At 72.1% G+C, this 230,686-nt stretch carries 182 protein-coding genes, 3 rRNA genes, 4 pseudogenes and 2 riboswitches (1 of these 191 cut by a window edge); of the genes and pseudogenes, 118 read left to right on the forward strand and 71 right to left on the reverse strand.

What is annotated here, in order from left to right:
- Positions 1-84: 84 nt before the first annotated feature.
- Together ACMTAK_RS44915 and ACMTAK_RS44920 are read left to right on the forward strand one after the other, a co-directional pair.
- Complete coding sequence (locus ACMTAK_RS44915; RefSeq protein WP_413811487.1) at positions 85-1,377, forward strand: DUF6986 family protein; 1,293 nt, start codon at positions 85-87, stop codon at positions 1,375-1,377.
- A 140-nt stretch (positions 1,378-1,517) separates the two neighbouring features.
- Positions 1,518-2,729, forward strand: coding sequence for a hypothetical protein (locus tag ACMTAK_RS44920; protein WP_413811488.1), 1,212 nt, complete (start codon positions 1,518-1,520; stop codon positions 2,727-2,729).
- Positions 2,730-2,803: 74 nt separating this feature from the next.
- Here ACMTAK_RS44920 and ACMTAK_RS44925 read toward each other — a convergent pair whose 3' ends face one another.
- Positions 2,804-3,436, reverse strand: coding sequence for a GAP family protein (locus ACMTAK_RS44925; protein ID WP_413811489.1), 633 nt, complete (start codon positions 3,434-3,436; stop codon positions 2,804-2,806).
- A 176-nt stretch (positions 3,437-3,612) separates the two neighbouring features.
- Between ACMTAK_RS44925 and ACMTAK_RS44930 the strand changes: the two genes are divergently transcribed.
- Positions 3,613-3,996 (forward strand): SHOCT domain-containing protein, encoded by a 384-nt coding sequence (locus ACMTAK_RS44930; RefSeq protein WP_413811490.1) that lies wholly within the window; start codon positions 3,613-3,615, stop codon positions 3,994-3,996.
- 37 nt (positions 3,997-4,033) lie between these two features.
- Here ACMTAK_RS44930 and ACMTAK_RS44935 read toward each other — a convergent pair whose 3' ends face one another.
- Together ACMTAK_RS44935 and ACMTAK_RS44940 are read right to left on the reverse strand one after the other, a co-directional pair.
- Complete coding sequence (locus ACMTAK_RS44935; protein ID WP_413811491.1) at positions 4,034-4,486, reverse strand: hypothetical protein; 453 nt, start codon at positions 4,484-4,486, stop codon at positions 4,034-4,036.
- A 169-nt stretch (positions 4,487-4,655) separates the two neighbouring features.
- Positions 4,656-5,723, reverse strand: a complete 1,068-nt coding sequence (locus ACMTAK_RS44940; RefSeq protein ID WP_413811492.1) for a LacI family DNA-binding transcriptional regulator — start codon at positions 5,721-5,723, stop codon at positions 4,656-4,658.
- Positions 5,724-5,868: 145 nt separating this feature from the next.
- Here ACMTAK_RS44940 and ACMTAK_RS44945 point away from each other — a divergent pair, with 145 nt between their 5' ends.
- Together ACMTAK_RS44945 and ACMTAK_RS44950 are read left to right on the forward strand one after the other, a co-directional pair.
- The gene (locus ACMTAK_RS44945) at positions 5,869-6,846 is read left to right on the forward strand and encodes an ROK family protein (RefSeq protein WP_413811493.1); all 978 of its coding nucleotides are present in this window, start codon (positions 5,869-5,871) and stop codon (positions 6,844-6,846) included.
- A gap of 153 nt (positions 6,847-6,999) precedes the next feature.
- Complete coding sequence (locus tag ACMTAK_RS44950) at positions 7,000-8,571, forward strand: serine/threonine-protein kinase (RefSeq protein WP_413813188.1); 1,572 nt, start codon at positions 7,000-7,002, stop codon at positions 8,569-8,571.
- Between the two features lie 87 nt (positions 8,572-8,658).
- On the opposite strand, the gene ACMTAK_RS44955 is transcribed toward ACMTAK_RS44950, so the two are convergent.
- A complete protein-coding gene (locus ACMTAK_RS44955) occupies positions 8,659-10,716 on the reverse strand; it encodes an NPCBM/NEW2 domain-containing protein (protein WP_413811494.1) in 2,058 nt (685 codons plus the stop codon).
- 213 nt (positions 10,717-10,929) lie between these two features.
- Between ACMTAK_RS44955 and ACMTAK_RS44960 the strand changes: the two genes are divergently transcribed.
- The 4 genes from ACMTAK_RS44960 to ACMTAK_RS44975 all read left to right on the forward strand — a co-directional run bounded on the left by ACMTAK_RS44960 (position 10,930) and on the right by ACMTAK_RS44975 (position 15,299).
- Positions 10,930-12,213, forward strand: coding sequence for an ABC transporter substrate-binding protein (locus tag ACMTAK_RS44960; protein ID WP_413811495.1), 1,284 nt, complete (start codon positions 10,930-10,932; stop codon positions 12,211-12,213).
- Between the two features lie 12 nt (positions 12,214-12,225).
- Positions 12,226-13,140 (forward strand): carbohydrate ABC transporter permease, encoded by a 915-nt coding sequence (locus tag ACMTAK_RS44965; protein ID WP_413811496.1) that lies wholly within the window; start codon positions 12,226-12,228, stop codon positions 13,138-13,140.
- Positions 13,137-14,057 carry a carbohydrate ABC transporter permease gene (locus ACMTAK_RS44970; RefSeq protein ID WP_413811497.1) on the forward strand — a complete coding sequence of 307 codons (921 nt, stop codon included), beginning with the start codon at positions 13,137-13,139 and terminating at the stop codon, positions 14,055-14,057. The genes ACMTAK_RS44965 and ACMTAK_RS44970 overlap by 4 nt, the downstream gene beginning before the upstream one ends.
- 207 nt (positions 14,058-14,264) lie before the next feature.
- Positions 14,265-15,299: an NUDIX hydrolase gene (locus ACMTAK_RS44975; protein WP_413811498.1), complete on the forward strand. Its 1,035-nt coding sequence runs from the start codon at positions 14,265-14,267 to the stop codon at positions 15,297-15,299.
- A 54-nt stretch (positions 15,300-15,353) separates the two neighbouring features.
- Here the strand turns inward: ACMTAK_RS44975 and ACMTAK_RS44980 are convergent, their stop codons facing one another.
- Complete coding sequence (locus tag ACMTAK_RS44980) at positions 15,354-16,715, reverse strand: dipeptidase (protein ID WP_413811499.1); 1,362 nt, start codon at positions 16,713-16,715, stop codon at positions 15,354-15,356.
- Between the two features lie 169 nt (positions 16,716-16,884).
- On the opposite strand from ACMTAK_RS44980, the gene ACMTAK_RS44985 reads away from it, so the two are divergent.
- The 3 genes from ACMTAK_RS44985 to ACMTAK_RS44995 all read left to right on the forward strand — a co-directional run bounded on the left by ACMTAK_RS44985 (position 16,885) and on the right by ACMTAK_RS44995 (position 20,512).
- Positions 16,885-18,090: a geranylgeranyl reductase family protein gene (locus tag ACMTAK_RS44985; RefSeq protein ID WP_138912384.1), complete on the forward strand. Its 1,206-nt coding sequence runs from the start codon at positions 16,885-16,887 to the stop codon at positions 18,088-18,090.
- A 464-nt stretch (positions 18,091-18,554) separates the two neighbouring features.
- Positions 18,555-19,823, forward strand: coding sequence for a sensor histidine kinase (locus ACMTAK_RS44990; RefSeq protein ID WP_413811500.1), 1,269 nt, complete (start codon positions 18,555-18,557; stop codon positions 19,821-19,823).
- Positions 19,824-19,846: 23 nt separating this feature from the next.
- Complete coding sequence (locus tag ACMTAK_RS44995) at positions 19,847-20,512, forward strand: response regulator transcription factor (RefSeq protein ID WP_413813189.1); 666 nt, start codon at positions 19,847-19,849, stop codon at positions 20,510-20,512.
- A gap of 139 nt (positions 20,513-20,651) precedes the next feature.
- On the opposite strand, the gene ACMTAK_RS45000 is transcribed toward ACMTAK_RS44995, so the two are convergent.
- The 5 genes from ACMTAK_RS45000 to ACMTAK_RS45020 form a co-directional block, all read right to left on the reverse strand.
- Positions 20,652-21,581 carry a DUF2797 domain-containing protein gene (locus ACMTAK_RS45000; RefSeq protein WP_413811501.1) on the reverse strand — a complete coding sequence of 310 codons (930 nt, stop codon included), beginning with the start codon at positions 21,579-21,581 and terminating at the stop codon, positions 20,652-20,654.
- Complete coding sequence (locus tag ACMTAK_RS45005) at positions 21,581-21,823, reverse strand: DUF6332 family protein (protein ID WP_413811502.1); 243 nt, start codon at positions 21,821-21,823, stop codon at positions 21,581-21,583. Before ACMTAK_RS45005 ends, ACMTAK_RS45000 begins: the two co-directional genes overlap by 1 nt.
- A gap of 6 nt (positions 21,824-21,829) precedes the next feature.
- Complete coding sequence (locus ACMTAK_RS45010; RefSeq protein ID WP_413811503.1) at positions 21,830-22,360, reverse strand: DUF4442 domain-containing protein; 531 nt, start codon at positions 22,358-22,360, stop codon at positions 21,830-21,832.
- Positions 22,361-22,483: 123 nt separating this feature from the next.
- Complete coding sequence (locus ACMTAK_RS45015) at positions 22,484-23,218, reverse strand: maleylpyruvate isomerase family mycothiol-dependent enzyme (protein ID WP_413811504.1); 735 nt, start codon at positions 23,216-23,218, stop codon at positions 22,484-22,486.
- 52 nt (positions 23,219-23,270) lie between these two features.
- Complete coding sequence (locus ACMTAK_RS45020) at positions 23,271-24,527, reverse strand: MFS transporter (protein ID WP_413811505.1); 1,257 nt, start codon at positions 24,525-24,527, stop codon at positions 23,271-23,273.
- 17 nt (positions 24,528-24,544) lie between these two features.
- Between ACMTAK_RS45020 and ACMTAK_RS45025 the strand changes: the two genes are divergently transcribed.
- Positions 24,545-25,774, forward strand: coding sequence for an ROK family protein (locus ACMTAK_RS45025; protein ID WP_413811506.1), 1,230 nt, complete (start codon positions 24,545-24,547; stop codon positions 25,772-25,774).
- Positions 25,775-25,786: 12 nt separating this feature from the next.
- On the opposite strand, the gene ACMTAK_RS45030 is transcribed toward ACMTAK_RS45025, so the two are convergent.
- Positions 25,787-26,374, reverse strand: a complete 588-nt coding sequence (locus ACMTAK_RS45030) for a DUF4865 family protein (RefSeq protein ID WP_413811507.1) — start codon at positions 26,372-26,374, stop codon at positions 25,787-25,789.
- 234 nt (positions 26,375-26,608) lie between these two features.
- Here ACMTAK_RS45030 and ACMTAK_RS45035 point away from each other — a divergent pair, with 234 nt between their 5' ends.
- Positions 26,609-26,911 carry an SHOCT domain-containing protein gene (locus ACMTAK_RS45035; RefSeq protein WP_413811508.1) on the forward strand — a complete coding sequence of 101 codons (303 nt, stop codon included), beginning with the start codon at positions 26,609-26,611 and terminating at the stop codon, positions 26,909-26,911.
- A gap of 435 nt (positions 26,912-27,346) precedes the next feature.
- Here the strand turns inward: ACMTAK_RS45035 and ACMTAK_RS45040 are convergent.
- Both ACMTAK_RS45040 and ACMTAK_RS45045 read right to left on the reverse strand, forming a co-directional pair.
- Positions 27,347-27,787 (reverse strand): annotated as a pseudogene (locus ACMTAK_RS45040) (ATP-binding protein); the annotation flags it as partial.
- Positions 27,788-27,971: 184 nt separating this feature from the next.
- On the reverse strand, positions 27,972-28,307 hold the full coding sequence (locus ACMTAK_RS45045; protein WP_413797824.1) for a hypothetical protein: 336 nt from the start codon (positions 28,305-28,307) through the stop codon (positions 27,972-27,974).
- Between the two features lie 152 nt (positions 28,308-28,459).
- On the opposite strand from ACMTAK_RS45045, the gene ACMTAK_RS45050 reads away from it, so the two are divergent.
- The gene (locus tag ACMTAK_RS45050; RefSeq protein ID WP_413811509.1) at positions 28,460-29,608 is read left to right on the forward strand and encodes a PLP-dependent cysteine synthase family protein; all 1,149 of its coding nucleotides are present in this window, start codon (positions 28,460-28,462) and stop codon (positions 29,606-29,608) included.
- Positions 29,609-29,711: 103 nt separating this feature from the next.
- Here the strand turns inward: ACMTAK_RS45050 and ACMTAK_RS45055 are convergent, their stop codons facing one another.
- Together ACMTAK_RS45055 and ACMTAK_RS45060 are read right to left on the reverse strand one after the other, a co-directional pair.
- Positions 29,712-30,182: an SRPBCC family protein gene (locus ACMTAK_RS45055; RefSeq protein WP_413811510.1), complete on the reverse strand. Its 471-nt coding sequence runs from the start codon at positions 30,180-30,182 to the stop codon at positions 29,712-29,714.
- 24 nt (positions 30,183-30,206) lie between these two features.
- On the reverse strand, positions 30,207-31,052 hold the full coding sequence (locus tag ACMTAK_RS45060; protein ID WP_413811511.1) for a DeoR/GlpR family DNA-binding transcription regulator: 846 nt from the start codon (positions 31,050-31,052) through the stop codon (positions 30,207-30,209).
- A 202-nt stretch (positions 31,053-31,254) separates the two neighbouring features.
- Here ACMTAK_RS45060 and ACMTAK_RS45065 point away from each other — a divergent pair, with 202 nt between their 5' ends.
- Complete coding sequence (locus ACMTAK_RS45065) at positions 31,255-33,639, forward strand: hypothetical protein (protein ID WP_413813190.1); 2,385 nt, start codon at positions 31,255-31,257, stop codon at positions 33,637-33,639.
- Here ACMTAK_RS45065 and ACMTAK_RS45070 read toward each other — a convergent pair.
- The 5 genes from ACMTAK_RS45070 to ACMTAK_RS45090 all read right to left on the reverse strand — a co-directional run bounded on the left by ACMTAK_RS45070 (position 33,609) and on the right by ACMTAK_RS45090 (position 40,345).
- Positions 33,609-36,044 carry a right-handed parallel beta-helix repeat-containing protein gene (locus ACMTAK_RS45070; RefSeq protein ID WP_413811512.1) on the reverse strand — a complete coding sequence of 812 codons (2,436 nt, stop codon included), beginning with the start codon at positions 36,042-36,044 and terminating at the stop codon, positions 33,609-33,611. The two genes, ACMTAK_RS45065 and ACMTAK_RS45070, sit on opposite strands and share 31 nt — an antisense overlap.
- 191 nt (positions 36,045-36,235) lie before the next feature.
- Positions 36,236-36,838, reverse strand: a complete 603-nt coding sequence (locus ACMTAK_RS45075; protein WP_413811513.1) for an Rv1733c family protein — start codon at positions 36,836-36,838, stop codon at positions 36,236-36,238.
- An 80-nt stretch (positions 36,839-36,918) separates the two neighbouring features.
- On the reverse strand, positions 36,919-38,676 hold the full coding sequence (locus ACMTAK_RS45080; protein ID WP_413811514.1) for a GAF domain-containing sensor histidine kinase: 1,758 nt from the start codon (positions 38,674-38,676) through the stop codon (positions 36,919-36,921).
- 114 nt (positions 38,677-38,790) lie between these two features.
- A complete protein-coding gene (locus tag ACMTAK_RS45085) occupies positions 38,791-39,858 on the reverse strand; it encodes a universal stress protein (RefSeq protein ID WP_413811515.1) in 1,068 nt (355 codons plus the stop codon).
- 61 nt (positions 39,859-39,919) lie between these two features.
- Positions 39,920-40,345 carry an ATP-binding protein gene (locus ACMTAK_RS45090; RefSeq protein ID WP_051573807.1) on the reverse strand — a complete coding sequence of 142 codons (426 nt, stop codon included), beginning with the start codon at positions 40,343-40,345 and terminating at the stop codon, positions 39,920-39,922.
- 247 nt (positions 40,346-40,592) lie between these two features.
- On the opposite strand from ACMTAK_RS45090, the gene ACMTAK_RS45095 reads away from it, so the two are divergent.
- Together ACMTAK_RS45095 and ACMTAK_RS45100 are read left to right on the forward strand one after the other, a co-directional pair.
- Positions 40,593-41,042, forward strand: a complete 450-nt coding sequence (locus ACMTAK_RS45095; RefSeq protein WP_138912394.1) for a Crp/Fnr family transcriptional regulator — start codon at positions 40,593-40,595, stop codon at positions 41,040-41,042.
- Between the two features lie 122 nt (positions 41,043-41,164).
- Positions 41,165-41,857, forward strand: coding sequence for a response regulator (locus tag ACMTAK_RS45100; RefSeq protein ID WP_020873494.1), 693 nt, complete (start codon positions 41,165-41,167; stop codon positions 41,855-41,857).
- 380 nt (positions 41,858-42,237) lie between these two features.
- On the opposite strand, the gene ACMTAK_RS45105 is transcribed toward ACMTAK_RS45100, so the two are convergent.
- Positions 42,238-42,723: a DUF6643 family protein gene (locus tag ACMTAK_RS45105; RefSeq protein ID WP_413811516.1), complete on the reverse strand. Its 486-nt coding sequence runs from the start codon at positions 42,721-42,723 to the stop codon at positions 42,238-42,240.
- Between the two features lie 237 nt (positions 42,724-42,960).
- Here ACMTAK_RS45105 and ACMTAK_RS45110 point away from each other — a divergent pair, with 237 nt between their 5' ends.
- Positions 42,961-44,385 carry a TerD family protein gene (locus ACMTAK_RS45110; RefSeq protein ID WP_413813191.1) on the forward strand — a complete coding sequence of 475 codons (1,425 nt, stop codon included), beginning with the start codon at positions 42,961-42,963 and terminating at the stop codon, positions 44,383-44,385.
- A gap of 25 nt (positions 44,386-44,410) precedes the next feature.
- On the opposite strand, the gene ACMTAK_RS45115 is transcribed toward ACMTAK_RS45110, so the two are convergent.
- On the reverse strand, positions 44,411-45,691 hold the full coding sequence (locus ACMTAK_RS45115) for a glycosyltransferase (protein WP_413813192.1): 1,281 nt from the start codon (positions 45,689-45,691) through the stop codon (positions 44,411-44,413).
- Between the two features lie 95 nt (positions 45,692-45,786).
- On the opposite strand from ACMTAK_RS45115, the gene ACMTAK_RS45120 reads away from it, so the two are divergent.
- Entirely contained in the window at positions 45,787-46,566 is a 780-nt protein-coding gene (locus ACMTAK_RS45120) for a glutamate racemase (protein WP_413813193.1), read from the forward strand.
- A gap of 98 nt (positions 46,567-46,664) precedes the next feature.
- Entirely contained in the window at positions 46,665-47,222 is a 558-nt protein-coding gene (locus ACMTAK_RS45125) for a hypothetical protein (RefSeq protein ID WP_413811517.1), read from the forward strand.
- A gap of 59 nt (positions 47,223-47,281) precedes the next feature.
- On the opposite strand, the gene ACMTAK_RS45130 is transcribed toward ACMTAK_RS45125, so the two are convergent.
- A complete protein-coding gene (locus tag ACMTAK_RS45130) occupies positions 47,282-48,307 on the reverse strand; it encodes an O-antigen ligase family protein (protein ID WP_413811518.1) in 1,026 nt (341 codons plus the stop codon).
- 203 nt (positions 48,308-48,510) lie between these two features.
- Between ACMTAK_RS45130 and ACMTAK_RS45135 the strand changes: the two genes are divergently transcribed.
- The 3 genes from ACMTAK_RS45135 to ACMTAK_RS45145 all read left to right on the forward strand — a co-directional run bounded on the left by ACMTAK_RS45135 (position 48,511) and on the right by ACMTAK_RS45145 (position 52,134).
- A complete protein-coding gene (locus ACMTAK_RS45135; protein WP_413811519.1) occupies positions 48,511-48,990 on the forward strand; it encodes an NUDIX hydrolase in 480 nt (159 codons plus the stop codon).
- Positions 48,991-49,045: 55 nt separating this feature from the next.
- Complete coding sequence (locus tag ACMTAK_RS45140) at positions 49,046-49,852, forward strand: 3-hydroxybutyrate dehydrogenase (RefSeq protein ID WP_413811520.1); 807 nt, start codon at positions 49,046-49,048, stop codon at positions 49,850-49,852.
- A gap of 221 nt (positions 49,853-50,073) precedes the next feature.
- A complete protein-coding gene (locus ACMTAK_RS45145) occupies positions 50,074-52,134 on the forward strand; it encodes a helix-turn-helix domain-containing protein (protein WP_413811521.1) in 2,061 nt (686 codons plus the stop codon).
- Between the two features lie 37 nt (positions 52,135-52,171).
- Here ACMTAK_RS45145 and ACMTAK_RS45150 read toward each other — a convergent pair whose 3' ends face one another.
- Positions 52,172-53,599, reverse strand: coding sequence for an MFS transporter (locus ACMTAK_RS45150; protein ID WP_413811522.1), 1,428 nt, complete (start codon positions 53,597-53,599; stop codon positions 52,172-52,174).
- A gap of 185 nt (positions 53,600-53,784) precedes the next feature.
- The gene (locus ACMTAK_RS45155) at positions 53,785-54,465 is read right to left on the reverse strand and encodes a TetR/AcrR family transcriptional regulator (protein WP_413811523.1); all 681 of its coding nucleotides are present in this window, start codon (positions 54,463-54,465) and stop codon (positions 53,785-53,787) included.
- 122 nt (positions 54,466-54,587) lie between these two features.
- Between ACMTAK_RS45155 and ACMTAK_RS45160 the strand changes: the two genes are divergently transcribed.
- A complete protein-coding gene (locus ACMTAK_RS45160) occupies positions 54,588-55,781 on the forward strand; it encodes a cytochrome P450 family protein (RefSeq protein ID WP_413811524.1) in 1,194 nt (397 codons plus the stop codon).
- Positions 55,782-55,855: 74 nt separating this feature from the next.
- Here the strand turns inward: ACMTAK_RS45160 and ACMTAK_RS45165 are convergent, their stop codons facing one another.
- The 7 genes from ACMTAK_RS45165 to dhaK all read right to left on the reverse strand — a co-directional run bounded on the left by ACMTAK_RS45165 (position 55,856) and on the right by dhaK (position 63,491).
- Positions 55,856-57,217: a cytochrome P450 gene (locus ACMTAK_RS45165; protein ID WP_413811525.1), complete on the reverse strand. Its 1,362-nt coding sequence runs from the start codon at positions 57,215-57,217 to the stop codon at positions 55,856-55,858.
- An 82-nt stretch (positions 57,218-57,299) separates the two neighbouring features.
- Complete coding sequence (locus tag ACMTAK_RS45170) at positions 57,300-58,661, reverse strand: cytochrome P450 (RefSeq protein ID WP_413811526.1); 1,362 nt, start codon at positions 58,659-58,661, stop codon at positions 57,300-57,302.
- 14 nt (positions 58,662-58,675) lie between these two features.
- On the reverse strand, positions 58,676-59,599 hold the full coding sequence (locus ACMTAK_RS45175; RefSeq protein WP_413811527.1) for a terpene synthase family protein: 924 nt from the start codon (positions 59,597-59,599) through the stop codon (positions 58,676-58,678).
- Positions 59,596-60,675: a polyprenyl synthetase family protein gene (locus ACMTAK_RS45180; RefSeq protein ID WP_413811528.1), complete on the reverse strand. Its 1,080-nt coding sequence runs from the start codon at positions 60,673-60,675 to the stop codon at positions 59,596-59,598. The genes ACMTAK_RS45175 and ACMTAK_RS45180 overlap by 4 nt, the downstream gene beginning before the upstream one ends.
- A gap of 721 nt (positions 60,676-61,396) precedes the next feature.
- Positions 61,397-61,807: a dihydroxyacetone kinase phosphoryl donor subunit DhaM gene (gene dhaM, locus ACMTAK_RS45185; RefSeq protein WP_413811529.1), complete on the reverse strand. Its 411-nt coding sequence runs from the start codon at positions 61,805-61,807 to the stop codon at positions 61,397-61,399.
- The gene (gene dhaL, locus ACMTAK_RS45190) at positions 61,804-62,439 is read right to left on the reverse strand and encodes a dihydroxyacetone kinase subunit DhaL (protein ID WP_413811530.1); all 636 of its coding nucleotides are present in this window, start codon (positions 62,437-62,439) and stop codon (positions 61,804-61,806) included. The genes dhaM and dhaL overlap by 4 nt, the downstream gene beginning before the upstream one ends.
- 59 nt (positions 62,440-62,498) lie before the next feature.
- Positions 62,499-63,491, reverse strand: coding sequence for a dihydroxyacetone kinase subunit DhaK (gene dhaK / locus ACMTAK_RS45195; RefSeq protein ID WP_413811531.1), 993 nt, complete (start codon positions 63,489-63,491; stop codon positions 62,499-62,501).
- Positions 63,492-63,632: 141 nt separating this feature from the next.
- Here dhaK and ACMTAK_RS45200 point away from each other — a divergent pair, with 141 nt between their 5' ends.
- The gene (locus tag ACMTAK_RS45200) at positions 63,633-65,741 is read left to right on the forward strand and encodes a pyridoxamine 5'-phosphate oxidase family protein (RefSeq protein WP_413811532.1); all 2,109 of its coding nucleotides are present in this window, start codon (positions 63,633-63,635) and stop codon (positions 65,739-65,741) included.
- A 134-nt stretch (positions 65,742-65,875) separates the two neighbouring features.
- Positions 65,876-67,066 (forward strand): acyl-CoA dehydrogenase family protein, encoded by a 1,191-nt coding sequence (locus ACMTAK_RS45205; protein WP_413811533.1) that lies wholly within the window; start codon positions 65,876-65,878, stop codon positions 67,064-67,066.
- A gap of 36 nt (positions 67,067-67,102) precedes the next feature.
- On the opposite strand, the gene ACMTAK_RS45210 is transcribed toward ACMTAK_RS45205, so the two are convergent.
- Positions 67,103-69,496 carry an ATP-binding cassette domain-containing protein gene (locus ACMTAK_RS45210; protein ID WP_413811534.1) on the reverse strand — a complete coding sequence of 798 codons (2,394 nt, stop codon included), beginning with the start codon at positions 69,494-69,496 and terminating at the stop codon, positions 67,103-67,105.
- A gap of 319 nt (positions 69,497-69,815) precedes the next feature.
- Here ACMTAK_RS45210 and ACMTAK_RS45215 point away from each other — a divergent pair, with 319 nt between their 5' ends.
- The 11 genes and pseudogenes from ACMTAK_RS45215 to ACMTAK_RS45265 all read left to right on the forward strand — a co-directional run bounded on the left by ACMTAK_RS45215 (position 69,816) and on the right by ACMTAK_RS45265 (position 78,907).
- Positions 69,816-70,244: a helix-turn-helix transcriptional regulator gene (locus ACMTAK_RS45215; RefSeq protein WP_413811535.1), complete on the forward strand. Its 429-nt coding sequence runs from the start codon at positions 69,816-69,818 to the stop codon at positions 70,242-70,244.
- Between the two features lie 10 nt (positions 70,245-70,254).
- A complete protein-coding gene (locus tag ACMTAK_RS45220) occupies positions 70,255-70,671 on the forward strand; it encodes a VOC family protein (RefSeq protein ID WP_210950036.1) in 417 nt (138 codons plus the stop codon).
- Between the two features lie 232 nt (positions 70,672-70,903).
- Complete coding sequence (locus ACMTAK_RS45225; RefSeq protein ID WP_413811536.1) at positions 70,904-71,854, forward strand: oxygenase MpaB family protein; 951 nt, start codon at positions 70,904-70,906, stop codon at positions 71,852-71,854.
- 22 nt (positions 71,855-71,876) lie between these two features.
- Positions 71,877-72,269 (forward strand): annotated as a pseudogene (locus ACMTAK_RS45230) (protein kinase domain-containing protein); the annotation flags it as partial.
- A 1-nt stretch (position 72,270) separates the two neighbouring features.
- Positions 72,271-72,549, forward strand: a pseudogene (locus ACMTAK_RS45235) (tetratricopeptide repeat protein); the annotation flags it as partial.
- An 87-nt stretch (positions 72,550-72,636) separates the two neighbouring features.
- Entirely contained in the window at positions 72,637-74,193 is a 1,557-nt protein-coding gene (locus ACMTAK_RS45240; RefSeq protein ID WP_413811537.1) for a phytoene desaturase family protein, read from the forward strand.
- Positions 74,194-74,301: 108 nt separating this feature from the next.
- Positions 74,302-75,405 carry an NAD(P)H-dependent flavin oxidoreductase gene (locus tag ACMTAK_RS45245; RefSeq protein WP_413811538.1) on the forward strand — a complete coding sequence of 368 codons (1,104 nt, stop codon included), beginning with the start codon at positions 74,302-74,304 and terminating at the stop codon, positions 75,403-75,405.
- Positions 75,406-75,500: 95 nt separating this feature from the next.
- Positions 75,501-77,072, forward strand: a complete 1,572-nt coding sequence (locus ACMTAK_RS45250) for an acyl-CoA synthetase (protein ID WP_413811539.1) — start codon at positions 75,501-75,503, stop codon at positions 77,070-77,072.
- Between the two features lie 88 nt (positions 77,073-77,160).
- Positions 77,161-77,586, forward strand: coding sequence for an Hsp20/alpha crystallin family protein (locus ACMTAK_RS45255; protein WP_138912416.1), 426 nt, complete (start codon positions 77,161-77,163; stop codon positions 77,584-77,586).
- Positions 77,587-77,630: 44 nt separating this feature from the next.
- Positions 77,631-78,077 (forward strand): DUF2267 domain-containing protein, encoded by a 447-nt coding sequence (locus ACMTAK_RS45260; RefSeq protein WP_413811540.1) that lies wholly within the window; start codon positions 77,631-77,633, stop codon positions 78,075-78,077.
- Positions 78,078-78,292: 215 nt separating this feature from the next.
- Complete coding sequence (locus tag ACMTAK_RS45265; RefSeq protein ID WP_413811541.1) at positions 78,293-78,907, forward strand: chorismate mutase; 615 nt, start codon at positions 78,293-78,295, stop codon at positions 78,905-78,907.
- An 8-nt stretch (positions 78,908-78,915) separates the two neighbouring features.
- Here the strand turns inward: ACMTAK_RS45265 and ACMTAK_RS45270 are convergent, their stop codons facing one another.
- Both ACMTAK_RS45270 and ACMTAK_RS45275 read right to left on the reverse strand, forming a co-directional pair.
- Positions 78,916-79,434 (reverse strand): GNAT family N-acetyltransferase, encoded by a 519-nt coding sequence (locus tag ACMTAK_RS45270; RefSeq protein WP_413811542.1) that lies wholly within the window; start codon positions 79,432-79,434, stop codon positions 78,916-78,918.
- Positions 79,435-79,538: 104 nt separating this feature from the next.
- Positions 79,539-81,167, reverse strand: a complete 1,629-nt coding sequence (locus ACMTAK_RS45275) for an acyl-CoA synthetase (protein ID WP_413811543.1) — start codon at positions 81,165-81,167, stop codon at positions 79,539-79,541.
- Positions 81,168-81,342: 175 nt separating this feature from the next.
- Between ACMTAK_RS45275 and ACMTAK_RS45280 the strand changes: the two genes are divergently transcribed.
- The 6 genes from ACMTAK_RS45280 to ACMTAK_RS45305 all read left to right on the forward strand — a co-directional run bounded on the left by ACMTAK_RS45280 (position 81,343) and on the right by ACMTAK_RS45305 (position 87,924).
- Entirely contained in the window at positions 81,343-82,149 is an 807-nt protein-coding gene (locus ACMTAK_RS45280) for a crotonase/enoyl-CoA hydratase family protein (RefSeq protein ID WP_044579239.1), read from the forward strand.
- 60 nt (positions 82,150-82,209) lie between these two features.
- Positions 82,210-83,169, forward strand: coding sequence for a Zn-ribbon domain-containing OB-fold protein (locus ACMTAK_RS45285; RefSeq protein WP_413811544.1), 960 nt, complete (start codon positions 82,210-82,212; stop codon positions 83,167-83,169).
- On the forward strand, positions 83,170-84,246 hold the full coding sequence (locus ACMTAK_RS45290) for a thiolase domain-containing protein (protein WP_413811545.1): 1,077 nt from the start codon (positions 83,170-83,172) through the stop codon (positions 84,244-84,246).
- Positions 84,243-85,409 (forward strand): thiolase domain-containing protein, encoded by a 1,167-nt coding sequence (locus ACMTAK_RS45295; protein ID WP_413811546.1) that lies wholly within the window; start codon positions 84,243-84,245, stop codon positions 85,407-85,409. The genes ACMTAK_RS45290 and ACMTAK_RS45295 overlap by 4 nt, the downstream gene beginning before the upstream one ends.
- A 94-nt stretch (positions 85,410-85,503) precedes the next feature.
- Positions 85,504-85,749 (forward strand): DUF397 domain-containing protein, encoded by a 246-nt coding sequence (locus ACMTAK_RS45300; RefSeq protein WP_020873530.1) that lies wholly within the window; start codon positions 85,504-85,506, stop codon positions 85,747-85,749.
- Positions 85,750-86,091: 342 nt separating this feature from the next.
- Complete coding sequence (locus tag ACMTAK_RS45305) at positions 86,092-87,924, forward strand: AMP-dependent synthetase/ligase (RefSeq protein ID WP_413811547.1); 1,833 nt, start codon at positions 86,092-86,094, stop codon at positions 87,922-87,924.
- 40 nt (positions 87,925-87,964) lie between these two features.
- On the opposite strand, the gene ACMTAK_RS45310 is transcribed toward ACMTAK_RS45305, so the two are convergent.
- Positions 87,965-89,065 (reverse strand): isoafricanol synthase, encoded by a 1,101-nt coding sequence (locus ACMTAK_RS45310; protein ID WP_413811548.1) that lies wholly within the window; start codon positions 89,063-89,065, stop codon positions 87,965-87,967.
- Positions 89,066-89,317: 252 nt separating this feature from the next.
- Here ACMTAK_RS45310 and ACMTAK_RS45315 point away from each other — a divergent pair.
- Positions 89,318-92,246 (forward strand): annotated as a pseudogene (locus tag ACMTAK_RS45315) (ATP-binding protein).
- A gap of 61 nt (positions 92,247-92,307) precedes the next feature.
- Positions 92,308-92,808 (forward strand): hypothetical protein, encoded by a 501-nt coding sequence (locus ACMTAK_RS45320; RefSeq protein ID WP_044579251.1) that lies wholly within the window; start codon positions 92,308-92,310, stop codon positions 92,806-92,808.
- Positions 92,809-92,915: 107 nt separating this feature from the next.
- Here ACMTAK_RS45320 and ACMTAK_RS45325 read toward each other — a convergent pair whose 3' ends face one another.
- Both ACMTAK_RS45325 and ACMTAK_RS45330 read right to left on the reverse strand, forming a co-directional pair.
- Complete coding sequence (locus ACMTAK_RS45325) at positions 92,916-94,940, reverse strand: N-acetylmuramoyl-L-alanine amidase (protein ID WP_413811549.1); 2,025 nt, start codon at positions 94,938-94,940, stop codon at positions 92,916-92,918.
- 168 nt (positions 94,941-95,108) lie between these two features.
- Positions 95,109-96,212, reverse strand: a complete 1,104-nt coding sequence (locus ACMTAK_RS45330; protein WP_413811550.1) for an aminoglycoside phosphotransferase family protein — start codon at positions 96,210-96,212, stop codon at positions 95,109-95,111.
- Positions 96,213-96,459: 247 nt separating this feature from the next.
- Here ACMTAK_RS45330 and ACMTAK_RS45335 point away from each other — a divergent pair, with 247 nt between their 5' ends.
- The gene (locus tag ACMTAK_RS45335) at positions 96,460-97,968 is read left to right on the forward strand and encodes a DNA-binding protein NsdB (protein ID WP_413811551.1); all 1,509 of its coding nucleotides are present in this window, start codon (positions 96,460-96,462) and stop codon (positions 97,966-97,968) included.
- Positions 97,969-98,124: 156 nt separating this feature from the next.
- Here the strand turns inward: ACMTAK_RS45335 and ACMTAK_RS45340 are convergent, their stop codons facing one another.
- Complete coding sequence (locus ACMTAK_RS45340) at positions 98,125-99,714, reverse strand: PP2C family protein-serine/threonine phosphatase (RefSeq protein WP_413811552.1); 1,590 nt, start codon at positions 99,712-99,714, stop codon at positions 98,125-98,127.
- Positions 99,715-100,028: 314 nt separating this feature from the next.
- On the opposite strand from ACMTAK_RS45340, the gene ACMTAK_RS45345 reads away from it, so the two are divergent.
- The 7 genes from ACMTAK_RS45345 to ACMTAK_RS45375 all read left to right on the forward strand — a co-directional run bounded on the left by ACMTAK_RS45345 (position 100,029) and on the right by ACMTAK_RS45375 (position 110,656).
- Complete coding sequence (locus ACMTAK_RS45345; protein ID WP_413811553.1) at positions 100,029-101,453, forward strand: HEAT repeat domain-containing protein; 1,425 nt, start codon at positions 100,029-100,031, stop codon at positions 101,451-101,453.
- Positions 101,454-101,792: 339 nt separating this feature from the next.
- Positions 101,793-102,959: a glycosyltransferase family 4 protein gene (locus tag ACMTAK_RS45350; protein WP_413811554.1), complete on the forward strand. Its 1,167-nt coding sequence runs from the start codon at positions 101,793-101,795 to the stop codon at positions 102,957-102,959.
- A 118-nt stretch (positions 102,960-103,077) separates the two neighbouring features.
- On the forward strand, positions 103,078-104,307 hold the full coding sequence (locus ACMTAK_RS45355; RefSeq protein ID WP_413811555.1) for a glycosyltransferase: 1,230 nt from the start codon (positions 103,078-103,080) through the stop codon (positions 104,305-104,307).
- Positions 104,304-105,506 carry an SGNH/GDSL hydrolase family protein gene (locus tag ACMTAK_RS45360; protein WP_413811556.1) on the forward strand — a complete coding sequence of 401 codons (1,203 nt, stop codon included), beginning with the start codon at positions 104,304-104,306 and terminating at the stop codon, positions 105,504-105,506. Before ACMTAK_RS45355 ends, ACMTAK_RS45360 begins: the two co-directional genes overlap by 4 nt.
- Entirely contained in the window at positions 105,503-109,147 is a 3,645-nt protein-coding gene (locus ACMTAK_RS45365) for a hydantoinase B/oxoprolinase family protein (protein WP_413811557.1), read from the forward strand. Before ACMTAK_RS45360 ends, ACMTAK_RS45365 begins: the two co-directional genes overlap by 4 nt.
- Positions 109,144-110,160 (forward strand): ankyrin repeat domain-containing protein, encoded by a 1,017-nt coding sequence (locus ACMTAK_RS45370; RefSeq protein ID WP_413811558.1) that lies wholly within the window; start codon positions 109,144-109,146, stop codon positions 110,158-110,160. The genes ACMTAK_RS45365 and ACMTAK_RS45370 overlap by 4 nt, the downstream gene beginning before the upstream one ends.
- 229 nt (positions 110,161-110,389) lie before the next feature.
- On the forward strand, positions 110,390-110,656 hold the full coding sequence (locus ACMTAK_RS45375; protein WP_413811559.1) for a WhiB family transcriptional regulator: 267 nt from the start codon (positions 110,390-110,392) through the stop codon (positions 110,654-110,656).
- Between the two features lie 147 nt (positions 110,657-110,803).
- Here ACMTAK_RS45375 and ACMTAK_RS45380 read toward each other — a convergent pair whose 3' ends face one another.
- Genes ACMTAK_RS45380 through ACMTAK_RS45390 form a run of 3 tightly spaced genes read right to left on the reverse strand, consistent with a single transcriptional unit; the run spans position 110,804 to position 113,138 of the window.
- Positions 110,804-111,715, reverse strand: a complete 912-nt coding sequence (locus tag ACMTAK_RS45380; protein WP_413811560.1) for a 5-oxoprolinase subunit C family protein — start codon at positions 111,713-111,715, stop codon at positions 110,804-110,806.
- Positions 111,712-112,362, reverse strand: a complete 651-nt coding sequence (gene pxpB / locus ACMTAK_RS45385; protein ID WP_413811561.1) for a 5-oxoprolinase subunit PxpB — start codon at positions 112,360-112,362, stop codon at positions 111,712-111,714. The genes ACMTAK_RS45380 and pxpB overlap by 4 nt, the downstream gene beginning before the upstream one ends.
- Complete coding sequence (locus ACMTAK_RS45390) at positions 112,359-113,138, reverse strand: LamB/YcsF family protein (protein WP_413811562.1); 780 nt, start codon at positions 113,136-113,138, stop codon at positions 112,359-112,361. The genes pxpB and ACMTAK_RS45390 overlap by 4 nt, the downstream gene beginning before the upstream one ends.
- A 232-nt stretch (positions 113,139-113,370) precedes the next feature.
- On the opposite strand from ACMTAK_RS45390, the gene ACMTAK_RS45395 reads away from it, so the two are divergent.
- The 8 genes from ACMTAK_RS45395 (at position 113,371) to ACMTAK_RS45430 (ending at position 126,021) form a co-directional block, all read left to right on the forward strand.
- Positions 113,371-114,126 carry a GntR family transcriptional regulator gene (locus ACMTAK_RS45395; RefSeq protein WP_413813194.1) on the forward strand — a complete coding sequence of 252 codons (756 nt, stop codon included), beginning with the start codon at positions 113,371-113,373 and terminating at the stop codon, positions 114,124-114,126.
- 140 nt (positions 114,127-114,266) lie between these two features.
- The gene (locus ACMTAK_RS45400) at positions 114,267-114,989 is read left to right on the forward strand and encodes a DUF969 domain-containing protein (protein WP_020873553.1); all 723 of its coding nucleotides are present in this window, start codon (positions 114,267-114,269) and stop codon (positions 114,987-114,989) included.
- The gene (locus tag ACMTAK_RS45405; protein WP_413811563.1) at positions 114,986-115,954 is read left to right on the forward strand and encodes a DUF979 domain-containing protein; all 969 of its coding nucleotides are present in this window, start codon (positions 114,986-114,988) and stop codon (positions 115,952-115,954) included. The genes ACMTAK_RS45400 and ACMTAK_RS45405 overlap by 4 nt, the downstream gene beginning before the upstream one ends.
- 14 nt (positions 115,955-115,968) lie before the next feature.
- A complete protein-coding gene (gene pcp, locus ACMTAK_RS45410) occupies positions 115,969-116,613 on the forward strand; it encodes a pyroglutamyl-peptidase I (RefSeq protein WP_413811564.1) in 645 nt (214 codons plus the stop codon).
- Positions 116,614-116,651: 38 nt separating this feature from the next.
- Positions 116,652-117,695, forward strand: a complete 1,044-nt coding sequence (locus ACMTAK_RS45415; protein WP_413813195.1) for a DUF2891 domain-containing protein — start codon at positions 116,652-116,654, stop codon at positions 117,693-117,695.
- Between the two features lie 130 nt (positions 117,696-117,825).
- Positions 117,826-119,358, forward strand: coding sequence for a hypothetical protein (locus tag ACMTAK_RS45420; RefSeq protein WP_262705190.1), 1,533 nt, complete (start codon positions 117,826-117,828; stop codon positions 119,356-119,358).
- 67 nt (positions 119,359-119,425) lie between these two features.
- Positions 119,426-120,286 carry a hypothetical protein gene (locus tag ACMTAK_RS45425; protein ID WP_371106184.1) on the forward strand — a complete coding sequence of 287 codons (861 nt, stop codon included), beginning with the start codon at positions 119,426-119,428 and terminating at the stop codon, positions 120,284-120,286.
- 65 nt (positions 120,287-120,351) lie between these two features.
- Entirely contained in the window at positions 120,352-126,021 is a 5,670-nt protein-coding gene (locus tag ACMTAK_RS45430; RefSeq protein WP_413811565.1) for a hypothetical protein, read from the forward strand.
- Between the two features lie 10 nt (positions 126,022-126,031).
- Here ACMTAK_RS45430 and ACMTAK_RS45435 read toward each other — a convergent pair whose 3' ends face one another.
- From ACMTAK_RS45435 to ACMTAK_RS45460, 6 genes are all read right to left on the reverse strand, one after another.
- Positions 126,032-135,658 (reverse strand): Ig-like domain repeat protein, encoded by a 9,627-nt coding sequence (locus ACMTAK_RS45435; protein ID WP_413811566.1) that lies wholly within the window; start codon positions 135,656-135,658, stop codon positions 126,032-126,034.
- A 246-nt stretch (positions 135,659-135,904) separates the two neighbouring features.
- Positions 135,905-137,371, reverse strand: a complete 1,467-nt coding sequence (locus ACMTAK_RS45440; protein ID WP_413811567.1) for an aldehyde dehydrogenase family protein — start codon at positions 137,369-137,371, stop codon at positions 135,905-135,907.
- Positions 137,368-138,525 (reverse strand): aromatic ring-hydroxylating oxygenase subunit alpha, encoded by a 1,158-nt coding sequence (locus ACMTAK_RS45445; protein ID WP_413811568.1) that lies wholly within the window; start codon positions 138,523-138,525, stop codon positions 137,368-137,370. Before ACMTAK_RS45445 ends, ACMTAK_RS45440 begins: the two co-directional genes overlap by 4 nt.
- Before the next feature lie 129 nt (positions 138,526-138,654).
- Complete coding sequence (locus ACMTAK_RS45450) at positions 138,655-141,093, reverse strand: GcvT family protein (RefSeq protein WP_413811569.1); 2,439 nt, start codon at positions 141,091-141,093, stop codon at positions 138,655-138,657.
- A 5-nt stretch (positions 141,094-141,098) separates the two neighbouring features.
- On the reverse strand, positions 141,099-142,184 hold the full coding sequence (locus ACMTAK_RS45455) for an S-(hydroxymethyl)mycothiol dehydrogenase (protein WP_413811570.1): 1,086 nt from the start codon (positions 142,182-142,184) through the stop codon (positions 141,099-141,101).
- 323 nt (positions 142,185-142,507) lie between these two features.
- Positions 142,508-143,305: an IclR family transcriptional regulator gene (locus ACMTAK_RS45460; protein ID WP_138912448.1), complete on the reverse strand. Its 798-nt coding sequence runs from the start codon at positions 143,303-143,305 to the stop codon at positions 142,508-142,510.
- Between the two features lie 151 nt (positions 143,306-143,456).
- Between ACMTAK_RS45460 and ACMTAK_RS45465 the strand changes: the two genes are divergently transcribed.
- Both ACMTAK_RS45465 and ACMTAK_RS45470 read left to right on the forward strand, forming a co-directional pair.
- A complete protein-coding gene (locus tag ACMTAK_RS45465; protein WP_044579289.1) occupies positions 143,457-143,819 on the forward strand; it encodes a bifunctional 3-phenylpropionate/cinnamic acid dioxygenase ferredoxin subunit in 363 nt (120 codons plus the stop codon).
- Positions 143,816-145,018, forward strand: a complete 1,203-nt coding sequence (locus tag ACMTAK_RS45470) for an NAD(P)/FAD-dependent oxidoreductase (RefSeq protein WP_413811571.1) — start codon at positions 143,816-143,818, stop codon at positions 145,016-145,018. The genes ACMTAK_RS45465 and ACMTAK_RS45470 overlap by 4 nt, the downstream gene beginning before the upstream one ends.
- On the opposite strand, the gene ACMTAK_RS45475 is transcribed toward ACMTAK_RS45470, so the two are convergent.
- Entirely contained in the window at positions 144,966-145,394 is a 429-nt protein-coding gene (locus tag ACMTAK_RS45475) for a hypothetical protein (protein WP_413811572.1), read from the reverse strand. The two genes, ACMTAK_RS45470 and ACMTAK_RS45475, sit on opposite strands and share 53 nt — an antisense overlap.
- Before the next feature lie 366 nt (positions 145,395-145,760).
- Between ACMTAK_RS45475 and ACMTAK_RS45480 the strand changes: the two genes are divergently transcribed.
- The 4 genes from ACMTAK_RS45480 to ACMTAK_RS45495 are packed head-to-tail and all read left to right on the forward strand — an operon-like array spanning position 145,761 to position 149,852.
- Positions 145,761-148,445, forward strand: coding sequence for a nitrate- and nitrite sensing domain-containing protein (locus ACMTAK_RS45480; RefSeq protein ID WP_413811573.1), 2,685 nt, complete (start codon positions 145,761-145,763; stop codon positions 148,443-148,445).
- Positions 148,442-148,870, forward strand: a complete 429-nt coding sequence (locus ACMTAK_RS45485; protein ID WP_020873578.1) for a roadblock/LC7 domain-containing protein — start codon at positions 148,442-148,444, stop codon at positions 148,868-148,870. Before ACMTAK_RS45480 ends, ACMTAK_RS45485 begins: the two co-directional genes overlap by 4 nt.
- A 15-nt stretch (positions 148,871-148,885) precedes the next feature.
- Complete coding sequence (locus ACMTAK_RS45490; protein WP_413811574.1) at positions 148,886-149,281, forward strand: DUF742 domain-containing protein; 396 nt, start codon at positions 148,886-148,888, stop codon at positions 149,279-149,281.
- Positions 149,262-149,852: a GTP-binding protein gene (locus ACMTAK_RS45495; RefSeq protein WP_413811575.1), complete on the forward strand. Its 591-nt coding sequence runs from the start codon at positions 149,262-149,264 to the stop codon at positions 149,850-149,852. The genes ACMTAK_RS45490 and ACMTAK_RS45495 overlap by 20 nt, the downstream gene beginning before the upstream one ends.
- Positions 149,853-149,941: 89 nt before the next feature.
- Here ACMTAK_RS45495 and glpK read toward each other — a convergent pair whose 3' ends face one another.
- From glpK to ACMTAK_RS45515, 4 genes are all read right to left on the reverse strand, one after another.
- A complete protein-coding gene (gene glpK, locus ACMTAK_RS45500; RefSeq protein WP_413811576.1) occupies positions 149,942-151,474 on the reverse strand; it encodes a glycerol kinase GlpK in 1,533 nt (510 codons plus the stop codon).
- 14 nt (positions 151,475-151,488) lie between these two features.
- Entirely contained in the window at positions 151,489-152,253 is a 765-nt protein-coding gene (locus ACMTAK_RS45505) for an MIP/aquaporin family protein (RefSeq protein WP_413811577.1), read from the reverse strand.
- A gap of 311 nt (positions 152,254-152,564) precedes the next feature.
- Complete coding sequence (locus ACMTAK_RS45510) at positions 152,565-153,755, reverse strand: lipid-transfer protein (protein WP_413811578.1); 1,191 nt, start codon at positions 153,753-153,755, stop codon at positions 152,565-152,567.
- Positions 153,752-154,219: a Zn-ribbon domain-containing OB-fold protein gene (locus ACMTAK_RS45515; RefSeq protein ID WP_413811579.1), complete on the reverse strand. Its 468-nt coding sequence runs from the start codon at positions 154,217-154,219 to the stop codon at positions 153,752-153,754. Before ACMTAK_RS45515 ends, ACMTAK_RS45510 begins: the two co-directional genes overlap by 4 nt.
- Before the next feature lie 140 nt (positions 154,220-154,359).
- Between ACMTAK_RS45515 and ACMTAK_RS45520 the strand changes: the two genes are divergently transcribed.
- The 4 genes from ACMTAK_RS45520 (at position 154,360) to ACMTAK_RS45535 (ending at position 158,428) form a co-directional block, all read left to right on the forward strand.
- On the forward strand, positions 154,360-155,439 hold the full coding sequence (locus ACMTAK_RS45520) for an ABC transporter ATP-binding protein (RefSeq protein ID WP_413811580.1): 1,080 nt from the start codon (positions 154,360-154,362) through the stop codon (positions 155,437-155,439).
- Positions 155,440-155,530: 91 nt separating this feature from the next.
- The gene (locus ACMTAK_RS45525; protein WP_413811581.1) at positions 155,531-156,712 is read left to right on the forward strand and encodes an ABC transporter substrate-binding protein; all 1,182 of its coding nucleotides are present in this window, start codon (positions 155,531-155,533) and stop codon (positions 156,710-156,712) included.
- 1 nt (position 156,713) lies between these two features.
- Positions 156,714-157,559 (forward strand): ABC transporter permease, encoded by an 846-nt coding sequence (locus ACMTAK_RS45530; protein WP_413797755.1) that lies wholly within the window; start codon positions 156,714-156,716, stop codon positions 157,557-157,559.
- Between the two features lie 56 nt (positions 157,560-157,615).
- Positions 157,616-158,428 carry an ABC transporter permease gene (locus ACMTAK_RS45535; RefSeq protein WP_198275397.1) on the forward strand — a complete coding sequence of 271 codons (813 nt, stop codon included), beginning with the start codon at positions 157,616-157,618 and terminating at the stop codon, positions 158,426-158,428.
- Between the two features lie 7 nt (positions 158,429-158,435).
- Here the strand turns inward: ACMTAK_RS45535 and ACMTAK_RS45540 are convergent, their stop codons facing one another.
- Both ACMTAK_RS45540 and ACMTAK_RS45545 read right to left on the reverse strand, forming a co-directional pair.
- A complete protein-coding gene (locus ACMTAK_RS45540) occupies positions 158,436-159,236 on the reverse strand; it encodes a M15 family metallopeptidase (RefSeq protein WP_413813196.1) in 801 nt (266 codons plus the stop codon).
- Between the two features lie 381 nt (positions 159,237-159,617).
- Positions 159,618-162,314, reverse strand: a complete 2,697-nt coding sequence (locus tag ACMTAK_RS45545) for a TIM-barrel domain-containing protein (protein ID WP_413811582.1) — start codon at positions 162,312-162,314, stop codon at positions 159,618-159,620.
- 218 nt (positions 162,315-162,532) lie between these two features.
- On the opposite strand from ACMTAK_RS45545, the gene ACMTAK_RS45550 reads away from it, so the two are divergent.
- Positions 162,533-164,551 carry an acetoacetate--CoA ligase gene (locus ACMTAK_RS45550; RefSeq protein ID WP_413811583.1) on the forward strand — a complete coding sequence of 673 codons (2,019 nt, stop codon included), beginning with the start codon at positions 162,533-162,535 and terminating at the stop codon, positions 164,549-164,551.
- Positions 164,552-164,843: 292 nt separating this feature from the next.
- Here ACMTAK_RS45550 and ACMTAK_RS45555 read toward each other — a convergent pair whose 3' ends face one another.
- Positions 164,844-166,250, reverse strand: coding sequence for an aminotransferase class I/II-fold pyridoxal phosphate-dependent enzyme (locus ACMTAK_RS45555; RefSeq protein ID WP_413811584.1), 1,407 nt, complete (start codon positions 166,248-166,250; stop codon positions 164,844-164,846).
- Positions 166,251-166,298: 48 nt separating this feature from the next.
- On the opposite strand from ACMTAK_RS45555, the gene ACMTAK_RS45560 reads away from it, so the two are divergent.
- Together ACMTAK_RS45560 and ACMTAK_RS45565 are read left to right on the forward strand one after the other, a co-directional pair.
- A complete protein-coding gene (locus tag ACMTAK_RS45560; protein WP_413811585.1) occupies positions 166,299-167,642 on the forward strand; it encodes an MFS transporter in 1,344 nt (447 codons plus the stop codon).
- Positions 167,643-167,664: 22 nt separating this feature from the next.
- Positions 167,665-168,618 (forward strand): hypothetical protein, encoded by a 954-nt coding sequence (locus ACMTAK_RS45565; RefSeq protein WP_413811586.1) that lies wholly within the window; start codon positions 167,665-167,667, stop codon positions 168,616-168,618.
- A gap of 100 nt (positions 168,619-168,718) precedes the next feature.
- Here the strand turns inward: ACMTAK_RS45565 and ptsP are convergent, their stop codons facing one another.
- On the reverse strand, positions 168,719-170,389 hold the full coding sequence (ptsP, locus tag ACMTAK_RS45570) for a phosphoenolpyruvate--protein phosphotransferase (protein WP_413811587.1): 1,671 nt from the start codon (positions 170,387-170,389) through the stop codon (positions 168,719-168,721).
- Positions 170,390-170,494: 105 nt separating this feature from the next.
- Positions 170,495-170,941 carry a PTS sugar transporter subunit IIA gene (locus ACMTAK_RS45575; RefSeq protein WP_413811588.1) on the reverse strand — a complete coding sequence of 149 codons (447 nt, stop codon included), beginning with the start codon at positions 170,939-170,941 and terminating at the stop codon, positions 170,495-170,497.
- A 563-nt stretch (positions 170,942-171,504) separates the two neighbouring features.
- Here ACMTAK_RS45575 and ACMTAK_RS45580 point away from each other — a divergent pair.
- From ACMTAK_RS45580 to ACMTAK_RS45640, 13 genes are all read left to right on the forward strand, one after another.
- A 16S ribosomal RNA gene (locus ACMTAK_RS45580) occupies positions 171,505-173,031 on the forward strand.
- 279 nt (positions 173,032-173,310) lie between these two features.
- Positions 173,311-176,430, forward strand: a 23S ribosomal RNA gene (locus ACMTAK_RS45585).
- 98 nt (positions 176,431-176,528) lie between these two features.
- Positions 176,529-176,645, forward strand: a 5S ribosomal RNA gene (rrf, locus tag ACMTAK_RS45590).
- The 16S, 23S and 5S rRNA genes sit together here, the layout of an rRNA operon.
- Positions 176,646-176,793: 148 nt before the next feature.
- On the forward strand, positions 176,794-177,402 hold the full coding sequence (locus ACMTAK_RS45595) for a CDP-alcohol phosphatidyltransferase family protein (protein ID WP_413811589.1): 609 nt from the start codon (positions 176,794-176,796) through the stop codon (positions 177,400-177,402).
- 114 nt (positions 177,403-177,516) lie between these two features.
- Entirely contained in the window at positions 177,517-180,012 is a 2,496-nt protein-coding gene (locus ACMTAK_RS45600) for a mannose-1-phosphate guanyltransferase (RefSeq protein ID WP_020873597.1), read from the forward strand.
- A gap of 117 nt (positions 180,013-180,129) precedes the next feature.
- Positions 180,130-181,056 (forward strand): DUF881 domain-containing protein, encoded by a 927-nt coding sequence (locus ACMTAK_RS45605; protein WP_182467179.1) that lies wholly within the window; start codon positions 180,130-180,132, stop codon positions 181,054-181,056.
- The gene (locus ACMTAK_RS45610) at positions 181,053-181,385 is read left to right on the forward strand and encodes a small basic family protein (RefSeq protein ID WP_014058688.1); all 333 of its coding nucleotides are present in this window, start codon (positions 181,053-181,055) and stop codon (positions 181,383-181,385) included. The genes ACMTAK_RS45605 and ACMTAK_RS45610 overlap by 4 nt, the downstream gene beginning before the upstream one ends.
- A gap of 575 nt (positions 181,386-181,960) precedes the next feature.
- A complete protein-coding gene (locus ACMTAK_RS45615) occupies positions 181,961-182,842 on the forward strand; it encodes a DUF881 domain-containing protein (protein WP_413813197.1) in 882 nt (293 codons plus the stop codon).
- A 130-nt stretch (positions 182,843-182,972) separates the two neighbouring features.
- Positions 182,973-183,800: an FHA domain-containing protein gene (locus tag ACMTAK_RS45620; protein ID WP_413811590.1), complete on the forward strand. Its 828-nt coding sequence runs from the start codon at positions 182,973-182,975 to the stop codon at positions 183,798-183,800.
- Positions 183,801-183,817: 17 nt separating this feature from the next.
- Positions 183,818-184,573 (forward strand): transcriptional regulator FtsR, encoded by a 756-nt coding sequence (ftsR, locus tag ACMTAK_RS45625; RefSeq protein ID WP_413811591.1) that lies wholly within the window; start codon positions 183,818-183,820, stop codon positions 184,571-184,573.
- Positions 184,574-184,625: 52 nt separating this feature from the next.
- A complete protein-coding gene (locus ACMTAK_RS45630; RefSeq protein ID WP_014058684.1) occupies positions 184,626-185,099 on the forward strand; it encodes a bifunctional nuclease family protein in 474 nt (157 codons plus the stop codon).
- A gap of 167 nt (positions 185,100-185,266) precedes the next feature.
- Positions 185,267-185,893: a MerR family transcriptional regulator gene (locus tag ACMTAK_RS45635; protein ID WP_182467177.1), complete on the forward strand. Its 627-nt coding sequence runs from the start codon at positions 185,267-185,269 to the stop codon at positions 185,891-185,893.
- Between the two features lie 108 nt (positions 185,894-186,001).
- On the forward strand, positions 186,002-187,558 hold the full coding sequence (locus ACMTAK_RS45640) for a DNA polymerase IV (protein ID WP_413811592.1): 1,557 nt from the start codon (positions 186,002-186,004) through the stop codon (positions 187,556-187,558).
- On the opposite strand, the gene ACMTAK_RS45645 is transcribed toward ACMTAK_RS45640, so the two are convergent.
- Complete coding sequence (locus ACMTAK_RS45645) at positions 187,534-187,851, reverse strand: PRC-barrel domain-containing protein (RefSeq protein WP_020873604.1); 318 nt, start codon at positions 187,849-187,851, stop codon at positions 187,534-187,536. The genes ACMTAK_RS45640 and ACMTAK_RS45645 overlap by 25 nt on opposite strands.
- Before the next feature lie 146 nt (positions 187,852-187,997).
- A riboswitch (glycine riboswitch) is annotated at positions 187,998-188,095 on the forward strand.
- Position 188,096: 1 nt separating this feature from the next.
- Positions 188,097-188,221: riboswitch (glycine riboswitch) on the forward strand.
- Between the two features lie 65 nt (positions 188,222-188,286).
- On the opposite strand from ACMTAK_RS45645, the gene gcvP reads away from it, so the two are divergent.
- Positions 188,287-191,202: an aminomethyl-transferring glycine dehydrogenase gene (gcvP, locus tag ACMTAK_RS45650; protein ID WP_413811593.1), complete on the forward strand. Its 2,916-nt coding sequence runs from the start codon at positions 188,287-188,289 to the stop codon at positions 191,200-191,202.
- A 90-nt stretch (positions 191,203-191,292) separates the two neighbouring features.
- Here gcvP and ACMTAK_RS45655 read toward each other — a convergent pair whose 3' ends face one another.
- Positions 191,293-191,499 (reverse strand): DUF5999 family protein, encoded by a 207-nt coding sequence (locus tag ACMTAK_RS45655; protein ID WP_037964925.1) that lies wholly within the window; start codon positions 191,497-191,499, stop codon positions 191,293-191,295.
- Between the two features lie 263 nt (positions 191,500-191,762).
- Complete coding sequence (locus ACMTAK_RS45660; protein ID WP_413811594.1) at positions 191,763-192,350, reverse strand: hypothetical protein; 588 nt, start codon at positions 192,348-192,350, stop codon at positions 191,763-191,765.
- Positions 192,351-192,798: 448 nt separating this feature from the next.
- On the opposite strand from ACMTAK_RS45660, the gene ACMTAK_RS45665 reads away from it, so the two are divergent.
- Together ACMTAK_RS45665 and ACMTAK_RS45670 are read left to right on the forward strand one after the other, a co-directional pair.
- Positions 192,799-194,301, forward strand: coding sequence for a glutamate--cysteine ligase (locus ACMTAK_RS45665; protein ID WP_413811595.1), 1,503 nt, complete (start codon positions 192,799-192,801; stop codon positions 194,299-194,301).
- A gap of 75 nt (positions 194,302-194,376) precedes the next feature.
- On the forward strand, positions 194,377-195,189 hold the full coding sequence (locus ACMTAK_RS45670) for a CPBP family intramembrane glutamic endopeptidase (protein ID WP_413811596.1): 813 nt from the start codon (positions 194,377-194,379) through the stop codon (positions 195,187-195,189).
- Between the two features lie 28 nt (positions 195,190-195,217).
- Here ACMTAK_RS45670 and ACMTAK_RS45675 read toward each other — a convergent pair whose 3' ends face one another.
- Together ACMTAK_RS45675 and ACMTAK_RS45680 are read right to left on the reverse strand one after the other, a co-directional pair.
- Complete coding sequence (locus tag ACMTAK_RS45675; protein ID WP_413811597.1) at positions 195,218-196,042, reverse strand: PhzF family phenazine biosynthesis protein; 825 nt, start codon at positions 196,040-196,042, stop codon at positions 195,218-195,220.
- 305 nt (positions 196,043-196,347) lie between these two features.
- Complete coding sequence (locus ACMTAK_RS45680; RefSeq protein ID WP_413811598.1) at positions 196,348-196,707, reverse strand: nuclear transport factor 2 family protein; 360 nt, start codon at positions 196,705-196,707, stop codon at positions 196,348-196,350.
- A 201-nt stretch (positions 196,708-196,908) separates the two neighbouring features.
- On the opposite strand from ACMTAK_RS45680, the gene ACMTAK_RS45685 reads away from it, so the two are divergent.
- Entirely contained in the window at positions 196,909-197,427 is a 519-nt protein-coding gene (locus ACMTAK_RS45685) for a TetR/AcrR family transcriptional regulator (RefSeq protein WP_413811599.1), read from the forward strand.
- Here the strand turns inward: ACMTAK_RS45685 and ACMTAK_RS45690 are convergent.
- Positions 197,399-197,686 carry a hypothetical protein gene (locus ACMTAK_RS45690; protein WP_413811600.1) on the reverse strand — a complete coding sequence of 96 codons (288 nt, stop codon included), beginning with the start codon at positions 197,684-197,686 and terminating at the stop codon, positions 197,399-197,401. The two genes, ACMTAK_RS45685 and ACMTAK_RS45690, sit on opposite strands and share 29 nt — an antisense overlap.
- An 81-nt stretch (positions 197,687-197,767) precedes the next feature.
- Between ACMTAK_RS45690 and ACMTAK_RS45695 the strand changes: the two genes are divergently transcribed.
- On the forward strand, positions 197,768-198,025 hold the full coding sequence (locus ACMTAK_RS45695) for a hypothetical protein (RefSeq protein ID WP_413811601.1): 258 nt from the start codon (positions 197,768-197,770) through the stop codon (positions 198,023-198,025).
- Between the two features lie 483 nt (positions 198,026-198,508).
- Here ACMTAK_RS45695 and ACMTAK_RS45700 read toward each other — a convergent pair whose 3' ends face one another.
- Positions 198,509-198,769 carry a hypothetical protein gene (locus ACMTAK_RS45700; protein WP_413811602.1) on the reverse strand — a complete coding sequence of 87 codons (261 nt, stop codon included), beginning with the start codon at positions 198,767-198,769 and terminating at the stop codon, positions 198,509-198,511.
- 286 nt (positions 198,770-199,055) lie between these two features.
- Here ACMTAK_RS45700 and ACMTAK_RS45705 point away from each other — a divergent pair, with 286 nt between their 5' ends.
- A complete protein-coding gene (locus ACMTAK_RS45705; RefSeq protein WP_413811603.1) occupies positions 199,056-199,727 on the forward strand; it encodes a PadR family transcriptional regulator in 672 nt (223 codons plus the stop codon).
- Positions 199,728-199,803: 76 nt separating this feature from the next.
- Here the strand turns inward: ACMTAK_RS45705 and ACMTAK_RS45710 are convergent, their stop codons facing one another.
- Positions 199,804-200,232: a type II toxin-antitoxin system Rv0910 family toxin gene (locus ACMTAK_RS45710; protein ID WP_413811604.1), complete on the reverse strand. Its 429-nt coding sequence runs from the start codon at positions 200,230-200,232 to the stop codon at positions 199,804-199,806.
- Between the two features lie 236 nt (positions 200,233-200,468).
- Between ACMTAK_RS45710 and ACMTAK_RS45715 the strand changes: the two genes are divergently transcribed.
- Positions 200,469-200,969: a Clp protease N-terminal domain-containing protein gene (locus ACMTAK_RS45715; RefSeq protein ID WP_413811605.1), complete on the forward strand. Its 501-nt coding sequence runs from the start codon at positions 200,469-200,471 to the stop codon at positions 200,967-200,969.
- A 49-nt stretch (positions 200,970-201,018) separates the two neighbouring features.
- Complete coding sequence (locus tag ACMTAK_RS45720) at positions 201,019-202,008, forward strand: EamA family transporter (RefSeq protein ID WP_413811606.1); 990 nt, start codon at positions 201,019-201,021, stop codon at positions 202,006-202,008.
- Between the two features lie 65 nt (positions 202,009-202,073).
- On the opposite strand, the gene ACMTAK_RS45725 is transcribed toward ACMTAK_RS45720, so the two are convergent.
- Complete coding sequence (locus tag ACMTAK_RS45725) at positions 202,074-202,775, reverse strand: pyridoxamine 5'-phosphate oxidase family protein (RefSeq protein WP_413811607.1); 702 nt, start codon at positions 202,773-202,775, stop codon at positions 202,074-202,076.
- 36 nt (positions 202,776-202,811) lie between these two features.
- On the opposite strand from ACMTAK_RS45725, the gene ACMTAK_RS45730 reads away from it, so the two are divergent.
- Positions 202,812-204,140, forward strand: a complete 1,329-nt coding sequence (locus ACMTAK_RS45730) for an aminotransferase class I/II-fold pyridoxal phosphate-dependent enzyme (RefSeq protein ID WP_413811608.1) — start codon at positions 202,812-202,814, stop codon at positions 204,138-204,140.
- Here ACMTAK_RS45730 and ACMTAK_RS45735 read toward each other — a convergent pair.
- Positions 204,137-205,144 (reverse strand): DMT family transporter, encoded by a 1,008-nt coding sequence (locus ACMTAK_RS45735; protein WP_413811609.1) that lies wholly within the window; start codon positions 205,142-205,144, stop codon positions 204,137-204,139. The genes ACMTAK_RS45730 and ACMTAK_RS45735 overlap by 4 nt on opposite strands.
- Positions 205,145-205,217: 73 nt before the next feature.
- Here ACMTAK_RS45735 and ACMTAK_RS45740 point away from each other — a divergent pair, with 73 nt between their 5' ends.
- Positions 205,218-206,123 carry a LysR family transcriptional regulator gene (locus tag ACMTAK_RS45740; RefSeq protein WP_413811610.1) on the forward strand — a complete coding sequence of 302 codons (906 nt, stop codon included), beginning with the start codon at positions 205,218-205,220 and terminating at the stop codon, positions 206,121-206,123.
- 20 nt (positions 206,124-206,143) lie between these two features.
- Here the strand turns inward: ACMTAK_RS45740 and ACMTAK_RS45745 are convergent, their stop codons facing one another.
- The gene (locus ACMTAK_RS45745; RefSeq protein ID WP_413811611.1) at positions 206,144-206,611 is read right to left on the reverse strand and encodes a pyridoxamine 5'-phosphate oxidase family protein; all 468 of its coding nucleotides are present in this window, start codon (positions 206,609-206,611) and stop codon (positions 206,144-206,146) included.
- A 219-nt stretch (positions 206,612-206,830) separates the two neighbouring features.
- Here ACMTAK_RS45745 and ACMTAK_RS45750 point away from each other — a divergent pair, with 219 nt between their 5' ends.
- Positions 206,831-207,505: a cysteine hydrolase family protein gene (locus tag ACMTAK_RS45750; RefSeq protein WP_413811612.1), complete on the forward strand. Its 675-nt coding sequence runs from the start codon at positions 206,831-206,833 to the stop codon at positions 207,503-207,505.
- Here ACMTAK_RS45750 and ACMTAK_RS45755 read toward each other — a convergent pair.
- Complete coding sequence (locus ACMTAK_RS45755) at positions 207,471-207,980, reverse strand: Rieske (2Fe-2S) protein (RefSeq protein ID WP_413811613.1); 510 nt, start codon at positions 207,978-207,980, stop codon at positions 207,471-207,473. The genes ACMTAK_RS45750 and ACMTAK_RS45755 overlap by 35 nt on opposite strands.
- 144 nt (positions 207,981-208,124) lie before the next feature.
- Here ACMTAK_RS45755 and ACMTAK_RS45760 point away from each other — a divergent pair, with 144 nt between their 5' ends.
- The gene (locus ACMTAK_RS45760) at positions 208,125-209,744 is read left to right on the forward strand and encodes an ATP-binding cassette domain-containing protein (protein WP_413811614.1); all 1,620 of its coding nucleotides are present in this window, start codon (positions 208,125-208,127) and stop codon (positions 209,742-209,744) included.
- A 130-nt stretch (positions 209,745-209,874) separates the two neighbouring features.
- Positions 209,875-210,018: a hypothetical protein gene (locus ACMTAK_RS45765; RefSeq protein ID WP_413811615.1), complete on the forward strand. Its 144-nt coding sequence runs from the start codon at positions 209,875-209,877 to the stop codon at positions 210,016-210,018.
- Positions 210,019-210,153: 135 nt separating this feature from the next.
- Here ACMTAK_RS45765 and ACMTAK_RS45770 read toward each other — a convergent pair whose 3' ends face one another.
- Positions 210,154-211,797 carry an AfsR/SARP family transcriptional regulator gene (locus ACMTAK_RS45770; RefSeq protein ID WP_413811616.1) on the reverse strand — a complete coding sequence of 548 codons (1,644 nt, stop codon included), beginning with the start codon at positions 211,795-211,797 and terminating at the stop codon, positions 210,154-210,156.
- Between the two features lie 816 nt (positions 211,798-212,613).
- On the opposite strand from ACMTAK_RS45770, the gene ACMTAK_RS45775 reads away from it, so the two are divergent.
- The 17 genes from ACMTAK_RS45775 to fabG form a co-directional block, all read left to right on the forward strand.
- Positions 212,614-218,643, forward strand: a complete 6,030-nt coding sequence (locus ACMTAK_RS45775; RefSeq protein WP_413811617.1) for a type I polyketide synthase — start codon at positions 212,614-212,616, stop codon at positions 218,641-218,643.
- A gap of 102 nt (positions 218,644-218,745) precedes the next feature.
- Positions 218,746-219,993 (forward strand): crotonyl-CoA carboxylase/reductase, encoded by a 1,248-nt coding sequence (gene ccrA / locus ACMTAK_RS45780; RefSeq protein WP_413811618.1) that lies wholly within the window; start codon positions 218,746-218,748, stop codon positions 219,991-219,993.
- A gap of 30 nt (positions 219,994-220,023) precedes the next feature.
- Positions 220,024-221,208 (forward strand): cytochrome P450 family protein, encoded by a 1,185-nt coding sequence (locus ACMTAK_RS45785; RefSeq protein WP_413811619.1) that lies wholly within the window; start codon positions 220,024-220,026, stop codon positions 221,206-221,208.
- A 141-nt stretch (positions 221,209-221,349) separates the two neighbouring features.
- Entirely contained in the window at positions 221,350-221,601 is a 252-nt protein-coding gene (locus tag ACMTAK_RS45790) for an acyl carrier protein (RefSeq protein WP_413811620.1), read from the forward strand.
- Between the two features lie 53 nt (positions 221,602-221,654).
- On the forward strand, positions 221,655-222,899 hold the full coding sequence (locus ACMTAK_RS45795) for a beta-ketoacyl-[acyl-carrier-protein] synthase family protein (RefSeq protein ID WP_413811621.1): 1,245 nt from the start codon (positions 221,655-221,657) through the stop codon (positions 222,897-222,899).
- A gap of 22 nt (positions 222,900-222,921) precedes the next feature.
- The gene (locus ACMTAK_RS45800; RefSeq protein ID WP_413811622.1) at positions 222,922-224,073 is read left to right on the forward strand and encodes a beta-ketoacyl synthase N-terminal-like domain-containing protein; all 1,152 of its coding nucleotides are present in this window, start codon (positions 222,922-222,924) and stop codon (positions 224,071-224,073) included.
- A complete protein-coding gene (locus ACMTAK_RS45805) occupies positions 224,070-225,092 on the forward strand; it encodes a beta-ketoacyl synthase N-terminal-like domain-containing protein (RefSeq protein ID WP_413811623.1) in 1,023 nt (340 codons plus the stop codon). The genes ACMTAK_RS45800 and ACMTAK_RS45805 overlap by 4 nt, the downstream gene beginning before the upstream one ends.
- Positions 225,089-225,970: an alpha/beta fold hydrolase gene (locus ACMTAK_RS45810; RefSeq protein WP_413811624.1), complete on the forward strand. Its 882-nt coding sequence runs from the start codon at positions 225,089-225,091 to the stop codon at positions 225,968-225,970. The genes ACMTAK_RS45805 and ACMTAK_RS45810 overlap by 4 nt, the downstream gene beginning before the upstream one ends.
- A complete protein-coding gene (locus ACMTAK_RS45815) occupies positions 225,967-226,977 on the forward strand; it encodes a thioesterase family protein (RefSeq protein ID WP_413811625.1) in 1,011 nt (336 codons plus the stop codon). The genes ACMTAK_RS45810 and ACMTAK_RS45815 overlap by 4 nt, the downstream gene beginning before the upstream one ends.
- A gap of 64 nt (positions 226,978-227,041) precedes the next feature.
- Entirely contained in the window at positions 227,042-227,368 is a 327-nt protein-coding gene (locus tag ACMTAK_RS45820; RefSeq protein WP_413811626.1) for a hypothetical protein, read from the forward strand.
- Between the two features lies 1 nt (position 227,369).
- Positions 227,370-227,777 carry a hypothetical protein gene (locus ACMTAK_RS45825; protein ID WP_413811627.1) on the forward strand — a complete coding sequence of 136 codons (408 nt, stop codon included), beginning with the start codon at positions 227,370-227,372 and terminating at the stop codon, positions 227,775-227,777.
- A gap of 3 nt (positions 227,778-227,780) precedes the next feature.
- A complete protein-coding gene (locus tag ACMTAK_RS45830; protein ID WP_413811628.1) occupies positions 227,781-228,176 on the forward strand; it encodes a hypothetical protein in 396 nt (131 codons plus the stop codon).
- Positions 228,177-228,235: 59 nt separating this feature from the next.
- On the forward strand, positions 228,236-229,363 hold the full coding sequence (locus ACMTAK_RS45835) for a beta-ketoacyl synthase N-terminal-like domain-containing protein (RefSeq protein ID WP_413811629.1): 1,128 nt from the start codon (positions 228,236-228,238) through the stop codon (positions 229,361-229,363).
- Positions 229,364-229,452: 89 nt separating this feature from the next.
- Positions 229,453-229,716 (forward strand): acyl carrier protein, encoded by a 264-nt coding sequence (locus ACMTAK_RS45840; protein WP_413811630.1) that lies wholly within the window; start codon positions 229,453-229,455, stop codon positions 229,714-229,716.
- Complete coding sequence (locus tag ACMTAK_RS45845) at positions 229,713-230,099, forward strand: 3-hydroxyacyl-ACP dehydratase FabZ family protein (protein ID WP_413811631.1); 387 nt, start codon at positions 229,713-229,715, stop codon at positions 230,097-230,099. Before ACMTAK_RS45840 ends, ACMTAK_RS45845 begins: the two co-directional genes overlap by 4 nt.
- Before the next feature lie 5 nt (positions 230,100-230,104).
- Complete coding sequence (locus tag ACMTAK_RS45850) at positions 230,105-230,605, forward strand: 3-hydroxyacyl-ACP dehydratase FabZ family protein (protein ID WP_413813198.1); 501 nt, start codon at positions 230,105-230,107, stop codon at positions 230,603-230,605.
- 15 nt (positions 230,606-230,620) lie between these two features.
- Positions 230,621-230,686, forward strand: the start of a protein-coding gene (gene fabG / locus ACMTAK_RS45855) for a 3-oxoacyl-[acyl-carrier-protein] reductase (RefSeq protein WP_413811632.1). 678 nt of this gene lie beyond the right edge of the window; the window shows 66 of its 744 coding nt (coding positions 1-66); its start codon is at positions 230,621-230,623; its stop codon lies beyond the right edge, outside the window.

Raw genomic sequence — 230,686 nt, forward strand, 5'->3', positions numbered from 1 at the left:
CCCGCCGTTCCATGGCTGGCTAACTTCACCTCACGGATCATCGTTTCCGTACAGCGGAAATGACGGGAAGGGTGGCGAACGGACATGGAGCCTCAGGAGACGGTGCGGACCAGCCTGCCCGGTGCCGTACGGGCGTCCATCGCCGACTCCCTCGCCGCCGTCGACGCCGAGCTCGCCCGCCGCTACCCCGGCGACCCGGGCACCCGTCAGCCCGTCCACACCGTCTACGTCCCCGCCGACCTCTTCACCGCCGGTACGGTGCGCGACTGGGGCGACCAGGCGCTGGCGGCCCTCGACCGGCACGCCCCCGACGCCGCCTCCTTCGCCGCCGTCCTCGGCCTCCCCGGCGAACTCGCCGAGCCCGTCCACACCTGGGTGCGGGCCAAGCTGGAGCGCGAGCCCGTGGAGGATCTGCGGATCGACTTCGAGGACGGCTACGGACCCCGCCCCGACGCCGAGGAGGACGCCGCGGCCGCCCGCGCCGCCTCGCTCGTCGCGGCCGCCTGCGCCGAGGGCACCGCGCCGCCCTATGCCGGCATCCGCATGAAGTGCCTCGAGGCCGCCGTACGCGACCGCGGAATCCGCACCCTCGACATCTTCCTCACCGGGCTGATGGCGGCCGGAGGGCTGCCGGCCGGCCTGGTGCTCACCCTCCCCAAGGTGACGTACGCCGAGCAGGTCACCGCGATGGCCCGGCTGTGCGAGGAGTTCGAGAAGGCGCACGGACTCGCCCCGGGCCGCATCGGCTTCGAGATCCAGATCGAGACCACCCAGGCCATCCTCGGCCCCGACGGCCGCGCCACCGTCGCCCGGATGATCGACGCCGCCGAGGGGCGGGCCACCGGGCTGCACTACGGCACCTTCGACTACAGCGCCTCCTGTGGCGTCGGCGCCGCCCATCAGTCCATGGACCACCCCGTGGCCGACCACGCCAAGGCGGTGATGCAGGTCGCCGCCGCCGGAACCGGCGTACGGCTCTCCGACGGCTCCACCAACGTGCTGCCGGTCGGCCCCACCGAGCGGGTCCACGCCGCCTGGCGGCTCCACCACCGCCTGGTCCGGCGGTCGTTGGCGCGCGCGTACTACCAGGGCTGGGACATGCATCCCGGCCACCTCCCGACCCGCTACGCCGCCGTCTACGCGTTCTACCGCGAGGGCCTGGAGGCGGCCGCGGAACGGCTCGCCGCGTATGTGGACCGTACGGCCGGAGGCACCGGCATCGCCGACGAACCGGCCACCGCGAAGGCGCTCAGCGGCCATCTGGTGCGCGGGCTGGACTGTGGGGCACTCGACGGCGCCGAGGTCGAGCGGCTGACCGGGCTCGGCCGCGCCGAACTCGACGCGCTGGCGGGCCGCGCCGCCCCGGCCGCCTCCTGACCGACCCCGGAACACCGGATCCGCGGGAGTCCACAGATCGGGCCGTCCCGCCGGGCCCGCTGATCCGCTTGCCCACATCCGCTCACCCGCACGTGTCACCCGGGATGCGGCCCCGCCGGTGAAGGCGGGAGATGGGTGTCATGGCCAGAAGCGCCGTGTCGGCCCTGCTGATCCTGCTCGGTTGCCTCCTCGTACCGGTGTCCGTGCTGACGGTCTGGGTCCACGACATCGTCCTGGACACCGACCGCTATGTGGCGACCGTCGCCCCGCTGGCGAAGGACCCGGCGATCCAGGACGCCGCCGTGGAACAGGTCAGCCAGGCCGTCGACATCCGCCACAACAGCCAGGAGATCACCGCCGACATCGCCTCCTGGCTGCGCGCCCACGGCCTCCCGGAGCGGGCCGCCGACACCATCGAGGGGCTGGCCCCGCAGCTGGACTCGGCCCTGGACCAGGCGGTGCGGAAGGTGGCCGCCCACATCGTGCGCAGCGAGCAGTTCCCCGCCGTGTGGACCGGCGCCAACCGGGCCGCCCACACCGCCGTCGTGAGCGCCCTCACCGGCAAGGGCGGCGGGCCGGTCGGCGTCGAGGGCCACACCGTCACCCTCAACGTCGGCGCCGCCGTGGAGCGGGTCAGACAGCAGCTGGTGGACGCCGGGCTCCCCGCGGTGACCGGCGTCCCGGACATCCACCAGCGGCTCGTCCTCTTCCACTCCGACCGGCTCGACACTTTTCGACGGTCGGCGCGCCTGCTCGACCTGGCCGGGAACTGGCTGCCCGCGCTGACCGTGACCCTCGGCGGTACGGGAGTCCTGCTCGCCCGCCGACGCCGCCGGGCGCTCGCCCGCGCGGCCCTGGGCACCGCGCTCGCCTCCCTCGCCCTGGCCCTGGTCCTGGTGGTGGGGCGCCGCTACTACCTCGACCATGTGCCGACGAGCGTGCTGTCCAGGGAGGCCGCCTCGGTCCTCTTCGACACGGTGGTGCGCTTCCTGCGGGTCACCGTGCTCACCGTGCTGGTGCTCGGCCTCGTGGTCGCGCTCGGTGCCTATCTGACAGGGCCGGGGCGGCTGCCGAGCACCGTACGCGGCCGGGCCGAGATCCTCGCCGACAGCGCGGCCCGCTGGGGCGCGGCCCACGGGATGCGCACCGGCCGGGCCGGCACCTGGACCGCCGACCACCGGCGGGGTCTGACGACGACGGCCCTGCTGGTGCCGGTCGCGGTGTTCGCCCTGTGGAACCACCCCACCGTCCTGACGGTGCTCTTGCTGGTGCTGATCCTGCTGGCGGCCCTCGGGGTGATCGCCCTGCTGGCCGCCACGGGCCGCACGGGCGCCCACGGCCGGGGCCGTTAGGGCCGGTAGGGCTCGCCGGCGGACCGTCAGGGGTCCGCCCACGAGTCACGAGTCCAGGGCCCGCCCATCGGCCGTCAGGGGGCCAGGATGAGTGCGATGAAGATCAGGCACGCGGCGAAATTGACCACCCAGCTATGGGTGGTGAGCCACTCCCGGACCCGGGGCATCGCACGCCTCGCCCGGTCGCCGAGGAGGAGGTAGACCAGCAGCGGCAGCGCCGCGATCAGCACGGTGGCGGCGATGAACGGCAGCGCCGCCGTCCACCTCGCCTCGTGCTGCTCCAGATTCGCCCCCACGGTCAGCATGACGGCGATGTCGGACGGCATGAGCAGGATGATCAGAAAACCGGTCGTGAGCGCCTTACGGGGGCCTGCTTCCAAGAGCGAGCCCAGCCACTTCGGCGGCTCGACCGTCCGCCGCTTCACCATGTTCTTCGCGGCGACCAGCGCCAGCAGCCCCACCAGCACCAACTGGACGATGGTCGCGGCCGCACCCCGATCGGACGGGCTGCCCGGTGCGACCGACTGCCCCAACAGCATGAAGATCCACAGGGCGAGGGTGACTCCCACAGCGGTGGCGACCGCCACCCCGAGCAGAAACGCCAGACACACCCGTACCGGCCGTGCCGTGGTCACCAGGATGACGGCGGCCACGATCTGCGGCCCCGCCATCATGGTGATGGCCAGGGGGAGAACCTGGAGATCCATGGCCCGCCCGCCCTTCCGGTCGCCGCCGCGTGGTGACACCCCGCGTTCCCATTGGTACGCACCGCTCGCCACCATGGCATCCGCTGCTGCGCCGACCGGGGACCGCCGTAAACTGAAGACGTGGGCCCTGGCGGGGCCCTGGGCCTCGCCAGGGTGTGTCCGACGGGAGGCAGACGATGGACTACCCACTGCTGAATGTTTTTCTGACCACGATGTGGGTCTTTCTGTGGATCCTGTGGCTGTTTCTGCTGTTCCGCGTGTTCGCCGATCTCTTCCGCGACGACTCGCTGAACGGCTGGGCCAAGGCGGGCTGGACCGTCTTCGTCCTGGTACTGCCCTTCCTCGGCGTCTTCGTGTATCTGGTGGCACGTGGCCGGGAGATGGGCATGCGCGAGTTGAAGCGGGCCGAGAAGGCGGAGGCCGATTTCCGGGAGGCCATGCGGACGACCGCCACCACGGGCCAGGCCGAGGAGCTCGCACACCTCGTGGAGCTCAAGAACCACGGCGATCTCACGCCCGAGGAGTACGAACGCGCCAAGGCCAAGGTGCTCGCCGCCTGAGACATGAGGCGCAGCTCGGCCTTCGGCTTGTCGAACGTCAGTACCGCACCGCCGTGCCCACGTTCGCCGTGATGCGGCCGGTGAGCTCGCGGTGGCTGCGGGCGGTGGCCCGAGTGGGCTGGTTCGGGGGCACCTTGGACAGGCGCAGGACGACGGCGTCCACCAAGTCCCCGCTCGTGTTGCGGAAGTTGACCTCGATGGCGTAGCCGGCCGGGTGCTTGCTCCCGTTGGTCACGGTCAGCGGGGCCACGGCCCGTCCCGCGCCGTCGCGGCTCACCCGGCCGACCTTCACCTCGCGCTTGGCCTGGGAGCCGCCCTTGATCTTGTCCAGCTCGGCCTGGGCCGACGCCCTCGCGGACGCGATGGCGGCGGAGGCCCGGGACACCCCGGACGACGGGGTGCCCCCGCCGTCCGAACAGCCGACGGCCGCCGGCGCCAGCACGGCCATGAGGCTCACCGCGCAGATCGTCCGCGTTCGGCGCCCGCTCATCGCGTCTCCCTCGTTCCGTCGGACAGGCCCCGGGCCCTCCGCCTCCACCCTCGGGGGAGTGGCAGACCGAGGCAACCGGAGCGGGGCCGTTCAGGCGTTCGGGAAAGCGAGCCGTTCGGGAGGGCCGATCGGACGTTCGGGGATGGCGTGCCGTTGAGGGAGAGAGCGCTCAGGATGTCGCGGGCGGGGGCAGCTCGCCCGAGCCGCGCGGGATCAGCCGGGTCGGCAGGACGAGCCGCCGGGGGTCCCCGCCCGCGCCGTCGAGGCGGCGGAAGAGCAGATCGGCGGCGGTGCGGCCGAGCTGGGCGGAGTCCTGGGCTATGACGGTGATCCCGGGGGAGAGCAGATCGGCGAGCTCGAAGTCGTCGAAGCCGATGAGGGCCACCGGTGTGGCGGGCGCGGGGCGCTCGGCCAGGACCCGTACGACCGTGACGGTGACCCGGTTGTTGCCCGCGAAGAGCGCGGTGACCGGCTCGGTGGCGTTCAGCATCGCGGTGGCCGCGGTCCGGACCCGCTCCGGATCGGTGGGGCCGAGCGAGACCCAGGCGTCATGCACCGGCAACCCGGCCTCGCTCATCGCCGCGTGATAGCCGCGCAGCCGCTCGGCGGCGGTGTGGATGCCCGGCAGGTCGCCCAGGAAGCCGATCCGGCGGTGGCCGTGGGCGATCAGATGGGCGACGGCGTCGTGCGAACCGCCGAAGCTGTCGGCGAGCACGGCGTCGGCGTCGATGCGCCCCGCGGGCCGGTCGACGAAGACGGTGGCGATCCCGGCCGCCATCTCGGGCGCCAGATAGCGGTGGTCATGGGCGGCCGGGATGATGACGAGGCCGTCGACCCGGCGCGCGCACAGCGCGAGCACCAGCTCCTGCTCCCGCTCAGGGTCCTCCGCGCTCGACCCGTTGATCAGCAGCGCGCCATGGGCTCGGGCGACCTCCTCGACGGCGCGGCTCAGCGGACCGTAGAAGGGGTCGGCCAGATCCTCCAGGACCAGTCCGATGCTGGCCGTACGGCCCTTGCGCAGAATGCGGGCACTGTCGTTGCGGCGGAAGCCGAGCGCGGTAATGGCCTCCTGGACGCGGCGCTCGGTGTCGGGAGTGACGCCCGGCTCGCCGTTCACCACTCTGGAGACGGTCTTGAGGCCGACCCCGGCCCGTGCGGCGACGTCCTTCATCGTGGGCCGGGTGCCGTAACGGCGTGTGGGGGTGCGGCTGGCGGTGCCCGGGGCGGTGTCGGTCACAGTGCGCTCGTCCCGTCGCTGGTCGTCGTGGGGGAAGGAGTGACGAGCATAGCCCCTGGACAACGTTGTCAGCGCCGGGAAGACTATTGCCGCACACTGAACGCGTCCATGCCCATCAGCATGCCCACCAGGAGAGTCGACACCTATGCCACGTGACCTCATCGCCGCACTGGACATCGGCGGCACCAAGATCGCGGGCGCTCTGGTGGACGGGAGCGGAAAGCTGGCCGTACGGACCCGCCGCGCCACCCGTGCCCAGGAGGACGGCGCCACGGTGATGGGCCAGGTCACCGCCGTGCTCGAAGAGCTCGCGGCCACCGCGCACTGGTCGCGGGTCGCCGCCGTCGGCATCGGCAGCGCGGGCCCGGTGGACGCCTCCGTGGGCACCGTCAGCCCCGTCAACATCCCCGGCTGGCGTGACTTCCCGCTGGTCGCCGGGGTCCGGGAGACCACCGGCGCACTGCCGCTGTCACTGGTCGGCGACGGACCGGCGATGACGGCCGCCGAACACTGGCAGGGCGCGGCGCGCGGCCGTAAGAGCGCGCTGTGCATGGTGGTCTCCACCGGCGTGGGCGGCGGCCTGGTCCTGGGCGGCCGGCTGCACCCGGGCCCCACCGGAAACGCCGGGCACATCGGTCACATCAGCGTGGAGCTGAACGGCGACGCATGCCCCTGTGGCGGACGCGGCTGTGTGGAGCGGATCGCCAGCGGCCCCAACATCGCCCGCCGCGCCCTGGACGGCGGCTGGCGCCCGGGGCCGGACGGCGACACCAGCGCCGAGGCCGTCGCCGCCTCGGCGCGGGCCGGAGACCCCGTCGCGCGGGCCTCCTTCGAACGGGCCGCCCAGGCCCTGGCCGCCGGGATCGCCGCGACCGCCGCGCTCGTCGAGATCGAGGTGGCGGTCGTGGGCGGCGGCGTGGCGGGCGCCGGGGACGTGCTCTTCGCGCCCCTGCGGCGCGCCCTGCGCGACTACGCGACCCTGTCGTTCATCCAGGGGCTGGAGGTCGTCCCGGCGCAGATGGGCACCGACGCGGGCCTGGTGGGCGCGGCCGCCGCGGCGGCGCAGGAGGCGCGGCTGGAGGGGTTCGGCCCGGCGGCGGACACATCTCCCACCGGGGACTGAGCCCCTTCCACCGGGGACTGGGCCCCGCTCCTTCACCGTTTGACCATGAGCCGCTGTCACCGTCTGCCCCTAAGCTGTTCGCCCTGAGCCCGGCAGTGGCCGGGCGCGACCGAGGAGCGCGCGAGGGGAGGCGGAGCGGTGGCACCGGCGGACATGGGCGGCGATCTGTCCGGGCGGCTGCTGGGCGGGCGGTACCGGGTGACGGGCAGCCTCGGCCGGGGCGGCATGGGCGTGGTCTGCAGGGCGGTGGACGCGGTGCTCGGCCGGGAGGTCGCGGTCAAGGTGCTGCGTACCCACACCGACGCCTCCAGCGCCGAACTGGCCGATCTGCGCACCCGGATGCAGCGGGAGGCGCGGGCGGCGGCCCGGATCCGGCACTCCGGTGTGATCACGGTCCACGACGTGGCCGAGGAGGGCGGGCTGCCGCTCATCGTCATGGAGCTGATCGACGGGCCCTCGCTCGACGACGTGCTCGACGAGCGGGGCACCCTCGACCCCCGGGAGGCCGCGGGGATCGGCGCCGAGGTCGCGGACGCGCTCGGCGCTGCCCATGGTGCCGGGGTGCTGCACCGGGATGTGAAGCCCGGCAATGTGCTGCTGGACCGCGCGGGCCGTGTCATCCTCACGGACTTCGGCATCGCGAGCCTGGAGGCGCCCGAGGACGGCGCGACCACCAAGCTGACCCGCAGCGGCGAGCTGATCGGCTCGCTGGACTATCTCGCGCCCGAGCGCGCCCAGGGCCAGGACCCGAGCCCGGCCTCGGACGTCTGGGCGCTGGGGATGACGCTGTACGCGGCGGTGGAGGGCTCGTCGCCGTTCCGCCGTACCTCCGTATGGTCCACGCTCACCGCGATCGTCAATGAGCCGTTGCCCGAGCCTCGGCTGGCCGGGCCGCTGGCGCCCGTGCTGCGTGCGCTGATGGACAAGGATCCGCGAGGGCGGCCGTCCGCCGCCGAGGCGCGCCGGATGCTGGCGGAGGTGGCGGCGGGGGAGACGCCGCGCGACGCGGGGCCGCCGTCCGTTCCGCCGAGTGAGCCTGCCCTCTCCACCGCGCCTCCGGGCTTCGGCCCGCCGCCCGTGGTGGAGCCGCTGGTGAGCGGGGAGCCGGGCGCGGGGGACGGGGCCGGTGCGCGGAGCGCGGGGCGCAGGCGCCGCGGAGCGCTCATCGCGGCCGCGGCCGCCACCGTCGTGCTCATCGGCGGCGGGCTGACGTACGCGCTGGTCGGAGGCGATGACCACACCACCGAGTCGGGGCGCACGAAAGATCCGCCGAGCGAAACGGCGGGCCAGGGGAAGACCGCCGCGCCGGGCGGCGGTAAGGCGAGCGCCACGGCCGGGCAGGACAGCGCGCGGCCGGATGACACGGACGCACCCACTCCAGGCGGCGGCAACGGCGACCAGGGCGGCCCGTCGGCTTCTTCGGCGCCGCCCTCGGGCGCCGCGCCCGTCTGCCACGGCGGCGAGGGCGGGCGGTACGACTGCGAGGTGTGGCGCGACGCCACCTCGTACACCCACGGCGGTGAGCCGGTCGGCACCCTCAAGCACGGCGTGAACTACTTCTACTGCCAGGAGAACCTGGGCCGCCGGGAGACCTATGGCAAGTGGACGAACGTGTGGTGGGCCAGGACCGACGACGACAACGGCCATCGCGATGTCTATGTGAGCGTCGTCTACGTCAAGGGCGGCGACAATGACGCGCCCCTTCCCGGGCTGCCCGAGTGCTGAGCCCGGGACGGCCGCGGGAAGGGGCGGATCTCATCGATGGGTCCCAGCGGGGCGGAGACGTCTCAGCGCGGTGGTCTCAGCGGGGCCTCAGCAGGTGAAGGCCGCGTCGGCCCAGTCCCCGTGGTCGCTGGTGACCCCGTCCCCGCCGTCGGTGACGACGAGCCGGACCGTCTTCGCCCCGCCGATGGCGGCGTCGACGGCGGTGGCCGGATCGGCGTTGGTCAGCGTCTTCGACGATGCCACCTTGGCGTCGTCCGCCCAGACCTCGAAGCCGACCGTCCCGGCGGTGCCCTCCTCGTCGTCCACGCCGACCTGCGCGGTGAAGCGCGAGCACCGGCCGCCGGTGTAGTACGTGACCTCGCTCGGCGCGTGCACGCCCAGGCCCTTGTCGTACGTGGTGCCGCCGAGGGTGAGCGGATGGCCGTCACCCGTGTCGTTCTCGCCGACGCTGGTGTTCTTCTCCACCGGGCCCCAGCCGTTGAGCGCGCTCAGCCAGGGCAGATCGCTCGCGTAGGAGCTGCCGGAGGGCGGAGCGACCACCACATGGACCGCCGAGACCAGCCGCGCGGTGGCCTTGTCGCCCCCCGGTGAGCGGTAGTCGGCGCCGACCGTCAGGTCGTACGCACCGGGCGCGGCCCCGGCGGGCGCGGTCACCTGCCAGCGCGTGGCCAGCTTCGAGCCGGTGGGCAGCGAGGCGGCCCGGGTCGGGGAGGTGGCCTTGATCCGCCAGCCGTCGGGGCCGGTGAGCCGGACCGAGACCTGCTGGGCCGGGGTGCGGCCGAGGTCGGTGAGCGTGGTGTCGACCTGGACCGCGGCCCCGGCCTCGGTCAGCGCCGTGCCGTCGAGGCCGAGTTCGGCGGCGGGCGGGTAGGAGGCCCAGCGGGTGTCGGCCGAGGCCCGGTAGAGCACGGTGCCATGGGCCGGGACGGTGGCCGAGATGGCTCCGGCGGTGTTGTAGTCCTTGTGCGCCCACAGATCGCGCAGCCGGTACGCGGTCGCCCGGGGCAGCCCGACTCCGGTCGCCGTGGTGGCGATGTGCTGCGGCCGGTCGGTCTCGTTGAACAGCGCGACGGCGCGGCTGCCGTCCGCCATCTCCTTGGCGATGACCCAGCGCCCGCCCTCGGAGGAGACCACGGTGCCCTGCTTGCCCAGCGGGTCCTGATCGACGGCGATCACTTCGTGATTGCCGAGGATCTCGTAGGTCTCCGCGTTGGCCTTGCGCAGATCGGTACCGATCAGCAGCGGTGCGGCCATGATCGACCACAGCGAGAAGTGGCTGCGGTACTCGGTGGCCGTCATCCCGCCGTTGCCGACCTCCAGCATGTCGGGGTCGTTCCAGTGGCCGGGCCCGGCGTACTTCGCGAGTGGCAGGTTCTGCTTGGCGATCGACAGCATGCTGCCCCAGCTGTCGCTGATGTCGCCCGTGGTCCGCCACAGATGGCCGACTTCCCCGGCCCACTCCCAGGGCTTGTTCTCGCCCCATTCGCAGATGCTGTAGACGATGGGGCGGCCGGTGGTCTCGGTCGCGGCCTTCAGGGCGTCGCGCATGGTGCGGTAGCGCTGCTTGGCGTCGACACCCTGGTTATTGCAGTTGTCGTACTTGAGATAGTCGATGCCCCAGTCGGCGAACTGCTGGGCGTCGGACTTCTCATGGCCGAGCCCCCCGGGGAAGCCGGCGCTGTTGCAGGTCTTGGTGCCCGCGCTGGTGTAGATGCCGATCTTCAGTCCCTTGGAGTGGACATAGTCGGCGACGGCCTTGATGCCGTTCGGGAAGCGGACCGGGTCGGGCACCAGCTTGCCGTTGGCATCGCGCTGCGGCAGTGCCCAGCAGTCGTCGAGGTTGACGTACTGGTATCCGGCGTCCTTCAGTCCCTTGGCCACGAAGATGTCGGCGATGCCCTTGACCATCGCCTCGTTGAACTCCGCGCGGCAGTGGGTGGAATTCCAGTTGTTGAAGCCCATCGGAGGGGTGAGGGCGAGCCCGTCACCGGGCGCGGCGCCCGGGTCGGAGGCCGGTGTGGTGACCTCGGCGACACGCGCGGGCTGGGCGACGGCCGGGAGGGCCAGGCCGACCGTGGCCAGCAGACCGGCGCTCAGTGCTCCGATGACTCTTCGTCTCGCGGGTCGAAAACAGCGGTGGCGCACGATGCGGGTCCTCCGTTCTCAACGGGGGTAACGCAGTGTCATGGCTGCGTTACATGCGAGCGTTTACGGTAGACCCTGTTGGAGTCTGTTGGAAGAGATGCGATAACAGTTGTTCGATATCTCGTCAAAACCCTTGACGAGTCGCCTGACCGCCGGGTGAGATCCCCTCACTCGCGTTCGGTTGTGTTTGATTGAACCTCTGTGGAGGGGCACATGGCACCGTCATCGTCAGGACATCGGATCTCCCGCCGTGCGCTACTACGAGGCACCGCGGCCGGAGCCGGCGCGGTAGCCCTTCCGACGCTGCTGACCGCCTGCGGTGGTCCGGGCAACGAAGTGAAGATCGGCTCCAACGCCTCCGACGCCGTGCCCCGCAAGGCGTTCGCCGAGGTGTTCAACGCGTACGAGAAGAAGTCGGACAAGAAGGTCAAGGTCAATACCGTCAACCACGAGGCCTTCCAGGAGGGCATCAACCGCTATCTGAAGGGCACCCCCGACGACGTCTTCATGTGGTTCGCCGGGTACCGCATGCAGTTCTTCGCCGAACAGGGGCAGCTCGCCGAGATCAGCGACCTCTGGAAGGGTTTCGACGGGTTCTCCGACGCGCTCAAGGCGCAGTCCACCGGCAAGGACGGCAAGCAGTACCTCGTGCCGTACTACTACTACCCCTGGGCCGTCTTCTACCGGAAGAGCGTCTTCGCCCAGCACGGCTACGAGGTTCCGAAGACCTTCGACGAGTTCCGGGCGCTCGCCAAGCGGATGGACAAGGACGGCCTCGACGCCATCGCCTTCGGCGACAAGGACGGCTGGCCCGCCATGGGGACCTTCGACTATCTCAATATGCGGGCCAACGGCTACGACTTCCATATCTCCCTCATGGGCGGCAAGGAGTCCTGGACCGATCCCAAGGTCCGAAACGTCTTCGACCTGTGGCGCGGACTGATGCCGTACCACCAGAAGGGCGCCAACGGGCGGACCTGGCAGGAGGCCGCCCAGAGCCTGGCGCAGAAGAAGTCCGGTATGGCGGTCTTCGGGCTGCCCCACCCCGGGCAGCAGTTCTCCGCCGCCGACCGCGATGATCTGGACTTCTTCCCCTTCCCCGAGATCGACTCCGCCTACGGCCAGGACGCGGTGGAGGCGCCGATCGACGGCTTTCTGCTGGCGAAGAAGTCCAAGCGGCAGAAGGAGGGCAAGGAGCTGATGAAGTACCTCGCCACCCCCGACGCCGAGGAGATCTACCTGAAGCGGGACCCGAACAACATCGCCGTCAACGACAAGGCGTCCACCTCGTCGTACAACGCGCTCCAGAAGAAGGCCGTCGACCTCATCTCGAACGCCAAGCAGATATCGCAGTTCATGGACCGCGACACCCGGCCGGACTTCGCGTCCCAGGTGATGATCCGGGCCATTCAGCAGTTCATCAACAAGCCGAACGACATCGACTCCCTCACCAAGGACATCGAGTCCCAGAAGAAGACCATCTTCGCCAGCGACTAGGAGATTCGCGCCGTGCCGCTCACGACCGCGCGGCGTGCCAAACGGCGGGGTCCGCGGAGGTTCACCTCCCGCGACCTCGCCGTCATCGGCGTGCTGCTGGGCATACCCGTCCTGCTCGACCTGGCCCTGATCTGGGGCCCGACCCTCGCCTCCATCGCCCTGTCCTTCACCAGCTGGGACGGCATCGGCGATATCCACTGGGTGGGCATCGACAACTTCAAGACCCTCTTCACCGACTATCCGCCGTTCTGGCCCGCGGTCCGCAACAACCTGCTCTGGGTCGCCTTTCTCGGCTTGGTCGCGACCCCCTTCGGACTGCTGCTGGCCGTGCTGCTGGACAAGGGTGTCCGGTTCAGTCGCTTCTATCAGTCCACCCTCTATATGCCGGTGGTGCTCTCGCTCGCCATCGTCGGCTTCATCGCGCAGCTGGTCTTCTCCCGTGACCAGGGTGCGCTGAACGCGATCCTCGCCAACAAGAACGATCCGGTGGACTGGCTCGGAGACCCCGACCTCAATATCTGGATGGTGCTGCTTGCGGCCGCCTGGCGGCACACCGGGTATGTGATGATCCTCTATCTGGCCGGGCTGAAATCCGTCGATCCCTCGCTCAAGGAAGCGGCCGCGATCGACGGTGCCAGCGAGACCCAGACCTTCTTCCGGGTGGTGCTGCCCACCCTGCGGCCGGTCAATATCATCGTCGGCGTCATCACCGTGATCGAGGCATTGCGCGCCTTCGACATCGTCTATGCCATCAACCATGGCCGTAACGGGCTCGAACTGCTCTCGGTGCTGGTCACCGACAACATCATCGGCGAGGCCAGCCGGATCGGGTTCGGCTCCGCGATCGCCGTCGTCCTGCTGACCGTGTCCCTGGGATTCATCGTGACCTATCTGGTCCAGGAGCTGCGAGGGGGGAAGAAGGGATGACCGTCACCACTCCGCCCGCCCCCGTACGGACCGTGACCCCGGTGACCGGCACCGGTAAGCGCCGGGTGACCCGTGGCCGGCTCGGGCTGCACGCCTTTCTGATGGTCGTGTCGCTCGCCTTCCTCGCCCCGCTGCTGCTCGCCATCTACGCCTCGCTGCGGCCGTACGAGGAGACCGCGAAATACGGCTATTTCTCGCTGCCGCGCCATCTGTCGTTCGACTACTACGCCAAGGCGTTCAATGACTCCGGGATGGGCAAGTACTTCGTCAACTCGCTCATCATCGCGGTGCCCGGGGTCCTGCTGACGCTGTTTCTCGCCTCGTTCGTCGCCTTCTGCGTGACCCGGCTGAGAATACGCGGCGGGCTGGTGCTGCTGATGGTGTTCACGGCGGGCAATCTGCTGCCGCAGCAGGTCATCGTCACCCCGCTCTATGTGCTCTTCACCAAGATCAATCTACCCTATTGGATGTCGGACTCGATGACGATGTACGACTCCTACTGGGCCGTGCTCGCCGTTCAGGTCGCCTTCCAGGTGGGATTCTGCGTCTTCGTCCTCGCCAACTTCATGCGCACCATTCCCGATGAGATCGTGGAGGCGGCGCGGGTGGACGGGGCGGGGGTCTGGACGCAGTACTGGAACATCACGCTTCCGTTGTGCCGGCCCGCGCTGGCCGCGCTCGCCACCCTGCAATTCACCTGGATGTACAACGACTTCCTCTGGGCGCTCGTCTTCATCTCCGACGGCGACAAGCTGCCCATCACCTCCGCGCTCAACAATCTGCGCGGCCAGTTCTTCACCGACTACAACCTGCTCGCGGCGGGCTCGGTGATCGTGGCACTTCCCACGGTGCTGGTCTTCCTGCTGTTGCAGCGCCACTTCATCGCCGGACTCACCCTCGGCGCCAGCAAGGGCTGACACGACAGGGGTCACTGTGGCTCATATGGCCATGGTGACCCCTGTGGCACAAGGGCCACAAGATCCCCGACCACGCTCCGCCGCCCCGCCCCGCGTCCCCCGCCCAACCCGTCCGGAGCGACGTGATCCGTCACTCGGTCGTCTTCGCGCGTTTCCGTGACAGGGTGATGCGGGCAACTGTCAGGAGGCGATGGAATAGGGGGAAATGTGATCGTCTGGCTGAACGGTGCGTTCGGTGCGGGTAAGACCTCCGCGGCCCGCGAATTGGTGGACTTCATGCCCGGCAGTACGTTCTACGACCCGGAGCTGGTCGGTAACGGGCTGCGGATGATGCTCCCGCGGAAACGTCTTGAGCAGGTGTCCGACTACCAGGATCTGCCCTCCTGGCGCCGGCTGGTGGTGGACACCGGAGCGGCGCTGATCGCGGAGGTCGGCGGCCCGCTCGTGGTCCCGATGACGGTCCTCAGACAGGAGTACCGGGATGAGATCTTCGGCGGTTTCGCGGCCCGTCGCATCCCCGTGCGGCATGTTCTGCTGCACACCGATGAAACGATCCTTCGCGAGCGCATAGCCGAACGTGAGGAGATACCCGGGGACGCGGACGCGAGCGAGTCCGTACGCCGGTGGTGCCTGGCCCATCTCGCGCCCTACCAGGCGGCCCTGACCTGGCTGACCACCGACGCCCATGTCGTGGACACCACCGGGCTCACCCCGCGCCAGACCGCCCAGCACATCGCCGACGCGGTCCGCCAGGGCGCCGGGACCTGCGACATCGTGCAGACCCCGGAGCCGAAGGCGGAGACGCTGGCCGCCGGGGTCCTGCTCTTCGACGAGGAGGACCGGGTGCTGCTCGTCGACCCCACGTACAAGCCCGGCTGGGAGTTCCCCGGCGGCGTCGTCGAACCGGGCGAGCCCCCGATGTGCGCCGGGGTGCGCGAGGTCACCGAGGAGCTGGGGGTACGGCTGGACGAACCGCTGCGGCTGCTGGTGGCCGACTGGGAACGCCCCCAGCCGCCCGGCTACGGGGGCCTGCGGCTGCTCTTCGACGGCGGCAAGCTCTCCAGCGCGGCCGCCCAGGAGGTGCTGCTGCCCGGCTCCGAACTGCGCGGCTGGCGCTTCGTCACCGAGAGCGAGGCCGCCGCGCTGCTGCCACCGGTGCGGCTGAGCCGGCTGCGCTGGGCGCTGCGCGCCCGTGAGCAGGGCCGTCCGCTGTATCTCGAAGCGGGCGTCCCCACGGGCTGACCACGCCGGCCCGGTCCGTGGGCCGCCCGCCGACCGGGTGCGAGGTGTGGGGGATCAGCTCTTGCCCGCCGCGTACATCCCCAGGAACAGCGCCTCGGTGAGCGAGAGCTTCTCCAACTCCTCCGGTGAGACGCTCTCGTTGACCGCGTGGATCCGCGCCTCCGGCTCGCTCAGCCCGATCAGCAGGATCTCCGCCTCCGGGTAGAGCGAGGCCAGCGTGTTGCACAGCGGGATCGAGCCGCCCTGCCCGGCGATCGCCATCTCCTGGCCGTCGTACGCCAGGCGCATCGCCTCCCGCATCGCCGTGTACGCCGGGCTCGTGGTGTCCGCGCGGAACGGCTGGCCCTGGCCGAGCTGCTCCACCGAAAGCCGCGCGCTCCACGGCACCGAGGACCGGAGGTGCTCGGCGAGCAGCTTGTTGGCCTCGGCCGCGTCCACGCCCGGCGGCACCCGCAGGCTGATCAGCGCCCGCGCGCCCGCCTGCACGGACGGGGTGGCGCCGACCACCGGCGGGCAGTCGATGCCGAGCACGGTGACCGCCGGACGCGCCCAGAGGCGGTCGGCGACCGTACCGGAGCCGATCAGCCCGACCCCGTCGAGCACCTTGGCGTCCTTGCGGAACTCCTCGTCCGGGTACTGCAGCCCGTCCCACACCGCGTCCGCGTCGAGGCCCTTGACGGTGGTCGAGCCGTCCTCGGCGCGCAGCGAGTCCAGGACGCGGATCAGCGCGGCGAGCGCGTCCGGGGCCGCCCCGCCGAACTGGCCGGAGTGCAGATTGCCCTCCAGGGTCTCCACCGAGACCCGCAGCAGCGTCATCCCGCGCAGCGTGGCGGTGACCGTCGGCAGCCCGACCCGGAAGTTGCCCGCGTCGCCGATCACGATGGTGTCGGCGGTCAGCAGCTCCGGATGGGCCTCGGCGTAGCGCTCCAGACCGCCCGTGCCCTGCTCCTCCGAACCCTCCACGATCACCTTGACGTTGACCGGGACCCCACCGTTCGCCTTGAGCGCGCGCAGGGCGGTGAGATGCATGATCACGCCGCCCTTGCAGTCCGCGGCGCCCCGCCCGTACCAGCGGCCGTCGCGCTCGGTCAGCTCGAAGGGCGGGGTGTGCCAGGCGTCCTCGTCCAGCGGGGGCTGCACATCGTAGTGCGCGTAGAGCAGCACGGTCGGGGCGCCGGCCGGACCGGGCAGGAAGCCGTAGACGGACTGGGTGCCGTCGGGCGTGTCCAGCAGCGCCACGTCCTCGAACCCCTCGGCGCGCAGCGCGTCGGCGACCCAGCGGGCGGCCGCCTCGCATTCGCCGGGCGGAAACTGCGCCGGGTCCGCCACCGACTTGAAGGCCACCAGCTCGGCCAGCTCGGCCCTGGCGCGCGGCTGCAGGGCGGCGACGGTGGCGGCGAGAGGCGCCTTCTCCATGGGGGACCCTCCTGGGGTGCGACGGGCCGGCGGCGGGATGCGCGGCGATGGGCACGTATGTACGGCTTGATGCCGCGTGGCCGATCATCCCACAGCGGGGTCATCCACCGGGGAGCCGTAGGATGCCGGGTAGGCGCATCAGGTCGGTCGATTGGGAGCGGATCCACACGTGAGCAGCGACAACGCAGCCCCGGACAATGAGACGGTATGGGACGTCGTCGTGGTGGGCGCGGGCCCCGCGGGTGCCTCCGCGGCCCATGCCGCCGCCTGCGCCGGGCGCCGGGTGCTGTTGTTGGAGAAGGCCGAGCTGCCGCGCTACAAGACCTGCGGCGGTGGCATCATCGGCCCCTCACGCGACGCCCTTCCGCCGGGTTTCGAACTGCCGCTGCGGGAGCGGGTGCACGCGGTGACGTTCTCGCTGAACGGCAAGTTGTCCCGCACCCGCCGGTCCAAGCACGCGCTCTTCGGACTGATCAACCGGCCGGAGTTCGACGCGGCACTGGTCGACGCCGCCAGGGACGCGGGCGCCGAGGTCCGTACGGGCGTCGCGGTCACCCGCGTCGAGCAGCACGGCCCGGCCGTGCCGGACCGGCGCACGGTCGCCGTGGTGCTCTCCGACGGTGAGACGGTGCTGGCGCGGGCCGTGGTCGGCGCGGACGGCAGCGCGAGCCGCATAGGCGCGCACGTCGGCGTGAAACTGGACCAGGTGGATCTCGGCCTGGAGGCGGAGATCCCGGTTCCGGAGACCGTCGCGGAGGACTGGGCGGGCCGGGTGCTCATCGACTGGGGCCCGATGCCGGGAAGTTACGGCTGGGTCTTCCCCAAGGGCGACACCCTTACCGTCGGCGTCATCTCGGCGCGCGGCGAGGGCGCCGGGACCAAGCGCTACCTGGAGGACTTCATCGCCCGGCTCGGCCTCGCCGGATTCGAGCCGAGCATCTCCTCCGGCCATCTGACCCGCTGCCGCTCCGACGACTCGCCGCTGTCGCGCGGCCGGGTCCTGGTGTGCGGCGACGCGGCCGGGCTGCTGGAGCCGTGGACCCGCGAGGGCATCTCCTACGCGCTGCGCTCGGGCCGGCTCGCGGGGGAGTGGGCGGTGCGCGTCGCCGAGGCCCACGACGCGGTGGACGCCCGCCGGCAGGCCCTGAACTACGCCTTCGCGATCAAGGCGGGGCTGGGTGTGGAGATGGGTGTCGGCCGCCGTCTGCACACGGTCTTCGCCCGCCGCCCCGGGATGTTCCACGCGGCGATCACCGGCTTCCGCCCGGCGTGGCGCGCCTTCACGAAGATCACCCGTGGGACGACCACGCTGGGCGACCTCGTCCGCACCCACCCGGCCGCCCGCCGCGCCCTGGGGGCGATGGACCGGGGCTAGGGGGTCCGACGGATCTTGACGCCCGCGGCGGGCTGCTGACCTGCCCGCCCCTTCCCGGCACCTGACGATATGCGGCTCCGCCGTGTGGTCCGCCGTACACCGCGTGGGGCTTGGCTTCGGTCGCGTCGGGCTGATCTTCGCGGGTCTGCGACGGCCATGCCGGTGGCGCCCCGCCCGTACGGGAAGAGGCGGCGCTGCCGCAGGACGGGGGCGCGAGTGGCCCTGGCGGGCACGCCGGGCGACCCGCCTCCCGTGCGCGCGCTCGTACGGCTCGTCACTGGGCGCCGCAGGTGTTCGGTTCGAGCTTGCCCCGCGTCCGCCGCGCTGCGGCGGGGAGCCGGGCTCGGCTCGGCCCCGTCCCGCGATCTGCCCGGCAGGGCATGGGGGTCTACTCCGCCGGGAGTAGGCGCGGGCACCGCGCAGGGGGGACGCCGGGGGCGCCCGGCCGGTTTAGCGTTGCCCGTATGCATGGATTCACGGGGGAGCACGGCCCGGGACAGCGGCCGGGCGGATGGCGGCGCGGGGCGCCCTTCGACCCATCGCGTTCGGCCGTTCCCTGGCGCTCCTCGGTCGCCATCGCCGTCATCCAGATGGTGGGCACCGGGTTCGCCGCGCATGATCAGCCCGCCCGGGCGGGCCTCGGGTCCGGGAGCGCCGCGCTGCTGCTCGCCGGGCCCGCGCTGCTGCTCATGCGCCATCGCCGCCCCGGGGCGGTCGTAGTCGGCACGGCGGTGGTGACCGCCGTCTACCTCGCCGCCGGATATCCGTACGGACCCGTCTTCCTCAGCGTCGTCGTCGCCTGTGTGACGGCCATCGCGGCCGGGCGGCGGATCGCCGCGTGGAGCGCGCTCGGGCTGCTGTGGGGGAACCATCTGCTCATCGGCCACTGGCTCTACCGCTGGCTGCCGCCGGGTGACGACGGGCCCGTCGGATGGGGACAGGAGCTGGTGGTCACCGCCTGGGCGGTGGCGATCGTGGCCGCCTCCGAACTCGTCCGCGTACGCCGTGAGCAGTGGGCCCGGGAACGGGCCGAACGGGAGGCGGCGGCGCGCCGCCGGGCGGACGAGGAGCGGCTGCGGATCGCCCGCGAGCTGCATGACGTCCTGGCCCACAGCATCTCGGTCATCAACGTCCAGGCGGGCGTCGGGCTCGCCCTCCTCGACCAGGACCCCGAGCAGGCCCGCACCGCGCTGACCACCATCAAGGCGGCCAGCAAGGAGGCGCTGGGCGAGGTCCGCCAGGTCCTCGACACCCTGCGGACCTCCGGCTCCGGCACGCCCGGCGCCGCGCCGCGCTCACCCGCGCCCGGCCTGGACCGGCTGGCGGAGCTGACCGGGCAGGCGGCGGACGCGGGGCTCGCGGTGCGGGTGGAGGTGGAGGGCGTACGGACGGCCCTGCCGCCGGGCGCAGATCTCGCGGCGTTCCGTATCGTGCAGGAGGCCCTGACCAACATCGTCCGCCACTCCGGCTCCCGGAACGCCCGTGTGCTGCTGCACTATGCCCCCGGTGAGCTGGAGCTGCGGGTGGACGACGACGGCCCCGCGACCGGGGACGGGGCGACGGGTGGCGGCAACGGCCTGGTCGGCATGCGCGAGCGGGCCGCCGCGCTCGGCGGCACAGTGGAGGCGGGCCCGCGCCCGGACGGCGGCTTCCGCGTCCGGGCCAGGCTCCCGTTCAAGAGTGGGAGGGAAGACCCCATGAGGGACAAGGGTGGGAGGGAGGGGACCCCATGAGGGATGAGGACGGGCCCGAGACCGTGATCCGAGTCGCGCTCGCCGACGACCAGCTCCTCGTCCGCGCGGGATTCCGCGCCCTGCTGGCCGCGCAGCCGGATATCGAGGTGGTCGGCGAGGCGGCCGACGGGGAGCAGGCGCTGGCGCTCGTACGGGAGCGGCGCCCCGATGTCGTCCTCATGGACATCCGCATGCCGGTGCTCGACGGCCTCGCCGCCACCCGGGGGATCACCGGGGACCCGGCACTCGGCGAGGTGAAGGTGGTCATGCTGACCACCTTCGAACTCGATGAGTACGTCTTCGAGGCGATCCGCTCCGGCGCCTCCGGCTTCCTGGTCAAGGACACCGAACCGGATGAGCTGCTGCGGGCGGTGCGCGCGGTCGTCGGCGGCGACGCGCTGTTGTCGCCAGGGGTGACCCGCCGTCTCATCGCCGAGTTCGCGGCCCGGTCCCGGGAACCCGCGCCGGCGGCGGTGCTGGCGGAGCTGACCGAGCGGGAGCGGGAGGTGATGGCTCTGGTCGGGATGGGGCTGTCGAACCAGGAGATCGCCCGTCGGCTCGTGGTCAGCCCGCTCACCGCCAAGACCCATGTGAGCCGGACGATGGTCAAACTGGGCGCCCGGGACCGCGCCCAACTCGTCGTGCTCGCCTATGAGTCCGGTCTGGTCCGGCCGGGCTGGCTCGGCTGAGCGAGGCTCAGTGGTCCGGGCTTTGTGCACCGGGCTTCGCGCTGCGTTGTGCTCCGGGTCCCTCGCCCGGCACGGCCTTCAGCCCAGCGTGGCCCTCCGCTAGCCCAGTGTGGCCCTCCGCTCAGAACAAGCCCTCCGCTCAGAACAGCCCCTCCGGGGCCTCCGCCTCCCGCTCCCGCTGTGCCACCGGCGCCGTCATCGGGGCGTCCGGCGCGGCCGCCGCCAGTGGCCAGCCCGCCAGCTGCCGGGTGTCCAGCAGCAGGGCCCGGCCGTCCGTCGAGGTCAGATGGATGTCCGGGCCCGCCACGGCGTCGATATGACCGGCCACGGTGGCCTCGGGGACGAGCTGGATCAGTCCCGGCGCTGGGCGCACCCGGTCCAGATGGAACGCCACGTCATGGTGGACCGGCTCGAACGGGGCCGGGGCCAGCGACTCCGGCAGACCGCCCAGGCCGCGCGCACGCCGGTGGAGCGCGGCGAGGTCGGCGGCCCGTCGCTCGGGCGGCGGCGGGGCCTCGCGGGCGGTGCGCTTGGCGGCGTACGGAAAGCGGTCCGGGACGCCGAGCGCGGCGCCCAGCACGGCCTCGGCGCGGCGCGCGGCCATCAGCGGGCCACGGCCCAGCAGACAGTACGAGAGCGCGGCCTGCTCCAGCAGCCGTGCCCCCTCCCGCTCGGCCGCGGTGATCCCGACCTTGACCAACTCCGGGCCGAACCAGGCGAGATAGACGTCGTAAGGGCGCGGATCGTCCGTACGGGTGTCGGCGGCCACGGAGTACGAGCGGTCCAGCCGGGCGCAGTCCGGGCACTGCGCCGATACGGCGGGGGCCGGGACCTCGGCCCCGGCCGGGCACGGGGTGTGCCGGGCGCCCCTTCGGACGCCGACGCAGGCGCGCCGGGGCCCGGTGGTGAACGAGAGCGGGCGGTCCGGCGTCAGCGGGGAGAGTCGTTCCCCCTGGGCCGGATGGCGCCAGACCAGCGCGGGCCCGCCGTGGCCCCAGCGCGCCCCGGCGCACTGCCACCGTGCGGGCGGCGGGTCCTGGCTCTGGCCGTGACCCTGGCCCTGGGGCATCAGCGGTTCTGCCGGGAGAAGAGCCACAGCGTCCGCACCAGGCGGATGGCGAATCCGGCGATGGCCACCGCGAGGGCGGCTCCCTGCCAGGCCCGCTCATGGGCCCGGTCCAGGTCGCCGAAGAGGGCGGGGCTCGCGACCGCCACGTAGAGCACGGCCGCCAGCAGACCGGCCGTGACCAGGGCGAACACTATCTCGATGGTGAGCGCGTCGCGTTCGTCCCGGGTACGGGGTCCGGTCATCTCGTCTCAGCCCTTCGCCTGGTGTCCGGTGGCCGCCGCCGGGTCGGTCCTCCCCGGCCCCGGCCCGCGCTGCCCGTCATGGTGCTTCCGGCGCACATACAGCTGCTTCCGTACGCGTGCCACGACCGTACCGTCCGCCGCGACCACCTCGTTCTCGAACCACGGCAGCGCCTTGCCGCCGTCCGCCGTGGCCTCGCGGATCTCCTCCAGCCGCTGCTCGGCGAGCTCGAAGTCGGCGAACACGTCACCGCGGCCGGGCGAGACGAAGTCGATCTCGCCGGCCTTGTCCCAGACGATGTAGTCCCGGCCGAGCCGTCGCATCACCAGCAGCATCCAGAACGGGTCGCTCATCGAGAACAGCGAGCCGCCGAAATGGGTCCCCACGTAGTTGGAGTTGAAGCGGCGCAGCCGCAGCCTGACACGGGCGCTGCTCCAGTCCTCCGCGAGGTGGACCACCCGCACTCCGGCGAAGAGATAGGGCGGCCACCAGTTCATCGCGCGGCGCAGTCCGCGCGGCGACATCGATCGACGTGACATGACAGGAAGCTAACACGGGTTATTACTCACCGGTAACCCAAGCGGTTGGTCCACTCGGGCGGTTGCCTGCCCGAGCGGTTGGCCTGCCCGAGCGGTGTGGTCGCGCCCCGAGCGGCCGGGAGGTCAGATCCCCGAGTGCTCCCGCCACAGCTCGGCCAGCTTCTCGTCCCCCTCCGTGGTCAGCGCGGTGATCGGCAGCCGGTTCCAGAGCGCGAGATAGAGGTCGCGGGCCGGGCCGCTGAGCTCGCAGTCGGCCGCCCCCTCGCCGTGGCGCTCGGTGCGCGGAGCGTCCTGGGACAGCCGCATCGTCCAGACCGCGCCCTGGTCCGTGGTCCGCACCCGGAGCGTGCGCGGGGTGTCCGTGCGCACCCGGGACCGGTCCAGGCTGTGGAAACCGGCCAGCAGTTCATCGACCCCGTCGGCCGCGAACTCCGGGGTGAACGGGGAGAAGTCCCCGCCGCGCGCCGACTCCGCGTCGATCCGGTGGATGGCCGTCTCATGGGCCTGGCGCCGGGCCCAGAACTCCAGCGGGGCCTCCGAGGGCAGGAAGGTGAAGCACTTCACCTCGGGGTCGGCATGGGTGAGGGCGTCGACCAGCCGGCCATGGACCTCGCGGTACCACGACACCAGCTCGGCGTCGGCCGGTGCCGCCTCGACCGCCGGCCGGACCGGCTCGGTCAGGCCCTCGGCGACGAACCGGGCGGCCCAGCCGTGCACCCGGCCGATGTGCGACAGCAGATCACGGACGCGCCAGTCCGGGCAGGTGGGCACGGGGGCGTCGACCCCGGCCTCGGCCGCGGCGTCGGCCAGCAACCGGCCCTCGCGGTCCACGATTTCGATCAACTCGGCAGTCTCCATGGCGGAATCATGCCAGCCGCCTCCGACAACGCCCGGCCGGGTCGGCGGAATGTCAGCTTCCGGCCGTGCGCGCGGCGTTCCGCGTGCCGTACGCGACGACGGCCGCCACCGCCGCCAGCGCCGCGACCGTGGTGAGCGCGACCGGCAGCGAGTACCAGTCGGCGAGGAAGCCGATCGTCGGCGGGCCCAGCAGCATGCCGCCGTAGCCGAGCGTGGAGGCCGCGGCGACCCCGCCCGGCCCCGTCAGCGCGCCCGCCCGCGCGATGGCGACGGGGAAGAGGTTGGCCAGCCCCAGCCCGGTGACCGCGAAGCCGAGAAGGGCGAGCCAGATCGTGGGCGCGAGCGAGCCCAGCAGCATTCCGGCCGCGGCCGTGGCACCACCCGCGATCAGCGTCCTGGTCTGGCCGAGCCGTTCGAGCAGCGCGGTGCCGCTCAACCGCCCGACGGCCATCATCAGGGCGAAGACGGCGTAACCCGCCGCGGCGAGCCCGGCGGACGTGTCGAGATCCTGGTGCAGATGGAGCGCGGCCCAGTCGGCCATGGCGCCCTCGCCGTACGCCGTGCAGAGCGCGATCAGGCCGAACACGGCGACGAGCCACCGGGCGCGGCCCGGCCGCTGTGCGCCGGGGGCCGATTCGAGGTCGGTGGCCTGTCCGGACTCGGCCCCGGGCCCCGTGCCGACTCGCGGAGTGGGCACCGGCAGTGAGACCAGTGTCCGGCCCGCGACAGCCGTGAGCAGCAGCCCGAAGACCGCGAGCAGCGACAGATGGCGGATGGGGGAGAGATGGTCGGCGATCAGTCCGCCCAGCCCGGCCCCGGCCATCCCGCCCAGGCTGAACGCGGCGTGGAAGCCGGGCATGACCGGGCGGCGCAGGGCGGCGATGAGGTCGACGGCCGCGCTGTTCATGGCCACGTTGAGCGCGCCGAACCCGGTGCCGAAGACCAGCAGCACCAGTCCGAGGGCGAGCGCGGAGTGGGTCAGTGGCGGCAGCGCGACCGAGCCCGCGAACAGTACACCGGCGGCCACCGTCGTCGGATGGTTGCCGAAGCGGCGGCACAGGCGTCCGGTGGCCATCATCGTGGCCGTACCGCCCGCCGACACGCCGAGCAGCGCCAGCCCCAGCGCGCCCTCCGACGCGCTCGTCTGCTCCTTGATCGCGGGGATCCGGGCGACCCACCCGGCGAACACGAATCCGTCGAGGAAGAAGAACGCGGTGATGGCGGCGCGGAGGCGGGTGAGGTCGCGATCCGTGGAGACGGAACGGCGCGCGCCCGAAGTGGCCGTCCGTGTTTTGTTTGGAGTCGGCACAAAGTGAGAATAGAGGCGTGACCCAGACACGGACAAGGCTCGAGCGCGGCCGAAGCGCTCTTGGCCCGGCACTGGCACTCGTCCACACCGGCCGCGCCCCCACCCGCGCCGTGCTCACCGCCGAACTCGGGGTGACCCGCGCGACCGCGGGCGCCGTCGCCGCCGAGTTGGAGGCGCTCGGCCTGATCCAGGTCGACTCGCGGCCGCTCGGGGCCGCCGGGGCACAGGGCCGTCCCTCGCACCGGCTGTCGATCGCGCCCCACGGGCCGGTCGCGCTCGCCGCCCAGGTGCACGCCGACGGCTTCCGGGCGGCGCTGGTCGGGCTCGGCGGGCAGACCGTGGCCACCGCGCCCGGCTGTATGACCGTGCCCGCGGACCCGGCGCATGTGATCGACGCGGTCGTCGGGGCCGGTGCCCGGCTGCTGCGGGAGACCGGCCGCCGCTGCGTGGGCGCGGGGCTCGCCGTCCCGTCCGCGGTCGCCGAACCGGAGGGCACCGCCCTGAACCCGCTGCACATCGCCTGGCCCGCGGGCGCCCCCGTGCGCGAGCTGTTCAACCGCAGCCTGGCCGCGGCCGGGATCCGCGGCGACGACGGCGAGCCGGTCACCGGCTTCGCGGGCAATGACGTCAACCTGGCCGCGCTCGCCGAGCACCGCCACGGCGCGGGCGGCGGCGCCCAGCACCTGCTCTGCGTCGCCACCGGGCACCGAGGCGTCGGCGGCGCGCTGGTGCTCGACGGACGGCTGCACACGGGCAGCGCGGGGCTCGCCCTCGAGGTGGGCCATCTGACCGTCAACCCCGAGGGCCCGCCCTGCCACTGCGGCAGCCGTGGCTGTCTGGACATCGAGGCCGATCCGCTCGCCTTCCTCACGGCGGCCGGGCGTGAACCGGGCCCGGAGGTCTCCCTGCTGCAGCAGGCCCGCGATCTGCTGCGCGAGGAGTACGCCACGGCGCCGTCCGTAAGGGCGGCCACCGAGCAGCTCATCGACCGCCTCGGCCTCGGACTCGCCGGTCTGGTCAACATCCTCAACCCGGACCGCATCATCCTCGGCGGGCTGCACCGCGAGCTCCTGGAGGCCGATCCGGAGCGGCTGCGCGCGGTGGTGGCGGAGCGCAGCCTGTGGGGCCGGAGCGGGGGCGTACCCATTCTGCCGTGCACGCTGGAGCACAACAGCCTGGTCGGAGCGGCGGAGTTGGCGTGGCAGCCGGTGCTGGACGATCCGCTGGCGGCGCTGGGCGTGGGCTGACCGTCCGGTGGGTCACCAGTGCCGCCCCTGGGACAGCGCGTCCAGGCCCGGGGCCGACAGATGGAGCACCTGGTAGCGGTCGCCGGGCTCCGAGGGCGGTGCCGACTCCTCCCAGAGGGTGAAGTGGATCAGCTCCCAGCCGCGTGGGTCGATGCCGAGGGCCGTCGTGTGGACGCCGTCCTTACGGGCGCGCTCGGCCAGCCGCGCGAGCGCGCCCTCGACGGCGGAGGCGGGATCGGCGGCGGCCGGGACCGGCTCGGCGTGGCGGGTGGCCGCGCGCGGTACGGAGCCCGCGGCCGGTCCCCGCTCGAAGCCGAGCCCCTGCCAGTGCTCGACCGAGGGCCTGCCGAAGTCCCGGACGACGCCCTGGAATCCGGGGCCCCACAGAAAGCGGTTCATGGCCTCGGGCGCGGTCCACAGATAGAACGGGGCGTACTGATGGACCGGCGAGCCGTCCACACCGCGCTCCCGGATGCCGTACGCCTTGAGGCCCAGCCCTGGGAAGTCGTCGAGCAGTGGCCCCTTCGCCTCCACCCGGTGCCGGATGATCTTCATGTCGTAGTCGGCGGGCAGGGTGATCCGGTACTGCATGGCGAGCATCGGTGAACTCCTGTCGGCGGGGCGTGGGTTCGCGTGCGTGTTCGTCCTCGCTCTGATCGTACACACTAGTAGGTACAGAACGAGGTCGAGCGCCGAGCCGGTGTGCGTACTCCCCGGGAGGTACCGGAACTGTCGTCGGCCGTACGACGACCGGGGCACCGTAAGGGAGTGATCCTCGGGAGTGGCCACGAGATGAGGGCCATGAGAAACCCACTCCCGAGGAGCGCGATCATCATGAACACCCTGGCGCACGGCTTCGCCGACGGCGATGGCCCCGGACCGTGGATTCTGCTCGTCCCGCTGATGTGGGCACTGGTCGTCGGCGGCGCGGTCTTCGTGCTGCGGCGCGCCGGATGGCGCGGACGCGCCCCCTGGCGGCGCGGCCCCGGCCCCGTGGACTTCGGCGAGCGATCGCCGATCGCGGTGCTGGGCCGTCGCTTCGCGGCCGGTGAGATCGACGAGGACGAGTACTGGCGCCGACTGTCCGTTCTGGACGAGCAGTTCGGCCGCCATGCGACGAAGGGCGGGGCCCTCTGACGGCGGAGGCCGGGGCGGTAGGGGCCGCCGGGCGTATCCGGACCGTCCCGCCTCGCCGGAGGCGGGACGCTCGCATGCTCAGCGGGAGGCTGCCGACCGGGCGGCCGCGGGGGCCCGCTCGCGCACCGCGGGCGCCGGGGCGGCGGCAGCGGCCGGTGCCGGGGCCGGAGCGGCAGCAGCGGGGGCCGGTGCCGCGGCGACGGGTTCGGGTGCGACGGGCGCGGGCGTCGGCGTCGGCGCCGGGGCGACGGGTGCCGGGGCGACAGGCGCGGGCGCGGGCATCGGCGCCGGGGCGACGGGTGCCGGGGCGAGAGGCGCCGGAGCCGGGGCGGGGGCGGGCGCGGGGCCGGTGAGGGGCGCGGTGGGCGCCGGCGCCGGACGGGAGGCGTCCGTGCGAAGGGGCGGCGCGGTGCGGCCCGTTCCGGCGGTGCGGCCCGTTCCGTGCGAGGCGAAGGGCGGCTTGGCGGTGGCAGTGGGGCGCGGCACGGCCAGCGTGAACCAGACGACCTTCCCGCTGCCGTCGTCCCCAGCGTGCATCCCCCAGCTCTGGCTGACGGCCGCGACCAGCGCGAGCCCCCTGCCGTGGGTGGCGAAGGGATCGCACGCCTGAACGCGAGGCAGCCGCGGATCCTGGTCGCGGACCGAAACGGTCAGCCGGTCCAGCATGAGAGCTATCTCCACCGTGCACTGCTTGTCCGGCTCGGCGTGCCGATGGACATTGGTGAGCAGCTCGGTGACCCCGAGCGCCGCCGGGTCGATGAGCGGATCCAGATGCCAGTAGCGCAACTGCGCCGACACGATTCTGCGGACCTGTCCGATCCGCGACGGCAGGGCCTGCAGCTCCACCGTGCAATGCCTGCTAGGACGACTGATCACGGCTGCGACTCCCTGAAGACGTGGGGCTAGCCTGATTCAGATGCGGGCGACGAACACGTTCAGCAGTGGTGGCTGCTGGGCGCGACCGGTGGGACGGTTCTCAGCGTCACCGCTTGTTGACCCTCAGTGATACTGATACTCGTCCAGGGTCGGTCCCACCGCGCGCACGCGCAACTCGGCCGCGTCACCTCTTCGAGGCATGCCCCCGGGCGGACCGGACGGCGTCGAGGAAGCGGCTGGCGGCGCCCGAGCCGGACTTGGCCGAGGTGGACTTGGTGTCCTGCGAGCCGAGGGTGAGGCGGTAACGGGTGCCGTTCACGGTGGCCATGGCCTGGTCCCCGTCCACGAACCAGGGCTTGCTCGCACGCACCGACTGCACGGGCGCGCTGTCGATCTCGCTGCCGTAACTGGTCAGCAACTGCAGCCTGCCGTCCTTGATCATGACCTGTCCGGCGCGGGTGACCGAGCGCAGGAATCGCTCGATCCGCACTCCTCTGGCGTTGAACTCCGTATCGGCCATCACAACCGCCTCCCCGATGGCTCCGACTGGCACTGTGCCGCTGCCTCTCATTTTCCCTGTTGCGCAGTGTGCCCGTGACCGGCCCCGGACACCAGGGCGCACTGGGGGACAATGAGGATCGAAACGGCATGAGTATGCCACCTGGGCCGGGTATGAGGCACAAGCAGGAGGAGTGGGCGTTGGACGGCACGGCACGCGGGAGTACCGAGACGATCGACGTGGATCGCAGTGACCACGGCTACCGCGAGTGGCTGAAGGAAGCCGTCCGTAAGGTGCAGGCCGATGCCCAGCGGTCCGCGGACACCCATCTGCTGAGCTTCCCGCTGCCCGAGCGCTGGGGGATCGACCTCTACCTCAAGGACGAGTCCACCCACCCCACGGGAAGTCTCAAGCACCGCCTGGCACGCTCGCTGTTCCTCTACGGGCTGTGCAACGGCTGGATCCGGCCGGACAAGCCCGTGATCGAGGCGTCCAGCGGCTCAACCGCCGTATCCGAGGCGTACTTCGCCAAGCTGATCGGGGTGCCCTTCATCGCGGTGATGCCCCGCACGACCAGCCGGGAGAAGTGCCGCCTGATCGAATTCCATGGCGGCCAGTGCCATTTCGTGGACGACCCGCGGACGATGTACGAGGAGTCCGCCGCCCTCGCTGCGGAGTCCGGCGGTCACTACATGGACCAGTTCACCTACGCCGAGCGGGCCACGGACTGGCGCGGCAACAACAACATCGCCGAGTCGATCTATCAGCAGCTGCGTCTGGAGCGCTATCCCGAACCGGCATGGGTCGTGGCCACGGCGGGCACCGGCGGCACCTCGGCGACCATCGCCCGCTATGTCCACTACATGCAGTACGACACGCGGGTGTGCGTCGCCGACCCGGAGAACTCCTGCTTCTTCGACGGCTGGGTCCACCACGACGCCCACGCCTCCAGCGACCACGGCTCACGCATCGAGGGCATCGGCCGCCCCCGGATGGAGCCCAGCTTCGTACCGGGCGCGATCGACCGGATGATGAAGGTCCCGGACGCGGCGAGCGTCGCGGCCGTGCGCGCCCTGGAGCGGGCCATCGGCCGTAAGGCGGGCGGCTCCACCGGGACGGGGCTGTGGAGCGCGCTGCGGATCGTCGCGGAGATGGTCGCCGCGGGGCGGACCGGGAGCGTGGTGACGCTGCTGTGCGATCCGGGGGAGCGGTATCTGGACAAGTACTTCTCGGACGCGTGGCTCGAGGAGCAGGGGCTGGACATCGAGCCGTATGTGAAGACGCTCGACATCTTCCTCGCCACGGGCAACTGGACGGACTGACTGACCTCCGCCTTACGGCCACCGCCTCGCCCTTACGGCCGCCGTCACGTCCTTACGGCCGCCACTTCCCCGTACGGTCGACCCCTCGCCCGTACGGCCGTCGTCAGGCCGCCGCCACCATCCGGTCCAGGTTCCGCACCGCCTGGTGGAACGCGCGCCGCAGACCCGGCCGCATCGCCCGTACGGCACCGCGCAGCACCGCCGTGCCGTCCACCGCGAAGACATAGCGCACCATGGTCCCGCCGTCCGAGGGCCGCAGCGTCCACTCCTCCAGCAGCGCCCGCAGCCCCGGTGCGTTGGTCTCGTCGACACGATAGGCGTAGCGCTCATGCGGATCCGCCGCCATGACCGTCTCGCGGAAGAGGGTGCCGCCCATGAGGCGGATCTCCCTGCCCTTGCCACCGTCCGTGGAGCGGGCGTCCTTCACCTGCCGGAACCACCGCGGCCAGCCCTCGACATCGGTGAACGCCTCGAACACCGCCTCCGGAGCGGCCGAGACCTTGGCGACGAAGGCGAGCCGGACCGGGGCGGTCTCGGCGTACTCCAGCCCGACGGAACGCAACCGGTGTGTCATGGACACACGATAACTGTCGGCGTGTCAGATGTCTGCGGTGCGGACCGGCTCGCCCGCCACCACCAGCTCCGGCAGATACTCGGAGATCTCCGCCCGCGCCTCCTCCGGCAGCCCCGGGTCCGTGACCAGCGCGTCCACCTGGTCCAGCGAGGCGAAGGAACTCAGCCCCACCGTGCCCCACTTGGTGTGGTCCGCGACCACCACCACCCGCCGCGCGGCCCTGACGAAGTGGCGATTGGTCTCCGCCTCGGCGAGATTCGGCGTGGACAGACCCGCCTCCACCGATATCCCGTGCACCCCGAGGAAGAGCACATCGAAGTGGAGCGAGCGCACCGCCGCGTCCGCGACCGGTCCCACCAGCGTGTCCGACGGCGTCCGCACTCCGCCGGTGAGCACGACGGTGGCCGCGCCGGGGCGCGGGCCCACCCCGCCGAGCGCCGCCGACCGCTGGGCGTTGTAGAACACATCGGCCACCCGGACCGAGTTCGTGACCACCGTCAGATCGGGCACCTCCAGCAACTGCTGGGCCAGCGCGAAGGCCGTGGTGCCCCCGGCCAGGGCGATCGCGGTGCCCGGCGCGGCCATCGCGGCGGCCGCCTTGGCGATGTCCTCCTTGGCGCTCAGCTCGAGGCCCGACTTGGCCTCGAACCCGGGCTCGTACGTGCTCGCCTCGGCCACCGGCACGGCCCCGCCGTGCACCTTCTCCACCACGCCCAGCCTGGCCAGCGCGTCGAGATCGCGACGAACCGTCATGTCCGAGACATTGAGCTTGCGCGTCAGCTCGTTGACCCGCACCCCGCCGCGCCGCCTGACCTCATCGAGGATCAGGGCACGCCGCTGCTCCGCGAGCAGGTTCTGGTTGTCGCTCACCCTGCCACGTCTCCCTCCGGCCGGCCCTCGTCGCCCGCGCGCTCATCTTCGCATGAGGCGAGGACAGCCGAGTGCCGGTGCACCCAGGGTTACGATTTCGCCACGCCCGCCGTGTCAGGGTCGGGGAAGGTGGCCGATGGGCACAATCCTGGAGCCGGAACGACCGCACCACACCGGATCGGGGGACACGGTGCCATCGACCATGCGTACGGACACACCGGCCGACGCGTCGGAACAGGCGATGACGGCCCGCAAGGGCGGGGCGCCACCACCCGATCTGGAACTCCTCGTCCACGGAGTGGGCGGCACCACCCCCGAGGAGATGCTGGGCGATCCGCGCACCAGCCTGGTCACCGGCGACGAGACCGCGGCGGTCTACCGCAGGGCGGACGACATCGACGCCGAGCAGCGCCCGCCGGAGGACCGCGAGGGGCCGGACCGCGAGGGCCCGATCCGCGAGGCGTACGTCTGGTGCAACCTCACCTCGGGCAACAGCTCCCGCGCCCTGTGGCTGCTTTTACTGCCGTTCATGGTCGCCAACCTCGCCCACTGGATGCGGCCCCCGGCCGACCGGCGCGAGCGGACCGTGCGCACCTATGGCCTGCTCGTCCGGCTCGTGGCGCTCACCCTGACCGTGCTGCTGATCGCCGGGGCCTGTGAGGTGGCCCTGGACCTGGTCGCCTGGCAGTGCGCCGGTTCGGCCGACTGCGCCGGGGGCAAGTCCTGGCTCGGCTTCCTGTCCCCGGAGAACCACGGCTGGTGGAGCCGGCCCGGCCGCAGGCTCGCGCTCGCCGCGGTGCTGCCCGGCGCGCTCACCGGACTGCTGTGGTACCTGTCCAACCGCACCTGGAGCGCGTACGAGGCCTCCCCGCCGCTGGAGCGCCCCGTCGACGAGTCCGCCCCCGAGGCGGCCAACCGCCCCGCGCTCTGCCTGCCCGGCTTCTGGTACGGCCGCAGGATCGTCGCCCGGCTGCGCGCCGCGCACACCGCCGCGGGCTTCCTCACCATCGCGGCGGGCCTGACCCTGCCCACCACCACCTATGACCGCGAACCGGGCGGCAGCGGGCTTCTGGACACCGCGGGCTGGGCGCTGCTGACGCTGCTCTGCGCGGGCGCGGTCACGGTAGTGGCCGTGGTGTGCTACCGCGGCCGCAGCGAGTCCAAGGTCGACGGGGAGCTGGACCGCCTCACCATCACGGCGCTGCCCGGCGCCGCCCTCGCGGTGCTGGCCCTCTCCGTCCTGCACGCCGGCTGGTCCCGCCCGGGCTGGGTCTCCACCGGCCAGCTGCCGGGCAACGAGGCGTTCTGCGTCATCGCCATCGGGGAGGGCGCGCTGATCGTGACCATGGCGGTGTGCGCCCTGGTCCTGCACCGGGCCGCGCCCGGCCGCACCCCGCTGTACGGGCTCGCCGGGCCCGCCGTCGCCGTGCTCGCCTGCGGGCTCGGCGCGGTGCTGGCGGGCGGTGTCGCCCAGCGCTTCGCCGACTGGCTGGACGGCGGCGGCACCCCGGGTGAGGGGCCGGGGATAGCGCCTCCGGTGCTGCTGACCTGGCTGGCCACGGCCATCCCCGCGCTGCTGCTGGTCCTGGTCGTCCTGCTGGTGATCTTCACCGTAAGGGTGTGGCGGGTGCGCAACCGGCTGCTGCCGACCATCATGGACGGCTATCCGGGAGAACGGCCCGACGCCGTACGCACCCGGCGGATCGCGGCCACCATCGCCCGCGCGGGCCTCACCGACTCCGCCCCCTGGATCGTCGGCCCCGTCGCGCTGCTCACCCTGCTGTTCGGCGCCCTGGCCGTCACCGCGGCCTGGGTCACCAACGAGGTGCCGGGCCGGGCCGCCGACGGCGCGCCCGGGGCCGTGGACGCCGCGGCCCAGACCGCGCAGGCGCTGGGCTCCTGGCTGATGGGGCTGGCCTTCCTGATGCTGGTCACCTGGGCCCGCCGCGCCTACCGCAGCCCCTCCGCCCGCCGCACCATCGGCATCCTGTGGGACGTGGGCACCTTCTGGCCGCGCGCCGCCCACCCCTTCGCGCCGCCGTGCTACGCCGAGCGGGCGGTTCCCGATCTCACCTGGCGGATGGAGACCTGGACCCGCCGGCACGGCGGCCGGCTGGTCATCTCCGGCCACTCCCAGGGCAGTGTGCTGGCCGCCGCCGCGGTCTGGCAGGTGGACCACCGCACCCGCGGCCAGGTCGCGCTGCTCACCTACGGCTCACCACTGGAGCGGCTCTACGGGCGCTGGTTCCCCGCCTACTTCGGCCCCACCCAGCTACTCTCGCTCCACGGCGAGGTGCGCTGCTGGCGCAATCTGTGGCGCTATACCGACCCCATCGGCGGCCCCATCAAGCTGCCCGACGGCAGCGGGCCCGAGGTCGACTGCGGCGCGCTCAAGGACCCGCTGGCCTATGGCCGTACGACCGAACACCCGCTGCCCGCGCCGATCCTGGGGCACGGCGACTACCAGGCCGACCCCGTCTTCGACCGGGAGCGAGCCGGGCTGCTGGCCCGGCTCCCGGAGCAGACGCCGCCACCGGCGGAGGAGGAGGCCGTCGGTCAGATGAGCTCCGGCAGGTCCTCGGGGTAGAGCAGTGTGAGGTCGTCCGTGGTCGGGTCGCTCAGCTGGGCGACCCGGCCCGCGTGCCGCTCCACCATCGCCTCGAAGGTCTGCCGGGCGGTGCGGCCGTTGCCGAACGCCGGGCCCTTGGGGAGCGCCGTGAAGTACTTCAGCAGCCCCTCCGACGCCCCCTCGCCGATCCGGTACTCATGCTCCTCGGCCTGCTGCTCCACGATCCGCAGCAGCTCCTCCGGGCTGTAGTCGCCGAAGGTGATGGTGCGCGAGAAACGGGAGGCCACACCGGGGTTGACGGACAGGAACCGCTCCATCTCCGCCGTGTAACCCGCGACGATGACCACGACCGAGTCCCGGTGGTCCTCCATCAGCTTGACCAGCGTGTCTATGGCCTCGCGGCCGAAGTCCCGGCCGGAGTCCTCCGGCGAGAGGGCGTACGCCTCGTCGATGAACAGCACCCCGCCGCGCGCCCGGTCGAACGCCTCCTGGGTGCGGATGGCCGTGGAGCCGATGTGCTCACCGACCAGGTCCACCCGGGAGACCTCCACCAGATGGCCGCGCTCCAGCACGCCGAGGGAGGCCAGGATCTCCCCGTAGAGCCGGGCCACCGTCGTCTTACCGGTGCCGGGGGAGCCGGTGAAGACCAGATGGCGGCGGACGGAGGCGGCCTTGAGCCCGGCCTCCTGACGCCGCCGGCCCACCTCGATCATGTCGGTGAGGGCCCGCACCTCGCGCTTGACGCTCTCCAGCCCGACCAGCGCGTCCAGTTCGCCCAGCACCGCCGTGGACGGGCGGACGGCGACCGGGGGCTCGGCGGCGGGCGCGGAGGTCTGGGCGGCTCGCTGCGCCGGGACGCCGCCCAGCAGCCCGCCCGTCGAGGCGGTCTCCACGGCGGGCGCGGTGATCTGGGGCCGGGTGGGCGCGCCCGGGGAGCCCAAGGCCGTGGTGGCGCTCTCGTCGCTGGTGCAGTCCTCGGCGATCGGCCCCGCCTCGGAGAACTCGTAACCCCCGCGCGCACAGCGCTCCGTACGGCACCGGGTCAGGGTGGTGCGGCAGCCGTCGATGATGTGGAAGCCATAGCCCCCGCTGCCGGTCACCCGGCAGCCGGTGAAGGTGCCGCGGCCCTCGGCGGAGACATAGAACCCGGCCTCCGTCGGCCCGGAGACCGTGGTGCGCTCGACCGTCGGATCGGCGCCCTTGGTGACGATCACTCCGGTGGCCGCGCCGTCTATGGTGCAGTTGGCGAGCGTGCCGCCGCTGCCGTGATCGCGGAACCACGCCCCGGTGGCCGCCTCCCGGATGCGGCAGTCGTCAAGCTGGACGATGGCCCCGTCGCTGACCGAGACCGCGGTGGAGCGCACCTGGGACAGATCGCTGTCGACCACATCGACCCGCGACCCCCGGTCCAGGACGAACAGCGCGTCCGGCACCTCGCGCACCCGGCACGAGTCGAGCACCGCGGTCGCCCCGTCGCTGACCCACACCGCCGGATAGTCGCCGGTGCTCTCGTGCAGCTCGCACTGGTTGGCGTCCACCCGGGTGCCCGGGTCCCACACCGACAGGCCGTTGCGCCCGAACCGGCGCACCGTGGAGCGGGTCAGGGTCAGCACCGAACGCGACCTCAGGTCGATCGCGTTCTCGGGGATGTCATGGATCTCGCAGTCGGCGAGCGTGAGCACCGCGTCCGTGTCCAGGTTGACCCCGTCGGCCGTCGTACGGTGCACCCGGCAGTCGGTCAGATTCCCGGTCGCACGCCCGGAGACCTGCACCCCGGCGCCCCGGATCTCGTACACCTCACAGCCGACGGCCTCCAGCGAGGAGCCCTCGCCGGTCAGCGAGAAGCCCGCCCCGGACGCGTGGTGCACCCGGCAGCGGTCCAGGCGGGGACGGGCGCCGCCGCGCACCGCCACCCCGGACTGCCCCGCGGCCACCACCTCGCACTCCTCGAACACCCCGCCCGCGCCGTCCAGCACGCTGAGCCCGACGCCCGCGGGGTTGTCCACGGTGCAGCGCCGCACGGTCGGGCGGGCGCCGCCGCGCACCTCGATGCCGACCGCCGAGCGCGTGGCCACCCGTACGTCCGTCAGCTCCGGGGTGCCGTCCTCGATCAGCAGCGCGGGGGCGGCCGAGTCCTGGCCCTCGACATGCAGATCCTGGACCACGGCGGAGGCCCGTATCGTCAGCGCGACTCCGTCCACCGGCGCGATCCGCACCGAACCGCGTGCCGACCCCTCGGGCCCGCGCAGGGTGACGGCCCGGCCCACCACCAGATTCTCGCGGTAGGTGCCGGGCGAGATGGAGAGCACATCACCGTCCCCGGCGGCCTCCAGGGCCGCCGTGAGGGAGGCGTACTCTCCGGTGCGGCGCCGCCACCGAGACGTTCCGCTGTGCGTCACCTGGACGACCGAGCCCTGTGCCATGGTGCTGCTGTGCCCCCACCTCGTGCGTTGCCGGTGTGCGCGCCTGACCGCCGCTGCTGACTGCCGCTGCGCATATGGAATGCCCCACCGTAGCGTGCGCGAGGCGCCACGAGTTGACGTGGCTGTGGAGCACGGGGGGAGTTGTGTGTTCGTATGACAACTCCCGGCCGGGCGTTGCCCGCTCACACAGGTCAGCTGTCGGCGTCCGCCCGTCCCCAGTCCTGACCGGCTCGCTCCCAGGCGATGCCCCACTGCGCGTAGCGCCGGCGCATGAGCCGCCATACGACCAGCCGCCGGGCGCCGTCCACCAGGACCACCGTCACCCCGGCCGCTCCGATTCCGGCCAGTACGGCGTGGGTGGCGGCCGTCGCGGTGTCCAGCGGGCGGCCCACCGGGCGGCCGTGGTCGTCGGTCCAGATCCGGAACCGCTCACCGCGATCCGCGCCGGGGCGAGCCCCCAGCGTGCCCTCGTGGCTGCTGCCGTCCGGCCCCGTCCAGCGGGCGAGGACGCGGCGATGGGCGTCCCTCGCGGAAGCGGTCTCGGGATCGGAGTCGATGGGCGGATGCGGCAGCACCTTCACCACGGTGGCCGAGAGCGGATGACGCTCGGCGCGCTGCTTCTGCGCGGCCTTCACCAGCGCCCCGTGTGCCAGGGACCCCGACGTCCAGCCGACGGCGGGGGCGACGAGCAGAATGAGCACCGCGGCGACCAGCGCCGCGCACGCCTCCAGCACGTCCGTCTTACGGCGCAGCGGGTTGCGCCGCCAGCGCCACAGCCCCCAGATCATTCGCATGGATCACATACCCCCTTCCCCACTCGTGAGTACCGCATGGCGGGCCGGATATGCGCGTATTCGGCGGAGAGAGAGCAATATCACGGTGCCAGCCCTTTCGCCGTTCCGGCGGGCCGTCGGTGGTGCAGGGGGACGCACCAGATCAGCCGGGTGCCGCCCGCCTCGGGCGCCTCGATGTCCAAAGTGCCGCCCAGGAGTTCGGCCCGTGACCGCATATTGATCAGTCCTCCGCTGGGGGCGGCGCCCCCGGTGCCCACCCCGTTGTCCGTGACCTCCAGGGTGATGTCGGCGCCGACGGTCAGCCGCACCTCCACCCGCTGGGCATGGGCGTGCCGCACGGTGTTGCTGAGCGCCTCGGCCAGCACCGCCAGCACATGGTCGCCGGTCTCGTCCGGCACATCGATGTCCACCGGGCCGTCCATCAGCAGCGACGGGGCGAAGCCCAGGGTGTCCGAGGCCGAGCGGACGGCCTTGACCAGCCGGCGCCGCAGCGTCGCGGGTTCACCGCCGTCGTCCCCGACCGTGCGCAGGGCGAAGATCGTGGAGCGGATGATCTTGATGGTCTCGTCCAGGTCGTCGACCGCCCGACCCACCCGTTCGGCCGCCTCCGGACGCTCGATCAGCCGGCCCGCGCTCTGCAGGGTGAGCCCGGTCGCGAAGAGCCGCTGAATGGCCAGATCGTGAAGGTCCCGGGCGATCCGGTCCCGGTCCTGGAGCAGCGCCATGTGCTCGGACTCGGCGCGGTGCCGGGCCAGTTCCAGGGCCAGGGCCGCCTGCGCCGCGAACCCCGAGAGCAACTCCACCTCATGGTCGTCGAACGGCTGCCGCCCGGCCAGCCGGCACAGCCGCAGCGCACCGGAGGCCCGCTCGCCCGCGACCAGCGGTACGGCCACCACCGGGCCGAATTCGCTCTCCGGAGCCGGCAGCGGCCAGGACCGGGCCCGCGAGTCCACTCGTACGTCCGAGGCGACCGCGGGGCGCCCGGTGCGGGCCGCGAGTCCGGCCAGCGAGCCGTCGGACGGCACCACGAGCCCGCCGATGAGCTCGGCGTCATGCCCCTCGGCCACCTCGACCATCAGCGAGTCCGTGCCGGTGGCCGGCAGCAGGATCGCCGCCGAGTCGGCGAGGGCCACCTGGAGGGCGAGCCGGGCGATCAGGCTCAGCACCTCGCCCGCCGAGGTGCCCGCCAGCAGCGTACGGGTGATGACGCCGAGCGCTTCCAGCCACTGCTCGCGGCGCCGGCTCTCGTGGTACAGCCGGGCGTTGTCGATGGCCACCCCGGCGGCGACCGACAAGGTGGTCAGCACCGCCTCGTCATCGGCGTCGAACTGGGCGCCGCCGCGCTTCTCGGTCAGATAGAGGTTCCCGAAGACCTCGTCACGGACCCGGATCGGCACACCCAGGAACGAGCGCATCGGCGGATGGTGCTCCGGGAAGCCATAGCTGGCCGGATGCTCCGACAGATCGGTGAGCCGCAGCGGCTGGGGGTGGCGGATCAGCTCGCCGAGCAGCCCATGGCCACTGGGTAACGGGCCGATGCGGTACGCCTGTTCCTCGGACATGCCCACCGGCAGGAACTGCGAGAGCCGATGCCGGTCGACCACGCCCAGCGCGCCGTACTCGGCGTCGGCCAGTACCACCGCGGACTCCACGATCCGGCGCAGCACCTGCTCCAGGTCCAGCTCGCGGCCCACGCTGAGCACGGCCTCCAGGAGGCTGTGCATCCGGTCCTGGGTGGACCGGGCCGCGTCCAGTCGCGCCTGGAGCTCGTCGAGGAGCTGGTCGAGCCGGAGTTGTGGGAGGGCTGGATGGCGCCCCTGATCCGCACTGCCCGACACCTGGCCTCCATCCCCCCATGACCCTCTCACCAGCAGGGTAGCCGGGGTAGGGGCCGATGGTGGCGGGGATGGAAGGAACTCGGCCAGGGTCGGGGGTCGCCCGGGGACCGGCGCCTAGGAAACCGGCACCACGGCGACCGGGCACTTGGCGTGATGCAGCACGGCGTGGTTGACGAGCCCCAGTTGCATGCCGAAGTGCCCCTGCCGCCGCCGGGCCCCCACCACCAGCAGATCCGCGTGCGCGGAGGCGTCCAGCAGCGCCTTGCGCGCCGAGCCCTCGACCGGGCGGTGGGCCACCGGCACCGGCGGCAGCCCGGCCGCCGTGGCGCCGCCCAGCGTCTCGTCCAGGAGCGCGGCGGCGCGCCGCTCGTGCGCCTCACGCGCGCTTTGCGTCTCAGGTGCCCCATGTGTCGCACCGGCTTTCTGCGCCTCACCTGCCCCGTGGGCCGCCCAGGTCCCATGCGCCTCATGCGCCCCCTGCTCCTCGTGCGCGCCGTGGTCCCCGCGCCCGCCGTGGTCCCCGCGCCCGCCGTGATTCCCGGGCCTCGCGTGGTCCTCCGGGCCCGCGCAGCGCCAGGCGTGCACCGCCTCCAGCTCGCCGCCGCGCAGCCGCGCCTCGCGGAGGGCGAACGCGACGGCGGCGGAGGGCGGCGCGGGCTCCTGCTCACCCTGGCGCTCGCGCTCGGCGATCCCCACCACCACCCGGTTCATCCCGCCGCGCACGTTCTCCGGGCGGCCGCGCACCACGACCACCGGGCACTGGGCGCGGGCCGCGATGCCCAGTCCGACCGAGCCGAGCAGCAGCGAGGCGAACTCGCCGCGGCCGCGCGAGCCGACCACCAGCGCCTCGGCGCTCTTCCCGGCGCGCAGCAGGGCGGTCACCGCGTCGTCCGCCGCCAGGTCGGTCATCACCTTCAGGGCCGGCACCCGCCGCCCGGCCCGCTCGGCCGCGGTGGCCAGCACCGCCTCGCTGTGGAGCCGCTCGGCGGGGCGGTCGGCGGCCGTTCCGGGGATGTAGCCCTCGTACCGCTCCCACAGCGAGGCGTGGACGACCCGCAGCGGCAGCCCGCGGCGCCCGGCCATCTCGGCCGCCCAGTCCAGTGCGTCCGTGGCGGCGTCCGAACCGTCGACCCCGACGACCACGGGAAGCTCCACCGTGCCCACCGCCTCTCCTGCCGGCACCTGGAAATGTCCCTTCCCATTGTCCCGCCGAAGCGGTCGCCTAGGGAGCCCGGCGGCTCACTCAGCGCAGCCGCATGGCCAGCGTCACCACGGCGCCCACCGCCCCCGCGCTGATCACCAGCCGGTCGGTGACCAGCTGGGTCAGCCACAGCCCGCGGCCGCTGGTCGCGCCGTCCAGCCCCGGCAGGATCCGCGGGATGACGTCCTCGGAGAAGCCGGGCCCGGAGTCGCTGATCCGGCACTCCAGCTCGTCGCCGATCCGCCGCAGCAGCAGGGATCCGGTGCCGCCCGCGTGCTCGATGGCGTTGTTGGCGATCTCGTCCACGGCCAGCACGAAGTCCCCGCGGCGGGTCTCGCTGAGCCCGGCCCAGGCCGCGCACTCCTCGACCTGCACCCGAAGCCGGGGCAGCTCATCGGCGGTGAAATGACGGTGGAGCAGGTGTTCTCCGGCTCGATCGGCGGACCGACGACGAGGGTCGGCTAGCACCAGTGCCTCCCGTTTGGTGACGAGTACGAGCGACAACACAGGGTCGGTGAAGCAGCCGAGGGTACGGGGAGCGGCCTCTCATTGGTCACGACGACCACGAATGACGTGTCATATCGGAAACGTGACCGAAAATGGGTAAGGGTGAAGCGATACCCGATCGACGGTGTATCGCTTTGGATCGGCTGCCTCTCGTACGCACAGTGACCGCCGAGGGGCGAGGGGGGAGAGGAGACGGCAGAGTGAGGTCATGATGGGACTGCTGAGCGCGCTGAAGACCGAACACCGTGAGCGGCTGATGGCGCTCGCCCACGATGTTTCCTTCCCCTCGGGCGCCCGCATCTTCGAGGAAGGCCGTAAGGCCGACCGCTTCTGGATCATCCGCACCGGCGCGGTCACCCTCGATCTGCATGTCCCGGGGCGGCGGGCCGCGGTGATCGAGACCCTCGGCCCCGGAGAGCTCATCGGCTGGTCCTGGCTCTTCCCGCCGGACACCTGGCACCTGGGCGCGGAGGCGCTCAGCCCGGTGCGCGCACACGAGTTCAACGCCGAGGCGGTGCGTCGGCTGTGCGACGAGGACCCGGAGCTCGGCTACGCCCTCGCGCTGGCCTGTGCCCAGGTGATCGGGCGCCGGCTGCAGAGTGCCCGCACCCGGCTGCTGGACCTGTACGGGCCCTATGCGGGCGGAATCTCGCCATGACCGGGCCGGAGGTGCGGCGGGCGGCCCGAGGGCCGAATGGCCCCTTACGCTTCCCTGCGCCAGAACGTAAAGCTGGGCAGCCGGATCGCGACCGGCGACCCGCGCGCCATGGAGGAGAGGCCGTGCCCCAGACAGCCGACCCCGACGGCCCCATCGGGGTCTTTCTGCTCGACGACCACGAGGTGGTGCGGCGCGGACTGCGTGATCTGCTCGACGCCGAATCCGATCTGAAGGTGGTCGGCGAGGCGGCCAACGCCCGCGAGGCCATCGCCCGCGCCCCCGCCGTACGGCCACACGTCGCGGTACTCGACGTACGGCTCGGCTCCTCGGGCGAGGGCGGGGACCACGAAGGGATCGAGGTCTGCCGGGAGTTGCGGGCCCGGCTCCCCGACCTCGCCTGTCTGATGCTGACGTCCTTCGACGACGACGAGGCGCTGTTCGACGCCATCATGGCGGGGGCCGCGGGCTATGTGCTCAAGCAGATCAACGGGTCCGACCTGGTGTCGGCGGTGCGCACCGTGGCCGAAGGCCGCTCCATGCTCGACCCCGGTGCCACCTCCCGGGTGATGGCCCGGCTGCGCGGCCCCGCGCCGAGCGGGCCCGTGGAGCTGGAGAAGCTGTCCCCGCGGGAGCGGGAGATCCTCCAGCTCATCGGAGATGGGCTGACCAACCGGCAGATCGCCGAGCGGCTGTTCCTGGCCGAGAAGACCGTCAAGAACCGCATCTCCTCGATCCTGTCCAAGCTGGGCGTGGGACGGCGGATCCAGGCCGCGGTGATCGCCGAGCGGATCAAGGAGCGCGAGGCGGGTCAGTGAGCCCGTGGGCGATGCCCGGTGAGGGTGTCCGGATGACACCCTTACGGTGGCCGTCACGCTGGCCGCGTGCGTTTCGCGCGGAGCGCGAGACCGGTCCCCTTCCGGCCCCGCGCCCCACGCCGAACGGGGCGGGACCGGTCGACATGCTCATCACCGCAGTGGAGTGAGAGCCCGGCCCACCCCCGGTGGTGGAGATGGCTCGCGGAACTGCTCGGTCCAGCATCGCGGTGCGTCCCGCCGCCGGGGAGGGGCCGAACGGCCCTCATAAATCGGGCACGGACGGCCCTCACAACGAATCAGGGGCCGGACGGGGATACCCCATCCGGCCCGGACCTTCCCGCGACCGGGCCCGGCCCGGTCGCATCACCTCCCGACGTGTGTCAGTAGCCGCCTCCCGGCGGGGGCGGGTTCTGCTGACGCCCGTAAGGGTCGTCGTACGGAGAGGGCGCGGGCGCCGCCGGGCGAGGCGCGACCGGACGCGTCATGGCCGGGCGCATCGCCTCGTACCCCATCGGCGAGGCCGGCGCGGGGCGCTGCATCTGCGGCTGCTGGGCGCCCGGGTAGCCCCGCGGTCCCGTCGGCTGCGGCGGGATGTAGGGCGAGTGCGCCTGCTGCAGGCCGGTGGGCTGCGGCGCGTGCTGCTGGTACCCCTGGTGCATGGGTTGCGGGGAGGGGGCGGCCGGCAGCGCGGGGAGCGCCGAGGGCAGCGCCGGAAGATGACTTCCGGTGTCATAGGCCGACGGCACCCTGATGGGTGCGATCTGCGGTGTCCCCCGCTCGGCGACAAGACTGTCGTAGATGGGGGTGTCCGGGAAGGACGGCGAGGAGTAGTAGCCGCCACCGTAAGTGCTGCGGGGGGAGGTCATAGACCATAAGTTAAGCCCACCATGTGCTGATTGGGGAGTCCGGTAGGAGGGTTGTTTTCAGTGTTCGGAGTGGCCGTGGATCCCCAATCCGAGCGAACCCGGGAAAATCGGTCGTCAGGGTACGTTGAGATCGTGTAAAGAGCGCGTTTTCAGCGGGTAGCCACCTGTCGTGCGCGCTGTGCGACGGCCGAGCGGCCCGATCCGAGTGAACAGAAAGGCAGGGGGACGGAAATGGCGATGCGCAAGGGCGGTAACACGCCAGTACCGGCTGACGCGGTACGGATCGAGCTGGGCTGGCGCGCCGGACCGGGAGCGCCGGACGTGGACGCCTCGGCGCTGCTGCTGGTGTCCGGAAAGGTCAGGTCCGACGGGGACTTCGTGTTCTACAACCAGGCGGCGCACTCCTCCGGCGCGGTGCGCCACGAGGGGAAGCGGACCGCGGGTGACACCGTGACCGACACCCTCTCGGTGGACCTCGCCCGGGTCGAGCCCGCCGTCGACACCGTGGTCCTCGCGGCGTCGGCCGATGGCGGAACGTTCGGCCAGGTCCCCGGTCTGAACATCCGGGTGCTGAACGCGGCGGGCGGCGCGGAGATCGCCCGCTTCGACAGCGAGGACGCCACCGTCGAGACCGCCTTCGTCCTCGGCGAGCTGTACCGCAGGCAGGGCGCCTGGAAGTTCCGCGCGGTGGGCCAGGGGTACCAGAGCGGTCTCGCGGGGCTCGCCACGGACTTCGGCATCTCGGTCGACGAGCCGCAGCAGACGTCGGCTCAGCCCGCCGCCCCGGCTCCGGCTCCCGCCGCCCCGCCGAACGCCGGACAGAACCCGTACGCGGCGCAGAACCCTTACCCGTCCGCGCAGAACCCGTACGCCGCCCCGGCACCGCCCGCCGCCCCCGCGCCGCCGTCCGGCCCGCCCGCCGGGGCGTACCCGCCTCCGACGCCCACGGCCGTCTCCACGCCCCTGCCGCCGCCTCCGCCCACCGCTCCGGCGGCCCCGGCCCCCGCGCCCGCCTCGGCGCCGGTGAACCTCAGCAAGGTCACCCTGACGAAGGAGGCGCCCTCGGTCTCGCTGACCAAACAGGGCGGCACCTCCGGCACCATGCGGATCAACCTCAACTGGCAGGTGCACAAGCAGTTCTCGGGGTGGGCCTCCAAGCTGGGCCGGGCCATGGCCATGCACGGCGACCTCGATCTCGACCTGGGGGCGCTGTTCGAACTCGCCGACGGCAGCAAGGGCGTGGTCCAGGCGCTCGGCAACTCCTTCGGCTCGCTGCACCAACCGCCCTTCATCCACCTGGACGCCGACGACCGGACCGGTGCCCGGGCGACCGGTGAGAACCTCACCATCAACCTCGACCACCAGAAGCTGTTCCGCCGGATCCTGATCTTCGTGACCATCTACGAGGGCGCCCGCAGCTTCGCCAACCTCCACGCCACGGTCACCCTCCAACCGCAGTTCGGCGCCCCGATCGACTTCTCGCTCGACGAGTGCACCGTCCCGTCCCCGGTCTGCGCGCTCGCGCTCATCACCAACACCGGCGGCGAGCTCGTCGTGCAGCGCGAGGCCCGCTACCTGGTGCCGCAGCGCGGCACCAGCCCGCAGCGCACCCTCGACCACGCCTACGGCTGGGGCATGAACTGGACCCCCGGCCGCAAATGAAACCCCGGTGCACGGGGCGCGGCCGTCAGGGCGCGGCGCTGGGGCGGGCATAGGTGCGCCCCTTCCAGGCCGCGCCCTGCCCCAGGTGGTGCCGCACCGCCGAGTCCACCGTCATCAGCAGATAGAGAAGGGCCGTCAGGGGCAGCAGCGGCGCCAGCCACAGCGTCTGCCGGTAGTAGCGCAGCATCGGGATGTAGCTGCCCGCCATCAGCGCCCAGGCGGCGGCGCCCAGTGCCAGTGGCGTGGAACGCCCCGTCAGTACCCCGGCGACCACGGCCGCGGGCGGCACGAGATACACCGCCGCCAGCCCCGCGACCGTCACCAGCAACAGCAGCGGATTGTGGCGCAGCTGGGTGTACGCGCTGCGCGAGACCATCCGCCACAGCTCGCCCAGCCGCGGATACGGCCGCACACTGTCGACCCGGTCGGCCAGCCCCAGCCAGATCCGTCCGCCGGACCGTTTCACCGTGCGGGCGAGCGCCACGTCGTCGATGACCGCCTGCCGGATCGCCTCCGGGACCCCGGCCCGCTCGGCCGCCTCCCGGCGCAGCAGCACACAGCCGCCCGCGGCCGCCGCGGTGCGCCCCCGGGGCCGGTTGACCCATCGAAAGGGGTAGAGCTGCGCGAAGAAGTAGACAAAGGCGGGCACGATCAGCCGCTCCCAGTAGGTCACCACCCGCAGCCGCGCCATCTGGGAGACCAGATCCAGCCCGTTCGCCTCGGCCGCGCGCACCAACTCCCGCAGGGAGTCCGGCTCATGCGCGATATCCGCGTCCGTCAGCAGCAGATAGTCCACGCCGCCGTCGTCCTTACGGTCCGCGTCCCGGCCGTCCGCGTCCTTACGGTCCGCGCCGTCCGCGTTCCCACGGTCCGCGGCGAGGCGGGTCGTGGCGAGCGCCATGCCGTGCCGCACCGCCCACAGCTTGCCCGTCCAGCCGGGGCCGGGGTCGCCGGGGGAGTCGACGGTCAGCGGCAGCCCGCCGTGTTCGTCGGCCAGTTCACGGGCCAGCTTTCCGGTGCCGTCCGAGCTGCCGTCGTCGATCAGGAAGATCTCCGCCGGCCCCGGATAGTCCTGGGCGAGCAGCGAGGGCAGACTGGCCGGAAGCACCGCGGACTCGTCCCGGGCGGGCACCACGACGGCCACCGAGGGCCACCCCGCGGGCTCCGGCGGCCCGAACCCGTCCGGCTCCGGCGGCCCCGAGCCGTCCGGGCCGCTCCGGGGCAGCCGTACGTCCGTACGCCAGAAGAAGCCCTGGCCCAGCAGCAGCCACAGCCATGCGGCCAACGACCCGGCGGCGATCCACATCAGCGCGCTCACCCGCCGAAGTCTGCCCGAAGGTGTGCCCGGCCGCCGCGCGCACGGGACCGATCCATTAAAGTGACCGGGTGAAGATCGCGCTTATGGACTCCGGAATCGGGCTGTTGCCCGCCGCCGCCGCGATGCGTCGACTCCGACCGGACGCCGATCTCGTCCTCTCCTCCGACCCCGCCACCATGCCGTGGGGCCCGCGCATCCCCGAGGACGTCACCGGGCTCGCCCTGGGCTGCGCCCGGGCCGCCGCCGCGCACCGCCCCGCCGCGCTGATCGTCGCCTGCAACACCGCCTCCGTCCACGCACTGCCCGCGCTGCGCGCCGAGCTGGAGCCCGGGTTGCCGATCATCGGCACCGTGCCCGCCATCAAGCCCGCGGCGGCCGGGGGAGGGCCGATCGCGATCTGGGCCACCCCTGCCACCACCGGCAGCCCGTACCAGCGCGGACTGATCCGTGACTTCGCGGACGGCGTCGAGGTGACCGAGGTGCCGTGCCCGGGGCTCGCCGACGCGGTGCAGCACGCCGACAACGAGGGGATCGACGCCGCGGTGGCCGCCGCGGCGGCCCGCACCCCGCGCGATGTCACGACCGTCGTCCTGGGCTGCACCCATTACGAACTCGTCGCCGACCGGATCCGGGCCGCCGTACAGCAGCCGGACGCGCCGCCGATCGTCCTCCACGGCTCGGCCGGGGCCGTCGCCGCCCAGGCCCTGCGCCGGATCGGCGCCGACCCGTTCCCGCCGGACGGCCCGGTCACCCCGGGCGGTCTGACCGTCATCCTCAGCGGACGCGAGGCCGCCCTGCCGGAGGTCGCCCTGACCTACGCCGAAGGCGTGTTGCTGGCACCCGTCGCCCCGACGCGCGCTTGACAGCGGCGCCTCGTGCGGTGAGCTGACCGAAACGCTCCTCACCAGCGGATTCACCCGCCCCGCTGCCGTGGTGCCGGAAGGTGAGTACGCTGCCAACCATGAGGCACCACGACCACGGAGAGCCGAGCGCCCACGGGCAGCCGCCCGCGGTCTGGATCGGACGCGCCCACAATCGCGTGCAGTGGCTGCTGGCCGTGGCGGGCGCCGCGTGCCTGGCACTCGGTGTCGACCTCGCCGTCGACTCGCCCTGGGGCTCGGGCATCGCCCCGCTCCTGATGGCCGTCATCGGCTGTGTCGCCGCCGGGCTGCTGATGCTCTTCGGCACCCTCGCCTTCGTCCATGTGGCGGTACGGGTCGACGACGAGGTGCTGGAGATCCGCTGCGGCCATATGGGGCTCCCACGCCGCCGCATCCCGCTCAGCGACGTGGTCCACGCCGATGTGGCCCGTAAGGTCACCCCCTGCCAGTGGGGCGGCTGGGGCTACCGCTGGCGCCCCGAGAAGGGCACGGCGGTGGTCGTGCGCCGGGGCGAGGGCGTGGTGGTCCGCCTCGGGGACGGCCGGGTCTTCACGGTCACGGTGGACGACGCGGAGGCGGCGGTCCGGGTCATCCGCGACCGGCTGCGGCTGATCGCGGCCCGCACCTCCCAGATCTAGCCGATCCCCGTTCCCCTCCTTCGGGGGACGCGTGCCCCTTCGCGGCCTCCGGGGCTCGCTCATGGCACCGCTCCCGGGCCGCCGTCCAGGCGGCGGGCGGTCGCCAGTCCGGCGAGGAGGCCCGCCCCCGCGGTGATCTGGGAGAAGCTGAGGGCGTTGCCCAGACAGGACTCGACGGCCAGGGCCGTGAGGGTCGCGGCCGCCGTGAGGACCACCGGCGTGGGGCGCGGGGAGCGCCACAGGGCGTGGAGCATCCAGCCGAAGGCCGCGCCCAGCAGGGCCACCCCCGGCAGCCCCTGACCGGCCGCCTGCTGGAGCGGCGCGGAATGCGGCTTGGCCTCCGCGCCCAGCGGCTGGGCCGCCGCGGGACTCAGCTCGCCGAAGCGGTCCGGGCCCACGCCGCGCAGCGGATCCGTCTCCTCGATACGGGCGGCGTCCTGCCACAGCCGGATCCGGTGCTCGGTGAGATGGGCGCGCAGGGCGTGCGGCAGCCCGCCCGGGAGCGAGCCCTTGGCCACCGCCCAGGTGCCGCCGACCGCGACCGCGGCGATCAGCGCGCACGCGGCGAGCGCCGGCAGCCGCCGCCGTGGCCGGGCGGCGATCAGCGAGCACACCAGGACGGTGCCGCTCGCCACCGAACCGACCGTCGAGCCGCTCAGCACCGCCGTCAGCGTGATCGCCGCGGCCGGCAGCCACAGCGCCGGGCGGAGGACCCGAGGGGCGGCCCAGGCCGCGCAGCAGAGCGCGCCCGTGGCCAGGGTGAGCTGGGCCGCGCCCGGCCCCTCATGGCCGGTGAGTCCGTATGGCGAGGTGCAGGCCAGGCCGAACCCCGCGAGCCCGGCGGCCGCCGCCCCGGCGACCGGCAGCAGTGATCCGGCGATCCGGCCGCAGGCGTACCCGGCGGCCACCGCCAACACCGCCAGCAGGACCCCCTCGGGGCGGGCCGGTCGCCCCATGGCCGTTATCAGCGCCCATACGGCACAACCGGCCAGGATCAGAACCCCCGCGATATCGGACGCACCGGCGCAGCCGTCGGCCGGTCCGCCGTGGTCCTGCACGACAGGCTCCACCACTGATGACGTCATCCCGCCGACCCCCCGTCGTGACGGGCATCGCGCCGACGCCCTTACGGCCGTCGCGCGAGCCATGACACCCGAAACCGTAGCGCTTGTCGTAAGGAATGTGTATATGGTGCGCAGAAACGATGAGTCGGTCGTGAAACGCCCACCCTGGAGGGCGCCGTACGGCCGCCGCGCGCGCCCCCGTTTCCGCCCGATACCCTCGGCCCATGCCGACCCCCGACTTCATCCGTGACCTCAGGGCCTCCATCGGTCATGAACTGCTCTATCTGCCGGGCGTGAGCGCCGTGGTCTTCGACGACCAGGACCGGGTGCTGCTGGGCCGCCGGGCCGACAACGGCCGCTGGACCATCATCTGCGGTATCCCCGAACCCGGTGAGCAGCCGGCCACGGCGGTGGTCCGCGAGGTCGAGGAGGAGACCGCGGTGCGCTGCGTCCCCGAACGCGTCGTGCTCGTACGGACCCTGGAGCCGGTGACCTACCCCAACGACGACAAGTGCCAGTTCGTGGACGTCTGCTTCCGCTGCCGCGCGGTCGGCGGCGAGGCGCGGGTGAACGACGACGAGTCGCTGGACGTCGGCTGGTTCCCGCTCGACGCGCTGCCCGAGATGGAGGACTTCTCCCGGTCCCGGATCAAGCAGGCGCTCGAGGACGGCCCGACATGGTTCGAGCCCATCATCGGGGAGTGAAGTATGTGCCGCCCCCACATCGGCCCGGGCCCGACGGCTGCCTAATGTGCCCCTCATGAGCGCGTCCACCACACCAGGCCCGGACTCACGGGCGTCCGGCGGCCCCGACCTCTCCGGCCGTACCGCACTCGTCACGGGCGCCGCCGGGGGCATCGGCCGGGCCTGCACGCTGCGGCTGGCCACCGCCGGGGCGCGGGTGCGGGCCGTCGATCTGGACGCCGGGGGCCTCACCGACGTCGTCGCCTCGGCCACCGGACTGCCCGGCCCGGTCGAGGCCCACCCCATGGACCTCACCGACCTCGAGGCCGCCGAGCGGGCCGCCTCGGGCACCGACATCCTGGTCAACAACGCCGGGCTCCAACTGGTCCGGCCCATCGAGGACTTTCCGCCCGAGGTCTTCTCCCGGGTGCTCACCGTGATGCTCGAGGCCCCCTTCCGGCTGGTGCGCGGCGCGCTGCCGCACATGTACGCCCAGGGCTGGGGCCGGATCGTGAACATCTCCTCGGTGCACGGGCTGCGCGCCTCCCCGTACAAGTCGGCCTATGTGGCCGCCAAACACGGTCTGGAAGGGCTCTCCAAGGTCGCCGCCCTGGAGGGCGCGGAGCACGGGGTGACCTCCAACTGCGTCAGCCCCGGCTATGTGCGCACCCCGCTCGTCGAGCGGCAGATCGCCGACCAGGCCGAGGCCCACGGGATCTCGCCGGAGCGGGTGGTCTCCGAGGTCATGCTGGCCGACGCGGCGGTCAAGCGGCTGGTCGAGCCCGAGGAGGTCGCCGAGGCCGTCGCGTACCTCTGCGGTCCGCACACGTCCTTCATCACCGGGGCCTCGCTCAGCATGGACGGCGGATGGACCGCCCACTGAGCGGCCCGTCGGATCGGTCACCGGCCCTCGAAGGCCGATTGGCTCAGCCACTGGACCACGAAGGCGGATTGGCCGAGCCACCGGCGGACGGTGGCCGATTGGCTGAGCCACCTCCGGACGGTGGCCGATTGGCTCAGCCACCGAACCATCTGTTGCCCGGCCGCCCCGTCGACAAGGCACCGGGCCGCCTTACGGCTGGCGCCGCCGCGCCCGGCGGGAGTATGCCTGTGCCCATGCCCGACGACCGGCCGGAGAACCCCTACCTGGAACTGCTCGCACGCGGAGCGCCCGCCGAGGCGTACGAGCGTCCGGTGCTGCGCGCCCGCGCCGACAAGGCTCCGGCGGACCGGCTGGCGGCCCTGGAGGCCGCCAAGCTGCTCGCCCTGCGGGTACGCGGTGAGCTGGAGGGGCGACGGCGCCGCGAGGCCGAGCTGTCCGCGCTCTTCGAGACCGCCCACGACCTGGCGGGGCTGCGCGACCTGGACGCGGTGCTCCAGGCCATCGTGCAGCGTGCCCGCTCCCTGCTGGGCACCGAGGTGGCCTATCTGACGCTCAACGACCCGACGGCCGGTGACACCTATATGAGGGTCACCGACGGTTCGGTCTCGGCCCGCTTCCAGCAGCTGCGGCTCGGCATGGGGGAGGGACTGGGCGGTCTGGTGGCCCAGACAGCCCGCCCTTACGTGACCGAGAGCTATTTCCACGATCCGCGGTTCCAGCACACCCACGCCATCGACGCGGGCGTCAGGGACGAGGGGCTCGTCGCCATCCTCGGGGTGCCGCTGCTGCTCGGCAGCGGTGTCATCGGCGTGCTGTTCGCGGCCGACCGCCGGGCCCGGGTGTTCGAACGCGAGCAGATCGCTCTGGTCGGCTCGTTCGCCGCCCACGCGGCCGTGGCCATCGACACCGCCCATCTGCTCGCCGAGACCCGTACGGCGCTCGCCGAGCTGGAGGCCGCCAACGAGATCATCCGGGACCGCAGCCGGGTCATCGAGCGTGCCTCGGACGTCCACGACCGGCTCACCGAGCTGGTGCTCCGCGGCGGCGGGGTGCACGACGTGGCCGACGCCCTGGCCGAGGTGCTCAGCGGCTCGGTGGAGTTCCTCGAGGCCGACCAGGCGCCCGCGGCGGCCGTCGACCGGTCCCGGGCCGACGGCCACGCGGTGCGCGACGGCGAGGAGGACTGGGTCGCCGCGGTCTCGGCGGGCGGCGAACTGCTGGGCGCGCTCGTGCTGCGCGGCCACCCCCGGCTCGACCCCGTGGACCAGCGCACCCTGGAGCGGGCCGCGATGGTCACCTCGCTGCTGCAGCTCGCCCGCCGTTCGGCGGGCGAGGCCGAACAGCGGGTGCGCGGCGAGCTCCTGGACGACCTCCTCGACGCCCCCGACCGCGAGCCCCGGCTGCTGCGCGAGCGCGCCGCGCGGCTCCAGGCGGATCTGGACACGCCCCATGTGGTGCTCGCGGCGGGCATCGAGGCCCCGGGCATGGGCACACCCACCACCGGGTCCGGCAACGCACACGGCGCCACGCACGGCGCCACCCACACCACCACGCACTGCGCCACACACGGAAGCGGGCCCGGAAGCACGTCCAGCACGTCCAGCACGTCCGGTGGTGCGCCCGCCGAGGACGCCGCGGGCCGTCGGCGGCTGTGGTCCGCCGCGTCCCATCTGGCGGCCACCCGGCACGGTCTGGCCGCCGCCCGCGACGGCGGCACCGTCCTGCTGCTGCCGCTCGCCGACGGCGACACCGCCGACGTCCTCGCCCGCCGCACCGCCCGGCAGCTGGGCACCGCCGTGCACGCCGCGGTCACCGTGGGCGCCTCCGCGCCCGTTCCCGCGCCCGCCGCACGGCCCGGGGAGGTCGCCGCGGGCTACGCCGAGGCGCGGCGCTGTCTGGCCGCCCTGCGGGTGCTGGGCCGGGCCGGACAGGGCGCCGCCGCCGAGGACTTCGGCTTCCTCGGTCTGCTGCTGGCCGGGACCCGCGAGGGCGCCCCGGACGGCACCGGCGTCCAGGACTTCGTGCACCGCACCGTGGGCGCCGTCATCGACTACGACGAGCGGCGCGGCACCGAACTCATCCGCACGCTCGACGCGTACTTCGCCGGCGGGATGAGCCCGGCCCGTACGAAGGACGCCCTCCACGTGCACGTCAACACGGTGGCGCAGCGGCTGGAGCGGGTCGGGCGGCTGCTCGGCCCCGACTGGCAGTCGCCCGCCCGCTCCCTGGAGATCCAGCTGGCCCTGCGGCTGCACCGCCTGACCTCGGCCGTGGGTTACTGAGCCCCGGCCGTGGTGGGCTACCAGCCCCGGCCGTGGGCTACTGAGGCGAGGCCGAACGGGCCGTGCGCTTCGCCGTCTCCGTCGCCGACCCGGGGGACGGGGCCGAGGTCGGTTCGACGGCGGCCAGATCGCGGTCCCGGGTCTCCTTGGCGACGCCCACGGCCACCAGGGTGAGCAGGGCCGCCGCGATCACATAGAGGGCGATCGGCGTGGCGCTGTCGTAGTCGGCCAGCAGCGCGGTGGCGATGAGCGGGGCGGGCGCACCGGCCGCGACGGACGAGAACTGCGCGCCGATCGACGCTCCCGAATACCGCATCCGGGTCGCGAACATCTCGGAGAAGAAGGCCGCCTGGGGCGCGTACATCGCCCCGTGGAAGACCAGCCCGACCGTCACGGCGAGTACCAGGGCCGGGAAGCCCTCGGTGTCGATGAGGAGGAAGAACGGGAAGGCCCACGCGCCCACGCCCACCGCGCCCAGGAGATACACCGGGCGGCGCCCGACCCGGTCCGACAGCGCGCCCCACGCCGGGATGACCGCGAAGTGGACGGCCGAGGCGATCAGTACGGCGTTGAGCGCGGTCTGCTTGCCGAGGCCCACATGGTCGGAGGTCGCGTAGACGAGGACGAAGGCGGTGATGACGTAGTAGCTGATGTTCTCGGCCATCCGCGCGCCCATGGCGATCAGCACATCCCGCCAGTGGTCGCGCAGGACCGCCACCAGCGGCATCTTCTCGGCGGCGCCCTCGTCCCCGCCCGTGGCCGCCTTACGGGCCTCGGCTCGGGCCAGCGCCGCCTTGAACACCGGCGATTCATCGACAGAGAGACGAATCCACAAGCCGACCAGCACCAGCACCCCCGAGAGCAGGAACGGCACCCGCCAGCCCCATGACTCGAAGGCGTCGTCGGAGAGCGTGGCCGTCAGCGTGGAGAGCACCCCGGTGGCCAGCAGCTGCCCCGCGGGGGCGCCGGTCTGCGGCCAGGACGCCCAGAACCCGCGCCGCCGCGCGTCCCCGTGCTCCGACACCAGCAGCACCGCCCCGCCCCATTCGCCGCCCAGCGCGAACCCCTGGACCAGACGCAGCGCGGTGAGCAGTACGGGCGCCGCCGAGCCGACCGTGGCGTGGGTGGGCAGCAGCCCGATGGCGCAGGTCGCGCCGCCCATCATCAGCAGACTCAGGATCAGCAGCTTCTTACGGCCGAGCCGGTCGCCGTAGTGGCCGAATACCAGGGCACCGACCGGCCGGGCGGCGAAGCCGACCGCGTAGGTCAGGAACGACAGCAGCGTCCCGACGAGCGGGTCGGAGTCCGGGAAGAAGAGCTTGTTGAAGACGAGCGCGGCGGCCGAGCCGTAGAGGAAGAAGTCGTACCACTCGATGGTGGTGCCGATCAGGCTCGCGGCGACGATACGGCGCAGTGAGCCGGGTGGGGTCGGGGGAGCGGAGGCCGGAGAATCCGGGGTAGGCATGGGTCATCACTTCCGAGCGGGGTGCGGGGACGGCTTTGTGTTGCCACACCGTAGAAATGCGCAGTTCGGCTCGGATATGTAGGCGGGCGACACACTTCACCCGGCCACTGTGGTGACACGCCCCTCCCAGCACGCCCCTCCCAGGACGCCCCTCCCAGGACGTCCCACCCCGGACCCCCAGCCGGCTAGTCGGCGCGTCCCGCGCGCGGCCGCCGTACCTTGCCGAGCTGGAGCATGGCGGCGTTGAGCTGCTCCGGGGTGAGCGAGGGGGCGGGGAGCGGATGGGCCCCCTCGGGGCGCAGCCCGTCGAGCAGCAGGGCCAGATAGCGGCGCCAGGCCAGCGGCGCGGCCACGGTCGAGCCGGGGACCGCGCGGCCGAGCGCGGCCAGCATGAACTGCAGGTCCTCCGCGGTGGCGTCCGGCCGGACCTTGCCCTGCTCCTGGGCGCGGCCCAGAAGGTCGTCGAGCGTCTTGTGGTTCTCCTTACGGAGCGCGTCGAGCGAGGGGACGCCCTGGATGCCGGTGGTCATCAGGTCGTTGGTGCCCCGGTCGGAGGCGAGCAGCCCGAAGATGCGCTCCAGGTAGGCTGTGAGCCCGGCCCAGGCGTCGGTCGCGGAGCGTGCCTCCTCGGCGGCCCGCAGAATGTCCCGAAGGGAATCGCCGAATACCGCCTCGATGAGTTCCGCCCGGCCGGCGAACCGCCGGTAGAGGGTGGCGCTGCCGACTCCGGCCCGACGGGCGATGTCGTCGAGCGGGGCGTCCACTCCCTGATCCGTGTAGATCTCCCGGGCGGCAGCTATCAGCATCTCGCGGTTGCGCCGTGCGTCTCGGCGCAACGGTGTCTCTTTCTCCACACGGCTGCCCATGGCCCGCAACCCTAACACTAACCGGGGGAATCTCTCCGGTTAGTGTTAAGATCATCGCCAGGGCGGGGAACGATCCCCGGTTCTGGCTTCGGGGGAAGCCGCCAACCGACTGAGGGGATCGCATGCCCCAGGATCTGTCCGCGCTCGGCGCGGACTTCGTCGTCAACCCTTATCCGGTCTACGCACGGCTGCGGGAGCGGGGCCCGGTCCACCGGGTGCGCACCGACGCCTCCGGTGAGTTCTGGCTCGTCGTCGGCCATGAGGAGGCCCGCGCCGCGCTGACCGACCCCCGGCTGAGCAATGACGTCCGTCACTCGGCCGCGTGGCGGGACGACGGCGGCAACGCCATCGGGCGGAACATGGTGCAGACCGACCCGCCGCACCACACCCGGCTGCGGGGGCTGGTGGCCCGCGCCTTCACCCCGGCCCGGATCGAGGCCCTGCGGCCCCGCGTCCGGCAGATCGCGGACGAACTGCTGGACGTGATGGCCCCGCTGGGCCGGGCCGATCTCGTGGAGGATTACGCGCTGCCGCTGCCCCTGGCCGTCATCTGCGAGCTGCTGGGCGTGCCGGAGACGGATCGCAAGGCGTTCCACGACTGGTATCTCGAGAGCACCGACCTGACCCGCCCGGAGGCCGCCGGTGCCGCCGCGCAGGCCCTGACGGGCTACTTCGCGGAGCTCATCGAGGCCAAGCGCCGCAGCCCCGGCGACGATCTGCTCAGCGCCTTGGTCCGCACCATGGACGGGGACGGCGACGGGCTCTCCGACGAGGAGATGCTCGGCATGACGTTCGTGCTGCTGGTCGCCGGCTACGAGACCTCCGCCAACCTGATCTCCAGCGGCACCCTCGCCCTGCTCCGCCACCCCGAGCAGCTGGCCGCGCTGCGCGCCGACTGGTCGCTGCTGGACGGCGCGATCGAGGAGATGCTGCGCTACGACGGCCCGGTGGAGAGCGCCGCGTTCCGCTTCACCAGAGAGCCGATGGAGATCGCGGGCACGACCATTCCGGCCGGGGAGCCGGTGGGAGTCGTCCTGGCCGCCGGGTCGCGCGACCCCCGGCGCTTCGCCGAGCCGGACCGCTTCGACATCCGGCGCGCACCGCGCGGCCATCTCGCCTTCGGACATGGCGTCCACCACTGCCTGGGCGCCCCGCTGGCCCGGCTCGAAGCGGCCATCGCCTTCCGGACCCTGCTGGAGCGCTGCCCCGATCTGGCCCTGGACGCCGATCCGGCCGAGCTCGCCTGGCGGCCCAGCCTGATGCTGCGCGGGCTGCGGCGACTGCCGGTACGTTTCACCCCGGCTCCGGACGCCTGAGCCCCCGGCCGGGAACACCCGACGGACCGCGGTGGCCACCCACCGCGGTCCGCGAGGTCTGTGGGGCACGGCCTTCAGCGTGGTTCCGGAATCATCCGCAGCGGACCGGCCGTGAGGCTCATCTGCGGCCTCGGCCGGATCTTCGTCCCCGGGATCGGGCGCATCCGCCAGCGGCCCGCGATGGCGGCCAGGGCGAGCGTCGCCTCCGTCATGCCGAAGACGTCGCCGATGCACTTGCGGCTGCCACCACCGAACGGCAGATACGAGCCGCGGGTCACCTCCTTGGCCCGCTCGGGGAGCCAGCGGTCGGGGTCGAAGGACTCCGGGCGGGGGAAGAGAGCCGGATCGCGGTGCAGCACATACGGGCTGATCAGCACGTCCGACCCGGGGGGCAGCCGCCGCCCGCCGAGCTCGGTGGTCTCGGTGGTGGTCCGGGTGAACAGCCACGCGGGCGGGAAGAGCCGCAGCGCCTCGCTGAACACCCGCTGGGTGTAGGCGAGCCGGGGGACGTCGGCGTAGCGCGGGGCGCGCCCGCCCAGCACCTCGTCGACCTCGGCGTGCAGCGCGGCCTCGGCCAGGGGATTGCGGCCGAGCAGGAACCAGGCCCAGGTCAGCGCGGAGGCGGTGGTCTCGATCCCGGCCAGCAGCAGGGTCATGACCTGGTCGTGGATCTCCTGGTCCGACATCGTGCCGCCGGTTTCGTCGTCCTGTGCCGCGAAGAGCGCGGACAGCACATCGCCGCGGTCGCCGTCGTCCGACGCCTTGTAGTCGTCGATCATGCGGTCGATGAGCTGGTTGAGCCGGGCGAGCGCGTCGTCGAAGCGCCGGTTCGCCGCGAGCGGGAGCCTGGCCAGCAGCCCGGTGGGGTCGATCGCCTGCCGGTAGGCGCCCTCCACGACGATGGGCAGACAGTGCTGGATCTCGGCCACGGCATGCGGCGCCATATCGGTCGAGAAGAGCGCACGGGCCGTCACCCGCGCGGTGAGCGCGAGCATCTCATGGCTGACGTCGATGGGCCGGCGCGCCGTCCATGCCGTGGACTCGGCCTCGCACTCCCGCTCCATCACCTCGGCGTACTTGGCGATCCGGGCGGCGTGGAACGCGGGCTGCACCAGCCGGCGCTGCCGCCGGTGGTCCGCCCAGTCGGAGGTGATCAGGCCGTTGCCCAGGATGGGCTTGGCCTTCTCCTTGACCGGCCCGCCGGTGTCGTAGACCCGCGCGTTCACCAGCACCTGCTGGATCAGCTCCGGATGACAGGGCAGATAGACGGGCCGGGGCCCCAGCCGGAGCTCGACCAGATCGCCGTGGGCGGGCAGGGAGGCCAGGAACTGAAGCGGTTTGCGGCCCATGAGCAGGGCGTGGCCGGCCAGCGGAAGCCCGCCGGGGGCGACGGCGTGCCGCCAGTGGCGCGTCGCCGGTTGCTGCGCGGTCCTCATGCGGAAGATGTCCTTCACTCGCGAGGTGGGGTACGGAAGGTACGGGGCGTCCGGTCCGGGGCGGACCCCGGACCGGACGTCGTCAGCGCGGCTCGCACACCATGGGCAGCGGGCCGGGTTCGAGTGTCGCCTTCGGCTCGGGACGCAATGTCGTCCCGGGCACCGGGCGGAGACGCCACCGGCTCGCGATCGTGGCCACGATGAGGGCCGTCTCGGTCAGCGCCAGGACGTCCCCGATGCACTTGTGGCTGCCCGCGCCGAACGGGAGCAGCGCCCCGCGCTCCACCTCCTTGGCGCGGTCGCCGAGCCAGCGCTCGGGGTCGAACCGCTCGGGGTCGGGAAACAGTTCGGGGTTGTGGTGCAGCGCCTGGGCGCTGTAGAGGATCATCGTGCCCGCCGGGACGGTCCGGCCGCCGAGTTCGGCCTCGGCCGCCGTGACCCGCATCGCCATCCAGGACGGCGGATACAACCGCAGCGACTCGGTGATGACCCCGCGGGTGTACTCCAGGGACGGCAGGTCATCGAAGGTGGGACCGCGGCCCTCCAGGACCTCGTCGATCTCGGCGTGCACGCGCTTCTCCACCTCCGGGTGGGCGCCCAGGAGATGGAAGACGAAGGCGAGGGTCGAGGCGGTGGTCTCGCTCCCGGCCACCAGGAAGGTGACCACCTGGTCGAGGACCTCGCCGTCGTCAAGGCCCTTCCCGGTCTCGGGGTGTTCGGCGCGCAGCAGCGTGGAGAGCAGATCGCCGTGGTCGGCGCCGGAGCGCCGGCGTTCGCGGATCATCTCGTCCACGATCTGCCGCAGCCGGGTATTGGCCCGGTCATAGCGCCGGTTGCCCGGGGTGGGGAGCTTCTCCATGATCCCCAAAGGCGCCATCGTGCGCTTGTAGATGCCGTCCGAGACGATGCGCAGACAGTGGCGCGCCTCGTCGATCGTCGCCTCGTCGATCCCGGTGGAGAACAGCGTCCGCGCGGCCACCCGCATCAGCAGGGCGTGCATGGTGTCGCTGATGTCCAGGGTGCGCCCCGGCTCCCAGGAGCCGATCGCGGCGCGGGTGTCATCGGCGACCGCGGCGGTGTAGGCGGCGATCTTCGGGGTGTGGAACGCGGGCTGGATCATCCGACGCTGGTAGCGGTGGTCCTCGCCCCGGGAGACCGAGAGGCTGTTCCCGAGCAACTGCCGCGCCTTGTCGAAGACCCCGCCCTTGTCGAACACCCGGGGATTGAGCAGCACCTGACGGACCAGCTCGGGATGGCAGGCCAGATAGGCACGGCTGGGCCCCAGCCTGACCTCCACCAGATCGCCGTGGGCGGGCAGGGAGGCCAGGAACTGCAGCGGACGGCGCCAGAGCGCCAGGGTGTGCCCCAGCAGCGGCACGGAGCCGGGCGCCGTGCCGGTGGTCCAGGAGCGCTCCGGCTGTGCGGAGCTCTTCGCGGAAGTCACGGGTCCCCGTTCCCTCACTGGATGCGGGAGTTGACGTCGTTGACGGCCGTCTTGTAGCGCTTGTTGCTGGTGGTCCAGACGAAGTTGCCGTAGATCAGATCGAGGAAGACGTCCTGCGTCAGCTGGTCGAACGCCTTGATGCACTGGATGTCCTCGATCATGTCATCGAGGCGGGCCTGGAAGAACTCCTTGAACGCCGTCTCATCGCTCACATCGCAGAGCCGGAAACAGTTGGTGATCTGGCCCAGGGAGACCTCGCGGTCATAGGAGTAGAAGTCGTTGACGATGGTGAGTCCGCGGGTGGTCATGCGCGCGGCCAGGCTCGTCTTGGCGTGTTCGGTGAACTCCGGATGCCGGTAGATCGGATACGACATCTTCATCCAGAAGTCGACGCCGATGTCGGTGACCCGGAAACGGAAATACTGCTCCGGGGACGTGGTGCACAGCGCCGCCTTGATGGGCGAGTCGCGGAACATATGGTCGCTGGTGACGAAGGCGCGTGCCGCCTCGTACGCGACCTCCGCGTCCTCGGGGCTGTAGTACTTCTCGCAGATCTTGCGCAGCTGGGGCAGGAAGAGACCGAAGTCGTGGAGTGCGGGATCCATGTCGTCCCACACGAACGTCACGCAGTTCAGGACGCAGACGGCCTTGAACGCCTCCATGTCCTTGATATGACGGGGGCTCTGGGACCACAGCACCACCCCCACATAGGAGATCCAGCGCTCGTCGGAAACCGATTTGCCGAGCGGGGCCACCGCCGCGTTGCAGTCGTCGATGACCTCGCGCAGTTCGGCGTCGGTCAATTCGACCTTGGTGGGCCGGGTGACGACATGGCGGTCGAACATCTCCTGGAAGCGGCGGGTGCACTCCTCCAGGTACGGGCGGACGCTGTTCCGGCTGATGTCCTGGGCCCCGGCCGTGGAAAGTCCTGTCGTCATGAGTTCCTCACAGTGGCCATGCGGGCGATCTGCTTCAGCGCGTTGACCGCGTCCGCGGTGAATGGGGCGTCGTCGAGGGCCCGCAGGGCCTGCGTCCGGCGATCGTCGATCATCTGCTCGACGGCCTCCCGGGCGGTGGTGGCGGCGAAGATCTCCTGAATGGTCGCGGCGTCCCGCTCGTCCAGCAGCGGATTGCCGATGAGGCTGCGCAGCCGCGCCGCCTGGACGCTGTCGGAGCCGCGCAGGGCGAGCGCGATCAGGGTGGTGTTCTTCCCGGCCCGCAGATCGTCCAGTTGGGACTTGCCGGTCGACTCCGGATCGCCGTACACGCCCAGCAGATCGTCGCGGAGCTGGAACGCCTCGCCGAGCGGCAGGGCGTAGGCGGTGAACGCCTCCATGGCCTCCGGGCCGGCGCCCGCGACGGCGGCTCCGACGTGCAGCGGACGCTCGATGGTGTACTTGGCGGTCTTGTACCGGTTGACGGTGAGGGTGGCCTCGACGTCGTCCGTCAGCTCCCCGGTGGCCTGTAGATCGAGGTACTGGCCCAGCATCACCTCGGTGCGCATCTCCGACAGCAGCGGCAGTACGGCGTCGAACTGGGCGGGCGTCAGACCGGCCGAGTGCAGGAGCTCATCCGACCAGGTGAGGGCGAGGTCGCCGAGCAGCACCGCCCCGCTGACCCCGAACCGCTCGATCTGGTCCGGTCTGCGGTCGGTGGCGCACAGCGCGGCCAGGGTGCGATGGATCGTCGGCCGGCCGCGACGGGTGTCGCTGTCGTCCATGACGTCGTCGTGGATCAGCGCGAAGGCGTGGAACATCTCCAGGCAGGCGGCCACCCGGAACACCGTCTCGGTGTCCTCGCCGCCGCCGACGGCCTGCCAGCCGGTGACACACAACAGCGGCCGTATGCGCTTTCCGCCGGACAGGAAATCCTTCAGCAGCCCGGAGAGATACGGCAGATGGTGTTGCGGAGTGGTGCTGGCCTTGGCCGTCAGGAAATCTTCGAGTACGACGTCCACCGACTTACGGACGGTATCCGCATCCAAGCGGCCGGGGCTGAGCGTGGGTGTGGTCATGCGACTGACTCCTCCACGTCGAAATGTCGAAATCCGTTGATTAAGGAGAAGAAGACAGGCACGCGGAAACCCTTGCTTTCTATGGAAAAAGATGGATTGCCGTCCGTGCTCTGTACGGCACCATGAAGGCAGGCGCGAGTCATGACCGCCGCCCCATGGTCGATATATCGAACGCCCGTGACGGGCGCGAAGATCAGACGCTCAGGGAATCGTGCGGTCGGCGCGGTCGGGTCATTTCCGCGCGTGGAATCCGGGCCGGGCCACAAAGAGGCCACGGCCGGTGCGACACCCGCGTGGGCTTCATCGGTTCGATGGATGCCAGGTGTGCGCGGGCATACTCAATTGCGCCCATTTAATCCCCCTGAGTGCCGCCGGTCCCCCCACTCGGACATCAGCAGTCTAGACGCAAGATCGACGGATTCGGAAGCCCGTTCTGGTATCGTGCCTATCACTTGACGGCTGAAGGGGGCGGGGTGCTGTCACCGTGTCCGGAGCGGTCCGAAACCGGGCAACTCGCCCCGTACGCGCCGAGTATCAGCGGAATAAGTGGCGGTGCAAATATGTACGCGGGGTGTTCGTTGAAAAGTGAACAGACCATGGACGGAACAGGGGCACGGACGGAACAGGGGTCGGACGGATCAGGGGTCGGACGGAACGGGGGTCGGACGGAACGGGGCCCCGCCGTCACCGGCGGGACCCCGTCCAATAGCGTGTGGCGGTATCAGACCTTGCGGTAGTCGTACGCCTCCGAGGCCGCCTGGAGCACCGCCTCCACATCCGCCCCGGTGGAGGCCGTGACGAGCGCCGCGACCGCGCCCTCCACGAGCGGCGCGTCCACCAGCCGGGTGCCGCCGGGCAGTTCGTCGCCCTCGGCCAGCAGCGCCTTGACGGACAGGACCGCGCTGCCCAGGTCCACCAGGACCGCCACTCCGGCGCCCCGGTCGACCGCCTGGGCCGCCTCCGCTATCAGCTCCGGACTGGTGCCGAACCCGCCGTCCGCGGTGCCGCCCGCGGCGCGGACCGGTGCCGTGCCACCGCCGGACAGCGCCTTCGCCAGCTCGGCGACGGAGTCGGCCACCGCCGCGCTGTGCGACACCAGGACTATGCCGACCTTCCCGCTCTCGTCGGTCATCGGGCCGCCTCCGCCAGCGCGCCGATGATCAGCGCCGACGAGGTGGCGCCCGGGTCCTGGTGGCCGACGCTGCGCTCACCCAGATAGCTGGCCCTGCCCTTGCGGGCCAGCATCGGCACGGTGGCCAGCGCCCCCTTCTCGGCGGCCTCGCCCGCGGCCACGAACGACCCGGTGCCCCCGCCCAGCGCCTCGACGGCCGGGATCAGGGCGTCCAGCATCGTCTTGTCGCCGGGCGCGGCTCCGCCGAGCTGCGCCACCGCGTCCACCCCGGCCCGCAGCGCGTCCGCCAGCTGCTGCGGGGTGATCTGCTCGGCGTCGCCGAGCGCCTTTCCGGCGCGCCGCAGCAGCGTCCCGTACAGCGGTCCTGAGGCCCCGCCGACCTTGGAGATCAGCTGGCGCCCGGCCAGGATGAGGGCGGCCCCGGGCGAGCCCGGGGGCTCCTTCTCCAGCGCCTCGGACACGGCGGCGAAGCCGCGCTGCATATTGGTGCCGTGGTCGGCGTCGCCGATCGCGGAGTCCAGGTCGGTGAGACGGGCCGCCTCACGACCCACGGACGTGGCCGCGGCGGTGAGCCATCGGAGGAAGAAAGGGGTGTCGAGCACGTCGTCGACGGCGGGTTCACTGCTGGACACAGACGCCTCCTCGGGGTGTAGCCAACGGCGACAGCGTACGTATCGGGGGACGGCCGGCCTCAGGCGCCCCAGCGCAGCCCGGCGGTCCGCACGGGCGCGTCCCACAGCCGCAGGAGGTCCTCGTCGACCTGGCACAGCGTGATCGAAGCGCCCGCCATGTCGAGTGATGTGACGTAGTTGCCGACGAGCGTACGCGCCACCGCCACCCGGCGCTCGCCGAGCGCCCGGTGCACCTCGGCGGCGAAGCCGTACAGCTCCAGCTGCGGGGTCGCCCCCATGCCGTTGACGAGCAGCAGCACCGGGCTGTCCGGGCGCAGATCCTCGACCACCACCTCCACCGCGTAGTCGGCGATCTCGCGGGAGGTCATCATCGCCCGCCGCTCACGCCCCGGCTCGCCGTGGATGCCCACGCCCAACTCCAGCTCCCCGGCGGGCAGGTCGAAGGTGGGGCCGCCCTTGGCCGGGGTGGAGCAGGCGCTGAGCGCGACGCCGAAGCTCCGCGAGAGCTCGTTCACCCGCCGGGCGATCGACTCCACCCGCTCCAGCGGCGCGCCCTCGTCGGCCGCCGCGCCCGCGATCTTCTCCACGAACAGGGTGGCGCCGGTGCCGCGCCGGCCCGCCGTGTAGAGGCTGTCGGTGACCGCCGCGTCGTCGTTGACCAGCACCTTGGCGATCTGGATGCCCTCGTCCTCGGCGAGCTCGGCGGCCATGTCGAAGTTGAGTACGTCGCCCGTGTAGTTCTTGACGATGAACAGCACGCCCTTGCCGCTGTCCACCGCCGCCGCGGCGCGCACCATCTGATCCGGCACCGGGGAGGTGAACACCTCACCGGGGCAGGCGGCGTCGAGCATGCCGGGGCCCACGAAACCGCCGTGCAGCGGTTCGTGCCCCGAGCCGCCGCCGGAGACCAGCCCCACCTTGCCCTCGATCGGCGCGTCCCGCCGGACGATCACCCGGTTGTCGACGTCGACGATCAGCTCGGGGTGGCAGGCGGCCAGTCCGCGCAGGGCGTCGGCGACCACGGTCTCGGGGACGTTGATGAGCATTTTCATGGGTGTGTCCGTCCTCCGCCGGATGGGGGTGTGCACCGCTGCACCAGCGTACGGATCCGCCGCGTCCCTGGCACCCCTTGGACACTGAGCCGAATGGCCTAATAGGACGAAAAAGGTACATAGTCATCATATGGTGCGCGCATGGAGAATACTGCCGCACCGGCGGCCGCCGTCCTGCCCCCGCGCCCCCAGCCCCGCCCGCCGCAGCGGTATCGTCGTCCGGCCCCCTGGCTCGGCCTGGTCGCCATCGGATACGCCGTGGTCCAGCTCGCCATGGTGATCCCGCACACCGGCCACGCGCTGGGCTGGGACGAGTCCGTGTATGTCTCCCAGGTCGATCCGCGCACCCCGCCCGCGTACTTCAGCGCACCCCGCTCGCGCGGCGTCAGTCTCCTGGTCGCGCCCCTCGTGTCCGCCACCGACTCCATTCCGGCGCTGCGGGTCCTGCTGATGCTGCTGTCCGCGGGCGCGCTCTACGGCGCCTTCCGGGTCTGGACCCGGCTGCTGCCCGCGCCCCAGGTGGCCCTGGCCGCGCTGCTGTTCTCCGGGCTGTGGATCACCCAGATCAGCGGGCCCGCGGTGATGCCCAACCTCTGGGTGGCGATCGGCGCCGTCGCCGCCGTCGGCTGGTTCCTCCGGGTGCCGGACGAACCGAACGCCCGCTGGTGGCTGGCCGCCGTCCTCGCGGGCGTCACCCTGGTGCGCACCCCCGACGGGGGATGGCTCACCCTGCCGCTGCTGATCGGCGCGATCGGGGTGCGCGCCTGGCGCCCCGCCCTGCTTCCGCTGATCGGCGGACCGCTGCTCGGCGCCGCCCAGTGGATCGGCGAGGCGTACGACCGCTTCGGCGGCATCGGGGAACGGCTGAACGTCTCCAGCGACGTCGAGGGCGGCATGGGCCTGCACTTCAGCGTCGGCGCCGCGCTGCGCAGCCTCAACGGGCCCCAGCTGTGCCGCCCCTGTGAGGTGCCGCTGCGCCACCCGGAGCTGACCGTGTGGTGGCTGGCGCTGCCCGTGCTGACCCTCCTCGCCGTACACACCGCCCTGCGCGACCGCCAGGAGTCGCGCCGGGTGCGGGTGGGGCTCGGCCGCCCGGCCGTCCGGCCCCCGGCCGTACCGCTGACCGTGCTGCCCATCGCCTGCGCGGCCACCCTCGCTCTGCCCTATCTGCTGCTCATCGGCTACTCCGCACCGCGCTTCCTGATGCCCTCGTACGCGCTGCTGGCGCTGCCGATCGCCGGGCTGGTGTTCCGCGCCGTACGGGCCGCGCGGTCGCCGCAGCACCTGGCGGTCGCCCTCGGGGTGATCATCACGCTCCATCTGGCGAGCCAGTTCGTCATCCTCAACCACACCGCCGAGCAGTCCGACGCCACCACCGGCCGCTATCGCACCGCCGCGAAGGGGCTCCAGCGGCTGGGGCTGCGCCCGCCCTGCCTGGTGACCGGCGACCGCGCCCTGCCCGTCGCGTACCACGCGGGCTGCTCCTCCGCCCAGACCAGCGGGAACAACCGGTCCGCCACCCTGCCCTCGCTGCTGCGCCGCGCCGCCCGGGAACCGACCGCGCTGCTCCTGCGCCGGGGCAGGGCCCGGCCCCCGGCCTACGCCCGCACCTGGGTCGCCTATCCGCTGCCGGGCACCGAGTGGAACGCGTATCTGCCACCGGACCAGGCGCGCGAGTGGGAAGCCCGGAAATCCCGACAGGAGACGTCCGGAAACGGTCCGAGCATGGGCGCCATGACGATGACCTACCCGACCACCAGCTGGGCCGGATTCGCGGCGGCCGAGCCCGCCTTCGCCGACTACGCCCAGGACCGCTTCCGGCGCTACCGCCACCATGTGCTGGCCACCCTGCGCCAGGACGGATCCCCGCGGGTGACACCGCTCGAAGTGAACTTCCTCTCCGGTGAGTTGTGGCTCGGCATGATGCCGGAGTCGCGCAAGGCACTGGACCTGCGCCGCGATCCCCGGTTCTCGGTGCAGGCCAACCCCGGCCCGGGTGACGACCTGACCGAGGGCGACGTCCGGGTGAGCGGCCGGGCGGTCGAGGTGACCGACCCCGGGACGATCGCCCGCTTCGCCGAGGAGATCCGGCCGCCCGAGCCCTTCCACCTCTTCCGCGCGGAGGTGACCGAGGTGGTGCACACCGCGTCGGAGGGCGGCGAGATGGTGCTGCGCACCTGGCGTCCGGGCCAGCCGGTACGGGTCGTACGGCGCGGCACCGACGACAGCCCGCCCCGGGTGGAGGGCTGAGACCCGGGCCGTGGACCGGCCGACCGGCCGGTCCACGGCCCTTCCGTATTGTTGGAACACGTTCTACCGTGCCCCTCGATCCCAGGACGCTCCCAGCCCGCCGTCATGGCGCACGCGAGACTCCAGGAGGGGCCGTGGACCTCGAATACACCCCTGATCAGCGGCGGTTGCGCGATGAGCTGCGCGCGTACTTCGCCGAACTGGTCCCCGATGACGCCTACGCCCGCTACGCCGACTCAGCCGGGCAGAAGCGGTTCTACCGCGAGACCATCCGCCGGCTCGGCACCGACGGCTGGCTGGGGGTGGGCTGGCCCGAGGAGTACGGCGGGCGCGGGCTCGGCCCGGTCGAGCAGTTCATCTTCTTCGACGAGGCGGCCCAGGCCGGGGTGCCGCTGCCGCTGATGGCGCTCAACACCGTCGGGCCCACCATCATGCGGTTCGGCACCGAGGAGCAGAAGGCGTACTTCCTGCCCAGGGTCCTCTCCGGCGAGATCGACTTCGCGATCGGCTACAGCGAGCCCGACGCCGGTACCGACCTCGCCTCCCTCAAGACCCGCGCGGTGCGCGACGGCGACACCACCTCCGGCTACTACACCGTCAACGGCCAGAAGACCTGGACCACCAACGGCGACACCGCCGACTGGGTGTGGCTCGCGGTCCGCACCGACCCCGACGCCAAACCCCACAAGGGCATCAGCATCCTGCTGGTTCCGACCGACGACCCCGGCTATTCCGCCACCCTCATCAAGACCCTCGCCTCCCACGACACCACCGCCAGCTACTACGAGAACATCCGCGTTCCGGCCACCCGCCGCGTCGGTGCCGAGAACGAGGGCTGGCGCATGATCACCACCCAGCTCAACTACGAGCGGGTCACCCTCGCCGCCCATGGCACCATGGCCATCCGCGCCCTGCGCGGTGTCCGGCAGTGGGCCGCCGACACCAAGCTCCCCGACGGCCGCCGGGTGATCGACCTGGGCTGGGTGCGCGCCCGGCTGGCCCGCACCCACGCCCGGCTGGACGCCATGAAGCTGCTCAACTGGCAGATGGTGGAGGCCCTCGAGCGCGAGGCCCTCACCCCGCAGGACGCCTCCGCCGTCAAGGTCTACGGCTCCGAGGCGCGCCGTGACGCCTATGCCTGGCTGATGGAGATCGTCGGGGCCGCCGGTCCGCTCAAGGAGGGCTCGGCGGGCGAGGTCCTCCACGGCGAGCTGGAGCGCGGCTACCGCAGCAGCGTCGTCTTCACCTTCGGCGGCGGCAACAACGAGGTCCAGCGGGAGATCATCTCCTGGATCGGGCTGGGGATGCCACGGGTGCGCCGCTGAGCCGCCGCACGGCGGCGCCGCCCATAAGGATCCCGGTCAGCCGCCGACGTACTCCGCGAGGTGCTCACCGGTGAGGGTGGACCGGGCGGCCACCAGGTCGGCCGGGGTGCCCTCGAAGACGACGCGGCCACCGTCGTGACCGGCGCCGGGGCCGAGGTCGACGATCCAGTCGGCGTGCGCCATGACGGCCTGGTGGTGCTCGATGACGATGACCGACTTGCCGGAGTCCACGAGGCGGTCCAGCAGCCCGAGCAGCTGCTCGACGTCGGCGAGGTGCAGCCCGGTGGTCGGCTCGTCGAGGACGTAGACCCCGCCCTTGTCGGCCATGTGCACGGCCAGCTTGAGCCGCTGCCGCTCGCCACCGGACAGCGTGGTGAGCGGCTGGCCGAGGGTGAGGTAGCCGAGTCCGACGTCCGTCATCCGCTGAAGGATCTTGTGGGCCGCCGGGGTGCGCGCCTCCCCGCTGCCGAAGAACTCCTCGGCCTCGGTCACCGGCATCGCCAGCACCTCGCTGATGTCACGGCCGCCCAGGTGGTACTCGAGCACCGAGGCGCTGAACCGCTTGCCCTCGCAGTCCTCGCAGGCGGTGGCCACGCTCTGCATGATCGCCAGGTCCGTGTAGATGACACCGGCGCCGTTGCAGGTGGGGCAGGCGCCCTCGGAGTTGGCGCTGAACAGCGCCGGCTTGACGCCGTTGGCCTTCGCGAACGCCTTGCGGATCGGGTCCAGCAGCCCGGTGTACGTGGCCGGGTTGCTCCGGCGTGAGCCGCGGATCGGGGTCTGGTCCACCGAGACCACACCCTCCGGGGCCGGGATGGAGCCGTGGACGAGCGAGCTCTTGCCGGAGCCCGCGACGCCGGTGATGACGCAGAGCACCCCGAGCGGGATGTCGACGTCGACGTCGCGCAGGTTGTTCGCGGACGCGCCGCGGATCTCCAGTTGCCCCGTGGCCTTGCGGACCGTCTCCTTGAGCGTGGCCCGGTCGTCGAGATGGCGGCCGGTGACGCCGTCGCTCGCCCGCAGCCCCTCGACGGTGCCCTCGAAGCACACGGTGCCGCCCGCCGTGCCGGCGCCGGGGCCGAGGTCCACGACATGGTCGGCGATGGCGATCGTCTCCGGCTTGTGCTCCACCACGAGCACGGTGTTGCCCTTGTCCCGCAGCCGCAGCAGCAGGTTGTTCATCCGCTGGATGTCGTGCGGGTGCAGACCGATGGTGGGCTCGTCGAAGACGTAGGTGACATCGGTGAGCGAGGAGCCGAGGTGGCGGATCATCTTGGTGCGCTGCGCCTCGCCACCGGAGAGCGTGCCCGAGGCCCGGTCGAGCGAGAGATAGCCGAGGCCGATCTCCACGAACGAGTCCAGGGTGTGCTGGAGCTTGGTGAGCAGCGGCGTCACCGACGGCTCCGCCAGCCCGCGGACCCAGCCGGCCAGGTCACGGATCTCCATCGCGCACGCGTCGGCGATGTTGACCTTGCCGATCTTCGAGGATCGGGCCAGCTCGCTGAGCCGGGTGCCGTCGCACTCGGGACACTCGGCGAAGGTGACCGCCCGGTCCACGAAGGCCCGGATGTGCGGCTGCATCGACTCCCGGTCCTTGGACAGGAAGGTCTTCTGGAGCTTCGGGATCAGCCCCTCGTAGGTGAGGTTGACCCCGTTGATCTTCACCTTGGTCGGCTCGCGGTAGAGGAAGTCGTGCCGCTCCTTCTTGGTGTACTCGCGGATCGGCTTGCCCTTGTCGAAGAAGCCCGACTCGGAGATGACCCGCACCACCCAGCCGTCCCCGGTGTAGGTGGGAATGGTGAACGGGTCCTCGGAGAGCGACTTGGAGTCGTCGTACAGCTGGGTGAGGTCGATGTCGGAGACCGTGCCCCGGCCCTCGCAGTGGGTGCACATGCCGCCGGTGCGGCTGAAGCTCACCTTCTCGGTCTTCGTCTTCTCGGCCCCGCGGTCGACCGTGAAGCCACCGGTCGCCGAGACCGAGGCCACGTTGAAGGAGTACGCGGCGGGCGGGCCGATGTGCGGTGTGCCGAGCCGGCTGAAGAGGATGCGCAGCATCGCGTTGGCGTCGGTGGCGGTGCCCACGGTGGAGCGGGGGTCGGAGCCCATCCGCTGCTGGTCGACCGTGATGGCGGTGGTCAGCCCGTCGAGCACATCGACCTCGGGGCGCGCCAGGTTCGGCATGAAGCCCTGGAGGAAGGCGCTGTAGGTCTCGTTGATCAGCCGCTGTGACTCGGCGGCGATGGTGTCGAACACCAGCGAGCTCTTGCCCGAGCCCGACACGCCCGTGAACACCGTGAGCCGGCGCTTCGGGATCTCGATGCTGACGTCCTTGAGGTTGTTCTCACGCGCGCCGTGCACCCGGATCAGATCGTGGCTGTCGGCGGCGTGGGGTTCAGGCGACCCCGTGTCCGTGTCCGTGGCCCTGCTCATGGTGTCTCCATCTGTCTGTTCGGGCGGGGGTCGCCCGCGCGGCCCCCGCCGGTGTCGCCCGAATCGACCTGACCGGCTTCGAACAATACGTCCGATTCGCAGGTCATGGCTGTGTCCGCGGTACGGCTCAGGGCAGCTCGCCGATGCGGATCATGTTGCCCGCGGGGTCGCGGTCGGTGCCGCAGACGCTAGCCATGCCCCCGTGACCGGGGCTTCTTCGTTCCTGACCGGTTTCCCTCCTGACCGGTTTCCCTCCTGACCGGTTTCCCTCCTGATCGGTTTCCCTCCTGATCGGTTCCCGCTGTGGGAAACTGAGCCGGTGAAACGGCAGGATCTCGATGACCTGGTCCGGCTGCGGCGGGCCCGCGACCGGATGGACCGCGACTACGCCGAGCCGCTCGACGTCCCGGCGCTGGCGCGGGGCGCCCTGATGTCGCCGGGCCATTTCTCGCGCAGCTTCCGCGCCGCCTTCGGCGAGACCCCGTACGGCTATCTGATGACCCGCCGTATCGAGCGGGCCAAGGCGCTGCTGCGGCGCGGCGACCTCACGGTGACCGAGGTCTGCATCGCGGTCGGCTGTACCTCGCTGGGGTCGTTCAGCTCGCGCTTCACACAGCTGGTCGGCGAGAGCCCGAGCAGCTACCGGGCCCGCAGCCATGCCCACGGCGCCGCCATCCCGGCGTGCATGGCCAAGATCCACACGCGACCGGTCAGGAATGGAGAAGCGGGCCCCGCCGCCCGGCCGTAGCGTGAGCGGCATGGACATCACCCTTTCCACATGCTTCATCGCCGTCGACGACCACGACAAGGCGATCGCCTTCTACCGCGATGTGCTCGGCCTCGAGGTGCGCAACGACGTCGGGTTCGAGGGGATGCGCTGGGTGACGGTCGGGTCGCCCTCGCAGCCGGACGTGAGCATCGTCCTGGAGCCGCCCCTGGCCGACCCGAACGCCTCTCCGGCCGACAGACAGACCATGGCGGAGCTGTTGGCCAAGGGCCTGCTGCGCGGCGTCCTCTTCGCCACGGACGACTGCGACGCCACCTTCGAGCGCATCAGCACGGCGGGCGGCGAGGTGCTGCAGGAGCCCATGGACCAGCCCTACGGCGTCCGCGACTGCGCCTTCCGCGACCCCGCCGGCAATCTGCTGCGCTTCACCCAGCCGCTCAAGAAGTGACGCCAGGCGGTCCCGCCCCGGGCTGACGCCTGGGCCTGTCCGGGCGCATCTTGACGCCTGCGGCGGGCCACGCGGCGGAGCCGCATATCGGTGCTTCCCCCTACCCGCCCCTTCCCTCAACTGGGGCTCCGCCCCAGATCCCGCTCCGCAATCGCCGGAGGGGCTGGAAGACGCGGCTCCGCCGCGTGGTCCGCCGGACACTCCGTAGGCTGGCCGTCGGGAGGTGGTGGCCATGGCGGCGGCCATACGGCGGGGCGGATCGGACGGCGACCCGGGGCTCTACGGCCCGCGGTCGGTCACCTGGCAGATGCACGGCGACCCGGTGATGTGGATCGCGGGCGTGCGAGCCCTGTACCTCCAGGCGCTGCATCCGCTCGCGGTGCGCGGCGTCACCCAGAACTCCGACTTCCGCAAGGACGCCTGGGGACGGCTGCTGCGCACCGCGCGGTTCGTCGCCACCATCACCTACGGCACCACCGAGGCGGCCGAGCGGGCGGGCGCCAAGGTCCGGGGCATTCACCGCAGGCTCTCCCTGACCGACCCGGCCACCGGGGCCCGGCACGGCGTCGACGAGCCCGAGCTGCTGCTGTGGGTGCACTGCGCCGAGATCGACTCCTACCTCCATGTGATGCGGCGCTCCGGCTATCCGCTCACCGACGCCCAGGCCGACGCCTATGTCGCCGAGAACGTGGTGTCCGCCCGGCTGGTCGGCCTCGACCCCGCCGACGTACCGGCCGATACGGCGGCGCTCGCCGCGTACTTCGCGACGGTGCGCCCCGAACTCGCCGCCACCCCCGAGGCCCGCGAGGTGGACGCCTTTCTGCGGCGGCCCCCGGTCCATGCCCTGCTCGTCCCGGCGCGCGAGGTGATCTGGGGGCGCTTCGCCTCGCTCGCCTACGGGACCCTGCCCCCGTACGCCCACGCACTGTACGGGCGCCCCGCGCCCCCGCCACGGGTGGTCACCCGCAGGCTGCGGGCGATGGGCAGGGCGCTGCGCTGCATCCCGCCCAAGGCCCGCTGGCAGCTGCCGCCGAAGCACATCATGCGGGCGGTCGAACGGCTCGGCCCGGGCAGCCGCCCCTCGCCCTACAAACTGCGCAGAAACGCGGCCATACCGGACGGCGGGGATCCGACGGGGGCACGGCCGTTCGAGGCCGGTCTCCACGGGGGCGGCGGGAGCTGACTTCCGCCAAGGCGGGGGGAGCATGGCGGACACCAAGCTGATCCAGGGCCGGTACCGGCTGCTGGACCGGATCGGGCGCGGGGGATGGGCGAGGTGTGGCGGGCGCGGCACGAGTCGCTCGGCCGCCGCGTCGCCGTCACATGCCTCAAACCGCCGGGGTCGCGGCACGACCCCTCGTTCACCGGTGTGGTGCGCGAGCGCTTCCGCCGGGAGGCGCGGGTGGCCGCGGCGCCGCAGCACCGCGGGGTCACGGTGGTGCATGACTTCGGCGAGCACGAGGGCGTGCTGTACCTGGTCATGGAACTGCTGGAGGGCCGTGACCTCGGCCGGCTGCCGGGCGACGACGCGCGGGCCGCTGCCGGTCCCCGAGGTGCTGGACATCGCCGAGCAGGTGGCCGAGGCCCTCGCCTACACCCGATCCGGAGACCCTGCGCGCCCGGCACGGCCTCGGCGTCGGCGTGGGGCGGCTGGGCCGCGGGGAGGAGGCGCTCGCCGAGGCGCGGGAGGTCTGCGCCCTGCGCGAGCGCGTCCTGGGCCCGGACCACCCCGACACCCTGGTCAGCCGCGGCGACGAGGCGCACTGCCTGGAGCGGCTGGGCCGCCGCGAAGAGGCGGCCGGGACGGCTGAAACGGCCGGGACAAGTGAGACAACTGAGACAGCCGAGACGGCGGGGCGGCGGACACGGCCGAGCTGATCTCCGGCGGCGGAGGCGATCCCCTGGCGGCCGAGGTGGCCCCCGAGCGGCCTGGCCCCGGCGATCACCGCGTGCTAACCAGAGGGCATGTCTCACAGCGATGCGTACGACATCGTCATCGTCGGCGGTGGTCACAACGGTCTGGTCGCCGCCGCGTACCTCGCCCGCGCCGGGCGGAGCGTGCTGGTGCTCGAGCGCCTCGGCCACACCGGTGGCGCGGCCGTGTCCACCCGGCCCTATCCCGGGGTGGACGCACGGCTGTCCCGCTACTCCTACCTGGTCAGCCTGTTGCCGCGGCGGATCGTCGACGACCTCGGACTGCGCTTCGCGGTGCGCAAAAGGGCGGTGTCCTCGTACACGCCCGACGTCCGGGACGGGCGCCCCACCGGGCTGCTGGTGGACACCGCCGCCACGGGCCGGACGCGTGCCGCGTTCGAGCGGCTGACCGGGTCGGAGCGGGAGTACGAGTCCTGGGAGCGGTTCTACGGCATGACCCAGCGCGTCGCCGAGCGGGTCTTCCCCACGCTGACCGAGCCGCTGCCCACCCGGGAGGAGCTGCGGGCGCGGATCGGGGACGAGGCGGCGTGGCAGGCGCTGTTCGAGCGGCCGCTGGGGGAGGCGATCGAGGCCGCGTTCGACGACGATCTCGTCCGGGGTGTGGTCCTCACCGACGCGCTCATCGGCACTTTCACCCGGGCCCACGACCCGTCGCTGCGTCAGAACCGCTGCTTCCTGTACCACGTGATCGGCGGCGGCACCGGCGACTGGGACGTCCCCGTCGGCGGCATGGGCGCGCTCACCGACGCCCTCGCCGACGCCGCCCGCGCGGCGGGCGCGCGGATCGCGACCGGGCGCGAGGTCATGTCGATCGCCACCGACGGCACCTCGGCGGAGGTGCGGTACGAGGGCGAGGCGGGGGAGGGCACCGCGGCCGCCCGGTACGTACTCGTCGGGGCGGCGCCGCGCGAGCTGGCCCGGCTGCTGGGCGAGGAGCCGCCCGCCCCGCCCGCCGAAGGGGCACAGCTCAAGGTGAACATGCTGCTGCGCAGGCTGCCCGCGCTGCGCGACCGCGCGGTGGACCCGCGCGAGGCGTTCTCCGGGACGTTCCACATCGCCGAGGGCTACGGCGCGCTGGAGGAGGCGTACCGCCAGGCGGCCGCGGGGGAGCTGCCCCACCGGCCTCCGTCGGAGATCTACTGCCACTCGCTGACCGACCCGTCGATCCTCGGCCCGGAGCTCGCCCGCGAGGGCTATCAGACCCTGACCCTGTTCGGACTGCACACCCCCGCCCGGCTGTTCACCGAGGACAACGACGCGGCGCGCACCGCGCTGCTGCGCGCCACCCTCGCGGAGCTGGACGCCCATCTGGCCGAGCCGATCACCGACTGTCTGGCGCGGGACGCCGACGGCCGGCCCTGCGTCGAGGCCAGGACCCCGCTGGACCTGGACGCCGACCTGCGGCTGCCCGGCGGCAACATCTTCCATCGGGACCTGGCCTTCCCGTACGCCCAGGAGGGCACCGGCCGCTGGGGCGTGGAGACGCGCCACGCCAATGTGCTGCTCTGCGGCGCGGGCGCGGTGCGCGGCGGCGGGGTGAGCGGGATCCCCGGGCACAACGCGGCCATGGCGGTGCTGGAGAAGTGACCCCCGGGAGCCCTCCGGAGGCCCCGGGGGCGGTTTTCTCGCTCTGAATCTGACGTAGCGTCAGAAAAACTCTTCCTTCGTCCGGCGCCCTGCGGCATCCTGCCGACCATGCAGACGGAGCTGAGCACAAGGCTGGGTATCGAGCACGCCGTCTTCGGGTTCACGCCGTTCCCCGCCGTGGCCGCGGCGATCAGCCGGGCCGGCGGCTTCGGTGTGCTCGGCGCGGTCCGCTACGGCGCGGGCGAGGAGCTGGCCCGCGACCTCGACTGGATGGAGGCGCACACCGACGGCAGACCGTACGGCCTGGACGTCGTCATGCCCGCGAAGAAGGTGGAGGGCGTCACCGAGGCCGATATCGAGGCGATGATCCCCGAAGGCCACCGCGCCTTCGTCCGGGAGACCCTCGCCAAGCACGGCGTCCCCGAGCTGGCCGAGGGCGAGGCGTCCGGCTGGCGGATCACCGGCTGGCTCGAGCAGGTGGCCCGCAGCCAGCTCGACGTGGCCTTCGACTACCCCGTGAAACTCCTGGCCAACGCCCTGGGCTCACCTCCGGCCGATGTCGTGGCCCGCGCCCATGACCACGGCATCCTCGTGGCCGCCCTCGCGGGCAGCGCCCGCCACGCCCTCCACCACAAGGAGGCCGGGCTGGATGTCATCGTCGCCCAGGGCTATGAGGCGGGCGGCCACACCGGCGAGATCGCCTCCATGGTGCTCACCCCCGAGGTGGTGCGGGCCGTGGACCCGCTGCCGGTACTCGCAGCGGGCGGCATCGGCAGCGGTGAGCAGATCGCCGCCGGGCTGGCGCTGGGCGCCCAGGGCGTGTGGATCGGTTCCCTCTGGCTCACCACCGAGGAGGCCGAACTCCATTCGGCGGCCCTCACCCGCAAGCTGCTGGCGGCCGGATCCGGGGACACCGTGCGCTCCCGCGCCCTCACCGGCAAACCCGCCCGCCAGCTGCGCACCGAGTGGACCGACGCCTGGGAGGACCCGGACGGCCCGGGCCCGCTGCCCATGCCGCTCCAGGGGCTGCTGGTGGCCGAGGCCGTCTCGCGCATCCAGAAGTACGAGGTGGAACCGCTGCTCGGGACGCCGGTCGGCCAGATCGTCGGCCGGATGGACTCCGTCCGCCCGGTGCAGGCGGTCTTCGACGAGCTGACCCGCGGCTTCGAGCGCGCCATCGACCGCGTCAACCGCGTCGCCGGACGCGCCTGACCGCGCCCGCCCCCGCACACCACCGCCCACCCCCGTCCGTCAACCCCCGTTCGACATTCCCCCGACCCCGCCGTCAGAAGGAGGACCGGACCGCCATGTCCCCTACACCCAACGGCTTCTGGGCCCAGGCCGCGCTCGAGCCCGACCGCATCGTGCTCATCGCCCCGGACGGCGAGGAGTGGACCGCCGGGCGGCTGCACAGCGCGTGCAACCGGCTCGTCGCCGGGCTGCGTGCCGCCGGGCTGCGCCGCGGCGACGCCCTGGCGGTCGTCCTGCCCAACGGGGTGGAGTTCTTCGTCGCCGCGCTCGCCGCCACCCAGGCCGGGCTCTATCTGGTGCCGGTCAACCACCATCTGGTCGGCCCCGAGATCGCCTGGATCGTCTCCGACTCCGGCGCCAAGGTGCTGATCGCGCATGAGCGTTACGGCGGGCAGGCGGCAGCGGCCGCCGACGAGGCCGGGTTGCCCGCGACCCACCGCTACGCCGTCGGCGCCATCGACGGATTCCGCCCGTACGCCGAGCTCCTCGAGGGCCAGCCGGAGGAACCGCCCGCCGACCGCGAGCTGGGCTGGGTGATGAACTACACCTCCGGCACCACGGGCCGGCCGCGCGGAATCCGCCGTGCGCTGACCGGAAAGCTCCCCGAGGAGAGCCACCTCGGCGGCTTCCTGCGGTTCTTCGGCATCACCCCGCGCGCCGAGGAGCCGGACCACGTCCATCTGGTGTGCTCACCGCTGTACCACACCGCCGTCCTGCAGTTCGCGAGCTCCTCGCTGCACATCGGCCATCCCCTGGTGCTGATGGACAAGTGGACGCCCCAGGAGATGCTGCGCCTGATCGACACCTACCGCTGTACGCACACCCATATGGTGCCGACCCAGTTCCACCGGCTGCTCGCCCTCCCCGACGAGGTCAAGCGGTCCTACGACGTCTCGTCGATGCGCCACGCCATCCACGGCGCCGCGCCCTGCCCCGACCACGTCAAGCGCGGGATGATCGACTGGTGGGGCGGCTGTGTCGAGGAGTACTACGCGGCCAGCGAGGGCGGCGGCGCCTTCGCCACCGCCGAGGACTGGCTGAAGAAACCGGGAACCGTCGGCCGCCCCTGGCCCATCAGCGAGATCGCCATCTTCGACGACGAGGGCACCCGGCTCCCGGCCGGTGAACTCGGCACCGTCTACATGAAGATGAGCACCGGGGGCTTCGCCTACCACAAGGACAAGTCCAAGACCGAGAAGAACCGCATCGGCGACTTCTTCACCGTCGGCGACCTCGGTCTCCTGGACGAGGACGGCTATCTCTACCTCCGCGATCGCAAGATCGACCTGATCATCTCCGGCGGGGTCAACATCTATCCCGCCGAGATCGAGGCCGCGCTGCTCACCCATCCGGCCGTGGCCGACGCCGCCGCCTTCGGAATCCCCCACGAGGACTGGGGCGAGCAGGTCATCGCGGTCGTGGAGCCCGCCGAGGGGCATGCGCCGGGGCCCGGTCTGGCCGAGGAGATCCTCGCCCACTGCACCACCCGGCTCGCGGGCTACAAATGCCCCAAGTCGGTGGAGTTCATCGCCGAGATGCCACGCGACCCCAACGGCAAGCTCTACAAGCGGCGGCTGCGCGAGCCGTACTGGGAGGGTGCGGTCGACGCTGGTCAGACCCCACATTGAGCGTGGGGTTGTCAACTTAATGTCGGTCGCGCTATATAACTATGCATAGGGCATCGCACACAGCGCGAACGAAAAGGAGTGATCTGTGATGCTCATGCGCACCGACGCCTTCCGGGAACTCGACCGGCTGTCCCAGCAACTGCTCGGCACCGCCGTACGGCCGGCCGCCATGCCGATGGACGCCTACCGCGCGGACGACGAGTTCGTCGTCCACTTCGATCTCCCGGGCATCGATCCGGACACCATCGACCTCGATGTCGAGCGCAATGTGCTGACCGTCCGCGCCGAGCGGCGCTCCCCGGCCCCCGAGGGCGCCGAGATGATCGCCTCGGAGCGCCCCTCCGGCCTCCACACCCGTCAGCTCATCCTCGGGGACACCCTCGACACCGAGCGGATCGACGCCTCGTACGACGCCGGGGTCCTCACCCTGCGCCTGCCGGTCTCGGAGAAGGCCAAGCCGCGCAAGATCAAGGTCAGCGACGGGGCGGGCACCCCCCGCCAGCTGACCGCCTGACGCACCTCCCACCACCCCTTCACGAGAAAGGCGCCCTCACACCCATGTTCCAGCAGCGTCGCCCGGGGCGGCAGCAGCCCGGTATGACGTACGACGAGCTGATCGAGGCGGTGCGGTACGACGGCCTCTACCCCACCCGGGAAAGGGCCGAGGAGGTCACCCGCACCGTGCTGGCCGCCCTGGGACGCCAGCTCACCGGTGAGGAGCGGGTCGCCCTCGCCGCGGCGCTGCCCCGGAGGGCGGCGCGGGTGCTCGCCGCCGAGATCCCAGGCCCCGACCGGCTGACCGGCTGGGGATTCGTCAAGGACATCGCCGCTCACATCCCCGAATCGACCCCGGCGACCGCCCGTTGGGACGCCGGATCGGTGCTGGGGATCATCGGGCGGGCGGCGGGCCCGCAGCTGCTGCGCCGCATCCTCGGCCAGCTCCCCGAGGGCTATGCCCTGCTGTTCGGCCAGGCCGAGCTGGCCCGGCCGCCACAGCCCGCCTGATCCGGCCGACGCTCACGGTGCCGGTTCCGCTTCCCGCGGGACCGGCCCTGTGGCGCGCTCGCGGTGCGGCGCCCTATCGTTCCAGAACCCGCCGGACGCCACCGGGGCCGCCCGGACGACGCCGAGGTGCCGCCCGGACGGCGCCTCGGGTCACCCCGGGCCGTCCCGACGACGACGCGGGGCCGCCCGTACCGCCGAGAGAGGAACCTCGCCCCGTGCGACCGCATCCGTCCCCGCGTCATGCGCTGATCGCCGTGCTGGCCGCCGCCGTGCTGGCCACCGGGGCCACCGCCGCCGTCGCCGCACCGGCCGCACCGGCCGGCCCGGCCCGCGTCCAGCACGGCACTCTGTGGCCGCTGGTCGACCTGTCCGCGCAGCGGGTGCTGGTGGCCGACGAGGTCGCCGCCGCGAAGTGGGGCACGGACAGCCCGATCGACGATCCGGCGCGGGAGCGGGAGGTGCTGGAGGCGGTGGCGCGGCAGGCCGAGGAACTGGGCGCCGACCCGGTGGCCACATCGCGGATTTTCCGCGACCAGATCGAGGCCGGCAAGGCCGTCCAGCGCGGCCTCTACAGCCGCTGGGACGCCGACCCCTCACAGGTGCCCACCGAACGCCCCGACCTCGACCGGGTCCGGCTGGAGATCAACCGGATCAACGGCGAACTCGTGCGCGCCATCGCGGACTCGGCGGCCGTGCGCGAGTCCCGCTCCTGCGTGGGACACCTCACGGCGGGGACCGCCGCCGTGGTCCACGGGCGGCATCTGGACCCGCTGCACACCGTGGCGCTGGGCCGCTCGCTGCCCTCGGTGTGCGAGCGCGGAGCGCCGTAAGGCGGCGGTCAGGGCACGGGGCGGTCGTTGAGGACGCGCTGGAAGAGCAGATGGTCCCGCCAGGCCCCGGCGATGTGCAGATAGTCCGGCGCCATGCCGATCCGGGTGAATCCGCAGCCCAGCAGGGTGCGTTGGGACGGGACGTTCTCCACCAGTGTGCTGGCCTCGATCCGGTGCAGCCCGAGCCGCTCATCGGCCGTCCGGCAGACGGACCGGACGGCCAGGGTGGCCAGCCCGCGGCCGACGTGCCCGGCGTCGATCCAGTAGCCGAGATGGGCGTTGCGCCAGGGCCCGAGGACGATATGCGACAGCGTGACCGCGCCCAGGATCCGCTCGCCGCCGGCCAGCACCCAGGGCACCAGCCGGCCCGACTGCCACTGCTCCAGCTGGTCCCGCAGCCGGACGGCCTGGCCGTCGGCGGTGAAGAAGCTCTCGTCCCGCCGTGGACTGGAGGGGCGCAGATGCTCAAGGTTGCGCGTGAACGCGTCCGCGAGCGCCTCGGCGTCGTCCTCGACGGCGATCCGCATCGTGATCCCGTCGGCGAGAGGTACAGGAGGAAGGCTGTCCGTTACGGGAGTCGCAGGAGTCACAGGCGGAAGGGTCACCCGGTCAGCCTAGCCGCCGCGGCGGTTCATCCACCGTGTGCGGCGCCCTGGTCCGCTCCCTCCGCCACCGCCCGCGCCCAGCGGTAGTCCGCCTTGCCGCTGGGGGAGCGCTGGATGCGGTCGGTGAAGACGACCGTACGGGGGATCTTGTAGCCCGCGAGCCGCTCCCGGCAGTGGTCGCGGACGGCGTCGGCGGTGAGTCCGGACGCCTCCGTACGGGGCTGGACGACGGCCGCGACGCGATGGCCCCAGCGGGTGTCCGGCACGCCCGCCACCAGCGCGTCGTACACATCCGGATGGGCCTTCAGGGCCTGTTCGACCTCCTCCGGATAGACCTTCTCGCCCCCGGTGTTGATGCACTGGGAACCGCGCCCGAGGACGGTGATCACACCGTTCTCGTCGACGGTCGCCATGTCGCCGAGCAGCACCCAGCGCTCCCCGTGCGCCTCGAAGAACGTCTCGGCGGTCTTCTTGGGGTCGTTGTAGTAGCCGAGCGGCACATGGCCGCGCTGGGCGATCCGGCCGGGCTCACCGGGTGCCACCGGGGCGAGGGTCGCCGGATCCACCACCGTCGTACGGGCGTTGACGCGTAGCCGGAAGCCCTTCTCGGGGCCGGAGTCGTCGGTGGCCGTGCCGTTGAACCCGGACTCCGAGGAGCCGAAGTTGTTCAGCAGCAAAGTGTGCGGGGAGAGCTCGGCGAATTGGGCGCGTACGGTCTCCGAGAGGATCGCGCCCGAGCTGCTGACGCTGAGCAGCGAGGAGAGATCGGTGCCCTTGAGGGGGCCGGTCAGGGCGTCCACCAGGGGCCGCAGCATCGCGTCGCCGACCAGCGAGGCCGCGGTGACCTTCTCCTTCTCGATCGTCCTCAGTACAGCCTCCGGCATGAACTTACGGTGCAACACCACCTTCTGACCGAAGTTGAACGCGATGAAGGCCGTAAGCGTGGAGGTTCCGTGCATCAGCGGCGGGGTGGGGAAGAAGACCAGCCCCTCGCCTCCCGCGGCCACCCGCTCGGCCAGCTCCTCCGGGCGCTCGACGGGCTGGCCGGTCGGGGCGCCGCCGCCGAGACCGGAGAAGAAGAGGTCCTCCTGCCGCCAGACCACGCCCTTGGGCATCCCGGTGGTGCCGCCGGTGTAGATGATGAAGCGGTCGTCGGCGGACCGGGCCGGGAAGCCGCGCTCGGGCGACCCGGACGCCTCGGCGTCGGTGAACGCCACGGACGCACCGGGGCCGTCGCCGGTGCCGACCCGCACCAGATGGCGCAGGGTGCCGGTGTGGGGCAGCGCGGCGGCCACCCGTTCGCCGAACTCGGCGTCGTAGACCAGCGCGGCCAACTCCGCGTCCCGGTAGAGGTAGGCCAACTCGTCTTCGACGTAGCGGTAGTTGACGTTCACCGGCACCGCCCGGATCTTCAGGCAGGCCAGCGCGGTCTGGAGGTACTCCACGCCGTTGCACAGATGCAGTCCGACATGTTCGCCCGGGGCGATACCGCTGTCCATCAGATGGTGGCCGAGCCGGTTGGCGGCCGCGTCCAGCTGGGCGTAGCTGAGCCGTCGCTCGGCCCCGGTGCCGGGCTGGTCGAGGTACACCAGCGCCTCTCTGCCGGGCACCGTGTCGACGATCGACTCGAACAGGTCGGCAAGGTTGTACTCCACGACTCCTCCTGACCCCTCGATACCCCTCGTTCCGGCGGCTCGGCGCTCATTAGAGCCGCGCCGGGATGAGGTGGGAAGGGTTGCGGAACAAGAAATCTGACTGAGCATCAGATTTCTCTTGAAGTCGGCCCCCGGCTGCTGCAACCTGTTCTAGGTCTCGAGACGGGAGGACGTCGTGACAAGCGGGACCGAACACCTCATCGTCGAGCGCGTCGGCGCGACCCTGGTGCTCACCTTGAACCGGCCCGAGGCCAGGAACGCGCTCTCGCTGCCGATGCTGGTCGGGCTGTACGACGGCTGGACCGAGGCCGACGAGGACGACGCCGTGCGCTCCGTGGTGCTCACCGGCGCCGGCGGGGCCTTCTGCGCGGGAATGGACCTCAAGGCGCTCGCGGGCGGCGGCCGGATGGACGGACAGCATGTCCGCGACCGCCTCGCGGCCGACCCCGATCTGCACTGGAAAGCCATGCTCCGCCACCATCGGCCGCGCAAGCCGGTGATCGCCGCCGTCGAGGGCCCCTGTGTCGCGGGCGGCACCGAGATCCTCCAGGGCACCGACATCCGGGTCGCGGGCCGCGGCGCCACCTTCGGGCTCTTCGAGGTCCGGCGCGGGCTGTTCCCCATTGGCGGCTCCACCGTACGGCTGGCCCGCCAACTGCCCCGCACCCACGCCCTGGAGATGCTGCTCACCGGGCGCCCCTATCCGGCCGAGGAGGCGGCGCGGATCGGGCTGATCGGCCATGTCGTCCCGGACGGCACGGCGCTGGAGAAGGCCCTGGAGCTCGCCGAGCTCATCAACGCCAACGGTCCGCTGGCCGTCGAGGCGGTCAAGGCGTCGGTCTACGAGACCGCCGAGATGACCGAGACCGACGGCCTGAAGTCCGAACTGGAGCGCGGCTGGCCCATCTTCGACACCGCCGACGCCAAGGAGGGCTCGAAAGCCTTCGCGGAGAAACGGCCGCCGGTCTACCGCCGGGCGTGACCCCCACACCTCAGGCCCGCCGCACCCACCCCGCGGCCGCGCGGAAGGAGACGCACCCCCATGACCCCGGCCCCCTCACCCGAGGTGCTCCAGGCACCTCTGGTCGTCGAGTTCCCGTTCACCCGCTCCCTCGGCCCGGTGCAGAGCGCCTTCCTCACTGGACTGCGGACACGCACCGTGCTGGGGGTGCGCACCACCGACGGCCGGGTGCTGGTGCCGCCCGTCGAATACGACCCGGTCACCGCCGATGAGCTGTCCGACCTCGTCGAGGTCGCCCCCACCGGCACCGTCACCACCTGGGCCTGGAACCCCTCGCCGCGCCGCGGCCAGCCTCTGAGCGCCCCCTTCGCCTGGGTGCTGGTGCGGCTGGACGGCGCGGACACCGCCCTCCTCCACGCGCTCGACGCACCCGGCCCCGACGCCGTGCGCACCGGGATGCGGGTGCGGATCCGCTGGGCCGCGGAGCGCGAGGGCGCCATCACCGACATCGCCTGCTTCGAACCGTACGACGGCGCCGAGGGCGGCGAAGCCGTGCCGCACGGGGGTACGTTCACCGACCCCGTCAGCGGCATCGTGGCCCCCGCCCGCCTCGACTACACCTACGCGCCCGGCCGCGCCCAGTCGCGCTATCTGAAGGCCCTCGCGGGCCGCACCACCTACGGGGAGCGCTGCCCGTCCTGCCGCAAGGTGTACGTCCCGCCCCGGGGCGCCTGCCCCACCTGCGGCGTCGCCACCGAAGAGCAGGTGGAGGTCGGCCCGCGCGGCACGGTCACCACCTTCTGCATCGTCAACATCAAGGCCCGCAACCTCGATATCGAGGTGCCCTACGTCTACGCCCACATCGCCCTGGACGGCGCCGATCTGGCCCTCCACGCACGCATCGGCGGCATCCCCTACGACAAGGTGCGCATGGGGCTGCGCGTGGAGCCCGTATGGAGCGAGGACGGCCGCTACCCCGACCACTACCGCCCCACCGGCGAACCCGACGCCGACTACGACACCTACAAGGAGCTGTTGTAGATGCGAGAGGTGGCCATCGTCGCCTTCGGCCAGAGCGACCACCGGCGCGACACCGCGGAGATCTCCGAGGTCGAGATGCTGATGCCCGTCCTCCACCAGGTGCTCGGCGCCGTCGGACTCCGGGCGGGCGAGATCGACTTCACCTGCTCCGGCTCCTGTGACTATCTGGCGGGCCGCGCCTTCTCCTTCACCATGGCCCTCGACGGCGTCGGCGCCTGGCCGCCCATCTCGGAGTCCCATGTGGAGATGGACGGCGCCTGGGCGCTGTACGAGGCATGGACGCGGCTGCTGACCGGGGAGGCGGATACCGCGCTCGTCTACTCGTACGGCAAGTCCTCGCCCGGCGATCTGCGGGAGGTCCTCACCCGCCAGCTCGACCCGTACTACGTGGCGCCCCTGTGGCCGGACTCGGTCTCCCTCGCCGCCCTCCAGGCCCAGGCGCTGCTCGACGCGGAGGACACAGGGGACACCGTCGCCGACGAGCGGGCGCTGGCCGGGGTCGCGGCCCGCAGCCGGACCGCCGCCGAGGACAACCCCCATGCCCAGCTCGCCGGTTCACCCCCGCCCGACGCACTCCTGGACGAGCCGTATCTGGTGCGGCCGCTGCGCCGCCACGACTGCCCGCCGGTCGGCGACGGGGCGGCCGCCGTCGTGCTCGCCGCCGGGGACACCGCGCGCCGGCTCTGCCGCCGCCCCGCCTGGATCCGCGGCATGGACCACCGGATGGAGGCGCACGGCCTCGGCGTACGGGACCTCACCCGCTCCCCGTCCAGCCGGCTCGCCGCCGAGCGCGCGGGCGCCTTCGAGACCCCCGTCGACCTGGCCGAGCTGCATGCGCCGTTCACCTCACAGGAGCTGATCCTCCGCCGTGAGCTGCGGCTGGGGGAGGACGTACGCGTCAATCCGTCCGGCGGGGCGCTCGCCGCCAACCCCATGATGGCCGCCGGGCTGATCCGCCTCGGCGAGGCCGCCGCCGCCATCCACCGCGGCGCCGCCGACCGGGCCCTCGCCCACGCCACCTCGGGCCCTTGTCTCCAGCAGAACCTGGTGGCCGTCCTGGAAGGGGATGCCTCATGACGAAGGAGCCGGTGGCCGTCGTCGGGATCGGCCAGACCAAGCACACCGCCGCACGCCGGGACGTATCCATCGCCGGGCTGGTCCGGGAGGCCGCCGTGCGGGCCCTGGAGGACGCCCAGCTGACCTGGGCGGACATCGACGCCGTCGTCATCGGCAAGGCCCCCGACTTCTTCGAGGGCGTGATGATGCCCGAGCTGTACCTCGCCGACGCGCTCGGCGCGGTCGGCAAGCCGATGCTGCGCGTGCACACCGCGGGCTCGGTCGGCGGCTCCACCGCGCTGGTGGCCGCTGGCCTGGTCGCCGCCCGTGTCCACCGAACCGTCCTCACCCTCGCCTTCGAGAAGCAGTCGGAGTCCAACGCCATGTGGGGGCTGTCCCTGCCCATCCCCTTCCAGCAGCCGCTGCTGGCCGGGGCGGGCGGATTCTTCGCCCCGCACGTCCGGGCGTATATGCGGCGCACCGGCGCGCCCTCCGGCACCGGCGCCCTCGTGGCCTACAAGGACCGCCGCAACGCCCTGCGCAACCCTTACGCGCATCTCCACGAGCACGATCTGACGCTGGACCAGGTGCGGTCGTCCCCGATGCTGTGGGACCCCATCCGCTACTCCGAGACCTGCCCCTCCTCGGACGGCGCCTGCGCCATGGTGCTCACCGACCGCGCGGGCGCGGACCGCGCCCCGTATCCGCCCGCCTGGATGCACGGCGGCGCCATGCGCAGTGAGCCGACGCTCTTCGCGGGGAAGGACTTCGTCTCGCCGAGGGCCGGCCGGGACTGCGCGGCCGATGTCTACCGCCAGGCCGGGATCACCGATCCGCGCCGGGAGATCGACGCGGTGGAGATGTATGTGCCTTTCAGCTGGTACGAACCCATGTGGCTGGAGAACCTGGGCTTCGCGGACGAGGGGGAGGGCTGGAAGCTCACCGAGTCGGGGGTGACCGAGCTCGACGGCGAACTTCCGGTCAATCCGTCGGGCGGGGTGCTGTCCACCAACCCCATCGGGGCGTCCGGCATGCTGCGGTTCGCCGAGGCCGCGCTCCAGGTGCGCGGGCGGGCGGGCGAACACCAGGTCGACGGCGCCCGTAAGGCGCTCGGCCACGCCTATGGGGGAGGCTCGCAGTTCTTCTCGATGTGGGTGGTCGCGGACACTTCACCCGCCGGGTGAGTCTCCTGCTCACTCCTCCTTTCGTGGCCTGTGCGGCACCGGCCACGATCGCTAGGGTGGGGCGCGGACGACGATGCGGGAGGAATGAGCTGACGTGGCCGATACCACCACCACCGAACAGCCACTGACAGGAAGCGGCGAGAAGCCCGAACTCGACCTCTCGGGCGCCCAGTGGCAGTCGAGCAGCCAGGGCGTGGGCGATGTGGAGATCGCCTTCATCGAGGGATTCATCGCGATGCGCCACGGCCGCCGCCCCGAGGGCCCGGCGCTGATCTTCACCCCGGCCGAGTGGCGCGCCTTCGTCCTGGGCGCGCGCGAGGGCGAGTTCGACCTCACCTGAACCGGGGAGGCTGATCGGGGCGGGCGGATCCGGCCGGACCGGATGGCCCGCCCCGTAGTGTGTTATCGGCCAGGATCAGAACGCGCAGCGGCCTGATGGGGCCTCATATCGCGGGGCGGGGGTCTCCGGGCCCATTTCCCGTGAGTTCATCGTGGCTTCATGACCCCCTCACACCTCATCCCGAAATGTGATCGTGACTCACGGTAACACCGGCAGGTCGCGCCGGGTCTCCATGGGCGGGAACAGAATCGTCCACGCTCTATGCAGTCCCGGCCCCGGGAGGTAGTTTTCCCTCCCACTCCCCGTTGTGCGGGGCGGAAAGTCGGCTGAAAAAGGGGTGTCGTGCGCGAATTCAGTCTCCCTCAGATGGTGGAACCACTGCGCGCGGGCGGACTCGCGGACTCGGTGTACGAGCTGGCGGTCCGCGAACCGGACAGGATCCAGCTCGCCCGGCGCGACGCCACCGACCGCGGCCGGTGGACTCCGGTGACCGCCGCGGCCTTCCGGGACGAGGTCCTGGCGCTGGCGAAGGGCCTGCTGGCCGAGGGAGTGCGGTTCGGGGACCGGGTGGCTCTGATGGCCCGGACGCGCTACGAGTGGACGCTGTTCAGCTACGCCCTGTGGTCCGTCGGCGCCCAGGTGGTGACCGTCTACCCCACCTCCTCGGCCGAACAGGTGGGCTGGATCCTGGCCCAGACGCGGGCCGTGGCCGTGGTGGTCGAGGGCGAGGACGACGCCATGACCGTCGGCGCCGTCTGCGACGGCCTTCCCGCGCTGCGCTCCATCTGGCAGATGGACCAGGGGTGCGTAACGGAGCTGTGGCGGCGCGGCGCCGGGGTCCACGACGAACTGGTCACCGAGCGGCGCTGGCTCGTCGAACCGCGCTCCACGGCGGTCATCTGCTACACCTCGGGCACCACCGGACGGCCCCTGGGATGCATGATCACCCACGCCAATCTCGCCGCCGAGTGCGACACCCTGTTCGCGGGCTGGAGCGGGCTCTTCGCCGAGCCAGGGCAGCGGCCCGCCATCCTCGCCTTCCTCCCGCTGGCGCACATCTACGGACTGATGGTCCAAGTGCTCTGTGTGCGCAGCGGCATCCTCATGGGGCACGAGCCCGAGCTCAGCCCGTCCTCGCTGCTGCCGTCCTTCCAGTCCTTCCACCCGACCTGCGTCTTCGCGGTGCCCTACATCTTCGAGCGGATCCTCGGGGCCGCCCGGACCGCCGCCCAGGACGCGGGCAAGGGCTCCCTCTTCGAGCGGGCCATGGACACGGCGGTGCGCTACGCCGCCGCGGTCGAGCAGCAGACACAGGGCGCGGGGAAGGGGCCGGGCCCCGGGCTCAGGGCCGCCCACGCCGTCTTCGACCACATGGTCTACCGGCGGCTGAGAGCCGTCCTGGGCGGCCGGGTGCGCTACGCGGTCACCGGCGGATCACCGTTCAGCCGGGAGCTGGGGCTGATGTTCGCCGGCGCCGGGATCACCGTCTACAACGGCTACGGCCTTACCGAGACCACCGCCGCCGTCACCGCGCAGCCGCCCGGCCGCCCCCGGCACGGCACCGTGGGCCGCCCGATGCCGGGTACGGCGGTGCGCATCGCGCCGGACGGCGAGGTATGGGTGCGCGGCGGGACCGTCTTCGCGGGCTATGTGGACGATCCGAAGGCCACCGGTGCCGCGCTGGCGGACGGCTGGCTGCGCACCGGAGACGTCGGATTCCTCGACGGGGAGGGCTATCTGACCATCACCGGCCGTAAGAAGGACATCATCATCACCAGTGGCGGCAAGAGCGTCTCCCCGCTGCTGCTGGAGGAGCGCCTGCGGGCGCATCCGCTGATCTCGCAGTGCGTCCTGGTGGGCGACAACCGCCCCTTCGTCGGGGCGCTGATCACCCTGGACGCCGAGATGCTGAGGCGCTGGCACCAGGTGGTCGGCGCGCGGCTCCCGGTCGGCCGGGAGCACGCGTCGGCGAACACGGCGCTGCGCGCGGAGATCCAGCAGGCGGTCTCCACGGCGAACCTCTCGGTGTCCAGGGCGGAGTCGATCAGGGCCTTCCGCATCCTCCCGAAGGAATTCACCGCGGAGGACGGACTGTTGACGCCCTCGCTCAAACTGCGGCGCGACGCGGTCTACAAGCTCTGCGCCGCGCAGATCGAGCAGCTCTACGCGAACTGAGCGATCGAGCGGCGCCACGCCGGTTGAGCGGTCGAGCGGCCTACCCCGACTGAGCGCCGGTCAGCTGGGCCCAGGGCCGCTGCCGCCCCCCGCTGACCGCCTCGGTGCCCTGCTCGTCGTACCGGGCCGTACGCAGCGACCAGCCCAGATTGCCCGTCATCACATGCCGCATGCCGTCCACATAGCGCGCCACGGCGCGGTGGGTGTCCGGGTCGGCCCCCGCCTCGGCGAGCTGCGCGGGCAGCCCGGCCGCGGTCTCCTCGAACCAGCCGTACCGGGCATTGGCCAGGTCGGCGATATGGCGTACCGCGTCCTCCAGTTCACCACCCGCGCGCTCCCACTGGATGATGACGCTGTTGTGGACGTCACCGACGGCCAGCTCCTTGTCCAGGGAGGCGATGTCATTGGTGAAGACCACCACATCGTCCGTAGCCTCCCGCATCCGGGCCAGCGGGAAGCCGCCGTGCAGCGCGGGCGGCAGGGTGTAGCCGCCGAACGGCTCGTTCAGATCGAGACAGGGCTGTACGCCTATCGAGTGACGCCGCAGTGCCAGCACGTCCTCCACCGTGCGCGGCGCGTCCGCGCCGCAGGCCCCGGGCAGGGCGCCGGTCCGCTCCAGGGCCTCACGGTGGTAGGAGTGCAGGTACTCAAGCCAGTGGTGGCGGAAGCGGTCCCGCCACACCTGAGGCCGTCCGGAGTTGATGCGGCGCCACAGGTCGCGGAAGCTCTCCAGGAGCGGCCCGTCGCCGCCGCCCGCCCTGCCGTGCGCCAGGTCCTCGTCGCTGATCCGCACGACGTCCGCCACCAGCCGCGCCACCGCCTCCGGACGGCTGCCCAGCTCCCCGTCGAACTGATCGTCGAAGACGAAGTACCAGCCCACGAGGTCACTGCCCAGGTTCAGGTCGGCGCCGGTCGCCCGGGGGTAGAACAGCCCCGCCAGCACGTCGAAGCGGAGCGCGTCGTACTCCGCGACGGACGCGGGGTCCTGGAAGACGCCGAACCGCGAGAGCCATTGGATGGTGTGGTGCCTGGCCGCCTCGGTGCCGGGATTGAGGTCCGCGGAGGCCGGAAAGCCGAACAGGGCCGCCCGGCGCAGCAGTGCCGTCCGACGGGCGTGTGGTCGCGCGGCGTGCGTATGCATGAGTCGTGTCCGCCCCCTTCGTCGTTCGGGCAACCCGAGCCCGCATATACCACAGGCGAAAGCGGTATCTGGCCAACCCGTTGAATCCGGTCATCCTCGCGTGCGGAACGTGGCATCGATAGAGGAGGTGGTGAATTGGCGTGTGCCACTGGCAATGCCCGGCGGAAATCCCTCCATGGAGGAGCTACGCAGCGTGCCATTCGCGCTACGCTCGGCGTCACCTGCCGGAGGGGAAGCAACGTGGCGGAGTACATGAGCCAACAGAACCGGACGCGTCGGACACTGCTGGAGCGGGAGCGCGAGCTGCGCGCGGTGGACGCCGCGCTGACCGAACTGTGCGGCACGGATCCCGCCGACGGGGCCGGGACCCGCGGCGGTGGAGTGATCGCCTTCGAGGGGCCCGGCGGCGTCGGCAAGACCGCGCTGCTCGGCGAGGCGCGCCGGCGGGCCGCCGCGCGCGGCTGCACCGTGCTCCGGGCCCGCGGCGGCGAGCACGAACAGGGCGCGGCCTTCCATGTGGTGCGCCAGCTCTTCCAGCCGGTGCTCGCGGAGACCGACGAGGACGAGCACCGCAGGATCCTCGGCGGCTGGTACGAGATCGTCGCGCCCGCGGTCGGCCTGGTGGTCTCGGGTCATGGCGGCGCACCCGATCCGCAGGGCGTCCGCGACGGCCTCGACTGGCTGGTGACCCGCTTCGCCGTGGAGCACGCCCCGGTCGTCATGATCCTCGACGATGTCCACTGGGCCGACCCCGAATCGCTGGACTGGCTGACCCGGTTCGCACCGCGCGCCGCCGACCTGCCCCTGCTGCTCGCCGTCGGCTACCGCCCGGAGGATCTGACCGCCGACGTCGCCGCGATACGGACTCTGGCCGAGCGCCAGGGATCGCGGCCCCATGTGCTGGCGCCCCTCACCCCGGGCGGAGTCGGCAGGATCGTCCGTGAGGTCCTCGGGGACCACGCCGACGAGGCGTTCTGCCGCGAGTGCTGGGCGATGACCGGCGGCAACCCCTGGGAGGTCACCGAGCTCACCGCCAAGATCCGCGACCGCCGGCTGAAACCGCAGTCGGAGAACCTGCCCGCGCTGCGCGAGCTGGTCTCCTCGGCCAAGGACAGCGGGCTCAACGATCGGCTGACCCGCCTCGGCACCGCCGCCGTCCGCCTCGCCTGGGCCGTCGCCGTACTCGGCATCGAGGCCACCCCGGCGCTGACCGCCGATGTCGCCGGGCTCAGCGGGACCGAGGCCGCCGACATGGTGGCCCGGCTCGTCGACGCGCGGATCCTGGCCCCGCCGCGCCCCGGAAACGGCACCCGGCCCCTGGAGTACCTCCACCCGCTCATCGCCACCGCCGTCTACCAGGCCATCCCCGGTGCCCTGCGGGTGGCCATGCACGGTCAGGCCGCCACCGTGGTGCTCGGCGCGGGTCTGGGCTCCGCGGCCGCCGGCCGGCATCTGCTGGAGATGCACCCCGAGGGCGACCCCTGGGTGGTGCGCCATCTGCGGGCGGCCGCCCGGGAGTATCTGCGCGCCGGAGCCCCCGACGCCGGGCGCCGCTGTCTGGCCCGGGCCCTGCGCGAACCGCCCGCCCTGGAGGAGCGCGCCGCCGTGCTGTACGAGCTGGGCTGCGCCGCCCAGCTCACCGAGCCCGACGTCACCGTCAACCATCTGCGGGCCGCGCTCGAGGAGCCCGCGCTCGGCCCCGAGCTGCGCGAGGCGATCACCTATCGGCTCGCCCAGGCGTACGGCCACAGCGGCCGGATGGAGGAGGCCGCCCAGGTCTTCGCCGACGAGGTCGGGCGGGCCACCAGTGCCCGCACCCGGCTGCGGATGCAGACCGAGCAGCTGATGTGGAACATGTTCCGCGCCGACGAGAAGGAGTCGCCCGCCCGCTCCCGGCGGCTCGCCCGGCTCGCGGACCACCTCACCGGCCGCGGCATGGCCGAGCGCTATCTGATGGGGCTGCGCGCCTGGGACGCGATGACGCGCGGGGAACCGGTCGCCACCGCCCTGCACTACGCGGAAGAAGCCCTCGGCGACGGCCTCAGCTGGACCGATGACGACTGGGGCTTCGAGGTGCCCATCCTGTGTCGCCCTGGTCTTCCTCCACTGCGACCAGCCCGGACGCGCCGAGGAGCTGTTCAACAAGGGCATCGCCGAATGCGAGCGCAAGGGCTGGCGCGGCTCCCACCTGGCGTTCGGCTTCACCCTCCTCGGCTACGCCCGGTTGCGCCGCGGCGCCCTCGGCGAGGCGGAGGAGCTGGCCCGTGAGGGGATGCGGATCGCCGATCTGGTGGGCTCCTCGACACCCGCCCACTGGACCGCGGTCGGCACCCTCATCGGAACGCTGATCTGCCGGGGCCGGGTCCAGGAGGCTCAGGAGTTCGCGGCCCGCCACAGCGGCGAGACCCTGCCACAGGCCACGCTCTGCCCCGATGTCCCGTCGGTCCGCGGTGAGCTGCTGCTGGCCGCCAACCTCCACCGCGAGGCCCGGAGCCAGCTCACCGAGGTCGGCCGCCGCATGGACGGGCGCGGTATGCGCAACCCCGCCTGGTGCCCCTGGCAGCCCCATCTCGCCCAGGCCCTCGCGCTGACCGATCCCCGGCAGGCCGTCGAGGTCGCCGACGACGCGGTGCGCCGCGCCCGTCAGTTCGGCACCCACTCCGCCATCGGCAAGGCGCTGCACACCGCCGCCACCGTGACCCAGGGGCCGGACCGGATCAAGCTGCTGGCCGAGGCCGTCAGCCATCTGATGCGGTCACCTGCCGCCTACGACCTGGCCGTGGCGCTGGTCGACCACGGCGCCGCGCTGCGCCGCATCGGCCTGCCCCAGGAGGCCGGCGACCGGCTCTACCGCGGTCTGGAGGGAGCGGTGCGCTGCGGTGCCGACGCGCTCGCGGCCCGGGCCCGCGACGAGCTGTCCGCCGCCGGGCTGCGCCCCATGCAGCTGCGCGTCGATCACACCAGCCCGCTGACCTCGCAGGAGCAGGTCGTCGCCGAGCGGGCCGCCGAGGGCTGGTCGGACGCCCGGATCGGTGAGGTCACGGGGCTCAGGGAGCGCGAGGTCGCCCGGCTGCTCTCCGATGTCTACCGTAAGGTCGGCACCGACCGGGCCGGGCTGGCCAAGCGGCTCATCACCCCCACGGTCGGCCTTCCGCAGCGACCGGCGCCCGACCCCGAATGAGGGGTGCGGCCCGGCCGCTCCCCGGCACGGCAACCGGCGCGCGGCCACGTACCATGTCCGCATGTCCTTCCTCCGCCGCCGCAGCGCCGCCACGCCCACCGGGCCGGACTTCGACGTCCTCGCCATGGATCCGGGAGACTGGCCCGGCGACCTCGGGGCGGGGCTGCTGCCCGCCCCGGACGGCACCTGCCAGGGCGTCTTCCTGCGCTACGACCTGTTCGGCGGCCGCGGCCCGGCGATGATCATCGGCAATCTGCCCGAGGGCTCCCCGGCCCGGGAGGTTGCCGAGGGCCAGCCGCCGTTCGAGGTGACCCAGCTGCTGGCGGCGCTGGGGAACGATGAGCCGGTTCAGGTGGTGGACACCGAGGACAGCCCGGTCATGCACGAGGACAATCTGCTCATCGTCCGCCGGATCAAGTTCTCCGAGGGCCGGATCTCCTGCGCCCAGTTCGACCGCAGCGACGGTGTGCTCGTCACCATCGCCAGCTGGGACCGGCCGATCACCGACGATCTGTACCGGCTGCTCAAGCCGCTGCCCGCGGAGATGTTCCAGCAGCGCTGAAAGACCTTCGCCGGGGGAGACCTTCGCCCGGGGCCGTGAGACGCCCGTACGGTCGCTCACGGCCCCCGGCGGCCCGCTCTACGCGGCGGACTGACGGCCCATCAGACTCACTTCCCCGAGCGCCGGACCGTCACATCGGCGGCCCGGACGAACGCCACCCGGTGCCCGAACTGGATCTGGTAGTACACATCCTGGCCGCGCACCACCTTGTGACCGGCCGGATCGAAGGTGGTGGCCCACAGATACTCGCCCCGCACTCTGAGCCCCAGCGGATAGGACTGCCCGGCGAGCAGCTTGTACGGCAGCGGCGAGACCGCCTGCACCGGCACACCATCCGGATACGCCTCCTTCTCCGGATAGGCGCGGCCGTACACCGGAACCTCCGCGGCCCCGGCCTTGGGCGTCACCACGAGCCCCTCGGCGCCCACCGCCGTCGGCCGCCGCTTGGGGTTCTGGAACCAGGCCCGCTGGCCGAGGTACCAGATCGCCGTCCAGTCGCCCTCGTGCCCCGCGACCGCGAACCGCTGCCCGGTGGTGGCGCGGGCGCCGGTGTCGTTCACCCCGGTCGTGGAGTCCGAGCCGTCCGGGCGCAGCCCGATGTCCTTGACCAGCGGGGCGTCCGCGCTCGGCGCGGTGTGCAGCCGCACCGCGGACGAGCCGTGCGGGGCGCAGGCCTCGCCCGCCGTCTCGCAGTCGGTGTAGACGGGCCGGTTGGTGTCGTAGTCGGGGCGGATGGTGACCAGGCCGCCGGAGGAGCCCACGGTGCGCTGGAAGGGGGCGCCGAGCAGGGTGAAGTAGTGCGCCCAGTCCCAGTAGGGGCCGGGGTCGGTGTGCATGCCCTTGATGGTGGAGGTGGTGGTGCCCGGCACATTGTCATGGCCCAGGATGTGCTGGCGGTCCAGGGAGATGTCGAACCGCTTGGCGAGATAGCGCACCAGCCGTGCCGAGGATCGGTACATCGCCTCCGTGTACCAGGCGTCCGGGGCGGTCAGGAACCCCTCGTGCTCCAGGCCGATGGACTTGGCGTTGACGTACCAGTTGCCCGCGTGCCAGGCGACGTCCTTGAGCGGCACATGCTGGGCGATATGCCCGTCGGAGGAGCGCAGGGTGTATTGCCAGGACACATAGGTGGGGTCCTGGACCAGCTTGATGGTGGTGTCCCAGGAGCCCTCGGTGTCATGGATGACGATGTAGTCGACGGACTGCGAGGAGGGGCGGTCGCCCAGGTCGTGGTTGCCGTAGTCGCCGTCCCCGAACTCCTCGTAGGGCGCCGGGATCCACTCGCAGGACACGTCCTTGGGGGCCTCGACCCGCGGATCCCGCGCCCGGGACGGCAGACCGAGCGTACGCAGCTGCCGGGTGTCCGGGGCGACATCGGGGGCCGCGTCGAGGGAGACCCGCTCGCCGTCGGCGGTCGTCCGCGCGGCACCGCCGCGGATCACCCCGTACACCTCGTCGGCGAAGAAGGCCGCGGCCGCGGCGTCATCGGCACCGGAGTAGGCCGCCACCGCCGCGTACCAGTCGGCGGGATCCTCGCTCGGCGGCAGCCCCAGCCGCTTCTGCGCGGCGGCCAGCAGCGCCGCGCCACCGCGTACATTGGCGCTCTCGTCGCCGCGCAGCGCCTCCGCGGACAGCCCGGTGAGGTCCGCGGCGCGGCTGAGGGTGCGCAGCCGGGCGGGCAGCTGCCGGGGCTGGGGAACGGTGGCCTTGGGGACCCTCAGCGGCCGGGCCAGATCGCCACGCGCGTCCTCGGTGCCCTGGCTGTGGTGCGGGGCGGTGAGCAGGGCGGTGTGGGCGTCGGTGAGGTGCATGGGGCCGTAGCCGCCGGTGACGCTGGGCGCGCCACCATGGCCGTCCCAGCGCGACTGGAGATATGACACGCCAAGGAGCACGCTCAGCGGAACGCCGTACTCGGCGGCGGCGGCCGCGAAGGCGCGCTGCAGGGCCCCGCCGTCGGCACCAGGTGCATCGGCCCGGCGCTGGTCGGCCTGGGCGGCGGGGGTGGCGGAGACCAGCGGGAGCAGAACGGCGGCGGACGCCGCGGCTCCCGCGGTCCGCAGCGTGGTTCTCCGGGTGGGGCCGGACGGGTTTCTGTGCGCGTCGTGGGCGCTGTCCTGTGCGGATCCTGGCATTGCAGCCTCCTCAAGCGGGCCGGGCCGAGCCGAGCCACTTAGAGATATGCGCTGCCAGGCGTGGCGTCAATCGCCGTCACCCGGACGGGCGTTCGCATGTCCACCCGCCTGCGGCGCGTCACCGGTCCAGACCGGTGACGCGCCAGGTGGCCGCCACCCCGCCTCCGCTCAGCGGGTGCCGACCGCCGCCCGCACCGCGCGCCGGGCCAGCGCGCAGTCGTCGTGCAGCCGACGCAGCAGCAGCCGCTGCTCCTCACCGGCCGGCACCGCGCCCGGCACCACGGGGGCGGGATCGTGCATGGTGCGCTGCACCGCGGTCTCGTACTGCCGGATTTCCCGCGTCAGCACCAGCATCAGATTCACCAGGAAGGAGTCTCGCGCGGCCGGACCGGCGGCCTGCGCCAACTGGCTGATCTGGCGCCGGGTGACAGGGGCGTCGCCCAGCACCGTCCACAGCGTGGCCAGGTCATAGCCGGGCAGATACCAGCCCGCGTGGTCCCAGTCGAGGAGCACCGGACCCGAGGGGGACAGCAGGACGTTGTTCAACAGGGCGTCGCCATGGCAGAACTGCACCGGGGTCTGCCGCCCGCAGGCGTGTGAGACGCCGCGCAGCAGCTTCTGCAGATCGCCCATGTCCCGGTCGGTCAGCAGCCCGAGCTCGTGATAGCGGGCCAGCCGGGCGGCGTAGTCGATGGGGGCGTCGAACAGATCGGCGGGCGGCCGCCACTGGTTGATCCGGCGGATGGCGCCCAGCACCGCGCCCAGATCGGCACGCGGCGGGGGCTCGGTGGGGTGGCGCTGCGCGGCCGCGATCCGCCCGGGCATCCGCTCGATGACCAGCGCGCAGTTGTCCGGGTCCGCGGCGATCAGCCGGGGCACCCGCACCGGTGGGCGCTGGCGGACGAACGCCCGGTACATCGCTATTTCCCGGCGGAACCGCTCGGCCCACGCGGGGGAGTGGTCCAGCAGGCACTTGGCCACCGCGGTGCTGCGCCCGGTCGCCCCGATCAGGAGCACGGACCGGCCGCTGCGCCGCAGCACCTGCACCGGGTTGAACTCCGGACAGATGCGGTGGACCGAGGTGATCGCGGTGCGCAGCTGCGCACCCTGTGGACCGGACAAGTCGAGTCTCCCGCGGGGCGGCACGCTGCCGAGGGCGGCGGTCCGCCGGGCCCGGCCGCCGGGGGCGGGATCGAGGTACGGCCCATTGCCGGGCAGCTGCCGCCGGTACGGCCGGGGCGGGGCGGACACGGAGGACGATGCTGCGTACATGGGCGAGACAGATCCCTTCGTGTGCCGACGAATTGCGTACGCACCCGGCCCCGGGGCGGGACCGCACCCTGGGGAATGCGGTTCGGTCGAACTCGAGCCGCCACCGGGCCGGGTAACGCACTCCTACATCACACCCCTGTGCGGGTGGCACACCATCTGGCGGACCCTGGCGAACCCTGGCGAATAGTCGCACGGCTCGTGACGGGACCGTTACTGTCAAGTCAGCCGAGGAACCTGGGGGCTTGACGTGACGAGGGAACCCAACACCCGTCTTGCGGACCTGTTCGGCCTCGCCGGCTGGTCCAAGGGGGAGCTCGCGAGGCTCGTGAACCGGAAGGCGGCGGCCATGGGCCATCCGCAGCTGGCGACCGACACCTCGCGGGTGCGGCGTTGGATCGACACCGGCGAGACGCCGCGCGATCCCGTGCCCAAGGTGCTGGCGGCCCTGTTCACCGAGCGCCTCGGTCGAGTCGTGACCATCGAGGATCTCGGGTTCGGACGAGGGGGGCGCGCGGGAAAGGGGCAGTCCGGCGACGGGCTGCTCTGGCCGCCCGAGTCCACGGCCGCGGTCCTCACCGAATTCACGGGAATGGACCTTATGTTCAACCGACGCGGCTTGGTGGGTGCGGGTGCCGCGCTCGCCGCGGGATCCGCCATCACCGGTGCCATGAGCGACTTTCTGCTCTCCGACCCCACCCTCGCCACCGACGCGCCCCGTACCGACAATCCCCTCTCCGTCGAGCCCGTGGGCTTCGACCGCTACGAGGCCGCCCCCGTGGGCTCCCAGGAGATCGACGCCCTGGAGACCTCGGTCGAGGTCTTCCGCGCCTGGGACGCGGCCCGCGGCGGCGGGCTCCAGCGCAAGGCGGTGGTGGGCCAGCTCAACGAGGTGGGCGGCATGCTCGCCTATCGCCACCCCGAGCACCTGCAGCGCAGACTGTGGGGGGTGGCGGCCAATCTGGCCGTCCTCGCCGGCTGGATGTCCCATGACGTGGGCCTGGAGCCGACCGCCCAGAAGTACTTCGTCATCGCCGCCCACGCGGCCCGCGAGGGCGGCGACCGGCCCCGGGCGAGCGAGGCGCTCTCCCGGGCCGCCCGGCAGATGGTGCACCTCGGCCGACCGGACGACGCCCTGGAGCTGATGAGGCTGGCCAAGTCCGGTGCGGGCGAGGCGGCGCTGCCGCGCACCCGGTCCATGTTCTGCACCATCGAGGCATGGGCGCAGGCGTCCAAGGGCAATGGCCAGGCGGTGCGGCGTGCCCTGGGCGAGGCGGAGGAGCTGTTCGTCGCGGACCGGGACGACGGGCCGGCGCCGAGCTGGATGCAGTTGTTCAACGAGGCCGATCTGCACGGCATGCAGGGGCTGGTCTACCGCACCCTGGCGGAACATGAGCCGGGGGCGGCGGGGATCGCCCAGAGCCATGCCAAGAAGGCACTGCGGATGCGGGAGGGCGGGCGCCAGCGGTCCCAGATCTTCGACCACATCTCCATCGCCTCGGCCTGTTTCCTCGGCGGCGATCCCGAGCAGGCCGACCGCTATGCCCGGATGGCGCTGCTGACGATCGAGCAGAACTCCTCGCACCGCACCTGGGACCGGCTGCGCGAGATGTACCGGCTCACCGGGCGGTACGGCACGTCACCGGCCATCCGGGAGCTGCGCGAGGAGATCCAGCAGGTGATGCCGAAGGGAGGCGCGGGGAAGGGCGGCACGGGGCTGAAAGGGCCCGGCTCCATCGCCAAGAGCGCGGCCGTCTAGCGACCGGACCACGCCGTACGAAGGGCATGACGAGGGGCAGCACGCGGGGTCAACGCCTTACGCGGGGTCGACGCCGTACGAAGGGCCGACGTCCTACGCGGGGTCAGCGCCCTACGAGGGGCCGTTCATCGTGTCACGCCGACGCGGAGCGCCGCGTCATGCGCGGGCGCCGGTGACCCTGGCGATCAGCACACAGGCGTCGTTCTCGCGCGGCTCGTCGCCGAACGCCTCGGCCACCGTCCGTACGCACTCCTGCGCGCCATGGGCGGCGGTCAGCCGTGGCGCGAGCGCGAGCAGCCGCTCGGTGGCGCCCTCGGCGTCCCGGGCGAGCCGTCCGGTGTGCAGCACCAGCAGATCGCCCGGCTCCAGCCGCTCCTCGCACTGGGTGTACGCGGCGCCCGTCGTGGCGCCGAGCAGCACGCCGTCGGGAGAGCGGAGCGGGCGCCCCGTCCCGTCGCGGAACAGCAGCGGGGCGGGGTGTCCGGCCTGCGCCCACGCCAGGGTGCGGGTGCGCGGGTCGTACCGCGCGCAGACGGCGCCGACCAGCGCGGGCTGGGAGGAGACGGTGAGCAACTGGTTGAGCCGCCCCATCAGCGCGCCCGGCTCGATCCCGGCCACCGCCATGCCGCGCACGGCGCCCAGCAGCATGGCCATGCCGCAGGTCGCGGTCACCCCGTGGCCGGTGAGGCCGCCGACGCTCAGCAGGGTGTGGCCATCGGGGAGTTCGAGCGCGTCGTACCAGTCGCCGCCGATCTGGGCGCTGGACTCGGAGGGGAGGTAGTGGGCGGCGAGGTCGAGGGCGGCGCCGTCGGGCGCCGGACCGGTGCCCGGGAAGCCGTCGCGGGCCGGGAGCCTGAGGGAGCCGCGCCACGGCGGCAGCACGGCCTCCTGCACCTCCACCGCCAGCCGGCGCTCGGTCCGGGCGATCCGCCGCTGGTGGCGCAATGTGTCCCGGCTCTCGCGCACCGCACGCTCGCTGCGGCGCAGCTCGCTCACGTCCCGGAGCACGGCCCACATGGAGGCGGTGCTGCCGTCGGTGTCCAGCACCGGCTCGCCCGCCATATGGACGGTGCGCACCACCTCGTCCTGGCGCACGACACGGAACTCGCCGTCGATCGGCTTTCCGTCCACCAGACAGTCCGTGACCATCCCGGTCAGGATCGGCTGGTCCTCGGAGAAGACCCAGGAGGGCAGCTCGTCGAGGGTGAGCCCGCCGTCCCCGGGGTCGCGGCCGAAGATCCGGCAGAGCTCGTCGGACCAGGTCACCTCGTCGGTGAGGAGGTTCCATTCGGCGCTGCCGACCCGGCTCAGCAGCGAACCGCGGCCGGTGGGGGCACGACCGGTGGCCTCGCCCCCGGCCGGAGCCCCCGCCGTCGCTTCGTCGGCCTCAGGCTCCGCGGGATCGACGGGGGGCTCGGCGGGATCGACTTTCTCGGCGGGATCGACCGTATCGGCGGGGTCGGCGGTCTCGGAGGGATCGACCGTCTCGGGGGCATCGGCGGGCAGTCCCTCGCGCAGCTCGCCCAGATGCCGGCCAAGATCGTCCAGCTGGTGGACGGCGAGCTCGCACAGCGCGCGCTGCCAGCGCACCTGCGCGTCATCCGTACCGCCCAGGTCCGCGGCGGTGTCGCGGCGGACGGCGTCGAGCCCGCCGCGGAGCCGCTGGGTCTGCGAGATGAGGGCGTCCACCGTGTCACGCTGGGGAGGCGGTACGGCGGGATGGTCCGCGGAGCGGGGGGACGGCATGACGTTCTCCGATACGGGCGCGGCGCGGCCGGGTCTTGAGGGGAGGGACCGGTAACGACTCTTGCACAGGCTGCGACATCCCGTAAGCGGTTTGGCAATACCCGATCCGGTGGTGCTTGTGGCATATGCCGATGGCCTTCCGGGTGCATATCGGGCGGGAATCGGCGGAGGGCGCGATTCCGGGTAGGCTGCGGCGCTCGGGAGTCCCTCAGTCTCGCACCGTTCATCAGGCATACGGCGGCAGGACATCGGCAAGAATGCCGATCGACGGAAATCCCGTTGCCAGCGAACCCCCCGCACCGGATGCTGACCTCATGTTCGATCCAGACATAGCGCCCAGCGGCACCCTGCTCGGCCTCCTGCAGCGAGGCCGCGGCGACGGGACCCTGCACGCCCTCGCCGCGCCGCGGGCCGAGGCGCTCGCGGCACTGCACCACTGTGTGCTGCGCGACCCCCGCCGTGACTGGCAGGTCGAGAACCGCTCGCTCTATTACGCCAGGCTCTGCCTGGACCTCGACGCCGGGCTCGACGAGATCGAACAGCATCTGTTCCACCCCGACGACCTGGTCAACGACGACGAGGAGCGCACCGGGCTCGCCCTCTCCGTCCTCGGCCACCTCGCCGCCTACGGCAGGTCCGACGCTTTGCGGCTGCTGCGCCGCTACGCCGCGGCCGGCAGCAACTGGGAATGGGCCCTCGACGAGCTGGCCCTGCGCGACGACGACACCGGGCTGCGTGGCCTCGCCCCCGCGATCCTCGCCCACTTCCCCCGGACCCCCGACGGGGACGCCGAACTGGCCGCCGTGGTGCGCGGCGCCTATGAACCCCGGCCCTGGCGGCTGTGGGCCGACGATCCGGACCACGGGCCGCGGGTGCGCGCGGCGGCCGAGCGCGGCGCCTTCGACCGATGGCAGCGCCAGCTGCGGCCCTCGGGGCCGCGCCCCGGCTGGAGCGTCCACGACATCCTGCTGTGGGCCCAGCAGGAGCACGATCTGAAGCCGGACGCCCGCCGCCCCGACGCGGCCGCCCGCTGTCTGGCCGCCGTCGCCGGTCCCGAGGACCGGCCCGAGCTCCTCGCCGCCGCCGCGTCGGCCCCCGACGCCGCCCGCGCCGCGGCGCTGCGGCACCTCGCGGAGATCGGCGACCCCGAGGTGCTCGACCTGATCGAGGCCGCCGTGACCGAGCCGGACGCCTCACAGCTGGTCTCCCAGGCGGCCCTCTCCGCCTTCGAACGCATGCGCAGTATCGCCGCCCTCGACCGGGCCCGCGTCTGGGCCCACCGCCCCGACGCCCTCGGGGACGCGGCGGCCGCGATGCTCTCCTGCCGCGGCGGTCAGTACGACACCCCGCTCGTGCTCGCCGCACTCCGCCGTACGGTCCGGGCCGAGGGCCCGGACGCCCAGACCCTGTGGACGCTCGTCGACGGCGCCGGGCGCCTGACGATCTCCTGCGCCGCGCCCGTACTGCGCCATATCTACCGGGAGACGGCCTCCTCCCACCTCCGCGGCCGCGCCGCCCGCGCGCTGGCCGCCACCGATCCGTCCTTCGCGGCGGGCTTCGCGGTCGAGTGCCTCTGGGACTGCGAGGAGAGCACCCGCGAAGTCGCCGCCCGCCATGCCGCCACCGCCGACGCCCGCGTCGTCGAACAGCTCCGCCGACTGGCCGCCGATCCGGCGGAGGAGGCCGAGGTGCAGACGGCGGTCCGCAGCCGCATCGGACCCGAGACCCCGGGCTTCTGACCCCTCCCCGGCCGCCCCCGACGTATGCGCCGGGGGCAGGCAACCCCCAAGGCGTCGGGCGCAGGCAACCCCCAAGGCGTCGGGCGCGTCTTTCCGGGCACGGGTGAGAGGCTCATCACCCTCCGTATCTCAGCTCCACCTCGAACAGGGTGTTCGCGGCGAAACATTCACGCCGAGTGATCGGCCGCCGATTCCAGCGGGTTCATACGGGTTCGCGGCGATCCCTCCAGGGGCCCCGAGCGGACCCCTCGGGGTGCGAGGGCCAACGCTCATGGGACGTTCTACGGCGCGAAACGTTCACGATGCCGGGGCCACCCTTCGTACGCCGACAACACCGGTATGCGTGTCGCCATCGTGACTGAATCCTTCCCACCCGACATCAACGGCGTCGCTCACTGCACGCTGCAGACCGCGGACCACCTCCACCGCCGTGGTCATCACCCCTTGGTCATCGCACCGGCGGGTCCCCCCGGAGGCCCACCGCCCGCCGCGGCCGGCGGTCCACCCGAGAGCCAAGGGGAGATGGACCGGTCGCATCCGTACCCCGTCGTCCGTATCCCGTCCCTGCCCCTGCCCGGCTATCCGCAGGTGCGGGTCGCGCTGCCCAGCCGGAAGCTCGCGGCCGCCATCACCTCCCACGGCAGCGATGTCGTCCACCTCGCCAGCCCCTTCGTCCTGGGCGCGCGCGGGATGACGGCCGCGCTCCGGCTGCGGATACCCGCGGTGGCCGTCTACCAGACCGACCTGGGCTCCTACGCCCGCACCTACCTCGGCGCGGGCGAGAACGCGGCGTGGCGGCGCATCCGCGCCGTGCACACCGCCGCCGACCGCACCCTCGCCCCCTCCACCGCCGCGGCTCGCGACCTGGACGAGCACGGCGTGCCGCGGATCCGGCTGTGGCCGCGCGGGGTCGACACCGAGCGCTTCCACCCCTCGCGCCGCGACCCGGAGCTGCGCCGCTCGTTCGCCCCCGGCGGTGAGCTGATCGTCGGATACATCGGCCGCCTCGCCCCGGAGAAGAACGTCGAGCTGCTCGCGCCGCTGAGCGAGCTCCCCGGCATCCGGGTGGTCGTGGTCGGGGACGGGCCGAGCGAGCCCGCGCTGCGGGCGGCCATGCCGAGGGCCCGCTTCCTCGGCCGCCGCACCGGGAACGACCTGGCCCGCGTCTTCGCCTCGCTGGACGTCTTCGCCCACACCGGGCCCCAGGAGACCTTCTGTCAGACCGTCCAGGAGGCCCAGGCCAGCGGCGTCCCGGTGATCGCGCCCGCGGCGGGCGGCCCGCTGGACCTCATCGACCACGGGCGCACCGGACTGCTGGTGCCGCCCGGGGACGCGACCGAGGTGACCGACGCCCTCTCGCTGCTCGCGGCCGACGCGAAGCTGCGCGCGGCGCTGGGCCACGCCGGTCGGGAGGCGGTCGAGGGCCGCACCTGGGAGGCGATCGGCGACCAGCTCATCGATCACTACACCGAGGTCCTGGCGGCCCGCACGGCGGTCGCGGCATGAGCGCCGCACGCGCGGCCGCCGGGCCGCAGTGGATGGCGATACCCGCGCTTCTGCGCCGCGCGCGCGGAGAAGCGAATGAAGGGGGCGCAGCATGAGCGCCGCGGGAGGAGAGCAGAGCATGAGCGACGGCAAGGGGCTGCGCATCGTCCGGCTGGCCAACTTCGTCACCCCCGCCTCCGGCGGCCTCCGCACCGCGCTGCGCGAGCTCGGGGCCGGATACCAGGCGGCCGGGCACGAGGCCGTCCTGGTGGTGCCGGGCGAGCGGGTCTCGGACGAGCACACCCGGCAGGGGCGGGTGATCACGCTGCCCGGGCCGGCCATCCCCGGCACCGGCGGCTATCGCGTCCTGACCGACCGGCGGCGGCTGACCCGGCTGCTCGACGGCCTCGCACCGGACCGGCTCGAGGTGTCGGACCGCACCTCCCTCCGCTGGACGGGGGAGTGGGCACGGCGCGCCCGCGTACCGGCCGTGATGGTCTCCCACGAGAGCGCGGACGCCGTGCTGCGCACCTGGGGGGTGCCGGACGCGTTCGCCGAGGGAGCCGCGGACCGGCTCAACCTCCGTACCGCGCGGGCGTACTCGCGGATCGTCTGCACCACCGAATGGGCGGCGCGCGAGTTTGTACGGATCGGCGCGCGGAATGTCGTACGCGCCCCCCTGGGCGTGGATCTCGGCCACTTCCACCCCTCCCACCACGACGCGGCGCTGCGGGATCACCACCGCGGTGAGGCGGCCGTGCTCATCGCCATGTGTTCGCGGCTCTCGCCCGAGAAGCGGCCGGGCCGGGCGCTCGACGCGCTCGCCGAGCTACGGCGGCGGGGCGTCTCCGCGGCGCTCGTGGTCGCCGGGGACGGGCCGCTCCGGGCGCGCCTGGAGGCCCGCGCCCGCGCCGAGGGGCTTCCGGCCGTCTTCCTCGGCCATGTGGCGGAGCGGGCGGGGCTCGCCGCCATCCAGGCGAGCGCCGACGTGGTGCTGGCGCCGGGTCCGGCGGAGACCTTCGGCCTCGCGGCACTGGAGGCGCTGGCCTGCGGTTCGCCCGTCGTCGTCAGCGCGCTGTCCGCGCTGCCGGACATCGTCGGCGCGGCGGGCGAGACCGCGGCCGACAACGGAACGGCCTTCGCGGACGCCGTCGAGCGCGTCCTCGGCCGCTCGGAGCCCCTGCGCCGGGCGGCGGCCCGGGCCCGCGCCGAGCGCTACGGCTGGCCCGCGGCGGTCGCCTCCTTCCTGGCCGCCCATGACGCGTCCACCGAGGGCGTCCGGTGCGCCGACGGCGGCCGGCTACCGGCCGCCGCGCTCCCGGCCGCTCCGGCGGTCTCCGCGCCAGGGGCCGTCGGCGGTGTGCGGTGAGCGCAGCCGGCGCTCACACGGGGGACCGCGCTGGTACGGAACCGTCTCGTAAGGACGCCGTCCCTACGGAGATCGCCCTTACGGAGGCCGTCCTCGCGGAGGCCGGCCTTACGGAGACGGGGTGTGCGGGACAGGACGGGGCCGCTGTCCCGCACCGGGCGGCCACTGTCCCGCACCGGGCGGGCCGGACGCCGGGCACGACGCCGGGCGACGGGGAGGCCACAGGCGACGGCGAGGGCGCGGAGCCGCGCAGGCTGCGGTTCGCCGCCCTCGGCGACTCGCTCACCGAGGGGCTCGGCGACCCGGCGCCCGGCGGCGGATGGCGCGGCTGGGCCGCGCTGCTGGCGGCGGCGGCCGGGCCGCACCCCGACGAGCCCGTGGAGTTCGTCAATCTGTCCCGCAGCGGGGCGCTGGCCGCCGATGTCGCCGACGAACAGCTGCCCGCCGCCCGCCGCGCCCGCCCGCATCTGGTGTCGGTCGTGGTCGGCGGGAACGACACGCTGCGCGACTCGTTCGACATCCACCGAGTCGCCGAGGCCCTCGACCACACGATCGGCGCGCTGCGCGCCGACGGCGCCGTGGTGCTCACCGCCTGCCTGCCCGACCCCGGGCGGATGCTGGGACTGCCGTCCGCGCTGGCACGCCCGCTGGGGCGCCGGATGTGCGCGGTGAACACCGTGGTGCACGCGCTGTCCCAGCGCCACGAGGCGGTCCATGTGGAGCTGAGCGACCACACCTGGGTCGCCGACCGGCGGGCGTGGAGCGTGGACCGGCTGCATCCGAGCGAGCTCGGGCACCGGCTGCTGGCCAGGGAGTTCCACAGCGCCCTGCGCGCCCGGTCCGTCGCGACCGGCGCCCCGCCGTCCCTGGAGCTCGACGGCCCCGCGCCCTCGCGCGCCGCCTCCGCGTGGTGGATGGCGACCCGCGGCACCCGCTGGATCGCGGACCGCTGCACCGACCTCCTGCCCGGTCTGGTCGCGCTGGCGGCCCTGGAATGGCACCACCGCCTCAAGGGCACCGGACATCTGCTCGAGGACCGGGACCGGCGGGCGACGCTCGCCGCGCTCACCGCGGTGACCCGCGGCCCGGCCCCCGCCCACCTTCCTCAGCCGTCCACCAGCCCCGACCCGCTGCCCCACTCGTCCACCGATCCGCTCATCGCCGACACACCGCCGTCCGCTGCGACAATGGCGGGGTGACGGGTCGCTGGGAATTCTGGATCGACCGGGGCGGAACCTTCACGGACGTCGTCGGCAAGCGTCCGGACGGCCGCCTGGTCACCCGCAAGCTGCTGTCCCACCACCCCGAGCGCTATACGGACGCGGCCGTCGCCGGGATCCGGCAGACGCTGGGGGTCGGCCCCGGCGATCCGGTCCCGGCCGACCGGATCGACGTCGTCAAGATGGGCACCACCGTCGCCACCAACGCCCTCCTGGAGCGCAAGGGTGAGCCGACCGTCCTCGTCGTCACCGAAGGGTTCCGGGACGCGCTGCGCATCGCGTACCAGAACCGTCCCCGCCTCTTCGACCGCCGGATCCTGCTCCCCGAGGCGCTGTACGACCGGGTGGTGGAGATCCCCGAGCGGGTGGACGCCCACGGCGAGGTCGTCCGCCCCCTGGACCTCGACGCCGCCGCCGAGGCGCTGCGCACCGCCCACCGCGACGGCTTCCGCAGCGCCGCCGTCGTCCTGCTGCACGGCTATCGGCACGCCGCGCACGAACAGGCCGTCGCCGCGGTGGCGCGCGACCTCGGCTTCGCCCAGGTGAGCTGCTCCCACGAGGTCAGCCCGCTGATGAAGCTGGTGTCCCGCGGCGACACCACCGTGGTCGACGCGTATCTGTCGCCCATCCTGCGCCGTTATGTGGAGGACGTGGCCGCCGAACTGCGCGGTATCCGGCTGATGTTCATGCAGTCCAACGGAGGGCTGCGGGAGGCCGCGCACTTCCGGGGCAAGGACGCGGTGCTGTCCGGGCCCGCGGGCGGTGTGGTGGGCATGGCGCGCTCCTCCGGCGAGGCCGGACACGACCGCGTCATCGGCTTCGACATGGGTGGCACCTCGACCGATGTCTCGCACTACGCGGGCGAGTTCGAGCGGATCTTCGGCACCGAGGTCGCCGGGGTGCGGATGCGCGCCCCGATGATGAACATCCACACCGTGGCGGCGGGCGGCGGTTCGGTGCTCCACTTCGACGGCCGGCGCTACCGCGTGGGGCCGGACTCGGCCGGGGCCGTCCCCGGCCCCGCCTGCTACCGGCGCGGCGGCCCGCTGACCGTGACCGACGCCAATGTGATGCTCGGCCGGATCCAGCCGGACCACTTCCCCGCGGTCTTCGGCCCGCACGCCGACCAGCCGCTGGACGCGGCGACGGTCCGGGAGCGCTTCGCCGCGCTCGCCGAGGAGACCGCGGAGGCGACCGGCGACCGGCGTGGACCGGAGGAGGCCGCGGCGGGCTTCCTGGACATCGCCGTGCTCAACATGGCCAACGCGGTCAAGAAGATCTCCGTGCAGCGCGGCCGTGATGTCACCCGTTACGCGCTCACCAGCTTCGGCGGCGCGGGCGGCCAGCACGCCTGTGCGGTCGCCGACGCGCTCGGCATCGGCACGGTGATCGTGCCGCCGCTCGCGGGGGTGCTCTCCGCGTACGGCATCGGGGTGGCCGACGCCACCGCCATGCGCGAGCAGGCCGTCGAGGCGGAGCTGGGCGAGGAGACGCTGCCGCGGGTGCGCGAGCTGTGCGCGCGGCTGGCCGATCAGACCCGTGGCGAACTCCTCGCGGACGGGGTCCCGGAGGACACCCTCGACACCGTCGCCCGGGTCCATCTGCGGTACGCGGGCACCGACTCCTCCATCCCCGTCCCGCTCGGCCCCGCCCCCGCGATGACCGAGGACTTCGTCCGGGCGCACCGTACCCGCTACGCCTTCACCATGGACAAGCCGCTGGTCGTCGAGGCGGTGTCGGTCGAGGCGGTCGGCGCGGCGGGGCCCACCGGCGGCCATGCCGTGGAACGGCCGCCCAGGGAGGGCGAACTGGCTCCCGTGACGACCGTAAGGATGTTCACTGAAGGGCGCTGGCAGCGGACGGAGCTCTACGAACGCGACGGCATGCGCCCGTCGGACCGGGTCACCGGGCCCGCGGTCGTCGCCGAGGAGGACGCCACCACCGTGGTCGACCCCGGCTGGCAGGCCACCATGGGCGAGCGCGGCCATCTGCTGCTCACCCGGGTCCGGCCGCGCCCGAGCACCACCGCGGTCGGCACCGAGGTGGACCCCGTGATGCTGGAGGTCTTCAACAGCCTCTTCATGGCCATCGCCGAACAGATGGGCGTCCGCCTGGAGCACACCGCCCACTCCGTCAACATCAAGGAGCGGCTCGACTTCTCCTGCGCCCTCTTCGACGCCGGGGGCAACCTCATCGCCAACGCCCCGCACATCCCGGTGCACCTGGGCTCCATGGGCGAGTCCATCAAGGAGGTGCTGCGGCGCAACGGGGGCGCGATGCGGCCCGGCGATGTGTACGCGATCAACGACCCGTACCACGGAGGCACCCATCTGCCGGATGTCACCGTGGTCAGCCCGGTCTTCGACGAGCCGGGGGACCAACTGCTCTTCCTCGTCGCCTCGCGCGGCCACCACGCCGAGATCGGCGGCATCACCCCCGGCTCCATGCCCGCCTTCAGCCGCACCATCCAGGAGGAGGGCGTCCTCTTCGACAACTGGCTGCTGGTGCGGGACGGGGCACTGCGCGAGCGGGAGACCCGCGAGCTGCTGACCGGCGGGCCGTATCCGTCCCGTGCCCCGGACGCCAACCTCGCCGATCTGCGCGCCCAGATCGCCGCCAACGAGAAGGGCATCCAGGAACTGCGCCGGATGATCGGGCAGTTCGGCCTCGACGTCGTGCACGCCTATATGGGCCACGTCCAGGACAACGCCGAGGAGTCGGTGCGCCGTATCGTCACCGGGCTGCGTGACGGCTCGTACCGCTACGAGACCGACGGCGGGGCGGTCATCCGCGTCAGCCTTACGGTGGACCGCGACGCGCGCGGCGCCGTCCTGGACTTCACCGGCACCTCGCCCCAGCGGCCGGGCAACGACAACGCGCCCAGCTCGGTGGTGATGGCGGCCGTGCTCTATGTCTTCCGCACGCTGGTCGCCGAGGACATCCCGCTCAACAGCGGCTGTCTGAAGCCCCTGGAGGTGCGCATCCCCGAGGGCTCCATGCTGGCGCCCGTCTTCCCGGCCGCCACGGTCGCCGGGAACGTCGAGACATCCCAGGCCGTCACGGGCGCCCTGTACGCGGCCCTGGGCGTCCAGGCCGAGGGCTCCGGCACGATGAACAACGTCACCTTCGGCAATGACCGCGTCCAGTACTACGAGACGGTCGCCAGCGGCTCCGGCGCGGGGGACGGTTTCGACGGCGCCGACGCCGTACAGACCCATATGACCAACTCCCGGCTGACCGACCCCGAGGTGCTGGAGTGGCGCTATCCGGTGCGGGTGGAGAACTTCGCGATCCGCCGGGGCAGCGGCGGCCGCGGCCGTTGGCGCGGCGGCCACGGCGTCACCCGCCGCATCCGCTTCCTGGAGCCGATGACCGTCGCCCTCCTCACCGGCCACCGCCGGGTGGCCCCGTACGGCATGGCGGGCGGCGAACCGGGCACGCCGGGCGCGAACCTGATCGAGCGCGCCGACGGTTCGGTGGACCGCCTGGACGGCCGTGACGCGGCGGACGTCGGGGTGGGGGACGTCCTGGTCGTCCACACCCCGGGCGGCGGCGGTTACGGCCCGCCGGAGGAGGCCGGAGACGGATTGTCGGTGGCGGATGCCAGATTGGACGCATGACCGACTGGCAGGACATCCACGACTGGACGGATCTGAGGGCCGTGCGCGCCGCGCTCGCCGCGAGGGCCGACCCCGACCGCATCGTCGGCGGCCATATGGCGCCGCTGCACTCCGCGGCCTGCTCGGGAAGCGCCGAGGTGCTGGCCGAACTGCTCACGGTGGCACGGGAGGTGGACCGGCCGGACGCGGCGGGCCGCACCCCGCTGTGGCACGCGGTGCGCAACTGGGACCGGGAGAAGGCGTCGGCGCTCATCGCGGCCGGGGCCGACCCCTGGCGGCCCCGGGAGGCCGACGGACGGTGCCCGGGCGAGCTGGCGTGGTGGACGCCGCTGGCCGACCTGGTGGCCGGGGTGCCCGGCGCCCGGGAGCCGTCCCCCGAGGAGCGGGCCGCGCAGCGGGCGGCCGATGAGCTGATCGCCGCCTTCGACGGCGAGGGCGGGGAGTACCAGGACTGGGGCTGTGTGGCGTTCGTGGCCGGGCGGAGCGTGCCGGAGGTCGTGGCCGCGCTGGGCGGAGACATCGTCGCCACCATCGGCGAGGACGAGGACGAGGACCGCGAGGAAGGCGAGGACGGGGAGGAAGGCGGCGAGGCCGACTACGCGGACGTCCTGTTGGAGGAGGAGGGGCGGCTGCTGGTCGGCGCGGCGCCCGGCGGCGTGGTGCTCCAGCAGTTCGACGGGATCGCCATCCATGGCGAGGAGGTGCTGGCGCCGCTCTCCCGGGGCACCGTGGCCGTCTCGGTCTTCGACCACCCCGACGCGTTCATCCGTCCCTCCATAGCCCGTGGCGGGGCGATGTGCTCCTGCGAGGAGGTCATGCTCGATCCGGAGCAGGGCGATCCGGAGGAGGCGTGGCGGTATCGGTTCGGGGACGGCGGGCATCCGTCCGGCTGGACGGCGCGGGCGCTGGCGATGGCCGCCGCGGTCACCGGGGTCGCGGTCGACGGCGGTCCGCGGTGGATCGGCCGGCCGGGCAGCACCGTCATCCTGCTGCCCGAGCGGCTGCGGGACTGACGACTGACGCATCCGGGAGGGGCCCCAAGCCGCCCCGGGCTCACCCAGGCAGCCCGAAATGAGGCATGGCGTGTTCGGATCCGTTTGCCGCCGCCACGATCGGAAACCCGCACCTTGTCAAAGCCCGCCCGGACGCGCCCGAATGACCCACGGGGCGCCCGCCCCGCGCACACCGCGCGTGAGCCCGACGGCGGGTGCTTTCAGCAACTCGTTCAGGGAAGGGGCAGCCATGGCCTGGTGGCATGACTCCGAATGCACGCACGAGGATCCGGAGCTGTTCTTCCCCGTGGGGGTGGCGGGCCCGGCCGCCCGGCGGCAGGAGACGCTGGCCAAGGAGGTCTGCCGGCGCTGTCCGGTGATCCAGGAATGCCTGGACTACGCACTGGAGAGCGGAATGACCCACGGGGTCTGGGGCGGTACCGGTGAGGAGGAGCGCCGCGCGCTGCGCCGCAAGGCACAGCGCAGGGAGCGAGTCGGCGCACGGCGCGCCCGCTGAGCGCTCCGCGGGAAGTGCCGCGAGGTGCGGTCGTTCATCCGCGGCCGCGTCGTGGCCGTTCGCGCCCACGCGGCGGAGCCGCACATCGAGACGGCCCCGCGCCCCTGCGGGGCGCACCCGAACCGCACTGGACTTCAGCGAGACCGCTCAGGCGCCGTCCGGGACGGTCCGCCGGGCGGTCGGCCCCCAGGAGACCCGGCCCAGCGGGGTGAACCGCACCGGAGTGCCGGGGACGGCCTGCGCCGCGGCGGCCAGATACCGCTCCGGCACGACGCCCACGACCGGGTAGCCGCCGGTCGTCGGATGGTCGGCGAGGAAGAGCACCGGCCGTCCGTCCGGCGGGACTTGGAGCGCGCCGAGCGCCATGCCCTCACTGGCCAGCTCACCGTCCCGCGCCCGCCGCAGTGAGGGACCCTCGGTCCGCAGGCCGATCCGGTTGCTCGCGGCCGAGACGCGGAAGTCCCCGGTGGAGAGCGTGCGCAGCCCCGCGGGGGTGAACCAGTCGTCACGGGGACCGAGCACCACGGGGAGCACCAGCTCCGGTGCGACGCCCCGGTGCGGCACCCCGTCCACGGCGGGCGCCGGCCCGCGCGGCCGCCCGAGCCGCAGCACCGCGCCGTCCGCGAGCGGCGCCGGGCCCAGCCCGGAGAGCACATCCGTGGCCCGGCTGCCCAGCACCCGCTCGGCCTCGACACCGCCGTCGAACGCCACATAGCTGCGCACCCCGTGGGCGGCGGCCCCGGCCTCCAGGAGCGCGCCCGACGGCACCCGTACGGCCGCGCCCCACGCGACGGGGCGGCCGTCGACCGTCACCGGACAGGGCGCGCCGGTGACCGCGACCGTCGCCGGGCGGCGCAGCCGCACCGCACAGCCGGTCAGCGTGGTCTCCAGGGTCGCGGCCCCTTCGGCGTTGCCCACCAGGCGGTTGGCGAGCCGGTGGGCCGGCTGGTCGAGCGCCCCCGAGCGGGGCACCCCGAGATGGGCATGGCCGACGCGGCCGAGATCCTGGACGGTGGTCAGAGCCCCCGGCCGTACGACGACGAAGGCGCTGTCGGTCATGGCGCCGCCCCTTCCGGGACCGCGCTGTCCGACACCGGGATGAAGCGGACGCGAGTGCCGGGGGTGAACAGCGCCGCCGGTTCCCGCGCGGTGTCCCACAGCACGGTGTCCGTGGTGCCGATGAGCTGCCAGCCGCCGGGGGACGAGCGCGGATAGACGCCCGTGTACCCGCCCGCGAGGGCCACCGAGCCGACCGGCACCCGCGTCCTGGGCGTGGCGTGGCGCGGCACGTGGAATCGCTCGGGCAGCCCCGTCAGATAGCCGAAGCCGGGCGCGAAGCCGCAGAAGGCCACCCGGAACTCGGCGCCGGAGTGGATCCGTACGGCCTCCTCGGGCGTCACCCCCCACCGCCGCGCGACCTCGTCCAGATCGGGCCCGTCGTAGCGCACGGGCACCTCGACGATCTCGCTGTCGCCCCGGTCCAGGGGCGGTATCCGCCAGCGGGGCAGCTCGGCCGCGAGCCGCCCGGGGTCGGCGAGCCCGTCGAGGAACACGGTGCGGGCGGCGGGCACGATCTCGCGCACGGCGGGCAGCCGCCGCTCGGCGGCGCGGCGCAGCAGCTCGGCGTGGAGCGCCTCGGCCGCCTCGCCGCTGTCGAGCTCGATGAGCAGCCCGTGCTCACCGACGGGCAGGGTCCGCACCGTCATATGAACGCCGCCACACGCACCCCCGCGGTGGCCAGTTCGGACCGCACCCGGCGGGCGAGGTCGGCGGCGCCGGGGGTGTCGCCGTGGACGCACAGCGAGCGCACGTCCACCTCGACGCGCCGTCCGTCGATCGAGGTCACCGCGCGGTCGCGGGCGAAGCCCAGGGCGCGCTCGACCACCGTGTCCGGGTCGTGGACCACGGCGCCGGGTTCGACGCGCGGCACGAGCGTCCCGGCGGCGGTGTAGGCGCGGTCCGCGAACGCCTCGGCGATCACCGGCAGCCCGGCCGCGCGGGCCGCCTCGTGCAGCCGGGACCCGGGCAGCCCCAGCACCGGCAGCGGACCGCCGGCGGCCAGCCTGACGCCCTCGACCACGGCGGCGGCCTGCGCCTCGTCGTGCACGCTGCGGTTGTAGAGCGCGCCATGGGGCTTGACGTAGTGCACCCGCGTTCCGGCGGCGCGGGCGAAGATCTCCAACGCGCCGATCTGATAGGCGATCTCGTCGGCCAGCTCCCGGGGCGGGACGTCCATGCTGCGCCGGCCGAAACCGGCCAGGTCCCGGTAGGAGACCTGGGCCCCGACGCGCACTCCGCGCTCGGCGGCCAGCTCGCACACCCGGCGCATGGTCGAGGGGTCCCCGGCGTGGAAGCCGCAGGCGACATTGGCGCTGGTGACGATGGACAGCAGGGCCTCGTCGTCGGTGAGCTGCCAGCGGCCGAACCCCTCGCCGAGGTCGGCATTGAGATCGATGGACAGGTTCGCCAAGGATGCGGTCATATCCGTCCGTTCGGGCGTGGGGGATACGTGAGGGGATGCGGATGGCACCACAAGGTAAGCGATCGTTGAACGATCCGACAAGATAGTTGTTGTCCGGCGACGATTTCTGGGCTTGACTTCTCGCTATACGGGACGAACGAGTCACCGAACAGGGGCTGATGTGGCGAACGGGACAAAGGGAGCAAACCGCCGCTCCGGCGAGTCGCCGGACGAGGTGCCGGAGATGTCGGAGGTGCCGGAGACGGCGGAAGCCGCGGAGCCGGTGGAACCGGTGGAGCCGACCGGATACGCCCCGGTCCCCGGTCTCGCCGCCGGACTCGAGGCCGACCGGGCGCTGCTGGGGCGCACCAGCACGGCGGAGCGCGTCGCGGACATCCTGCGCGACCGCATCGCCGAGGGGTTCTTCCCGCCCGGCACCCGGCTGTCCGAGGACAGCGTGGGCGGCGCGCTCGGCGTCTCGCGCAACACTCTCCGGGAGGCCTTCCGCCTGCTGACCCACGAGCGGCTGCTGGTGCACGAACTGAACCGCGGCGTCTTCGTCCGCGTCGTCACGGTGGACGACCTCAACGACATCTACCGCGTGCGCCGGCTCGTCGAATGCGCGGCGGTGCGCGGCCTGGGCGAGCCGCCGTACGAGCTGCGGGCGGTCGAGGCGGCGGTCCTGGCGGGCGAGCGGGCCGCGCGGGACCGGGCCTGGGAGGACCTGTCCACCGCCAATATCCGCTTCCATCAGGCGATCGTCTCCCTCGCCGGAAGTCCCCGCGCCGACGAACTCATGCGCGCGGTGCTGGCCGAGCTCCGGCTGGTCTTCCACGTCATGGCCGACCCCCGCCGCTTTTACGCCCCCTATCTGGTGCGCAACCGCCAGATCCTGGAGGTGCTCCAGGGTGGTGACGCGGTGGAGGCCGAGCGGCTGCTCGCCTCCTATCTGGACGATTCCCAGGGACAGTTGGCCGACGCCTACGCGCGGAAGATGTCCCGTCGATAGAGGTTTCCCAGCGGTAAACGATCCGGCGGGGCCGGAACAAGTTCGTTTCAGGCTCTTGTCGGATCGTTGAACGAACGCCTAGCCTCCGGTGCACCCTCCTCACGCCCCCGTGAGGTCCTTGTGCGCGGAAGGCGGGACGCATGATCGTTCTCCTTGGCGTCCTCGTGGTGATCCTCGGATTCGCCACACGACGCAACCCGTTGCTGGTGGTGGGGGTTGCCGGCATCGCCACCGGACTGCTGGCCAAGCTCTCGCCCCAGGAGATCCTGGCGGCCTTCGGCAACGGCTTCGCCTCCAGCCGCTCGGTGACGATCTTCGTCATCACCCTGCCCGTGATCGGCCTCCTGGAGCGCCACGGCCTCCAGGAACAGGCCCGTACCCTCATCGGCCGGCTCGGCAAGCTCACCACCGGCCGGTTCCTCGCCCTCTATCTGTTGCTGCGCCAGCTCACCGCCGCCCTCGGCCTCACCAGCATCGGCGGCCCGGCCCAGAGCGTGCGGCCCATGGTCGCGCCGATGGCCGAGGGCGCCGCGGAGCGCCGCCACGGCCCGCTGCCCGAGCGGGTCCGCGAGCGCGTCCGCTCGTACTCCGCCAGCGCCGACACGGTCGGGCTGTTCTTCGGCGAGGACTGCTTCCTGGCCATCGGCTCGATCCTGCTGATCACCGGGTTCGTCAACACCACCTACCACACCCATCTGGAGCCCCTTCAGCTGGCGCTGTGGGCCATCCCCACCGCCGTCTGCGCGTTCCTCATCCACGGCTTCCGGCTACTGCGCCTGGACCGCTCGCTGGACCACGACCTCGCCGCCTCCGGCGGCCGATCCGCTGCCGAGGGCAGCCGCACCGCGGAGGAAGCCAAGTGATCAAGGCGGAGTGGTTCTTCTGGCTCGTCGGCGCCGTCTTCCTCGCCATGGCCGCCCAGATGGTCGTCGACCGCACCAACCCCAAGCGCCTCGGCTCGGCCGCGTTCTGGGGGCTGCTCGGGGGCTGCTTCTTCTACAGCAGCTGGGTGGTGGAGAAGAAGGCCCCGGCCGAACCGCTGGGCGTCGCCGTCCTCGCCATGGTCTGCCTGGGCGGCTTCCCGCTCACCGGGCGCGGTGTGCCGCGCACCACCACGCCCGAGCAGCGCGCCGCATCCGCCGCCCGGCTCGGCAGCAGGCTGTTCGTCCCGGCGCTCACCATCCCGCTGGTCGCCGTCGTCTGCGCCTCGGCCGTCAAGCACTGGCACATCGGGGGCGAACCGGTCCTGGAGGCCGGCAGCGAGACCATCCTGGGCCTCGGCTTCGGCGCGATCGTCGGGCTGCTGGTCGGCATGGTCGTGGTGCGCGAGCGGCGGCCCGCGGTGCCGCTGCACGCGGGCCGGAGCCTGCTGGAGTCCATGGGCTGGGCGCTGCTGCTGCCGCAGCTGCTCGCCGTGCTCGGCTCCATCTTCCAGGAGGCGGGGGTCGGCACCCAGGTTGGCAAGATCACCGAACAGGTGCTGCCGGAGGGCCAGAAGTACGTGGCCGTGGCCGTCTACTGCGTGGGAATGGCCCTGTTCACCGTCATCATGGGCAACGCCTTCGCCGCCTTCCCGGTGATGACCGCCGCCATCGGCTGGCCCGTGCTCATCCAGCAGATGCACGGGGACGCGCCCGTCGTCCTCGCCGTCGGCATGCTGGCCGGTTTCTGCGGCACGCTCGTGACACCCATGGCCGCCAACTTCAATCTGGTGCCCGCCGCCCTGCTGGAACTCAAGGACCAGTACGGGCCCATCAAGGCGCAGATCCCGACCGCCGGGGCGCTGTTGGTCTGCAACATCGCCATCATCTCGCTGTTCGCCTTCTGAAGGGGGCCGCTGCTGTGACCCGCGTGCTTCTCACCGGCTTCGAACCCTTCGCGGGCTCGGCCGTCAACCCGTCGTGGCAGGCCGTCACCCTCGTGGCCGCCGATCCGCCGCCCGGCACCGAGGTCACGGCCGTACAACTCGCCTGCGTCTTCGGCACCGCCCTCGAGGAGCTGTCCGCCGCCGTGGCGGAGGCCGACCCCGACCTGGTGCTGTGCGTGGGCCAGGCGGGCGGCCGTCCCGGTGTCACCGTCGAGCGGATCGCGATCAACGTGGACGACGCCCGGATACCCGACAACGCCGGACGGCAGCCCATCGACGAACCGGTGGTCGAGGGCGGCCCCGCCGCCTACTTCGCGTCCCTGCCGGTCAAGGCGTGTGTCGCGGCCGTTCGCGAGGCCGGGATTCCGGCCGCCGTCTCACAGACCGCCGGAACGTTTGTGTGCAACCACGTCTTCTACGGTCTGGCCCATCTCATCGCCACCGAGCGGCCCGCCCTGCGCGGTGGCTTCGTCCACCTCCCGTACGCGCCCGAACAGGTCGTGGACGGCGCCGAACCCGCACTGCCCGCCGCCATGGCCGCCGACGCGCTGCGGGCGATCATCGGGGCGGCCGTGAGCACCCGGACCGATCTGCGCGTCGCCGAGGGGGCAACGCATTGAACGCTTACGAGCCGAACACGGCGGACGAGCCGGACGAGATGGATGAGCCGGACGGGACGGGGAGCGAACTCGGCCGGTACGCGGCCCGGTTCGCGGCCCTCGCCACCGCCAACGTCACCCGGGCCTATCCCAACGCCCCCGCGTATCTGCTGCGCGGACCCGAGGACCTGGTCGAGCCACGCCGGCACCACCCCGCCTTCTACGGCTCCTACGACTGGCACTCCGCGGTCCATATGCACTGGCTGCTGGTCCGGCTGCTGCGCCGCTGCCCCGACCGCGTCCGCGCCGACGAGGTCACCGCCGTACTGGACGGGCACCTTACGGCCGACGCCCTCGCCGCCGAGGCCGACTATCTGCGCGCCCATCCCTCCTTCGAGCGCCCTTACGGATGGGCCTGGCTGCTCGCGCTGACCGCCGAGTGCCGGAGCCTGCCGGGGCCCGCGGGCGAGCGCTGGGCCGAGGCCCTGGAACCGGCCGCCGACGCCGTCTGCGCACTGCTGAGCGGATGGCTGGAACGCGCCACCTACCCGGTGCGGCACGGCGTCCACACCAACAGCGCCTTCGCCCTCGGCCTGGTCCTGGACAGCGCGGCCGCCGCGGGCGCCAAGGGGATCGTCGAACCGGTCACCGAGGCCGTCCTCGACTGGTTCGCCGACGACCGCGACGCCCCCGTCCACTGGGAGCCCTCCGGACAGGATTTCCTCTCGCCCGCGCTCACCGAGGCCGAGACGGTCTGCCGGGTGCTGCCGGAGGAGGAGTTCGCGCGTTGGCTGGAACGCTTTCTCCCCGGCGTCGAATGGGGCGCGCCCGTCACCGTGCTCACCCCGCCCATCGTCTCCGACCCCGCCGATCCGCAGATCGGCCATCTGCTGGGCCTCATCCTCAGCCGCGCCGCCGCGCTCCGCCGCCTGGCCGCCGCCCTGCCGCACGGCGATCCGCGCGCGGACGTGCTGCGGACGGCGGCCCGTGACCATCTGGCCGCCGGGCTCCCGGCCACCGTCTCCGGGGACTTCACCGGCGACCACTGGCTCGCCACCTTCGCGGCGCTCGCCCTGGACGGACCACCGGCCGGTGAGCCGTAGACTGACGGATCGGTGAGGTGCGGGGGGCGCGCCGGTGTACGCGCGTGCACGCGCGGGGGACCTGGTATGTCATAGCGGGATCTCCGTGCCGTTTCGTACGTTGTCGGTGCGACCGCCTACTCTGTGCGACGTGACATCTCCACCCCCGGGGGCCGCCGCGCCCCAGCTCAACACCGCTGAAGGGGCCGCCAGGCCGGCCCCGGGCCCGGCCGCCGACGAGGGCCTGGCCCGGCGGCTGCGCGCGCTCGCCTGCACCGCGCCGCTGCACGACCTGGACGCGCGCAAGGCCAACCTCGCGGGGGAGTACGGGGTGTACGCGATGGCGGAAGTCGCCCTCGCCGCCATCGACCTCGTCACGCTCCACATGGACTTCGACACCGGCGCCGACCACGAGCAGATAGTGGCCAGACTGCTGCCCCGGGTGGCGGCCCAGGCCCCCGGGCGTCCCGCCGCCGAGCACGACCGGGTCGCCCGCTGGGTGCTGGAGAACCTGATCAACGTCGGCAGTGTGGACCGCGGCTTCCGCGCCGTTTACGGCACCTTCGGGCCCGATGGGGTGTATGTCCGCAGGGACTACGACTTCAAGCTGATCGAGGAGGTGCCGGGCCCCGGCGGCAGCGTCTATCTGCGCACCACCGACGAGGCGGTCAACGTCCTGGTCGGCGCCCTCGACACGGATGTCACCAGCGCTCAGATCGCCGCCGAGGTCAAGCTGGAGGTCCTGATCAGCCGGGGCCGCCTCGCCGATGCCCAACTCGCCGCCGAGCAGGCCCGCTACCGCACCGTGCAGTACTCGGAGACGCTGCGCCGCACCCTCGACGCCACCCGGCGCAACGTCCGCGCCGTCGACTGGCTGAGCACCGTACCCGAGCTGATCAGCGAGGCGCTCGACCACGTCGCCGACCGCTACCGCCACGAGAACGCGATCCTCACCAACATCCGCAAGGCGCGCGACGAGGCCGAGAGCGCCGAGCACAAGCGGCGCGCCGCCGAGCTCGTCGACATCGTCAAGGACTGCATCCGGCGCCATACCCAGCTGCAGTCCCGGCTGCTGGAGGCCGGTCCGCTGTTCCGCGCCGAGCAGGACCGCCAGTCCTTCGCGCCCCCCGCCCCGCGCTCCGGATACGACCTGTACGGACAGCTGCTGGCCCCCGTCCTCCCGCTGCCCCTCGAGCGCGCGGGCCGGGTCACCGACGCGTTCTTCGCCCGTGGCACGGGGCTGCGCACCCCGACCTCGGTGCGGATGAGCGACCTGGTCGAGATGCTGCTCACCCCGCCCGTGGAGCGGGAGCACCTCGGCGCCGAGATGCCCGAGCCCGATCTCATCGCCACCCCCGACGACAGCCGCTTCAGCGAGGAGCAGCTGGCGGTGGCCATGGAACTGCTCGAACTGCCCGCGGACGCCCCGCGACGGCTGTCCGGGCTGCTCGCCGACGCCCGCCGCCGCGATCCCGATCTGCCCTATTTGATCGCCCTCCTCGCCGTCCACGCCGCGAGCCCCCCGGTCGGCACCGCCTATCGCCAGGGCGAGCAGCGGCTGCTGTTCGCCGTGGACGACGGCACCGAACTGGACGACCCCGAATTCGGCGGCGCCGACCTGATAGTGGGCACCGCCCTGCTGGACGCGGCCGGTATGGCGGCCGACCGCGCGGAGGTGGCGTGATGGCCGCGATCCATGAGTACGCCCCGCGCGAGGAGGTTCAGCCGTGACCGAGTACGACATCGACGAGATGACACCGCCGGACGCGGCCCCCGCCCCGGCGGCCGCCGGGCTGACACCCGCCGACGCGGCCGACGCCGCGCGGCTGGTGGCCTTCGGGCTCCAGCCCAAGCTGCTGCCCGCGCGGGACGTCGAATACGCCGAGCTGCTGCGCCGCCACCGCGACGAACCGGCGTTCGCGCGCCTCACCGACGCCATCGCCGCCGGTCTCGGGCTCATCGTGCTGGAGGTGTCGACCCGCGCCGGAATGGCGGTGACCGCCGCCGAGGACTCCGTCTTCGCCGTCCGCATGGGCGACTACGCCCGCCGCGCCGCCACCGACTCCGCCGACCGCTTTCTGCACGGCCTCGCCCATCTCGCCGTCGCCGCCCTGGCGTTCCCCCGTCCCGAGGACCTCGCCGACGACGGCTATATCGGCCGCGTCACCGTCAACGGGGTCGACGCCTTCGTCCGCCAGGCGTGCCGGCGGCTGGAGGAGCGCGCCGAGGAGCAGGGGGAGAACACCGACCCCGCCACCGGTGCACCCGGGCTGGAGTCCGCCTGGCGGGTCTACGCCCGGCGCAGCGCGACCGGCGCCACCAAGGACGCGCGCAGGCTCGCCGGTTCCACCACCGGCATCGTCGGCAAGGCCGTCGCCTTCCTGGTCGACTCCGGCTTCCTCCAGCGCACCGGCGACGAATCCGGCGGCACCTACCGCACGACCGCCCGCTATCAGCTCCAGGTGCGCGACATGGCGGCCTCCGCCGCCATGGCCGAGCTGCTGGAGCTCGGCGTCGTCCCCGTCAGCGACGGCGGCGCCACTCTGCTGCCCCCCGACCAGGGCGACGACCTCGACCTGGTGGCCGACGCCGGTCTCCCCTTCCACTCCTGAACCCCGACGCCCGGCCCCCACCCGCCCGACACCACCACACCTTCCGACAACGAGAGTCCGCCGCCATGTACGAGCTGTCCCGGATCCGCCTCTACTCCATCGGGCCGGCCGGTGCGCGTTACGCCGACACCGTGCTGGACCTGCGCGGAGTCGGCGAGCCGGTGCCCAGCCCCGCGCCCACCCAGGCGGAGTTCTTCGAGGAGGAGCCGGTCGGCCCGCCGCGCCGCCCCGCCCCCGCCGGGGTGCTCTTCCTGGAGAACGGCGGCGGCAAGTCCGTCCTGCTCAAGCTGATCTTCTCGGTGATGCTGCCCGGCCATCGCAACACCTTGGGCGGCGCCAGCTCCGGTGTGCTGCGCAAGTTCCTGCTCGCCGACGACTGCGGGCATGTCGCGCTGGAGTGGCAGCACACCGTCACCGGTGAGACCGTCGTCGTCGGCAAGGTCAGCGAATGGCGCGGCCGTCAGGTCTCCAGCGACCCGCGGAAGTTCGCCGAGGCGTGGTACTCCTTCCGGCCCGGCCCCGGGATGAGCCTGGACTCGCTGCCGGTCGCCGAGTCCGCGGCGGTGCGGCCCGTCGTCGAGGGCGCCTCCACCGCCCGCGGCCGCCGCCGCACCATGAAGGGCTTCCGTGACGCCCTTACGGAGGCCGCCAAGTCGTATCCGCATCTGGACGTGGTCTGGGTGGAGATCCACGAGCGCTGGAACGAACACCTCGGCGAGCTCGGCCTCGACCCCGAACTCTTCCGCTACCAGCGGGAGATGAACGCCGACGAGGGCGAGGCCGCCGGGCTCTTCGCGGTCAAGAACGACTCCGACTTCACCGACCTGCTGCTGCGCGCCGTCACCGACACCCGCGACACCGACGGGCTCGCCGACCTCGTCCACGGCTTCGCCCACAAGCTGGGCCGCCGCGCCGAGCTGACCGCCGAGCGTGACTTCACCGCCGGTTCGCTCGATCTGCTCCAGCGCATCGCGGACGCCGCGGAGCGGCGTGAGCAGGCGCGCGGTGTGCACGCGGGCGCCGAGCGCCGCACCCGTACGCTCGCGCGGCGGCTGTCCGCGCGCGGCGCGGAGGAGCGGGCGCGTGTCGCCGAGCTCGCCGGGCGGGTCGCCTCCGCCGCCGAGGCCGTCACCGCCGCCGAGGGGGCGCGCGGCCGCAGCGACCTTGTCGCCGCCGAACTCGCCTACCGGCACGCCTCCTTGGCGCTCGCCGCCGCCGAGAAGGGCGCCGCCGCGCAGCGCCGCGAGCTCAACGACGCCCGCACCCTGCACTCCGCCTGGCAGGCCGCCGAGACCGTGCTGCGCCACCGCGCCGCCGCCGACCGCTCCGCGCGCGTGGCCGCCGCCATCCGTGAGGCCGAGCGGGACGCGGCCCCCGCGCTCGCCGCCCGCGCCAAGGCCGCCGCCGAACTCATCCGTGCCCTGCACGCGGCCGCGGAGGACGGCGAGCGGGTCGCCAACGAGGAGGAGGAGCGCTCCGCCGGCCTCCAGGAGGCGGGCGAGGCCGCCCACCGCGACGCCACCTCCGCCGCAACGGCGGCCCAGCGCGCCCGCAGCGACGCCGAGCATCTGCGCCAGCGGCTCGCCGAGGTCGAGCAGGAGACCGCCGAGGCCGTCCGCGCCGGATGGCTCGACGACTCCGCCCCCGACGCCGACCCGGCCCGCGCCGCGCTCGCCGCGAGCGACGCCGAGAAGACCACGGTCGCCGCCTTCGACGAGGCCCGCGAGACCGCCCGGCGCACCGCCGACCACGCGAAGTCGGCCGCCGCCGAGGAGGCCCGCACCGAGCTGGCCGCGGCGCGAGCGGTGGACGCGGCGCGGGCCGCGGAATCCGCGTACGACGCGGAGCGGCGCGCCGCGGAGGCGCTGGGCGCGGAGCAGCGCCTGGTCGAACTGCTGGGCCTGCCGCAGCCGTCCGCCGCCGTCCCCGCCCCGCGCGGCGCCGCCACCCGCCCGTCACCGGCGGACGCGTGCGCGGCGCGCGGGGTGACGGTTCGCGTTCCGGACGCGGATGGCGCGGGCCGCCGAGGCGCCCGAGCCCTGCCGACCGAGTCCGACCGGGCCGGGTGGATCACGGTCCACGTGGACGAGGAGGACGCGGACGACGTCGGCCTCTCCCAACTCCCCGCCGCCTTCCGCGCGGGCCCCTCCGCCCACACGATCCCCGTGGACGGCGAGCCCGCGCCCCATGACCACGCCTACGCCCCCGAGGAGCCCCCCACCGGCATCCGCGAACGCCACGCGGCAGCGGACCACGCCGGGCCGGGCCCCGCCTCCGGCCCGGCGCCCGGTGACGGCGTTGCCGCCTCGTGCGCGCTCGGTGAGCCGTGCCCGGTGGGCGAGGCGCCGGGGCCCGTCGAGGAGGCAGGGGACGGCTCCGCCCCGGTCGGAGGTCGACGGACGGATGCCGGGCCGGTGGGTGAGGCGGAAGAGACGCGTCCCACTCCCCATGGAGCGGCATCTGTTGAGGACGCGGAGGCGGGCCCCGGGGAGGCCCCCGGGCGTCGTCCACTCGCGGCGGAGTCGCGGCCCGCGGGCCGGGTGACGGTGCGGATCGACGAGGTCGAGGACGATCCGCCGGGCGATGACGGCCCGCGCCCTGAGGGCCCCCGTGGCGGTGCCCCGGCCGTGGCGGCCGATTCCCCCGGCGACGGCGGTCAGGCCGGGACGCGGGTCGCGAAGGACTCCGCCGACGTCAGCCCCGCGGCCCCGTCGGGCGCCCCGCGCGGGGGCGCCCGGGTTGTGGCGGCTGAGTCCCGGCCGCCTGGGGAGGTGTCGGCTCGGGTCGGCGACGGCGACGGCGGTGAGGCCGAAGGGGAGGCCGCCGCCACCGACACCCGGCCCGGCCCCGACGACGCCGACTCGGCCACCGCCACCGACGACTCCGACTGCTGGAGCCCCGAGCCCGGCGGCGAACCCGAACCCGATCCCGAAAGCGACCGCGACCGCAGTCGCCACCCTCAGCCCGCCCCGCGGCCCCTCGCGGAAGGCCCGCTCACCGCCGAGGAGTTGGACCGGAACGCCGAGGCGTTGCGGGAGCTGCTCGAGGAGAGTGTGAGCTCAGCCGAGCGGCAGTTGTTCGAGTTGCGGACCGCCGCCGCCGAGGACGCGCGGATCCTGGGGGCGCTCGGTGACGGAGGGCTGTTGCCGCCCAGTGCCGATGTGCTGGCGGCCGTCGAGTTCCTCGGCGAGCACGGTATCCCCGCGCTCCCGGGCTGGCGCTATCTCGCCCAGGCCGTGGACCCCGTCGACCACGCCGCCGTGCTCGCGGCCCGGCCCGAGCTGGTGGACGGCGTCGTCATCACCGATCCCGGCACCCACGCCCGCGCCCGCGAGGTACTGGGCCAGGCGTCGCTGCTGCCGCGGTCCGCCGTGGCCGTCGGGACGTCGGCCGCGCTGCTCGCGCCGACGCCCGCGCCCGACGCCGAGGACAGCGGGGTCTTCCTCGTGCCGCCGAACCCGGCGATGCACGACGAGCGCGCCGCCGACGACGAACGGCGCGAGCTGCGGTCCCGCGCCACCGCGCGGGACGAGGAGATCAGGGCGCTCGCCGCGCGGCTGGCCGGGGACCGGGCGCTCTCCGCGCGGCTCGCCTCCTGGCGCACCGGCTGCCCGCCCGGGCGGCTCGCGGAGCTCGCGGCCGCGGCCGAGACCGCACGGGAGACCGCGGACACCGCGCAGAGCGATCTCGTGGAGGCGCGTACGGCACGGGCCGAGGCCGACGAGGCCGCCACCGAGGCCGCCCGCGTCCGGGACGAGCGCCAGGAGGCGGCGCAGCGGGCCCGCCGGGTGGCGGACGCGCTGGCCGGTCTGGCGTACCGGCTGCGGGAGCGCGCCACCTGGCAGACCCGGCTGCGCGAACTGGCCGAGGAGGCCGTTGAGTACGAGGAGCGCGCCGCGGGCTGTGTGGACCGGGCCCGCGCCGCCGACGAGGACCGGCGCGCCGCCCAGCGCGCGGCCGACGACGCGCGCCGTACCGCCCGCGCCCTGCGCGCCGAGCGCGCGGAGATCGCGGGCGCCCCCGACGACCTCGGCGAGGCCACCGAGCCGCCGTCCGCCTCGCTGCCCGCGCTCCGCGAGGCGTACCGCGCCGCCTCCCAGGTCTACGAGAAGGTCGGCGTCGGCGCCGACCTCCGCGCCGAACAGGCCCGCGCCGAGAGCGACGAGAGCGCGGCCCTCGCCACCCTCGACCGGCTCACCAACAAGGTCCGCACCCGCGCCGCCCAGCTCCTGGAGGGCACCGACGGCGCCGACGGCCCCTCCCGACAGGCCGCCGCCGCGCGCGCCGAATCGCTGGTCCAGATGCTGGAGAGCCGCGCGTCGGCGGCGAGCGAGCAGCTGGGCCGGCTGCGCGGCGAGGCCGAGCGGCTCGCCCCCGCCGACGGCGACGCCCACACCGAGCTGCCGGAGGAGACGGTCCCGGCCGACGCCGAGCAGGCGAAGGAGCTGCTGCGCACCGCCAATGGCGAACTGGCCGCCCGAACGGACGCCCTGGACACCGCCCGCACCGCCCACGCGGACCTGGTGCGCGCCCACCGCGCCGCGGAGGACGCCGCGGGCGGCTTCGACGAGACCGCCGCCCTGCTGCGGGATCTGCTGCGGGACGGCCCCGGTGCGGAGGACGACGGCGAGCGGCCCGAGCCGTACGCCGGGGATCTCGCCGAGGCCCGTCAGGCCGCCGCCGAGACCCGCCGCTCACTGCGCGGCTGCGCCGCCGATCTGTCGGCGGCCGAGTCCTCGGTGCGGGAGGCGAGCGACGTCCTCGTACGGCACGCCAACTCCACCCGCTACGAGCAGGTGCGCACCCCCGCCCGCCAGCAGATCCGCGAACTCCCCGCGGCCGCGCTGCCCGAGCACGCCGCCGCCTGGGCCGGGGCGTTCGCGCCCCGGCTGCGTGTGCTCACCGACGAGCTGGAGCAGCTGGAGCGCAACCGCGACTCGATCGTGGACCGGCTGCGCGGCCTCGTCGAGTCCTGCCTGGCCACCCTGCGTTCGGCGCAGCGGCTCTCCCGGCTCCCGGAGGGGCTCGGCGAGTGGTCGGGCCAGGAGTTTCTGCGGATCCGCTTCGAGGACCCCGACCAGGCCACGCTCACCGAGCGGCTCGGCGAGGTCATCGACGAGGCCACCCGCTCCGCCGTCCGGAAGAACTCCGATCTGCGCCGGGACGGCATGTCACTGCTGCTGCGCGGGGTCCATGCCGCGCTCCAGCCGCGCGGGGTGGCCGTGGAGATCCTCAAGCCGGACGCGGTGCTGCGGGCCGAGCGGGTCCCGGTGGGGCAGATGGGCGATGTGTTCTCCGGCGGCCAGCTGCTGACCGCCGCGATCGCGCTGTACTGCACGATGGCGGCCCTGCGCAGCAACGACCGGGGCCGGGACAAGCACCGCCACGCGGGCACCCTCTTCCTCGACAACCCCATCGGCCGCGCCAACGCCACCTATCTGCTGGAGCTCCAGCGGGCGGTGGCGGACGCGCTGGGGGTGCAGCTGCTCTATACGACGGGGCTGTTCGACACCACGGCGCTGGCCGAGTTCCCGCTGGTGATCCGGTTGCGCAATGACGCGGATCTGCGGGCCGGGCTGAAGTACATCAGCGTCGAGGAGCATCTGCGGCCGGGTCTGCCGGTCCGCGAGCCGGAGGAGGAACAGCAGGTCCACGGCCAGATCACCGCCACCCGGATGTACCGCCGCCCCGAGGCGGACGCGGAGGCGCCCGACGGGGCGGTGGACCGGACATGAGCCCGGCGGGCTAACCCGAGCCGGTGTTCACCGTCTGGGTGATGGACGCCGAGGAGGCCGCGTAGCTGACGTCGCCGTTGTAGTTGGCGGTGACGGTGTGAATCCCCTTTTGCAGCGGGTTGAACGTCGCGGAGGCGGTGCCGTTCACCAGCGTCACCACCAGAGGGGTGCGCTCGGTGATGGCCAGGGTGACGGTCCCGGTGGGCGTCCCCGCGCCGGGGGCGACGGGGGAGACGGTCGCGGTGACCGTCACCGGATCGCTCACCGAAGAGGGGTTCGGCGAGGAGACCACGGCAGTGGTGGTGGCCGCCTTGTTCACGGTCTGGGTGTCCGTGCCGCTGGACGTGGCGAAGTCCTCGGTCCCGTTGTAGGTGGCCGTGATGGTGAACGGGCTCCCGGTGGTGGTCGTGTAGGTGTGGGTGACCGTCGCGATGCCGCCGGAGATGGTGCCCACGGCGGTGTTGGTACCGTCGCCGAAGGAGAAGGTGACCGCTCCGACCGGGGTGCCGGACACGGACGAGACCGTCGCCCTGATGGTCACCGGCTGACCCACCACCGAGGGGTCGGGGGTCGAGGTCACCGTGGTGGTGGTCGCGGCCCTGGCGTTGATGGTCTGGGTGTCGGTGCCGCTGGACGCGCTGAAGTTGGTGTCCCCGTTGTAGGTGGCCGTGATGGGGAAGGGGCTGCCGGTCCTGGTGGTGTAGGTGTGGTTGACGGTCGCGACGCCGCCGGAGAGGGCCACGGTGCTGTTGCCCGTACCGTCGCCGAAGCTGAAGGTCACCGTGCCGGTGGGGGTTCCGGCGCCGGGGGAGAGGGGTCCCACGGTGGCGGTGAGGGTCACCGACTGCCCGGTCGCCGAGGGGTCCGGCGCGGAGACCACCGCCGTGGTGGTGGCCGCACGGCCCACGGTCTGGCTGTCGGTGCCGGTGGAGGTCGCGTAGTTGGTGTCGCCGTTGTAGGTGGCGGTGACCGGGTAGGGGCTGCCGGTCCTGGTGGTGTAGGCGTGAGTGGTGGTGGCCGTGCCGCCGGACAGAGGCGCGGTGACCGTCGGTGCGCCGTCCCCGAAGGAGAAGGTGACCGTCCCCGTCGGGATTCCGGCGCCGGGGAGGACCGATGCCACGGTGGCGGTGAGCGTGACGGTCTGGCCGGTGACGCTGGGGTCGGGCGCGGAGGCGATGGTGGTCGTCGTGGCCGCCTTGTTGACCGTCTGGGTGTCGGTGCCGGTGGACGAGGTGTAGCCGTTGTCCCCGTTGTAGGTGGCGGTGACGGCGTACGGGCTGCCCGAGGTCCCCGCGTAGGCGTGGGTCATGGTGGCCATGCCCCCTGCGACCGGCGCCGTGGCGGCCGGGGTGCCGTCTCCGAAGGAGAAGGTGACGGTGCCGGTGGGGGTTCCGGCGCCCGGCCCCACCGCCGTGACAGTGGCGGTGAGAGTCACGGTCTGGCCGGTGACGGTGGGGTCGGGGGAGGAGGTGACGGTCGTGGTGGTGGCCGCCTTGTTGACGGTCTGGGTGTTGGTGCCGGTGGAGGGCGCGAAGCCGGTGTCGCCGTTGTAGGCGGCGGTGACGGTGAAGGGGCTGCCCGCGGCGGTGCTGTACGCGTGGGTGGCGGTGGCCGTGCCATCGGACAGTGGCGCGGTGATGGCCGGGGTGCCGTCGCCGGGGTCGAAGGTGACGGTGCCGGTGGGCGTTCCGGTGCCCGGGGCGGAGACCTCGGCGGTGAGGGTGACGGTCTGCCCGGTGACACCCGGGCCGGGCGAGGAGGACACCGCCGTCGTGGTGGCCGCCCTGTTGACCGTGTGCACATCGGTGCCGGTGGACGCCGTGTAGTCGGCGTCCCCGCTGTAGGTGGCGGTCACGGTGTACGGGCTGCCGGAGGTACCCGCGTAGAAGTGGGTGACGGACGTGAGGCCGTCGGTGAGCGGAGCGGTGGTGGTCGGCGTGCCGTCGCCGAAGTCGAAGGTGACCGTCCCGGTCGGCACCCCTGCCCCCGGGGCGGTCGGCACCACCGTCGCGGTGAGGGTGACGGACTGAGCGCTGACCGTGGGATCCGGAGCGGAGACCACCGCCGTCGCGGTCGCCGCCTGGTTCACGGTCTGGGCGTCGGTGCCGCTGGACGAGAGGAAGCTGGGGCCGCCGTCGTAGGTGGCGGTCACGGTGAAGCCGTCGGCGCTCGTATAGGTGTGGCCGATGCTGGCCGCCCCGCCGGCCAGCGACGCCGACGCGACCGGGGTGCCGTCGCCGAAGTCGAAGGTGACGGTGCCGGTCGGCACCCCCGCCCCCGGGGCGACGGGAGCCACGGTCGCCGTGAGGGCCACCGGCCGCCCGACCACGGAAGGGTCGGGCGCGGAGGCCACCGCCGTGGTCGTGGACGCCGGGGCGACCGTCTGGGTGTCGGTGCCCGCGGACGAGCTGAAGTTGACGTCCCCGCTGTAGGCGGCGGTGACCGAGTACGGGCCGCCCACCGCGGTCGTGTAGGCGTGGACCACGGTCGCCACCCCGGCGGAGAGCGACGCGGTGGCGGTCGGCGTGCCGTCGCCGAAGTCGAAGGTCACCGTGCCCGTGGGCACCCCGGCACCGGGCGGGGTCGGCGCCACGGTCGCGGTGAAGGTCACCGCCCGGCCGGTCACCGAGGGATCCGGCGCGGAGGTCACGGTGGTCGACGTGGTGGCGGCGCTCACCAGCACCGTATGCGTCCCGGTGGCGGTGGACGGCGCGAAGTCGGCATCGCCGCCGTAGGAGGTGGTGACCGTGAAGGGGCTGCCGACCGAGGTCGCGTAGGGGTGGGTCACGGTCGCCACCCCGCCGCTGACCGGTGCGGTGGCGGTCGGCGAGCCGTCGCCGAAGTCGAAGGTGACCGTGCCCGTCGGGCTGCCCGCCCCCGGGGCCGCGGCGGAGACCCTGGCGGTGAAGGTGACCTGCTCGCCCGCCACGGACGGGTCCGGAGAGGTGACCAGGGCGGTGGTGGTGTCCGCCTGACCGACCGTCTGGGTGTCCGTGCCGGTGGAGGCGGTGAAGTCGGCGTCGCCGCTGTAGGAGCCGGTGATGGTGTACGGGCTGCCGGAGGTGCTGGTGTAGGTGTGGGTGATGCTCGCCGCCCCCTCGACGAGCGGCGCGGTGATGGCCGGGGTGCCGTCGCCGGGGTCGAAGGTGACGCTGCCGGTGGGAATTCCGTCCCCCGGTACGGCCGGTGAGACGGTGGCGCCGATGGTCACCGCCTGGCCGGGCACCGAGGGATCGGAGGTCGAGGTCACCGTGGTATCGGTCGCGGCCGGGTTCACGGTCTGGGTGGCGGTGCTGGTGGACGGGGTGAAGTCGGCGTCGCCGCCGTAGTCCGCCGTGATGGTGTACGGACTGTCGAAGGCGATCGGATAGGCGTGGGTGATGGTCGCCACCCCGCCGGTGACCGGCGCCGTGACGGCCCCGGTCCTGTCGCCGAAGTCGAAGGTGACCGTGCCGGTGGGGGTTCCGGCTCCGGGCGCGATGGCCGCGATGGTGGCGGTGACGGTCACCGGCCGGCCGGTGACCGACGGATTCGGCGACGAGTCGACCGTCGTCGTCGACGACGCCCGCTCGACGAGGTGCGTCTCCGTGTTCACCGAGCCGATGAAGTGGTCGTCCCCGCCGTAGGTGGCGGTGACCGTGTACGGGCTGCCCGCCGCGGTGGCGTACGTGTGCGCGGCCGTCGCCACACCGTCCGCCACCGGGACGTCGACCGCCTGCGTGCCGTCGCCGAAGTCGTAGGTCACCGTGCCCGTGGGCGCGCCCCCGCCCGGGGCGATCGGCGCCACCCTCGCGAGGAACGTCACCGGCCGGCCCGTGACCGACGGCTCCGGCAGATCGCTGATGGCGACGGTGGTCGAGGCGCGGCCCACGGTCTGGGTGTCGGTGCCGAGGGACGTCAGGAAGTCCGCGTCGCCGTCGTAGGTGGCGGTGATGGTGTACGGGCTGCCGGCGCCGTCGGTGTAGGCGTGGGTGACGGTGGCCACGCCCGCGGTCAGGGGCGTGGTGACGGCCGGGCCGCCGTCGCCGGGGTCGAAGGTGACGGTGCCGGTGGGGGTTCCGGCTCCCGGGGCGACGGCCGAGACGGTGGCGGTGATGGCCACCGGCTCGCCCGTCACCGAGGGGTCGGGCGAGGAGGCCACATCGGTATGGGTGGCGGCCTGGGCGACCGTGTGGGTGCCGATGCCGGTGGAGGCGGTGAAGTCGGCGTCGCCGCCGTAGTCCGCCGTGATGGTGTAGGGGCTGCCCGAGGTGTTGGCCCAGTCGTGGGTGACCGTGGCCACCCCGGACGTGACCGGCGCGGTGGCGGGGGCCGTGCCGTCCCCGAAGCCGAAGGTGACGGTGCCGGTGGGGGTTCCGGCTCCCGGGGCGACGGCCGAGACGGTCGCGGTGACGGTCACCGGCCGGCCCGCCACCGACGGATCCGGTGTCGAGACCACCGCCGTCGTGGTCGGGGCCCGGCCGACGGAGTGGGTGACGAGGTCGCCGGAGCCGGCGAAGTCGGGGCTGCCGCCGTAGGTGACGGTGACGGGATACGGGCTGCCCGCCGCGGTCGTATAGGCGTGCACGGCCGTCGCCAGACCGTCGACGACCGGGGCCGCGGCCGGGGTGCCGCCGTCGCCGAAGTCGAACGTCACCGTGCCCGTGGGCGAGCCACCGCCCGGTGCCACCGGCGCCACGGTCGCCGTGCAGGTGACCGGCCGGCCCACGACGGACGGCTCCGGCGCGGAGCTCACCGTGGTGGTCGTCGCGGACTGCGGGACGGTTTGCGGCTCGGTGTCCACCGAGGACCGGAAGTCGTCGCTGCCGCCGTACGTCGCGGTGATCGTGTACGGGCTGCCGAGGCTGCTCGCGTACGTGTGCGCAAGGATGGCGGCCCCTCCGGCGAGGGGCACGTCGACCGCCTGCGTGCCGTCGCCGAAGTCGAAGGTGACCGTGCCGGACGGCACCCCGGCCCCCGGCGGCACCGGCGCGACCGTCGCCGTGACGGTCATCTCCTCGCCCACCACCGACGGATCGGGATCGGCGGTCACCGTGATGGTGGTCGAGGACGGATGGACGGTGTGGACGTCGGTGCCGGTGGACGGCGCGAAGTCGCCGTCGTCGCCGTAGGTGGCGCTGATGGTGTACGGGCTGCCGGACGTCTCCGTGTAGGCGTGGGTCACCGCCGCCACTCCCGCCACGCTGGGGACGGTGACCGCCTGCGTGCCGTCGCCGAAGTCGAAGGTGACGGTGCCGTTGGTGGTGCCCGAACCCGGGGCGACGACCGCCACGTCGGCGGTGACGGTCACGGGCTGGCCGACCTGGGTCGGGTCCGGCGAGGAGAAGACGGTGGTGGAGGTGGCCGCCGGGTTCACGGTCTGGGTGAGGGTGTCCGCGGATCCGGTGAAACTCACGTCCCCGTCGTAGGTGGCGGTGACGGTGTACGGGCTGCCCGTGGTGTCCGGGTAGGCGTGGACGGCGATCGCCGTCCCGTCGGTGAGGGGCGCCCGGACCGTCGGCTCGCCGTCGCCGAAGTCGAAGGTCACCGTGCCGGGCGGGGTCCCCGCGCCCGCCTGCCCCGACGCCACGGTCGCGGTGAAGGTGACCGGCTGGCCGACGACGGACGGATTCGGCGCCGCGCTCAGCGTCGTGGACGACGGGGCCGGGGTGACCGTCTGGATGTCCAGCCCGGTCGACCCGGTGAAGTCGTCGTCACCGCTGTAGGTGGCGGTGATGGTGTACGGGCTGCCCGCCGTCGAGGCGTATGCATGGCTGGTCGTCGCCGTGTCGCCGCTGAGCGGGACGGTGACGGTCGGAGTGCCGTCGCCGAGGTCGAACGTCACGGTCCCGGTGGCGGTACCCGCGGCGGGCGGCAGGACCGTCACGGTCGCGGAGACGGTCACCGTCTCGCCGACGGCGGACGGGTCCGGGGTGGTGCTCACCGTCGTCGCGGTGGCGGAGACGCTCACCTCCACCGGCTGGACGGCGGTGCCGGTGGAGGTGGCGAAGTCGTCGTCACCGCTGTAGGTGGCGGTGGTGGTGTAGGGGCTGCCCGCGGTGGAGATGTAGGCGTGCGTCGTCGTGGCCACACCGTTCGCGACCGGAACGGTGGCCGTCGTGGTGCCGTCGCCGAAGTCGAAGGTCACGGTGCCGGTCGGCGCGCCCGCGCCCGGCGGCACCGGCGCCACCCGCGCGATAAGCGTCACGGTCCGGCCCACCGCCGACGGAGTCGGCGACGAGGTCACGACGGTGGTGGTGGCGGCCGATTCGACGGCGTGGACGAGGGTGTTCTCGGACGGGGCGAAGTCGCCGTCGCCGCCGTACTCGGCCGCGATGGTGTACGGGCTGCCCGCCGTCGAGGCGTAGGCATGGGTGACCGTGGCCGAGCCGTTCACCAACTCGGCGGTGACCACCGGGGCGCCGTCCCCGAAGTCGATGGTGACCGGCCCGGTCGGGGTGCCCGCGCCGGGCCCGGTGGGGACCACGGTGACCGTGACCAGCTCCCCCGTGACGGTCGGGTCGGGCGTGGCGGTGATCGTGGTGGAGGTCGCGGCCGGGTCGACGGTGTGGAGGCGGGTGCCGACGGACGCCACGAAGTTGGCGTCGCCGTCGTAGCCGGCGGTGACCGTGTACGGACTGCCGACCGCGGTGGTGTAGGCGTGATCGGTGGTCGCCGAACCGCCGGTGAGGGGGAGGGCGATGGGCGCGGTTCCGTCGCCGAAGTCGAAGGTGACCGTGCCGGTCGGCGTGCCGGAGGCGGGGGGCACGGCCGCGACGGCCGCGGTGAAGGTCACCGTCTCGCCGGTCACCGAGGGGGACGGCGAGGTGGTCAGCACCGTGGTCGACACGCCCTGGACGACCTGATGGGTGTCCGCCGCCGAGGACGTCAGGAAGTTGGTGTCGCCGCTGTAGGCGGCCGCGACCGTGTACGAGGTCGCCGACTCCGGGTTGGTGTGGGCGACCGTGGCCGTGCCGCCGGTCACGGGCGTCGTGACGGGTGGCGTGCTGTCGCTGAACTCGAACGTCACCGTGCCCGTGGGCGAACCGGCTCCCGGGGTGTCGGGGGTGACCTTCGCGATGAACGTCGTGGACTGCCCCACGCTGGACGGGTCGGGTACGGAGGCCAGGGCGGTGGCGGTGGCGGCCGGTTCGACGGTCTGGGTGTCGGTGCCGCTGGACGCGGTGTAGTCGGTGTCGCCGTTGTAGGCGGCGGTGACCGTGTAGGGGCTGCCCGCGATGTCGGTGTAGGTGTACGTGGCGGTCGCGGTGTCGCCGGAGAGGGGCGAGGTGAGGGGCGGGGTGCCGTCCCCGGGGTCGAAGGTGACCGTCCCGGTGGGGGTGCCCGCGCCGGGCGGCACCGCCGTGACCGTGGCGGTGAAGGTCACGGGGTCGCCCACCGCCGAGGGGTCGGGTGCGGTGGTCACCGCGGTCGCGGTGGCGGCCGGCTGAACGGTCTGCGAGCCGGTGCCGGGGGACGTCAGGAAGTTCGTGTCGCCGTTGTAGGTGGCCGTGATGGCGTACGGGCTGCCGGAGGCGCCGGTGTAGGCATGGCTGGTAGCCGCCGTGTCGTCGGTGAGCGGGACGGTGACGGTCGGGGTGCCGTCGCCGAAGTCGAAGGTGACCGTGCCCGTCGGCGTTCCCGCGCCCGGGGAGACCGCCGTGACGGTGGCGGTGACGGTCACCGGCTCGCCCACCGCCGAAGGATCGGGTGTGGAGGACACGGCGGTCGCGGTCGAGGACTGCCCCACCGACTGGAGGTCCGTCCCCGTGGAGGTGGTGAAGTCCGTGTCGCCGTCGTAGGTGGCGGTGATGGTGTACGGGCTGCCGCTGGTGTCGGTGTAGGTGTGGCCGGTGGTCGCGGTGCCGTCGGCGAGGGGTGCCGTCACGGTCGGGGTGCCGTCGCCGAAGTCGAAGGTCACCGTTCCGCTGGGGGTGCCCACACCGGGCGGTACGGCCGTGACCGTGGCGGTGACGGTCACCGGCCGGCCGACGACGGACGGACCCGGTGCGGCGGTCACCGCGGTGGCCGTCCCCGCCTGCTCGACGGTCTGGGTGTCGGTGCCGCTGGACGTGGTGAAGTTGGTGTCGCCGTTGTAGGTGGCGGTGACCGGGTACGGGCTCCCGGAGACGTCCGGGTAGGCATGGGTCACCGTCGCCGCACCGTTCGTCAGCGGCTGGGTGACGGCGGGGGTGCCGTCGCCGAAGTCGAACGTCACCGTGCCGGTGGGCGCACCGGCCCCCGGCGGCGCGGGGGCCACATGGGCGACGAAGGTGACGGGCTGTCCGGGCACGGACGGATCGGGGGTGGAGTTCACCGTGGTGGTGGTCGGCGCCTGGCCGACGGTCTGGGTGTCCGTGCCCGTCGAGGCCGTGAAGTACAGATCGCCGCCGTACTCGGCGGTGACGGCGTACGGGGCGATCGACGGCGCGGCGTAGGCGTGGCCGACCGTGGCCGTACCACCCGTGAGGGAGACGGCCACGGCCGGGGTTCCGTCGCCGAAGTCGATGGTGACGGCGCCGGTGGGGGTGCCCACACCGGGCGGTACGGCCGTGACCGTGGCGGTGAAGGCCACCGGCCGGCCGACGACGGAGGGGTCGGGCACGGAGGTGACTTCCGTGGTGGACGGCGCCACGTAGCCGAAGCCGTCCGGAACCGTCACGCTGCCCCCGGCGGTGGTGACGGTGATGTCGGCGGGGCCGGGGACGTTCGGGGGCGTCACCACGACGAGCAGGGTGTCGGAGATCGACCCGAAGGACGTGGCGGGGACGCCGCCGATGGTGACGGCGGTGACATGCCTGAGCCCGGTGCCGGTCAGGACGACGGGCTCGCCGCCCGCGGTGGGCCCCGTGGCCGGGCTGACGCCGGTGACGACCGGCACGGCGGCGTAGGTGTAGAGCAGCAGGTCGCTCACCCCGCCCACGGTGATGACGTACACCGGAACGGTGCCGGGCCCCGAGGCCGGGGGAGCGGTCACGAGGAGGTGCTGGTCGGAGAGGGCCGTGGGGTGGGCGACGGAGTCGCCGAAGTGCACCAGCCGCGCGGTGCTCAGATTGACGCCGGTGAGCTCGACGACGTCGCCCCCGCCGATCGGTCCGGCGGCGGGCGCGATGCCGGTCAGGGTGGGCCAGGGGAGGTAGAAGAACGAGCCGATGGGGGCCGTGCCGCCCGGGGTGGTCACGTACACCGGGACCGAGCCGGTCCCCGAGGGGCTCACCGCGACGATGGTCTGGTCGTCGAGGACGGAGAAGCTCGCCGCCCGGCGGGTGCCGAAGAACACGTCCGTGGCGCCCGAGAGGTGGCTGCCGATGACGGTCACCAGCGTCCCGCCGCTGTACGGGCCCTGGTCGGGGAAGATCCCGGCGAACTGGTTGAAGAGCTCGTATGTGCCCAGCGGGCGAACGGCATCTGGGCCCGACCGCGCCCCGGGGAGCACCGGGCGGTCCGGATCGCCGGGGAGGGGGTCCATCAGGGTGCCGCGGCGGAGGGCGGCCAGCGCGTCGAGGCGGTCGAGCGCGGTGCGCACCACCAGCCGGTCGGGCATGCTCCGCGCCGGGAGCGGGATCGGCGCGTTGAGCGTCGGAACGAGCCTGTGGGATTCCGGATCGACGACGGCGATGCAGTTCTCATCGGGATCGGTGACGAGGATGAGTCCCAACGGGCGACAGGGCATGACGACTCCGATCTGGCAAGGCGTCTTCCACTCCGCCGGAAAGGATGGGCAGCCCACCGGAATCGGATGAATTCAGTAACCCATTCCGGTGGGACCCGGGCAATATCCTCGTCCGCGGCTCACCCGAATGGCGCAGCGCGCGCCGCGCCGCCCCGCCGTCCCGGCGCCCCGCCCCGCCGTCCCGGCGCCCCGCCCCGCCGTCCCGGACCCGGACCCGGACGGACTCCCCGGTCAGGCGAACCAGCCCTGCGGACGCGGACGCGTATTGCGCCAGATGTGCTTGGCCTCCCGGTACTCCGCGAGCCCGCTGGGCCCCAACTCCCGCCCGGTCCCGGACTGTTTGAACCCGCCCCACTCCGCCTGCGGGAGACAGGGGTGGTAGTCGTTGATCCAGACGGTGCCCAGCCGCAGCCGCGAGGCCACCCGCTGTGCCCGTTCCTCGTCGCCGGACCATACGGCCCCGGCGAGCCCGTACACGGTGTCGTTGGCCAGCCGCACCGCCTCGTCCTCACCGGCGAAACGTTCCACCGTGAGCACCGGCCCGAAGGACTCGTCGGCCAGCACCGACATCCCGCTGTGGCAGCGGTCGAGGACGGTCGGCAGGAAGTAGTAGCCGTCGGCCAGGGCCGGATCGTCGGGGCGGGCGCCACCGCAGCGCAGCCGGGCGCCCTCCGCGAGCCCGGCCGCCACATACGCCTCGACCTTGGCCCGGTGCGCGGCCGAGATCAGCGGGCCGGTCTGGGCCCGCTCGTCGAACGGCCCGCCGAGCCGGATCCCGCGGGCCCGGCGCACGACCTCCTCGACGAAGTCGTCGTGCACCGGGTCCTCCACCAGCAGCCGGGCCCCGGCCGAGCAGACCTGCCCGGAGTGGAGGAAGACCGCGGTGAGCGCGTAGTCCACGGCCGTGTCGAAGTCCGCGTCGGCGAAGACCACATTCGGGTTCTTGCCGCCCAGCTCCAGCGAGGTCCGCTTGACCGTGCCCGCGGCCGCGGCCATGATCCGGCGTCCGGTCCGCAGGCCACCGGTGAAGGACACCATGTCCACATCGGGGTTGTCGGTGAGCGGGGCCCCGGCCTCGGCGCCCGGACCGAGCACCAGATTGGCCACCCCGTCCGGCAGTCCGGCCTCCGCCAGCAGCCGCATCAGGGCGATCGCGGTGCTGGGGGTAAGCTCACTGGGTTTCAGAACGAAGGTGTTGCCCGCGGCGAGCGCGGGCGCCACCTTCCACGCGGTCTGCAGCAGCGGATAGTTCCACGGGGTGATCAGCGCGCAGACCCCGACCGGTTCATAGACCACCCGGCTGACGGCGTGCTCGCTGCCGGTGTCCACGACCCGGTCCGCCTCGGTGCGCACCAGCTGACCGTAGTAGCGGAAGCAGGCCACCACACCGTCGATGTCGACGTCGCTCTCGGCCAGGCGCTTCCCGGTGTCCAGGGACTCGGCGCGGGCGAGCGCGGTCTTGTCGCGCTCGACCAGGGCGGCGACGCGCAGCAGCAGATCACCGCGCGCCCCGGCCGGGGTACGGGGCCAGGGCCCCTGGTCGAATGCCTGCCGGGCGGCGGCCACCGCCTCGGCCGCGTCCTTGCCGCCGCCCTCGTCGACGACCGCCACCAGCGATCCGTCGGCCGGGCAGCGGATCTCCCGGGTGCGCTCGTCGATCGCGCCGGTCCACTGGCCACCGATGAAGAGGTCCGTCACGGGCATTCCTCCGCTTCCGGGGTCGGGACATGGTCGGTCACCCATCGGTGGAAGGCGCCGATGTGGTGTTCGCTGGGGACGAGCACCCCGCCGTCGCGGTAGGCGCGGGAGCCCATGGCGGGCTGGGTGCGCTCACAGGCGTCGAAGTCCTGGGTGTTGACCCGGTGGAACAGCTCCACCGACTTCGACAGATCCCGATCGGACGCCACCACTTCGGGTGCGTAGAGCCAATCGCATTCGACCAGCGTGCGATCGGGAGCGAGCGGGAACATCCGGTGCATGATCACGTGGTCGGGGACCAGATTGAGGAAGACCTGCGGCCGTACCGTGATCGCGTAGTAGCGGCGGTCCTGCTCGTCGGCGATCCCCGCGAAGCGGTCGAACCCCTCGCTGCCGTCCACCGTGAACCCCCGGGCCTCCTCGGCGAACTCGGCGCCGTGTCCGACGAAGTACTGCGCCGCCAGCCCGTCGGCGAACTCCGGGAGCACCTCGGTCAGTTCGGGGTGGATCGTCGCGCAGTGGTAGCACTCCATGAAGTTCTCGACGATCAGTTTCCAGTTGGCCTTGACGTCGTAGGAGATCCGGCGGCCCAGCGCCAGCCCCGCCACGCCGTAGCGCTCCACGGAGTCCGTGTCGCCGAGCCGCTCGGCCACCTCCCCGATCACCGTCTCCTCGAACGACGGTGGATCCTCGGCCAGGCAGACCCAGACATAGCCGAGCCATTCGCGAAGCCGTACCGGCACCAGCCCGCGCTCGACCCGGTCGACATCGGGCATCTTCGATAGGTTGGGGGCGGCGGTGAGCCGGCCGTCCAAGTCGTAGGTCCAGGCGTGGTACGGGCACTGCAGCGAGCGCCGCACCGTACCGGACTCCTCGGTGCACAGCCGGGCGCCGCGGTGGCGGCAGATATTGAGGAACGCCCGCGCCTCACCCCGCCGGTTGCGGGTGATCAGCACGCTCTCCCGGCCGACCTGCACGGTGCGGAAGGCACCCGGCCGGTCCAGGTCGGCCCCGCGCACCGCGCAGAACCACATGGCCTCGAACAGGTGCTCCTGCTCCCGGCGGAAGACCCCGGGAGCGGTGTACCAGTGGCCGGGGAGAGTGGCGAGCAGACTGGGGGGCGTGATGGCGGGGGACTCGGGAGCCACAGTCATGGGTTCTCCTCAGGCGGTCGCGGCGATCGGCCGGCGGGGGTCGAAGAGCTCGATGGGGTGGGCGGGTGTCACCGGTGAGCGCCAAGGGGGCCGCCAAGCGGTCGCTTCCCGCTCCCGCGGCGCTCGGTGTCAGCGGCGGATGCGCTCCATGCGCGGGTCGAAGAGGGGCTCGGCGGCGACGGTCGCGGGCACCTTCTCGCCGAAGTACTCGATGTGGACGGCGGTGCCGGGCACCGCGGCCGCGGCGGGCAGCCAGGCGTAGGCGACGGTACGGCCGATGGTGTAGCCGTAAGACGCGCTGGTCACATAGCCCGCCGGGACGCCATCGGCGTACACCGGCTCCTTGCCCATGACGACCGCGGCCGGGTCGTCCAGGGTGAGACAGGTCAGCCGGCGCGCCGCCGTCGCCTCGGAGCGGCTTTCGAGCGCCGCGCGCCCGACGAAGTCGCCCTTGTCCATCCGGACGGCGAAGCCGACCCCGGCCTCGTAGGGATCGTGCTCGGTGGTCATGTCATGGCCCCAGGCGCGATAGCCCTTCTCCAGCCGCAGGCTGTTGAAGGCCGAGCGCCCGGCGGCGATCACCCCGTGGCGCTGTCCGGCCTCCCACAGGGTGTCCCACAGCCGCAGTCCCATGTCGGCGGTGGTGTACAGCTCCCAGCCGAGCTCGCCGACGTAGCTCAGCCGCATCGCGGTCACCGGGACATGGCCGATACAGGTCTGCCTGGCCTTGAAGTAGCCGAACGCCTCGTGCGAGAAGTCGTCGCGGGTCAGCGGCTGGACCAGCTCCCGGGCGAGCGGGCCCCAGACGCCGACGCAGCAGGTGCCCGGGGTGACGTCGCTGACATGGACGTCATCGGGCGCGTGGCGGAGCAGCCAGTCCATGTCCAGCCCGCCATTGGCGCCCACCTGGAAGTGGTGCTCGGAGAGCCGGGCGACGGTGAGGTCGCTGCGGATGCCCCCGGCCTCGTCCAGCAGCAGGGTGTAGGTGACCGCGCCGGGCTTCTTCGCCAGCTGATTGGTGGTCATGCGCTGGAGGAACTCCAGCGCCCCGGGCCCGGTGACCGCCAGCCGCTTGAGCGGGGTCATGTCGTACAGCGCGACCCGCTCCCGGGTGGCCCTGGCCTCGGCGGCGGCGATGGGCGACCAGTAGCGGGCCGACCAGGCGTCGCGCGGGGGCAGCTCGACGGACTCGGCGAGCGGGGCGTTCGCCTCGTACCAGTGCGGCCGCTCCCAGCCCGCCGCCTCCAGGAAGTACCCGCCCAGCTCCCGCTGCCGGACGTGGAAGGGGCTGACCCGCAGCGGACGGGGCTGCTCCACCGGCTGGAGCGGATGGATGACGTCGTAGACCTCGACGAAGTTCTGCTGACCCCGCTCGGTGACGTAGGCGGGGGAGCGCTGGGCGTCCTCGAAGCGGTACAGATCGCATTCATGGACGTCCATGCCCGGCCGCCCGTCCGTCATCCACTCGGCCACGGCCCGGGCGACGCCCGCTGAGTGGGTCACCCACACCGCCTCGGCCAGCCAGAAGCCGCGCACCTCGCGGGACTCGCCGATCAACGGCATACCGTCGGGGGTGAAGGAGAAGACGCCGTTGAAGCCCTCCTCGACCCGGCTCGCGCCGAGCGCGGGGAGCAACTGGACGCTGTCCTCCCAGCTGGGGGCGAAGTCCTCCGGGGTGAACGGCAGCGAGGACGGCATCACCGGGGCGTCGTCGTACGCGGGCAGCCGCGCCGGGTCCACGGGGAGCGGGCGGTGGGCGTAGCTGCCGATGCCGATGCGGTCGGTGTGCTCGCGGTAGTACAGGTCGCGGTCCTGGAACCGCAGGATCGGCTTGCTCGCCTCCGTACGGGGGTCGTTCACCCCCGCGAGCTCGGGCAGCGGCCCGGTCTTGGCGTACTGGTGGGCCAGCGGCTGCAGCGGGACGGGGACCCCCGCCATGTCGCCGATCAGCGGGCCCCAGAAGCCGGCGGCGGAGACCACGATGTCGGCGGGGAAGGTGCCCCGGTCGGTGACGACGGCGGTCACCCGGCCGCCCTCCCGCTCGATGGCGGTCACGGTGTGCCGGTCCAGGAACCGGGCACCGTGCGCGGTGGCCCGCTCCATCTGGGCGCGGGAGGCGAGCAGCGCCCGGGCCAGCCCGTCGTCCGGGGTGTGGAGGCCGCCGAGGATCCGCTCCGGGTCCAGCATCGGCCACATCTCGGCGCACCGGGCCGGGCCGAGCAGCTCGGCCCGTACGCCCCAGGAGGCCGCGAGACCGGCCTTGCGGTGCAGATCGGCCCAGCGCTCCTCGCTGGTGGCGATCTCCAGGCCGCCCAGCGGGTTGAAGCAGGGCAGCCCGTCGACCTCGAGGGAGGAGAACTTCTCCACGGTGTACCGGGCGAGGTCGGTCAGGGTCTTGGAGGGGCTGGTCTGGAAGACCAGGCCGGGAGCGTGCGAGGTCGAGCCGCCGGGGGCGAGCAGCGGTCCCTGCTCCAGGACGGTGACGTCCCGCCAGCCACGGGCGGTCAGCTCATCGGCGAGGGAGCAGCCGACGATCCCGGCCCCGACGATCACGACTCGGGCATCCACGGTATTCACAGGACCACCACCGACCGCAGCACCTCGCCGCGCTGCATCTTCGCGAACGCGGTCTCGACCTCGTCCAGCGTGATCGTCTCGCTGACGAACGCCTCCAGATCCAGCTTGCGGCTGAGGTGGAGGTCGACCAGGACCGGGAAGTCCCGGCTGGGAAGGCAGTCGCCGTACCAGGACGACTTGAGCGCACCGCCCCGCGAGAACAGATCGATCAGCGGCAGATCGATGCGCATCTCCGGGTCCGGCACCCCGACCTGCACCAGCACCCCGGCCAGATCGCGCATATAGAAGCCCTGGGTGTAGGTCTCGGGGCGGCCCACCGCGTCGATGACCACATTCGCGCCGAAGCCCCCGGTCAGCTCGCGCACCGCCTCGACCGGGTCCGTGCCACGGGAGTTGACGGTGTCGGTGGCGCCGAAGCGGGTCGCCGCGTCCAGCTTGGCGTCGTCGATGTCCACGGCGATCACCCGGCGGGCCCCGGACAGCGAGGCCCCGGCGATCGCCGCGTTGCCGACGCCGCCGCAGCCGATGACCGCGACCGTGTCGCCGTTGGACACCCCGCCGGTGTGCACGGCCGCGCCGTACCCGGCCATCACCCCGCAGCCGATCAGGCCCGCCGCCTCGGGGCGTGCCGAGGGGTCGATCTTCACCGCCTGCCCGGCCGCGACCAGCGTCTTCTCGGCGAACGCGCCGATGCCCAGCGCCGGGCTGAGCGGGGTGCCGTCGGTCAGGGTCATCGGCTGGGCGGCATTGCGGCTGTCGAAGCAGTACCAGGGGCGGCCCCGGCGGCAGGAGCGGCAGCCGCCGCACGGCGCCCGCCAGGCCAGGACCACATAGTCGCCGGGGGCGAGTGCGGTGACGCCGGGACCTACGGCCTCGACCATTCCGGCCGCCTCATGCCCGAGCAGATACGGGAATTCGTCACCGATCGCGCCGTCCCGGTAGTGCAGGTCGGTGTGGCACACCCCGCACGCCTGCACTCCCACCAGCACCTCACCGGGGCCGGGCTCGGGCACGAGAACGGGCACCACTTCCACCGGGGCGCCCTTTTTGACCGCGACGACGGCGCGGGCTTCTTGCGGCATGGCTCACTCCTCTGTTCTCCTGCGATCACAGGGACCGGTGCACGGGAGCTGGCATGACTGCCTCGAAGGAGGATGAGACCGAGGCCGTTCAACGGCCGTCGGTTACCCCCCAGTTGCGTATAGCGCGGCGTGTTGCGCGATGGGAGACATCCTGAAAGTCGCCGCCCCGTGCGGTCAAGGGGTGCGCGTAAACCGTCTGTGAACCGGCGCTGACGGGAAAATCGGCGTAGCTCGCACGCCTCACGGAATGCCTGGGCACAGACGCGACGAGGGGGCCGGAGTCGTCCGGCCCCCTCGTCGGGTGGGTGGGGTGGTGGGTTGGCTCAGCCGGGGAAGCCCATCCGCCGGGACAGCTCCTCGGCGGTCTTCACGGCGTACTCGGCCAGATCGGGCAACCGGCTCTGCGCCATCCGGTACGCCGGTCCCGAGACGCCGATCGCCCCCATGACCGCGCCGTCGTGGCCGCGCACCGGCGCCGCCACCGCGTTCAGCCCGATCTCCAGCTCCTCGCAGGAGTAGGCGAACCCGCGCTCGGCCGCCGTCTCCAGCTGCTGCCGCAGCTCGGCGGAGGTGGTGATGGTGTGCTCGGTGAACCGCGGCAGCTTCCGCGTCACCAGCCGCTCCCGGCGCTCGCCCGACAGATGCGCGAGCAGCACCTTGCCGCTCGCGGTCGCGTGCAGCGCGGTGCGCCGCCCCAGCCAGTTGAAGGCGGTCACCGCGGCGGCGCCGCGCGCCTGCATGATGTTGACCGCCGCGTCCCCGTCCAGGACGGCGATATTGGCCGTCTCGCCGGTCTCGTCGGCCAGCGCCCGGCACACCGGGGCGCCCTCCTGCGAGATGTCCAGGCGGATGGCGGCGGCGCCCGCGAGTCTGAGCACCCCGGCGCCCAGGTAGTACTTCCCCCGGTCCCGCTCCTGCCCGACGAGTCCGCGGTTCTCGAGTACGCCGAGCAGCCGGAAGGCGGTCGACTTGTGGACCCCCAGCTCGTCGGCGATCTCGGTCACTCCGGCCTCGCCGAGTCTGGCAAGGATCTCCAGGACGCTGACCGCCCTGTCCACCGACTGCACTGCCCCGGCGGCCCCCCGCTTCTCCTCGGCCCGATCCTCGGTCGTGTTCGTCATGGTTCTGATCTCACCATCCGACGGCTCTGCGTGGGGCCCCTGGGGGCGGGGAACTCTTGACGGCTGCCTTCCCGATCTGGATTCTGTTGCGCATCGCGCTTTTCAGTGCACTATCCACAACGCATGATACCGATCAACGTGAGGGGGGCCAATGATTCCCGTCTGCCGTATCGAGGACCTGCCGGAGGGTGAGTCGGTGCGTATCGAGGCCGGCGATGCCACCGCGCCGATCGCGGTGTTCCACACCGACGGTGCGTTCTACGCCATCGATGACACTTGCAGCCACCAGGACGCCTCCCTCTCCGACGGGTGGCTGGAAGGCTGCTACGTGGAATGCCCGCTGCACGCCGCGCTGTTCGATCTGCGATCCGGCGAGCCGACCTGTCTGCCCGCCCGTAAGCCCGTACGGACCCACGCTGTCACGGTCGTGGACGGAATGCTGTATGTCCACCCCGCGGTGCAGACCGTTCCCGGCCAGCCCGTGCACGCGGCGCCCGAAGAAGCCGTGGCATGACGGCGGTCAGGACGGTCACCGTGGTCGGGGCCTCGCTCGCGGGTCTGCACGCGGCGCGGGGCCTGCGCTCCCAGGGGTACGACGGGCGGTTGGTCGTCGTCGGCGAGGAGCACCACCGCCCCTACGACCGCCCGCCGCTGTCCAAGGAGTTCCTGACCGGGGACGGCGACCCGGGCGAGGGTCTGGGACCCCTGGCCCTCACCGACCTCGAGGAGGAGGCCGAGCTGAACGCCGAGTGGCTGCTCGGCGTCCGGGCCGAGGCGCTGGACACCGCGGCCGGGGAGATCCGTCTCACCGGCGGCCGCGCCCTGCGCACCGACGGCGTCGTCATCGCCACCGGCGCCACGCCCAGGACGCTGCCCCTCCCGCCGCTGGACGGAGTGCACACCCTGCGCACCCTCGACGACGCGCTCCGGCTCCGCGCCGAGCTGCGCGCGGGCGCCGAGCGGGCGGTGGTGATCGGCGCGGGCTTCATCGGCGCCGAGGTGGCCTCCTCCTGCGCCGCTCTCGGGCTCGACGTCACCGTCGTGGAGGCCGCGCCGCTGCCGCTGGTGCCCCAACTGGGCGAGGAGATGGCCCGGGTGTGCGCCGGGCTGCACGCGCGGGGCGGGGTCACGCTGCTGTGCGGCACCGGTGTGGCCGGTCTGCGCGGAGCCGGCCGGGTAACCGGTGTGGAGCTCTCCGACGGGCGGGTGCTGCCCGCCGATGTGGTGGTCGTCGGCGTCGGGGTGCGTCCGGTCACCGGGTGGCTGGAAGGCTCCGGTCTGGCCCTGGACGACGGGGTGCGGTGCGACGAGGGCTGTGTCACCGCGCTGCCCAATGTCGTGGCCGTCGGGGACGTGGCCCGGCTGGACCGGCCGGGCACCGCCCGCACCGTCAGGGCCGAGCACTGGACCAGCGGCATGCTCCAGGGCGACGTGGCCGCCCGCAATCTGCTCGCCGGGTCCACCGTCGAACGCTTCGACGCGCTCCCCTACTTCTGGTCCGACCAGTACGGCGCGCGCATCCAGTACGCCGGGCGGCGCGAATCCGGGGACGCGGTCCGGATCCTCGAGGGGGACCCGGCCGACGGCGGCGGCTTCCTCGCCGTCTACGAACGTGACGGGATTCCCACCGCCGCCCTCGGCGTGGACCGGCCCCGGCCCTTCATGCGGCTGCGCCGCGAGCTGGCCCGCGCTCCGCAGCCGGCCGGGAGGTGACCGTCGGGTCCGCCTCACGGGCCCGTTCCCGGCGGCGCAGGCGGCGCATCTCGCGGGCCGTGCTGCTGGGCCGGGACACCACTCCGTAGCGCTGGCGCCAGACCTGCCGGGTCACCCACACGTCCAGCACCCCCCAGGTCGCCACCACCGTGCTCGCCACCGTGGCGAGCACGACGGGGAAGGCGGACCACGAGCCCGCCAGGGTGCACAGCAGGGCCACCATCACCTCCACCAGGGTCACGGCGATGATGATGACCGCCCGCACCGCCGCCGTGCGGACGGGATCGGGCAGCCGCCGCCCGCGCGCCGGCTCCTCGGTCCACAACGGCCGGACCCCGTACGCCGGGATGTCGCGATCCTTGTCCATCGCGTCCATGACGCTCCCACCCCTTTCCGTGCTCTGCCCCGGTGCGGCCGAGTCAGATAGCGGGACTTGGGTCGTATGCCCCCCTAGTGTGCCCCGTTGGATCACGAATGGCACCGACCACGGGTTCCCCTGAGGAGGGGAAAACAAGCCAAGCGCGGCCGAATGGCCGCATGCGGGGTCCGGGGGAGGGGCGCCGAGCGGCGGGGGGTAAGTCGGGGAATCGCCCGACAACTCCCGATCACGGACTGTAAGGGACTCCCTGCATCAAGTGGACATGCCTTCGAACTGTCCAACCGGCAGTAGTAGGCTCGCGCCCGCTCGATGTCGGAACTCGGAACCCCGCCCCTGGAATTCGGGGTTGACGTTAGGGAGGCCATGCGCTTTCGCGGTAAGTCCATCCGCAGGAAGATCGTGGCGCTGTTGCTGGTGCCGCTCGTGTCACTGACGGCGATATGGGCGTTCGCCACGGTGATCACCGGTCGCGAGGCAATGCAACTGCTGGACGCGTCCGACATCATCGACAAGGCGGGCCAGCCGGCCGAGGACGCGGTGCACGCCGTCCAGAAGGAGCGCCGGCAGACGCTCATCCTGCTGGCCGATCCGCGCCAGTCGGACGCCCTGCCCGTGCTCCACTCCCTGCAGCGCAAGACCGACCAGGCGATCGACATGCTGCGGGCCGCCGAGTCGGACGGCGATGTGCACGGCAAGATGAACGACGACTCCGAGGAACAGCTCGACAACATCCTCAAGGCCGCGGACGGACTGGACAGTCTGCGCCGCAAGGTCGAGGACGACGGCATCTCCTCGACCCAGGCGTATGAGTATTACAACAAGCTCGTCGACCTCTGCTACACCTTCCGCAGCTCCCTCCACGCGGTGCCCGACACCGACCTCGACAAACAGGGCCGCGCGCTGGTCGCCATGATCCGCGCCCGGGAGGCGCTCTCCCGCGAGGACGCGCTGTACGTCTCGGCGCTGACGGCGCGCAAGATGACGCTGGCGGACCTTCAGGCGATGTCCGACCTCATCGCCGAGCGCACCCTGCTCTACGAGATCAACCTCCCGATCCTCCCCGACTCCGAGCAGAAGGTCTTCGCCGACTACCGGCGCACCAACGCCGCCCCCGCCGCCCTGCGGGTGGCCGAGGGCAAGATCCTCTCCTCGATGGACCCCGCCACGGCCATCAAATCGCTGGACCAGGAGCACTGGGAGGCCGCGGCCCAGCCCGTCCTCAACGACTACGACCGGCTGGGCGACGAGGCCACCGACCGGCTCCAGAAGCGCATCGACCCGGTGGCCAGCAGCGTGATGCTCAAGGCGGGCATCGCCGGCATCCTCGGCCTGGTCGCCCTCATCGTCTCCGTCTTCGTCTCGTTCCGGATCGGCCGCAGCCTGGTCCGCGATCTGTCCCGGCTGCGCAGGGACGCCCAGGAGGTCGCCAGCGTCCGGCTGCCGAGCGTGATGCGCCGCCTCGGCGCGGGCGAGCAGATCGACGTGGAGACCGAGGCGCCCCGGCTGGACTACGGCCCCGATGAGATGGGCCAGGTCGGCCAGGCCCTCAACACCCTCCAGCGGGCCGCCGTCGAGGCCGCCGTCAAACAGGCCGAACTCCGCCAGGGCGTCTCCGAGGTCTTCGTCAACCTCGCCCGCCGCAGCCAGGTGCTGCTGCACCGTCAGCTCACCCTCCTGGACACCATGGAGCGGCGCACCGAGGACACCGACGAGTTGTCCGACCTGTTCCGCCTGGACCACATGACCACCCGTATGCGGCGGCACGCCGAGGGGCTGGTCATCCTCTCCGGCGCGGCCCCCTCCCGGCAGTGGCGCAAGCCGATCCAGCTGATGGACGTCGTGCGCGCCGCCGTCGCCGAGGTGGAGGACTACGAGCGGATCGAGATCCGCCGGCTGCCCCGGATCGCGGTCGTCGGCCCGGCCGTCGGCGACCTCACCCACCTCGTCGCCGAACTCCTGGAGAACGCCACCGTCTTCTCGCCGCCGCACACCGCCGTCCAGGTGCACGGCGAGCGGGTCGCCAAGGGCTTCACCCTGGAGATCCACGACCGCGGTCTCGGCATGACGCCCGACGCGCTGCTGGAGGCCAACCTCCGGCTGGCCGAGACCCCCGAGTTCGAGCTGTCCGACACCGACCGGCTCGGGCTGTTCGTGGTCAGCCGGCTCGCCCAGCGGCAGGGGGTGCGGGTCTCGCTCCAGCCCTCCCCGTACGGCGGCACCACGGCCATCGTGCTCATCCCCTCCAGCCTCCTCACCGACGACGGCGCCCGGGGGGACACCGACGACCGCGACACCGGCGGCCGTCACACCGACACCGCGCGGCGCGGAGTGGGCGACGTCCGGCTCGGGCCCGCCGACGAGGCCGAGTCGGCCTCCCAGCTCGCCTCGCTGACCGCGTCCCTGACGCACGAGTCCCACCACGACGACGCCGACGAGGACGACGAAGTGGGCGGCATCTTCCGCGCCCGTGGCCTCAAGACACGCCAGTCCGCGCGCACCGGACCCGTTCCGTCCACCGTGGAGCAGCATCAGCAGGCTCCGGACGGCCCGCAACCCGAACCGGGCGGCGGCCCCGCGCCGCTGCCCCGCCGTGTCCCGCCGGTCCTGGTCGCCGACCACGGCCGGCCGGTCGAGGACACGTCCGGCGGACGGCAGAGCCGTATCCAGGGCCCGGGGCAGCCGTCCTGGGCCGAGCGCTCCGAGCGCCAGGGCCAGGACCAGGCCCAGGGCCGTGACCAGGGCCCGCGGCGCACGGGGCCGGAGCGGCGGGGACCGGAGCAGAGTCCGGTGCCCACCCAGCGGGCGGCCTCCGGCCTCCCCAAGCGGGTTCGGCAGGCGAGCCTGGCCCCGCAGCTGAAGAACGACCCCGCACCCCCGACCGACGACCGAACCCCTGCCGAGAACGATCCCGAGCGCGAAGCCGAGCAGGCGAGGGCCACCATGGCCTCGCTCCAACGGGGTTGGCAGCGCGGTCGGCGGCAGTCGGCCACCGGATCCGGAGGCGCGGACGTAAGTCCGGGAACGACACAAGAGGGGGACGGTCGATGACCGCATCGAACGCCGCAGCGCCCAACGGATCGCCCAACGCGTCGGGCGAGCTGAACTGGCTGCTGGACGAACTGGTCGGAAGAGTGGGCAGCATCCGCAAGGCGCTGGTGCTGTCCGGGGACGGGCTCCTCACGGGCGGCTCACGCGATCTGTCCCGGGAGGACGGTGAACACCTGGCCGCCGTGGCCTCGGGCTTCCACAGCCTCGCCAAGGGCGTCGGCCGCCACTTCGACGTCGGCCGGGTGCGGCAGACCATCGTCGAGCTCGACGACGCCTTCCTGTTCGTGACCGCGGCCGGCGACGGCAGCTGTCTCGCCGTCCTGGCCGACGCCGACTCCGATGTGGGCCAGATCGCGTACGAGATGACGCTGCTGGTCAAGCGGGTGGGCGTGCATCTGGGCTCGGCCCCGCGCTCCACCGGGTGACGGAGGCCGGGGGAAATGAGCGGAGACCCGGAGCGGGCCGCCCGGTGGTTCGACGACGCGGCGGGACCGGTGGTCAGGCCCTATGCGATGACGCGGGGACGCACCCGCAGCGCCGCCGAGGAGAAGCTGGATCTGATCGCTGTCGTCGTCGCCGACGGCGCGACCCACCGGACCGTCGCCGACCAGACGCTGTCCCCGGAACACATCGACATCGTCGAACTGAGCCGGGACAGCCCGCAGTCCGTCGCCGAACTGGCGGCCGAGCTCGACCTTCCGATCGGCGTGATCCGTGTGCTCATCGGCGATCTGCTCCACGCCGCACTCGTCCGAGTGTCCCGGCCCGTACCTCCGGCGGAACTGCCGGACGAGAGGATTCTGCGCGAGGTGATCAATGGGCTACGGGCACTCTGAGCTGGGCCGCCCTCATATCGTCGAACCGGTCACGCTGAAGATACTGGTGGCCGGCGGCTTCGGGGTGGGCAAGACGACCCTGGTGGGCGCGGTCAGTGAGATCAGACCGCTGCGCACCGAGGAGATCCTCACCGAGGCGGGCCGGCCGGTCGACGACATCGCGGGGGTGGAGTCCAAGACGACCACCACCGTCGCCATGGACTTCGGGCGCATCACGCTCCGCGAGGACCTGGTGCTCTATCTCTTCGGCACACCGGGCCAGGACCGGTTCTGGTTCCTGTGGGACGAGCTGGCCACCGGCGCGCTGGGCGCGGTGGTGCTGGCCGACACCCGCCGGCTCGAGGACTGCTTCGCCGCCATCGACTACTTCGAGCGGCGGGACATCGCCTTCACCGTGGCGGTCAACTGCTTCGAGGGGGCCGACCGCTATCCGGAGGACTCGGTGCGGGACGCCCTGGACCTCGACCCGGGCACCCCGGTCGTCCTGTGCGACGCCCGGGAGCGCGAGTCGGCCAAGCATGTGCTGATCTCGGTGGTGGAGCACGCGATGCTGGCTTCCGCGCGGGGCTGAACGGCACGGCCCGCACCCCGCCATCCGGGGTACGGGCCGCCGTTCGCGTCGGCCGTACAAGGCCGCCGTTCGCCGGTGCCGGGTGCGGCTCAGGAGCCCTCGGCCCGCTGCCCCTCCCGGTGCCAGCCGAAGCTGCGCTCCACCGCCATGCGCCAGTTGCCGTACTCGCGCGCCCGCTCCTCCTCGGTCATCCGCGGGGTCCACTCGGCATCCCGCTTCCAGTGCGCCCGCAGCTCGTCCAGGTCCTGCCAGGCGCCGGTGGCGAGCCCGGCCGCGTACGCCGCGCCCAGACAGGTGGTCTCGGCGACCACCGGACGGATCACCGGGACGCCCAGCACATCGGCCTGATGCTGCATCAGCAGGTCGTTGGCGGTCATACCGCCGTCGACCTTGAGCGTGCTGATCCGCACCCCGGAGTCCTGGTACATCGCGTCGACCACCTCGCGCGTCTGCCAGCTGGTGGCCTCCAGGACGGCACGGGCCAGATGCGCCTTGGTGACATAGCGGGTGAGGCCGGTGATCACACCGCGGGCGTCCGAGCGCCAGTAGGGGGCGAACAGCCCCGAGAAGGCCGGGACGATGTACGCCCCGCCGTTGTCGTCCACGCTCGCCGCGAGCGGTTCGATCTCGTCGGCGGAGCGGATGATGCCCAGCTGGTCACGGAACCACTGCACCAGCGCGCCGGTGATCGCGATCGATCCCTCCAGGCAGTAGACGGGCCGCTCGCCGCCGAGCCGGTAGCCCATCGTGGTCAGCAGTCCGCTCTTGGAGGGCACCGGGCGTTCGCCGGTGTTCAGCAGCAGGAAGCTGCCGGTGCCATAGGTGTTCTTGGCCTCGCCGACGCCGTAGCAGGTCTGGCCGAAGACGGCGGCCTGCTGATCGCCGAGCGCGGAGGCCACCGGCACCCCGGCCAGCTGCCCGACCGCCGTGCCGTACACCTCGGCGGAGGAGCGGATCTCCGGCAGCATCGCCTCCGGGAGGCCCATCGTGGAGAGGATCGAGGTGTCCCACTGGAGGGTCCGCAGATCCATCAGCAGGGTGCGTCCGGCGTTGGTCACATCGGTGACGTGCACCCCGCCGTCGGTGCCGCCGGTGAGGTTCCAGATCAGCCAGGAGTCGATGGTGCCGAAGGCGATCTCGCCCATCTCGGCGCGGCGGCGCAGCCCCGGCACATGGTCCAGCAGCCAGGCGGCCTTGGGCCCGGAGAAGTAGCTGGCCAGCGGCAGCCCGGTGGTGTCCCGGAAGCGGTCCTGCCCCACCTCGCCGCCGAGTTCCTCGCACAGGCCGGAGGTGCGGGTGTCCTGCCAGACGATCGCGTTGTGCACCGGTTTGCCGGTACGGCGGTCCCACAGGACCGTCGTCTCGCGCTGGTTGGTGATGCCCAGCGCGGTCAGCTCGTCGGCCCGCAGCCCCGCCTTGGCCAGCGCACCGGCCACCACGGCCTGCACCTTGGACCAGATCTCGGTGGCGTCGTGCTCCACCCAGCCGGGCTTGGGGAAGATCTGGCGGTGCTCGCGCTGGTCGACGGCGACGATCGCGCCGTTCCGGTCGAAGATGATGCAGCGGCTGGAAGTGGTGCCCTGGTCGATCGCGGCGACGTACGTGTCCGTCGGATGCGGCATGGCGTCTCCTTCGGTCAGAAGGCTGCGTTGAAGACGAGCCCCGCCAGCACGGCCCCGATCAGCGGGCCCACCACCGGTATCCAGGCGTAACCCCAGTCCGAGGTGCCCTTGTTGGGGATGGGCAGCAGGGCGTGGGCGAGGCGCGGCCCGAGGTCGCGCGCCGGGTTGATGGCGTAGCCGGTGGGCCCGCCCAGGGAGAGGCCGATGCCGACCACCAGGAAGGCGACGAGCAGGACGGAGATGCCCGAGCCGAGGACCACGGTACCGCCGGCCTCGGTGACCGGGCCGATTCCGATGCCGTCGACCTGGCCGAACGCGAGCAGCGGCAGCACCAGCGCGGCCGTCGCGATGATCTCGGTCACGAGGTTGGCCACCGGGTTCCGGATCTCCGGGACGGTGGAGAAGACCCCGAGCGTGGGCAGGGCGGTCTTCTCATCGGCGTTGGCGGCGAACTGCGCGTAGTACAGCGCCCAGGTCAGCACCGCGCCGATCACGGCGCCCACCAGCTGACCGAGGATGTAGAGCGGCACCTTGTCCCAGTCTCCGGTGTCCACGGCGACGCCCACGGTCACCGCCGGGTTGAGATGGGCGCCGGACAGCGGGGCCGCGGTGTACGCGCCGGCCATGACGCCGAAGCCCCAGCCGAAGGCGACCACGATCCACCCGGCCGACTTGGCCTTGGAGTGGTTCAGCGTGACGGCGGCGCACACACCGGCGCCGAAGAGAATCAGTATCGCGGTGCCGATGACCTCACCGGTGAAGATGTCCCCATTGCTCATGGCGGCTCCTAGGACCTCGCCCGGGGCGGTCGGCCCCGGTCCTCCGTGCTGGGTCGTTTCGAGCGTGCGGGTGCATCGGAATCGCCCATGGGGGTGGCCGTGGAGAGAGTCTGCGCGCGGCGACGCCGACTGACACCGCAGCAGTGTTCACCGGGGGTCAGAGGGCGTCAAGGTGATGGACGGCAACGGTGTTCGTGACAACCGTAAGGGCGTTGCCCTGGTATCGCCGCGCATCGGGGCACCACTTGGACACCGGGCAGCCACTGAACAGCCACCTGGTGGCCACCGGGCGGTTGCCGCTCGGGCGCCGCTCAGCGGACCGCGACGACCGACGAACCGTGTCCGAACAGCCCCTGGTTGACGGTGATTCCGGCGCGCGCGCCCGGCACCTGCCGCTCGCCCGCCTGCTCGCGCAGCTGCCAGGTCAGCTCGCACACCTGGGCGATGGCCTGCGCCGGGACCGCCTCCCCGAAGGACGCCAGCCCCCCGCTCGGATTGACCGGAATCCGCCCGCCCGGCGCCGTCGCCCCCTCGCGGAGCAGCTTCGCGCCCTCCCCGGGCGCGCACAGCCCCAAGTCCTCGTACCACTCCAGCTCCAGGGCCGTGGACAGGTCGTACACCTCGGCCAGTGACAGATCCTCCGGTCCGAGACCCGCCTCCTCGTACGCCGCGCGCGCGATGGACGGCCGGAACGGATCGGGCGCGGGGGAGCCCGGCGGGGCGGAGTCGGTGGCGATGTCCGGCAGGTCCAGCGCGGTGCGCGGATGGGTGGGGGAGACCGACGAGACGGCGCGGATGCGGACCGGGCGCGCCATCCCGAGCCGCCGCGCCGTCTCCACGCTGCCGAGCACCAGCGCCGCCGCCCCGTCGGAGGTCGCGCAGATGTCCAGCAGCCGCAGCGGATCGGCGACCACCGGCGACGCGGCGACCTCCTCGGCGGTGACGGTGGAGCGGTAGCGGGCGTACGGATTGGCGGCGCCCGCGGCCGCGTTCTTCACCTTCACCCGCGCGAAGTCCTCGGCCGTGTCGCCGTACAGCGCCATCCGGCGGCGTGCCCAGAGCGCGAAATAGGCGGGGTTGGTGGCGCCCAGCACCCGGAAGCGCAGCCAGTCCGGATCGTCCGGCCGCTCACCGCCCGCGGGGGCGAAGAACCCCTTGGGCGCCGCGTCGGAGCCCACCACCAGCACGGTGTCCGCCATGCCCGACAGGATCTGGGCGCGGGCGGTGTCGATGGCCCGCGCGCCGGACGCGCAGGCCGCGTACACGCTGGTGACACGGGCGCCCTGCCAGCCCAGCGCCTTGGCGAAGGTCGCGCCCGCGACCTGCCCCGGATAGCCGCAGCGCACGGTGTTGGCGCCGACCACGGACTGGATCGCGGACCATTCGAGCCCGGCGTCCGCGAGCGCGGCCCGCGCCGCCTTCGTGCCGTACTCCACGAAGCCGCGGCCCCACTTCCCCCAGGGGTGCATCCCGGCGCCGAGCACCGCCACCTCACGGGTCATGACGCCTCCCCGGGAACGGGCCGCCCGTCGGGAACGGGCCGCCAATGCCAGGTGGTGAGGGTGCGTCCGTCCTCCTCGGCCAGGACCCCCGGCACCACCTCGACCTCCATGCCGATGGCCAGATCGGCCAGGGCCACCCCGGGGGCGCCCTGCCCCAGCACCACCATCCGCTCGGCGGCCAGCTCCACGGCGATCAGTGTGCAGGGCCGCCATGTGCGCTCGGGGTCGGACGGGTAGGGGGCGGGTGGCCGGTAGCGGCCGTCGGTGTAGGACCACACCCGCCCGCGGCGGGACAGCGGAACCTCCGCCAGCTCGGTGCCGGAGCAGCCCGGGGCACGGCAGAAGGCGTCCTCCCGGGGGAAGTACACCGCCCCGCAGTCCCGGCAGCACGTCCCCAGCAGGCGGAACTCCCCGCCCTCGGCGGTGAACCACCCGTCGACCACGGGCACATGTGTGGGGGACACGGTCCCTCCCGATACCTGGTAACTGACGATGCGTCAGAAGTGTGGCACGGGGACCGCGGCGCGCGTAACCCCGGTACAGTGACCGCGGTCACGGGCCGCGATCACGGCCCTGATCAGCCGACGGGCGAGGGGAGCGGTCGATGGCGGAGACGGAGACCAGGACGCGGACCGGGACCACGACGACGCGCACGGCCGTCCGGCTCGATGCCGTCACCAAGGACTTCGGGACGGTGCGCGCGGTGGACGCCGTCGATCTCACCGTCCGCGAGGGCGAGTTCTTCTCGCTGCTCGGCCCCTCCGGCTCGGGGAAGACCACCCTGCTGCGGCTGATCGCGGGGTTCGAACAGCCCACCGCGGGGCGTATCGAACTCGCCGGGGAGGACGTCACCGCGAGGCCTCCCAATCGCCGCGACGCACACACCGTCTTCCAGGACTACGCGCTCTTCCCGCATATGAGCGTCGAGCAGAACGTGGCCTACGCCCTGACCGTGCGCGGCGTCCGCAAGGCCGAGCGGCTCGCCCGCGCACGCGAGGCGCTGACCACCGTACGGCTGGGCGGCTTCGCCGCCCGCCGCCCCGCCGAGCTCTCCGGCGGCCAGCGCCAGCGTGTCGCACTCGCCCGCGCCCTCGTCGACCGGCCCGCCGTGCTGCTGCTCGACGAACCGCTCGGCGCGCTCGACCTGGCGCTGCGGCAGGAGATGCAGACCGAGCTCAAGGAGCTCCAGCGCACCACCGGCATCACCTTCCTCCTGGTCACCCACGACCAGGACGAGGCGCTGACCATGAGCGACCGCATCGCCGTGGTCCGCGACGGCCGCGTCGAGCAGACCGGCCCGCCGGTCGAGGTGTACGAACGCCCCGCCACCGCCTTTGTCGCGGGCTTCGTCGGCACCACCAACCTGCTGCGCGGCGAGGCGGCGGTGCGTGTCGTGGGCCGCCCCGGAACGTACTCCATCCGGCCCGAGCGGATCCTGCTCACGGACCCCGCGGAGCCGCCCGACGAAGCCGCGGCATCCGCTGACGGCCGACGGACCGTCACGGGGCGCATCACCGACATCGTGCACGCCGGGGCGCACACCCGCTTCACCATCGCGCTTCCGCACGGCGACCGGCTCACCGTGCTCCGCCAGAACCTCACCGGACTCCCTCAATCCGCCCGCCAGGACGGCGAGATCGGGCTGTCCTGGGAGGAGAAGGACGCCTTCCCGGTCCCGAGTTGACCTTGTCATTGCCGACGGCACCCTGGCGAGGGCCCACCACCGGCCCGATACTGGCCGGGCCTCAAGTGCCTAGTGGGACGAGGAGGACCGGATGCGGAAACGGAAGACGTCTGCGTGGAGGTCCGCGGCCGCCGTCTGCGCGCTGCTGCTGACCGCGGCCGGGTGCGGCTCGGGCGGCGACGGCGACAAGGGCGGTCACGCACCCGACAAGCTCGGCAAGGGCGAGGGCAAGGTCAACATCATCGCCTGGGCCGGCTACGCCGAGGACGGCTCCAACGACCCCAAGGTGGACTGGGTTCACCCGTTCGAGAAGAAGACCGGCTGCCAGGTGAACACCAAGACGGCCGGCACCTCCGACGAGATGGTCTCGCTGATGAAGACCGGGCAGTACGACACGGTCTCCGCATCCGGCGACGCCACCCTGCGCCTCATCGCCTCCGGCGACGCGGCCCCGGTCAACACCAAGCTGGTCCCCAACTACAAGGACATTTTCCCGGCCCTCAAGAACCAGCCGTTCAACTCCAAGGACGGCCGGATGTACGGCATTCCGCACGGCCGGGGCGCCAACCTCCTCATGTACCGCACCGACAAGGTGAAGCCCGCGCCCGACTCCTGGCGCGCCGTCTTCGACGACTCCGCGCGGTACGGGGGGCACGTCACCGCCTACGACTCGCCCATCTACATCGCCGACGCCGCGCTCTATCTGATGCGCGCCAAGCCCTCGCTCGGCATCAAGAACCCCTACGCGCTCGACCAGAAGCAGCTCGACGCGGCCGTATCCCTGCTGAAGAAGCAGCACAAGGCGGTGGGGGAGTACTGGAGCGACTACCAGAAGGAGATCACCGCCTTCAAGGGCGGCGACAGCGTCATCGGCACCACCTGGCAGGTCATCGCCAACCTCACCAGGGCCGAGAAGACCCCGGTCAAGGCGGTGCTCCCCAAGGAGGGCGCCACCGGCTGGTCCGACACCTGGATGGTGTCCGCCGAGGCCGAGCACCCCAACTGCGCCTACAAGTGGCTCGACTGGATCGTTTCGCCCAAGGTCAACGCCCAGGTCGCGGAGTACTTCGGCGAGGCTCCGTCCAACCGTAAGGCGTGCGCCGAGACCTCCGACCCGAACCACTGCGCGATCTTCCACGCGGACGACGAGAAGTACTTCCAGCGCGTCCACTTCTGGACCACGCCCATCAAGGAGTGCCTCGACGGCCGCAAGGACGCCACCTGCACCGACTACGCCCAGTGGACCCGGGCCTGGACGGAGGTCAAGGGCTGAGATGCCCGCCGCGCCCACCTCAGGCTCGCGGCTGCGCCTCACCGCGCTCCTCGCCCCGCCCCTGCTCTGGCTGACCCTGGCCTATCTGGGCTCGCTCGCCATCCTGCTGCTTTCGGCCTTCTGGGCCACCGACTCCTTCACCTCCGACGTCGTCCACACCTGGAACACCGACAACTTCCATGAGCTGCTGACCACCCCCGTCTACCGCACCATCGCCCTGCGCACCCTGTCCATCGCGGTCGCCGTCACCGTCATCGACGCGCTCCTCGCCCTGCCCATGGCCTTCTGCATGGCGCGGGTCGCGGGGCGGCGGTGGCGGCGGCCGCTGCTGGTCGCCGTGCTCACCCCGCTGTGGGCCGGCTATCTGGTCAAGGCGTACGCCTGGCGGGTCATGCTCGGCGAGGACGGCGTCGTGGGCGCCGCCCTCGCCCCGTTCGGGCTGCACGGGCCCGGCTACGGCACCACCGCCGTCGTCATCGTGCTCGCCTACCTCTGGCTGCCGTACATGATCCTGCCGGTGTACGCGGCCCTCGAACGGCTCCCCGAGCGGATGCTGGAGGCCTCGGCCGACCTCGGCGCCGGGGCCTGGCGGACGCTGCGCTCCGTCGTCCTGCCCGCCGTACGCCCCGCCGTGTTCGCCGGATCCGTCTTCACCTTCTCGCTCAGCCTGGGCGACTACCTCACCGTGCAGATCGTCGGCGGGAAGACCCAGCTGCTGGGCAATGTCATCGCCTCACAGGTCACCCTGGACCTGCCGATGGCCGCCGCGCTCTCCGCCGTACCCGTGGTCCTCATCGTCTGCTACCTGGCCGCCGTACGCCGTGCGGGCGCCCTCGACTCGCTCTAGCCGCTCCATGTGCTCCATGTGCCCCATATGCCCCAGTCGCCCCAGGAGGTGGGCCCATGCGTCTCTCACGCACCGCCCGAGTGGTCCTCGGCTGTGTCACCGCGGCCGGCCTCGCGATCGTCTACGTCCCCCTGCTGCTGGTGCTGCTCAACTCCTTCAACGCCGACCGCTCCTTCGGCTGGCCGCCCAGCGGGCTCACCGGCCGCTGGTGGCGGGCCGCCCTGCACAGCGACGGCGCTCGCGAGGCCCTGCTCACCTCCCTCAAGGCCGGACTCGCCGCCACCGCCATCGCACTGGGCCTGGGCACCCTCGCCGCGTACGCCGTCCACCGCCACCGCTTCTTCGGGCGGCGGACCGTGTCCTTCCTGCTCGTCCTTCCGATCGCGCTGCCCGGCATCGTCAGCGGCATCGCCCTCAACGCCGCCTTCCGCACCGTCCTCGACCCGATCGGCATCGGCTTCGGCCTGTTCACGGTGGTCGTCGGGCACGCCACGTTCTGCGTCGTCATCGTCTTCAACAACATCGGCGCCCGGCTGCGCCGTATCGCGCCCTCCCTGGCCGAGGCATCCGCCGACCTCGGGGCGCGCTCCTGGCAGACCTTCCGGTACGTCACCTTCCCCGCCATGCGCTCTGCCCTCTTCGCGGGCGGGCTGCTGGCCTTCGCGCTCTCCTTCGACGAGATCGTGGTCACGACCTTCACCGCCGGGCCCGGCACCCGCACCCTGCCCATCTGGATCTACGAGAACCTGGCCCGCCCTCACCAGGCCCCCGTCGTCAACGTCGTCGCCGCGCTGCTCATCCTGGTATCCGTGGTGCCCGTGTACATCGCCCAGCGGCTGTCCTCGGACACGGCGGGCGGGCGGCTGTGACGCCCGCTCAGCCGGTCAGCGAGCGGCGCGAGACGGGAAAGTCGAAGTAGGTGTCCGGGAACAGCTCCGGCTTGAAGGTGTAGTGCCACCACTCCTCGGCCAGATTGACGAACCCGAGCTTCTCCAACGTGCCCTTGAGCAGCAGCCGGTTGGCCCGCTGCACCCCCTTGATCCGCGGATCGAGCGTATGCGAGCGCGTGTCGAAGCAGTCGTAACCGGTGCCCATGTCCACCGAGTTGTCCGGGAAGCGGTCCTTCTTGGCGGCGTAGCACGGCACCAGCTTCTCGCCCGGCACATACGGGCGCGTGGGCAGCGCGGGCAGCCGCGCGATCGTCAGATCCACCGTGCTGCCCCGGCTGTGCCCCGACTTCTCGGCGATATAGCCGTCCTCGAACAGCCGCGTCTTGTCGACCTCCGGATAGAACTCGCCCTTCATCCGCTGATCGCCCAGATCCTTGGCCCACTCCACGAAGTCGTTCACCGCGCGCTGCGGCCGATAGCAGTCGTACACCTTCAAGGTGTAGCCGCGCCGGAGCAGTTGACGCTGCGCCCGATGCAGCGCCTCGGCGGCCGGGCGGGTCAGGACGCACATCGGCCGGCGATATCCGTCCACCGGATCTCCGGTGAAGTTGTGCGGCGTGAAGTAGCGGATCTCCTGCCGGATCGTCGGATCGACGTCCCGGAGAGCCACGAACTCCTTCGGAGCCTTGGGCTCCGCCTTCGCCTGCGCCGGGGTGTACGGCGCGACGGCCAGCAGAGCGGCAACGGGCAGAGCGAGCGCACGCAGCGCGACGGCGAGTCTTGGCATGCCCATCACTTATCCCACCCCGAGAAGCGAAAACAAGCCCGCGACCGCGAGCCCGCGTCCGCGGGGGCCTCGGCTTGCCGTGCCGCGACCGGGCGTCGCCCTGACGTCCCGGCACCCTGCCCGTCCGGGCACGGCTTGCCGCCTCCGCCGCGATCTGCTTCCGCCGACGGCCCCTCGCCGAGCCGTCAGGACTCCCGCTGCCGACCATCGCCGCACGGTGGGCCAGGGCGGACAGCTTCGGCCGGGGCCGTTTCCGCCGGGGCGCGCTTCGGTCCTCGCCCGCTTCCGCCGAGGCGTCGGGAGGCGGCATCCGGTGGGCTCGGGGGAGCGGGGCAGTCCGCCCCGCGTGCCGCTCGGGGCGCGGCGGGCCGCGCGTCGCGGTCAGCTCGCCCGGGGGCCGCGGCGGTCCTCGGAGGGCGGGGCCTCGCCTCGTACGCGTATCGGGTAGCCCACCTCGCCGCCGCCCTCGCGCTCGATCGTCACCTCGCCGTCCCGTAGTCGGGTGGTGAAGCGCAGCAGTTCCGGTTTCTCCCAGCCGTCGCCCGTGTCCACGGCCAGCGTGCCCGTGCCCGCGCCCTTGCGGCCCTGGCACGGGGTCCACACCTCCAGCTCCACCCCGCCGCCGGGTGCCGCCACCGGCACCACCGAACCGGCCCGGGCCAGGACCGGGATGCCCGACAGGGGAGCGTCCAGCACCACCTGCCCGGGGCCGTGGTACGCCCGGCCGGTCACCGTGTCGTACCAGCGGCCGCGCGGCAGCCGGACCGGGCGGCGGCGGGCGCCCTCCTCCAGCACCGGCGCCACCAGCAGCGCGTCCCCCAGCAGAAAGGCGTCCTCGCAGTCGCGCAGCGCCCGGTCCTTGGGCGTCCGCCACCACACGGGCCGCACATACGGGGCGCCGGTGCGCGCGGCCAGCTGTGCCAGCGTGGTGAAGTACGGCAGCAGCCGCTGCCGCTCGCGCAGCGCCGCCGCCGCGTGCTCCAGCACCCGTGAGCCGAACTCCCACGGCTCCCGCCGCCCCGCCGAGATCGCCGAATGGGTGCGGAACAGCGGCAGATACGCGCCCAGCTGGAACCACCGCAGATACAGCTCCGGCGAGGGAGAACCGGTGAAGCCACCGATGTCGGGCCCCGAATACGGCACCCCGGACAGGCCCAGCCCGATCACCAGCGACAGCGACGCCCGCAGCCCCGCCCAGCCCGTGGCCACATCGCCGGACCAGCTGCCCCCGTACCGCTGGAGCCCCGCCCACCCCGAGCGGGAGAAGAGAAACGGCCGCTCGTCGGGGCGCAGCTCGCACAGTCCCTCGTAGCCCGCCCGCGCCATCGCCAGCGCGTAGACGTTGTGCGCCTCGCGGTGGTCGCCGCCCCGGCCCTCGAGGGCGTGCCGGGCCGAGCGCGGCAGCGTGGTCTCGCCGAAGGCGGCGAACGACACCGGCTCGTTCATGTCGTGCCACACCCCGGAGAAGCCCTGTGCCAGCCGCTCCGCGTACAGCCCGCCCCACCACTTGCGCACCCGGGGATCGGTGAAGTCGGGGAACGCCGACTCGCCCGCCCACACCACTCCGCGCACCTCACGCCCCCGGGCGTCGCGGACGAAGACGTCGTCCGCCGCCCCGCTCTCGTACACCGCGTTGCCCGGCTCCGCCCTCACCGCGGGGTCGACGATCGACACCAGCCGCACCCCGTCCTCGAGCAGCTCGGCGGCGAGCCCCGGGAGATCGGGGAAGCGCGCGCCGTCCACCGTGAACACCCGGTGGCCGATGAGGTGGTCGATGTCCAGATGCAGCGCGGACAGCGGCAGATCCCGCTCCCGGTAGCCCGCCACCACCCGCCGGACCTCCTCCGCGTCGCGGAACCCCCAGCGCGCGTGGTGATGGCCGAGTGCCCACCGCGGCGGCACCGCCGGGGCACCGGTCAGCGCCGTCCAGCCGTGCAGCACCCGCGCCGGAGTGGTGCCCACGATCACCCAGTAGCGCAGCGGGCCGCCCTCCATCCGCGTCCGGCAGCGGCCGGGCCGGTCATGGCCGGAGCCCGCGCCCTCCTCGCCCTCCCGCAGGGTGACCGTGCCGTCCCAGGAGTTGTCGTGGAACACCAGATGGGTGCCCGCGTCGGCCACCACCAGCTGCACCGGCATGGTCAGATACAGCGGATCGTCCCCCGGCTCGAAGCTGCCGCCGGGATCGGTGTTCCACAGCCGGTACACCCCGTCCCGCAGCCGGGGCCCGGAGGCCCGCCCGCCGAGCCCGAAGAAGCGCGCGTCCGCGGCCACTTCGGACAGCTGGAGCCAGCGGGCACCCTCCCCGCCCAGCCCCGGCCCGAACCCTGGGTCCACGGGCCCGGGCGCCGCCCCCGGCGCGGCGGATCCCGTCCCCGCCTCCGGCTCCGCGAGCCGTGGCGCGGCGGATCCCGTCTCCAGCCCCGGCCCCGCCTCGGCGAGTCTCGCCCCCGGCCCCGGCTCGGCGACCCCTATCCCCGGCCCCGGCTCGGCGACCCCTGTCCCCGGTCCCGGCGCGGCGGATCCCGCCCCCGGCCGCGGCGCGGCGGATCCCGCCCCGAGTCCTGACCCCGCCACCGCTTCCATGGGCCCCCGCGCCCCGGCAGGCTCCCACCACCGCGGCGGCAGATCCCGCCGCAGCACCACCCCGCCCGGGGTCCGCACCTCCACCGTCCCGGTCCGCCCCACCATCACCGTGACCCGCTCGGACACCACCCGCCAGCCGCCACCGGTGTCCGGCTCCAGCTCCGCCCGCTCGTCCGCCTCCGGGCAGGGCCCGTCCAGCGCGTACGACGGCTCCGGCTCGGCCCCGTCCCAGCCGCAGAACACCGCGCCGCCCGTGGTCACCCGCACCCGCAACGAGGACCGCGCGAACCGCACCACCCCGCCCCCCGGCTCCGGATCGGCCCCCTGCACCGCACCCGGCACCCGGGCCAGCTCGGTGCCCCGGCGGGGCAGCGCGGCCGCGTCGGAACGCCGACGCCGCCACGCCGAGCGCAGTGACCGCAGCCCCTGCGCGGTGCAGAGCACCCTCACCGACCGCACCAGCTTCTCCGACCGCACCAGGCCACGCGCATCCATACTGATCAGCCTGCCATTGCCGACGCCCGGCAGGGACATGGTTCAACTGCCGTTCACCTGTGGTCCTCGCACATGATCCCGCCCTGTGATGTGGAGTGGCGCCCCTGGTGCGGGAGTCGATCACATGGCATCGTCCTGACCGGACGCATACGAGGCGGATGTGCGACCCACGGACACCCACGGACACATCCGACGCGGACAGCCGGGAGCCGAAACCCATGACCACCGCAGCCCACTCCGACCACCGGCCGCACCCCCTGTGGCAGCCCGGCGCGGACCGGATCGCCCGGTCCCGGCTGACCGCCTTCCACGCCTGGGCGGCCGAGCGTCACGGCGCCCCCGCGCCCGGCCTCGACGACCCGACCGCGAGCTACGCCGCGCTGCACCGCTGGTCGGTGGCGGAGCTGGAGACCTTCTGGCGGGCGGTCGCCGAATGGTTCGAGGTGCGCTTCGCCACCCCGTACGAGCGGGTGCTCGCCGACGCCACCATGCCCGGCGCCCAGTGGTTCCCCGGAGCCACCCTCAACTACGCCGAGCACGCCCTGCGCGCCGCCGAGGACCCCGCCCGCGCCGACGACCCCGCGCTGCTCCACGTCGACGAGGTCCACGACCCGCGCCCGGTCAGCTGGGCCGAGCTGCGCGGCCAGGTCGGCGCGGTCGCCGCCGAGCTGCGCCGCCTCGGCGTCCGCCCGGGCGACCGGGTCAGCGGCTATGTCCCGAACATCCCTCAGGCCACCGTGGCCCTCCTGGCCGCCGCCGCGGTCGGCGCCGTATGGACCTCCTGTGCCCCCGACTTCGGCGCCCGCAGCGTCCTGGACCGCTTCCAGCAGGTCGAACCGGTGGTCCTCTTCACCGTCGACGGCTACCACTACGGCGGAAAGACCCACGACCGCACCGCCACCGTGACCGAGCTGCGCGCCGAGCTGCCCAGCCTGCGCGCCGTCGTCCACATCCCGCTGCTGGGCACCCCCGCCCCCGAGTCCACGCTGGTGTGGGACGACATCGTCCGCGAACCGGCGGAACCGGTCTTCGAACAACTCCCCTTCGACCACCCCCTGTGGGTGCTCTACTCCTCCGGCACCACCGGCCTGCCCAAGGCGATCGTCCAGTCCCAGGGCGGCATCCTGCTCGAACACCTCAAGCAGCTCGGCCTCCACTGCGACCTCGGCCCCGACGACCGGTTCTTCTGGTACACCTCCACCGGCTGGATGATGTGGAACTTCCTGGTGTCCGGGCTGCTGGTGGGCGCCACCGTCGTCCTCTACGACGGCAGCCCCGGCTACCCGGACACCGCCGCCCAGTGGCGCGTCGCCGAACGCACCGGCACCACGCTCTACGGCACCTCCGCCGCGTACGTCATGGCCTGCCGCAAGGCCGATGTCCACCCGGGCCGCGACTTCGACCTCTCCGCCGTGAAATGCGTCGCCACCACCGGCTCCCCCCTGCCGCCCGACGGCTTCCGGTGGATCCACGACGAGGTGGCCGAGGACATGTGGATCGCCTCCGTCAGCGGCGGTACCGACGTGTGCAGCTGCTTCGCGGGCGCCGTGCCCACCCTCCCCGTCTACATCGGCGAACTCCAGGCCCCCGGCCTGGGCACCGACCTTCAGGCGTGGGACCCGCAGGGCGAACCGGTGGTCGACGAGGTCGGCGAGCTGATCGTGGCCCGCCCCATGCCGTCGATGCCCGTCCGCTTCTGGAACGACCCCGACGGCATCCGCTACCGCGACAGCTACTTCGAGATGTTCCCCGGCGCCTGGCGCCACGGCGACTGGATCACCCTGACCTCCCGGGGCACCGTGATCATCCACGGCCGCTCCGACTCCACCCTCAACCGCCAGGGCGTCCGAATGGGCTCCGCCGACATCTACGAGGCCGTCGAACGCCTCCCCGAGATCCGTGAATCCCTCGTCATCGGCGTCGAACAACCCGACGGCGGCTACTGGATGCCCCTCTTCGTCCACCTGGCCCCCGGCGCCACCCTGAACGAAGAACTCCTGACCCGCATCAAAACCACCATCCGCACCCAACTCTCCCCCCGCCACGTCCCCGACGAAGTCATCGAGGTCCCCGGCGTTCCCCACACCCTCACCGGCAAACGCATCGAGGTCCCGGTCAAGCGCCTCCTCCAGGGCACCTCCCTGGACAAGGCGGTCAACCTGGGTTCGGTGGACGATGTGGAACTGCTCCGGTACTACGAGCGCCTGGCCCAGGGGAGGGGCGGGGCAGGAGCCTGAGGAGCCCGGGGGCGGAGCTGGACCCTCCGGCCCCCTGCCGCACACCCAGCCCCTCCGGCTTTGAGGGGGTCGTTGGGTGGGGCCGCACACCGAGGCCCTCTGGCGTTTGAGGGGGTCCCTGGGTGGGGCCGCACACCCAGCCCCTCCGGCGTTTGAGGAGCGGGGTCCAGGGGCGGAGCCCCGGCGGGGGTGCGGGGGCGGAGCCCCCGGAACGGGGTCTGGGGCGGAGCCCCGGCGGGGGCCGGGGCTCCGCCCCGGTTCGGGAAGGGGCGGGGTGGGGAAGAAGCCCCGCCTACCCCCCATACGTCGCCTGCGCCTCCCCCAACACCCCCGCCAAATCCCCCGCCAACACCCCAGCATCCGCCTCCCCCAACCCCGCCGTCGTAATCCGCACCCCCGCCCCGCCAGCCAGCCGAAACCTCGCACCGGCCGCCACCCACCACCCCCGCGTCCGCAACCCGTTGACCACCGCCGCCTCGTCCCGCACGGGCACCCACACATTCATCCCGCTCGCTCCGTGCGCGGCGATCCCCCGGGCCGCGAGCGCGGCCAGCAGGGCCTCACGCCGCCGGGCGTAGGCGGACCGGGCCGCGGCCACCAGGGTCTGGGTCTCCGGGTCGGTCATCAGCCGGGCGACCGTCTCCTGCAGCACATGGCTGACCCAGCCGGAGGTCAGCAGCATCCGGCCGTCATGGCGCGCCAGCGTCGTACGGTCGCAGGCGAGCGCGCCCCACCGCAGGTCGGTCCCCAGGTGCTTGGAGACGGTGCGCACATGCGCCCACCGCGCCGGACCACCCGCACCACCACCCCCACCGCCAGCATCGTCACCCGCATCACCCGCACCGCCACCCCCACCGCCCGCACCGCCACCCCCACCACTCCCAGCGAGGCTGTACAACGGCACCCCCGCGACATCCGCCGCATGGTCATCCTCGATCACCAGCATCTCACCCGGCGCCTCAGCCAAGACCCCCAGCAGCGCATCCCGCCGACCCGCCGAGAACCAGCCGCCGTAAGGGTTCTGCCCACGCGGGCTGCAGATCAGCGCACGCGCCCCGGCCCGCAGCGCAGCCCGCAGCGCGTCCGGCCGGATCCCCTCGTCGTCCACGGCCACCGGCACGCTCCGCAACCCCAGCGCCGGGACGAGGTCCAGCAGATGGTGGTAGCCGGGGTCCTCCATCGCCACCGCGTCACCCGGCCTGAGCTCGACCGACAGCAGCCGGGCCACGCAGTCCAGCGCGCCATGGGCGAAGGTCAGGTGCTCGGCGGGCACGCCGTCGCGCTCGTACCAGGCGCGGGTCAGCTCCTCCAGAACGGCCAGCCGGGGCTGGGCGCGGTGCGACCGCACTCCGGGGGAGAGCCGGGCGGTCGGCAGCAGAGCGGGCAGGAAGGCCGGATCGGGGTGACCGCTCGCCAGATCGCGCACCCCCTCCGGCACCGGCGGCGGGCGGCGCGAGGCGACGGCGGGCGTCGACGCGACCACCGTGCCGCCCCGCCCCTGGGTCACCACGATCCCGCGCCGCCGCAGCTCCTTGTAGGCGGTCGCGACGGTGCCGGGACTCACGCCCAGCCGCTCCGCCAGCCGGCGCACCGGAGGCAGCGCGATACCGGGCGCCAACGCCCCCTCCACCACGCCCTGTTCGACGGATGCGGCAATCCCCTTGGCCGACTCACCGGTGATCTCATATTGTGTCGCCACAGAAAATACTCTGTATCAATACAAAAGAGAATGTCAAGGGGGACCAGGGTGGGCAAGCCAACGCGCCGCACCGCGCTCAGCGACCGCGTCCCGGGCGGCCGGGACGGCCGACGCATGCTGATCGTCACCTTCGTCGACCGGATCGGTTCGGGCCTGTGGGGCGCGACCGCGACGCTCTACTTCACCTTCGCCGCCGGGCTCAGCACCGCCGAAATCGGCGTTCTGCTCGCCGTATCCGGAGCGATCGGGATCGCGGGCCCGCCCCTCGGCGGCCTCCTTGCCGACCGCGTCCGGCTGCGCCCGCTCCTGATCACCGTCCAACTGGTGCGCGCCGCCGCCTCATCGGCCCTCCTCACCACGACCGACCTGCGGCTGCTGCTCGCCATCGCCTCGGTGGGCAGCCTCGGCGACCGCGGGGCCGCCGTCCTGACGAAGCTGTACGCGACCCGGGTCGCGGGCCCCGAGCGCGTCCGTTACCAGGCCATCAGCCGCACCGCCATGAACGTCGGCTGGGCCGTCGGCGGCCTCGCGGCGGCCGCGGCACTCAGCGGCGGCACGGTGACCGTCTACCGCTGGCTGCTGATCGGCGACGCGCTCTCCTTCGTCGCCGCCGCGCTGTTCACGCTCGGCTGTGCCGAACCGCCCTCGGCCTCCCGAATCGCGGCGAAATGCGCATCCGTATCCGCTCCCGCGGAACCCCGCGAATCAAACCCCGCGGAACCCGCATCCGCATCCGCAGAACCCGCACCCGCGTCAGGGAAGACCACCGCCCCCAACCCCTGGCGCGACCGCCGCTATCTCGCCTACACCGCCAGCGAGGCCGTCCTCTTCCTCGATGACTCGGTCTTCAGGGTCGGCCTGCCGCTGTGGGCCGTGACGGCCACCAGCACACCGCATCAACTCGTCCCCCTGCTCCTCGTCCTCAACAACGTGCTCGTGGTGCTCTTCCAGGTCCCGTTCGCCCGCTTCGGCGCCACCCCGCACACCGCCCGCACCTCGTTGTGGCCGCTGGCCGGTGCCTTCCTCGTCGGCGGGGCCGCGCTGGCCGCCTCGACCGTCGGCGCGCCCTGGTTCGCGGCCGTCACGCTGGTGCTGGCCGCCACCGCCTTCACCGTGGCGGAGATGCTGCACGCCACGATCTCCTGGGAGCTGTCCGTGGTCCTCGCCCCGCCCACCGCACAGGGCGCCTACCTCGGCGTGCACGGCCTGGCCCAGGCCGTGCAGCGCAGCGCGGGCCCCCTCGCGGTGACGGCGGCGATCGCGGCGGGCCCCCTCGGCTGGCTCGGCCTCGGCGCAGGGCTCGCCGCGATCTGCGGCGTCCAGCGCCACCTGGTACGGGACCGCGGTGACGGAGCGTTGTCAGTGGTCCCGGTTACGGTGAGTGAGCACTGAACATCCGCGCTGAGGGGGAGTCATGGCGCACACCGGACGCAGGAGCCACCGGAACCGCCCGGGCGAGCACAGGAAGCCGAAGACACAGAAGCCGGGCACCCGGCAGCGTACGAGGAGGCAGACCACCCGGCGCGCCCTCCGCAGAGAGGTGCCCAGCACCGTGGCCCTGCTCGCCGACGAGCGGGACTTCGCCGCCATGCGGCACTACGCGTCGTTCGCCTTCGACGACCACGGAGCGTATCTACGGGAGATGGAGGGGCTGCTGAAGGCGCTCGCGGCCAAGGGCGTCCACACCACCGTCGCCCTCTTCGATCCCGTCGCCTACGAGGAGTTCTGCGCGGACACCCGGCTCGACCCGGACACCGCCGCGAGCCGCACGCGCTATACGGCGGAGCTGGCCGTCGCGGGCGGCACCGTCACGTACGAGGGCCAGCCGATCGCCCGCCTGGTGCCGCGGCTCATCGGCGTGGCCGAGGAGCAGGCCACCTGGGAGTACGCCACGGCGCTGCTCTCCCGCGCCGGCCATCACGGGGAGTGCCGAGACGACACCACCGCCCGCACCGCGTTCGACCGCGCCGGGGCCGCGCTGCGCGCTGTCGTCGAGGCGGTCGGGCCGGGCGTCCACCATCTGGTCTGCAGCGTTCCGGCGGACGGCACTTCACTGGTCGCCGTGCTCCACGCCGATACGCGGGAAGCGGGCCCCCCGAAGCTGGCCGAGCCCTCGGGCCTGGTCTTCCGCACCGTCCTGGCCTGCGGTTTCGCCCTGCGCAGCCCCGGCGGCCTGGTGCTGCGCACCATCGTGGCGGACTCCCCGGAGACGGTCCGCGGCTGGGCGCTGCAGGACGGCTGGCTGCGCCCGCTGAGCGAGGCGGAGGTGTTCACGGCGTACTGCACCGACGCCGAGACCGGTGAACCCATCCCTCCGGAGCACGGCGTCGAATACCGGGCCGGCATCCCGGTCAGCCGCCCGGAATGACCGAAGGCGTCCCGCCACCCGGCGGGACGCCTTCATCGACAGCCCAAAGCCCAAAGCCCAAAGCCCCAAGCCCAAAGCTCACATCTCACAGCTCACCGGCTCATTCGCCGGACAGCACCGCCTGAGCCGCCCGGCGGGCATCCTCCGCGGTATCCGCCGCGCGCGCAGCGGAGGCCGCCCGCTCGCACTGCGCCAGCGTGTGCTTGGCCAGCGTCGCGCGCACATACGGAATGGAGGCCGCACCCATGGAGAGGCTGGTGACACCCAGACCGGCCAGCACACACGCCAGCAGGGGATCGGAGGCGGCCTCACCGCAGACACCACAGCTCTTGCCCTCGGCCTGCGCGGCCTCCGCCGACGCCGCCACCAGGTCGAGCAGCGCGGGCTGCCACGGGTCCTGGAGCCGCGACACGGCACCGACCTGACGGTCGGCCGCGAAGGTGTACTGCGCCAGGTCGTTGGTGCCCAGCGAGAGGAACTCGACCTCCTGGAGGATCGAGCGCGCCCGCAGCGCGGCGGACGGAATCTCCACCATCGCGCCGAACTTGGCCCGCAGCCCCGCTTCGCGGCACGCGTCGGCGAACGCCTTGGCGTCCAGCCGGTCGGCCACCATCGGGGCCATCACCTCGAGATAGACCGGCAGCCCCTCCGACGCCTTGGCCAGCGCCGTGAGCTGCGTCCGGAGCACCTCGGGGTGGTCCAGCAGGGTGCGCAGACCGCGCACGCCCAGCGCCGGGTTGGGCTCATCGGCCGGGGTGAGGAAGTCCAGCGGCTTGTCCGCGCCCGCGTCCAGGACCCGGACCACGACCCGGCCCTCGGGGAACGCCTCCAGCACCTGCCGGTACGCCACGACCTGCTTCTCCTCCGACGGCGCCTGAGTGCTGTCGTCGAGGAAGAGGAACTCGGTGCGGAACAGCCCCACACCCTCGGCGCCCGCTTCCACCGCCGCCGGTACATCGGCCGGTCCGCCGACGTTCGCCAGCAGCGGCACCTTGTGCCCGTCCGACGTCGCACCCGGACCGGAGGAGGCGGCCAGCGCGGCCCGGCGCTCCTCGGCGGCGCGCGTCAGCTCGGCCCGCTTCTCCTCGCTCGGGGACACGAAGATCTCACCCGTGCTGCCGTCGACGGCGATCAGGGTTCCCTCGACCAGATCCCCGGCACCGGGCAGCGCGACCACGGCCGGCACCCCCAGGGCACGGGCGAGGATCGCGCTGTGGCTGGTCGGCCCGCCCTCCTCGGTCACGAACCCCAGTACCAGCGTCGGGTCGAGCAGCGCGGTGTCGGCGGGGGCGAGGTCCCGCGCGATCAGCACATACGGCTCATCGCTGTCCGGCACACCCGGCATCGGCACACCGAGCAGCCGCGCCACGATCCGGTTCCGCACATCGTCGAGGTCGGCCACCCGGCCCGCCAGGTAGTCACCGGCCCCCGCCAGCAGCGCCCGGTAGGCGGCGAAGGCGTCGTACACCGCGCGCTCGGCGGTGCTGCCCACGGCGATCCGCCGCTCGACATCCGCGATCAGCTCCGGGTCCTGCGCCATCATGGCCTGCGCCTCGAGCACGGCCTGGGCCTCGCCGCCCGCCAGATTGCCGCGCGCGACCAGGTCGGCCGCCACGGCCTCCACCGCCTGACGCGCCCGCCCCTGCTCACGCGGCGCCTCATCGGCCGGAATCTGCTTGGCCGGCGGCTCCAGGACCGCCGTCCCCATATGGCGCACCTCGCCGATGGCCACCCCGTGGCTCACGCCGACGCCTCGCAGCGTTGTCTCCATGTCACCCGTCCCCGGTCGATACGGCGGAACCCCGCCATGGTGGATGTCGTACCCGCAGTGCGCCGCCCGGCCCGGTCCCCATCGGCCGCCGGGCGTACGCCCGGCTCACCAGTTGAAGAGTGTGTCGCCCGTCTTCACATCGACGTCGTCCTTGACGTCGGACAGGTCATCGGCCGTGGCCTCGAGTGCCACGATCGGGCAGATCGGCGACTTGCCCGCGGCCACGGCGGTGGCCGGGTCCCAGCGCACGATCGCGTCACCGCGCTTGACGGTGTCCCCCTTGTTGATGAGGACCTCGAAGCCCTCACCGTTCAGCTGCACGGTGTCGATGCCGAGGTGGGTGAGCACACCGTGCCCCTCCCCGTCCACGACGACGAACGCGTGCGGGTGGAGGGAGACGACGATGCCGTCGACCGGAGCCACGGCCACGAAGGGCTCAAGGATTGGGTCGATCGCCGTACCCGGACCGACCATGGCGCCGGAGAACACCGGATCGGGTACCGCTTCGAGTCCGATCACGCGGCCGGCGACCGGTGAGGTCACGCTGGTCATGGGAGCCTCCCGGGGGGTGAAGATTCATCACGCGCCGTCACCACCTGTCCCGGACAGCGCACTGCCCAGAAGAGTAAGTCATAGGAACTACGGATTCCGCACACGTGGCGCAGGCAGGAGAGGGTGCCCGGGCCGGGAATCGATTTGCCACGGCCGCGCGGGGCGCTGTACTGTCGTATCCCTGCCCACCGGATGAAGCACTGCGAACATCTGCGTGTACATCCAGGTTCAGGGCGGCGCCATCAGCTACTTGATCCAAATCTCGGATCCGTTTTCGCGTGCCTTGCGAGAGACACGGGTGCGGAGGGACCGGAAATAGTCTGATAGCGTGTGAAACACCGAAGGGAAGCGCCCGGAGAAACCGGTGAAATGGTTTCGAAGGAAGCGTCCGTTCCTTGAGAACTCAACAGCGTGCTAAAAGTCAACGCCAGATATGTTGATACCCCGTCCATTTTGGACGAGGTTCCTTTGAAGAAAAAACACAGCGAGGACGCTGTGAACCATCGGACTATTCCTCCGGTGGTTCCGCTCTCGTGATGTGTTGCCGGGATAGCCCGGAAGCATTCACGGAGAGTTTGATCCTGGCTCAGGACGAACGCTGGCGGCGTGCTTAACACATGCAAGTCGAACGATGAACCGGTTTCGGCCGGGGATTAGTGGCGAACGGGTGAGTAACACGTGGGCAATCTGCCCTGCACTCTGGGACAAGCCCTGGAAACGGGGTCTAATACCGGATATGACTGCCGACCGCATGGTCTGGTGGTGGAAAGCTCCGGCGGTGCAGGATGAGCCCGCGGCCTATCAGCTTGTTGGTGGGGTGATGGCCTACCAAGGCGACGACGGGTAGCCGGCCTGAGAGGGCGACCGGCCACACTGGGACTGAGACACGGCCCAGACTCCTACGGGAGGCAGCAGTGGGGAATATTGCACAATGGGCGCAAGCCTGATGCAGCGACGCCGCGTGAGGGATGACGGCCTTCGGGTTGTAAACCTCTTTCAGCAGGGAAGAAGCGCAAGTGACGGTACCTGCAGAAGAAGCGCCGGCTAACTACGTGCCAGCAGCCGCGGTAATACGTAGGGCGCAAGCGTTGTCCGGAATTATTGGGCGTAAAGAGCTCGTAGGCGGCTTGTCGCGTCGGATGTGAAAGCCCGGGGCTTAACCCCGGGTCTGCATTCGATACGGGCAGGCTAGAGTTCGGTAGGGGAGATCGGAATTCCTGGTGTAGCGGTGAAATGCGCAGATATCAGGAGGAACACCGGTGGCGAAGGCGGATCTCTGGGCCGATACTGACGCTGAGGAGCGAAAGCGTGGGGAGCGAACAGGATTAGATACCCTGGTAGTCCACGCCGTAAACGTTGGGAACTAGGTGTGGGCGACATTCCACGTTGTCCGTGCCGCAGCTAACGCATTAAGTTCCCCGCCTGGGGAGTACGGCCGCAAGGCTAAAACTCAAAGGAATTGACGGGGGCCCGCACAAGCGGCGGAGCATGTGGCTTAATTCGACGCAACGCGAAGAACCTTACCAAGGCTTGACATACGCCGGAAAACCCTGGAGACAGGGTCCCCCTTGTGGTCGGTGTACAGGTGGTGCATGGCTGTCGTCAGCTCGTGTCGTGAGATGTTGGGTTAAGTCCCGCAACGAGCGCAACCCTTGTTCTGTGTTGCCAGCATGCCTTTCGGGGTGATGGGGACTCACAGGAGACTGCCGGGGTCAACTCGGAGGAAGGTGGGGACGACGTCAAGTCATCATGCCCCTTATGTCTTGGGCTGCACACGTGCTACAATGGCCGGTACAATGAGCTGCGAAGCCGTGAGGTGGAGCGAATCTCAAAAAGCCGGTCTCAGTTCGGATTGGGGTCTGCAACTCGACCCCATGAAGTCGGAGTCGCTAGTAATCGCAGATCAGCATTGCTGCGGTGAATACGTTCCCGGGCCTTGTACACACCGCCCGTCACGTCACGAAAGTCGGTAACACCCGAAGCCGGTGGCCCAACCCTTGTGGAGGGAGCCGTCGAAGGTGGGACTGGCGATTGGGACGAAGTCGTAACAAGGTAGCCGTACCGGAAGGTGCGGCTGGATCACCTCCTTTCTAAGGAGCGCATAGCCGACTGCAGGCAAGTGTCCTGCACGGTTGCTCATGGGTGGAACGTTGACTATTCGGCACACTTGGCCTGCTCTGGTCGCTAGTACTGCTTCGGCGTGGAACGTGATAGGGGGAGGTGAGGGTGTCGGGCACGCTGTTGGGTGTCTGAAGGTACGGGCAGGAATGCTTGTGTCTTCGGCCGGTCCCGGTGTACCGCGCTTTCGGGTGTGGGTGACGGGGTACGGGTCGTTGTTTGAGAACTGCACAGTGGACGCGAGCATCTGTGGCCAAGTTTTTAAGGGCGCACGGTGGATGCCTTGGCACCAGGAACCGATGAAGGACGTGGGAGGCCGCGATAGGCCCCGGGGAGCTGTCAACCGAGCTTTGATCCGGGGGTGTCCGAATGGGGAAACCCGGCAGTCGTCATGGGCTGTCACCCATACCTGAACACATAGGGTATGTGGAGGGAACGCGGGGAAGTGAAACATCTCAGTACCCGCAGGAAGAGAAAACAACCGTGATTCCGGGAGTAGTGGCGAGCGAAACTGGATGAGGCTAAACCGTATGTGTGTGATACCCGGCAGGGGTTGCGCGTACGGGGTTGTGGGTTCGTACTTCAGTCGTCTGCCGGCGGCTGGGTGAGTCAGAAATTGTTGATGTAGGCGAAGGGCATGCGAAAGGCCCGGCGTAGAGGGTAAGACCCCCGTAGCTGAAATGTCAGCAACTTGCTTGTGCGATACCCAAGTAGCACGGGGCCCGAGAAATCCCGTGTGAATCTGGCGGGACCACCCGCTAAGCCTAAATATTCCCTGGTGACCGATAGCGGATAGTACCGTGAGGGAATGGTGAAAAGTACCGCGGGAGCGGAGTGAAATAGTACCTGAAACCGTGTGCCTACAAGCCGTGGGAGCGTCGCGCAGGGATTTGTCCCTGCGTCGTGACTGCGTGCCTTTTGAAGAATGAGCCTGCGAGTTTGCGGTGTGTTGCGAGGTTAACCCGTGTGGGGAAGCCGTAGCGAAAGCGAGTCCGAATAGGGCGGTTTAGTAGCGCGCTCAAGACCCGAAGCGGAGTGATCTAGCCATGGGCAGGTTGAAGCGGAGGTAAGACTTCGTGGAGGACCGAACCCACCAGGGTTGAAAACCTGGGGGATGACCTGTGGTTAGGGGTGAAAGGCCAATCAAACTCCGTGATAGCTGGTTCTCCCCGAAATGCATTTAGGTGCAGCGTCGTGTGTTTCTTGCCGGAGGTAGAGCACTGGATAGGCGATGGGCCCTACCGGGTTACTGACCTTAGCCAAACTCCGAATGCCGGTAAGTGAGAGCGCGGCAGTGAGACTGTGGGGGATAAGCTCCATGGTCGAGAGGGAAACAGCCCAGAGCATCGACTAAGGCCCCTAAGCGTACGCTAAGTGGGAAAGGATGTGGAGTCGCAGAGACAACCAGGAGGTTGGCTTAGAAGCAGCCATCCTTGAAAGAGTGCGTAATAGCTCACTGGTCAAGTGATTCCGCGCCGACAATGTAGCGGGGCTCAAGCGTACCGCCGAAGTCGTGTCATTGCAGCATGTGGTCCAACGACCGTTGTGATGGGTAGGGGAGCGTCGTGTGCCGGGTGAAGCAGCCGTGTAAGCGAGTTGTGGATGGTTCACGAGTGAGAATGCAGGCATGAGTAGCGATACACACGTGGGAAACGTGTGCGCCGATTGACTAAGGGTTCCTGGGTCAAGCTGATCTGCCCAGGGTAAGTCGGGACCTAAGGCGAGGCCGACAGGCGTAGTCGATGGACAACCGGTTGATATTCCGGTACCCGCTTTGAAGCGTCAACGCTGAATCAGGCGATGCTAAGTCCGTGAAGCCGTCCTGGATCCTTCGGGTGAAGGGGAGTGGTGGAGCCGACGAACCAGACTTGTAGTAGGTGAGTGATGGGGTGACGCAGGAAGGTAGTCCAGCCCGGGCGGTGGTTGTCCCGGGGTAAGGGTGTAGGACGCAAGGTAGGTAAATCCGCCTTGCATGTGTCTGAGACCTGATGCCGAGCCGATTGTGGTGAAGTGGATGATCCTATGCTGTCGAGAAAAGCCTCTAGCGAGTTTCATGGCGGCCCGTACCCTAAACCGACTCAGGTGGTCAGGTAGAGAATACCGAGGCGTTCGGGTGAACTATGGTTAAGGAACTCGGCAAAATGCCCCCGTAACTTCGGGAGAAGGGGGGCCATTGCTGGTGATGGGACTTTGCTCCTTGAGCTGGTGGTGGCCGCAGAGACCAGCGAGAAGCGACTGTTTACTAAAAACACAGGTCCGTGCGAAGCCGTAAGGCGATGTATACGGACTGACGCCTGCCCGGTGCTGGAACGTTAAGGGGACCGGTTAGTGGGGTTTTGGCTCCGCGAAGCTGAGAACTTAAGCGCCAGTAAACGGCGGTGGTAACTATAACCATCCTAAGGTAGCGAAATTCCTTGTCGGGTAAGTTCCGACCTGCACGAATGGCGTAACGACTTCTCGACTGTCTCAACCATAGGCCCGGTGAAATTGCATTACGAGTAAAGATGCTCGTTTCGCGCAGCAGGACGGAAAGACCCCGGGACCTTTACTATAGCTTGATATTGGTGTTCGGTTCGGCTTGTGTAGGATAGGTGGGAGACTGTGAAGCATTGACGCCAGTTAGTGTGGAGTCGTTGTTGAAATACCACTCTGGTCGTGCTGGATGTCTAACCTGGGTCCGTGATCCGGATCAGGGACAGTGTCTGGTGGGTAGTTTAACTGGGGCGGTTGCCTCCTAAAGGGTAACGGAGGCGCCCAAAGGTTCCCTCAGCCTGGTTGGCAATCAGGTGTTGAGTGTAAGTGCACAAGGGAGCTTGACTGTGAGACCGACGGGTCGAGCAGGGACGAAAGTCGGGACTAGTGATCCGGCGGTGGCTTGTGGAAGCGCCGTCGCTCAACGGATAAAAGGTACCCCGGGGATAACAGGCTGATCTTCCCCAAGAGTCCATATCGACGGGATGGTTTGGCACCTCGATGTCGGCTCGTCGCATCCTGGGGCTGGAGTCGGTCCCAAGGGTTGGGCTGTTCGCCCATTAAAGCGGTACGCGAGCTGGGTTTAGAACGTCGTGAGACAGTTCGGTCCCTATCCGCTGTGCGCGTAGGAGTCTTGAGAAGGGCTGTCCCTAGTACGAGAGGACCGGGACGGACGAACCTCTGGTGTGCCAGTTGTTCTGCCAAGGGCATGGCTGGTTGGCTACGTTCGGGAGGGATAACCGCTGAAAGCATCTAAGCGGGAAGCCTGCTTCGAGATGAGGGCTCCCACCCACTTGATGGGTTAAGGCTCCCAGTAGACGACTGGGTTGATAGGCCAGATATGGAAGCCGGGTGACCGGTGGAGTTGACTGGTACTAATAGGCCGAGGGCTTGTCCTCAGGTGCTCGCGTCCACTGTGTTGGTTCTGAAGCAACGAACCGTCCGACCCCCATATGCGTATGGGTGTATATGGGTCCGGTTTGGTGTTTCATAGTGTTTCGGTGGTCATTGCGTTAGGGAAACGCCCGGTTACATTCCGAACCCGGAAGCTAAGCCTTTCAGCGCCGATGGTACTGCAGGGGGGACCCTGTGGGAGAGTAGGACGCCGCCGAACAATTCTTCAAAAAGACCCCGATGGGAAATTGACTCCCCTCGGGGTCTTTTTTGTGCCCATGTCCACTACGCCCCGGTGCGGGGCCTGTGCGGGCCTACCGGTAGAGTCATGGAGCATCATCGGCCTGTTTCTCACGGGAGGCTCCCGGGTGGAGGTACAGGAGACACGCGTTCAGACGGACCGTGTGCTCACCATCCCGAACATCCTCAGCGCTGCGCGCCTCGTCGGCGTGCCGCTTTTCCTGTGGCTGATCCTCCGGCCCGAGTTCGGCGGGCCCAACAGCGACGGCTGGGCGCTGCTGGTACTGGCGCTGAGCGGTATCAGCGACTATCTCGACGGGAAGCTGGCCCGTCGCTGGAACCAGATCAGCAAGCTCGGCCGGCTTCTCGACCCGGCGGCCGACCGCCTCTACATACTGTCGACTCTTGTCGGCCTCACCTGGCGCGAGATCCTGCCCCTCTGGCTCACCGCGGCCCTTCTCGCGCGAGAGCTGGTCCTGCTGGTGATGGTGGGCATCCTCCGGCGCCATGGCTATCCGCCGCCCCAGGTGAACTTCCTCGGCAAGGCGGCCACCTTCAACCTGATGTACGCCTTCCCGTTGCTCCTTCTGAGTGAGGGAAGTGGCTTGCTTCACACGACCGCCGCTATTTTCGGATGGGCGTTCGCCGGATGGGGTACAACACTCTATTGGTGGGCAGGAGTCCTCTACGTGGTTCAGGTCCGCCGACTCGTCAGGGTGGACACCGCGGCCGACTGAGCGCGCCGTAGCGGCGTCCATAGAGGCCGGGGCCCGTAGCGACTTCAGGTGTAAGGGCCATCGGGCGTGCGCGGTCGGCATGACCGTCGTCTCTTCAAGGAGGACGCTTCCGATATGAAGGCCGTCGTGATGGCAGGGGGCGAGGGGACTCGTCTGCGCCCGATGACCTCGACCATGCCCAAACCGCTGCTGCCCGTGGCCAACCGGCCGATCATGGAACATGTGCTGCGGCTGCTCAAGCGGCATGGTCTCAGCGAGACCGTGGTGACAGTCCAGTTCCTCGCCTCCCTCGTCAAGAACTACTTCGGTGACGGCGAGGAGCTCGACATGGAGCTCACGTACGCGAATGAGGAGAAGCCACTCGGCACTGCCGGAAGCGTCAAGAACGCGGAGGAAGCACTCAAGGACGACACCTTCCTTGTGATCTCGGGTGATGCCCTGACGGATTTCGACCTCACGGATCTGATCAATTTCCATAAGGAAAAGGGCGCCCTTGTCACCGTCTGCTTGACTCGCGTTCCCAATCCGCTCGAGTTCGGTATCACCATCGTCGACGAGGGTGGAAAGGTCGAGCGCTTCCTGGAGAAGCCCACCTGGGGCCAGGTCTTCTCGGATACCGTCAACACCGGCATCTATGTCATGGAGCCGGAGGTCTTCGACTATGTCGATCCCGATGTCCCGGTCGACTGGTCCGGAGATGTCTTCCCCCAGCTGATGAAGGAAGGCAAGCCCATCTTCGGCTATATCGCCGAGGGCTACTGGGAGGACGTCGGCACCCATGAGAGCTATGTGAAGGCCCAGGCGGACGTTCTCGAGGGCAAGGTCGATGTCGAGCTCGACGGATTCGAGATCTCGCCCGGCGTATGGGTCGCCGAAGGGGCGGATGTGCATCCGGAGGCCGTGCTCCGCGGTCCGCTCTACATCGGCGACTACGCCAAGGTGGAGGCCGGTGCCGAGATCCGTGAGCACACCGTCGTCGGCTCCAATGTCGTGGTGAAGAGCGGCGCCTTCCTCCACAAGGCGGTGGTGCACGACAACGTGTACGTCGGCCAGCAGAGCAATCTGCGCGGCTGTGTCATCGGCAAGAACACCGACATCATGCGTGCCGCCCGGATCGAGGACGGGGCCGTCATCGGCGATGAGTGCCTGATCGGTGAGGAATCGATCGTCCAGGGCAATGTCCGCGTCTATCCGTTCAAGACCATCGAGGCGGGCGCGTTCGTCAACACCTCGGTGATCTGGGAGTCCCGGGGGCAGGCCCATCTGTTCGGTGCCCGTGGCGTCTCCGGCATCCTCAACGTGGAGATCACTCCGGAGCTCGCGGTGCGGCTCGCCGGGGCGTACGCCACGACCCTCAAGAAGGGCTCCACGGTCACCACCGCACGTGACCACTCCAGGGGCGCGCGGGCGCTCAAGCGGGCGATGATCTCCGCCCTCCAGACCAGCGCCATCGACGTACGGGACCTGGAGAACGTGCCGCTGCCGGTGGCCCGGCAGCAGACCGCGCGCGGCAGCGCCGGCGGCTTCATGATCCGGACCTCGCCCGGGGTGCCCGACTCGGTCGACATCATGTTCTTCGACGAGCGGGGCGCCGATCTGTCCGCGGGCGGTCAGCGGAAGCTGGACCGGGTGTACGCGCGCCAGGAGTACCGCAGGGCGTTCCCGGGCGAGATCGGTGACCTCAGCTTCCCGTCGAGCGTCTTCGACTCGTACACGGGCTCGCTGCTGCGCGCCGTGGACATCAGCGGCATCGCCGAGTCCGGGCTGAAGGTCGTCGTGGACGCCGCCAACGGCAGCGCCGGGCTGGTGCTGCCCAGCCTGCTGGGCCGGCTCGGGGTGGACGCGCTGACCATCAACCCCGGCCTGGACGAGTCGCGTCCGACGGAGACCGCCGACGCCCGGCGGTCGGGGCTGGCCCGGCTCGGTGAGATCGTCGCCTCCGCGCGTGCCGCGTTCGGAGTGCGGTTCGACCCGGTCGGTGAGCGGTTCTCGCTCGTCGACGAGCGGGGCCGGATCGTGGAGGACGACCGGGCGCTGCTGGTGATGCTGGACCTGGTGGCCGCGGAGCGGCGGAGCGGGCGGGTGGCGCTTCCGGTGACCACGACCCGTATCGCCGAGCAGGTGGCGGCGTACCACGGCACCCAGGTGGAGTGGACGACCACCGCGGCGGACGATCTGACCCGGGTCGCCCGGTCGGAGTCCACCATCTTCGGAGGCGATGGGCGCGGCGGGTTCATCATTCCCGAGTTCAGCAGCGTCTTCGACGGCACGGCCGCCTTCGTCCGGCTGATCGGCCTGGTGGCGCGCACTCAGCTGACGCTGAGTCAGATCGATGCGCGCATTCCGCGGGCGCATGTCCAGCGGCGTGATCTGGCCACCCCCTGGGCGGTCAAGGGTCTGGTCATGCGGCATGTGGTGGAGGCCGCGGGGGACCGTTCCGTGGACACCACCGACGGGGTGCGGGTCGTGGAGACCGACGGGCGGTGGGTCATGGTGCTGCCCGACCCGGCCGAGGCGGTCACCCATCTGTGGGCGGAGGGCCCGGACGACGCGTCCGCGCAGGCCCTGCTGGACGAGTGGTCGAGCGTCGTGGACAGCGCGGGGCGCTGATCGCGGGGCCGCCCGAGCACGTCTGAGCGCGTGGGGCCGCCGTTCCCGAGGTCCCCGATCCGGCACGCCGGAGGGGCCATTCGGTGGCGGCGGCCCCCACGTGCGACGATGTGCGGCATGTCGCAGCAGCCCCCCGTTCGGAGCACAGCATCGCCGCGCCCGCGCCCGCGCCTCGACGCGTCCATGTCGCTGCTGACCAATGTGATGGACCACAGCCTTGACGACGGCTACGCCGAGGCCGCGGCGCGGCGCGGGGAGACCGGTCGCTCGGGCCTGCCGCGCACCGTGCGGGCCAAATTGGGGCTGGCCTTCGGTCTCGTCCTGGTCGCGGTCGTCATCACCATCGGGGCCGCCGAGGCGCGGATATCGGCGCCGACGCTGGCCAAGGAGCGGGGAGAGCTGATCGACCGCATCGAGACGGGGAACTCGAACGCGGACAAGCTCGCCCGGAGCGTGGACAAGCTCCGTGGCGAGGTCGGGGAGAAGCAGCGGCAGGCGCTGGAGAAGCACGGCGGGGCCAAGGCCGACCTGGTGGCGCTGCTCTCGGGGGCCAACGAGGTGACGGGCCCCGGGGTGAAGCTGGTGGTCGACGACGCCAAGGGCGCGGCGGGCAGCGGCGGGGGACCACGGGAGAGCGCCGACTTCTCCGACACCGGCCGGGTGCGCGACCACGACATGCAGCGTGTCGTCAACGGCCTGTGGGAGTCGGGCGCGGAGGCCGTCTCGATCAACGGGCAGCGGCTGACGGCGCTCTCGGCGATCAGGGCCGCGGGAGACGCCATACTGGTCGACAACAAGCCGCTGGCGCCGCCGTATACGGTGCTCGCGGTGGGGGACGGGCAGCGGCTGAGCACTGCTTTCCAGAACAGTGCGGACGGACAGTACCTGCATGTGCTGCAGCAGAACTATGACATCCGTACGAGCATTTCCGCCCAGGACTCGCTCCGGCTTCCGGCCGCGCCGAGCCTGATCGTACGCACCGCGGAACCGATAGCCGGTGGCTCCGGCAAGGGTGACGCCGACACAGGGAAGGGCACATCGTGATCGCCGTATTGGGGCTCATCGTGGGAGTCGTGGTGGGACTTGTGGTCCGACCGGTGGTGCCGACGGTGGTCGAGCCCTATCTGCCGATCGCCGTCGTGGCGGCACTCGACGCGGTCTTCGGGGGCTTCCGGGCGATGCTGGACGGGATCTTCGACGACAAGGTCTTCGTCGTATCGTTCCTGTCCAATGTGGTGGTGGCCGCACTGATCGTCTTCCTCGGTGACAAGCTGGGCGTCGGTGCCCAGCTGTCGACGGGGGTCGTGGTCGTGCTCGGTATCCGGATCTTCTCCAACGCGGCCGCGATCCGCCGCCATGTGTTCCGGGCGTGAGGCCGATGACGACCGACGACACCCCGGAGAAGCCCGAGAGCGCGCAGTCGGCCGAGAACCGACGGCAGTCCGACACGCCGCAGCAGCCTGCCGACACGCCGCAGCAGCCTGCCGACACGTCGCGGCAGCCTGCTGAAACGCCACGCCAGGCTGCCGACACGCCGCGACAGCGGTCGGCCGACACGCCGCACCAGTCGGCCGACACGCCGCCTCCGGCCGAGAGGGACGCGAAGGCCGAGCAGCCGCCGAAGGCCGGACAAGCGGCGAAGGCCGAAACGCCCGAGAAGGCCGCTGAGCCGCCCCGGCGGTCGCCCGAGCCGCCGCGTCGGCCGGAGACGCCCGAGCAGCCCGCGCGGCCCGGGGAGCCCCGCGAGCGGGCCACGCCGAAGCGGGCCGAGCCCAAGCGGGCGTCGGCGGCCGGACCGCCGCGCGCGGGCACCCCGTCGCCCGCCCGGAAGCCCGAGCGCCGTGACGCGCCCGGGGAGCGGCCGGGCAGGCCCGCCGCGCCCCCGCCGGGCGGCTTCAAGGACCTGGCGCTGAGGACGCCCCTGCCCAAGGCCGTGCTGCCCGAGGCCCTGCCGCCGCAGGCCCAGGGCCGGTCCGTCGCGGCGGACACGCCCGGGGCACGCGCCGAGGGCCCCAGGCCCGGCGACGGGTCCCGGAGCGGCCCCGGAGAGCGTGTGGGCCCCGCCTCCGGCCCCGGGGGCTCCGGGGGCAATCGGAGGCCGGACGACGCCCTGACCGGCCGCCAGCGGCTGGTGAAGGGCGTATGGCCGCCGCGGCTCACCCGCGCACAGCTGATCGTGGCCCTGCTGCTCTTCGGCCTCGGCCTTGGGCTCGCCATCCAGGTGCGCTCGACCAACGAGAGCAGTGTGCTGCGCGGTGCCCGGCAGGAGGACCTGGTCCGGATCCTCGACGAGCTGGACTCCCGCACCCAGCGGCTCCAGGACGAGAAGCGCCGCCTCGAGAACCAGCGCACCGAGCTGGAGAACAGCTCGGACCAGGCCGAGGAGGCCCGGAAGCAGACGCTCCAGAAGGAGCAGCAGCTGGGCGTGCTCGCGGGTACGGTGGCAGCACAGGGTCCTGGTATCACGATCACCATCGACGACTCCCGGGGCTCCGTGGAGTCGGACATGCTGCTCGACACGGTCCAGGAGCTGCGCGCGGCGGGCGCCGAGGCGATCCAGATCGGCAAGGTGCGCGTGGTCGCCGGCACCTACTTCTCGGACAGCGGTGGCGCGATCCGGATCGATGGACGGAAAGTGACGCGACCGTATGTTGTGAAGGTGATCGGCAAGCCGGAGGATCTGGAGCCGGCCCTGAACATCCCGGGCGGGGTGGTGCAGAGCCTGGAGAAGGAGCAGGCCACAGTGTCCGTCCAGCGGGAGAAGAAGATCGTTGTGGATGCCTTGCGATCGGCGAAGCGGCCTGACTACGCTCGGTCGTCATCACGGTGAGGCGGTTCGAAATGAGGGTCTCTCGGGGAGACCATGTGGACGCGGGGGGTCAACGCACCAGAAGATCCGCGCGTGATGGAAACTGTCTGGTGGTCACGGACGTTGTGAGGATGTCCGGACCGTCTGGTGTGTGCATCGAGGGTTTGTCCTGCCCCACGGGCGGGTCTGTTTCAGTCAAGGGGAATCGCCCGTGAAGTTGTTCGGGAAGTTGTTCGGTAAGAGTGCCCGCCAGGATGGCGGCAGCAGCACCGCTCGCCACCGTGCCTCGCGTGCCGCGGAGGAGAGCGGAGGGGGGACCGAGGAGCGCCCGCTCTTCCGCGACCAGGTCGGCGGGCAGGGCGCGTCTGTTGACCCCTCCGCGGCCGGGCCCATAGGTTTCGAGGACCCATCGGCCTCTCGGAGTGGTGGAGGGTTTGGCTTGCCCGTCTGTCAGCGGTGTGGCCACCGGAACGCGGAGGCCAGCCGGTTCTGCTCCAATTGCGGCGCTCCGCTGCGGGGCGGCGCGCCCTCCGAGCGTGCCTCGGAGACCACCTCCACCATCTCAATCTCGGGTCTCGAGGCGTACGACTCCGAGGTGACCGGGCAGACGCCGCTGCCGTCGCTCAGCCCGGAGGCACAGGCCGCCGTCGAGGCGCTGCCCCTGGGGTCGGCCCTGCTGGTGGTCCGCCGCGGGCCGAACTCCGGCAGCCGCTTCCTGCTGGACAGTGATGTCACCACGGCGGGCCGTCACCCGCAGAGCGACATCTTCCTGGACGATGTGACGGTCTCCCGCCGCCATGTGGAGTTCCGGCGCGGCCAGGACGGCAGCTTCACCGTCTCGGACGTCGGCAGCCTCAACGGGACGTATGTCAACCGGGAGCAGATCGACGCGCCGGTGGTCCTGACCAGTGGGGACGAGGTGCAGATCGGTAAGTACCGGCTGATCTTCTACCCGAGCCAGCGGGGCGTCGGCATCTGACCCGTCAGGGGAGGTCCATGCTTCAGACACCGTCGGGCGGTGCCGATACCGGCACCGCCCCCACGGGCGGCCGGTCGATGAGCATCGGCACCGTGCTGAATCTGTTGCGGGACGAGTTCCCCGAGGTCACCATCTCCAAGATCCGCTTCTTGGAGTCGGAGGGGCTGGTGGAGCCGCGGCGGACGCCGTCCGGCTACCGCAAATTCAGCCAGCAGGATGTGGAGCGGCTCGGCCATATCCTCCGGATGCAGCGTGACCACTACCTGCCGCTCAAGGTCATCCGGGAGCATCTGGACGCCCTGGAGCGGGGCGAACCGTTGCAGCTTCCTGCCGTTTCGCAGGGAGCGCAGCGGTCCGGGCCGCTCGACGGCGGCCCCGGCGCGGCTCCGGACGGCCCCACGGCCGCCCGGGTCGGCCGTGCCGATCTGCTGGCAACGGCCGAGGTCAGCGAGGCGGAGCTGGCCGAATGGGAGTCGTACGGGCTGCTCGCGCCGACCGCGGACGGCGGCGGGTACGACATCGAGGCGGTGACCGTCGCCCGGCTCATCGCCGAACTCGGTCGTTTCGGCCTGGAACCACGTCATCTGCGAATCATGAAAGCCTCCGCCGAGCGCGAGGCCGGAATGGTCGAGCAGGTGGTCGCCCCGCTGCGGTTGCATAGGAATCCGCAGACCAGAGCGCATGCGGAGGCCAGTGTGCGGGAGCTCGCCACGCTCTCCGCACGGCTGCACGAGGCCCTGGTGCGGTCGGCTCTGAGGGTCCAGGAGCGGTGACCGACCGGGCCCCGACTATCCAAACCGGCCGGGCACGTCCTAGGGTTGCTGTGTGAACGAGCTCGACGTCGTGGGTGTCCGGGTGGAAATGCCCTCCAACCAACCGATCGTGCTCCTGCGTGAAGTGGGAGGCGACCGCTACCTCCCCATCTGGATCGGACCAGGTGAGGCGACCGCGATCGCCTTCGCTCAGCAGGGCATGGCTCCGGCACGCCCGCTGACCCATGACCTTTTCAAAGACGTACTCGAAGCGGTCGGCCAGCAGCTCACGGAGGTCCGGATCACGGATCTGCGCGAGGGGGTCTTCTACGCGGAGCTGGTCTTCGCCAGCGGTGTGGAGGTCAGCGCTCGGCCGTCCGACGCCATAGCGCTCGCGCTGCGCACCGGAACGCCGATCTACGGCAGCGACGGCGTGCTGGACGACGCCGGTATCGCGATCCCGGACGAGCAGGAGGACGAGGTGGAGAAGTTCCGCGAGTTCCTCGACCAGATCTCGCCAGAGGACTTCGGAACCAGCAGCCAGTGAACCGTATGCCGGTCCTCGCTCGCGCATTCGAGTAGCCTTTCCCGGACGAGGGACACGGGAAACCACTCTCAGGGTGATTATCACTCGGCGTGCCGAGTGTGGCGATCGTTGACGCACCCCGGGTGACTGCCTACCTTCAAGATGGCAGGTCGAGGACGGAGGTCGGCGTGAGAAGCACCGGCGACGGCACGGCGGCCGGAGGTCCGTATGCGCTCCAGGGGAGCGCATCGGCCGATCCGGCATTGAAGGCTCGGGTCGCGGCACAGGCCGCACCGCCGCGTGAGCCCGCCGCGGGGGGGACGGAGCGGATCGGTTACCGCGGGCCCACCGCGTGTGCGGCCGCGGGCATCACCTACCGCCAGCTGGACTACTGGGCCCGTACCGGGCTGGTGGAGCCGAGCGTCCGGCCGGCGTACGGCTCGGGCAGTCAGCGGCTCTACAGCTTCCGGGACGTGGTCGTCCTCAAGATCGTGAAGCGGCTGCTGGACACCGGTGTGTCGCTCCAGAACATCCGGGCGGCGGTGGTGCACCTGCGCGCCCGGGAGCTCGACGACCTGGCTCAGATGACGCTCATGAGCGACGGCGCGACCGTCTACGAGTGCACCTCGCCCGATGAGGTCGTGGACCTCCTCCAGGGCGGCCAGGGCGTCTTCGGGATCGCCGTGGGCGTCGTCTGGCGGGACGTGGAGAGCGCGCTGTCCCAGCTGCACGGCGAGCGGGTGGACACCGGCGAGACGCTGGTCCGGCACAACCCGACCGATGAGCTCGCGGCGCGCCGCAACCGGGCGGGTTAGCGACGCCCTTCCGCCCGGCGCCCCGGCGGTGAACCGAGTGGCGCCCCCGGGCCCGCCCCCGGCCGTTGTGCCGCCCCATTGTCAGTGGTGTGCGGCAGCATCGGAGGTGTGAGGGGTGCGCCGACGATTCTCCATCTGGATATGGACGCCTTCTACGCCTCGGCGGAGCAGGCGGCCAAGCCCAGCCTGCGCGGAAAGCCGGTGATCGTAGGGGGCCTGGGGCCGCGTGGCGTGGTGGCCACGGCCTCCTACGAGGCCCGGGTGTTCGGGGTGCACTCCGCCATGGCGATGGCCCAGGCCCGCCGCCTGTGTCCGAACGCGGCGTTCCTCATCCCTCGCTTCGCCCTCTACCGCAAGGTGAGCGACGCGGTCATGGCACTGTTGCACACGCTGTCACCCCTGGTGGAGCCGCTGAGCCTGGACGAGGCGTTCGTCGATCTGGAGGCGGGCGGCACCGAGCCCACCGTGGAGGCGGCGCGCGCCGTGGCGGAGCGACTGCGAGCCGACATCAAGGCGGTCACCGGGCTGACCGGATCGGTGGGGCTCGCCGGATCCAAGATGCTCGCCAAGATCGGTTCGGAGCAGGCCAAGCCGGATGGTCTGGTGGTCATCGAGCCCGGGACGGAGCGCGATCTGCTCGGACCGATGTCGGTGCGGACGCTCCCGGGCGTCGGTCCCGCCACGGCGGAGGCGCTGCGCCGGGCCGGGATCCACACCGTGGCCGAGACGCGGGAGGCGGGCGAGGCGGAGCTGGTGCGGCTGCTGGGGCGGGCCCACGGCGCGTCGCTTTTCCTGATGGCCGAGGGCCGGGACGAGCGGCCCGTCGTCGCCGAGCGGGACGCCAAGTCCATTTCGGTCGAGGACACCTTCGATGTCGACCTCACCGACCGCACCCGGGTGCAGCTGGAGATCGCGCGGCTCGCCGACCGCTGTGTGGGGCGGCTGCGCGAGGCGGGCCGCTCGGGGCGGACGGTCGTGATCAAGGTGCGGCGGTACGACTTCTCCACGCTCACCCGTTCGGAGACCCTGCGCGGTCCGACCGACGACCCGGCGGTGGTGCGCGAGGCAGCGGCACGGCTGATCGACGGGGTGGACACCACGGCGGGTGTGCGGCTGCTGGGGGTCGGCGTCAGCGGTCTGGCGGACTACACGCAGGAGGATCTCTTCGCGCAGGCCGCGCAGGCCGCGCAGGCCGCGCAGGCCGCTCAAGCCGCTCAAGTCGCCCAAGCCGCCCAAGCGGCTCAGGCCGCTCAGACCGCTCACGAGGCCGTGGGGGACGCCGGGCGCCCGCCGGGGCCGGAGAGACCGGAGTCCATGGGAGAGGGCGCGGAAGAGGCTTCTGAGGACGCTGAGAAGCCGCGGCGCTGGCTCCCGGGCTCGGATGTACGGCACGCCGAGTACGGGGCGGGCTGGGTGCAGGGGAGCGGGGTGGGCCGGGTGACCGTGCGCTTCGAGGAACCTTGGTCGTCACCGGGCCGGGTACGGACGTTCCCCGTGGACGACCCGGCGCTACAGCCTGCCGACCCGCTGCCGCTGCTGCGCCCCGACCCGGATGCGGAAGCGGACGCGGAGGAGGCCGGAGGCCGGGACGGGCAGGTCCCCGAGCCCGGTGGTGGGCCCGAGCCCGGCCCGTGCCCGGGTCAGCCCGTGACGTCCAGGCCGTAGTGGTGGTAGAGCTGAAGCTCCTGCTCGGGGGAGAGGTGGCGGCCTACCCCGAAGTCCGGGGCGTCCTTGATCAGGGACCGGTCGTACGGCACCCGCAGGGTGTCGCCGACGACCTCGCTCGGTTCGAGCGGTACGAAGACGTCCCGGCTGAACAGCCCCGTGCGTACCGCCGCCCATTCGGGCTCGCCGGTCGCGTCGTCGAGATAGACCTCGTCCACGGTGCCGATCTTGGCGCCCTCGCGGTCGAATGCCTTGCGGCCGATCAGGGTCCGCGGGTCGATATCGGTCTGCACGCTCTCTCCCACAGGTGGCAAACAGATGACAAGCAAGTGGCAAGTGCCCGTTGCTCCCTACAAAAAGCCACATCGCCGCACTCGGCCACTCGAACGCCCGCGACCGTCCCCCGCGGCAGAACCGCTGGTACGCTGACTGTGGCTGCAGACCCCGTGCGGGAGAGTCCTCCGCCGACGCTGTCGGAGGCGCCGAAGGAGCAAACCCTCCCCGGAATCTCTCAGGCACACGTACCGTGCGGGTGAGGTCACTCTGGAAAGCAGGGTGGGCCACGGGCGAGCAGAGCTCCGGAACCCCTCCTCACCGACGGTGAAAACCGGTCAGGCGGTATGTGGGCCGGTGAAGCTCTCAGGTTGAGATGACAGAGGGGGAGGCCGTCCGGGCACCCGAGTCGCGGTGCCCCTCGTAGGTCGTCACAGACCAGGAGGCCCCCGCAGATGACCGCCAAACGCATCGCACTCTCCGACTTGGAATCCGGTACTCCGTTCGAGCGGCGCCACATCGGCCCGGACGGCGAGGCGCAGGCCAAGATGCTCGCCCAGGTCGGCTTCGGCTCGCTGGACGAGCTCACCGAGGCCGCCGTACCGGACGTCATCAAGAGCACCGAGGCGCTGGACGCCCTGCCGCCGGCCCGCAGCGAGCCGGAGGTCCTCGCCGAGCTGCGCGCGCTCGCCGACCGCAACCAGGTGCTGCCGTCGATGATCGGCCTCGGCTACTACGGCACCCACACCCCGCCGGTGATCCTGCGCAATGTGCTGGAGAACCCCGCCTGGTACACCGCGTACACGCCCTACCAGCCGGAGATCTCCCAGGGCCGGCTCGAGGCGCTGCTGAACTTCCAGACCGTCGTCGCCGACCTGACCGGGCTGCCCACGGCCGGTTCCTCGCTGCTGGACGAGGCCACCGCGGCCGCCGAGGCGATGGCGCTGTCGCGGCGCGTCGGCAAGGTCAAGGAGGGCGTCTTCCTGATCGACGCCGACTGTCTGCCGCAGACCATCGCGGTCATACGGACCCGCGCCGAGCCGACCGGTGTCGAGGTCGTCGTCGCCGACCTGGCCGAGGGCATCCCGGACGAGATCGCCGAGCGCGGGATCTTCGGCGTGCTGCTCCAGTACCCGGGCGCCTCCGGTGTGGTGCGCGATCCGCGCCCGGTCATCGAGCGGGCCCATGAACTGGGCGCGGTCGTCACCGTCGCCGCCGACCTCCTCGCGCTCACCCTGCTCGCCCCGCCCGGCGAACTGGGCGCGGACATCGCGGTGGGCAGCAGCCAGCGGTTCGGCGTCCCGATGGGCTTCGGCGGACCGCACGCCGGTTTCATGGCGGTGCGCGACGCCTACGCCCGCAACCTCCCCGGCCGTCTGGTCGGGGTCTCGGTGGACGCCGACGGCGACAAGGCGTACCGGCTGGCGTTGCAGACCCGTGAGCAGCACATCCGCCGGGAGAAGGCCACCAGCAACATCTGCACCGCTCAGGTGCTGCTGGCCGTGATGGCCGGGATGTACGCCGTCTATCACGGTCCGGACGGGCTCGCGGCGATCGCCCGCCGCACCCACCGCTACGCCTCCGTGCTCGCCGAGGGGCTGCGGTCCGGTGGTGTCGAGGTGGTGTACGGCGCGTTCTTCGACACCCTCACCGCACGGGTGCCGGGCCGGGCCGCCGAGGTCGTCGCCGCGGCCCGCGAGGCCGGGGTCAACCTCCGGCTGACCGACGCCGACCACGTCGGCATCGCCTGTGACGAGACCACCGGCCGCGCGCAGCTCGCCGCCGTGTGGTCCGCCTTCGGGGTGGACGGCGGCAACGGCGACGCCTCCGGGATCCCCGGGCTCGAGGAGCTGGACGCCTCGGCGCCGGACGCGCTGCCCGCGGCCCTGCTGCGCCAGGACGGCTATCTGACCCATCCGGTCTTCCACCAGCACCGCTCCGAGACCGCGATGCTGCGCTATCTGCGGCGCCTGGCCGACCGGGACTACGCCCTGGACCGGGGCATGATCCCGCTCGGCTCCTGCACCATGAAGCTCAACGCGACCACCGAGATGGAGCCGGTCACCTGGCCGGAGTTCGGCGCGCTGCACCCCTTCGCACCGGCCGAGCAGGCCCAGGGCTATCTGACCCTGATCCGTGAGCTGGAGGAGCGGCTGGCCGAGGTCACCGGCTATGACAAGGTCTCGCTGCAGCCGAACGCCGGGTCCCAGGGCGAGCTCGCCGGGCTGCTGGCGGTGCGCGCCTACCACCGGGCCAACGGCGACACCCAGCGCACCGTCTGCCTCATCCCGTCCTCCGCGCACGGCACCAACGCGGCCAGCGCCGTGATGGCCGGTATGAAGGTCGTCGTGGTCAAGACCGGCCAGGACGGCGAGGTGGACACCGACGACCTGCGCGCCAAGATCGAGCAGTACGGGGACCAGCTCGCCGTCCTGATGGTCACCTACCCCTCCACCCACGGCGTGTTCGAGGAGCACATCACCGAGATCTGCGCGACCGTGCACGACGCGGGCGGCCAGGTCTACGTGGACGGCGCCAACCTCAACGCGCTGGTCGGGCTCGCCGAGCCGGGCCGGTTCGGTGGCGATGTCTCGCATCTGAACCTGCACAAGACCTTCTGCATCCCGCACGGCGGCGGGGGCCCCGGCGTCGGCCCGATCGCGGTGCGCGAGCATCTGGCGCCCTACCTCCCCAACCATCCGCTGCAGCCCGCCGCCGGTCCGGCCACGGGCGTCGGCCCGGTCTCGGCCGCGCCGTGGGGCTCCGCGGGGATCCTGCCGATCTCGTGGGCGTACATCCGGCTGATGGGCGCCGAGGGGCTGCGCCGCGCGACCCAGGTCGCGGTGCTCGGCGCCAACTACGTCGCCAAGCGCCTCGAACCGCACTACCCGGTGCTCTACACCGGCCCCGGCGGCCTGGTGGCGCATGAGTGCATCGTGGATCTGCGTCCGCTGACGAAGGCCACCGGCGTGACCGTGGACGATGTGGCCAAGCGCCTGATCGACTACGGCTTCCACGCGCCGACGATGTCGTTCCCGGTCGCCGGAACGCTGATGATCGAGCCGACCGAGAGCGAGGATCTGGCGGAGCTGGACCGGTTCTGCCAGGCGATGATCGCCATCCGGGCCGAGATCGAGAAGGTCGGCTCCGGCGAGTGGGCCAAGGAGGACAATCCCCTGCGGAACGCCCCGCATACGGCGGCGTCGCTGACCGCGGAGTGGGACCACCCGTACTCCCGGGAGGAGGCGGTCTTCCCGGCCGGGGTCTCGGCGGCCGACAAGTACTGGCCGCCGGTGCGGCGGATCGACGGGGCCTACGGGGACCGTAACCTCGTCTGCTCCTGCCCGCCGCTGGAATCCTACGAGGGCTGAGGGTCTTAAGCCCTGCGATGCGTCAGTGGGGCCGGTTCGGCGAACGCGCCGGGCCGGCCCCTGATATGTACGTGCCGTCGACGGCGGAGGTCAGGCCGCGGTGACTACGTGCTCGGAACCCAGCGGTCGGCATGGTGCGATCACGCGCCCGTCCGGCAGCAGCTCACCGGTGTCCTCGAAGAGCAGGACGCCGTTGCACAGCAGGCTCCATCCCTGCTCCGGGTGGTGCGCCACGAGATGGGCGGCCTCCCGGTCGGCTGAGTCGGCTGACGGGCAGGGCGGTTGATGCTGGCACATGACAGGGTTCTTTCGCTGCGGAGTGGTGAAGGTCCTGCGGCTCGCTGCGGCGTTCATGGCCGCCCCCCGTGGTTGAGTCGGTCGATTGCTCCAGTGTTGCCCTGCGGCCTGGAATCCGCAGGGATTTCGCGGTACCGGTCTCGCTAGATAATGACGCATCACCCGTCCGGAGGGTTCATCGCGGCCGGACTGTTACGAGGATGCTGCGGAGCGCCCTGTGACCCGGCGGTCACGGGGCGCTCCCGGCCTGATGAAGGCCCAGGTCAGGCGGGTGAGCCAAGCAAGGGGGCCCGGGTCAGCCGGTGGGTGAGGACGGGCAGCAGATCGGTTGCGCGGTGCGCCCGGTGCGCCGCGATACCGGGCGGGGCCGGGGCGAGCGGCACCAGCAGGTCCCCGGCGCCGAGGCCGCCTTCGGCGCCGTCCGCGGTCAGGTCGCCGTGCAGCCAGAGCGTGACCATGTAGAGCTCGGGGATGGACAGCAGCCGCGGCTGGTACGCCGAGGGCAGCGACTCGGCCTCGCTCAGGGCGAGTTCGGCCGAGCTGACGTAGGGGCCCTCGGAGAAGTGCGAGAAGGTCCAGCCGTCGGCGGTGAGCCTCGCCTCGGCGGCGGCCACCGTACGGTCGCCGTCGCGGATCAGGAATCGCCAGCCGGTGAGCCGGGTGCGCGGCGGGCCGTCGGGGGCGGTGATGTCGTCCAGGACATGGACGGGGAGCGGGAGTTCGGGTTCGAAGGGGCCGGTGAGCGTGGAGAGCACGGGGGTGCGGGCCTCGCGGACGGCGGTGGGGGAATCAAGGGCCGTGAGGACGCTGCGCAGGGCGGGCGCGGGGGCCTGGGGCACATGCAGCGGCATAGTGGGTCGCCTCTCGCTTTGAAGACACGGTGAAGCGATAGCGGGCCGGGTTTGGGCGGCGCTGTCGGTGGAACACGGGTCAGAGGGGAGCCGGGAACAGACCGTTCGGGCGTTATCTCTCTGCCTCGTTAGCCGAGTTTATACGACAAGTGTTCCCGTTGTGTTTCGTCTAGCCGCTGCCGATATCGCCGACAAGAGGATATCCAGTCCCCGGGATGGCGGGGATTTTCCCCGATTCAGTGCCAGATGAACGGATATGACCTGGCATTTTGGGCCCCGCGCGGTAGGCTGGAACTCGCTGGTTCATTTCCCCAGCGCAATGCGCAGTTCCACAGAGCCTACCGGCTGGGTGGGGATCGCGGGGCGTTATCGATCACATTGGTGGGCATCATCGAGCGTGGTGTGCACACGCCCGGCGCCGATGATCCACTCGAGGAGGGACGCTTCGATGGGGGAGAAGCTCATAGCCGGTGAGTTCGACCCGTCCGGCCGGCGACGGCAGCGCGTCCGGTTGCGGCAGTGCCTCGACGGGCTGGGCCGGCTCCTGGCCGACAAGCGATTCGACCGCCCGAAGAATCTGATGGGGCTGGAGATCGAGCTGAATCTCGCCGGGTCCGACGGGCTGCCGAGGATGATGAACGCGGAGGTTCTGGAGCGCATCGGGAGTCATGATTTCCAGACCGAACTCGGGCAGTGCAATCTTGAAGTAAACATCGTGCCCCACCGTTTGCACGGACGCGTTCTCGATCAGCTCTCCGAGGAGCTCCGAACCGGTTTGTCATATGCCGATCGCAAGGCGAGGGAAGTGTCTTCCGAGATCGTGATGATCGGAATTCTGCCAACCCTCGCAGCGGACGATCTGGGATCCACGAACCTCTCCTATGACGACCGTTACAAACTTCTCAATGAGCAGATGCTGGCCGCCCGCGGTGAGGATTTCCTCATCGACATCGAGGGCCGGGAGCGTTTCACCTACGCCAGCTCCTCCATCGCCCCCGAGGCCGCCTGCACCTCCGTCCAGCTCCATCTCCAGGTCACCCCGGGCCGCTTCGCGGCCGCGTGGAACGCGGCGCAGGCGGCGGCCGCCGCGCAGATCGCGGTGGGCGCCAACTCCCCCTTCGTCTTCGGCCACGAGGTGTGGCGCGAATCCCGGCCGCCGCTGTTCCTCCAGGCCACCGATGTGCGCCCGCCGGAGATCGCCGCCCAGGGGGCGCGCCCGCGCACCTGGTTCGGCGAGCGCTGGATCGACTCCGCGTACGAGCTGTTCGAGGAGAATCTGCGCTACTTCCCGCCGCTGCTCTCCACCGGCGAGGACGAGGACCCGCTGCGGGCGCTGGCCGAGGGCGGGGTGCCCGAGCTCCAGGAACTGGCGCTGCACAACGGCACGATCTACCGCTGGAACCGGCCCGTCTACGACGTCGTGGACGGTGTGCCGCATCTGCGCGTGGAGAACCGCGTGCTCCCGGCCGGGCCCACCGTCACCGATGTCATCGCCAACGCGGCCTTCTACTACGGGCTGGTCAGGGCGCTCGCCGAGGAGTCCCGCCCGGTGTGGACCCGGCTGCCGTTCGCGGCCGCCGCGGCCAACTTCGAGGCGGCCTGCCGGCATGGCATCGACGCGGTACTCCAATGGCCCAAATCCGGCCGTTCGGCGTCCCTGACCCGCACCTCCGCCGTACGGCTGGTCCGCGAGGAACTGCTGCCGCTCGCCGCGTCCGGCCTCGACTCCTGGGGCGTGGAGCCCGCCGACCGCGACCGCTACCTCGGCGTGATCGAGGAGCGCTGCAAGCTGGGGGTCAACGGCGCGTCCTGGCAGGCGGCCACCTACCATCGGGCGCTGGGCGGCGGACTGGACCGGGACGCCGCCCTCGCGGCCATGACCCGCCGCTACTGCGCCCTGATGCGGACCGACGCACCGGTGCACACCTGGCCCACCGATCTCTCCGGGTGACGCCCCCACCGTGGACCACGACCCCGTATTGTCCGGTGAGCGGGGCGGGTGCACCGATGAGGCGGAGAGACGGAAGTGGGGACAGGAGTGTGGTCACAGGCGCGGGGCGCGGAGTTGCCCGTGGTCGAGGACGGGCTCTCGCGGCGGACGCTGCGCAATGAGACGCTGCTCGTGCTGGCGCTGTCCCTGGGCGCGAGCGGGCTGTCCGCGCTGATCAGCTTTATCGGCTCGGTGACCAAACCGGGCGGGCTCAAGGACCAGGCCGCCAATCTCAACTCCTCCGCGGCGCCGGGACGGCCCTGGCTGGATCTCGCCTGGCAGCTGTTCGGCATCACCACCGCGCTGGTGCCGGTCGCGCTCGTGGCCCATCTGCTGCTGCGTGAGGGCGCCGGGCTGCGGGTGATCGGCTTCGACCGCGACCGGCCCCGGTTCGACCTGGCGTGGGGCGCCGCGATCGCGGCCGCGATCGGCGGCACCGGGCTGCTGCTGTACCTCGGGGCGCGGGCGGCCGGGGGCAATCTGACGGTGGTACCCGAGTCGCTGCCCGACGTCTGGTGGAAGATCCCCGTACTGATCGCCTCCGCCGTGCAGAACGCGGTGCTGGAGGAGGTGGTCGTGGTCGGCTATCTGCTGCGCAGGCTCGGGCAGTTGGGCTGGACCCCGATGGCCGCCCTGCTGGCCAGCTCGGTGCTGCGCGGCTCGTACCACCTCTACCAGGGGATCGGCGGCTTCTTCGGCAATATGGCGATGGGCGTGGTCTTTGTGCTGCTCTACCGCCGCTGGGGGCGGGTCGGGCCGCTGGTCGCCGCCCATGCGCTGATCGACATCGTCGCCTTCGTCGGATACGCCGTGCTGGCGGGCCGGGTGGACTGGCTGCCCACGGCCTGACCCGCCGTCCGGCGTTGTATGGCGGGCCTCAGGTCAGCAGCTCGCCGTCGATGACGGTGACGGCGCCGCCCGTCAGCAGCGTACGGTCGCCGCGCAGCGCGGTGCGGACCAGGCCGGTGCGGGCGGACGCCTGGAGCCCGGTCAGCTCGTCGCGGCCGAACCGGGCCGACCAGTAGGGCGCGAGCGCGGTGTGCGCGCTGCCGGTGACCGGGTCCTCGTCGATGCCGACGCCCGGGGCGAACATCCGCGAGACGAAGTCATAGCCGCGCCCCGGGTCCTCGGCGGCCGCCGTCACGATGACGCCCCGGTGGCTGATCCGCTTGAGCGCGGCGAGGTCGGGGGCCAGGGCGCGCACGGTCTTCTCGTCGGCCACCTCGATCAGGAGGTCGTCGATGAACGGGCCGGCGTGATGGGCGGCCACGATCCGGGCGCCGAGCGCCGCGCCGACCTCGGCGGTCTTCTCGGGCACTCGCAGCTCGCCGAGTGAGGCCGTGGGGAAGTCCAGTGTGATCGAGCCGCCGTCGTCGGCCGTCGCCGACAGCACCCCACTGAGGGTGGCGAAGCGGACCGTGCCGGTCGCGGCACCCGTGGCCTTGAGGACATGGGTGGTGGCGAGCGTGGCATGGCCGCACATGGGCGCCTCGGTGACCGGGGTGAACCAGCGCAGCGCCCAGTCGGCCTCCGCGGCCCGGGGGAGGGGGTGGGCGAAGGCGGTCTCGGCGAGGTTGACCTCGGCGGCGACCTGCTGGAGCCAGTGGTCGTCCGGGAAGGCGTCGGTGTCGAGGAGGACGACCCCGGCCGGGTTGCCGGCGAAGGGGCGGTCGGTGAACGCGTCGACGATTCGTATCCGCATAAGCCGACCGTAGGCGGCGGGCGGCGGGTGAGCCATGGCCAATCACCTGGATGTGGCTCCTTCTGAGGGCGGATGAGGCCGCCGTTGAGGGAGCCGCGGTGCGGGGATCGGCTCTCAAGATGCCTCGGGGGACTCGGTTGTCCTGTCTCAACGAAGTTAGTCGTCCACCCCTGGGCTGAACTGCGTGGACTGGATTGAGTGAGACGCGAGGACTTGATTCGTTGAGACAGGCCTCGGGGGTCAGGTCCGAACGGGCTGAGTGTCGTCGCGTCTCAGGTCGGGCTGCCGCTTTACTGCTCGGGCCTTCACTTTCTGGCGCTGGCGACGCCCAAGCCGTCCATGTAGTCGCGGACTCGCGTGATCAGTCCGTTGCGGACGTGGAGTATCAGGAGGCCGGGGACGGTGAACGTGGTGGCCTTGGTCGGTAGCGTTCCCACCACGACATGCTCGGCGATGATCACTTCGGGATCGGCGGTCTCGTAGGCCGCGACACTCCTGACCTCCTTCACCTGGACGGCGCTGCCGCCCCAGGCTGCCCGGTATCCGGCGCGCACGGCCTCACGCCCTTCGAAGCTCGGAGGGAAGCCGGGTGAGGAGAACGGGAACTCGTGCACCGCATCGACGGTGTAGAGATCGGCGAGATCGTCTGGGGACTTGTCGAGCATGGCTTGGTAGTAGCAGGTCAGCACCTCGTGAGGGGTGCGAGCAGCAGGTGTATCCATATGCGACACCGGGGGTAATTCCATTCGCTCAACACTTGTTGACCCATTCAACGTAGAGTCGGCCGGACGTTCGGTCAACGGCTGTAGAGTGAATCGGTGTCCACTCCTCGCCAGTCCCGCGCCGACCGACGCCGAGCGACCGAGGTGCGCATCCTCGACAGCGCCCGGGAGTTGTTCGCCGAGAAGGGATTCGAGCGCACCACCATTCGCGCCGTGGCGGCCGAGGCGGGCGTCGATCCGGCTCTGGTCATGCAGTACTTCGGCTCGAAGCGGGAGTTGTTCAGCCAAGCCGTGCGGGTGGTCCCCGCCGCGCTGACGGCCGCTGATACGGACGAGCTCGTCGATCAGTTGCTGGCCTCGCTCGGCCTCAAGCTCGGCGGGCTTCCCGAAGGCACGATGGCGATGATCCGGTCCATGCTCACCGACCAGGCTGCGGCCGATCACGTCCGTGCCGCTCTCGGCCGGCAGATCGACAGTATCGGTGCCGCCCTTCCTGCTGCCGAGGATCCCGAGCTGCGTGCCGCACTGGTTGTCACCGCGTTGCTGGGCGTGACCATCGGCCACCAGTTCCTCGGCCTGGCCGCGCTCCGTGAGGTTCCTGCGGATCACATCGCCGCGTTGCTCCGCCCGGCCGTCAAGGCCCTGACAGGACCGCCGGGGTGAACCCGATGCCCCGTGGCTCGGAGTGTGAGCAGGAGCCCAGGGTCTTTTCGATCGTGCCCTTGTCGGTCGGCGTCGCCTTGTGCGCAGGCTGCAGGTTGATGCCCGGGTAACGGCAGGACGACCTGAACGCGTGCGAAATGAACACGCTTCCGTGGTCGCAGACGATCGTCTCGGGCACGATCACCGGGCGGGCGGCCGCGTGCTCCAGGCGCTCGTCGATGCTCAGCAGTCGCCGGTGCGGCAACGCTGACCGGGACATCCGCAGGGCTTCCGCCCAGCCCGGACGCATCGCCTCGGGGCAACACTGCGAGCCAGCAGGGCTGAGGCGTCCGCGGCCTTCGTGGAGGGCCGCGGCACCGCCGCGGTGATCGACCTGGTGGCAATGTCGACCATGGCCGTCAGCTCGACCTTCTCGGCGACGCCGTCATCCAGCCGCACCAGCACGTCCATCGGCGTGGAATCGATCTGCATCAGCTCACCGGGCGCACTGGCCGGGACTTCGCCGAACGGCCCGGACGGACGTGCCCCGACCGAGCGGCGGGTGCGGGCCGACCCGGTGGCGTGGGTGCCGACGGCGAGTTTGTCGAACAGCCGGTAGAGCGTGGCCCGAGACGGCAGCTCAACTTCGGCGGTCTCCTCTCTGCCGGACAGAATCTGTTGGGTCCGCCAGAGAACGAAGCCGATGGCCTTGACGACGCGTCGGCGGTCTCGGCGATCGTCTGTCGCATCGCCTCCACCACAACCGGGTCGACCTGGCCGAAGGCCTGCATCCGCTTGGCCGACCGGCCGTCCGCCAACCCGACCAGCCCGTCCCGCTGGTAACGCTGGCGCCGTTGCCTGATGCCGCTGGCCGACACCTGATACCCGACCGCCGTCAGTTCGGCAACCTTGGCCCGCTCGCGCTGGGCCAGCGACTGCCGTTTCGGGTCGAACTCCGGCCGCGGCTTGGTCCCTTCCGGAGCATCCGGCGGCAAACTGTGCACAACTTCCAGGATGTGCCTCTCCCACCAGCGGGCCTGCTCGGCGGCAGCCTCGGGGAACTCCGCGATCCGGGAGGCAGGCGGCACCCGCCTCTTGCCGGTCACCGGTCAACTCCACTGGCCAAGCGCACGACCGTGCGAGGTCCCAGCAACTCGACCGTCATGTCCGCAGCAGTCAGCACCTGAAGCCAGAGGAGGTGGAACAGCACCGGCAGCGTCGACAGCCGGTCCCCTGCCGCATCCGCCCCCGCCATCAGCGGCCCCGGGATGGAGAAGACCTCGCGGAGCCGGGCCGCGGCCGAGTCGTGCAGACACCGCGGGTGCCGGTAGCGCGACAGCCACCGGACATTCGCCAGCAGCACCGCGTCCGGTATCCCCAGCCGCTCGAACCCCCACCCGGCGCGACCACCGGAACGTACGCACCGGATCGACACCCTCGAACCGGCCCGTCACACAGTCCCGCAGCGGACGCCGTCGGCGTCCGTGTACCGCGTCGACGTACGACAACTCGATGCATGGCCCTGCCTGATCCACCCCAGCCGGTACAGCCATCCAGCACCCCCAGCGCCCTCAGCGGGTTGGCATCCGATCGGTTCCGATATATCGTTGAAGTGTCGTGATGGATCGACGATAGAAAGGAGCGTCACGATGCGTTCTCAGGGACATGGACATGGACGTGAGCACTGCGGACCCGGCCACCGTGGCTGGGGTGAAGGTGAGGGGCGTGAGGGGCGGCGCGCGGCGTTCGGCCCGTTCGGCCCCGGTTTCGATGGTCCGCCCTTCGGCGGCCCCCCGTTCGGCGGCCGTGGCCGCGGCGGACCGGGTGGCCGGGGGGTGCGCGGTCGGGCGCGGCGCGGCGATGTGCGCGCCTCGATCCTGGCCCTGCTGAAGGACCGCCCGATGCACGGCTACGAGATGATCCAGGAGATCACCGAGCGCAGCGGCGGAGCCTGGCGGCCCAGCCCCGGCTCGGTGTACCCCACCCTTCAGCTGCTCGAGGACGAGGGGCTGATCGGCAGCGAGAGCGAGGGCGGCAAGAAGCTGTTCGCGCTCACCGACGCCGGCCGCACCGAGGCCGAGGCGGTGCCCGCCGCCCCGTGGGAGGAGGCCGGGCGCGGTATCGACTGGGAGGCCATGCAGGAGGTCCGCCAGGCGGGCTTCGGGCTGATGGAGGCGTTCGCCCAGGTCTGGCGGACCGGCAGCGCGAGCCAGCGGCAGAAGGCCGTCTCCGTCATCAATGAGTCGCGCAAGCGGCTGTATCTCATCCTCGCCGAACAGGAGGAGGCGAACGGCGGCGCCGGGCGCGGCGGCGAGAGCTGAGCCGCGTCGGACGGGGGTGCGGCCGCACGGGGGCGGCGGAGCGGGCCTCGGGATCGAGGGGAATGTCGAGGGGAATTCAGACGACCAGTGCGCTCAGCTTGCGCAGCGATTCATTGAGTGCGGTGGAAGCCGAGTCCTTCAGCTTCCCGGCCATCAACGAGACCGCCGCCCCCGTGAACTCCCCGTCGACGCGCACCGTCGTGGCATCGCCGTCCGGGGTCAGCGAGTACCGCATGGCGAGGTTCACGCCCATCGGGCCCTTGCCCCGGGTGGTCAGCAGCCGGGCCGGTTCGCACTCCTCGACGGTCCAGGTCACCTCGGCCGGAAAGCCCATCAGCTTCATGTTCTCCTGATAGGTGGCCCCCACCTCCAGCGTGGCCGGGCCGCCCCGGGGGAAGCTGGTGTGGGTGGCGTTCCAGTCGCCGTACGTGGAGAAGTCCGTCAGCCGGGCCCAGACCTTCTCGGCCGGTGCCTCGATGTGTGTCTGCGCGCTGACCTCGGCCATGGGGGAGTCCCTTCGGCGCGTTGCTGCGGGGTGTGGTGCGACGGTGCCGGGCAACGTAGCCCCGGGCCGCGGAACATTCAATACTGACGGGTCATCAGTTCCCGTCCATCGGGGTCGCCCTCCGCCCCTCTCCTCCCCGAGGAGGAGAACCGGTCATCCACGCACAACCAGGGTGGGATGCGCACATGCTTCCCGGCGAGGATGCTCCGGCCTGAAGGGACTGATGGGGTGAGCGTGTGCGAAGTCCTACCCTTTCCGCCGGCCCGGACGACACCGGATGCGAGGACCGGGTGAGCGACGTGGTGGCCGCCGTGATCGCGGGAGCCCGTCGGCGCGCCGTACGCGACGGCGACGCGCAGATCGACACCGCCCATCTGCTGCACGGCCTCCTGGAGTCCGACCCGGACGTACGGGACGCGTTCCCCGGTGGCTCGACCCAGGTGATCCGGGTGCTGGGGTATCTGGTGCAGCGCACCATCGGCTACGGGCTCCGGTGGAGCGGCGGCGTCGAGGACTCGGGGGCGCCGGGGAGCGGGATGGCCGGATGGTCGCCCGCCGCGGCGGCCGCCCTCGATGCGGCGGTCCGCCGCGCCGTCTCCCGTGGCGTGTGCCGCGCCGACGGCCTCGATCTGCTCACCGCGTTCCTCCGGGACCGGGAGTGTCGTGCCATGGAGGTACTGCGGCGCGCGGGTGTCGCCGTGACGCCACTGGTCACCGCGTTGGAGGGGGGAATCTGACAGTAGTCACAGGGGTGACGGTGCTGACGCGAGCTGACATGATGGCCCGGTGCGCGTATCCGGAGATCACTCACAGCAAAGGAATGTCGGCCTGGGGCTCGCCCTGCTGTCGGCGTTCGCGTTCGGCGGATCGGGTGTCGCCGCCAAACCGCTGATCGAGGCGGGGCTCGCGCCGCTCGAGGTCACCTGGCTGCGGGTGACCGGCGCGGCCCTGGTGCTGCTGCCCCTGGCCTGGCGCCATCGCGGGATGCTGACCCGCCGCCCCGGGCTGCTGGTGGGCTTCGGTCTGCTGGCCGTCGCGGGGGTGCAGGCGTGTTATTTCGCGGCGCTCTCCCGGATCCCCGTCGGCGTGGCGCTGCTCGTCGAGTACTTCGCGCCCGCGCTGGTGCTGGGGTGGGTGCGGTTCGTCCAGCGCCGGCCGGTGAGCCGGGCCGCGGCGGTCGGGGTCGTCCTTGCCGTCGGCGGCCTCACGTGTGTGGTGGAGGTCTGGTCCGGGCTGAGCTTCAACCCCCTCGGAGTGCTGCTCGCCTTCGGCGCGGCGTTCTGTCAGGTGGGCTATTTCGTCCTCTCCGACCACGGCAGCGACGGCCGGGACCCGGCGGATCCGCTCGGTGTCATCGCCCATGGACTGCTGATCGGGGCAGTGGCGCTGACCGTGGTCAGCCGCCCCTGGGGCATGGACTGGACGGTACTCGCCGGGCACGTCGGCCTGGCGGGCGCCCGCGTCCCCGCGCCGGCGCTGCTCGCCTGGATCGTGCTGGTGGCGACGGTGCTCGCGTATCTCACCGGGGTGGTGTCGGTGCGCCGGCTCTCGCCGCAGGTGGCCGGGGTTGTCGCCTGTCTGGAGGCGGTCATCGCGACCGTTCTGGCATGGGTGCTGCTGGATGAGCACCTGGGCGTGGCGCAGGTCGTCGGCGGTGCGGTGGTGCTGACGGGCGCCCTGATCGCTCAGACCTCCACTCCGAAGGCCGCCGCGGCCGAGCCGGTGGCTGCCTCGGCGCCGGTGGAGGGGGAGCGGGAGTTCACGGCGGGGGAATGACCGGCCCCGCCGCCCAGCGTGCGAGGACATGAGCGAAGCCCGCGGAGGGCGGCGGGGCGGGCCGGTCAGAACCGGGTGAGGTAGCCGGGCACCGGCGTGTCGGGCGCGAGGTCGTCGGCGGGGACCGGCGCGCCGTAGGTGTGGGTCACCGGCACCACGCCGCTCCAGTGGGGGAGCCCCAGGTCCTCGTCGTCGTCGTTGGGCCCGCCGGTGCGGACCTTCGCGGAGACCTCTTCGAGGTCCAGGCGGAGCACCGCGGTGGCGGCCAGCTCCTTGGCGTTGGCGGGCCGGGAGTCGGCGGCGCGGCCCGGCACCACATGGTCCACCAGCGCGTCCAGGGCCGCGGTGCGCTCGGCCGGATCGGTCACCGGGCGGGCGGTGCCGTGCACCACCACCGAGCGGTAGTTGAGGGAGTGGTGGAACGCCGAGCGGGCCAGGACCAGCCCGTCCACATGGGTCACGGTGAGGCACACCGGCAGCCCCGGCTCCCCGGCCCCCGACGCGCCCGCCATGCGCAGCGGCCGCGCCCCTGTCGAGCCATGGACGTACAGCCGCTCCCCGACCCGGCCGTAGAGGGTCGGCAGGACGACGGGGGCGCCTTCGCGTATGAAGCCCAGATGGCAGACGTAGCCCTCGTCGAGGATCGCGTGCACCACCTCCCGGTCGTACGAGGCGCGCTCGCGGGAGCGGGTGGGCACGGTGCGGTCGGTCGGCGGGTAGGCGTTGTCGGGCGCGTTGGTCGCGGCGGTGGCGTCCGGGGCGGGCATTTGCGTCCTCCATTGCACTAGTGCAAAATAGCGTTTGTGCTAGGAGAATATCCGATCGCAGGTCGTCGCGCAGCCGAGATCGCGGCCAGTGTGGAGCGCGCGGTCGGCGCCGGTGAGCTGCCGCCGGGTCAACTGCTGCCGCCTCTGAGGGAGTTGGCCCAGCGGCTGGGCGTGAATCCCAATACGGTCGCGGCCGCCTATCGCGTGCTGCGCGAACGGGGCGTGATCGAGACGGCCGGGCGCCGGGGCAGCCGGGTGCGCTCCCGGCCGTCCAGCACGCCCCGCGAGTGGATCGGCGTCGACGCCGCCGGCGCCCGCGACCTGTCGAGCGGCAACCCCGACCCCGCGCTGCTGCCCCCGCTCGGCGCGCCGCTCGCGGCGGCCGCGGCGCGCGCGGCGGAGCGCCCCACGCTGTACGGCGCGCCGGACGTCGTTCCCGAGGTGGCCGAACTCGCCCGGGCGGCCCTCGACGCGGACGGGGTGCCACCCGGGCCGGTCGCCGTCACCTCCGGCTCGCTCGACGCGATCGAGCGGGTGCTGGCCGCGCATCTGCGGCCCGGTGACGCGGTGGCGGTCGAGGACCCCGGCTGGGGCAGTCTGCTGGACCTGATCCCGGCGCTCGGACTGCGCGCCGTCCCGGTCGGGGTCGACGACGACGGACCGCTGCCCGAGCGGGTGGAGCACGCGCTGGCCCAGGGCGCCCGGGCGCTGGTGGTCACCGACCGGGCGCAGAACCCGACGGGTGCGGCGGTGAGCCCGACACGCGCACATGAGCTGCGGGGCGTGCTCGCCGCCCACCCCGATGTGCTGCTGATCGAGGACGACCACGGGCACGGCATCGTGGACGTCCCCCTGCGCCCCCTGGCCGGGGGCGCCGGCCACTGGGCGCTGGTCCGCTCCACCGCCAAGGCGTACGGCCCCGATCTGCGGCTCGCCGTGCTCACCGGCGACTCCGTCACCCTGGACCGGGTGCGCGGCCGCCAGCGGCTGGGGCCTGGCTGGGTCAGCCACCTGCTGCAGGACGCGGTCGCCTGGCTGTGGCGGACGGGCGCGGTCGACCCGGTGGCGGTGGCGGCGTCGTACGACACGCGGCGCGCGGCGCTGGTGCGGGCGCTGCGCGAGCGGGGGATCGCCGCGTACGGACGCGGCGGGATGAATGTGTGGGTGCCGGTCCCGGACGAGACCGGCGCGGTCGCCCGGCTGCTGGCCGCGGGCTGGGCCGTGGCCCCCGGGGCGCGCTTCCGCGTGGCCTCGCCACCGGGGGTGCGGCTGACCGTCTCGCCGCTGGCCGCCGACGAGATCGGGACGGTCGCCGACGCGGTGGCCGCGGCGGCGGGGGCGACGGTGTCGGGACGGCTGGGCTAGGAGCCTGTGCGATGGACTCGTATGGTTCGGGAACGCGTCCCGGACGGGGTCCGGGAGGCGCCGGAGCGCCGCTGGGTCAGGGCCGCGCCAATGAGGACGATCACCGCGCCCACCGGCGTGTTCCAGGTGAGGTGCTCCCCGAGGATCGCCACGCCCGCGGTGGTGGCGATCACCGGGACGAAGTACGTGACCATCATCGCCGTCGTCGGGCCGACCTCGTCGACGAGCCCGTACTGGACCAGGAACGCCACCCCGGTGCCCAGCGCGCCCAGGGCGAGCACCGAGAGCAGGGGCAGGACCGGGAAGGAGGTGGGCGTCGTTGCGAACACCGGTGCCACGAGGGCGAGTTGCACCGTGCCGAGCAGCAGCTGCCCGCCGGACATCGACAGATGGGAGTGGCCCGTGTCACTCAGCGTGCGCCGGACGTACTGCCAGCCGACCGCGTAGCTGGCCGAGGCGATCAGCGCCAGCGCCGTGCCCAGCGGATCCTGGCCGGAGAAGCCCTGCCAGGCGCCCAGCACGATCAACACGCCGATGAAGCCGAGCCCGAGACCCGCGACACGCTGACGGGTCGGCCGGTCGTCGGAGACCACGACCACCGCGAGCAGCATCCCCCACAGCGGCGAGGTGGCGTTGCAGATCCCGGCCAGGGTGGAGGGGATGGTCAGCTCGGCGTAGGCGAACAGCGAGAACGGCAGTGCGTTCAGGAAGAAGGCGGCCACCGCCAGATGGCCCCAGACCCGCGCCCCGCGCGGCAGCCGCTCCCGCTTCACCACCAGCGTCACCAGCAGCACGGCGGTGCCGAACAGCATCCGCCCGAGCGTGACGTACAAGGGGGCGAACGCCTCGTTGCCCACCTTGATGAAGAGAAAGCTGAAGCCCCAGACCAGGGAGAGCGCGCCGAAGCGGATGCGCCAGTCGAGGAGCGGTCGGCGGACGGGTTCGGAGGAGGGCTCCGCGGTGGAGGCGGCGGCAGGGGGCGCCGAGGCGGCAGCTGAGGTCATGCCTTTACGATGTGGGCTGCAACCTCTTAGGACAAGCGAGAATTCATTCGCGATATCGCGTAGTATTGCTTACATGAACCTGGATCGCCTCCGCACGCTGCACGCCGTGGCCCGCCATGGATCCGTGAGCGGGGCGGCCGAGGGGCTGCATGTCACCACCTCCGCCGTCTCGCAGCAACTCGCCAAGCTGGAGCGGGAGACCGGTCAGCAATTGCTCGCCAAGAACGGGCGCGGGATCCGGCTCACCGACGCCGGGCGGCTGCTCTCCGACCACGCGGCGCGCATCCTCTCCCAGGTGGAGCTGGCCCAGGCGGATCTGGAGGCGCAGCGCGGCCACGCCGTCGGCGAGCTGCTGCTGGGCGCGTTCCCGACCGCCGTCCGCGGTCTCTTCCCGGACGCGCTGAGCCGGCTGCGCACCGAACATCCGCAGTTGAACGTGCGGCTCCAGGAGATGGAGCCCGATGAGTCGGTGCCCTCGGTGGTGCGCGGCGACATCGATCTGGCCGTGGTCCTGGACTGGTACAACAAACCGCTGCCGATGCCCGGCGGGCTGGTGAAGGCCGCCCTGCTGGACGATCCGGTGGATGTCGCGATGCCCGCCGACCACCCTCTCGCCGACCGCCGCGCGGTCGAGCCGGAGGACTTCGTGGACGACGAGTGGATCTCCTGGCCCAAGGGCGGGTTCTGCTACGACTGGCTGATGGTGACCCTGCGCGGCAAGGGCATCGAGCCGAGGATCCGGCACACCGCGCATGAGCACCACACCCAGCTCTCGCTGATCGCCGCCGGGCTGGGGATCGCCGTGGTGCCCCGGCTGGGCCGCGGCCCGGTGCCCGAGGGGGTGCGGATGGTGCCCGTCAGCCAGCCCACGATGCGGCGGCACATCTACGCGATCTGGCGCGCCGACGCCGATCGCAGGCCGTCGATCCGGGCGGCGGTCGAGGTGCTGCGGTCGGTCGGCGAGAAGATCATCGACTGACCGTCCCCTGACCCGGCCGCTCAGCCCTGCGGCATCTTCCGGAAGTCCCAGGAGCGGATCGCCTCGGGGGCCAGGCGCAGCCAGGCGTGGCGACCGTCGTGGGGCATGGCGTCCAGGCCGAAGTACTTCGCCGCGAACATCCGCTCCGGCGTGTCGAGTTCGGGGCACGACACGCCGGTGCGCGGCTCCTCACCGACCGGGACCGCCTCGCCGGAGAGCTCCACTCCGCGCAGTTCGCCGTAGTCGTGCCCGTCGTCGACCACCACCGCGATCCGCGGATCGCGGCGCAGCTCGGCCCAGCGGCGGCTGCGGGTCAGGGAGTACAGCCACAGGGCGGTGCCGTCCCAGCAGAACCACAGCGGGCTGATATGCGGCCGCCCGTCCGCGGACACGGTCGCCACCCGGCAGGTGCGCTGTTCGGCGAGGAAGGCGTCCAGCTCGTCCCGGCTCATCATGATGCGGCGTCCCCGCCGCTGGGTGACGGTCATCCGAACCTGTACCTCCCGGTAACCCGTTGTGCGGCACAGGATGATGGCTCTTCCTTGATGACGCAAGGGACGCTACTCTCCCGCGCCGTGACCCCGAGCCCCCACGAAGACGCCACGCCCCCGCGTCAAGGCGCCGCGTCCCCGCGTGAAGACGTCGCGTCCCCGCGTGAAGACGCCGCGTCCCCGCGTCAAGGTGCCGCGTCCCCGCGTGAAGACGCCGTGCCCCCGCGCTCCCGCGAAGACCTCGTGGAACTGCTCCGGCCGGAAGGCTGCGCCCTGCTCACCGTCGAATGCCAGCGCGGCGTGGTGGGGCCGGACAGCGCGCTGCCTGAACTGGCCGCCATGGCCCGGGAGTCCGGTACGCTCGGCCGTGTCGCCAAGTTGGTGGCGGCCGCCCACGACACGGGCGTCCAGGTGCTGCACGCGGTGGCCGAGCGACGCGCCGACGGACGCGGCGCGAGCCGCAACGCACCGCTGTTCCGGGCCGTCGAACGGCTGCCGGTCCGGCAGCTCACCGGAAGCGCGGCGGTGGAGATCGCCGAACCGGTTCCGGTGGCGGCCGAGGACCTGGTCGTACGGCGGCTGCACGGTCTCTCACCGATCGCCGGGACCGAGGTGGACGCGCTGCTGCGCAATCTGGGCCGCCGCACACTGGTCATCACCGGTGTGTCGGCCAATGTGGCGATCCCGGCCGCCGTCTTCGACGCCGTCAACCTCGGCTATGCCGCCGTGGTGCCCGAGGACGCGATCGCCGGGGTGCCCGCCTCGTACACCCCGGCGATGGTCCGTCACACCCTCGCCCTCGTGGCCGCCGTCACCACGGCCGACGAGGTGGCCGCCTGCTGGCGGCGGACGGCCGTCACGCCATCCAGATCGAGCTTCCCTGCACCTTGATCTGCGCGCCCGGCAGTGGCTTCTGCGCCGGGCCGCCCTTCACACTGCCGTCGGTGATGTCGAACTTGCTCTGGTGGCAGGGGCAGTTGATGGTGCCGCCGCTCACATCGCCGACCGAGCACCCCTGGTGCGTACAGATCGACGAGAACGCCTTGAAATCACCCGCCTTGGGCTGGGTCACCACGACCTTGTGGTCCTTGAAGACCATGCCGCCGCCCTCGGGTATCTGGGAGGTCTTGGCGAGTTCCATGCCGTCCCCGCCGCCGCCCGACTGGCCGCCCTCCGCGCCCTGCGACGCGCTCTGTGACGGCTGCGAGCCCCCGGCGTCCTGGGCGCTGTTCGCGCTGCCGCCGCCCGAACCGCCGTCGTCGTCCTTGCCGCATGCGGCAAGCGTGGCGGCCAGCCCGGCCGCTCCGGCCGCGGTGACGACGGCACGGCGGGTGGTGCCCTGCCCGGGGATTGCCGACTGCGTCATGGTGGTGCCTCCTGCTCGGGGGACGTTTCACCGTTCCATACGGACGGCGGGGCCGCCGCGTTCAGCCGCACCCGGGCATCCTCGCGCCCCGGGCCGGAAAATCGCTTTGCCGACCGCCCGGCCGAGCCATGAGAATGCCGGTCCATGGGACATCTGGAGGCCGCGCACCTCGCCTACTTCCTGCCCGACGGCCGGCTGCTGCTCGGCGATGTGTCGTTCCGCGTCGCCGAGGGCACGGTGGCCGCCCTCGTCGGGCCCAACGGGGCGGGCAAGACCACACTGCTGCGGCTGGTCTCCGGCGAGGTGGAGCCGCACGGCGGCACGGTCACGGTCAGCGGCTCCCTGGGGGTGATGCCGCAGTTCATCGGCTCGGTGCGCGATGAGCGGACGGTGCGCGACCTGCTGGTGTCGGTGGCCCAGCCCCGGATCCGCGAGGCCGCCCGCGCGGTGGACGAGGCCGAGCTGGCGATCATGGAGCGGGACGACGAGGCCGCTCAGCTGGCCTACGCCCAGAGCCTGAGCGACTGGGCCGAGGCACGCGGCTACGAGGCCGAGACGGTGTGGGACATGTGCACCACCGCGGCGCTCGGAGTGCCGTACGAACGGGCCCAGTGGCGCGAGGTGCGCACGCTCAGCGGCGGCGAGCAGAAGCGGCTGGTGCTGGAGGCGCTGCTGCGCGGGCCCGACGATGTGCTGCTGCTGGACGAGCCGGACAACTACCTGGACGTACCGGGCAAGCAGTGGCTGGAGGAGCGGCTGCGCGAGACCCGCAAGACCGTGCTCTTCATCAGCCACGACCGGGAGCTGCTGGCCCGCGCGGCCGCCCGGATCGTCAGCGTCGAGCCGAGCCCGGCGGGCAGCGATGTGTGGGTGCACGGCGGCGGCTTCGCCACCTACCACGAGGCCCGCGAGGAGCGGTTCGAGCGCTTCGAGGAGCTCCGGCGGCGCTGGGACGAGAAGCACGCCCAGCTCAAACGGCTGGTGCTGGACATGCAGCGGTACGCCGCCCGCAGCGACGAGATGGCCTCCCGCTACCAGGCCGCCAAGACCCGGCTGCGGAAGTTCGAGGAGGCCGGGCCGCCACCGGAGCCGCCGCGCAAACAGGACATCACCATGCGGCTCGCGGGCGGACGCACCGGGGTACGGGCGCTGACCTGCCGGGCGCTGGAGCTCGAGGGGCTGATGCGCCCCTTCGACCTGGAGGTCTTCTACGGCGAGCGGGTGGCCGTACTGGGCTCCAACGGCTCGGGCAAGTCCCACTTCCTGCGGCTCCTGGCGGGCCAGGACGTCGCCCACCGGGGGGAGTGGAAGCTGGGCGCGCGGGTCGTGCCCGGCCACTTCGCCCAGACCCACGCCCATCCGGAGCTCTTCGGCCGCACGCTGGTGGACATCCTGTGGACCGAACACGCCCGGGACCGGGGACGCGCGATGAGCGCGCTGCGCCGCTATGAGCTCGGCCGCCAGGGCGACCAGACCTTCGACCGGCTCTCGGGCGGCCAGCAGGCCCGGTTCCAGATCCTGCTGCTCGAACTGGCCGGGACGACGGCGCTGCTGCTGGACGAGCCCACGGACAACCTGGACCTGGAGTCGGCCGAGGCGCTCCAGGACGGGCTCGGAGCGTACGAGGGCACGGTGCTCGCGGTCACCCACGACCGCTGGTTCGCGCGGTCCTTCGACCGCTTCCTGGTCTTCGGGTCGGACGGCGTCGTCCGCGAGACGGCGGAGCCGGTCTGGGACGAGCGCCGCGTCGACCGGGTCCGCTGAGCGCTCCGCGGGAAGGGGCGCGAGGTGCGGTCGTTCATCCGCCGCTGCGTCGTGGCCGATCGCGCCCACGCGGCGGAGCCGCACATCGACACGGCCCCCGCGCCCCTTCGGGCGGGATAAGCGCTGGGCGTTGTCGACCGGCACCATCCTCCTCAACCGCTGGACCGGGTGGAGCGCGGGCGAGCACTGGGGAGCCGCACCACTGCGCGACCCGCTGGGCCGGCGGACAGAAGGAACCGTCGGGGCGCGGGCCTCGACCACCCCGTCCGTGTAGAGCAGCAGCGTGTCGCCGTCCTCGAAGGGCACGGTCCCGGGCGTGCCGGGGTCGCCCGAACTACCTGGCGGTTGACATCGAAGCCGCCGCGCAGCGCCGCGACGAGTATCTGGGCGGCCACCGCCAGCGCGCCGATCAGCCCGGTGGTCCCTGCCGGCCGGCCCGGACCCGGCCGATCGCCGCCGGAAGCACCGGGACGGCGGCTTCCTGGTCCTCCAGGCGCCGCAGCTCCTGGGCCGCCGCGCGTTCGATCTCCGACGCCTCCGCCTCCGCCCGCTCCCGGGCGTAGGCGGAGACCAGGCCGTGCAGCCAGAACCGGGGCACGGCGCCGGGGGCGCCCGTGTGGACGACCTTCAGCAGCCGGGCGTCCGCCAGCCGTTCCAGCGCTTCCGCCACGTCGGGCACGGCGAGGCTCGGCAGCTCGGTCCCCGGGGGCGCGGACAGCACCCGGACCCCGGACAGTCCGAGCATGCGGAACAGCCGGCGATCGTCCTCGGCCAGGCGCTGGTAGGCCGGGGCGAAGCAGGAACGCACGCTCAGCGGGCCATGGGTGAGTTCGTCCAGCGGCCCGGACCGGTGCGTCAGCCGGTGGGCGAGGTCACCGAAACTCCAGTGGGGCCGGGCCGCGAGCCTGGCCGCGGCGATGCGCAGGGCGAGCGGCAGACAGCCGCACAGCCGGGCCAGCTCGCGCGCCGCCGCGAGGTCCCGGTCCACCCTCGAGGTGCCCAGGACCCGCCGGAAGAGCATCAGGGCCTGGTGCAGGCTCATGTCGGCGTGCTCGACCCGGGAGGTGAAGGGGAGGCTGGTCAGCCGCGCCCGGCTGGTGATGATGACCGCGCTCTCCACGTTGCCCGGCAGCAGATGCCGGACCTGCTCCTCGTCGGCCGCGTCGTCGAGCACGGTGAGGACGCGCCGGCCGCGGAGGCTGTCACGGAAGCAGGCGGCCTGGGCACCGATCCCCTCGGGCAGCGCCGACATCGGGTGGTCCAGCGCGAGGAGCATCTGGGCGAGCGCCGCCGCGGGGTCGGTGGGGTGCCCGGTGCTGCCCCCGAGGTCGACGTAGAGCTGACCGTCCGGGAACCAGGGGCGCAGCCGGTGCGCCAGATGGACGGCGGTGGCCGTCTTGCCCGCTCCGCCCTGGCCGGTGATGGCGGTGACGGCCGTGGCGGTCCGGTCACTCGCGGTCAAGGCGGGCGCCAGCACGTCCGTGGTCTCACAGGGCACGAAGTCGGCGATGTCGCCGGGGAGTTGGGAGGGCGCCCGGCGGCTCGCCAATACCGCGAACGGCGGCCACACACCGGTCGATCCGTGGTCCTTCGGCTGCGGTGACAGCAGGGCCCGGTACAGGCGCTGCACATCGGGGGTCGGCTCGGTGCCGAGCTCCTCGGCGAGCTTGGCCCGCAGATCGGCGTAGACGGCCAGGGCCTCGGCCGGACGGCCCGACTGGTGGAGGGCCGACATCAGGTGGCGGTACAGGGTCTCGCGCAGCGGATACCGCTCGATGAGCGGCTTGAGCCTGCTCACCACCTGGGCGTGGGCACCCATGGCCAGCATCACATCGGTCTGCTCCTCCAGGGCGACCAGCCGCAGTTCGGCCAGCCGGTCGGCCTCCGCCGCGACGCAGTCGCCGGTGTCGGCGTCGCTGAACGCGTCCCCTTCCCAGAGGGACAGTGCGCGCTCGAGCCTGACCGCCGCCCCGTCGAGATAGCCCTTGTCCCGTTCCCGCATGGCGGCGGCGAGCAGCTTCTCGAACTGCTCGGAGTCGACTTCGGCGGGCACCAGCCGATATCCACCCGGCTGGGTCGATATCACGGACGTGACGGTGTCCGGTCCGGCCAGGGACCGGAAAAGCGACCTGAGCCGGGACACCCTGACATGCACCGCGTTGAGCCGTTTGGTCGGAGGTGGATCCGGCGTTGTCGCCTCGACAATGTGATCGGTCGACACCGATTGTCCGGCATGGGCTAAGAGTTCGGCCAAGAACGCCCTGTCTCGCCTCCCGACCAGGGTTATCGGCGGGCCTTCCCCGTCGGAGACTCGCAAGGATCCCAGAACGTAGAACTTCACGTCGCGATCGTTGCACGGCACTCGCCCGAAAACCATCCTTGCTGATGGGGGAGTTGATACGGGAACCAGCTCGGGAAGTCGACCGGGTAACTCGGCCGAGGAAGTCGACCAGGGAAGTCGACCCGGGAAATGGCCCGCGCCCGGCCCGCGCGGCGATACCCGGCGCGCGCGGCGATTGACGCTACGTCACGCCCAATTGCCCAGCAAGCCCCGTGGACACTACCGGTCACGTTGATCGCCGCGCTCGTGATCCCCGCACCGCCGGTGCTAATTTCGGCCGTATGACATCCGCGACTCGCAAGGAACACGTGCCCGCGGGGCAAGGGGCGATCTCCGGGTAAAGCCAACCGGCCTGTTCACTCTTGTCGCCGTTCGCGGTTCGGTGTTCGTCGGTCGTCGGCGCCGCTGCAATTCCCATGGCCGCGCGCCGTTGTCTCCCAGGGTTCCCGGAAGCGGAGAGCGCGGGCTCATATCGCGAGGAACCGTCTTGCTGTCTTCTTTCGGAGTGCTACTGTGAGCCGTTCTGGAATGACCCCGGACGAACTGCGGGAACGTCTGGTTCCGCTGCCGCGGCACGAGCGGCTGGAGATTCTCCTCGGGGTCGTGTGCGGCAAGGTCGCCGAACAACGGGAAACCGGCGACGCGCGGTCCATCGACGCCCACACCCCCTTCCGCGCGCTCGGGCTCGTCCGTGACAAGGCGGCGGCCCTGCTGCGGAGTCTCACCGCGGCCACCGGTGTTCCGCTCTCCTCCGTCGCCGTCTTCGACCACCCCGATCCCGCCGCGCTCGCCGCTCATCTGCTCACCCGGCTCACCGGCCCGGAACAGGAACTGGCGGAAGAGGAACTGGCGGAAGAGGCCAGGGCGGAAGACGAGACGACGGACGACGAGAGGGCGGAGCGGCGACCGGTGGCGCGCGACCATACCGGCGGCCGGGCCGAAGACCCCATCGCCATCGTGGGAATGGGCTGCCGCTTCCCCGCCGGGATCAACTCCCCCGAAGAACTGTGGGAGTTCCTCGAGCAGGGTGGCGACGCCGTCACCGGCTTCCCGGTGGACCGTGAATGGGACGTGGCGGGCATCTATCACCCCGACCCGGAGCACATGGGCACCTCCTACACTCGTTCCGGAGCCTTCATCAGCGATGTCGCCGACTTCGACGCCGATTTCTTCGGCATTTCACCCCGCGAGGCCGTGGCGATGGACCCGCAGCAGCGGCTGCTGCTGGAAGTGGCCTGGGAAGCGGTGGAGCGGACCGGAATAGCACCCCACACCCTGCGCGGGAGTTCCACCGGGGTCTTCATCGGCACCAATGAGCAGGACTATCTGTCGCGCTTCTTCCAGCCCCCCGAGGAGAGCGAGGGATTCCTCATCTCCGGCAACGCGGCGAGCGTCCTGTCCGGCCGCGTCTCCTATGTGCTGGGCCTCCAGGGCCCGTCGGTGAGCGTGGACACCGCGTGCTCCTCCTCCCTCGTGGCCCTGCACCAGGCGTGCCGGTCGCTGCGCGACGGGGAGTGCGACCTGGCGCTCGGCGGGGGAGTGGCGCTGATGTCCTCACCCGGCGCCTTCATCGACTTCGCCCGCAAACGGGTGCACGCCGCCGACGGCAGGTGCAAGGCGTACGCGGACACCGCCGACGGCACCGGCTGGGGCGAGGGAGCGGGAGTCCTCGTACTGGAGCGGCTGTCCGACGCCCGCCGCGCCGGACACCGTGTCCTCGCCCTGATCCGCGGCACCGCGGTGAACCAGGACGGCGCCTCCAACGGGCTCTCGGCGCCCAACGGGCCCTCCCAGGAACGGGTCATACGGCAGGCGCTCGCCGACGGCGGGCTGGAGCCGGGCCAGGTGGACGCGGTCGACGGCCACGGCACCGGCACGCCCCTCGGCGACACCATCGAGGCGCAGGCGCTGCTGGCCACCTACGGCCGGGGCCGGGACGAGGACCGGCCGCTGTGGCTGGGGTCGATCAAGTCCAACATCGGGCACACGCAGGCGGCCTCCGGCGTCGCCGGCCTCATCAAGATGGTCAAGGCCATGGAGCACCGGTGGCTGCCGAAGACCCTGCATGTCGACGCCCCCTCCCGGCGGGTCCCGTGGGACTCGGGCGCGGTGCGGGTGCTGGACAGCGGCCGCGCCTGGCCCGAAGGCGAGGAGCCGATGCGGGCCGGCGTGTCGTCCTTCGGCGTCTCCGGGACCAACGCCCACCTCGTCGTCGAGCAGCCACCCGCGGTGACCGCCACGCAGCCCACCACCGACCCCGCGTCCGCCGGCGCGGTGCCGTGGGTGCTGTCCGCCCGGTCCGCCGACGCCCTGCGGGAACAGGCCGGGCGGCTGCGGACCACGGTGGCGCGGAATTCCGCGGCCTCCGTCACCGACATCGGAGCGGCCCTGGCCACCACCCGCTCGCCCTTCACTCACCGGGCGGTGCTCGTCGGATCGGACCGGGAGACCTTCGAGGATCTCCTCGCCGCCGTCGAGCGGGGCGAAACGGCCGAGAACGCGGTGACCGGCGCCGCCCGCCCCGGCCTCGGCCGCCCCGTGTTCGTCTTCCCCGGACAGGGCGCCCAGTGGCCCGGGATGGGCGCCGACCTCCTCGACTGGTCGCCCGCCTTCGCCCGCGCCCTCCGCGCGGTCGACGCCGCCTTCGCGCCCCTGGTGACCTGGTCGGTGGAGGACATCCTGCGGCGGCGCCCCGGCGCGCCGTCGCTGGACGAGCCCGAAGTGCTCCAGCCGGTGTCGTTCGCGGTGTCGGTCGCCCTGGCCGAGCTGTGGCGGGCCCATGGTGTGCAACCGGCCGCCGTCGTCGGCCACTCCCAGGGCGAGGTGGCCGCCGCGGTGGTCGCCGGAGCCCTCGGCCTGGACGACGCCGCCCTGATCATGGTCGTCCGCACCCGGGCCCTGATGCGGCTGCTCGGCAACGGAGCCATGGCGGCGGTGGACCTGCCCCTGGAGGAGGTGGAGCGCCGGCTCGGCGGCTACGACGGCGAGATCTCCGTCGCGGCCGTCAACGGCCCCACCCAGATCACCGTCTCCGGCACCCCCGGGGCCGTCGACGCCCTGTTGGAGGAGGTGCGCGCGGAAGGCGTCCGGGTGCGCAAGATTCGCGGCGCCGCCGCCGCGGGCCACTCCGCGCAGGTCGAGGCGTTGCGCGAGGAACTGGTCTCGGGACTGGCCGCCGTGACGCCGCGTACGACGCATATCCCGTTCTACTCCTCGGTGACCGGGGAGCCGGCGGACACCGCGCGGCTGGACGCCGATTACTGGTACGACAACGCCCGCCGGACCGTGCGCTTCGACCTGGCCGTACGGGCCGCGATGGCCGAGGGGCACACGGCCTTCCTGGAGGCCGGTCCGCATCCGCTCCTCACCGCGGCCGTCCAGGATCTGGCGTTCGACGCCCAGGTCCCGGCGGTGGCCGGCGGCTCGCTGCGCCGGAACGAGGACGGCCCCATATGCTTCCGGCGCGCCGCGGCCGAGTTCTACGCGGCCGGGGTCGACATCGACTGGACCACGGCCTTCCCCGACCCGCCCCGCATCCGCGTGGACCTGCCCACCTACCCCTTCCAGCGGCGGCGCTTCTGGCTCAAGGCCGCGGCTGCCGGCCCGGCACCGGCGGCAGGCCCGCCGCCCGCCGCCGCGGACCCGGCACGGGATTCCTTCTGGCGCGCCGTCGAGGACGAGGACCTCACCGCGCTCACCGGTGTCCTCGGCATGGCCGGCGACGGCCGGGCCGTCGCCCTCGCGGACGCCCTCCCGGCCATGGCCACCTGGCACCGGCGGCACCGTACCGACCACTGGCGCTACCGGATCGCCTGGGAACCCCTCGGGCCGGCGCGCCCGGACCCCGCGGGCGACCGCGGCCCCTGGCTCGTGGCCGTACCGGCGGAACACGCCGAACACGCCGTCACCCGGGCCGTGGTGGACGCGGTGCGCGGGCACACCGAGACGGTGCTGACCCTGGCGGTCGAGGCCAAGGACGACCGGGAGTCCCTCACGGACCGGATCCTTGACCTCCTCCCCGGCCAGCCGCTCTCCGGGGTGGTGTCCCTCCTCGCGCTGGACGACGACACGCCGTCCGAGGCCGCCCCCGGCGTACCGGCGGGCACCGCGCACACCGCCGCGCTGATGCAGGCGCTCGGGGACGCGGAGACGGACGTGCCCCTGTGGCTGATCACACGGGGCGCCGTCGCCACCGGCGACGGCGATCCGGTGAGCCACCCCGTCCAGGCGCAGACCTGGGCCCTGGGCCGAGTGCTCGCCCTGGAACACCCCGACCGGTGGGGCGGTGTGATCGACCTGCCCGCCGAGCCGGGCCCGGCCGCGGTGCGCACCCTCACCGCCCTGCTGGCCGGCGGCGACGACGATCAGCTCGCCGTCCGGGACGCCGGTGTGTTCACCCGCCGCCTGACACGCGCGGCGGACGCCGCACCGGGCACCGCCGGATGGCGGCCGGACCCCGACGGCACGGTCCTCATCACCGGTGGCACCGGTGCGCTGGCCGGTCATGTCGCCACCTGGCTGGCCGACCAGGGCGCCGGGCACCTGATGCTCGCCGGCCGGCGCGGCCCCGAGGCCCCGGGCGTGGCCGAACGCGTGGCCGAGCTCAGGGCGCGCGGCGCCGAGGTCACCGTGGTCGCCTGCGACGTGCGCGACCGGGAGTCGGTACGCGACCTGCTCGCCGCCGTCCCCGGGCGCCACCCGCTCACCGCCGTCGTGCACTGCGCGGGGATCGGCCGCCTTCAGGCCCTGGCCGACACCACACCACAGGACTTCTCCGACGTCTTCGCCGCGAAGGCCGAGGGCGCGCGCCATCTGCACGAACTCACCGAGGAGAGGGGCATCCGCCTGGACGCCTTCATCCTCTTCTCGGCCGTCTCCGCGGTGTGGGGCGTCGGCCGCCAGGGCCACTACGGGGCGGCCAACGCCTATCTGCTCGCGCTCGCGGAGCACCGCCGGAGCCGGGGCCTCGCCGCCACCGCGCTCGCCTGGACCGGCTGGACCGGGGGCGGTATGGCCGTGGAGGACGCCTCGCAGGAGACCCTGCGGCGGCACGGCCTGCCCGACGGCGCCTTCGACCGCCTCGGCATGACCAAGGAGGAGGCCGCCGCCGAGACCGGAGAGCTCTGGGGGCTGCGCGGCATCGACCCGCGGACCCAGCTGGAGGTCCTGCGCACGGCTCTGGACCGCGGCGACGCGGTCACCATGGTGGCCGACGTGGACTGGGAACGGTTCACCACCGGATACGCGTCCGCGCGCCGCCGGCCGCTGCTGGCCGGGATCCCGGAGGCGCGGGCACTGATGGAGCGCCTCGACGCCCCGGCCACCGAGCCGGCCGGCGAGCCCGACGGCTCCGGCGCGCCGCAGACGCCCGAGGACTGGCAGCGCGGCCTGGCCTCCGTCACCCCGGAGGAGCAGCGGGCCCGGGTCCTGGAGCTGGTCCGCGACCGGCTCGCCGAGGTCTTGGGGCATGGCTCGCCCGAGGACGTCGACCCCGACCGCCCGTTCCTCGAGATGGGCCTCGACTCCGTCTCGGCGGTCCAACTGCGCAACCGACTCGGCACCGCGGTGGGGCTGCGGCTTCCCGCGACCATCGCCTTCAACCACCCGACCCCGCGCGAACTCGCCGGATACGTATGGTCCAACGTGGCGCCGCCCGCCGCCGAGGCCGACGGCGCCGCGACGGAGGACACCCCCGTCGAAGCCCCGGCCGCCGCCCCCACCACGGCGTCCGACGACACCCTGGTCCAGCTCTACAACTACGCCTGCGCCCACGGCCACGTGGACGAGGCGGTGAAGATGCTGCATGTCGCGGGACAGCTGCGCCCCACCTACTCCGCCCCGGACGGGCCGGCCTCCCGCCCCGTACCGGTGCGTCTGGCGGAGGGCCCGGACCGGCCCTCGCTCATCTGCCTCACCCCCTACGTCGCACCCGCGGGCGCCCACCAGTACGCGCGCTTCGCCGCGCCCTTCCGGGGCGTCCGGGACCTGTGGGCGCTCTCCCACCCGGGTTTCGCCAAGGGCGAGCCGCTCCCCGCCGACCTCGACACGCTCTTCGCCACCCAGGCGCGGACGGTGCTCGACACCGCCGGGGACGCGCCGTTCGTCCTGCTCGGCTACTCCTCCGGTGGCTGGGTCGCCCACGGCACCGCGGCACGGCTCGAGGAACTCGGCCGCCCGCCCGCCGCGGTGGTGATGCTGGACAGCTTCAGCCTGCGCCACCGCGAGGACAGCCGGGTCTTCTCCACGATGATGAACCAGCACCACGAGCGGGAGGGAGACCTGGAGGTCCCGCCCGAGGAGCTCACGGCCATGGGCCGCTACCTGCCGATGTTCCACCAGTGGAGCGACATCCCCGCCCTCTCCGTGCCCACCCTGCTGGTACGGGCCGAGGAGCAGGCCGTGCTCAACCCCGGGACCGGGGCCGTCACACCGCCGCCGGAGCACGTGGACATCACGGTTCCGACCCCCGGCAACCACTACTCGATGATGCAGGAACACGCCCCGCGCACCGCCGAGGCCGTCCGGACATGGCTGGCGGACACCTTCGTCACCCGATGAGCCCGCACCCGGTCCGCGCCCTGTTTCCCGCGGTCCGCGCCCCGCGTCCGCAGCACGTGAACGCAGCACCTGAACGCAGCATGTGAATGAGGAGCCTCTTTCATGGTCAAATCCCTCTACGAGCTCGGTGAACTGCCCCCGCTGGGCGAGGTCCCCCAGCAGATGTACGCCTCCCTCATCCGCCAGGATCGCTTCGGGGAGCCGGTCAAGGCGTTCCGCACCGAGGTGGTCGACGTCCCCGCCGTCGGGCCCGGCCAGGTGCTGGTCTATGTGATGGCCGCGGGCATCAACTACAACAATGTCTGGGCCGCCAGCGGCCAGCCCGTCGACGTCATCGCCGCACGGCAGAAGTTCGGTCTCCCCGAGGACTTCCACATCGGCGGTTCGGAGGGCTCCGGGGTGGTGTGGGCGGTCGGCCCCGGCGTCCGCCACGTCCGGCCCGGAGACCAGGTGGTCCTCTCCGGAGGGCAGTGGGACGAGACGGCCGAGGACATCCGCCTCAGTGGCGAGCCCCCGTTCTCCAGCTCCGCCCTCGCCTGGGGGTATGAGACCAACTACGGCTCCTTCGCCCAGTTCTGCCTGGTCAACGAGGTCCAGTGCCACCCCAAGCCGGAGAACCTCTCCTGGGAGGCGGCGGCCTGCTTCATGCTCTCGGCGCCCACCGCGTACCGCCAGCTCTTCGGCTGGCCGGGCAATACGGTGCGCCCCGGCGACCCGGTGCTCATCTGGGGCGGCGCGGGCGGCCTCGGCTCCAGCGCCATCCAGCTGACCCGGATGGTCGGCGGCATCCCCATCGCCGTGGTGTCCGACGACCGGCGTGCCGAGTTCTGCCTCGAACTCGGCGCCCGGGGAGTCATCAACCGCAATGACTTCGACCACTGGGGCCGGCTCCCCGACGCGGACGACGAGGAGGGCATGGCCCGCTTCCTGCGCGGCGCGCGGGCCTTCGGCAAGAGGATCTGGGAGATCCTCGGCGAGCGCGCCGCACCGAGGATCGTCTTCGAGCACAGCGGCCAGGCGACCCTGCCCACCTCCGTCTATCTGTGCGCCACCGGCGGCATGGTGGTGATCTGCGGCGGCACCTCCGGCTACAACGGCGACATCGACCTGCGACACCTGTGGATGCGGTCCAAGCGGCTCCAGGGCTCGCACGGCGCCAACACCCGGGAGTTCCGCGAGGTGACCAAGCTGGTGAGCGAGGGCGTCCTCGACCCCTGCCTCACCCGCTGCGACGACTTCGAGGGAGTCGGCCGGCTGCACCAGCTGATGCACGACAACACCCACCCGGGCGGCAACATGTCCGTCCTCGTCAACGCCCCCGAGCGCGGCATGAACACCCTGCCTGCCTGATCGGGCCACCCATACGCCCAGGAGAACACCGTGCACCAACCCCCTCATGCCGCCGAGCGGCCGGCATCGGAGCCGGGGGCGGCGCCCGCCCCCCGCACCGTCCATCCGCTCGAGATGGCGAACGGCACCAGACTGTGGCTCGTCACCGGATACGCGCCGGTGCGCCAGGCGCTGTCGGACCCCCGGTTCGCCAAGGACTCCTGGCAGATCATGCGGATCCTGCGGGAGCGCCGGATCCAGGCCCACCAGGAGATCTTCAGCCAGGCCCTCAGTCACCACATGCTCAACACCGACCCTCCCGAGCACCACCGGCTGCGGCACATGGTGAACAAGGGCTTCACCCAGCGCCGGGTGCGGCGGCTGCGGCCCCGCATCGAGCAGATCACCGATCAACTGCTGGACGCCGTCCAGGGGCAGGACTCGGTCGACCTCATCGACGCCCTGGCGTTCCCGCTGCCCATCACCGTGATGTGCGAACTGCTCGGCGTGCCCGAGGAGGACCGGCACACCTTCAGGTCCTGGACCAACGCCTTCGTCCTGGCGGTCGAGCCCGAGGTCTTCAGGGACGCGAGCGTCTCCATGGACGCGTACATCCGTGAGCTGGTGGCCGCCAAACGCGCGGCGCCCGGGGACGACATGATCTCCGCCCTCGCCACCGAGGACAGCGAGTCGGCGCTGGACGACGAGGAAATAGCGGCGATGGCCGTGCTGTTGCTCGCGGCCGGCCACGAGACCACCGTGAACCTCATCGGCAACGGCGCACTGGCCCTGGTGACCCACCCCGACCAGTTCGCCGCCCTGCGCGCCGACCGCTCCCTGCTGCCCGGGGCCATCGAGGAGTTCCTGCGCTACGAGAGCCCGGTCAACCAGGCGACCATGCGCTTCACCAAGGAACCGGTCGAGATAGGCGGCGTGCTCATCCCCGGGGACGAGTTCGTGATGGTGAACGTCGACTCCGCCAACCACGACCCCGAGCGGTTCCCCCAGCCCGGCCGGCTGGATCTGAAGCGGGACGCCCGGGGCCATGTCTCCTTCGGACACGGCATCCACTTCTGCCTCGGCGCGCCGCTGGCCCGGCTGGAGGCCGAAGTCGTCTTCACCAAGCTGCTCGACCGCTTCGAGACGATCGAACTCGCCACTCCGGTGGCACAGCTGGAATGGCGCAGCAGCACTCTGATGCGCGGGCTGGAAAGCCTGCCGCTGCGCATGGCATAAGCCGGAACATGGACAACTCACCATTGTCGATGGGGCGTTGTTGGCAGCATGTGTCCGCAACTCTTGAATCCCATGCTCGGCCGAACGTAATGTCCTGAAGCGTCGGCCCCAACAAATGCGAAGAAGGCAGAGGAAGAGCATATGAGCGCACTTGTGCAGGAGCGCCGCGATGACATCAAGGAAATCGTCTGCGACATCCTTGAAATCGATCCGGAGGAATTGACGGACAGCAGCCTTCTGAAGGAGGACCACGACGCGGACTCCCTGCGGGCCATCGAGATCCTGGCCGCCCTGGAGAAGACGTTCGGAATCTCCATCGACCAGGCGGAGATGTCGCGCATGGTGAATCTCGACGGCATTTACGCGGTCGTCTCCGAGGCGGGCGAAAAGTAAGAGCGGAATGGGACTTCGATCGGCCGGCCGGGAGTTGAGGAGAGAGCGGGATCATGCGGAGTGAGGCCCCTCACCGAGTCGTCGTCACCGGTATGGGAGCGATATCCAGTATCGGCATCGGAACGGCTGACTTCCTCACCGGGCTGCGCTCCGGGCGCAGCGCGGTGCGGCCCATCACGGCGTTCGACACCGAGGGATTCGCCCACGCCATGGGGTGCGAGGTGACGGGCTTCGCCCCCGAGGACCACATCCGCAACGTCCCCCCGCACACGCTGGGCCGGGCGGGCCAGTTCTCGGTGTCGGCCGCCCGGATGGCCGTCGAGGACGCCGGGCTGGACGAGGCGGACCTGCGGGCCCGCCGGGGCCTGACCGCGATCGGCACCACCGACGGCGAGGCCAGGGACATGGACCGGCTGGTCGAGACCGAGGTGTCGAAGGGGCCCGGGGCGATGGACCCGGTGGTGGCCGAACGGGTCACCGCGGGCCGGCTGTCGTCGGCGGTGGCGCGCGAGTTGGGCCTGCGCTCGGTGGAGGCGGTCACACTGCCCACCGCCTGCGCCGCCGGGAACTACGCCATCGGCTACGGGTACGACGCGATCAGCTCCGGGGACGTGGACTACGCGCTGTGCGGCGGCGCCGACGCGCTCTGCCGCAAGACGTTCACCGGCTTCTACCGGATCGGCACCATCGCGCCCGAGAAGTGCCGGCCCTTCGACAAGGACCGCCAGGGAATACTCACCGGCGAGGGCGCCGGCGTTCTGGTCCTGGAGAATCTGGAGTCCGCCCGCGCGCGGGGCGCGCGCATCCACGCCGAAGTGCTCGGGTTCGCCTTGAACTGCGATGCGCATCACCCGGTCGCACCCGATGAGGACAGCGTGGCCGACTGTATGCGGCTCGCGCTGGAGAATGCCGGAGTGGGGCCCGGAGATGTCGATTTCATCTCCGCCCACGGCACCGGGACCCGGGCCAACGACGTGACCGAGGCCGCCGCCGTGCGCCGCGTGTTCGGGGCGGACACGGCCCCGCGCACGATTTCCATGAAATCGATGCTCGGCCACAGCATGGGAGCCGCGAGCGCGCTGGCCTCGATCGGCTGTGTGCTTGCCATCGTCGAAGGGTTCATCCCGCCCACGATCAACCATGTCGAGACCGACCCCGAATGCGGCCTCGACTGTGTGCCCAATGAGGCCGTCGCCGCCAAACCGAGAGTCGTGCAGAACAACGGCCTCGCCTTCGGAGGAAACAACGCTGTGCTGATCTTGGGCAAATACGAGGAGGAACAGACGTGGCACGGGTGAACGACCGCACGCGACGGTCCCGATGAACTGGGCGATAACCGGCACCGGTGCGGTGGCCAGCATCGGACAGGACGCCGACGAGGTCTTCGACGCCCTCTGCGCGGGGCGCACTGGACGCGCCCCGCTGCGCGGCTTCGACAGCCGCGCCTACCGGGCCGCACACGCCTATGAGATCGACGACCGCCCCGCGGACGGCGCCGATGTGCCGTCCCGCGCGACCGCCTGGCTGCTGCGGGCGGTGGCCGAGGCACTGCGCGACGCCGGGCTGGACGAGGATCTCTCCGGGACCCCGGTGATCGTCGGCACCGGACTGCGGGAGCTGCGGTCCGTCGAGCTCAAGTGGTGCGAGGGCGCCGACTTCGACCTCGGCGGACTCCACTTCGGGACCGCGCTCCGCGAGCGCTTCGGGGCCACCTGGACCTACACGATCTCCAACGCGTGTTCGGCCTCCCTGCACGCCCTGGCCATGGGGAGCGACCTGCTCACCGCGGGCACCGCCGAGGCGGTGGTGGTGGCCGGCGTGGACACCATCACCGCGAGCATGTTCGGGCTGCTGGACCGGGTGCAGCTGGACCCCCCGGACCGGGTGCGGCCCTTCGACCAGAACCGCCGGGGCACCCTCATGGGCGACGGCGCCGCGGCCGTGGTGCTCACCCGGGAGGACCACCCCGCGGCCCGCCTGGCCAGGGGCCGGCTCCGGGCCGCGAGCATGAACTGCGACGCCTCCCACCCGACGGCACCCGACCCGGCCGGTATCGCCCAGGCCATCCGGCTGGCGCATGAGCAGGCCGGCATCAAGGCCGACGACGTCGACCTGATCCTGCTGCACGGCACCGGAACCACCCTCAACGACGAGGCGGAGGCCACGGCCCTGTGCGATGTCTTCGGCAGCGGGATCGGCCGGCCGCTGATGACCGCGGTGAAGTCCATGACCGGGCACACCTCGGGCGGATCGGGGCTGCTCGGCCTGATCGTCGCCGCCCGGGCCCTGGCCGCGGGCCGGGTCCCGCCGACCATCGCCCTGGACACCCCGGCCGGGGTCGCCGGGCGGTTCCGCTTCGCGACCGGACCCACCCCGCCGGAGGAGGCGGAGCGGCTGCGGATCGCGCAGGTCGACGCGTTCGGCTTCGGCGGGGTCAACGCGGTCGCCATCGTGGAAGGAGCGGCCGCGTGACATCCGCAACTGATGCCGTCGTGGCAGCGTCCGACGCCGTCGTGCCCGCACCTGACGCCGTCGTGACCGGCGTCGGCCTGGCGCTGCCTGGCGCCCGCCACGCCGCGGACCTGCTGCGCACCACCCGGGAACCCACCGAGCCGGTCGACCCCGGCACCCTGATCGGCCGCCGGGGCCTGCGCTACAAGGACCGGGCCACCCAGCTCGCCCTGTGCGCCGCACAGGACGTCCTGCGCTCATCCGGGCTGCTGCCGGCCGACGGCGAGGGCGGACTCACCGTTCCCGGGGACTCGGTCGGCGTCGCCGTCAGCTCCAACCTCGGCAACCTGGACACCGTCTGCGAGGTGGCCTCGGCCATCGCGGCGGAGACGACCTCGCGCATCAGCCCCATGGCGCTGCCCAACGCGTCGAGCAATGTGATCGCCTCCTCGGTGGCGATGCAGCACGGGCTGCGCGGCCCCAATCTGATGTTCTGCAACGGGCCGACCTCGGGGCTCGACGCGGTGTACTGGGCGGCGGCCCTGGTGTCCGCCGGCCGGTGCGACCGGACGGTCGTCATCGGCGTGGAGACCGCCAACCCCGTGGTGGAAGGGCTGCTCGGCGAGCCGGCGGAGCGACTGCTGGACGGCGCCGTCGCCCTGGTCGTCGAGAGCGGGCCGGCCGCCCGCGCCCGCGGCGCGCGGCCGATGGCCGCCCTGGGGCCGTACACCCGGCAGGGAAGTGTCCGGGCCGTGGTGGAGCGGGTGCTCCCCGAGGGACGCCCCGCCCCCGGTATCTGGTTCACCTCCCAGGAGAAGCCCCCGGCCCTCTCCACGCCCGGCTTCCCCGACGCGCCACGCCATGACCCGACCGGCGTGTTCGGACGGGCCGACGGCGCCCTGGGTGTGCTCCAGTGCGCCGCCGCCGTCGGCCGGTTCGGCTCCCACCCCACCGGAACGGCGCTGATCACCACGGGTGACGACACCGATGACGCGGTCGCGGGCCTGCTGCTGCGCTCCGCGCGGGAGGAACGCCCGTGAGCGTGGACCCCGGGCGGTACGCCACCCCGGTACGCCGGTCCGGCGACGAGGCGGAGCAGCAGCCGGTGATCGTGCGGTGCGCCCGGCGGGCACTGGCCCCCGACCCGCTGCGGGTGCTGTTGCTGCACGGGCTGTGCAGCAACGCCGGTGTCTGGGACCCCTTCCTGCCGCTGGCCGACCCGCGGTGCGAGCTGTGGACCGCCGACCTGCCGTGGCGGGGCACCGGGGTGCACGGCTGGACCGGCCTCCCCGTCGAGACCTGGGCCGATCAGGCGGTGGCCGCCGTACCGGGCGGGCCGGACGTCGTCATCGCGCACTCCTTCGGCACCAGCGCCGCGCTGACCTGGCTGGACCGGTGGGGCACCGGCGGCGCGGACACCCGGGGGCCGGGCGCCGTGGTGCTCGTCTCCCCGCTGTACCGGGCCACGGCCGAGGAGTTCGACTGGAACTCGCTCGCCTACTACGTCAACAACTTCGACCGGATCCTCATCGAGGGCATGCACATGGGGCCCAGCAGGCGTCTCCCCGAGGAGCGCCGGCACACCATCGCCATGAAGATCCGCGATCTGGTCAGCCCCTACGGGTGGTTCCAGTTCTTCGGCACGTATCTGCGGATGCCGCAGATGCGCACCGAACGGATGACGATGCCGTTCCTCCTCGTCAGCGGCGGCGAGGACATGGTGGCCGCCCCCTCCGACGCGGAAGGGCTCGCCAAGTCGCTTCCCGACGCCTCCGTGCACGTCCTGCCGTGCCACGGACACTTCCCGATGGTCACGGCGGCCGAAGAGTTCGCCGACCTCACCAACACGTTCCTGCGGACCCGGCTGCCGGGTCCGCCGTCAGGATCCCCTCACCTCACCATGGAGCACAACCGATGACCACCGACACCGAGCCCGTGCTGGAACCGCTGCTCGCCAAGAGCACGCAGGTGGCCCTGCGGCCCCGGTACGAAGGCTCGAACATCTGCACCTGGATCGGGTTCAAGCACGTCAACTACCTGATCGAGGAAGCGGTTCTCGAGCACTTCCGCAGCGCGGGGATGCCCGCCCGGGCCCTGTTCGAGGACTACGGCCTGGGTCTGGACCTCGTCGGCCTGGACACCCGCATCCTGCACGCCCTGCACATGGACGACCTCGTGGAGACCCGGGTCGAACCGGCGACCAGGGACACCGACGACGTCCTGCGCTTCCGGGTCACACTGACCCTGGAGCGGGGCGGGCAGCGGCTCAAGGCGGCCACCTCCAAGGTCGCGGTCTCCCTGCGGCGCGGCGACTTCCTGCCCCCCGAGGGGGAGCCGCCGGCCGAACTGGCCCGGTTCGTGGTGTCCAGGCTGGGCACCGGGCAGGCGCAGTCACCCCCCGCCGCCGTGCCCGCCGACGACCGCGCGCTCTCCCTCGGCCGGGGCACGGCCGGCGCCGACCCGGTGCTGGACCAGCTCACCGCCGGGGAGAACGCCTTCGGCTGGAAGTGGCGCATCCCGTACCCGTACTGCCACTTCAGCGAGCGCATCCAGATGTCCGGCTATCTGCGCCAGATGGAGGAGGTGGTCGACCTCTTCCTGGCCGACCGCGGCATCTCCATCAAGCAGCTGCTCGAGGACCGCAAGTGGATACCCGTCGTCCCGCACTCCTCCATCCATGTCCTCGACGAGGCGCTGATGGAGGAGGACCTCTACACCGTCTACACGGTCGAGGACGTGTTCAAGGACTTCACCTACACCTCCCGCATGGACTGCTATGTGGTGCGTGACGGCCGGCTCGTGCGGACCGCCACCGGCACCATCACCCATGGCTACGCGGAGATCGAGAGCCGCCACGACTGGTCCCTGGTCACCTTCGACGACCGCGTCCTGCGCGCCCTCGGCGGCGAACCGGCCGCCGGCTGACGGCCGGGGCACGGACGGACGCTGACGGACCGGACGCCGACGGACCCCGGAGACATCTGAAGCCATGAACGAATACCTGCTGATCGAAAGCGGAGGGCCGCCGGCCGGTCCGGGCAGTCACCGGTTCGCCGACGACGCCGCCCAACTGGTGCGGCAGGGCGAGGACGTCGTGCTGTTCCTGGTCGAGAACGGCGTGGCCGGGGCGGTGCGGGGAGCCATGCCCGAACTCGACGCCCTGCTGGGAGACGGCGGCGAGCTGTGGGTGGACGCGTTCTCCCTGCGTCAGCGGGCCGTTGACGCCGAGGATCTGGTGCCCGGCGCCCGACTGGTGGAGATGCGAGACGTGGCGCGGAAGCTGCTGAGTCCCACGGTGCGAATGGTGTGGCACTGACATGGTCTTCGCCGTCCGACACACCGATGTGATGCTGAAACTGCTGGGCGCGCCCCACCAGACCGATCTGGTGACCAGCGCGCTCAGGCTGGCGCAGGCCCTGCTGGACGAGGGCGCCGCCGTACAGGTCTGGGCCTGCGGCGACGCCACCGCGCTCACCTGCGCCGCCTTCGGCGACAGCAAACCCGTCAACATCGCCGAGCGCACGGTGGACCACCCCTCCACCGGCACGGTGATACGGGAACTGCTCACCGCCTACCCCGAGCGCCTGGACTGGTACGTCTGCCGCTTCTGCTGTGCGGAGCGCGGCAGGTCCGAGCAGATCGCCGAGGTGCTCAAGCGCCCGCCGAGCCAGTTCTGGCAGCACGTACGGGCCACCGACAAGGTCGTGGCGATGGGGGTCTGCTGAACCGTGGCCACGAACGACAACACTCTGCTGATCATCGAGCGCGCCCATCGGGGCGCGGTCGAGACCCAGTTCGCCGACACCCTGTTCTTCGTCCGTGAGCTGCACCGGCAGAGCGGAGGCCTCCATGTGGTGCTGCGCGGGCTCGCGGCCTCGTACGCGGTGGACACCACGTACGAGGCGGCCCTGCGCATCGCCGGGCGGACGCTCGACACGCTCCCCGACCCGCGCCGGCTGCTCCGGCGACTCCTCGACGACGGTGCCACCGTGTTCGTGGAGGAGGCCGATCTGACCGCGCTGGGCGCCCGCGCGCGGGAGCGGTTGCTCCCCGGAGTGCGCCGCGTGGCCGGGGCCGAGCTGGTGAGCCGCTGGTCCGACTACGCACGGGTGTGGTTCTTCTGACCCCCGACCGCGCCCACCCTCATCCGCCTCCCGCCCGCGCCCGAAGGAAACAACCGTCCATGGCCTCCACCGACACGGCCGGCAGCCCGGTCATCTCCGCCTGGTCCGCGATCTCCCCGCTCGGGCTGGGCAGCGCCGAGTTCTCCCGGGGGCTGGGCTCCGGCCGCCGGGCCGCGGTCCGGCTGGACCGCGAGGAGTGGCAGGTGCCGTATCAGGAGGCGTGCCTGGTCCCCGGCTTCGACATCCGGGGACTGCTGGGCCGCAAGGGCACCCGTTCGATGGACCGGATCACCGGCCTGGCCGTGGTCGCCCTCGGCTGGCTGCTCGCCGCCGGAGACGCCGGGCGGCTGCCGGGGATCGACGAGGGCACCGGCCTGGTGCTGGGCACCAGCACCGGAAGCGCCCAGAGCATGATGGACTTCACCCGGGACTCCCTGGTGGGGGACCGCCCCTATCTGGTCGACCCGGCGCGCTTCCCCAACACCGTGATGAACTGCGCCGCCGGGCAGTCGGCCATCTGGCACCGCCTCAAGGGCCCCAACACCACGATCGCCGGTGGCAGGGCCACCGGACTGCTGGCCCTGCGGTACGCGCTGCGGCTGCACCGGGCGGGCCGCGCGCGGACCCTGCTGTGCGGCGCGGTCGAGGAGTTCTCGGCGGCCCGCGCCTGGCTCGCCTGGCACGCGAGGGGAGTCACCGGCGACGACGGGCGGCGCGACGCGGTCCTCGGCGAGGGCGCCGCGGTGTGGCTGCTCGAGGACGCCGAGGACGCCCGGACCCACGGCCGGCGCGGTATCGCGGAGGTCATGGGGCTGGAGTTCGGCTTCGCCGAGGACCACTCGGCGGTCCGGCCGGTGCTGGTGGACTGTCTGCGCCGGCTGCTGGACCGGTCGGGCCTCGCCGCGGACGGCATCGACGCCCTCGCCGACACCCAGTTGGCCGGGCCCGACGGCGACGCGGAGCGCGCCGCCGTCGCCGAGGTGCTCGGCACCCGCCTTCCGCCCCGGGTGGCCTGCGCCGATTCCATCGGCGACACGTTCGCGGCCTCCGCCGCCTTCCAGATTGCCGCGGTGCTCGCCCGCGCCGGGTCCGGGGAGGCCGACGCCGGGGCCCGGACCGTCCTGATCACTTCCGCCGAGGCGAACGGCATGGTCGGAGCCGCCCTGCTGAGGCTCGCAGGTTCATGACCCCCGTGCGCCATGTCCGATGGCGAACCGCAACCGATGGCGAACCGCGATTCGATGGCGCACCTCAACCGATGGAGAGGCGAGGCACGATGCCCGACACCCAACCGACCCCCCTCGACCTGGAGGATCTGCGGCGCACCATCGCCGAGGTGTTCTGCGTGGACCCGGGCGAGGTGACCGACGAAACCCGCTTCGTGGAGGATCTGGGCGGCGATTCGCTGCTGGCGCTCGAGGTGATCGTCGCCCTGGAGAAGAGGTACGCCGTGCGGTTCGCGGAGTCGGACGTGCGCGGGCTGACCACGCTGCCACGGACCTACGACGTGCTCGCGGACAAGCTCGGAGCCCGGGGATGAGCCCGGTGTGCACTCCGGTGGCGGGCCGGATCGAGCACGGCACGGCCCCGGACGGGACCACGCGCGTATCGATGACGGTCGGGCCCGAGGAGCCGGTGTTCCCCGGCCACTACCCCGGATTCCCGATCTTCCCCGGCGTCTGCGTCATCGAGTTCCTGCACCGCGGAGCGCTGGCCGCCAGTCCCGAACCGGACCGCGGCTGGGCGCTGTCCGGCATCGAGAGCGCGCGGTTCATGAACCCCGTCCTCCCGGGCGACACGCTCACCGCCGATCTGACCTGGCGCCGTGACGGCGCGGGCGGGCGCTGCTCCGCCTCGGTCACCGGCCCGCGCGGCACCGTCGCCCGGATCGCCCTCCGCTTCGAGGACGAGGGGGCGCGGTGACCGGGATGTCCGCCGGTGTCGCCGAACTCAGGCGACGGCTTCCGCACCGCCACCCGATGCTGCTGCTCGACCGGGTCGTCCACGTGGAGCCCGGCGCGCGGCTCATCGCCCGGAAGGCCGTCACCTGCAACGAGCCCTGGTACGAGCGCCTCGCCGACGACGCGGCCGAACGGGACCACGACTACCCGGCGGTGCTGCTCGTCGAGTCCTGCTGCCAGGCCGCCGGCCTCCTCGCCACCTGGGACGCCCCGGTGCCCGACGCGCGGGGCGATCGCGTGATGCTGTTCGGCGGCATCTCCGGGGTCCGGATCAGCGGGCGGGTGCGCCCGGGCGACGTGGTGGAACACCAGGTGCGGCTGACCCGGAGCTTCGCGGACACGTTGATCTTCGAGGGGCGGAGCACGGTCGGGGACGGGACCGTCATGGAGATCGAACAGCTGGTCATCGCGTTCCGGCCGGGATCCGGGCTGGCCACGGCCACCCCGGCCACGGCGGACCGGGCTTGAGGGGAGGCGGACGACATGACCGGCACCGACGACCGGGTGGCCGTGGTCACCGGTGGTACGCGCGGCATCGGACGGGCCACG

It is taken from the genome of Streptomyces lacaronensis, from assembly GCF_047337785.1.
In the GTDB taxonomy this organism is placed as follows: domain Bacteria; phylum Actinomycetota; class Actinomycetes; order Streptomycetales; family Streptomycetaceae; genus Streptomyces; species Streptomyces lycopersici.

Coding starts and splice junctions, on each gene's coding strand:
- ACMTAK_RS44915 (WP_413811487.1), top strand. CDS start 85: ATGGAGCCTCAGGAGACGGTGCGGACCAGCCTGCCCGGTGCCGTACGG.
- ACMTAK_RS44920 (WP_413811488.1), top strand. CDS start 1,518: ATGGCCAGAAGCGCCGTGTCGGCCCTGCTGATCCTGCTCGGTTGCCTC.
- ACMTAK_RS44925 (WP_413811489.1), bottom strand. CDS start 3,436: ATGGATCTCCAGGTTCTCCCCCTGGCCATCACCATGATGGCGGGGCCG.
- ACMTAK_RS44930 (WP_413811490.1), top strand. CDS start 3,613: ATGGACTACCCACTGCTGAATGTTTTTCTGACCACGATGTGGGTCTTT.
- ACMTAK_RS44935 (WP_413811491.1), bottom strand. CDS start 4,486: ATGAGCGGGCGCCGAACGCGGACGATCTGCGCGGTGAGCCTCATGGCC.
- ACMTAK_RS44945 (WP_413811493.1), top strand. CDS start 5,869: ATGCCACGTGACCTCATCGCCGCACTGGACATCGGCGGCACCAAGATC.
- ACMTAK_RS44950 (WP_413813188.1), top strand. CDS start 7,000: ATGGGCGGCGATCTGTCCGGGCGGCTGCTGGGCGGGCGGTACCGGGTG.
- ACMTAK_RS44960 (WP_413811495.1), top strand. CDS start 10,930: ATGGCACCGTCATCGTCAGGACATCGGATCTCCCGCCGTGCGCTACTA.
- ACMTAK_RS44970 (WP_413811497.1), top strand. CDS start 13,137: ATGACCGTCACCACTCCGCCCGCCCCCGTACGGACCGTGACCCCGGTG.
- ACMTAK_RS44980 (WP_413811499.1), bottom strand. CDS start 16,715: ATGGAGAAGGCGCCTCTCGCCGCCACCGTCGCCGCCCTGCAGCCGCGC.
- ACMTAK_RS44990 (WP_413811500.1), top strand. CDS start 18,555: ATGCATGGATTCACGGGGGAGCACGGCCCGGGACAGCGGCCGGGCGGA.
- ACMTAK_RS45000 (WP_413811501.1), bottom strand. CDS start 21,581: ATGCCCCAGGGCCAGGGTCACGGCCAGAGCCAGGACCCGCCGCCCGCA.
- ACMTAK_RS45005 (WP_413811502.1), bottom strand. CDS start 21,823: ATGACCGGACCCCGTACCCGGGACGAACGCGACGCGCTCACCATCGAG.
- ACMTAK_RS45010 (WP_413811503.1), bottom strand. CDS start 22,360: ATGTCACGTCGATCGATGTCGCCGCGCGGACTGCGCCGCGCGATGAAC.
- ACMTAK_RS45015 (WP_413811504.1), bottom strand. CDS start 23,218: ATGGAGACTGCCGAGTTGATCGAAATCGTGGACCGCGAGGGCCGGTTG.
- ACMTAK_RS45030 (WP_413811507.1), bottom strand. CDS start 26,374: ATGCTCGCCATGCAGTACCGGATCACCCTGCCCGCCGACTACGACATG.
- ACMTAK_RS45035 (WP_413811508.1), top strand. CDS start 26,609: ATGAACACCCTGGCGCACGGCTTCGCCGACGGCGATGGCCCCGGACCG.
- ACMTAK_RS45045 (WP_413797824.1), bottom strand. CDS start 28,307: ATGGCCGATACGGAGTTCAACGCCAGAGGAGTGCGGATCGAGCGATTC.
- ACMTAK_RS45050 (WP_413811509.1), top strand. CDS start 28,460: ATGAGGCACAAGCAGGAGGAGTGGGCGTTGGACGGCACGGCACGCGGG.
- ACMTAK_RS45055 (WP_413811510.1), bottom strand. CDS start 30,182: ATGACACACCGGTTGCGTTCCGTCGGGCTGGAGTACGCCGAGACCGCC.
- ACMTAK_RS45065 (WP_413813190.1), top strand. CDS start 31,255: ATGCGTACGGACACACCGGCCGACGCGTCGGAACAGGCGATGACGGCC.
- ACMTAK_RS45070 (WP_413811512.1), bottom strand. CDS start 36,044: ATGGCACAGGGCTCGGTCGTCCAGGTGACGCACAGCGGAACGTCTCGG.
- ACMTAK_RS45075 (WP_413811513.1), bottom strand. CDS start 36,838: ATGCGAATGATCTGGGGGCTGTGGCGCTGGCGGCGCAACCCGCTGCGC.
- ACMTAK_RS45095 (WP_138912394.1), top strand. CDS start 40,593: ATGATGGGACTGCTGAGCGCGCTGAAGACCGAACACCGTGAGCGGCTG.
- ACMTAK_RS45105 (WP_413811516.1), bottom strand. CDS start 42,723: ATGACCTCCCCCCGCAGCACTTACGGTGGCGGCTACTACTCCTCGCCG.
- ACMTAK_RS45110 (WP_413813191.1), top strand. CDS start 42,961: ATGCGCAAGGGCGGTAACACGCCAGTACCGGCTGACGCGGTACGGATC.
- ACMTAK_RS45115 (WP_413813192.1), bottom strand. CDS start 45,691: ATGTGGATCGCCGCCGGGTCGTTGGCCGCATGGCTGTGGCTGCTGCTG.
- ACMTAK_RS45120 (WP_413813193.1), top strand. CDS start 45,787: ATGGACTCCGGAATCGGGCTGTTGCCCGCCGCCGCCGCGATGCGTCGA.
- ACMTAK_RS45125 (WP_413811517.1), top strand. CDS start 46,665: ATGAGGCACCACGACCACGGAGAGCCGAGCGCCCACGGGCAGCCGCCC.
- ACMTAK_RS45130 (WP_413811518.1), bottom strand. CDS start 48,307: ATGACGTCATCAGTGGTGGAGCCTGTCGTGCAGGACCACGGCGGACCG.
- ACMTAK_RS45135 (WP_413811519.1), top strand. CDS start 48,511: ATGCCGACCCCCGACTTCATCCGTGACCTCAGGGCCTCCATCGGTCAT.
- ACMTAK_RS45140 (WP_413811520.1), top strand. CDS start 49,046: ATGAGCGCGTCCACCACACCAGGCCCGGACTCACGGGCGTCCGGCGGC.
- ACMTAK_RS45145 (WP_413811521.1), top strand. CDS start 50,074: ATGCCTGTGCCCATGCCCGACGACCGGCCGGAGAACCCCTACCTGGAA.
- ACMTAK_RS45150 (WP_413811522.1), bottom strand. CDS start 53,599: ATGCCTACCCCGGATTCTCCGGCCTCCGCTCCCCCGACCCCACCCGGC.
- ACMTAK_RS45155 (WP_413811523.1), bottom strand. CDS start 54,465: ATGGGCAGCCGTGTGGAGAAAGAGACACCGTTGCGCCGAGACGCACGG.
- ACMTAK_RS45160 (WP_413811524.1), top strand. CDS start 54,588: ATGCCCCAGGATCTGTCCGCGCTCGGCGCGGACTTCGTCGTCAACCCT.
- ACMTAK_RS45165 (WP_413811525.1), bottom strand. CDS start 57,217: ATGAGGACCGCGCAGCAACCGGCGACGCGCCACTGGCGGCACGCCGTC.
- ACMTAK_RS45175 (WP_413811527.1), bottom strand. CDS start 59,599: ATGACGACAGGACTTTCCACGGCCGGGGCCCAGGACATCAGCCGGAAC.
- ACMTAK_RS45180 (WP_413811528.1), bottom strand. CDS start 60,675: ATGACCACACCCACGCTCAGCCCCGGCCGCTTGGATGCGGATACCGTC.
- dhaM (WP_413811529.1), bottom strand. CDS start 61,807: ATGACCGACGAGAGCGGGAAGGTCGGCATAGTCCTGGTGTCGCACAGC.
- dhaK (WP_413811531.1), bottom strand. CDS start 63,491: ATGAAAATGCTCATCAACGTCCCCGAGACCGTGGTCGCCGACGCCCTG.
- ACMTAK_RS45200 (WP_413811532.1), top strand. CDS start 63,633: ATGGAGAATACTGCCGCACCGGCGGCCGCCGTCCTGCCCCCGCGCCCC.
- ACMTAK_RS45210 (WP_413811534.1), bottom strand. CDS start 69,496: ATGAGCAGGGCCACGGACACGGACACGGGGTCGCCTGAACCCCACGCC.
- ACMTAK_RS45220 (WP_210950036.1), top strand. CDS start 70,255: ATGGACATCACCCTTTCCACATGCTTCATCGCCGTCGACGACCACGAC.
- ACMTAK_RS45225 (WP_413811536.1), top strand. CDS start 70,904: ATGGCGGCGGCCATACGGCGGGGCGGATCGGACGGCGACCCGGGGCTC.
- ACMTAK_RS45240 (WP_413811537.1), top strand. CDS start 72,637: ATGTCTCACAGCGATGCGTACGACATCGTCATCGTCGGCGGTGGTCAC.
- ACMTAK_RS45245 (WP_413811538.1), top strand. CDS start 74,302: ATGCAGACGGAGCTGAGCACAAGGCTGGGTATCGAGCACGCCGTCTTC.
- ACMTAK_RS45250 (WP_413811539.1), top strand. CDS start 75,501: ATGTCCCCTACACCCAACGGCTTCTGGGCCCAGGCCGCGCTCGAGCCC.
- ACMTAK_RS45255 (WP_138912416.1), top strand. CDS start 77,161: ATGCTCATGCGCACCGACGCCTTCCGGGAACTCGACCGGCTGTCCCAG.
- ACMTAK_RS45260 (WP_413811540.1), top strand. CDS start 77,631: ATGTTCCAGCAGCGTCGCCCGGGGCGGCAGCAGCCCGGTATGACGTAC.
- ACMTAK_RS45270 (WP_413811542.1), bottom strand. CDS start 79,434: ATGCGGATCGCCGTCGAGGACGACGCCGAGGCGCTCGCGGACGCGTTC.
- ACMTAK_RS45285 (WP_413811544.1), top strand. CDS start 82,210: ATGACCCCGGCCCCCTCACCCGAGGTGCTCCAGGCACCTCTGGTCGTC.
- ACMTAK_RS45290 (WP_413811545.1), top strand. CDS start 83,170: ATGCGAGAGGTGGCCATCGTCGCCTTCGGCCAGAGCGACCACCGGCGC.
- ACMTAK_RS45295 (WP_413811546.1), top strand. CDS start 84,243: ATGACGAAGGAGCCGGTGGCCGTCGTCGGGATCGGCCAGACCAAGCAC.
- ACMTAK_RS45310 (WP_413811548.1), bottom strand. CDS start 89,065: ATGCATACGCACGCCGCGCGACCACACGCCCGTCGGACGGCACTGCTG.
- ACMTAK_RS45320 (WP_044579251.1), top strand. CDS start 92,308: ATGTCCTTCCTCCGCCGCCGCAGCGCCGCCACGCCCACCGGGCCGGAC.
- ACMTAK_RS45325 (WP_413811549.1), bottom strand. CDS start 94,940: ATGCCAGGATCCGCACAGGACAGCGCCCACGACGCGCACAGAAACCCG.
- ACMTAK_RS45330 (WP_413811550.1), bottom strand. CDS start 96,212: ATGTACGCAGCATCGTCCTCCGTGTCCGCCCCGCCCCGGCCGTACCGG.
- ACMTAK_RS45340 (WP_413811552.1), bottom strand. CDS start 99,714: ATGCCGTCCCCCCGCTCCGCGGACCATCCCGCCGTACCGCCTCCCCAG.
- ACMTAK_RS45345 (WP_413811553.1), top strand. CDS start 100,029: ATGTTCGATCCAGACATAGCGCCCAGCGGCACCCTGCTCGGCCTCCTG.
- ACMTAK_RS45350 (WP_413811554.1), top strand. CDS start 101,793: ATGCGTGTCGCCATCGTGACTGAATCCTTCCCACCCGACATCAACGGC.
- ACMTAK_RS45355 (WP_413811555.1), top strand. CDS start 103,078: ATGAGCGACGGCAAGGGGCTGCGCATCGTCCGGCTGGCCAACTTCGTC.
- ACMTAK_RS45370 (WP_413811558.1), top strand. CDS start 109,144: ATGACCGACTGGCAGGACATCCACGACTGGACGGATCTGAGGGCCGTG.
- ACMTAK_RS45375 (WP_413811559.1), top strand. CDS start 110,390: ATGGCCTGGTGGCATGACTCCGAATGCACGCACGAGGATCCGGAGCTG.
- ACMTAK_RS45380 (WP_413811560.1), bottom strand. CDS start 111,715: ATGACCGACAGCGCCTTCGTCGTCGTACGGCCGGGGGCTCTGACCACC.
- pxpB (WP_413811561.1), bottom strand. CDS start 112,362: ATGACGGTGCGGACCCTGCCCGTCGGTGAGCACGGGCTGCTCATCGAG.
- ACMTAK_RS45390 (WP_413811562.1), bottom strand. CDS start 113,138: ATGACCGCATCCTTGGCGAACCTGTCCATCGATCTCAATGCCGACCTC.
- ACMTAK_RS45400 (WP_020873553.1), top strand. CDS start 114,267: ATGATCGTTCTCCTTGGCGTCCTCGTGGTGATCCTCGGATTCGCCACA.
- ACMTAK_RS45415 (WP_413813195.1), top strand. CDS start 116,652: ATGGATGAGCCGGACGGGACGGGGAGCGAACTCGGCCGGTACGCGGCC.
- ACMTAK_RS45425 (WP_371106184.1), top strand. CDS start 119,426: ATGACACCGCCGGACGCGGCCCCCGCCCCGGCGGCCGCCGGGCTGACA.
- ACMTAK_RS45430 (WP_413811565.1), top strand. CDS start 120,352: ATGTACGAGCTGTCCCGGATCCGCCTCTACTCCATCGGGCCGGCCGGT.
- ACMTAK_RS45445 (WP_413811568.1), bottom strand. CDS start 138,525: ATGACTGTGGCTCCCGAGTCCCCCGCCATCACGCCCCCCAGTCTGCTC.
- ACMTAK_RS45455 (WP_413811570.1), bottom strand. CDS start 142,184: ATGCCGCAAGAAGCCCGCGCCGTCGTCGCGGTCAAAAAGGGCGCCCCG.
- ACMTAK_RS45460 (WP_138912448.1), bottom strand. CDS start 143,305: ATGACGAACACGACCGAGGATCGGGCCGAGGAGAAGCGGGGGGCCGCC.
- ACMTAK_RS45465 (WP_044579289.1), top strand. CDS start 143,457: ATGATTCCCGTCTGCCGTATCGAGGACCTGCCGGAGGGTGAGTCGGTG.
- ACMTAK_RS45470 (WP_413811571.1), top strand. CDS start 143,816: ATGACGGCGGTCAGGACGGTCACCGTGGTCGGGGCCTCGCTCGCGGGT.
- ACMTAK_RS45475 (WP_413811572.1), bottom strand. CDS start 145,394: ATGGACGCGATGGACAAGGATCGCGACATCCCGGCGTACGGGGTCCGG.
- ACMTAK_RS45480 (WP_413811573.1), top strand. CDS start 145,761: ATGCGCTTTCGCGGTAAGTCCATCCGCAGGAAGATCGTGGCGCTGTTG.
- ACMTAK_RS45485 (WP_020873578.1), top strand. CDS start 148,442: ATGACCGCATCGAACGCCGCAGCGCCCAACGGATCGCCCAACGCGTCG.
- ACMTAK_RS45490 (WP_413811574.1), top strand. CDS start 148,886: ATGAGCGGAGACCCGGAGCGGGCCGCCCGGTGGTTCGACGACGCGGCG.
- ACMTAK_RS45495 (WP_413811575.1), top strand. CDS start 149,262: ATGGGCTACGGGCACTCTGAGCTGGGCCGCCCTCATATCGTCGAACCG.
- glpK (WP_413811576.1), bottom strand. CDS start 151,474: ATGCCGCATCCGACGGACACGTACGTCGCCGCGATCGACCAGGGCACC.
- ACMTAK_RS45505 (WP_413811577.1), bottom strand. CDS start 152,253: ATGAGCAATGGGGACATCTTCACCGGTGAGGTCATCGGCACCGCGATA.
- ACMTAK_RS45510 (WP_413811578.1), bottom strand. CDS start 153,755: ATGACCCGTGAGGTGGCGGTGCTCGGCGCCGGGATGCACCCCTGGGGG.
- ACMTAK_RS45520 (WP_413811580.1), top strand. CDS start 154,360: ATGGCGGAGACGGAGACCAGGACGCGGACCGGGACCACGACGACGCGC.
- ACMTAK_RS45525 (WP_413811581.1), top strand. CDS start 155,531: ATGCGGAAACGGAAGACGTCTGCGTGGAGGTCCGCGGCCGCCGTCTGC.
- ACMTAK_RS45530 (WP_413797755.1), top strand. CDS start 156,714: ATGCCCGCCGCGCCCACCTCAGGCTCGCGGCTGCGCCTCACCGCGCTC.
- ACMTAK_RS45535 (WP_198275397.1), top strand. CDS start 157,616: ATGCGTCTCTCACGCACCGCCCGAGTGGTCCTCGGCTGTGTCACCGCG.
- ACMTAK_RS45540 (WP_413813196.1), bottom strand. CDS start 159,236: ATGCCAAGACTCGCCGTCGCGCTGCGTGCGCTCGCTCTGCCCGTTGCC.
- ACMTAK_RS45545 (WP_413811582.1), bottom strand. CDS start 162,314: ATGGATGCGCGTGGCCTGGTGCGGTCGGAGAAGCTGGTGCGGTCGGTG.
- ACMTAK_RS45550 (WP_413811583.1), top strand. CDS start 162,533: ATGACCACCGCAGCCCACTCCGACCACCGGCCGCACCCCCTGTGGCAG.
- ACMTAK_RS45565 (WP_413811586.1), top strand. CDS start 167,665: ATGGCGCACACCGGACGCAGGAGCCACCGGAACCGCCCGGGCGAGCAC.
- ptsP (WP_413811587.1), bottom strand. CDS start 170,389: ATGGAGACAACGCTGCGAGGCGTCGGCGTGAGCCACGGGGTGGCCATC.
- ACMTAK_RS45575 (WP_413811588.1), bottom strand. CDS start 170,941: ATGACCAGCGTGACCTCACCGGTCGCCGGCCGCGTGATCGGACTCGAA.
- ACMTAK_RS45600 (WP_020873597.1), top strand. CDS start 177,517: ATGAAGGCCGTCGTGATGGCAGGGGGCGAGGGGACTCGTCTGCGCCCG.
- ACMTAK_RS45605 (WP_182467179.1), top strand. CDS start 180,130: ATGTCGCAGCAGCCCCCCGTTCGGAGCACAGCATCGCCGCGCCCGCGC.
- ftsR (WP_413811591.1), top strand. CDS start 183,818: ATGCTTCAGACACCGTCGGGCGGTGCCGATACCGGCACCGCCCCCACG.
- gcvP (WP_413811593.1), top strand. CDS start 188,287: ATGACCGCCAAACGCATCGCACTCTCCGACTTGGAATCCGGTACTCCG.
- ACMTAK_RS45655 (WP_037964925.1), bottom strand. CDS start 191,499: ATGTGCCAGCATCAACCGCCCTGCCCGTCAGCCGACTCAGCCGACCGG.
- ACMTAK_RS45660 (WP_413811594.1), bottom strand. CDS start 192,350: ATGCCGCTGCATGTGCCCCAGGCCCCCGCGCCCGCCCTGCGCAGCGTC.
- ACMTAK_RS45665 (WP_413811595.1), top strand. CDS start 192,799: ATGGGGGAGAAGCTCATAGCCGGTGAGTTCGACCCGTCCGGCCGGCGA.
- ACMTAK_RS45675 (WP_413811597.1), bottom strand. CDS start 196,042: ATGCGGATACGAATCGTCGACGCGTTCACCGACCGCCCCTTCGCCGGC.
- ACMTAK_RS45680 (WP_413811598.1), bottom strand. CDS start 196,707: ATGCTCGACAAGTCCCCAGACGATCTCGCCGATCTCTACACCGTCGAT.
- ACMTAK_RS45690 (WP_413811600.1), bottom strand. CDS start 197,686: ATGTCCCGGTCAGCGTTGCCGCACCGGCGACTGCTGAGCATCGACGAG.
- ACMTAK_RS45705 (WP_413811603.1), top strand. CDS start 199,056: ATGCGTTCTCAGGGACATGGACATGGACGTGAGCACTGCGGACCCGGC.
- ACMTAK_RS45710 (WP_413811604.1), bottom strand. CDS start 200,232: ATGGCCGAGGTCAGCGCGCAGACACACATCGAGGCACCGGCCGAGAAG.
- ACMTAK_RS45725 (WP_413811607.1), bottom strand. CDS start 202,775: ATGCCCGCCCCGGACGCCACCGCCGCGACCAACGCGCCCGACAACGCC.
- ACMTAK_RS45735 (WP_413811609.1), bottom strand. CDS start 205,144: ATGACCTCAGCTGCCGCCTCGGCGCCCCCTGCCGCCGCCTCCACCGCG.
- ACMTAK_RS45740 (WP_413811610.1), top strand. CDS start 205,218: ATGAACCTGGATCGCCTCCGCACGCTGCACGCCGTGGCCCGCCATGGA.
- ACMTAK_RS45745 (WP_413811611.1), bottom strand. CDS start 206,611: ATGACCGTCACCCAGCGGCGGGGACGCCGCATCATGATGAGCCGGGAC.
- ACMTAK_RS45755 (WP_413811613.1), bottom strand. CDS start 207,980: ATGACGCAGTCGGCAATCCCCGGGCAGGGCACCACCCGCCGTGCCGTC.
- ACMTAK_RS45760 (WP_413811614.1), top strand. CDS start 208,125: ATGGGACATCTGGAGGCCGCGCACCTCGCCTACTTCCTGCCCGACGGC.
- ACMTAK_RS45775 (WP_413811617.1), top strand. CDS start 212,614: ATGACCCCGGACGAACTGCGGGAACGTCTGGTTCCGCTGCCGCGGCAC.
- ccrA (WP_413811618.1), top strand. CDS start 218,746: ATGGTCAAATCCCTCTACGAGCTCGGTGAACTGCCCCCGCTGGGCGAG.
- ACMTAK_RS45790 (WP_413811620.1), top strand. CDS start 221,350: ATGAGCGCACTTGTGCAGGAGCGCCGCGATGACATCAAGGAAATCGTC.
- ACMTAK_RS45795 (WP_413811621.1), top strand. CDS start 221,655: ATGCGGAGTGAGGCCCCTCACCGAGTCGTCGTCACCGGTATGGGAGCG.
- ACMTAK_RS45800 (WP_413811622.1), top strand. CDS start 222,922: ATGAACTGGGCGATAACCGGCACCGGTGCGGTGGCCAGCATCGGACAG.
- ACMTAK_RS45815 (WP_413811625.1), top strand. CDS start 225,967: ATGACCACCGACACCGAGCCCGTGCTGGAACCGCTGCTCGCCAAGAGC.
- ACMTAK_RS45820 (WP_413811626.1), top strand. CDS start 227,042: ATGAACGAATACCTGCTGATCGAAAGCGGAGGGCCGCCGGCCGGTCCG.
- ACMTAK_RS45825 (WP_413811627.1), top strand. CDS start 227,370: ATGGTCTTCGCCGTCCGACACACCGATGTGATGCTGAAACTGCTGGGC.
- ACMTAK_RS45835 (WP_413811629.1), top strand. CDS start 228,236: ATGGCCTCCACCGACACGGCCGGCAGCCCGGTCATCTCCGCCTGGTCC.
- ACMTAK_RS45840 (WP_413811630.1), top strand. CDS start 229,453: ATGCCCGACACCCAACCGACCCCCCTCGACCTGGAGGATCTGCGGCGC.
- ACMTAK_RS45845 (WP_413811631.1), top strand. CDS start 229,713: ATGAGCCCGGTGTGCACTCCGGTGGCGGGCCGGATCGAGCACGGCACG.
- ACMTAK_RS45850 (WP_413813198.1), top strand. CDS start 230,105: ATGTCCGCCGGTGTCGCCGAACTCAGGCGACGGCTTCCGCACCGCCAC.